This window comes from Haliea alexandrii (assembly GCF_003719295.1).
Classification (GTDB): domain Bacteria; phylum Pseudomonadota; class Gammaproteobacteria; order Pseudomonadales; family Halieaceae; genus Haliea; species Haliea alexandrii.
In genome coordinates this window covers 743164-905050 of sequence record NZ_RFLW01000002.1, presented here as the reverse complement: position 1 = coordinate 905050, position 161887 = coordinate 743164, and the positions used below count along the sequence as shown (strand labels likewise).

Genomic DNA, 161887 nt, shown 5'->3' with positions numbered 1-161887 from the left:
CCGCGCGCGCCCTTTATGGCGGCGTTAAATGTATGAGTAACTTGAGACTTAAACTTCTAATTGTCGCGATCATTCTTTTTGCCATTTCCTCTAGCTCGTACTGGTGGCGTGATGTGAGTCCTGCTGAATGGGACGAAATACTGATAATTTGGATTTTGTTGCCGGGATGGGGCCTTGGCAATATATATAGATTCTATGCACATAAAAGTATGGGGGTTGGATTGTGGAGCGCTGGCCCAGAAGAAATAACATCGCAAAAGCTATTGGCTTGCGTGTGCTATTTTATGATTATTATTCCATTGTTCTCACCATCTGGTGCAAGCATATAATGTGCATTTCAGTAAAAACATTTAACAAAACGGTCAATGGCGCCTGCGGCTGGACAACTTTAAGCGCTGCTTCGCAGCAAAGTTGCCCATTACCTTGGCGTTATGCGTCATGAGCGAACCCGCTAGCCGTAGAGGTTTATTCTTAGCGCCGCTGGCGGTTCCTACTTTGTGGATAGTTTGGACAGTTGTATCAACAGATTGGTCAACGCACGAATACTTCATATTTGCGCTGTTTGTTTTGGTTATTGGGTACCTTTCTGCGCTAATTGTTGGTGGTATCGCATTGGCATTTCTCAGAGTCTTAGGGCTTTATAATCAGAGCTTTATCGTTGGTGTCGGTGCGGTATGTGGCGCGTTGGTTCTGCAGGGGCTGCCATTCGTGTCAGGTGGGTTCTCTGCGTTAAGTATCAAAACTATTTGCTTAGGCGCGTTGCTAGGTGCTTTTACAGCTGGGGTGTACTGTTGGTTGACCCGCATAACAAGTTAAGGCAATCGGACGCCCAACCTGCCGCTTCGCGTCAGGCCGGTCGCCGTTGCTTAAAGCGTTATAGTGACTTTTAGGAGTATGAAGAATCCTCTCATCAGAGTAACAATTTGGATTTACATTGTTCTTTATGCTTCGATGCTAGTTCTAGGTATGGTTGGAAATATCTTGGTTCCAAAGTATGGCTGGGACTTTACACTGGGCCTTGGCTTAAGTTTGCTGCCGGTGGTAGTAGTGATTTTCTATCTGATAGGTCGCGCCATGCCAATATACGTTGCATGGGCCGCCGGTTTATTCGAGCTCTACATGCTGGTTCCAATGATCACGGCTCCGGGGCATCTTTATATCCAGTATGGGATGTTGGCCTGGTACGGGTTGATGGCGTCGCTAGTGCTCTATTTATGCGGCCCATGGGCCTATCGAAATAGCTCAGCGCATGCGTCACCATAACAAGCCAAGGCAGCAAGGGCGCTTCGCGCCGGGACCAGCTTTCGCTGGCCCCTGCTTGAAGCGTTATGTGCCTTAAGGAGTATTGAGTAATGTTGAAGATCATAATTTTATTAGCTTCAGTGGTGCCAGCGCTCATAGGTTGTGGCGACGGTATTGAATGCGAAGAAAGCGCTGGCTTTTACAAACAGTATGAAGATGGAGGTCGCCCATCTTACGAACAAAGTAAGAAGCATATTACCTGCTACGACTCAGACGGCAATCCGGTCTGATTCAGGAGAACTACAGATGAAAATAACTCGCCGTGGTGCTCGAGCTGACAATGGCCCTTCTAGCATTGAACTAAAAAGTCTGAAAATTTCAATCTCAAATGGTGAAATTGTCCTTCGAGACCATGACGTAAGTGATTTTGTCACGAAAGCACATTACAACTACACCATGAATCTGAGCCTGAAGGAATTTGGTTCCATAATAGATGCTCTCGCTTCCGTTCAAGGCGATGACAAAAATATAGTTGGTAGCTATTTGGGCTCAGCCAAGCTTAAGGAGCTGCTGCAGCTTGTCAAAATTGCCATCGAGCCTTGATGCAATGCACATAACAAAAACCGGCAATACGCCCCTGGCGGGGTCGGACGCCAAAACCGCTGCGCGGTTTCGCCGCCATTGCGGTAGGCGTTATGTTTCTACAAGGGATAAACTACTATGAGCGATAGCTATATAGATGCGACTGATGAATCAGCTGTCCAGCTGTTTTCTAGGAACATCACAGGTCCGGTAACAATGCTTAACCTGCTCAAGTTTCGGGAGGTGGCGGATTACTCTGCCTTTCCGGAGTTGGCACCAAGGCAACCAATATCTGGCCGCGAGGCTTTCCAGAGGTATATAGATCATACGCTGCCGTTTTTACATGACTCTGGTGGTGAAATTGAGTTCCTGGGTGAAGGTGGGAAATATTTTGTTGGCCCGCAAGACGAGCGGTGGGACTTGGTGATGCTAATTCGGCAAGATTCCTTAAACAGTTTCATAGCATTCGCCACGAATGAATCATATATCGCTGGTATTGGACATCGTAGTGCATCCCTGGAGGATTCCCGATTGCTACCTTTGGAGGAGTACAAAGATCGAAACATAACAAGTCAAGGCAGAGTGGACGGCCTACCGGCCGCCCCTGCTTGAAGCGTTATGGCGCTCGCCAATGATCGCATTCGAGCCATATGTATTAGTCGTCCGCAGCGGAGAGTATTGATTGCGATCGTCTCAGCGAATTTTATGTTACTTCGGGCTGCTTGCTCCAATATGGATGATGGTCAGCGTAAATTACTCCGGAATGATCTATCCCGGGTACAGCCATATTGACCAAGCAATGAGTGAGCTTCATGCGCTGGGAAGTCCGATTGAAAAAATCGCCCCATTTATCAATCATTATCCGTTATCGATTTTGTTTGGTGGTTTTGGCTTTTTTGTGATGTCATATTTCACCAGTCGTACGGCTAAAATTTCGGGCTTACTTATTCTCCTTCATGGGGTCGCTACGTTTTCGGCGGGTTACTTCCCTTGTGATGTGGGCTGCGACCCAGAATCAACATCATTCAGTCAAGTTCTACACGGTGTATCAGGGCTTATAATATTACTAACCCTTCTAATTGCTCCAGCAATATGGGTGCTGATTTCAAAGCGTGAGCTGCAAGTAGTCTGGTTTAGTTGGCTTTCAGCGATCGCAGTTTTGGGGCAGTTATTAATCATGATTCCCATGGTAGATGCTATGACGACTGGGAGGAACATCGGATTATATCAACGCTTAGCGTATAGTCTTCCCCTTGCTTGGTTATTTCTGTTCGGGCTAATACTCCTTTGCGATGATAGAACCACAAGATTTCCGCGCCAATCTGAACAGAAGGGCTAGGAGCAGTGCACCCTAACAAGGCCATGAAATCGGCCACTGAAAAGCGTGGCCTGGGACGCGCAAACAGCGCGCGCCCTTTATGTCAGCGTTATGATTTCCGGAAAAATCATCCGTGACCGGTGACGCTAAAACAGAAAATAGCCCCGCGTTGGTAATTAGCATCTTTCTTGCCCTGACAATGCTTTTCTATTTTGCTGGGGCTTGGCTGATTTTCAGACTGAGTAGTGCAACGCCATTGATGTTATCCGTTGGTTTGGCTGCGGTCGTTACCTGCTTGCTTACACGGAAAGAACTGCGAACCTTGGGATGGCGTTGGGGTGGCGGGAAGATTCAGTGGCTCAATTACATTCTGCCCCTGTTCTATGCGGCACTCGCATACGGGCTCATCTGGGCACTTGGGCTTGGTGACTGGTACAACGTTGATTTCGTCCAAGGGCAAAAGGAAAGTTACAACTTAGTACCGTGGTCAAACAACGCTGTCATCGTGTTGCATTTTCTGCTCACTGCTACGGTTAGTTTCGTTTTGCTATTGCCGTCGGTGTTGGGGGAAGAGCTGGGATGGCGAGGGTTGCTTGTGCCTGAATTGTTCAAACTAATGCCGTTCACTGGTGTTGCGCTCCTGTCGGGTTTGCTGTGGGCTGTATGGCACTGGCCGTTAATGTTTAGGGGACTCTACGGGATGGGAGAAGCCACGCCATTTCTCTACCAGTTAGCCTTTTTCACGCTGTGCATAATGTCCATGTCGGTCGTTGTGACGTACTTCAGACTGAAAACCGATAGCGTTTGGCCGGCGGTCATTTTTCATATGAGCCACAACGCCTTTCTACAGAAGTTTTTTGGTCCAATGACTGAGGGCAATGCTAACTCAGCATGGTTTCTGGACGAATTTGGTCTTGTAGTGCCAAGCGTCATGATGGTTATTGCTGTCTACTATGGGAGAAGGGGCAGTCGTGAGTTTGCTGCAATCAAAACATAACAAATCGCTGCAGGTGACGTTTGCCACGCCGCGCACTTTTGCTTCCGCAAAAGCACATGTCGCCGCAAACGCACCTGAGCCCAGGCGTGAATCTGCTCAGCTGCAGATGCAGTCATTCGAGTGGCTTAGCAGTTAATTTATAGTGTCAACACCGTTACATGGAACCCGAATAAATGAAAGAAGACTTGAGATTTGGACGTGTTTTCTTGCTTGCCTCTATCGCACTATTCATTAGTGCATGTGATCAACTGTTCACAGATCCACCCTTTGACGCAGACGACGAGCTTACCAGCGCCGAGCTGGAGTACTTTCTGGCGGGGATGAAAGAAGCGACGAACATCAGTGAAAAGGTGGAGAACTGCATCAAGACACAGGCTGAACGTCGCGCAAAGATTGCTGGCGATCCCGAGACGCTCAATCCTCAATCGCTGTCGCTGCCAGAGGAAAATTGGGTGCCTTTGGATAAGTCGGAAAAAAGGCTTATTTTGGCTCAGCGTGTCGTGACCGAGGCCAGCGTCTTCTGCACTACAGGGCGAGAAATGTGAGCGTTCAGCAGTGAAAGGAAGTTTATGACCGCAAAATCCTCCGGACCGGCAAAAGCACTCATCGAAATAGCTTTCTGCCATCCAGGGGTAATGCGAGATGATCTTGAGCTAAGGTGTTAACAAGCGGCAGTTGTCGAACGCGCCTTCGCTAAGGCTTTTGATTCACTTGTTTGCGAAAGATTTTGCTCACGATAACCGAGGAGACACAGTAGATGCCGGTACCACAACCAACCATAGAAGAGCTGCGAAATTGGGCGCACAACTACGCCAGATTGTGGAATGAAGGTGATCGAGAGGGCTGGATAGCCAACTATCGCACCGTGTTTCAGGGTGATGCTGTGAGGATGTTTGACCCAGTCGGCACTCCTGAGAAGTTTGGATTCAAGCACTGCTGCACGGACTCATACGACCTGTTCCAAGACCACGTGAAATTTGAGATCCCTGAAGAGACGCTGTTCGTATTGGGAAGCACGGTGGCGTGGAAGATGCACAACATCATTACCTCTTCAGGAAAAACGAGAACGGCAAAGAGTCTTGAAACATATCACTTCGAACCGGACGGTTCTCTGCAAATTCGAACCTGGTACGATGTGTCGGGTGCGCGATCTGGAGAGATCGGCGCGAGTATGCGCAAGTACCTGCCTGACTCCTATAGTTAACGGCTAACCTTGGTTTCGTCGTATGATCCTTGCAATAACGTGTCATGCACATCGTTGCGGATGCTTGAGGCAAGGGTCCGCATTGAAATTTGGCGCCACCACCACAATTGCGAAAACAGACACACAGGGGATACGGTTATGAATTTTACCGCTAGGCGAACCGTTCAAATCACATCCGGCTTACTGTTGGCGCTGGTGGCTACACAGGTACTTTACACTCTTCTCCACGTGTTAGAGGTTAGCGTTCCACGACAACTCTTATGGGGGATGGAGTGTTTCCTGTTCACCCTTCTCGCATCCTTTGCCGGAGCCGCGATGGTGCAGGCAAAGAATTATCACGTGGGCTGGTCTGCCATTGCCTTCAGCGCAGTGCTCAACGTAGTGCAAGTGAGCATTGGTCTCACTCTGTTCGGACCCTTTCGTGAGGCTGCGGGTCAGCTGGAGGAACTAGGTCCGTTGGCAGGTGGAATTATTGCCTTGTCCTTCGTGATTTATTACGCAGCAAAGCTTTTGCTGGGCTTTGCTGCACTCATTTTTGGAGTTGCAAAGATGACGGGGGGTGCTAAAACCTTGGGAGGGCTGACTGCACTGGTGGGTATTGTCTCCATGGTCGCCAATGCGATCCTGATTGTGTTTGGTCGCGACGCGTTTTTACCCTCCGCTGCTGCTGGAGGCTCGGGCGTGCTCGCCACCTTGCTTCTGGCGTTCTGTTTGATGCGTACTCAGCGCGAAGACTAGGCGGTTTCCGGGCTGATATGAAAGCGGTAATTCCACCCAGAAAACATCATGCTCCGAGCGGTATCTCGGATCGAATTGCCCTCGGTTTCACCAAGGTTCTGCGCTTCTTCGCGGACATGTTTTTTGCGAAGCGGTACGGGCATCGCGCTGTGGTATTGGAAACCATTGCGGGGGTTCCAGGCATGGTGGCGGGAACACTCAGGCATTTGCGCGCCCTTCGCAGGATGGAGAGCGATAACGGCTGGATACAGACGCTTCTGAATGAGGCGGAAAATGAAAGAATGCACCTGATGACATTCGTTGAGATAGCGCAGCCGTCAAGGTTCGAACGAATCCTCATCCTGATGGCCCAAGGAGTCTTCTACAATTTCTACTTTTTCGTCTATCTTTGCTCGCCGCGAACCGCACACCGTATCGTAGGATACTTCGAGGAAGAGGCAGTATTCAGCTATACGGAGTACCTCGCTGATATCGACGAGGGTTTGTGCGAAAACGTTGCAGCGCCGGAAATCGCGATTGAGTACTGGAAACTGCCGCCTGATGCTCGCTTGCGGGACGTGGTTGTGGCTGTACGAGATGATGAAGCGCGCCATCGGGACGTTAATCATCATTTCTCTGATGAGCTCTCTTAACGCGAGCTGCTCCGAATACAGCGAGCGAGGGGGTGGTTGAGCTCACTCGGCAACCACAATGGCGTGCCATGCCTTTACATTTCAGCCAGTACCTCGGATGATCTCCGCGAACTCATATCTCGCTCATTATTCCCGGACTCTTCAGGTTTATGGATACTTCTGTGCCATTCAAGTCATCGACCGCAAGGCGTGTCACGTCGCGCAGTGCTGCCACCCGTGCCAAGTTGGTTTCCGTGGCCGAACGGCTATTTGCCGAGAACGGAGTGGAGGGCGTGACCCTCCAACAGATAGGTAAAGCTGCCGGACAAAGCAATGCGGCGGTATGTCAGTACCATTTTGGCGATAAGGAGGGGCTCTTACAGTCCATTCTTGACAAGCATATACCGCGCATTGTTCGCCGCCGACACGCGCTGCTCGATGAACTGGAGCAATCGGGAAGGCAAAGCCTGAAAGCAGTGGTACGAGCTTTCATTTACCCTGTCGCGGAAAAATTGTCGGATCTGGACGGCGGAGAGGAATTCATTCGCATCAATGCCCAACTCGTTGCTACCCACACCATGTTCGCGCAGCATCTGGGGTCTACAAACCTGCACCTCCCCAACCAGGACAGGCTTACCAGTGCGCTGCACGATGCTATGGCGGCACACGATGTGCCCGAGCCGGTTATAAAACAACGCTCAATGCTTGCAGCAGTGTTGCTTTTTCATGGCCTGTCGGAACATATAAAAATCAAACGCTGCACGAAATCCTCTGGCATGGATATGGAAACAGACGTATTCATTCACACACTGGAAGACGGCTTACTCGCCCTGTTGTCAGCGCCGATGTCACCCCTGGCAGCGGCTGACCAGAAACACAGAATATAGCGAGTCAATTCAGCCTGCCCAGGTGTTTGCAGCGGCAACACCCTCGTCAGAAACTCTAGTTTTGAACTGTCCACTTGACGGGGAAGCTTACGAAAGGGTCTTGCGCTCAAAAGCCGCGCGTTTGCGGTTTAAATATTCAGTCTTCGAGTTGGATTGCGGTCCCTAATTAATGAGATGACATTAAAAAATATGGTGCTGCTGTCGGTTCCAATGCTAGTTTTAAAGCCATTGAGGCACAGGTTTGCTGCTGCTTGCAGTGACGTGGTTAGCAGATGTCCTATGCCAGTCATTAATAATAAGAAGGAACGCAATGATGGTCAGGTCAACCGCTTATATCCCACCGATGTTTGTAGTCGCCGCGCTGGCTGCTACCACGAGCCAGTTGGTAAACGCACAGGACAGTCGTCGAACGGCCGTTCTGGAAGAGATTATCGTTACTGCGCAAAAGCGTGAGGAGAGCCTGCAGGAGGCCCCCATCTCCATAGCGACTATGAACCAGAGCCAGCTTGAAGCCAGAGGGATTACCAGCCTCGCCGACCTGGGAACGGGCAGCATTCCGTCGTTGCGCATCCAGCCTTTCGTGAATACCCCGAGCACGCTGACTATCAGCGTACGGGGCGCAGGATTCAGTGACCCGGGCCAGATTACCTTTGAGCCCTCCGTAGCCATATACCTGGACGATGCCTACGTGAGCCGCGGTCAGGGGCTGGCGATGGAAGTGGCTGACCTGGAACGTATTGAGGTGCTGCGTGGCCCGCAAGGCGCGCTGTTCGGCCGGAATGCGACCGGTGGAGCAGTCCGCCTGGTGACGAAAAAGCCCTCGGGCGAGTTCGGCTTGCAACAAACGTTCAATGTGGGGAACTTTGATGCATTGAAATCGGCCACCCATATCGACCTTCCAGAAGTCGGAGGCATACGTACCAAGATTGACTACCTGCATTCGCAGAAGGATGGCTGGGTCGACAATACGGCGCCCGGCGAGAACGATTACGGCGACATCGAGCAAGACGCATTTCGCGTCGCTCTGGACTGGAGCCCCGCGGATAACTTCAATGTTTACTACGCCTATGACTGGTCTGACATCGAGGCCACCCAAATCTATTTTCAGGTGATGCTGGATACGCTGGGTGTTATCGGCGTCGAGCCGCCCGCCACCGACACAACCCGCTTTCCCGTCCGGCCACTGGATCCAAGCAAAACGCGTCAAACCGGGCACAACCTTACCCTGACCTGGGATCTGGCTGAATCCCTCACCCTCAAGTCCATCACCTCGTACCGTGATATGGAAGAGGACACCCGCAACAACTACGCCGGCGCACTCTTGTTCAACGGCTTGATCGCGGCCGCTGCTGTCGAGCAGGACCAGTTCAGCCAGGAATTACAGCTGTCGGGTGCGAGTGATCGGCTGAAATGGATGACAGGCATTTACTATTTTGAGGAGAACGCCAACGACGACTTGTTGAACCTGGCATCGCGCGACAGCTTTGGCGCACTTACCGGTGTTTTTCTGGGACCCATTTATCCACCGATCCCCCAGCCCTCGGATGCGAGGAGGCTAGTCAGTACCCAAACCGAGAGCTGGGCGGCATTCGGCCAGGCTTCCTGGACACCCGCAGTACTTGAGGATCGCCTCGAAATCACGCTGGGCGCACGGTACACCGAAGACAAGAAAAGCGGCGATCGGGACTACGCGCTACCCGCGTTGGTCGAGGCCGGTCTCCGCTATCAGAACTACAACCTGAAAACGGATAGCCTGGATCCAACACTGACCTTCAGCTTCCAGTGGAACGATGAGGTCAATACCTACCTGCGCTGGGCGACCGGCTATAAGGCGGGTGGTGTCAGCCAGCGCTCTTTCACGTTTATACCTTTTGACGAAGAAAACGTGGAAACCTGGGAGTTCGGTCTGAAGAGCGAACTTTTCGCCAGCCGCCTGCGTTTCAACCTCGCCGTGTTCAACACCGAGTACGACGACTTCCAGATTGGTTTCTCCGACCCGCTGAACCCGACCTTCGCCGAGACCATCAACGCGGCGAAGACGACCAAAATCAGTGGGGCCGAGATGGACATGACGCTAGTGCCGCTGGCCGGGCTCACGATCGACCTGAGCTATACCTATCTGGATCCGGAGCAACCCGATCAACCGAACCCGCTGAACAACAATATCCCAGAACGTTTCGAACTTGCCCAGTCGCCACGTCATGCCGGAGCATTGGCGGTAGCCTACGAGTTTGAGCCCTTTTCATTCGGAACACTCGGGCTCCAGCTGGATCTTACGTCCACCTCAAAATATGCCTACGCGCCGAAGAACTTCGACTTTCAGGACAGCTATACGATTCTCAATGGGCGGGTGACATTGTCCGAAATCATGTTGGGGGGTGGTGATCACCACAGCCTGCAGCTTGCCCTGTGGGGCAAGAACCTGGCGGACGAGGAATACCGGGTCTATGCATTCCCGGTGGGCAACCCGGTCCTTACCATTCCGGCGGCCTACGGTGAGCCGCGCAGCTACGGGATCGAACTGCAATATCGCTACTAGGCACTCTGAATGGCGCGGGCGCCCGCTGCAGCAGGGGCGCAAGCGTTTTCTCCTTGAATGGAAACCTCAGCCTATGCGTATCGACTTTTGCTTGACCACACTTCTCGGGCTACCCCCTCAATCCAACGCGCCGGCAGTTGGTGAGGGGTTTTACGCGGCGTTGCAACAGGCCGGCTTTGGGGGTGTACAAACGGATGCGGCCAGCGCAGCGCGAGATGCCGGCATGGTGGCCACGGCCCAGGTGCTGAGCTGCGACCCCGGGGCACTGGATTCGATTGCCGAGCGCCATGCGGCGGAGGGTTTCGATGCAACGATTCTCGTCGCAGGCAACGGGCTTGAAGGGGACGAAGCGGTCAAGCGCTACTGCGATGCTCTGCTGCACGCATCCGCGCGCCACCGGCACCGTCTATTGCTGGAGACGCACCGCGGTAGTATCACGCAGGATATACGGCGCACCCTGAATACCATTCAACACTTTCCCGAGTTGCGTTTCTGTGCGGACTTCACGCACTGGTACATGGGGCACGAGCTGTCTCTCGCGGGCTTTGACGAAAAGCTGGCGTTCATGCAGCCCTTGCTCGAACGCACTGATATCGTTGAGGGGCGTATCGGTAGCACCAATTGCGCACAGATAACGCTGGAGTCAGCGCGCGATGATCGTCATTTCGTAGAGGATCATCGCCGCTTCTGGACCGCCTGTTTTCGTGCCTGCCTGGAGAGAGGCCAGCAGGTGGTTTTTGCGCCACAGTTGCTGCCTGCCGTACTTTCGCATAACGGCATCGACTACCCCATTGCCTACGCGCAGTTGCAGCGAGGCTCCAACGGGCACTGGAAAGAACAGGGCGACCGGTGGGAGCAGACGCTTCTTCATTGTGACATGGCGCGCGAGTGCTACGCGCAAGCCAGGGAGAGCTTGTCTCTCCAGCGCTCAGCATAATCCACAGCAGCACGCTACCAGGAGGTTTCCCAAATGAAAGCAGTGCGAGTACATGGCCCCTCGGATTTACGTATCGACGACATAGAGCCGCCGGTACCCGGCCCGCGTGATGTGGTGGTACGCACTGCCGTGGCGGGCATCTGTGGCAGCGACATCACATTCACCCGCATAGGCGGTGTGGCGGCGCCCCAGAAGGAGCCCTTCGGGCTGGGGCACGAGCTGGCAGGTACTGTTGCCTCGGTGGGAGTGGATGTTGTGGGTATTGCCCCGGGCGACCGTGTGACGGTCAACCCGATGGGTGATGGGAATGCCATCGGTAACGGCGTCCCCGAGGGTGCCTTCGCCCCACTGCTCCTTGTGCAGAATGCCACGCTTGGTGGCTCCATCTACCGGCTACCCGACTCGGTTAGCTTCGAGCATGCGGCCCTGATAGAGCCGCTATCCGTTGCGTTACACGCCGTGCGCCGCTCTGACGTACAGCAGGATGACAGTGTGGTGGTGTTCGGGGCAGGGCCAATAGGCTTGGGCATTGTAGCGCTGCTCCATCAGCGGGGTGTGCGTGAGATTACCGTGGCGGATATGTCGAACTCACGGCTGCAGCGCGCTTGCCGGCTGGGCGCCACACAAACCGTCAACCCGGCAGAGGGTGACACGTTCGATTTACTGGCTGCCGCACTGGGTAGCGGTAGTGTGTTTGGTTGGCCGACGATCAATGCCAGGCTCTGGTTCGAGGTGACCGGCTCAGCTGAGGTGTTACAGTCCATTGTCGCCATGGCTCCCTCACGAGCGCGCATGCTTGTGGTCGCGGTACATCACACGCCGGTGCCAGTCGATTTCCAGATGGCCCTGGCCAAAGAGCTGGATTTCAGCATGTCGCTCGCCTACCCAGAGGAGTTCCCCGAGGTGCTGGCGCTGTTGGCAAGTGGAAAGCTGGACGTGTCCGCCATGATCAGCCACCGGCTACCCAGCAAGGATTTTTTCGCGGCCTTTGCGCTTGCGCAGGATAAAGATGCCTCCGCGAAAGTGCTGGTCGATTTCAACGACTGATGTGTCATGAATCAACAGGCAAATGCCCAGGCAGGGCCTGTTCATCGGCCTCGGAAGCAAACACCGTGGGCATTTTGTTTGGAGATAGATCTATGAATAACGAGATACTTTTGCGCTTGCCAACTGAGGCCGAAATTGCCGCGTTCTGGCAGGACGGTGTGGTGTGTCTGCGCCAAGTCCTGAATCCGGTATTCGTGCTGGCCATGGAGCCCGCTGTAGAACGTCTGGTCAACGAGCCTACGGGCGGCACCATGTACAACATGTCCGCGATGGGGGCGGAAATTGCGGCGGGTGGTGAAGCGATACTGGACGGGGGCCGCAAGGGGCGCGGGCGGTTCATCTCGGGAACCGATCACTGGCGCGTAGACAGCGATTGCAGGGAATTCGCACTCTCACCTGAAATCGGCGCCATCGTGGCTCATTTGCTGCGCTCAAAGAAGGTGAATATGTGGGAGGACAGCGTGTTGGTGAAGGAGCCGGACACCGCGGAACGCACGGCCTGGCATCAGGACATCTCGTATTTTCACGTCGCCGGCGACCAAGTGTGTACAACATGGATACCACTGGATTTCGCAGACGCGGAAACCGGCGTGATGAGCTTTGTGCGCGGATCACACCGCTGGGATGCGCAGTATCGCCCGAACTGGTTCGTGTCCAATAGCCCGATGGAAGGCACCGTCGGCGCCGTGGTGCCGGATATAGACAGCATGGCGAGCAAAAATGAGGTGGAGCTCCTGCAGTTCGATCTCGGGCCGGGTGATCTGACGGTGCATCATGCGCGCACTCTGCACGCTGCGGGGGGCAATATGAGTCAGACGCGCCGCCGCCGTGCAATCAGTCTGCGTTACTGTGGCGATGACGCGGTGTATTACTTTCGTCCGGGAGCACCACGCAAACCGCACCATGAGTTTGTGGCAGCGGGCGATTCATTGGATGGCCCGGATTGCCCTGTGGTGTGGCGTGAGTAACGCACTGCTGCCGCCACTTCTGCCCCGACAGACGAATACAAGCCCAGGCCGAATAAAAAGCTGAGGACCCGATGACAACCAATACCCCCGTTTCCAATATTCACTATGACTACAGCGGCGCTACCGTACTGGTTACCGGTGGCACCAGCGGCATCGGCGCCGCGATTGCGAAGGCGTATCACACAGCTGGAGCTGACGTGACGATCACCGGGACCCGTAGCGGTGCTCGGGAATACGACGCGGATTTGTCAGCCTACCAGTACCTGCAGCTCGATCTGGAAGAGTCACAGAGCATCGATGGGGTTGCCAATGCACTGCCGCGACTGGATATTCTGGTCAACAACGGGGGATTGGCATTTCCCAGCCAGGGCCTTGACGAATCCGACCCGGAAATTTTCCAGCGCGCCGTGCAGGTGCACCTGGTCAGCGCGCACCGTTTGGCTCAGCGCTGCAAAGACAAACTGGCCAAAAGTTCGCTACCCGGTGGGGCGTCTGTCATCGGCATCGCTTCCATGGCCTCTTTCTTTGGCATTGAGATAGTGCCGGGTTATGGTTCAGCCAAGACCGGGCTGGTCGGTCTGACGCGCGCCCTGGCGGTGGCGTGGGGCAAGTGCAACATCCGCGTCAACGCGGTAGCGGCGGGCCTCACCGCCAGCCGCATGACCAGCGCCACCATTGCCAATCCGGAATGGTCGCAGCCCACGCTGGTGCGCACCCCGGTAGGGCGGCTGGGCGTGGCGGAGGATATCGCGGTGCCGGTGCTGTTTCTGAGCAGTGCGGGTGCGTCCTGGATTACCGGGCAAACACTCGCGGTGGACGGTGGTTACACCGTATCTGGCTGACGGCCCCCCAAGGTCCCCAACAGCAGGAAGCACGCTGATGACTGAAAACACGATCCGTATTGACGATCTGGGCGCGCCACAGCTGACACCAATACAGCGCCAGGCAATTGCCGCCGCTCCCCCGGTGCACATGCAGGAGGAGTCTGTATTGGCCGCCGCGCGGCAGGCGACTGGCTTGAGCGACTTTGGTGCCGGTGATTTTCGCGAGCGCCTGTGTATCTGGCTGCTGAGCTTTGACGAAGATCGGGGCCTGGGGCCGCTGGGGCGGGCGGGCTTGTTCAATGATGCGGTTCGCTACGCCAGCAATCGCCTGTTGCTGGAAGACCTGCTCAAGTGCAACCCGGATATTGCCGAGGTCGTGATCGACCGCCCCATCATCATTGCCGGCCTGCCGCGTTCGGGTACCACCAATCTTGTCAATATTCTCGCCGCCGACCAGCGCCTGCGCTCCATGCCACTGTGGGAAGCCATGCAGCCAATTCCCGCACCCGGGCAGGCGGCTGCGGGCGCAGGGGAGGACCCCCGGTTTACCACGACCAAAGCGGTGTGGAGCGCGTTTGAATCCCTCCTGCCGCTGATGCCCGCCATGCATGAAATGGCGCCAGACCATGTGCACGAAGACATCGAACTGCAGGCACTGGATTTTTCGACCTACCTGCCCGAATGGTTGTCGCGCCCCTATCGCTGGCGTGAGTACTATTATGCCCATGACCAAACGCCGCACTACGCCTACGGCAAGAAAGTGCTGCAGGCGTTGACCTGGCAGCGCGGCCCCAGCCGCTGGGTGATGAAATCGCCACCGCACATGGAAAACCTGGTACCCCTGCAGACCACTTACCCCGATGCCACCTATGTGATTACGCATCGCGACCCACTGGCCGTGCTGCAATCGGCGATGACCATGATCGCCTACGGCGACCGCCTGCGGCGCACGCACATCGACTTGAAGGAACTCGCCGACTACTGGATAGCGCGAATAGAGCGTCTACTGCTTGCCTGCGTGCGCGACCGGGAGCGCCTGCCGGAAGCACAAACCATCGACGTACTGTTTCACGAGTACATGGCAGATCAGAGCAGCACGGTTGAAAAAATATACGCCATGGCCGGATTGGAACTGGACAGTGGCGCGGCGCGCAGCATGCAGCGTTACTTACGGGCCAACCCGAGGGGCAAGCACGGCAAGGTCCGCTACGATCTGGCGGGAGATTTCGGTATCGACGTAGCGGCCTTGCGGGAACGCTTCGCGTTCTACTACTCGCGGTTTCCGGTGGAGAAGGAGGCTCTATGACGCCCTCCAACGGAAAGAGTACAGCGGCCGAGCGGCTCAAGAGCGGCGCAGCCTGGGATGATTTTTGTGAAACGGTGCGCTCGGCCGGGCACATTGTTGACGAGTTCGAAGGCAACATCACCGAGCTGGACCGCAGCGAATGGTACCGTTTTTTAACGCGTCTGCTGCGCAACGGCTTCGAGCGCTACATGGAAAACTGTGAACCCGATCGGCCGCGCCTGCGCGATGCGCCGTGGCGCCAGAGCATCAATTTTCAATCTCCAGACCAGGATCACCTGTTGGCCGAGTTTGTCGATGGCTCGTACGCCTACCGCATACAAGGGAACCGCGGCACGCTACCTTATTTTGTGATTGCCGCCTGGAGCGCCAAACAGCCCGACGACCTGGCCGCACGAGACTGGGCCAAACGCGGGGTCAGCGGCCTGCAGGAGTTCGACCCCGCCACCTTGACGACCACCGGATTTCTGCCCAGCGAAGCAATCGAGTTCGACGCCGACGGCAATTTCGAGATCATCGTCAGCCAGACGCAACCGACGGGCACGAACAACTGGTTACCCATTACCAGCGACTGCGTGGGAATTCTGGTGCGCACCCTGTATCACGACCGGGCAAATACGGTCGCGCCAAGCATGCGTATCGTGCGTCTGGATGACGTGCCGCCCCGGCCCATAGCCGCCGAAGAGGTTAGCGCCGGCTTGGCCAAGGCGGGCCAACTGGTGTTAGCCTATGTGGAACTGGTGCGCAGCTGGTGGCAGGAAAACCTCAGCAAGCGGTCCAATAGCCTCCGCTTCAGCCGCGCTCTTTATCTGAGCAATGGCGGCGTACCGGACCGGCATCACGGCTTTGGTGCATGGGAAAAGAATGCCGACGAAGCTCTGGTATTGCACTTTACCCCGGGCCCCTGTGAATACTGGATATTCCAACTGTGTAATGTCTGGCAGGAAAACCTCGATTGCTACGAGGAGGGGCAGGGTTATACCACCAAATCCCGGGCCCGCTACGAACGCGACGGCTCCGTGTTTGTGGTAATCGCCGATGCCGACCCCCAGGTCGGCGGCGTATGGCTGGATGCTTACGGTCACGACCACGGAGGCATGAGTCTGCGCCTTATCAAGGCCGAAGGTGGGCCACCACGGGTAGCGCTGTATCGGCTGCCCTTGAATACGCTGCGTAGCGTCGGCTTGAGCGGCTTGCCCACTGAGCAAGCAATCATGAGCGGCGAGATGACTGACTAGAAACAGGTAGCTCCATGACTGATCATCTGGGTTCTTGCTTGTGTGGCACTGTGAAGTTTGCGGTGCAAGGCGACTTCGACAGCTTTTACCTGTGTCACTGTGCGTACTGTAGAAAGGACACGGGATCTGGCCACGCGGCAAACCTGTTTTCGCAATCCGCGAAGTTGACCTGGCTGGCGGGTGCAGAGTCAGTCACCTCCTTTACGCTTGCGGGCACTCGCCATCACAGAAGCTTTTGCAGCGTGTGTGGGTCCGCAATGCCATGCCCTCAGCCTGCAGGTTTACTCGTCGTGCCCGCGGGATGTCTGGACACAGAGATCACCCTGTCGCCAACAGCGCGAATCTTTACCGCCGGGAAAGCTCCCTGGGATGGAGAACTCGGCGGCGTGCCCGAGTTCGATGGGCTACCGGGCTGAGCCACAATCAGGCAAGCCGTGTTTTGCTGTGTCCTACGGCGCTTTGTGGTTTGGGGTGTCGCGCGGCTTGAAGTAGTTGCGGTATCTGGGTCATCCTGCGAACCCGTCAAACGAGGGATCCGGCCATGAGGGCAAGCTGTTTGTGTGGTGGTGTCAAGTTCGAGATAGAGGGGGATTTCGTGTACGCAGGCTACTGCCATTGCAGTGAATGCCAGAAATTCTCCGGTTCGGCCAACTCGGTATTCGGCGGGTTGAAGAAGGAGCAACTGACCGTCGTGCAGGGTAGGGAGTTGATGAGCTACTACACCAAATACCCCGGTTCTCACGTCGCCTTTTGCAGCCGTTGTGGCTCCTGTCTGTTGAACGAGAAAGTCGATTGGGAGACCACGAACATCCGTTTGGGGCTGCTTGACGACGCCACGGCAAAGGAGCCCGATTTTCATGTGTATGTGGGGTCCAAGGCGCCGTGGCACCATTGGCAGGATGATTTGCCAAAGTATGACGAGCTTCCGCCTTCAGTAGGATGAGGCGCGGGATATGCAGCGCATAGTCGTCTTTGGTAACTCTGGCTCGGGCAAATCAACCTTCGCGCGGCAGCAATCAGCGATCCTGGACTGCCCCGTACTGGACCTCGACACGGTCGCGTGGGAACCTGAAGTAGAAACGCCCACAAGGCGCCTGCTGGAAGCGAGCGCCGCGAATATCCAGAATTTCATCAGCGCATCACAATCCTGGATTGTTGAAGGTTGCTACGCCGATCTGCTGGCATTGGCGACACCCCATGCTACGGAGGTGGTGTTTCTTAACCCCGGCACGGAAACCTGTATCGAGAATGCGCGGCAACGACCCTGGGAGCCGCACAAATACAGTTCGCCCGAGGCGCAGGATGGCAATCTGGACATGCTTATCGCCTGGATCAGGGAATACGAGCATCGCGTAGACGAATTTTCCTACCCGGCGCACCGGCGGTTATTCGACGGATTCCGTGGGCGCAAGCGGGAGCTGCAATCCAACGAACGGCCCGGCGCTTTCTCACATTCGTCACAGTGTGAGTGACAGGCACTGCGAGAAGCCGGCGCACCGCAGGGCGAGTCAGGCCGGAGTTGTATCTCCACCTGTCGCGTACTATAAGTGCTGGGTGTTTCAACCGGAGTAACGGAGGCGCTCATGAAAGACTTTCCGCAGCATTTTCAGGAGCTGAACGAATGGATGGCGAAATTGGGACAAGTGTCACCCAAGGTCATGGAGGGCTTTGGCGCGCTTCATGAGGCAAGCGTTGCCAGCGGAGCCCTGGAGCGCAAGACGAAAGAGTTGATCGCGTTGGGCATAGCAATCACCGTGCGCTGTGACGGCTGCATTTCGTATCATGTACACGATGCGCTGCAGGCCGGCGCAAGCGCGGATGAAATTGCTGAGACGGTCTCGGTGGCGATCCTCATGGGTGGCGGACCCTCGCTTGTCTATGGAATCGAGGCCATGCAGGCGTTGAGCCAATATCAAGAGCAGGGTTTCTAAACGGGTGATACAACAGCTGTTTTCCATTCGCTCGCAGGCGCACGGCAGAACGTGTCGCGAGAAACCATAGGTGCATAATGTGGTGCCGTACACAGGCCCTCTGGCTGTGGTCGAGGCGTCGCATGCTCACGTTGAGCCGACCCTGCGGGCAATACGGGCCTGCACCGCGATGATGTACCGTCTGGATATAGCCCAATGGGATGACGAGTACCCCAGCGGAGGCGTCATCGCCACTGCGGTTGAAAACCGGTCGCTGTTCTTGTTCGTGCGTGACGGAACCGTCGTTGTGGGCGCGGGGCTGGATACTGTGCAGCCGCTGGAGTACCAGCTGTGCGATTGGCGGTACGGCGCTTCTGCGTTGGTGGTGCACCATTTGTTTGTGCATCCCGAGTATTGGCGCATGGGCTATGCATCGCGCTACATGGAATTTGCAGAGCAACACGCCGCCACGATGCATGTCAATGCGATTCGCCTGGATGCCTATGCCGGAAACCCGGCTGCGCTTTCGCTATATCGTTCGCGCGGCTACCGCGAGGCGGGTGAAGTCATGTTTCCGCGCAGGAGCTGCCCCTTCATCTGCTTCGAAAAGAATCTTGACTAGAGGTCTTCAGGGACAGGCATGCAGATCAAGGAGGACGACCTTACCGGTTCTGACATTTTGGAACTGTTGTATGAGCACCTGTGCAATATGCACGAACTGTCCCCTCCAGAGAGTGTGCATGCGTTAGACCTTGAGCAGTTGAAGCGACAGGACATCACGTTCTGGACGGCGTGGGACAACGGGGTTTTGATGGGCTTCGGCGCGCTGAAGGAACTCGATCCCTGGCACGGGGAGATCAAGTCGATGAGAACCCCCTCGAACAGACGTCGACATGGGGTGGGACGCTTGCTCTTGCAGCACATCATTGCGGTTGCGCAACAGAGAGGCTATCGGCTACTCAGCCTTGAAACCGGCAGCCAGCCGGGTTTTGAGCCGGCTAGAACGTTGTACGAGAGTCATGGTTTCACGTATACCGGTCCTTTCGCAGAATACGCAGAGGATCCACACAGCCGGTTCATGCAGCTTCGGCTTTCACGCGGCGGCCCGGCGGTAGATAAAGATGCAGACAGGCTTCAACAGCGCCTAGAATAGCGTCAGCAGACGCGAGGAAACCTCCATGACCGGCGCACCCACCCAACACAAATTCACCCGCGAGCAGTTGGAAGCACACTGGATGCCCTACACGGGCAACCGTCAGTTCAAGCGTGACCCGCGCATGATTGTGGCGGCCGAAGGTGTGCACTTCATCGACGACAACGGCCGCCGCGTACTTGATGGCCTCTCGGGGCTCTGGTGCAGTGGGGCAGGGCACAATCGCCCGGAAATCGCCGAAGCGGTGCAGCGCCAGTTGCTGACGCTGGACTATGCCCCCGCGTTTCAGTACGGGCACCCCGCAGCCTTTGAGCTCGCCAACCGGATTAAGGCGCTCACGCCGGACGGGCTGGATTACGTGTTCTTCACCAACTCGGGCTCGGAAGCCGCGGACACCGCGTTGAAGATGGCCCGCGCCTACTGGCGCTTGAAGGGCCAGCCTGCCAAAACGCGCCTGATCGGCCGGGCCAAGGGCTACCACGGCGTCAACTTCGGCGGCATTTCCGTGGGCGGCATCGGGCCCAACCGCAAGCTCTTCGGTGCCGCCGTGGAAGCGGACCACCTGGCGCACACGCTATCGCCGGCCACCCGCTTCAGCCGCGGCATGCCGGCGCAGGGCGCGGAATTGGCCGATGAGTTGCTGGAACTGATTGCCCTGCACGATGCGAGCAACATTGCCGCCGTGATCGTGGAGCCCATGGCCGGCTCTGCCGGGGTGATTCCGCCACCCGTGGGCTACCTGCAGCGGCTGCGAGAGCTGTGCAGCGCGCATGACATCCTGCTGATTTTTGATGAGGTGATTACCGGCTTCGGCCGCTGTGGTGCCATGACCGGTGCCGATGCCTTCGGTGTGGTGCCCGACATCATGAACGTGGCCAAGCAACTCACCAATGGTGCCATACCCATGGGGGCCGTTATTGCGCAGGGTGAAATCTACGACACCTTCATGGCCCAGGGCGGGCCGGACTATATGCTGGAGTTCCCCCACGGCTACACCTACTCGGGGCACCCGGTCGCCTGTGCCGCCGGGCTCGCTGCCCTGAACATTCTCGAGCGGGAGCAGCTGCCCCAGCGGGTGGCGCGCATGGCGCCGCATTTTGAGGCGGCATTGCACCAGCTGCAGGGGGCGCCCCATGTGGTCGATATCCGCAACTACGGTTTTGCCGGCGCGCTGCAGCTTGCGCATTACCCCGGAGAGCCTGCGCGGCGGCCCTTTGAGGTTGCCATGCGCATGTGGGAGAAGGGCTTTTACGTGCGCTACGGTGCCGACACGCTGCAACTGGGTTTGCCCTTTGTGATCGAAGAGGCGCAAATCGACAGCCTGTTGGAAGCGCTGGGCGATACTCTGCGCGAGCTGGCGTAGCCCGCACGGAGTGTTGCCTGCTGTGCCCGACCTGAACCTGTGGCAACTCACCCTCACCGCCGCGGCGGTGAGCCTGCCTACCTTTGGCTGGGTGATGCTGGGCCTGGTGCTGCGCTTGCTGGGTTGGCTGCAACCCCACCATGTACAGGCCATCTCCAGGTTCGCCTTTAACGTTGCACTGCCGCTGCTCCTGTTTATCAGCGCGGCAGGGGTGGATTTCGCAGCGATGGGTGGCGCCACCTACCTGCTTGCGGGGGTGCTGGCCACGCTGCTCACGCTCGGCCTGAGTTGGGTGTATGCCCGCTGGCGAGGCTTTGCGCGTCCAACCCTGGGCGTGTTCGTGCAGGCGGGTTTCCGTTCCAACCTGGCGATTCTCGGCTTTGCTCTGTGCCATGCGGCCTACGGTGAGCAGGGCTTGAGTCTGGCGGCATTGCCGGTGGCGGTAATGACGGCGCTCTACAATGTATTGGCGGTGTGGGTGTTGCAGGTGACGCACGGCGGTAGCCGTTCCCTGCTCGGCCTGCTCTACGGACTGGTGCGTAACCCGTTGCTGCTGGGGATTGGCGCGGGCATGTTGTATGCCGCATCCGGTATACCGCTGCCGGGCTTTACGCCGATTGTCAGCCAGGTGTTGTCGCAGGGCTTTCTGCCGCTGGTGCTGGTGAGCATCGGTGCCGCCATGCGCCTGGCATTGCTGCGCAGCGCGGGCTCAGTGACCTGGGAAGCGGCGGGCTGGCGGTTGCTGGTGGGCCCGGCGATTGGCGTCGTGTTGGCCGTACTGCTCAATGTGCCGCCGATACAATTGGGTGTGCTCTTCCTGTTGCTGAGCTCGCCAGTAGCCGCGGCGAGTTTTGTGATGGTGGTTGCGGCGCGGGGCAACGGCACGCTGGCGTCGAACATGATTGTGCTAACCACCCTGTTGTCGATGGTTTCCGTCACTGCCGGTTTTGCCCTGTTGGTGGTGTTAGGGCTTGCGGCCGCGCCGGTCTGACCCATGCCGGCGACGGGGGTATAATTCGTATTTTTTGTGGGGAGATAGACTGTGACAACAGCATCCAGGCCGCTGGAAGGACTGCGTGTAATAGAACTGGGGCAGCTGCTGGCGGGGCCCTTTGCCTGCACAGTCCTCGCCTATTTTGGCGCCGAGGTGATCAAGGTGGAGCCACCGGGTGGTGACCCCATTCGCGGGTGGCGCGTGGTCCAGGATGGCACCTCACTCTGGTATCGCAGCCTCGGTCGTAACAAGAAAAGCGTCACGCTGGACTTGAAGAGCGAACGTGGCCGGGAGCTGGTACTGCAACTGCTCGATAGCGCCGATGTGCTGGTGGAAAACTTTCGCCCCGGTGCGATGGAGGAGTGGGGCCTGGGCCCCGAGGTCGTCAAGGCCCGCAACCCACGCCTGGTATATACGCGGATTTCCGGCTACGGGCAGACCGGCCCCTACGCCAGCAAGCCCGGGTATGCCTCGGTCACCGAGGGCTTCGGCGGCTTTCGCTATATCAATGGCGAGCCCGGCAAGGCGCCGGTGCGGCCCAATATCAGCTTGGGCGATACAGTGGCGGGACTGCACGCCGCGCTGGGGATCACGCTGGCGTTGTTGCAGCGGGCAAAGCCGGGTGGCGAGGGGCAGGTAATTGATGTTGCCCTGTACGAATCGATTTTCAACCTGCTGGAGGGGATGGTGCCCGAGTACGATGGTGCCGGTGTGGTGCGCGAACCCTCGGGTACCACGGTCACGGGCATTGTGCCGACCAATACCTACCATTGTGACGATGGCAAGTATGTCGTTATCGGTGGCAACGGCGACTCCATTTTCAAGCGTTTGATGACGGTGGCCGGGCGCTCCGACATGGCGGCTGACCCCGAGCTTGCCGACAACAGCGGCCGCGTGCGCCACGAGGCGGAAATCGACAAGGCGCTGGGGTTGTGGTGTGGCCAGCACTCGTCGACGCATGTGATCAATGTGCTGGAGGAGGCCCGCGTGCCGGTGGGCCCGATCTACTCGGTCGCGGATATGCTTGCCGATCCGCAGTATCAGGCGCGCGGGCTGTTCGAGCAGGTAGAGATTGACGGCAAGCCCTTGAAGATTCCGGCGATCATGCCGCGGCTGGATTCCACGCCCGGGCGCACCGAATGGCCCGGGGGGGATCTCGGCAGCCACAACCGCGATGTGTTGCAGGGGTTGTTGGGCCTGGGAGACGAGGAGTTGGCGCAGCTCGCCGCAGAGGGCGTGATTAGCTCCGGCTGAGCACGCGAGCTTAGCTCGCCTTGCGCAGCGCCCTGTGCGGCGGGTTACTGAACACCAGGCTGCCATCGTCGAGTGGTGCCACGGGCAGTGTCTTGCGGTCGCGATGGTAGTCCTGCGAATTCTGCCAGGGGTCGTGGTCACCTTGCCTGGGCAACAGGTGCAGCACCCGCTGGATGTAGCCCGCATTGAAGTCATCGATCCAGGGGCGCGCCGGCATGCCCTGGTCGATGGCCCTGAGCACGGGTGTAACCTGGCTGGCGCTGCGGCGCGCCATGTCGTTCAGCAGACGGCAGACGAAGCGGGCGGTGAGGTCGGCGCGCAGCGTCCAGGAAGCATTGATGTAGCCGAAGGTATTGGCCATGTTGGGCACACCGGAAAATAGCATGCCGCGCCAGCTCCAGGTGGCGCCAAAGTCCACCGCCTCGCCATCGACCTCGAATGCAATGCCGCCCATCACCACCAGTTCCAGGCCGGTGGCGGTAACGATGATGTCTGCCTGCAATTCCTCGCCGGACTTCAGGCTGATGCCGGTTTCCGTGAAGCTGTCGATGTGATCTGTCACCACGTCTGCCTTGCCGCTGCGCAGGGCCGCGTAGAGGTCGCCATCCGGCACCAGGCACAGGCGCTGATCCCAGGGGTTGTAGGCCGGGGTGAAATGCTTTTCGATATCGAATTCCGGCCCCAGCGCTTTGCGCAGCATACCCAGCAGGTGCGCCTTCACCTGTTCCGGCCGGGTGCGGCTCTTGTTGTACACCCATTGTTGCAGGCGTGTATTTTTCCACCGGGTGATGGCGTAGGCCCAGCGATCGGGCAGGCAGCGGCGCAGGAGGTTGGCCAGCCTGTCGCGGTTGGGGCGTGACACCACATAGGTCGGGGAGCGCTGCAGCATGGTGACATGGCCGGCGTCCTGTGCCAGCGCCGGTACCAGCGTCATGGCGGTGGCGCCGGAGCCGATGATCACCACGCGCTTGTTGCGGTAGTCGAGGTCTTGCGGCCAGTGCTGGGGGTGCACCTGTTGGCCGCGGAAGCGGCTCTGCCCGGGGAGCTCGGGCGCGTGGCCCTGGGCGTAGTCAAAGTAGCCGGAGCACAACAGCAGGAACTCACAGCTGAAGTGCTCTTCGCGCACCGCGCCGTTGTTGTCGGTCACGGCCACGTCCAGCGTCCAGCGCGTCGTTTCACTGCTGAAACGGGCGCGCAACACGGTGTGCTGGAACTGTATGCGCTCACGTACGCCGTACTCGTCCGCCGCGCTGTTGATGTATTCGAGGATTGATGCCCCATCGGCAATCGCGCGCTCATGAACCCAGGGTTTGAAGTCGTAGCCCAGCGTATGCATGTCGCTGTCGGAGCGGATGCCGGGGTAGCGAAACAGGTCCCAGGTGCCGCCTATGCGCGGCCGGCTCTCCAGCAGAATAACGCGCTTGCCGGGGCAGAGGGTTTGCAGGTGCACGGCAGCGCCAATGCCGGATAACCCGGCACCGACGATGATGACGTCCGCGTCCCGGATGCCGGCTTCTGCACTGGCTGACACTCAGGCGCGGCCGAGGACGGAGCGGGCGACCAGCTCGCGCATGATCTCCGAGGAGCCACCGTAAATGCGCTGGATGCGCGCATCAGTGTAGAAGCGCGAGATGGGGTACTCCACGGTGTAGCCGTAACCGCCGAACAGCTGCAGACATTCGTCGATGGTGTCGCACTGCATTTCACAGGACGCCAGTTTCAGCATTGCGGCCTTGTCGGCGGTGAGTTCACCGCGGCTGTATTCGTCTGCGCACTGTTCATACAGGGCGCGGTTGAGGGCGATCTGGGTGCGCACATCCGCCAGTTTGAAGCGGGTATTCTGGAAACTGCCGATGGCCTGGCCAAAGGCCTTGCGCTCCAGCACATAGTCCACGGTCAGCGCCAGTGCCCCTTCGGCGGCGGCGACGGCCTGCGCGGCGATCCCCAGGCGCTCTCGTGGCAGCTCCTCCATCATGATGGCGAAACCCTTGTTTTCCTGCCCCAGCAGCGCGCTGGCCGGCAGGCGCATATCCTGGAAGAAGAGCAGGGCGGTGTCCGATGCGTGCTGGCCGATTTTTTCTATTTTCTTGCCGCGCTCAAAGCCGGGCAGGGCGGTGTCCACCAGGAACAGCGAGGTCCCCTTGGCGCCTTTGCCGGGGTCGGTGATCGCCGCGACAATCACCAGGTCGGCGTGCATACCGTTGGTGATGAAGATCTTGGAGCCGTTGAGAATCCACTCGTCGCCGTCACGCACTGCATTGGTGCGGATGCCCTGTACATCGGAGCCGGCGCCCGGCTCGGTCATCGCCAGCGCGCCCACGGCATCGCCGCTGACCATTTTCGGCAGCCACTGTTGCTTCTGTTCTTCCGTGCCGTGTCGTGCCAGATAGGGCGCCACGATATTCGAGTGAATACCGAAACCAGAGGCAAAGCCGCCAAAGCCCATACGCGAAAGCTCTTCAATCAGCATCAGGGTCACGTGGGGGGTGGTGCCCGCGCCCCCGTAGGCCTCATCCATGTCGGCACAGAGCAGGCCGGCAGCGCCCAGGGTGCGCCAGAGTTCGCGCGGGACCATGTGCTCCGCTTCCCATTGCTCATAATGGGGTGAAATTTCCTGTTCAAAGGCGCGACGCGCCATGTCGCGAAACAGGGTCAGTTCATCACTTTGCATTGTTGGTACTCCAATTCGGGGTTGGCGCAATGATAACCCCATGGGGTAGTGGCCGACCACTCATCGGGTGCTACACTACGGCGCAACCATAATCAGCAAGGGAGAGTACCATGCGCGAATATCTGCAGTTTTACATCAACGGTGAGTGGGTCGACCCGGTAACGCCGAAGGTCCACGACGTGATCAACCCGGCCGATGAGTCCGTCTGTGCGCACATATCCCTGGGCAGTGAAGCGGACGTGGATCGCGCCGTTGCTGCAGCCCGCAAGGCGTTTGACACCTGGGGCTACAGCACCCGGGAGGAACGCATCGCCGTGCTCGAGTCCTGCGTGGCAACCTATGAGAAGTACTACAACGACATGGCCGATGCGATCCGCGAAGAGATGGGTGCACCCAAATCGCTGGCGGTCTCCGCACAGGCCCATGCCGGGCTCGGCCACCTGCAGGAAGCTCTGCGCGTGCTGCGTGAATTCGAGTTCGAGGAAGACCTTGGCGAGCACCGTCTGTTCAAGGAGCCGATTGGTGTCTGCGGTCTGATTACGCCCTGGAACTGGCCGGTCAATCAGATTGGTTGCAAAGTGGCGCCGGCACTGGCCGTGGGCTGCACCATGATCCTCAAGCCTTCAGAGGTGGCGCCGCTTTCCGGCTACTTGTTCGCAAAGATCATGCACGAGGCGGGTGTGCCTGCGGGCGTGTTCAACCTGGTGAATGGCGATGGCCCCACGGTCGGTGCAGCGCTCTCACGTCACCCGGGTGTCGACATGATGTCCTTCACCGGTTCCACCCGTGCCGGCTCGCAGGTGGCGCAGAATGCCGCGCCCACGGTGAAACGTGTAACCCAGGAGCTGGGTGGCAAGTCGCCGAACATCCTGCTGGACGACGTGGATATGAAAACCGCGGTCACGCGCGGGGTGCTGCACATGTACACCAACACCGGACAATCCTGCAACGCCCCTTCGCGTATGCTGGTGCCGCGCGCACGCCTGGCCGAAGCCGAGGCCATTGCGGCTGAAGTCAGCGCCAGCGTGGTTGTGGGCGACCCCGCCAATGAGGCCACCACCATGGGCCCCGTGGTTTCCGAGCTGCAGTTCAACAAGATCCAGGGCCTGATCGAGAAGGGCATCGCCGAAGGCGCCAAGCTGGTCTGCGGCGGCCCCGGGCGACCCGAGGGTATCGACAAGGGCTATTTCGTGCGCCCCACGGTGTTTTCAGAAGCCAACAACGACATGACCATCGCGCGCGAGGAGATCTTTGGTCCCGTGCTGGTGATGATCCCCTACGACTCCGAAGACGAAGCCATCGCCATCGCCAATGACACACCCTACGGTCTGGCGGGCTATGTGCAGAGCGACGATATCGGTCACGCCCGGCGCGTTGCGTCGCGCATCCGTGCCGGTAACGTGCACATCAACGGTGCCAGCGGTGGCTATAACGTGCCCTTCGGCGGTTACAAGCAGTCCGGCAATGGCCGCGAGTGGGGCGCTCACGGCTTCACTGATTTCCTCGAAATCAAGGCGGTTGAGGGCTTCGGCAGCTGAGATGGCCGCGTTCGTTCTCGCCATTGATCAGGGGACGACCGGCACCACCGTTGCGTTGATGGATGCGGCGGGGCAACTGCGGGCCAGCGTCAATATCGAGTTCCCCCAGCACTATCCGCAACCGGGTTGGGTGGAACACGATGCGGCGGACATCTGGTCCTCGGTGCAGCGCGGTATTCGCAGTGTGCTGCGCAAAAAGGTGTGCAAGCCGGCGGATATCGTCGGCATCGGCATTACCAACCAGCGCGAAACCTCGCTGTTGTGGGACCGTGACAACGGCGAGGCGCTTAACCGCGCCATCGTCTGGCAGTGCCGGCGCACCACCGATTTCTGTGAAACGCTGAAGGCCGGCGGGCACGAGGCACAGGTAAAACGCAAGTCGGGCCTGGTGCTCGACCCGTACTTCTCGGCCAGCAAGTTCCGCTGGCTGCTGCGCAATACCTCCGGTATCGCCCGCAAGCTGCGCGCAGGGCGCGTAGCGGCAGGCAACATCGACAGTTATTTGATCTGGCAGCTCAGCGGCGGTGCGGTGCACGCCACCGATGTCTCCAATGCCTCGCGCACGTCGCTGATGAACCTGCAGCGTCTGAGCTGGGACAAGGAGCTGATGGGGCTGTTTGAAGTGCCCGAAGGCATCCTGCCGGACATCCAGCCCTCCAGTGGCGTGCTGGCCCATACCCGGGGGGTTCCCGGACTGCCAGACGGTATTCCCATAGCGGGCGTGGCGGGTGATCAACAGGCGGCGCTGTTCGGTCAGGCCTGTTTCAGTGCCGGCGATGCCAAGTGCACCTTTGGCACCGGCTCTTTCATTCTGATGAATACCGGCTCTGAACTGCTGCAGTCGCGCTCCGGCCTGCTGACGACGGCCGCCTGGCAGCTGGGCAACGCTGATCCGGTGTATGCCTTGGAAGGCGGTGCGTTTGTGTGCGGCGCCGCGGTGCAGTGGCTGCGTGACGGCCTTGGTCTCATTCGGCGCTCTGCCGAGGTGGAAGCGCTGGCGGCATCCGTTGCAGACAGCGGCGGTGTGGAGTTCGTGCCCGCACTGACCGGGTTGGGTGCACCCCATTGGGCGCCGGATGCACGCGGTCTCCTCACGGGCCTCACCCGCGGTAGCGGTCGCGGCCACATCGCGCGCGCCACCCTGGATGCCATGGCCCTGCAGAACGCCGACATCCTGCTGGCCATGGAACGTGACCTGGGCAAACGCATGCGGCCCCTGCGGGTGGATGGTGGTGCGGCCGCCAACAACCTGCTGATGCAGATTCAGGCGGACGTGTTGGGGCGCAAGCTGATTCGGCCGCGGATGATCGAAACCACCGTGGCGGGCGCCTGCTATCTGGCAGGGCTGGGGGTCGGCCTGTGGGCAGGGCCTGCGGACCTGCGCAAGATCTGGTCGGTGCAGCAGGAATTCACGGTGGGCCTGTCTGCCTCAGCCCGCCGACGGCGGCATGCCTCGTGGCAGGCGGCGCTCGCCCGCGCGCTGCTCTAGGGGCAGGCCGTGGCTGATATTCTCACCTTCCGCAAACCGTCATTGAAGGAAAAGCACAAGGGCAACACATTGTGCCGTCACGGTCACCACAAATGGTCGGTGGACAAAGCGAAGCAGTTTGATGTCAAACAGGGCCGGCTGGTGACGGTGTATTGCTGTACCCGCTGCGGTGAGCGTAAAGTGAAGGCACTGTAGCAACTTCAGGTAAGCGCCATGACCCAGATGATCTACCCCACCACCAACCTCAAAGCCACCGAGCAACTGGTGATTGAGCGTGGCGAAGGCGTATACGTCTACGACAACCGCGGTCAGCAGTATCTGGAGGGTATGAGCGGCCTCTGGTGCACTTCACTGGGCTACGGCAACGAAGAAGTGGTCGAGGCGGCAGCGCAGCAGATGCGCACCTTGTCCTACTCACACCTGTTCGGTGGCAAGACACACCCGGCGGCCATGCAGCTCGCAGACACGCTGGCGTCCATGGTGCCGGTGAACAACGCGCGCGTATTCCTCGGCAATTCGGGCTCGGATGCCAACGATACCCTGGTCAAACTGCTGCGCTATCACTTCAATGCCATCGGCCGGCCGGAAAAATTCAAGATCATTGCCCGCGAACGGGCCTATCACGGGGTAACGGTCGCAGCGGCTTCCCTTACCGGTCTGGTGCCGAATCACACGCATTTCAGCCTGCCATTTGATGCGCTGGGTGTGCTGCGCACAGGTGCGCCACATTTCTACCGCGATGGATTGCCCGGCGAAACCGAGGAACAGTTCGCCACACGCCGTGCGCAGGAGCTGGAAACCCTGATTCAGGCCGAAGGGCCGGAAACCATCGCAGCCTTTATCGCGGAGCCGGTGAATGGCGCGGGTGGCGTGATTGTGCCTCCACCCGGTTATTTCGAGAAAGTGCAGGCGGTGCTGCGCAAGTACGACATCCTGTTCTGGGACGACGAGGTGATATGCGGGTTCGGCCGCACGGGCGCCGACTTTGGCGCCACTACCTACGGTATTCAGCCGCAGCTGATGTCCTTGGCGAAGGCGCTGTCATCAGCCTATTTACCGGTCAGCGCCGCCATTGTCACGGGTGACATCTATGAGTCCCTGGTGGAGCCCAGTGCGGCTGTCGGTATATTCGGCCACGGCTACACCTACGGCGGCCACCCGGTTGCCTGTGCCGTTGCCTCCAAAGTGCTGGAAATATACGAGCGCGACCAGCTGTTCGCCCGTGCCGCGGAGACAGGTTCCTATTTCCAGCAGCAGCTGCAGGGCTTCGTCGACCACCCGCTGGTGGGTGAGGTGCGCGGCGTGGGCATGATTGCCGCGCTGGAGCTGGTAGCCAACAAGTCTACACGGCAAGCTTTCCACGGCAATGCCGTAGGCGGCCACTGCGCCCTGCGTGCCCAGGAGCACGGGCTGATTGTGCGTGCCATGGGGGGCAACAGTATCGCCCTGTGCCCGCCACTGGTCATTACTCGGCAGCAGGTGGATGAACTGGTGGCCAAGCTGGCCAAGGCGCTGGACGATACGCTGCGGTACGCCAGTGATGAGAAGCTCCTTGCGCAGGATTGAGCCCGGGGCCGAACGGGCCCCGTCAATCAGGTCGCGCGGCGGGTGAACACTCGATAACCCAAGGCTATTGGCTGCATGACTCCAAGTGTCTGTGCGTCTTTATTTCTGTCTCTATAATCTGGCTTGAAACCGAGAGACGAAAAGGATGTGCAGCATGAGAACAATAAGAACCCAACGTAGAGCGGGGCCGTTGCTCGCGTTTTTGATCTGTATGCTTCCGACACTGGTAGTTGCCAAGCCGCCGAACATACTGGTGATCTGGGGCGACGATATCGGCATCACCAATTTGAGCGCCTACAGTGACGGTTTGATGGGCTATACAACGCCGAATATTGATCGCATTGCGCGCGACGGAATTCGTTTTACCGATTACTACGGCGAACAGAGCTGTACCGCTGGGCGTTCGGCTTTTATTACCGGCCAGAGCCCTATCCGAACAGGCCTCACGAAAGTCGGCATGCCTGGTGCCGATATCGGATTGCAGCCAGAGGATGTCACGCTTGCTGCACTGCTCAAGGATCGTGGCTATGCAACCGGCCAGTTTGGCAAGAATCACCTGGGTGACAAAGATGCGTTTCTGCCGACAAACCACGGCTTCGATGAGTTTATGGGGAACCTGTATCACCTGAACGCGGAGGAAGAACCCGAGCACCCCGATTACCCGACGGACCCCGAATTCCGCGAGCGGTTTACACCGCGTGGAGTCATTCACAGCCATGCGGATGGTCGCATAGAAGATAGCGGCCCGCTGACGCGCAAGCGCATGGAAACCGTGGATGAAGAATTTCTCGCGGCTGCAACGGATTTCATCGGGCGTTCCACACGGCAGGAGAAGCCGTTTTTTGTCTGGTTCAATACAACGCGTATGCACTTTTACACCCACATTACCGATGCCGAGCGGGGCCTCTCCGGGCAAGGCTTCTACAATGATGCGATGGTGGCACACGATGCCCTGATTGGTCGCTTGCTTGATCAGTTGGATGAACTCGGCGTCAGCGACGATACCATCGTCGTGTACTCCACGGATAATGGACCCCACTACAATACGTGGCCAGACGGGGCGATTACGCCTTTCCGCGGCGAGAAGAATACCAACTGGGAAGGCGGTTACCGCGTGCCCGCCATGGTGCGTTGGCCGGGCCGTATTCCCTCCGGAAAAGTGTCCAACGAGATCATGTCCCACATGGACTGGCTACCCACTTTGGCGGCCGCAGCGGGGGCCCCCGATGTGGTTGAAGGATTGCAGGGCGGCATGCGAGTGAATGGTCAGGACTACCGTGTGCACCTTGATGGCTTCAACTTTTTGCCCTATCTGACGGGTGAGGCGTCAGCGGGTCCGCGGGAGAGCTTTATCTACTGGAGTGACGATGGACAGCTGACCGGCATGCGTATTGGCGACTGGAAAGTGGTGTTCGCCGAGCAGCGAGCCGCCCGCTTCGACGTCTGGCGCGATCCGTTTGTACCCCTGCGCATTCCCAAGCTGTTCAACCTGCGTCGTGACCCTTTTGAGCGGGCCGACACCGATTCCAACGCTTACAACGAGTGGTGGGGACGCATTGCCGGGCCCTTCATTTCACTTTCGAGAATGCATTTGTCACGCTTTCTCGCCACGTTGGAAGCATTCCCCCCGCGTCAGCGTCCCGCCTCTTTTACTGTCGATCAGGTGCTTGAGGCTGCCTTCGACGATCGGCCATAACCGCTGTAGGCGAGGTATCTGCCATGGCCCCGGGCTGCCATCGGCACGGGGTATGCGGACTCTGGCAGGTGGCGGTTGCGGGTTATGTGTCCGATAACAATTAGTCATTTCCGCGCGGCAGGGTGGCCCGGTATGGTCTCCGCCAAACCATACAATAACGGAGATGCGCATGTTTGCCCGAATCGACAAAACCCTGAAAATACTACCGCTGGCGGTTACCTGTGCCTGTGTGGCCAACGCCGCATCGGCACAAATGCTGGAAGAGGTCGTGGTGACCGCACAGAAGCGCAGCCAGAGCCTGCAGGATGTGCCGATATCCATAAACGCGGTCTCCGGTGAGAAACTCAAGGAAGCGGGAATTACCCGCATAGCGGATTTGCAGGTATACGTACCAAACCTCACCATGAGCGAGGCGGCGATAGGCTCCAATATCTATATCCGCGGGGTAGGCTCGCAGGTTAACCAGGGCTTCGAGCAGTCGGTGGGAACCTACGTCGATGGAATTTATTTCGGACGCCCGCGGCAGTTACGCGCGCCATTCTTCGACCTGGAACGGGTTGAAGTGCTACGGGGCCCGCAGAGTATCCTGTTCGGTAAGAATTCGATTGCGGGTGCGTTGAACCTGGTCACCGCAAAACCGACCGATGAATTTGAAGGCAGCGTCTCGGCGCTGCTTGAGCCTGACCATGGTGAGCTTGAGACCAGCCTGGTACTTTCCGGACCCATTACCGACACCCTCGCCGGACGCTTGGCGGTTCGGTACCGGGAAATCGATGGTTTCATCGACAATGTGGCCAAAGACCTTGATGAAATGGAAACGGAGGAAACGGTGGTGCGCGGTGCGCTGCGCTGGGATGCCTCCGAGAACCTGCAGGTTGACTTGAAACTCGAGACGGGTGAGTTCAATTCTGTGGGGCGCAATTCCATCATCATCGGCAGCCCTGCGCCGGGTGGCGCGACGCCGGTTATCAATGACTTCACACGCAAGGCCGCGTTGGACCCGGAATTCAGCGATAACAATTACGACAACGCGACCCTGACCCTGAACTATCAGCTGGGTGAGTTTGAACTGGTTTCGATTACCGGGTGGTCTGCTTACGATTACACGGAAGAGGTCGACACCGATTTTGGTGTGGGCAGCACGGTGCAGTCCCCGGCGGCTGAGGACTTCGAGCAGCTGAGCCAGGAAGTGCGCCTGGTATCGCCACTGGGGCAGACATTCGAGCACATACTCGGCGTGTTCTACCAGACATCTGAGACAGACTATGCCGAACCTGCCCGGATCACCCTGCCGACCGTAGCGGTGGAGTTGGATCGGAATTTTTTCTCGGACAGTGACCTCTGGGCGGTGTTTGGCCAGTCCACCTGGAATGTCTCCAATAACTTCCGCGCAACGCTGGGGTTGCGCTATACCGTTGAAGACAAGGACGGCGGTCGCAAGCTGATAGAGCGCAATCTGGATGGCAGCGTATTCAACCCGCTGGGCCTGCCGGAATTTGCCGAACTGGGCATGCCGCTGCCGCCGCTCGGGGTCACTCCACATGACCTGAGCGGTGATCGTAGCGAAGAAGTGGTGACCCCCATGTTGAATGTGCAATGGGACGTTGCGACCGATACCATGCTCTACGCAAGTTTGTCGACGGGCTACAAGGCGGGTGGATTTGACGCGCGCAGCAATCGGGCCACGTTGCCCGATGGACGTCCCGCGCTTGAATTCGAGGAAGAGGAGGCACTGTCCATGGAGTTGGGTGCCAAGCTCGGACTGCTGGATGGCGCAGCCGAATTGAACATTGCCCTGTTTCGCACGGAGTACGACGACCTTCAGGTCAGCGTGTTCGACGGTGTTCTGGGCTTTGACGTGCAGAATGCGGCCTCTGCGACTACTCAGGGCCTGGAGATGGATGGCCGTTGGCAGCTTACCGAGAAGCTGCGGCTGACCGGTGCGTTTGCCTATACGGACTTCGAATTCGAAGATTACGAAGATGGCGCTTGCTATAAGGGGCAGCAAGCGAACCAGGTAGTCGATGGGGTACCGTTCTGTGACTGGTCCGGCAACACCAACCAGTTCACGCCCGAATTCAGTGGCACCCTGGGTGTGGACTTTGTACAGCCTGTGTTCGGTAATCTGGAGTTGAGGTCAACGCTGGATGTCATATACTCGGACGAGTACTATGCCGCGCCTGATCTCGATCCCAACGCGCTGCAGGACAGCTACGTCAAGCTGAATGCACGTTTGGCATTGGGCCGCGCGGATGGTACGTGGGAAGTCGCGCTTGTCGGCAAAAACCTGACGGATGAAGAAATCATCACGTTCGCCAATGATGTGCCGCTCACCGGGCCAGTGACAAGCTACTTTGCCTTCGTGGAGCGTCCACGAACGGTAGCCGTGCAGGCAACCTATAATTTCTGATAATAAGCGAGGGCGGTATGGCAGTATCCGGTAGCAAGTTGGCCTGTTTCAGGGCCGCTGTAGTGGGGGTTCTGTGCGTTGCAGCGGTTGGGTGTGGTCAACAGGCTACCGAGCCTGCGGAGGCGTCAGTGGCCCCGGCGATGGCTGCAGTTGATGGCCAGCGCATAGAAAAGGCCGATCAACAACCGGGGAATTGGCTGAGCCATGGGCGCACCTACAGTGAACAGCGTTTCAGCCCGCTCGAGGAACTGGACGAATCCAACGTTGACGGCCTTGGCCTCGCCTGGTTTTTCGATCTGCCCGACGATCGTGGTATCGAAGCCACGCCCATCGTGGTTGATGGCGTCATGTACGTCACCGGTGCCTGGAGCAAGGTGTTTGCGCTGGACGCCGCCAGCGGCGACCTGCTCTGGCAATACGATCCGCAAGTGCCACGGGAATGGGCAGGGAACCTGTGCTGCGACGTGGTTAACCGCGGTGTAGCGGTCTGGAAAGGGGTTGTGCTGTCCGGCACCCTGGACGGCCGCCTGCTGGGCATCGATGCGCGCAACGGGGAACTGCTCTGGGAGACGCGCACCACGCCGCTGGATCGCCCCTACTCGATAACCGGCGCACCGCGTGTCGTGAAGGACCGGGTGATCATCGGCAACGGTGGGGCAGAGCTGGGTGTGCGCGGCTTTGTATCAGCCTATGATTACCGTACTGGCGAGCTGCAATGGCGTTTTTATACGGTGCCGGGAGACCCCTCCCTGCCATTGGAGCACCCGGCACTCGAGATGACGCTGGACACCTGGAAGGGCGGTGAGTGGTGGAAAATCGGTGGCGGTGGCACCGTGTGGGACTCCATGGCTTATGACCCGGAGGCCGATCTGCTGTACGTCGGGACCGGCAATGGCTCGCCCTGGAATCGCAGTATTCGCAGCCCCGGCGGCGGCGATAATCTCTTTCTGTCCTCGATGGTCGCGCTGCGCCCTGAAACCGGGGAATACGTCTGGCACTACCAGACCACACCCGGTGAAAGCTGGGATTACACCGCTACGCAGCACATGATCCTTGCTGAAATCGATTGGCAGGGTGAACCGCGCAAAGTGATTATGCAGGCCCCGAAAAACGGTTTCTTCTATGTGTTGGACCGATTGACAGGCGAGTTGCTGTCGGCGGAGCCCTACACGCAGGTGACCTGGGCGGAGCGCGTTGACCTGGAAACCGGACGGCCGGTGGAAAATCCGGCGGCGCGTTACGAGCAGGGTGAGGCGGCATTAATCTGGCCGCATCCTCTCGGCGGACACAACTGGCACCCGATGAGCTATAGCCCCGACACAGGTCTGGTCTATATCCCGGCGCAGGAAATTGGCATGAACTACGCGCCTGACGAGCAGTTCAGCTACAGCCCTGGGGGCTGGAATACAGGCGTGGCTCTCGAACTCGCTGGCATGCCAGACGATGAGGCGGTGCGCGCCGAGTTCGGCAAGCTGACCAAGGGCCATGTCAGTGCCTGGGACCCCGTTGCAGGGCGTGAAGTCTGGCGTATTCAGCATGACAACGTCTGGAACGGGGGTTTGCTCTCTACGGCGGGCAATTTGCTGTTTCAGGGCAATGCTGATGGCGAACTGGTCGCCTATCGCGCAAGCAATGGGGAGCGCTTGTGGCGCTTTCCCGCGCAAACCGGCATCGTCGCCGCGCCTATCAGCTACCAGGCGGGTGGTGAACAGCTGATTGCGGTGGCTGCGGGCTGGGGTGGTGCATTCGCGCTGACCGGTGGCGAGCTGGCCAGCCGCAGTGCGGGCTCCGTCACCAATAGCCGGATACTGGTGTTCCGCCAAGGCGGCACCGCGGCCCTGCCTGCGGTTGTCGGCAGCAGTGAGAACAGTGAGGTTACAGCGGCATCATCAACATCCGCTGCGGCGCACGGGGCACTTGCAGTGGACGCCGCGTCAGAACCCGACGCTATCGAGCGTGGGCGAGTGCTGTTCATGCGCAACTGCCATATGTGCCACGGTGACCGCGCAGTATCCGGCAGCAATATCCCCGACCTGCGGCACATGTCCGATGAAACCGTGGCGCAGTTTGCTGCCATTGTGCTCGGCGGCCTGCGACACCAGGGCGGTATGCCCGGCTTTGCAGAGCGCCTGGACCCGACGAACGCCGAGGATCTGCTCGCCTACCTGCTCAGCGTGAGGGTGGACGCAGCAGGCGAGGGCTGATTCAGGTTCGCGCTGTGGTTGCCGCTTCCCCGTGAAGCAGTTGGTCAATCAGCGCCCTGCCCGCCGGCGGCAGGGTGGCTTTGCGCAGATAGACGATGCCCGGGCGCACCATGATGTCGGTGAAGCCCGGGAATTCGATTTCCACAAGCTTGGCGCCCACGACGCTGTCACGCAGTATCCGCTCCGGGGCACAGGTGATGAAGTCGGAATGCAGCACGACTTTGCTCAGCAGGCTGAAATCCTCGCAGTAGATCCGGCAGGCCCGGGCGATAAATAGATCCGGGTCTGCCCCGCCCGGTGCGTTGTTGCGCAGCCACTCTACCCAGCGCCGCGGTAGCGAGGGCAGGGCGAGAGGATAGCTGGTGAGGTCTTCTGCGCGCACAGAGCCGGCGTGGAGTAAGGGGTGCCCCGGACGGCAGGCTGCAATTGAGCGGATAGGTGTCAGGGGCACGATCTCCAGATCATCTTGTCCCTCAAATTCGCCGATGTCCGCAACCATCAGGTGCAGTGTCCCGGCGTGGAGTTGCTGCACCAGCCCCGCCCAGCTGTCGATCGCGACCCGAATGCTGAGCCCGGGGTGCTCTGACACCAGACGTGCCACGGCGTCACCGATTGGCCCGCGTGCGACTATCGGCCCGCTGCCGACGCGGAGTTCGCCGCGCAGGTTGTCCGACAGGGCATCCAGGCTGTGGTGAATGTCATCCAGTTCGCGCATGATACGTTGCGCGTGCTCCATCAGCACTTCGCAGTGCGGGGTTGGGTCCACGCTTTGCGACTTCCGGTCAAAGAGCGAGACTTCCAGCTGCTGCTCCAGGTTCTTGATGCTTTTGGTGAGCGCGGGCTGGGTGATGAACAGGGCGTCTGCCGCTTTGCGAAAACTACGGTGTTTTGCCAGCATCATGACGTGGCGGAGTTGCCGGGTATCAATGGGGTGCATCGCGCAGCAGCCTATCGATCCAGACCACCCATCAGCATGTACTTGATCTCCACATAGTCATCCATGCCGTACTTGGAGCCCTCGCGCCCGGAGCCGGACTCCTTGACGCCGCCGAAGGGGGCCATTTCGTTGGAGATCAACCCTTCGTTGATGCCCACGATGCCGTATTCCAGTGCCTCAGCAACCCGCCACACACGGCCGATATCGCGCGTGTAGAAATAAGACGCGAGGCCAAACTCCGTGTCGTTGGCCATCGCTATTGCCTCTGCCTCGGTGTGGAAACGCACGACAGGTGCAACCGGGCCAAAGATCTCATTGCGAAACACCGGCATGTCGCGGGTGACGTCTGTGAGGATGGTGGGCTGGTAAAAACAGCCTCCCAGCGCGTGCTTGCCGCCACCGAGGGCGACTTGCGCGCCGGCTTCGACCGAGGCCTGCACCAGTGCATCGACGTCGTCGACGGCCGCGGCATTGACCAGCGGGCCGATTTTGACGTTCTCGGCGAAGCCATCGCCTACGGCTAATTCAGCGGTCGCGGCCACCAGCTTGCGCACGAACTCGTCGTAGACACTGTGTTGTACCAACATGCGATTGGAGCAGACGCAGGTCTGACCTGAATTGCGGTATTTGGAGGCAATGGCCCCCTCGACCGCGGCATCAATGTCGGCGTCGTCGAAAACAATGAACGGCGCGTTGCCGCCAAGCTCCATGGAGGTTTTTTTCATGGTTTCTGCGCACTGGGCCTCCAGCATCTTGCCCACGGGGGTGGAGCCGGTGAAGGTGAGCTTGCGCACGATGGGGTTACTGGTCAACTCGCCGCCAATGGCGGAGGAGCTGCCCGCAACAATGTTCAGCACACCGGCCGGCACGCCTGCGCGCTCCGCCAGTACCGCCATGGCGAACGCCGAGAGCGGCGTTTCGCTGGCGGGCTTGATGACGATGCTGCAGCCTGCTGCCAAGGCCGGCGCAGCCTTGCGGGCAATCATGGCGTTGGGGAAATTCCATGGCGTGATGGCGGCGACAACACCTACGGGTTGCTTGATGCAGACGATGCGACGGTCCGCGCTCGGGCCCGGTATCACATCGCCCTCGATGCGCTTGGCTTCCTCGCCAAACCATTCGATAAACGAGGCGCCGTAGGCGACTTCGCCACGCGATTCCGCGAGTATTTTGCCCTGTTCCGCGGTCATGATGGTGGCCAGGTCCTCTTGGTTCTCCAGCATCAGGTCGAACCATTTACGCAGCACGCCCGCGCGGTGTTTGGCAGGCTGTGCTTTCCACCCCTCCATGGCGAGGCTGGCGGCTTCTATGGCGCGCCGGGTTTCCGTCGCGCCCATCTTCGCCACCCGCACCAGTAATTCGCCGTTGGCGGGATTGCTGACGGGGAAGGTGGCGCCGTCGTCGGCATCCACCCAGACGCCGCCAATGTAGGCCTGAGTTTGCAGTAAAGTGGGGTCCGATAGTGAAAGGCTCATAGTGTATTCCTTGTGCATACAGGGTGTGCAATGTGTTGCGTGCCATTCTGTACGGTAGTGTAGCGCAGAATGTACAGCGGCCTTTGGCGGGCACGACGGTGCAAACACTATAGCGATTATGGGACTGGTTTGCTGCGGCGTTGGGGCGCTCAGCGCGAACGCCGCCGGCGGCCGCTGAGCTTGTGTTTGCGCACCAGTCCGCGCAACTGGTCGTAACTGAGGCCCAGTGATTCCGCCGTGCGCCGTTGATGATGGCCGTGATCCGCGAGCGCCTGGTGCAGCAAGCGTCGCTCGATAGCCTGCATCCGGGCACCGAAATCCGTGATGCCGGGCGTTGCGATGTCGCTGTTTGTCCTACTCGCGGGAGCAGGAGCGCCCGGTGCAGCGGCTGCGGGCAGTGGCGCAAACGGTGACAGAAACGGGTCGAGCACGATCTCTGCAACGGGTCTCGCTTCGTTGCCCCAGCGATGCAGTGAGCGTTCCACGGTGTTTTTCAGCTCCCGCACATTCCCCGGCCAGTCATGTGCCTGCAGGCTGGCCAGCGCCGCCGCGGTAAAGCCTGGAAACAGTGTCCAGCCCAGCTCCTTGCACATGAGCAAGGCAAAATGCCGGGCGAGTTCAGGAATGTCTTCCGTGCGCTGACACAGTGCTGGCAAGTGCACCACGTCAAAACTCAAGCGATCCAGCAGGTCGGCCCGGAAACGCCCTTCGGCCACCAGCGCTCGCAGGTCCGCATGGCTGGCTGCCACCACTCTTACATCCACCTGCAGGGTCTGCTGACCCCCGAGGCGTTCAAATTCGCCGTACTCCACCAGCCGCAGCAGTTTTTCCTGCACGGGCAGGGGCATGGTGCCCAGTTCGTCCAGAAACAGTGTGCCCCCGTCTGCCCGCTCAAAACGGCCCTGGCGCAACCGTGTTGCACCGGTAAAAGCGCCGGCTTCGTGACCAAACAGCTCGGAGTCGAGCAGGGTGTCGGACAGGGCGGCGCAATTCACCTTGACGAAGGGCGCCGCCCAGCGCGGTGAGAGGAAGTGCAGCCGTTCAGCGGCCAGCTCTTTGCCGGTGCCGCGGTCGCCGCGTACCAGCACTGGCCGGTTGATGCCCGCCAGTTGCGAAATGTGATCAAGCGCATGGGCCAGCGCACTTGAACTGCCAATTATCCCTTCGCCGGATGCCATAGGTATAAAAGACCTTCAAATAAGGTTAATTAAACCTATAAAAGGTTAATTGCGTGCATAAATCAATGGCTGGTAGTCGGTTTTTTCCGCGATACAGAACAATTACCATTTAAAACAGTTAGTTAGGTGATGTGGCATGCTTCCTGTATTGATAACTCTGAAAACGCCAGTCACGGCATACGGCAAACGGGCACGGCCCGGGGAGAAGACACATGGGCATTTTTTCGCGGATGAGCGACATCATTAACTCCAACCTCAACGCCCTGCTGGATCAGGCGGAGGACCCGCAGAAGATGATTCGCCTGATTATTCAGGAAATGGAGGACACATTGGTGGAGGTGCGCAGTTCCTCGGCTCGGGTGCTGGCGGACCGCAAGGCGGCGGCGCGGCGTTTGCAGCAGGTGCAGGCAGAAGCGGAGGCCTGGGAGCGCAAGGCCAAGCTGGCGGTGAACAAGGGCCGCGAAGATCTCGCGCGTGCCGCGCTGCAGGAAAAGCATGCCATTGAAGACGAAGTCGCGGTGGTGGAAGCTGAGTTGCGTGCCACCGATGAGCACATCGCCCAGCTCAGCACCGAGATCGGCCAGTTGCAGCAGAAGCTCTCCGACGCCAGAGCGCGTCAGCAGGCGCTCCTCATGCGCAGCCAGACCGTCGAGTCACGTATCAAGGTCAAGCGCCAGATGCACCGCGAAGCCCTGGACACCGCGTTCCAGCGTTTCGAGCATTTCGAGCGGCGTATCGATAACCTCGAGAGCCAGCTGGAACTGCTCGATGTGGGCCGGGACGTTGCCCCCGACCTCGCGGCTGAAATCGCAGCGCTGGAAGAGGACGAACGCATCAGCGATGAATTGCAGCGCCTGAAAGCGGAAATGTCCGGCGCCACAGAGCCCAGGGCGTGATGCCTGCTATGATCGCCCTTGTCGGCTTCGCCGGGTTCCCCACACAGTTCGAGGATACCGCCCATGCAGTTCTGGCAGTTCATGTTTGTGCCAACCATTCTATTTTTGGTCATCGTGGCCCCCATCTGGATCACCATGCACTATCGCAGTGTTAACCGCTCTTCACAGAGCCTGAATGCGGCGGACCGGCAGGACCTGGAAGATCTGCTGGCCACGGTCGACCGGCTCACCGAGCGTATTGGCGCCCTGGAAACGATTCTGGATGCAGACCACAGCACCTGGCGCGAGCAGTCTGGCCGCCAGCCGCGTAAGGAGGAGAACAACAATGAGTGACAACTATCAGCGCAATCGCAATCGTCACGGGCCCGACTGGCGCTCGGCAGAGCGGGGATTCCGACAGCGGCGCGAAGCTGGCTGGGGGATGAACCTGTATCGCAGTAATCGCAGCCGGCGTATCGCCGGCGTCTGTGCTGGCCTGGCGGAGTATTTTGATGTGGCGCACTGGGTGGTGCGTTTACTGTGGGTCGCGGCGGTATTGTTTACCGGCACCCTGGCGCTCTGGGCCTACCTGGGAGCATGGTTGCTGCTCGCCCCCCGGCCGCAGCAGCGAGGCCGGGCGGCAGGTGGCGCCGGCGGCCCCGGTGACGACCCTGAACCGGCGGTGGATATGGAGTACGACGAGCGGCATCACGACTACCGCCCGCGCAAGGTCTTCCGCTACAGCGAACCAGGCCCCGTGCGCTTGCGCCGTGCCCGCGAACGCCTCGACGCCGCCCTGCGCCGTGTGGAGGCGATGGAAAGCTATGTGACCTCCCGGCAGTACGAGCTCGACCGGGAAATATCGCGCCTCTAGGTCGTCCTTGCCGGGGCTTCCCCCGCCCCGGAGGGATACGCTATCCTGCCTCCGGTAATTCTTTTTACGCAAGTAGTCCCGCTCACGGGCGCTGGCGAGAGGTGGATGGCATGACGGCGATGGAAACCTTTGACGGCGGCGCTCCGCTGGTGCTTGAGCCGGTGGTGCCGCCACCTCACGCCCTGCTGGCGCTGACCGAGGCACACCGCGCCGCAATGGAAGCAGTGACCCTGGGGCTCAGCCGCCGGTTGCTGGATAAAGCGCCGCGCGGCGATGGTCATCCGGTGATGGTCCTGCCCGGGTTTCTCGGGGCCGATGGGTACAACGCGGGTTTTCGCCGCTACCTCACCAAGCTGGGTTACGCCGTACACGGCTGGGGGCTCGGCCGCAATCTGGGTCCGCGTGAAGGGGTGCTGGAAAGCCTCGAGGAGCGCATAACCTTTCTCGCCGAGCGGTATGACGGCCCCATTTCCCTCATTGGCCACAGTCTCGGCGGCATTTTTGCACGTGAACTGGCGCGCGCCTTTCCCGAGCGGGTGCGGCAGGTGATTTCCCTGGGTAGCCCGTTCGGAGAGGGGCGCATGATTGCCTCCTATCCTGCGCGCCTGTTCAGTGCCCTCAATCCGCCGGAGGACCTGCCGATTGACCAGGGTATCCTGCATGTCGCTCCCCCTGTGCCCACCACGGCAATATACAGTCGCGGAGACGGGGTGGTGAACTGGCAGACGACGTTGCAGCGTGCCGGGCATGCACTGACGCAGAACATCGAGGTGCGCGGCAGCCACTGTGGTATGACCTTTAATCCGGCTATCTGGTACCTGGTGGCCGACCGCCTGTCACAGCCAGTGGACGGCTGGAAGCCGTTCGAACGTCGCAGCTGGACCAGCCTGCTGTATCCTGCCGCCGCGCATTGAAGCGGCAATTACGACGCGGCGAGTGCCGCGGCGTGGAAGGCGATATGTTCACCGATAAATGAAGCGATGAAGTAGTAGCTGTGGTCGTAGTCCGGCTGGCGACGTATCGTAGCCTTGAAGCCGCGGTCAGCGCAGGCCGCCTCCAGCAGTGAGGTTTTCAGCTGCTGTTCGAGGAAGTTGTCTGCCTCACCCTGGTCGACCAGCATCGGCAGTTGTGCCGCGCCGGCGCGAATCAGCGCGCAGCTGTCGTACTGTGCCCAGCTGTCGCGGTCCGGCCCGAGGTAGTGACTGAAGGCTTTTTCTCCCCAGGGGCACTGTGTGGGCGCCACAATAGGGGCAAACGCTGACACCGAGGCAAAGCGCCCAGGGTTACGCAGCGCCAGCACCAGCGCGCCGTGGCCGCCCATGGAATGGCCGGCAACCGCGCAGCGTTCGGCCTGCACGGGGAAATTCGCCGCCACCAGCGCCGGCAGTTCCCGGTCGACATAGTCGTACATCCGGTAGTGCTGTTGCCATGGCGCCTGTGTGGCATTGACGTAGAAGCCGGCGCCGAGGCCGAAATCCCAGGCACCCTCCGGGTCATCCGGCACGTCGTCGCCGCGCGGGCTGGTATCGGGGCAGACGATGGCCAGCCCATGCTCAGCCGCGTAGCGCTGGGCACCGGCTTTGTGGATGAAGTTCTCATCCGTGCAGGTGAGACCGGATAACCAGTAGAGCACCGGCACCGGACCGTGCTCGGCCTGAGGCGGCAGGTAAATGGCACCCTGCATGCTGCAGGCAAGGGTTGTCGACTGATGCTCAAAGCGCAACTGGCGACCCTCAAAAGTGCGGTGTTCGGCAATAATCTCCACTGTTGTCTCTCCGTACCTCAGTACACCACGACCGAGCGGATGCTCTCACCGCCGTGCATCAGGTCGAAGCCGCGGTTGATGTCGTCCAGCGGCATGGTGTGGGTGATCAGGTCGTCGATGTTGATTTTGCCGTCCATGTACCAGTCAACGATTTGCGGCACATCCGTACGGCCGCGCGCGCCACCAAAGGCAACGCCGTGCCAGGAGCGGCCGGTCACCAGCTGGAAGGGCCGCGTGGCGATCTCCTTGCCCGCGCCGGCAACACCGATAATGTAGGACTCGCCCCATCCCTTGTGACAGCACTCCAGCGCCTGACGCATGACGTCGACGTTGCCGATGCACTCGAAGCTGTAGTCGGCGCCGCCGCCGGTGAGCTCGACAATGGCCTCCACCACATTGGCGACCTGTTTCGGGTTGATGAAGTCGGTCATACCAAACTTGCGCCCCAGCGCTTCCCGCTCGGGGTTGAGGTCCACGCCAATGATGCGATTGGCACCCACCATGCGTGCCCCCTGCAGAACGTTCAGGCCGATCCCACCCAGACCGAACACCACCACATTGCTGCCGGGCTCGACTTTGGCGCGATAGACCACGGCGCCAACGCCGGTGGTGACACCGCAGCCGATGTAGCAGATCTTGTCGAAGGGGGCATCCTCGCGCACCTTGGCAACAGCGATTTCGGGCATGACGCTGAAGTTGGAAAAGGTGGAGCAACCCATGTAGTGCAGCAGGGGCTGGCCGTCGAGCGAAAAACGGCTGTTGCCATCGGGCATTACTCCGCGGCCCTGGGTTTCCCGAATCGCCTGGCAGAGGTTGGTTTTCGGATGCAGGCAGAAATTGCATTCCCGGCACTCGGGGGTGTAAAGCGGGATAACGTGGTCCCCTGGCTTTACCGATTTCACACCGGCACCCACCTCGCGCACGATACCGGCGCCCTCGTGGCCAAGAATGGCAGGGAATGCGCCTTCGGGGTCATCACCGGACAGCGTGAAAGCATCGGTGTGGCAGATACCGGTGGCCATCATTTCCACCAGTACTTCGCCCGCTTGCGGGCCCTCCAGGTCGACGTCAATCACTTCCAGTGGCTTGCCAGCGGCAAAGGCAACGGCGGCGCGGGTTTTCATTGGCAACTCCCTGTGTATATGCAGGCCGCCATGGTAAGTCGCAGTGCAGAGCAGGACAAGCGCGCGGTTTTACATTAGGCTGGCGCCACCACGGCGAAGCCGCTTTGAGGCGATGGTTGGGAGGCGAAATACAGCATGCAGGAAAGGTTGGAATCGTTCGGCGGCCGCGGCGACGCACTGGTTTTTGCGCACGCCAACGGTTATCCCCCGGGCAGTTACCGGCGCCTGCTGGCACCGCTCGCCGAACACTATGCCGTGAGTGGCTACCGTCACCGGCCGCTGTGGTCGCGTGAACCGGCTCCCGCGCGCGCCAACTGGCGGCTGTTTGCCGATGACCTCATTCACACGCTGGAGCGCGGTTTCACGGAGCCGGTGTGGATGATGGGGCACTCCCTGGGTGCCGTGGTGGCCATGTTGGCGGCGCGCAAGCGCCCGCAGTTGTTCCGTGGCCTGGTGCTGCTGGACCCCGTATTCATGCCCACACGCCTCGCTTTGGGGCTGAACCTGACGCCTCCGCGCCGCCTGCGGAAAATTCCCATGGTGCGCCGCGCGCTGGGCCGTCCCGGCCGTTTCCCCAGTGTGGAGGAGGCCTACGCGTTCCACCGCGGAAAACGCGCCTACAGTGGCTTGTCCGACGAGGTGCTGTGGGACTACATGCGCGCCGGGGTACGCAAAGCGCCAGAGGGTGATTGGGAGCTTGCTTACTCCCCGGCCTGGGAGGCCGCCGTTTATTCCTCGCTGCCGCTGGTGTGGCCGCGGCTGTTGGGCTTGCGCCTGCCCACACTGGGCTTGCGCGGCGAACACTCGGACATTCTGTCGGCGGCCGGGCTGCAGCGCTGGGCATGCCTGCAACCGCAGGCAGAGCTGCACAGCGTGCCCGGGGGGCACCTGTTTCCGCTGGAGCATCCTGAGCCCACCGCGCAGCGGGTGCTGGATTTTCTCGCGCGGTATCCCACCTGATGCTGCACCGTATCTGGCTCGGGTTTTTCCTGCTCGCTTTCCTGGCGGCGCTGGTGCAATGGCTGGTGGCTGGCGATGCGGCTGTGTTCCAGCGCATGGTTTCCAGCCTGTTCGACATGGCGGGGCTGGCGGTGGAACTGGCTATCGGCCTGATCGGCCTGATGGCGTTCTGGCTGGGCGTGGTCGCCGTGGGTGAGGCATCCGGCCTGGTCGATCGTCTGGCGCGTTTGCTCTCGCCGCTGTTCACGCGGCTGATGCCGGAGGTGCCGCGCGGTCACCCGGCCATTTCTTCCATGACACTCAACCTCTCGGCGAATATTCTGGGGCTGGACAACGCCGCCACGCCGCTGGGTATCAAGGCCATGAAAGACCTGCAAACCCTGAACCCGCAGCCGGATGTGGCGACCAACGCGCAGATTCTTTTCCTGGTCCTGAATACGTCGTCGGTAACCCTGTTTCCGGTGACCATTCTGCTCTACCGCGCGCAGATGGGCGCGACAGATCCGGCGGCTGTCTTCATTCCCATTCTGATCGCGACCAGCTGTTCGACCCTGGCCGGGTTGCTGGTCACCGCGTGGGTGCAGCGTATTCGCCTGCGTGACACCATCGTACTGGGCTTTCTCGGCGGTGCCTTTGCCGTGCTGCTGGCACTGGTGGGCTGGTTTTCCACGCTCGGTGCGGAGGAATTGCAACGTCAGTCCAGTCTCATCAGCAACCTGCTGATTGTGAGCCTGATCATGCTGTTTCTGCTCGTGGCGCACAGGCGCGCGGTGAATGTGTACGACACGTTTATCGAGGGCGCCAAGCAGGGCTTCGAGACGGCGATCGGCATCATCCCCTACCTGCTGGCCATGCTGGTGGCGATTGGCGTGTTCCGCGCCAGCGGTGCCCTCGACCAGGTGCTGACGCTGCTGCGGAGTGGGGTGGACGCACTGGGCATGGATACGCTGTGGGTAGATGCGATGCCGACGGCCTTGATGAAGCCACTGTCCGGCTCCGGGGCGCGCGCCATGATGATCGATACCATGAACACCTTCGGCGTCGATTCCTTCCAGGGGCGCCTGGCCGCCACGCTGCAGGGCTCCACTGAAACCACGTTTTATACCCTGGCTGTCTACTTTGGTGCGGTGGGCATCCGTCGCGCGCGTCACGCCCTGGGCTGTGGGCTTGCCGCGGACGCTGCGGGCATTGTGGCTGCAATCGTTGTGGCCTACTGGTTCTACGCCTGAACAGCTGTCATAAAAGTTTCATCAACAGTGCCTACAAAGCGGCTTTACTGCGCTTGCGGGCGCGCTAGACTGGCACCTTTTATTGAGGCTGCCTGCGGGCAGGTGACGACATGGCGGACCCCCACAATTCCCTGCAGAGACGGCTGGCGGATCTCGACGAGAACCTGTTCATTCCGCGGGAAATCAGCTGGCTGTCCTTTAATGCGCGGGTGTTGCAGGAAGCGGCTGATGAAACGGTGCCGGTCATCGAGCGGCTGCGTTACCTGGGTATTTTTTCCAACAACATGGATGAATTTTTCCGCGTGCGTGTGGCGGAGGTGCGCCGGCTGATAACCGTTTCCGATGCCGCCTCCAAACAGCGCGCCAAGGACCTGCTCGCCGCCATCGTCAAGCGGGTAGTGGAACTGCAGAAGCACTTCGAGAAGACCTACAACACAGTGCTGCGCGATTTGCGGGCACGCCAGATCTACATGGTCAACGAACGCCAGCTGGACGCGGGGCAGGCAGCGTTCGTGCAGGCTTATTTCACCCGCACGGTGTTGCCGGAACTGGAGCCCATTTTGTTGCGTGATGGGCAGGCGATTCCGGCACTGAACGATGAGTCCATCTATCTGGCGCTGGATATCCGCTCGGGTGAGGACTACAACTACGCGGTGGTGGAAGTCCCCACGGACCGGCTGGACCGGTTCGTGCAGATACCCAAGCGCAAGGGCCGTGCGGGCAAGGTGTTTATCGCGCTCGACAATGTCATCCGCTTCTGCCTGCCGCAGATGTTTCGTGGCGTGTTCCATATCGACGAAACGGCGGCCTACTGCTTTAAATTTTCGCGCGATGCCGAGCTGGAAATCGACCCGGGTATCACCGAGAGCCTGATCGACAAAATGGAGACCAGCCTCAAACAACGGCGCAAGGCGGAGGCGGTGCGCTTTGTCTACGACGCCGCTATGCCACAGCGGTTGCTGGACTACCTCTGCTCGCGCTTCGGATTTGGTAAATACGACAGCCTGATTCCAGGCGGGCGTTATCACAATTCCAAGGACTTCATGTCCTTTCCCAACGTCGGACCGAAGTACCTCGAATTCCGCCCCCTGCCGCCCATTCGCCTGCCGCGCCTGGATGAGCCGGGCAGCCTGTTCGACAATATTCGCGAACGGGACGTGTTCCTTTACTACCCTTACCACCCATTCGATTACATTATCGATTTGCTCAAGACGGCCGCACTGGATCCCACCGTGTCGACCATCAAGATCTGTTTGTACCGGGTTGCCAAGGTCTCCCGCGTAATTGATGCACTGGTCAATGCCGTGCAGAACGGCAAGCGCGTACTCGCCGTGGTGGAACTGGCGGCACGCTTTGACGAAGCTGCGAACATCAGCTGGGCACAGCGTTTGACTGAGAACGGTATCGATGTGATTTTTGGTATCCCCGGCCTCAAGGTGCACAGCAAGCTGCTACTCATTGAGCGCCGTGAAGAGGGTCAGGTGCGCTATTACAGTCATATCGGCACGGGCAATTTCAACGAGAAGACGGCCCGCCTGTACACCGACTTCACCCTGCTGACCTACGACCAGAATATCGGCCGCGATATCTACGATGTGTTTGACTTCCTGCAGTTCACCTACAAGCGCCCGCGCTACCGAACCCTGCTGGTGTCGCCCCACAGTACGCGGCCTGGCCTCATGCATCTTATAGAGCAGGAAATTGCCAACGCGCGTGCCGGTTACCGCGCAGAGATGACCCTCAAGTGCAATAACCTGGTCGACAACCAGTTGGTGATGAAACTGTATGAGGCGTCCGATGCGGGCGTAGAGATCAAGCTGATTATTCGCGGCATGTGCTCACTGCTGCCGGGTGTGCGCGGGATTTCCGAGAATATCGAAGCGATCAGCATTGTCGACCGTTTCCTGGAGCATCCTCGTGCCTACGTGTTCTACAACCGCGGCAATCCTCGCTACCTGCTGGGCTCCGCCGACCTCATGACGCGCAATCTCGACTACCGGGTTGAGGTGCTGTGCCCCATCCGTGATCCGGCGGCACAGCGGGTATTGCAGGATATTCTCGATCAGCAGTGGTACGACAACGTCAAGGCGCGCATCATCGACCAGCATCAGGTGAACGATTATGTGCCGCGGCGCGCAAAAGCCGCCATGATTCGCTCACAGGAGTCGATACATCGCTACCTCTCGGGTGGCAAGTTGCCGCGCTATCCTAAAACCCCGGCGGCGGTAACCAAGCCGCAGCGACGGCGCAAGCGACACTAGGGCTGTCCTGGAGTAGAGAAATCTTCCATGTGTTAAGTTTTCTCTAAGTTTCGTACCCCACACTGCCTTTCATCGAAAGCATTGTGAGGTAGGCCCGTGACAGCTTCTCTGCATAACGCCCTGGGCGGCGGCACACTGACGGTACTGCAGGCCACCGCGCCGGTGACAGAACCGTTCGCGCTGCATGCCTGTGAGGGGCTTGATCGCCGGCGTGAGCGTATCGAGCGTTATATCTCCAGTGTGTTCCAGGCAGCCTGGGATGCACGTGTGCTGTCGTTTCTGCCCCTGCTTTGCAGCCTGGAGCGGGAAGGGACCCTGCTTGCCGCACTCGGTCTGCGCAGCGGCAACCACGGCGCCCTGTTTTGCGAGCAGTACCTGGATGTGCCAGTCACCGCTGCTGTGGATACGCTGCACGGCGGTGCCAGTTGTCGCGGCGATATTCTGGAGCTGGGTAATCTGGCCGCCTCCGCGCCGGGGCAGGGCGCTTTACTGTATTTATTGGTCACTGCTGCAATTCATGAGGCCGGTATCCGCTATCTGGTTTTCGCCGCCAATCGAGCGGTGCGGCTGTCTATCCGCCGCAGCGGTTTTACGCCGCAGGCCGTGGCTCCGGCCCGACCGGAACGTCTGGGTGGCGCGGCGCAAGACTGGGGTCGCTATTACGAGGGTGACCCGCAGGTCATGATCGGCGATATGCTGCTCACCCACCAGCAGGCGTGCGCGCGTCCGGCGATGGCCGCTGAGCTTGAGCGCCATGCGGCCATGATATCGTCCCTTGCCTCCACTATCCGGAACCACGCCGGGTGAACGTGCTCACCGCAGCACTGGCCCACCGCGCGGCGCAGCAGCCCCAGTCCACCGTGCTGCATGACGGGTGTGAGACGGTGAGCGCGGCGGCTCTCTGGCATGACGTGGAGCAATTGGCAGGCGCGTTACGTGCGCAGGGTGTCCGGCGGCTCGCCCTGCTGGCAGACAATGCGCCCAACTGGGTTCGCATTGATCTCGCTGCACAAGTGGCGGGTGTTTGCCTGGTGCCGGTGCCCACATTTTTCAGTGCCAGCCAGCGTGCGCATGTGCTGGAGGCGTCCGGCGCTGAGGCGATTGTGGTCAGTGCCGGGCTACGTGACCCACTGTCGGGGGTAGCTATAGCAGGCCGTCACGAAGAACTGTTCCCCGGCTTGAGTTTGGTGCCCCTTGCCGCGAGCGCCGGTGGCGCGATTCCGTCAGATACGTCGAAAATTACCTTTACTTCCGGTTCCACTGGTAACCCCAAGGGCGTTTGCCTCTCGACGCAACAGTGCTTGCGCGTGGCGCAGTCGCTGCAGGCTGCCGTCGGGCTGTCAGCGCCCCGTCACTTGTCGATCCTGCCGCTGAGCACGCTGTTGGAGAATATTGCCGGCGTCTATATGCCCTTGCTCGCAGGTGGCAGCATCATCCTGCCTGCGCCCAGTGAGTTGGGGCTGCTGGGCAGCTCGGGTGCCGATGCAGAGCGACTGTTGTCAGCCATATCGCGATGGAACCCGCACACGCTCATTGTGATTCCACAATTGCTTACGCTGTTTGACCAGGGCTTGCGCGCCGGTTGGCAGCCTCCTCCTGCACTGGCGTTTGTCGCCGTGGGCGGTGCGCGGGTCGCACCCGAACTGCTGCAGCGCGTGCGCGAGGGGGGGCTGCCGGTGTACGAGGGCTATGGATTGTCTGAATGTGCCTCAGTGGTCAGCCTCAACACACCGGCTGCGGATCGCGCGGGCAGCAGTGGTCGCGTCCTGCCGCATGTCAAGGTCAGCGTGCGAGACGGTGAACTCATGGTCGACGGTAATCGCTTTCTGGGTTATCTGGGCGACCCTGCGAGCTGGGCGTCAGGGCCGGTGGCAACGGGTGACCTCGGCCAGCTGGATGCCGAGGGCTTCCTGACGGTATCCGGTCGGCGCAAACATCTGCTGATCAGCAGCTATGGACGCAATATTTCCCCGGAATGGGTGGAAAGCGAGCTGCTTGCCGACGGTTGTCTGTTGCAGGCTGTGGTACTGGGTGACGCTCGTCCATTTTGCGTGGCGCTCGTTTACCCTGCGCGCCAGGACATCAGTAACGCCCAGATCAACGCAAGTATCGAGGCGGCGAATGCAGCCCTACCGGACTACGCCCGCGTGCAGGATTGGATCCGCCTGGCGGCCCCGTTGTCTGCGGATAACGGATTGCTGACGGAAAATGGGCGTCCCCGCCGGACACGCATTGCGGAGCACTTTGCGGCGCGTCTTGCCCAGTGTTATTTACCCGAAAAGGAGTGCTTGGCACCATGAACACATCAGGCAATGGTTTTTTCCAAACCCTGCAGCACAGCACCAGCGACGAGCGGGAGGCGCTTGTTGCCACCCCGCTCGTGCAGGATGCACTGGGGGGGCAATTGACCACTGAGCGCTATGTCGCATTTCTGGTACAGGCCTACCATCACGTACGCCACACGGTGCCCCTGCTGATGGCTGCCGGCTCGCGCATGCCGTCGGAAAAGGAGTGGTTGCGCACGGCGCTTGCCGAGTACGTCGAAGAAGAGATCGGCCACCAGGAATGGATTCTGAATGACATCGAGGCCTGTGGCTACGACCGCGACCGCGCCCGCCTGAGCACGCCCAACCGTGCCACAGAGTTGATGGTGGCCTACGCCTACCATGTGATTGATAGAGTCAATCCGGTGGGGTTCTTCGGCATGGTCCACGTGCTTGAGGGTACATCCATTCGTGTCGCCGACAGCGCTGCAGATGCCATCGCGGCGTCGACCGGCCTGCCGCGCAAGGCGTTCAGCTATCTGCGCTCCCATGGTGCGCTGGATATTGAGCACGTGCAGTTCTTTGAAAACCTGATGAATCGTATTGAGCCGCCTGAAGATCAGCGCCAGATCATGCACTGCGCCAGAATTTTCTATCATCTATACGCGGATGTGTTCCGCAGCGTCAGCGCCGATCAGGCACAGCGTCTGGCGGCGTAGGGGGCGCTATGGGTGTTGCAGGCAAACGCATTGTACTGACGGGCGCGGCGGGTGGTATCGGCCAGGCATCGGCATGGGCGCTGGCACAAGCGGGCGCGGCGCTGGTTCTGGTGTCACGCAATGGCGAGGTGCTGGACACCTTGAGCAAGACGCTTCCCGGTGAAGGACATCGCATCGTGGTGGCGGACCTTGCCAGCGATGAGGGCCGCGCAGCCGTGATCGCGGCAGGGCAGGAAGCGGACGGGCTGATCAATAATGCCGGGGTGAATCACTTCGGTTTGTTTGCCGAGCAGACTGAAGCCCAGTGGCGTCAGACGCTGGAACTCAACCTGATGGTACCGATGCTTCTGGTGCAGGGATTATTGCCCATTCTGCAGGCGCGCGGTGGCTGGGTCGTCAATGTCGGTTCGGCATTTGGCAGCATCGGTTTTCCAGGGTACGCCGCCTATAGCGCCAGCAAGTTCGGCTTGCGCGGGCTCACCGAGGCATTGCGTCGGGAGCTGTCCGGCTCTGGGGTCACCCTGCATTACCTGGCACCCAGGGCCACGGCAACGGAGATGAATGCCGGGCCCACGGCCGCGATGAACGCGGAGCTGGGTACTGCGGTGGATGAACCGGAGCGCGTAGCCAGGGAATTGTTGGCGCTCTTGCACTCGGGCCGTGGCCTGCGCTTCATCGGTTGGCCTGAGCGCTTTTTCATTAAACTCAATGGTCTGTTCCCTTCTCTGGTAGAGAAATCACTGGTGAAACAGTTGCCGGTGATCAGGCGTCATACGCTGGCTGGCAAGGGAAGCGGCGAGTAGACTAAGCCCATGCGTATCCTTCTGGTTGAAGACGACAGATCACTCGCGGCAGGCCTGCAGGCGGCGTTAAGCCGTGAAGGCTTTGCCGTAAATCATGTCGCTTGCGGGGCTCATGCCCTGGCTGCAGTACGGGCCGAGCCGCCCGACATGGTAGTGCTTGATCTCGGCCTCCCCGACATGGACGGCTTGCAGGTACTGAGTGCGCTGCGTGAAACGAATCGAAGCCTGCCGGTGTTGTTGTTGACCGCGCGCGACGGTGCCGAGGATAAAGTGCGCGGACTGGATCGCGGCGCCGATGACTACATGGCCAAGCCGTTTGACGTAAAGGAGCTTGCCGCCCGCTTGCGGGTGATTGAGCGACGTCTGTCCAGCGCTGCTGCTAACAGCTGCCTCACGGTTGGCGCTGTTGCGCTCGATACGGCTGCACATACGGTATTGATCGGCGCACAACCGGTCGACCTGCCGCGTCGCGAGTATATGCTGCTGAAAGCGCTGATGGAAAGTGTGGGTAAAGTGCTGACTCGTGAAGCGCTGGAGGGGCGGCTGTACAGTTGGGGCGAAGAAGTCAGCAGCAACGCATTGGAGGTGCATATCCACCACTTGCGCAAGAAGCTCCCGGACGACTTTATCAAGACCGTACGGGGTATTGGTTACACCGTGCCACGGCAATGAAGTCCATTCGTCGCTCGCTGGTTACCATGCTGGTTGCCGCATTCACGCTGGTGTCCTTTGTTGCGGCGCTGAACGGCTATCGCGCGAGTATGGACAAGGCGGAAGCGCTGCTGGATGCGCAGCTGCAATATTCAGCGGAAATTCTCGTTGGCCTGGGTGGCAGTGAAAGCAGGGGGCAGACGTTGGGCGGCGGCGTGGAGGGGTTCGTTTTCCAGATATGGGACGCTGAACACCCCGTATTGCGCTCGGCTGCGGCACCGGAGTTGCCTATTACCGCGTTCGAGGAGGGCTATCGCTATGCCAATTTCGGCGGCTTTCGCTGGCGCACCCTGACCGTTTCGATGGGCGGGCAGCGCTGGGGAATGGTGGCCGAGCGCGCGGATGTTCGCCACACCCTGGCGGAGAGCGTTGTGCTCGAGTCGGTCATCCCCCTGCTGCTCTGGCTACCGGTAGCGGCGCTGCTGATCTGGGTGCTGGTGGGTTGGGGCCTTGCGCCTCTGCGCGAACTCAGTGCGCAGATCAATCGCAAGGCGAGTGATGACCTGGCGCCCCTGGACTACGCGGATCCGCCGGCCGAGCTGCATCAGGTGATCAGCTCTACCAATGGGCTTCTGCTGCGCCTGGCAGCTGCACTGCAGCGGGAAAAACATTTCGCTTCCCATGCGGCGCATGAGTTGCGCACGCCCATCAGCGCGCTGAAGATTCATCTACACAATCTGGAAAGCGAGGTTCCCGCGGGAAGCAGTGCCCTGCAGCACGCCAACGAGGGCATCGAACGCATGCATCACCTGGTCGAACAGCTGCTGGACCTTGCGCGCACACAGCCGGAATTGATCACGGCAAACTTTCACACCATTGACCTGCACACATTGGCACAGCGGGTAACGGCAGAATTGTGGCCGGCATTCGAGGCGCGTCAGCAGTCGCTCTCCCTGCAGGGCGAGCCTGCGACGATGCAGGGTGATGAAACAATGCTCGCCATTCTTCTCCGCAACCTGCTCGATAACGCACGTAAATATACCCCGGCGGGTGGTGAAATTACGGTATTTGCTGGCGACCGTGATGGCACGCCAACACTTGAAGTGGCCGATAGCGGCCCCGGGATCCCATCCGGCGAGCGGCAGCGTGTGTTTGAGCGTTTTTACCGGGTGGGTGCACGGGCAGGTGAAGACGTATCAGGCGCCGGGCTTGGGCTGGCCATCACCCAGCATATTGTGCAGTTGCACGGTGCGCAGGTGCAGCTTGCGGACAGCCCGCTGGATAGCGGTTTGGCGGTTGTCGTGCGCTTTCCCAACACTGCGGTGTCCGTGTGAGTGCCTTCTGCCGATACCTCTCTGTGACCTTGTGTCTGCTGATGCTCAATGCGGCGCAGGCAGCAACACCGGTCATTGAGTTGGAGATACGCGATCATCTTTTCATTCCAGAGGAAATCAGCATTCCTGCCAATACCAAGGTGAAGCTCGTGGTGTACAACCGCGACGCAACCCCTGAGGAGTTCGAGAGTTACGAGCTCAATCGCGAAAAAGTCATTCTCGGCGGCAACAAGGCCAATATTTTCATCGGACCCCTCACTCCGGGTGTCTACCCGTTTTTTGGCGAGTTCAACCCGCGCACAGCGCAGGGCAGGGTGGTGGTTGAATGAGGCGTCATCGTGTTTCTTAATTCGGTGGTGATCGTTTTGCGCGAGGTGCTCGAGGCAGCGGTACTGGTCAGTGCACTGTTGGCGCTGGCGCGCAGGATACATTTGGGACAGCGCTGGCTCTGGTTGGCGCTGCCGCTGGCAGCCGTTGGTGTGGCGCTGTACGCCTCGTTTCTGGCAGTGATTACCGATGCTCTGGACGGTGCTGGCCAGGAAGTGCTCAACGCCAGTCTGCAAGCCGGCGTGTACCTGCTGTTGCTGCCTATTCTTGTGCTCGCTTGCAGCGCTGAGGGGCGACGGCAATGGCTGACCGTGTTGATGACCCTGGCAATCACCTGCGCCATTGTGCGCGAATGCGCCGAGATTCATATCTATGTGCGCGCCTTTGCTGCACTCGGCGAACACGCCGCTGCCGTGTGGGCGGGTAGTGCACTGGGCATGGGGATCGGTATCAGCGCTGGCGTACTGGTCTATGGCGCCTTGCGTGCCATGCCCCAGCGCTGGGCGCTACCGGGCTGTTGCGCCACGTTGGCACTGATCGGCGCAGGAATGATCATGCAGGCCACGATGCTGCTGGAACAAGTCGATTGGCTGCCGGACCAGTCCCCGCTGTGGGACAGCTCTGCACTGCTCAGTGAACAGTCGTTTGTGGGCGAATTGCTGTATGCGGTACTGGGGTACGAAGCGACCCCCGGTCCGCTGCAGGTGAGCCTTTACCTGGGCTGTCTGCTGCTGGCGGGTATTGCGCTTTGGTGGGGCCGTATGGGGAGGGTGAAGCATGCAGTTCAGGATTAAGCGCTGGGGAATATCTCTGGTGATGGGCATGTCATTGTCTGCCGGTGTGCTGGCGGATGGCAGCGTTGTGGACAAGGTTTATCACCCCTATGTAGAGCAGCTTGAGTGGGAGCTGGAGTGGCGTACCGTGCAGGCGTACAACGCGCCTTCCAGCGTCGAATCGCGTCAGGCGACACATCGCGTGGGTCTGGGACGGGCGGTGTCGGAGTTTCTGTTTGCCGAGGCTTACCTCATAGGGCGCGAAGGCAGTGATAGTGCCTTCAGCGTTGACGCCTGGGAGTTGGAGGCGCTGTGGCAACTCTCGGAGCAGGGTGAATTCCTGCTCGATTACGGCGTGCTGTTCGAACTGGAAAAATACCGGCACGAAGAAATCTGGGAGTACGCGACCACACTGTTGCTTGAGCGCGAGCTGGGTCGCTTCAGCGCAACCGCCAATCTCGGTGTGATCTACGAATGGGGTGACGATATCGAAGACGAGTTCGAAACCGCCGCCGCTTTGCAGGCACGCTACCGACATTCCCCCTTAATCGAGCCAGCGCTTGAGTTGTACCTGGGCGAGGATACCCGGGCACTCGGCCCGATGCTGCAGGGCGTGGCCCGTTTGGGCAGCCGTCAGGCGCTGCGTTGGGAAGCGGGTGTGGTGTGGGGGCTGGATGCCACCACGGCAGACTACACCCTCCGCGGGGTACTGGAATACGAGTTCTGAGCCAGCAGCGGCAACTGCTGCAGCAGGGCCTGGGAAACAAAGTAGAGCATGAAGTTGGCGTAGGCGATACCCGGGTAGTAACCATTGCCGTAGAGCCAGAACTGGCCGATCAGGCCATCGGCTGCTGTGGCCAATGCCGCACCAAGCGCCACCCAGCGGCCGCTGCGGCCAAACGCCAGCCAGATCCAGAGCGCACAGGGCAACATGAGTGCAATCAGGACCGAATAGGCGCCAGTCACCCAGGCGATATAGGCCGCAGTGCCGGGCAGCAGCACCTGACTGAACGCGAAGCCGCCACCGGCAGCGGCCACGGCCAATGACAGCGCCCGCCACACGGGGCTAACGCGGCCTGCAGTGGCGAGCCACACGGCGGCGATCAGCAAGGCATAGCCGGGGAAAAAGAACCAGACGGAATCCGCCAGGTAGCTGTGCTGCACAACGGTGTCATAGCTGTAGAAACGCGCGGGTACATTGCGGTTTACGGCATCGCCGAGCAAGCAGACCCCCACCCCGAGAACCGCCAGGTCGGCGACCGAACGCGAGCGCGCTTGCGCGCTGCTGGTGCGGTATACCCACCTGCGAATGCGCCAGCCGTTCCACAGTAAGCCACCGAGCAGTGCCATTTCCAGCGCGGCCAGCACAGCTTTCCACAGCCCTCCGCTGACACCGGCCGCCCAGAAACCGCACTGCAGCAGGATGATGGCGGTGCAGAGCGCCCAGGGCAGCCGGTGGTAGCTCGTGGGCGACGTGCTGCCCAGGGGCGGCTGGGGTTGGCGCTGCGCCATTGCTTGGGTCAGCCCTCGCCGGTAACGGCGGCAATATAGTCGCCGTAGCCTTGCGCGGCCATGTCCTCAAGCGGAATAAAGCGCATGGCCGCCGAGTTCATACAGTAACGCAGGCCACTCGGTGCGGGGCCATCGTCAAATACATGACCGAGGTGTGAGTCGGCATGGCGGCTGCGTATCTCGGTGCGCGCGATGAAAAAACGGCTGTCATCTCTCTCAACAACGCTGTCGCGCGTGATGGGTTGGGTAAAGCTCGGCCAACCGGTTCCCGAAACGTACTTGTCCCGAGAGGAGAACAGCGGTTCGCCGGAAACGATGTCGACATAGATCCCGGCACGTTTCTCATCCCAGTAGGGGTTGTTGAAGGCGCGCTCGGTACCGTCCTCGCGCGCCACGCGAAACTGTTCTGCGCTCAGCTGCTGTCGCAAGGCGGCGTCCGACGGGCGCGTGAACGTTGCGGGATCGAAGCCGGCCTGTTTGCCTTCACTGTTTGTGGTGGGCTGGAAACGCGAGAAATCCAGCGTCTGGTCGTTGCCCCACACCCGGTCAATGAATTGATAGCGGCCGGAGTTGAAGGTGTAGAACTTGTAGCGCAGCGGATTCTTGCTGGCGTAGTCCTGATGATAGGCTTCGGCATCGTAGAACGTTGTGAATGGCGTGATTTCAATCACAACCGGTTCGTCGTAGCGTCCGGATGCCTGCAACGCATCGCGCGATGCCTGCGCTGTGCGTTGCTGTTCCGGTGAATGGTAGAAAATGGCCGGGCGGTACTGGCGACCACGGTCGACGAATTGTCCGGCGCTGTCGGTCGGGTCCATGAAACGCCAGAAGCCTTCTACCAGGCCTTCGTAGGTGATTACCGCGGGATCGTAGTACACCTGCACCGCCTCCGTGTGACCGGTCTGGCCCGCGGAGACCTGTTCGTAGCTGGGGTTGGTTTCCTTGCCGCCGCTGTAGCCGGAAACGGCTTCCACCACGCCGGGTATCTTCTCGAATCCTTCCTCGACACACCAGAAACAGCCGCCGGCAAAGGTCGCGACGGCCAGATTCTCGTTATCGGGCGCGTAGGCCGAACGAGCATGGCCCGCGGTGGCGGTGATGAGTGAAACCAGCAGCATGGCTGCCAGCCTGGCGGTATTGCGCATGAGAGCTCTCCTGTGATGGGTCGCGGTTGTTACGCGCGACAGCGCGCAGGCGATGACAGGGCGATTGTCAGCAGTAGACCGCGGGAACCACAGGCGAGTTCCATCGGGCGCGCAGCGGGCGGCTCACTTGAGCAGGGAGCCGAGCAGCCCGCGAAACAGTTTACGACCCAGGCTGCTGCCGGCGGCAGAGCCGAGGCTGCGTGCCATGCTCTTGATAAAGGCTTCACTGGTGCTCTGGCGTCCACTCGAACTGCGGGTCGTGGATTTGTCGTGCTTCTTCGCTGCATCTGCTGCTTGTTGCGCGCTGGCGGCTTCGATTCTTTCGCGCAACACCTCATGAGCGGAACGCGGGTCCACCGCGTTGCCGTAGATGCGCTGGTTGGGGTCGTGTGCCAGTACGGCGGCGCGCTCCTGCGCAGTCGCGGGCCCCATGCGGGAGCAGGGGGGGCGGATCAGCACACGCTGTACCGGGGCGGGAATACCCTTGTCCTGCAGCATGGACACCAGCGCTTCGCCCACGCCCAACTCGGTAATGGCAGTGACCGTGTCCAGCGCCGGATTGGTGCGGAATGACTGCGCCGCCACACGCACCGCCTTCTGTTCCCGCGGCGTGTAGGCTCGCAAGGCGTGTTGAATGCGATTGCCCAGCTGCCCCAGCACCGCATCCGGGATATCGCTGGGGCTCTGGCTGATGAAGTAGACACCGACGCCTTTGGAGCGGATAAGGCGCACAACCTGCTCGATTTTTTCCAGCAGTGCGCGCGGCACGTCGCGAAACAACAGGTGTGCTTCATCGAAAAAGAACACCAGCACCGGTTGCTCCGGGTCGCCCAGTTCAGGAAGCGTTTCGAACAGCTCCGAAAGAAGCCAGAGCAGGAAGGTAGAGTAAACGCGCGGGCTCTGGATCAGCGTGTTGGCGGCGAGCAGGTTGATAACGCCACGCCCGTCGCGGGTGGTTTGCATGAAATCGCTGAGCGCCAGTGAGGGCTCGCCGAAGAACGCGCGGCCACCCTCGCGCTCCAGCACCAGCAGCCGGCGCAGAATGGCGTTCACCGAGGCCTTGGCCACCCCAAATCCCGCGCCGAGATCCGAGCCGTGCTCGGCGAGGTATTCCAGCGTGGTGCGCAGGTCCGCGAGGTCCACCAGCAGCAGCCCTTCGCTGTCGGCGAATTCGAACACCACGTTCATCACGCCTTCCTGGGTTTCGTTCAGGTCGAGCAGGCGGGTGAGCAGTGCGGGCCCCATTTCAGTCACAGTCGTACGTACCGGCGTACCCAGTTCGCCGAAGACATCCCAGAACGCCACGGGGAAGCCGCGCTGCTGGTAGCCGGTGATGCCGATGCGCTGGTTGCGCTCATCCACCTTGGGGTGGGGTGTACCGGTCTGGCTGATGCCTGACAGGTCACCTTTCACATCCGCCATGAACACCGGCACGCCGCGGTCGGAGAAACTCTCCGCCAGGCATTGCAGGGTCACCGTTTTGCCGGTTCCGGTGGCGCCGGCGATGAGGCCATGGCGGTTGGCGTAGCGTGGCAACAGCCCGCATTGTGTCTCGGCGTTACCGCCGATCAGGATCTGTTCACTCATTGTTACCCGGTCATCCTTTTACGGTGGCGGTGCCCGCCAGTTTGGGTTTGCTGACACGCGACCGTTTGGTGCGTGCAGCCGGCTTCCTCGTGGTCGCCTTGCCAGCTTTGGCTTTGGCTGTGGGCTTTTTTTTGGGCTTGGTGGCGGCTGACGATTTCGCTTTGGTGTGGGGCTTGCGCCGGGGTGCAGTACGCAGACCGGCGAGCTCTTCCAGCTCCACCAGCGCCTCTTCCAGGTAGTCGATGATGCGCTGTACTTGCGGTATGGAGCGGCGGCAGGCCACGATGCCGAAGTCCAGCTGTTTGCGGTAGCTGACCAGAGTGATGTTCATGGCGAAGCCGTCGAAGACGATGGAAGCTGGATAAACGCCCTCCAGACTGGCGCCATTCCAGTAAAGCTGCTCGCGCGGCCCCGGCACATTGGATATGACGGTGCTGAAAGCGGGGAAATGGCCGGCGAGTCCAAGTACGGATGAGAGCAGCGCGGGTACCTGGGTGATCTGCATGAACAGCGTCGCCTCACGTTGCGACATGCTGCGCAGCAGGTCTTTGCCGGCCGCCATGGAGGCCTGGATCTTGCGCAGGCGCTGCTCCGGATCGGCAATGTCGGTGGCCAGGTCGGCCGTAATGAAACCGACGGCGTTGGATGAATCGAGGTCGCTGGCATCGCGCAGCGATACGGGCGCCATGGCCTTCAGAGAGTTCGGTGGGCGCTCATGCTGGCTTGCGAGGTAGCGACGCAGGGCACCGGCGCACATGGCCAGCACCACGTCGTTTACAGTGGCATCGGTTGCCTTGCAGACACCGCGTACGCGTTCGAAGTCGAAGGATTGCGCCACAAACCGCCTGGAACCCGTGACGTTGGTATTGATAGACGTACGTGGCACCTGATGCCAAGGCACTGCAAGGCTGCCGCTGCGGCCGAAAAAGGCGCCCCCGAACTGACGGAAGGCACTCATCAGACTGGTGGTCGTGTCATACTGTTGGCGCAACGCGTCCAACACGTTTTTCAACTCCCGCCCCCGGGGCTCGATACGGCCGGTCGCCGGCGGCAGTCGCTGGGATTTGTAGCGCTCATAGGCTTCGTGCGAGAGCGCGGAGTGGCGTGCCCGGGTGCGCGTACTCTTTGAGTACATGGCATTCATCATGTGCATCGCCGAGGCGCCATCGGTGGCGGCGTGGTGCACCTTGCTATAGAGCGCGAACTGATTGTTCTGCAGCCCTTCGATCAGGTGGGTTTCCCACAGGGGGCGGGTACGGTCCAGTAGCGTGCTGTGCAAGCGCGAAACGAGCATGAAGAGCTCGCGGTAGCGACCGGGCTGGGGCAGGGCGGAATGCCGTACATGGTAGTCGATGTCGAAATGGTCGTCGGTTTCCCAGTAGAGCCGTAGCGGCCCTGCGCGGCCGGTCGTGACGTACTCGCCGAACGGGCGTCGATACTCTTCCTCTGTGCGCAGGGCGGTGAGAATTTCCTGCAGGAATTTACGCTGGTCGACGCCCTTGGGGTAATTGAACAGGTGCAGACCGCCAACGTGCATCGGGGTCTGGCGTTTCTCCATCATCAGGAAGCCGGCATCGGCGAGGTTCACTGGGCGCATAGGACTTACCTGTTGTTATAGTATTTTCTTGCCTGAACAATAGCGTTAAAGCCCTTGCCCGTGAAGGGGGAATTGCAGGCTCACAGCCAGCGCACCCGCCGGAACAGGGTGAGCATACCCACCGCCAGTACGGCCATTAGCCCCAGGATCACAAAGTAGCCGTAGCGGAATTGCAATTCGGGCATGTACTGGAAGTTCATGCCGTACAGGCCAGCGATAAATCCCAGCGGGACGAAAATGGCGGTGATGATGGTGAGGATTTTCATGGTCTGGTTGAGCTGGTGCGAACTGATGGAAATATGGCTTTCCACCAGATCACCACAAATCTCGTAATACATGGAGCACAGGGTTTGCAGACGTTCACAGCGGTCGAACAGGTCGCGGCGCACGTGATGGCTCTTGTCCTTGCCTGACCCCAGGTGTGAGGTGCCGCTGTGGAGAATGTGCTCGGCCAGTGCTTCGTGGTAATTGAAAATGCGCAACAGCTTGCGCAGCCGGGAGCGGTAGACCACCAGCTCCTTCATTACGGTATCGGTCTGGTCGGTGAGCAGGGCGTCTTCCAGCCCGGCGAGAGTATCCTCAAAATCCATGAGTTTTTCCAGATAGCGCCCTCCTACGTAGTGCAGGATGCGCAACGCCAGTACATTGGGCGTCTTCAGTAGCAACTCCTGTTCTTCGTGGTCCCAGAAGTGGTTTACACTGATGGCCGTGCCTGGGTGAGTGGTGATCAGCAGCCGCTTGCTCACCCACATCCCCACCGGCATGGGTTGCAGCTCAAGGTCGTCGTCCAGGCTGGTCATGCCGCGAAAGAGGATAAACGTATCGTGGTCGAATTCTTCGACTTTCGGCGGATGACGGGTGCGCACACAGTCGGCCACTGCCAGCCGGTCACAGTTGAGTGCGGCGAGCAGCTCCTGCCTGTCCGCGGTGAGTTCGCCTTCCAGGTCCAGCCAGAGGGTACTGCTCTCCTGTTCGCGCCACAGCGCGATCAACGCTTCGTCGCCGGTCTGGTACTGCCCTTGCGAAGAGAGTAATTTTGCCCTGATCATGTATCCGCAACCCTTCAAGGAAACTCTGCATGGAACAGCTTAACCGAATCCTTCAGGTGCCTCTAATCGTTTTTGGCGATGTCAGTATCACCATGGCGCAGGTGCTGACGGTACTGGCGTTGCTGGTCGGCGGGATTTTCTTTGTGCTGTGGAGTGGCCGCTTCCTGCGTTCACGCATGCTCAAGCGCAACATCGACCCCAATGTTGTGCAGCTCACCTTTCGCGCCTATCTCATCCTCGGCATGGCGATTGTGGGCATGTCCACGCTGGACCTGTTGAGTGTGCCGCTGGCGGCCTTTGCTTTTGTCTCGGGTGCCGTGGCAATTGGCTTTGGTTTCGGTGCACAGAACATCATCAACAACTTCATCAGCGGCTGGATATTGATGTGGGAGCGCCCCATCAAGATCGGCGACTTTCTTGAGCTGGGTGAGGTGCGCGGCACCGTGGAGTCCATCGGCACGCGCTCGACCCGCATACGCCGCGTTGACGGCGTGCACTTGCTCATACCCAATAGCCAGCTGCTGGAAAATACGGTGACCAACTGGACACTGGTGGATGATCTGGTGCGCACCGCCGTGCGCGTGGGTGTTGCCTACGAGAGCAATGTACGGCTTACCGAAACCTTGATGTATCGCGTGGCGCAAGAGCACCCCGATGTCTTGAAAACACCGGAGCCTCTGGTGATCTTTGACAACTTCGGCGACAGTTCGCTGGAGTTTGAGTTGAATTTCTGGGTGCACTCCACCGCGGAGCGTGGGCTGCGCATGATCCGCAGCGATCTGCGGTTCCAGATTGAGGCCCTGTTCCGTGAGGAGGGCCTGGTCATCGCCTTTCCCCAGCGTGATGTCCACCTGAACGGTGAGCTGCGGCTGCTGAATCCCTAGAGCGTGCGCACGGGCACAGTTCGGCGTAGTGGTCCACGTTGCACTATACTGGTGTTCATGAGCAGGCTTACTCAGCGTTATTCCTCCAATCTCCTGTGCTTTCTGGCACTGGTCTGCGCGCTGCTGGCGCCGGCTGCGTCAGCGCAGGTCTGGGTCATTCATATTGAGGGTGCCATCGGCCCAGCGACTGCGGATCACACGATTCGCTCCCTGGAGCGGGCGGTTGCCGCTGACGCGGAAGCCGCCGTACTGCGCATTGATACCCCCGGGGGGCTCGACAGCGCCATGCGCGACATGATCAAGGCGGTGCTGGCCGCGCCGCTGCCGGTGCTCGGCTATGTGGGCCCCAGCGGCGCTCGTGCGGCAAGCGCTGGCACCTATCTTTTGTATGCCACACACATTGCAGCGATGGCACCGGGCACCAACCTGGGTGCGGCAACGCCTGTTCAGCTGGGCGGGGGTGGCTTGCCCACATTGCCGGGCGAGGGCGAGGCGCAGGATGGCGAAGCCACCCCACCCGATGGCGCAGGTAGCACGGCCATGGAACGCAAAGTGGTGAATGATGCGGTTGCCTACATTCGCAGCCTGGCGCAGCTGCGCGGCCGCAACGGCGACTGGGCGGAGCGCGCTGTACGCGATGGGGTGAGCCTGTCGGCGGAGGATGCGTTGGCCGCGGGCGTTATCGAGCAGCTGGCCGATTCGCTCCCGCTGTTATTGCAGAACATCGATGGCACCATCGTGCAGGTCGACGGCGAGGCGCGGGTGCTGAACACGGCGGGAGCGGAAATTGTGCAGCAGGCGCCGGACTGGCGCAGTGAGTTTCTCGCCGTGATCACCAATCCCAATATGGCCTATATCCTGCTGCTGGTGGGTATTTATGGCCTGGTAATCGAGTTCTACAACCCCGGGATTGGACTGCCCGGTATCGTCGGAGCCATGAGCCTGCTGGTTGCGCTGTATGCCATGCAGATGCTGCCCATCAGCTATGCCGGTATGGGGCTGCTCCTGCTTGGTGTGGCGCTGATGGTGGCGGAAGCGTTTGCGCCCAGTTTTGGCGTACTGGGCCTGGGAGGCGCAGCGGCCTTCGTTACCGGCTCCATCATGCTGATGGATACCACGCTCCCTGCCTATCAACTGGCGATGCCCATAGTGCTGGCGGTAACCGTCTTCAGTGTGGGCTTGTTGGTCTTTGCCCTGGGAATGGTTCTGCGCGCGCGCAAGCGGGCGGTGGTGACCGGTGTGCAGCGGCTGGTAGGGTACAGCACTCGCGTGGCACGCATGCACGACGGCGAGCCCTGGGTATGGCTGGATGGGGAGCTCTGGCATGCGCGCAGTGATGAGCCCCTGCAAGCGGATGTGCCAGTGGTTGTGCTGGCAATTGAGGGACTGACGGCGGTGGTTCGCCGACAGTCGACAGAAATCAACTCAGAAGGACAAGCCTGATGTTCGAGATCGAGATGTTCAGTGCCGTTTTCATCGTGCTGGCGATAGTGCTGTTGCTGTCGATGTTCCGGGTGCTGCGCGAGTATGAGCGTGGCGTGATTTTCATGTTGGGCCGCTTCTACAAAGTCAAGGGGCCCGGTTTGATCGTGATCATTCCGGTACTGCAGCAGATGGTGCGGGTGGATTTGCGTACGCTGGTAATGGACGTGCCCACCCAGGACGTAATTTCCCGCGATAACGTGTCTGTGCAGGTCAACGCCGTGATCTACTTCCGTGTGGTGGACCCGGAGCGAGCCATCATTCAGGTGGAAAATTACCTGGAGGCGACCAGCCAGCTTTCCCAGACCACCCTGCGTTCGGTGTTGGGCCAGCATGACCTGGACGACATGCTCGCCGAGCGGGACCGCCTGAACGACGACATCCAGTCGATTCTTGACAAACAGACCGAGGCCTGGGGCGTCAAAGTGGCCAATGTGGAGATCAAGCATGTCGATCTCAACGAGTCCATGGTGCGTGCCATTGCGAAGCAGGCGGAGGCGGAGCGCGAACGGCGCGCCAAGGTGATTCACGCCATGGGTGAGGCAGAGGCAGCCGAAAAACTGGCCGAGGCCGCCAAGATGCTGGCCACGGAAGAATCAGCCATCCAACTGCGTTACCTGCAGACCCTGGTCGAAATTGCCGGCGACAAGAGTTCGACCATTGTCTTCCCACTGCCGGTGGATATCATGAAGAAATTCACCTCATAAGTCGTCGGAGCGGAGTCTATGCAGTGCATTGAAATCAGCGAGCCCGGGGCACCGGCTGTATTGAAATCGGCGCAACGGAAGGCGCCGGTCGCCGGGGCCGGTGAATTGCTGATCAACGTTTTGGCGGCCGGGGTAAACCGGCCCGATGTGATGCAGCGCCTGGGGCTGTATCCGGCGCCCCCTGGCGCCTCGGACCTGCCGGGGCTGGAGGTTGCCGGTGAGGTGGCAGCTGTCGGTGCGGGCGTGACCGGGTGGCAGGTGGGCGACCGTGTGTGTGCGTTGACCAATGGCGGCGGCTACGCGGAGCAGGCCGTGGCGCCGGCGGGGCAGTGTTTACCTGTGCCCGCTGGCATGGACGTTGTTGCCGCCGCCGGCCTGCCGGAAACCTTCTTCACGGTGTGGACCAATGTGTTCATGCGCGGGGGATTGCAGGCCGGCGAGAGCCTGCTGGTGCACGGTGGCAGTTCGGGTATTGGCACCAGTGCCATTCAGATGGCGCGTGCCCTGGGCGCGACGGTGTACGCCACCGCAGGCAGCGCCGAAAAATGCGCCGCCTGCGTAGAACTCGGAGCGGACCTTGCGGTGAACTATCGCAACGACGATTTCGAAACCGTGCTGCAGGAGCGCACCGGTGGTGCCGGCGTGGATGTCATTCTGGATATGGTGGGTGGCGATTACATCAACCGCAATATCCGTCTGGCCGCTACCGACGGCCGCATCGTGAATATCGCGTTCCAGGGCGGATTTGAGGCCCCGGTCAACTTCGTGCCGGTATTGCTGAAGCGGTTGACGCTCACTGCCTCGACCTTGCGCCCACAGTCCGCTGAGGCAAAAGCAGCCATCGCTTCTCAGCTGCTTGAGCATATCTGGCCGCGGCTGGAGAGCGGTGATATCAGCCCCGTGATTGCGGCAACATTCCCGCTGCAGGATGCGGCGGCTGCGCACGAGCTCATGGAGAGCGGTGCCCACATCGGGAAGATCATCCTCACCCTGCGCTGAACAGCCAGGGCGCCAGTTGCGCCCGGTTCTCCACCACGATCTGCTGCGCCATGGGGTCCGCCAGTGTCGGTTCGGGGTCGATGTGCAGGAGTTTCAGGGCGTAGGGAACCAGCCGCCCACGCACCGTAATGTCCAGAGCGCCATCCTGCATGCCGTAGTCGGTTGCCACAACCTGTTGCTGGGCAGGGTGCAGACGCGGGTCGGGCACAACACGCAAGGTCACGTGGGTGTTCCAGTCGTCATCCTGTTCCACGCCTTGGCGGGAATCATCCAGTATTTCAGGAATGTCCCGAAAGCGGCTGAGCACAAAGTCGCGATAGGCCTGGTTCTTCTCGCACCAGGCGCGCACATGCCAGCGCAAGCCGGTAAACACGAGCGTATGCGGTACAATGATGCGCCCCTCCCGGTCGGGGTTGTGCAGGGAAACGTAGTCCACCTCCAGACGCTTGCGCTGGCGCGCAGCCTGCATAATGGGGCGCAGCACCTCGGGGCGCACATCGCGTACCGGCACCCGCAGCACCTCGATGTTCGCCACGTTCAGCGCCAGCGACTCAAACACATTGGACAATTCATTGTTGCGCGCCATCAGGTGCAGGTATTCGTCGGCAACACCTTCGGTTACCCGCGGCCGGAACTCCGCTGCCGGCATATAGCCTTTGAGGGATGTATCGTAGACGAGGTTGCCGGGGCCGATATCGCGGATGTAGCGATTGATATCCTTGCTCGCCTGCTGGCGGCCGATGCCGAACGTCTCGCAGAGGTGGCGGGTGGTCAGCCGACCTTCCCACAGCGCAATGGTTTCGATGTAGCGGTAGCGCACCAACAGGTCCCAACGGATAGGCCAGGGGTGGGAGTGTGTTGCAGTCATGCCGGTTCCCGTTCAGGGTGAATTGCCTGTATCGTACACGTCAGTGCAGCCAGCGAACACCGAGGACATGGCCATCGCGTCTCCCGACATCAGTGATCTCTACCACCTTGCCGGTCAGCTCCAGCACGACCGGGACCTTCCGCTAGACCAGCTGCGCCAGCGCGACCGGGAGATTGGCCAGGGCTGCGGCGGTAAAGGTGACTGGCAACGGCTGCGCTACTGGCTGCACGCTGTCGATCCCGAGGCGCATCACCAGCCCGTCTGGGCCGGCGGTGCCAATCCGGCGATACTGTTGAATGTGCTCGCGCTGATCGCCGGTTTCGGTGCCATGGCGGGTTTGTTGCTCGGCAGCACCCAGGCGCTGGTCAATGTGTTGTTCTGGTTGCTGCTGTTTGTTGGGCTGCAATGGCTGTTGATGGCCGGTTCCCTGCTTGCGCTGCTTCAGTTACTGCGCGGCCGCGTGCCGCCGGCGTTACCGGTACAGCCCATGCGCTGGGTGTTGCGCCGGCGCTGGCCCGATAGCCGGGCGCTGCGTGAAGCACAGCCGCTTTTGCGCCTGCTTTTTTTACGCCACGGTCAGACCGTGGGCGCCCTGTTCGCCACGGGCGCGGCGGTGGCATTTATTGTCTTGCCTGCTGTGGATAACTACGGTTTCGTGTGGGGCTCTACCTATCCCCTCAGTGATCATTTCATGCAGTGGTTGGTCGATTCCCTGGCGCGCCCCTGGCGGGAACTGTTGCCGGGGGCAACCATCGATACGGAACTGTTGCGCGCTAGCCGCTATCACGCGGCGCTCCAGATGCTGGATACGCAGCACCTGGAGCGTATGCGCGGCTGGTGGGGTTTTCTGTTGCTGTGCCTGCTGGTTTACAGCCTGCTGCCACGCTTGTGTCTCTATGTAGTGTCGCGCTGGCTGTATCGACGCCAGCTGATTGCCAGCCTGCTGGGTTATCCGGGCGTCGAGCGCGTACTGGCGCGCATGCAGGCGCCTCTGGTCGCCACTGGCGGCTTGGCGGATGCCGCGTCACCAGCCGTTGTCAGCACCGGGGGCGACGGCTTGCGTGACGACATTCCGCGCGCCACCTGGCCAAGGGCACTGCTGCTGGAGGTGGCGGGGGCCTTCGGTGAGCGTGCCCCTGCAAGCTACGAAGAATTGGCGGATGGACAACCGGCGCAGAACGCGAGCCTGGCCAGTGGCGACCTTGCCGCTGATCAGCGCACCCTTGCGGCGCTGCCGCTGCAGGATATCGACCGGCTCTATCTGGCCGTGAAAGGTTGGGAGCCGCCCGTCGCGGAATTGTCAGATCTGTTGGAGCCTCTGTCCGCCGTTTCCCGGTGTAGCATTCTGCTGGTGCCGTTGCCTGGCCGTCCGCTGCCGCATCGCAAGGTGGAGGACTGGCGCCTGTTTGCTCGCGGCTTGCCTTTTGAGGGCGTAGATGTGCAGTTGCTGAACCCGGTGGTGGCCGCGTGAAGGCGCCGGTTTTTGCGGTGGTTGGGCGCCCCAATAAAGGCAAGTCCAGCATTGTCGCCACACTGGCGCGAGACGACTCAGTGGGCATCGAAGCCCGCGCGGGCTCGACCCGGGAAGCGCGTGAGTTCCCCATGCGCGTGGATGGCGAAACGCTTTACACGCTGGTGGATACGCCCGGCATCCAGCGTGCGCGCGCCGTACTCGAATGGCTGCGCGCACACGCCGAGGACGCTGCCAGCCGGCCACGGGCGGTGCGCGATTTTGTCTCCGAACATCGCGGCGATGCCCGTTTTCACGATGAGTGCGCGTTGCTGCAGCCCATTGTTGATGGCGCCGGTATCATTTATGTCGTCGATGGCTCGGTGCCCTTCGGAGCGGACTACGAAGCGGAAATGGACATTCTGCGCTGGACCGGACGCCCCAGTCTGGCGCTGATCAACCCCATCGATAATGAAGACTATGTGGCCCAGTGGCAGGCCGGGCTGGGGCAGTATTTCCAGACCGTGCGGCTGTTCAATGCGCAGCGCGCCGAAGCGGAAAAGCAGCTGGAGCTGCTGGTGCTGTTCGGGCATCTGGACGAGCAGTGGCGACAGGCACTGGACCGCGCCGTGGCAGTCTTGCGCAGCGAGCGGGGCCGCGAGCACCGTGAGGCGGCGTCCCTGATTACCGAGTGGATTGCCGATGCGCTGACATTTCAGTTGTCGCAGCGGGTGCCGGAGGGATTTCCGGTAAAGCCGGTCGAGGATCTGCTGTTCACCCGTTACCAACACGAGCTGCAGGCGCGCGAGCGCCGCTGTCGGCGCCAGGTGGAGGAGGTGTATCACTATCATCGCCTGCAGCGCAGTGAGCTGGATATCGACCTGGAGGCTTCTGAGCTGTTCAACGTGGAGCAGTGGTACCTCTGGGGGCTGGACCGCCGCGCGCTGACGCTGGTGGCCGCGTCGGCGGGTGCGCTGCTCGGCGGCGGCACCGGCCTGGCGCTGGATGGCATGACGGCGGGGCTTACCGGGGGCCTGGGAACGCTAATCAGCGGCACCCTGGGCGCCACTTCCGGTGGCGTAGCGGCCTTGCGGTACGCCGATGAAATCGCGCAGCTGCGGGTCAAGGGCATTCCCAGTGGCGGTAAACTGGTCAGCTACGGGCCATCGCGCAACCCCAACTTTCCGTTTGTTCTGCTGGGCAGGGCGTTACTGCATCAACAGCGTCTCTGCAGCCGTACCCACGCTGACCGCAGTGCCTTGCAACTGGATACGGCGCTATTGGCGGATGTCAGCGATGCGGAGCGCCGGCAGTTGGCGCGCTGGTTCGCTTCCCTGCGCCAGCCGCGCAGTGCCGCCGCAGCACGCCAGGCGCTGGCAGAGTGGATGTTGGCACGCACTGGCGCGCCATCCGGCTCTGCCTGAGCGCAGCGCGTCTCAGCGAATCGCCGATTCCGGCTTGCCCTGCCAGTAGAAGGGCTGCAGGGTGCTGTCGCCGGTAAAGACCTCTGACAGCGAGTCCGCCGCGTACACGCGTCCATTCAGCACCACGTGGCTGATGTGGTCGGTATGGCGGATATCTTCCAGCGGGTTGCCATCGATAATCACCAGGTCAGCCAGTTTGCCGGGCTCCAGAGAGCCGAGGTCGGCATCCATACCCAGGTAGCGTGCCGGGTTGATGGTGGCCGCAGCCAGCGCTTCCATGGGCGTGAAGCCGCCGCGCACAAAACTCCACATCTCCCAGTGCGTGGCCAGCCCCTCGCGCTGGCCATGACCCCCGGTGTTGACCAGTACGCCGGCGTCCAGCAGTGCTTTGGCTGCCGCCGCTGCATCATCGTCGCGGTAGTCGGCTTCCGGTGCCATTGGCCGGCGCACTGACCGCGGTTGCAACACCGCCGGCGGCACGAAATTGGCGAGCAGCGGGTGCTTCCACACCTCGGTGTCCTGGTAGTAGTAGTCCTCCGAGGTCAGGCCACCGAACGTCACCACGAGGGTGGGTGTATAGCCGGCCTCGCTCTGGCGCCAGTATTGCAGCACGTCGTCATAGAGACGCAAGGTGGGGACGTTGTGTTCGACACCCGTAATGCCGTCTCCAATCAGGTTCATGTCCATATGGTAGAGCGCGCCGCCTTCAGCCACGGGCATCACACCCTCGCGGCGTGACGCTTCGATCACCATCTGGCGCTGGTCGCGGCGCGGCTGGTTGTAGTTCTTGACGGTGACCGCGCCCTGGGCCTTGAGCCGGCGCACGTGTGCCAGGGCATCGTCGAGTGTTTCCACCGGGGCATAGTAGGTGGATTTTGCGCCGTAGATGATCTCTGCCGTGGAAAAAATACGCGGCCCGAGGATGCGTCCGGCGCGGGCGTATTCGGCGGCAGCAAATACCAGCGAGGCCTGGCTGGACGGGTTGTGCACAGTGGTAACGCCCAGTGCCAGGTGAGCCAGCAGATCCCAGTTCTGCTGCGGAATGATGTCGGCGCGGCCGTAGGGGCCGTGCGCGTGTATGTCGACAAAGCCGGGCACGACGGTTTTGCCGTCGAGATCAACCTGGCGGAAGCCATCGGGGATAGTCAGGCTGCTGTCCCCCACAGCGCGGATGCGGTTGCCTTCCAGCAGTACCGTGCCGCTGTCGATCACGTCGCGCTGTGCATTCAGCGTGACGACCCGCGCGTTGGTCAGTGCCAGGCGCGTGTCGGGGCGCGCCGCAGCGACGCGCATGCTCAGTTTGGTGCCGCTCTGCGGAGGGCTGAAGCCGGGGCGCATGGCGTCGGCGATGGGCACGGTCTTCAATTCAGCCCCGGTGCTCCAGCTCACGGCGCTGCCATCGGCATTCCATGCCAGGTATTCACCGCCCACGCGGCTCAGGCGCACTGTAGGGAAGGCCGGTTTGGCCGCGTCCAGGATGAGAGTTTCACCCGCGCTGGGCGCGGTTGCCGCGAGGTGCACCTGATGCCCGTTGATGAAGGCAATATGCTCTCCGTCGGGCGCGAGCTGGATGCGCGTGGCCAGCTCCGCGCTGGCCACCGGCTGCACGTCGTGGCCGCTGCGGGACATGGAAATCAGCACCGTGCTGGCGGTGCTGCTGCCACGACCGCTGGCGCTTTCGGCGCGTTCCTGGGCATACAGGCGGCCGTTGGGGCCGAAGTGCGGGTGTTCACCGCGCGCACTGACAAACTGCATGTCCCCGGACTTGCGCTCGACCAGATAAATGCCCGGCTGCACCGACCACTCGGGGTTGAGCAGAGCGCTGCCGGCGAGTTTGCGCACGGCGAGGGTTGCACCGCTGCGGTCAATGGCAAGCTCGGTATACTGGCCTTTCGGGTGGTCCAGTGCACGCGCCTTGCCACCGCGCGCGGCTACGCGATGAATGCGGCTGAGCTCGCTGTCACTCCAGCGCAGGAAAAGGATTTCGCGGCTATCGGGGCTCCACACGGGTGCGTAGTCGAAGCCGTCTGTGTCACCGTTCGTCAGGCGTTGTGGGGCATTGTCGCCACGTTTCACATACAGGCGCCCCAGAGACTCGAACACAACGGCTTTGCCGTCCGGCGAAGGCGTGGCAAAGCGGACCATGCGGGTATCGAATTCTTCCGGTGCGACCTTTACCGGAAAGCGTACAGCAGGATAGACGTCGCGGCTGCCGCTGACCTCGAAGGGGATTTCGGCCAGCGACTCATCGGCAGTATTCAGGCGCCAGAGCTTGCCCTGCGCCCAGAACACGATGTCGCGGCTGTCTGGCGTCCATTCCATGGTGGGATAGAGGCCGTGCACCGCCCAGGTTTCCTGCATGTCCAGGTCCAGGCCATCAAACAGCATGCGTTCCGTGCCGCTTGCGAGGTCTTGCACGAAGAGTCGCGACTGCGCGCGCACGCGCTTGACGTAGGCCAGACGCTTGCCATCCGGCGACGGTGTGGCGCGGACCGCACCGCCAGGCCCGCCGGCAACTGTGCTGACATCGCCCGTGGCCAGGTCTAGCCGACGGATCTGGAACAGCTCGGTGTTGCTGTCCTGGTGGTAGATAAAGGTGTCGCCGGGGGTGGTGTTCAGGGAAAAATACAGGCTCTTGCCGTCGGGGCTGAAGGCCGGCTCACCTTGCTCTTTCTGGAAGGTCGGGCTGGGGCGGGGAACCAGCATCTGCCCACTGGTCTGCTCACTGCCGCCCAGGTGATACAGCCAGATTTCCCCGGTGCCGAGGGAGCGGGAGGTCGTGAAGTGCTTGCGCGCCGCCAGGTAGTTGCCGTCCGGGCTCCAGCTCGGGCTGTTGAGCAGGCGGAACTCTTCGAAGGTCACCTGGCGCAATTCGCCGCTGGCCCGTTCCAGCACCCACAGGTTGTCACCGCCGTCGCGGTCGGAGGTAAATGCGATGTGGCGACCATCGGGGCTGTACTGGGGCTGCATGTCCCAGGCGAAGCCGCTGGTCAGTGGTTTTGCGGGGCCGCCTTGCAGGGGGATTTCGTAGAGGTCGCCAAGCAGGTCGAACGCAATGTGTTTGCCGTCCGGCGAGACGTCAATACTCATCCACGTACCCTCGCTCACATCAATCGTGGCGCGGGTGGCGGGGACGGAGAAATCGGGGTCGTTTACACGCCAGCTGCCCTCGTCCCCGGCCTGGGCCGTGGCGGCTGCCAGTGCATTGGCGAGTAGCAGAAAACAGAGTGTTCGGGTTAGGCTGGGCATGGCAGTATCCGGGTTTGTCAGCGTCAACAGGGCGGCGGATACTGTGCTGCGGTGATCCAGCCGCTAACAGGCGCGTACCTTACTACGGAGTTTGTCCACAGGGAAATGCGCCCAACCTTGACACTGGAGTACACATGAACATCATTCGATCAATCACGCTGCTGCTGGCCCTCGCCTGTGTGGCGCCTGCCATGGCCGAGGCGTTGGCGGTGGGCGATCCCGCCCCTGATTTCAGCTTGCTGGGCAGTGATGGCAAGCGCCATGCATTGGCCGATTTCAAGGGCAAGCAGGCTGTGGTGCTGGCCTGGTATCCGCGCGCCTTCACCTCGGGCTGCACCGTGGAGTGCAAGTCACTGGCCGAAAATGGCCATCTCATCCGGGAATACGACGTAACGTATTTCATGGCCAGCGTGGATGAGGTGGAAGAGAATCGGCGCTTCGCCGAGGAGACGGAGGCGGATTTCCCGCTGCTGAGTGACCCCGACAAACAGGTTGCGGAGGCCTATGGCGTGTTGGCCATGATGGGGTTCGCCAAACGCCATACGTTCTACATTGGCGCTGACGGCACCATTCTCAAGATCGACCGTTCCATTAGCCCCGCCACCGCGGCGCAGGATATGGCGGCAAACCTCGCCGCCCTGGGCATCCCCAAACGCTAGGGCGCTGTCGGCACTGGGCAGATTGGCGTTCGTCGCGCCGAACTGCCGCTGGTCTTTTTACCCATCCCTGCACTGGCACTTCAACCGCCCGAGCCTATAATGTCGCCCTTTTTCTGCAAGCAAAGCTGACTACGGTGCGATGTCTGAGGTAACAGGTGGCGTGCCATAGTCAGCGGCGGGCATCTCGCATGCACCGCTGGAGAGGGTAATGCTCAGCACGGGTCAAACACGCGAATTGCTCCGCATGGCGCTACCGATGGTGGTGTCGCAGAGTGCGTTCGCGCTGATGGTATTCACCGACCGCTTTTTTCTATCCCGCATTGACGCCCTGCATATCGCTTCGGCGCTGGGCGGCGGTGTCACTTTTTTCGTCAGCGTGTCGCTATTTATCGGCATCATGTCCTACGCCACGGCACTGGTGGCGCAGTACTACGGTTCCGGGCAACTGGAAAAATGCCCGCGCGTACTCACTCAGGGCGCGATCATGGCGTTGGCGTGTCAGCCTTTGCTGCTGGTGATCGCCTGGGGCATGGGTGGGCTGTTTTCCGCCATGGGCCATCCACCCGAACAGGTTGTTCTGGAGCGCCAGTACTACTTCGTGATGATGAGCGGCGCGTTTTTTGCGTTGTTGAAGGCCTGTGTCGCGGGGTACTTCTGTGGCATTGGCAAAACCCGCGTTGTCATGATTACCGATGTGCTGGGTGTGCTTATTAATATCCCGCTGACCTGGGCATTGATCTTCGGCAAACTGGGGCTTCCGGAGCTGGGCATCCGTGGGGCGGCGCTGGGCACGGTGATTGCCACGGCCTGCAGCCTGTTCATCTACGCGGCGTTCTACTTCAACCGCATTCACCGTGAGCGATTTCACGTGGCTGACTCGTTCCGCTTCGACCGGGGCATTTTACGTCGCTACGTGCGGCTGGGCCTGCCCTCCGGCTTCGAGACCTTTGTCGGTGCGGCAACGTTCAATTTCTTTCTGCTGCTGTTCCAGTCCTACGGCATCGCCGAGGGCGCGGCCATGGCGATTGTTTTCAACTGGGACATGCTCAACTACGTGCCGTTGATCGGCCTGAATATTGCGGTTACCAGCATGATTGGCCGCTACGTCGGTGCGCGGGATATGACGCGAGCGGGCCAGCTTATCGCTGCGGGTTTTACCATTGCGCTGGGTTTCTCGGTGGTACTGGCGCTGTTCTTTGTGCTGTTCCGCTACGAATTGATGATGGTGTTCGCCACGCCCGGAGAGGACTTCAGCGAAATTGCCAGCCTGGGCGCGAGCATGATGCTGGGTATGGCCACTTATGTCGTGGCCGATGCGGTGATACTGGTCTGCAGCGGTGTATTGCGTGGCGCTGGAGACACCCGCTGGCTGATGAACACGTCAATGAGCCTGCACGTGCTGATGCTGGTCGCCCAGTACGTGATGATCAAGCATCTGGAGGTAGGGCCACTGGTAAGCTGGTGGGGCTTTGTGGCCATGTTGCTGGCGCTCGCGGTTGTCTACTTGCTGCGCCTGCGCGGTTCAACCTGGCGCAAGCCCTCGCGGCTGGCGCGGGTGATGGCGGACTAGCGCAGCCTGCCTGTCACAGCGTCAGGATACGTCGCAGCAGGCTGTTCTCGCCGCGTTGCTGCTCTCGCAGCAGAAGGAGTTCGCGCAGCTGCTGTTCGATCTCACCGGCAATCTGGTCGCGAATTTTGCGCTGTTGCACCTTGCCCGGTTTGCGCCGGGCGTAGGCCGCGAGGCTGACAGGTTGGCCGAAGCCCAGATAGCAGCGCTGGGGTTTTGGCAGCAGGCTGCCGAGTGCACCCATCGCAATCGGGGGCAGGGCGTCGCCTCGGGTATCGTCAGTGAGCAGGCCCACGCGCTGCAGGAACCTGCCCGGGAGTGAGTCGGGGAGGGCTTCGCTCTCGATCAGGTGATCGTAGAACTCGTCCGGGCCAACGATGCCGAAGGGCATGATGGTGTAACCGTGTTCCGCGGCCATGCGAATGAAGCCGAAGCGCTCCTTCCACTGCAGCTGGTAGCGCAGCCGGTTGGGCTTCACGGCCTCGTGCGCGCCGCCTGGAAACACCAGCAGGTCCTGTCCGTGGACCATCAGCGCGCGGCAGACGTCGGGGTGGCCCATGGCCGCACCGCGTGCCAGCAAGGCATTTTCCAGCGATGGATGCGTGAACAGGAACTTGTCGCCCAGCGGGCGCAGGAAACGTCCGTACTGTTGCTGGAGCATCGAAACAACAATCATGCCGTCCAGTGCGAACAGGCTGTGGTTGCCCACGAACAGGCACGGTTTATCGGGAATATGCTCTACGCCGCTGACCACCGGCCGGAAAAGGCGTTTGATGAGCTGGTAGGCAATTTGCAGATCACGGCTCTGTGGTACCTCAGTCAGTGCCAGCGCGCGCTCGATATGTCGTTGCAGGCGTTCGCCCGCCAGGGGCTGATTGTCCTTGTCCAGAGCCGTCATGTCTTTTCCCGATAGCGTGAACGCAGGAGTGTATCACTCACTGCCCAGCAGGCGCCCAAGGCCGCGTTGATGCAGCGCACCCTCCAGCAGCGCGCGAATGTCAGCACTGTTATCCAGTGTGAGCGCCTGCCGGGCGAGGTCGGCGGCGTCCCGGGCTGACATGGAGCGCAGTAACCACTTTATTCGCGGCAGCTTCGACGCGCTCATGCTCAGGGTGCGAATGCCGATGCCGAGCAGGAATACAACCGCTGCGGGGTCTGCTGCCATCTCGCCGCAGAGGCTGAGCGGCAGCCCACCGGCACGGGCATGGGCGGTGATGCGTGCGATCTCCTGCAATACCGCCGGGTGAATATGGTCGTAGGCCCCCGCCACGCGGGGGTTATTGCGGTCCAGCGCCAACAGGTACTGGCTGAGGTCATTGGAGCCGATGGAGATGAAATCCAGGCGGCCTGCCCAGGCCGGTAGCAGCGATATGGCGGCTGGCACCTCGACCATAATGCCCACCCGGGGCCGCCGCACGTCAACGCCCTCACCCTGCAACTGTTGCAGGGCATCGTCGAGCACGCCCTGAAAAGCGGCGATTTCCCCGCTGTTGCTGATCATGGGCAGGAGAATATGCAGGTCTGCACCGCCCTCAGCAGCGCGCAGCATGGCGCGCACCTGGGTCATGAGCAGCGAACTGTTGTCCAGGCAGAAACGGATGCCTCGCCAGCCGAGGGCGGGGTTTTCCTCGTGTATCGGAAAGTAGGGCAGGGGTTTGTCGCCGCCGATATCGAGGACGCGCATATATACCGGGCGCCCGCGGTAGGCCTCGAGTACCTGGCGGTAGATATTCAGCTGTTCTTCTTCCGAGGGGAAGGTCTCGCTGATCATGAACGGCATTTCAGTGCGGTACAGTCCGATGCCCTCGGCACCGTTGGCGAGTCCCGGCGAAATATCCGCCAGCAGGCCGGTGTTGGCCATGAGCCGCACCCGCTCACCATCCGTCGTGGTGGCTGGCTCGTCCCGCAGGCTCGCGAGCTCCCCCTTCAGTGCCTGTTCGGCGCGCTGCAGCCGCTCGAATTCCAGCCGGATGGAGGGGCTGGGGTAGAGTATGACCTGCCCTGTATTGCCATCCACAATGAGGGGGCTGCCGTCATCAATGCTCTTCAACTTGCCGGTTCCCATGACGGCGGGTACCCCCAGCGCGTTGGCCAGCACCGCCGTGTGTGACAGGCTCGACCCCTCGTAGCAGACGATGGCCGCGAGGCGCAGCGGATCACAGGCGGCAATATCTGACACGCTCACTTTGGCGCCAACCAGCACCAGGGGGCCGTGATCGTCGGCGGGCGCATTGCCACTGGCACCGGCCCAGGACTGGTAGAGTTTGTTGCCGAGGTGATGGAGGTCTTCATTGCGCGCGCGTAAATAGGGGTCCTCCATGGCCAGGAACACCTCGGCGTAGTGATGCACGACTTGCCGCAGCGCACCGGGTAACCATTGCCCACCTGCGATGGCCTGTTCCACACCCAGGCGCAGCCCCGGGTCGTTGAGCAGCATCTGGTAGGCCTTGAATACCGCGCTGACCCCTTCCGAGAGCTGCTCACCCAGTTGCCTGCGTTCGTTCTCGACGTCATCGCTCACTTTAGCCAGCAATTGGTGCCACTCGCTGATCGCGGCGGCGGGGTCTTCGCAGGGGCGGTCGGGAACAGCGTAGAGGTCGATGTTCTCGCACAGCCACGCGTTGCCGATGCCGGTGCCGGGTGCACCCTTCACACCCCGCACCCGCCGCACCGCGTTGGCCGGCGCATGCACCGCCAGGGGTTCGGGTGGCAGCACCAGGGCCAACTGGGTCGAGAGCGTTACCAGAAACGCCTGTTCATCCGCGGACATCAGGCGGCCTTCGCGAGACTGCACCACCAGCACACCGATAACGGCACCGGCTCGTACCACGGGAACCCCGCAGAAGCTGATGAATTCGTCTTCGCGGGTTTCCGCCAGGTAGCAGAAATCAGGATGCAACGCGGCCTCGGCCACATTGATGGGGTGTCGCGTTTGCGCCACGCGACCCACCAGGCCGCGGCCCGCGGGCAAGCGGCTGTAGCCCACGGCCTGCTGGTCCAGGCCGTGGCTGGCTACCAGCACCATGGCGCCATCAGTTGCCGCAATGTACAGGCTACAGACATCGACCGCGATTGCGCGGTGGATCGCTTCGACGATCAGCTTTACCTGGTCTTCGGTCTGGTCCGCCTGGGCGGCGGCTTGCACAATGCGGGTCAGTTCCTGCAGCGTATTCATCGATTGGTGTTCCGGTGCCCTGGTGGCGGGGAGTGAAGCACTTGCCACTAGTATCCGCTATAGTGCCTGCTTGTTGCCAGCCTACAAAGAGAGGAAACCCGCATGGCAGATACTGGATTGCAGTTGCGTACGCGCGTGAACGATGACAACACCCTGACGCTTTGGCTGGAGGACGTCGCTCTGCCACAGCCCGGCCCTGACGAGGTTCTGGTGCGCGTGGAGGCGGCGCCGATCAACCCGTCTGACCTCGCCCTGCTGTTCGGGCCGGCCGACATGAGCACCGCACGCAATAGCGGCAGTGCTGAGCGTCCGGTCATCACCGCAGATATTCCGGCCTCGGCCATGCGCCTCGTGCAGGCGCGCCTGGGGCAGGCGCTGCCGGCGGGCAACGAGGGCGCCGGTACCGTGGTCGCCGCGGGCAGCTCCGATGCCGCTCAGGCCCTGCTGGGCAAAACCGTCGGCGCATTTGGCGGTGAGATGTTTGCCCAGTATCGCTGTGTCAGCGCGCATGCCTGCCTGGTGCTGAATGAAGGGACATCAGCCGCTGAGGGTGCGTCCTGCTTCGTCAACCCGATGACGGCACTGGGCATGGTGGAAACGTTGCACATGGAGGGTCACAAGGCGCTGGTGCACACGGCGGCCGCGTCGAACCTGGGGCAGATGCTGAACCGGCTGTGCCAGGCTGACGCCATTCCGCTGGTGAATATTGTGCGCAAAACCGAACAGAGTGAGCTGTTGACGTCGCAGGGAGCAGAATACGTCGTGAATTCCGGGTCCGAGTCGTTCCAGCAGGATTTGCTGGCAGCGCTGGATGCCACGGATGCGACGATTGCCTTTGATGCCATCGGTGGCGGCAAGTTGGGCGGCACCATTCTCAACAGCATGGAGGCGGTCGCGGCGCGCAAGATGACCGAGTATAACCGCTACGGGTCCAACACGTTCAAGCAGCTGTATATTTATGGCGCCCTCGACCTGGGCCCAACGGTGCTGACGCGGAATTTCGGGTTTGCGTGGAACATTGGCGGCTGGTTGTTGCCCCTGTTTTTGCAGAAAGCCGGTCACCAGAAGGTGGGCGAGATGCGTGCGCGGGTGGCGGCGGAAATCAAGACGACCTTTGCCAGCCACTATACGCGTCGGGTCACGCTCGCCGAGGCGCTCAGTCTCGACGCGATAGAAGCCTACAATCGCCGCGCAACGGGTGAGAAATACCTCGTACTGCCGCAGGACTGACGCGGCGCTGCTCGTGATCGCGCTACCCCCCGCACCGGCCGGCCCGGTGAGGGTAGCGCGTGGTGTGAGCATGTTGCTCCGTTCAGGGGAAACGCACGTCCGTGACGGTCACTTTAAAGAACGGAAAGTAGTCCGGCGTGCCATAGTGGTTGCCTGCGATCACGCGCGTGGGTAGCCGGTAGCCATCGAATTGTTGAAATCCGGAAAGCTCACCACCGAAGGGCTGTAGTCGATAAGCCTGATCGCAGTTGGCATTGCTCCAGCGCTGGAAGATGACGCACTCGGGCGCACCCTCTGCATCCACGTGAATCTCCACGGACTGTTGCAGCGGGCCTGCCAGCAGGGTCACACGAGCGCTGTCGACACCGAGTGCCTCCCAGGTTACGCCCGCACCGGGCAGCAGGTTGGCGGGTGCCCAGAAGGCACTCTCGGCGACCAGACGCCCAAACGCCGAGCGCAGGTGATCCGGCCCGCCGCTGCGCGCTACGGGCAGCAGTCTTAACAACCAGAAACGGGTCCAGGACCTGCCGTAGAGAATACCCTCTGTGCCGCTGATAGCGCCGCACCGCAGCGACCAGACAAACCCGCCGGGTGGACAGAGAATCTCGCGGGCGCTCATGGGGCGGTAGGCGGGCGCCTCAGCTGTGCCCAGGCTCAGCTCCCCGGTCATGTCGATTTCGACTGCGTGCACCAGCTTGGTACCGGGCTGGATGGTGAAGTTGAAGTAGCGCCGAGCCGGTTCGGGAAGATCGGCGACCATCGCGGGGTTGAACGTTTCACTGGCGCCGGACAGCGTGCCGGCGAGTTCCTGCCAGGCGTTGTTTTCCGCTTTCTGTTCACACACCCGCCAGCAAACAAGCATCGCAACAAGCAGCGCTGCAGCGGTCACAATACAGCTCAACCAGATCATCAATACCCCGAACGTCACAGGCGCAGCAAACGCTGGCAAGACCACTCAAGAGATTAGCACGAGTGCCGGAGGACGTCCGCAGCGATGGCGCCTATGGTGATGCGGAGGGTGGCAGGCCTGCCATGAGCACCCACGACACACGGCGTCTGGTGCAGGTATGATTCCCCTTTTGGACAGGAGGCCTGTATGAAATCTCTACTCTTTGCCTTGCTCGTGCTGGGTGCCACCTGCGCGGTTGCTGCTCCGGCCGATAGATTCAACGCAATAGTGGATGCCCACTGGTCCTGGACACTGGAGCAATCACCGCAGTTGCGCACCTACCTCGGGGACACCGGTGCCAATGACCGCTGGGGCGATATGAGCCTGGCTGCGCACGCACAGCGCGACGCACAGCGCGCTGATTTTCTCATGCAGCTTGAAGCGGTGGATGTAGACGCCCTGAACGAGCAGCAGCAGCTTAGCCATGCCATGCTCCTGCGGCGCCTGCGCAGCGAGCGCAGTGAATACGCCCTTGGTCTCTACCTGATGCCGATCAATATGCGTTCAGGACCGCAACACCTGCACACCTTGCAGGAGCGCGTGACCTTCAATAGCGAGCGCGATTACCGCGACTGGCTGCAACGCCTGCAGCAGCTGCCGCAGCTGTTGGCTGAGTACCGCGCGCTATTGCAGGAGGGTATTCGCCAGGAGCGCACCCAGGCGCGCGTCGTCATGAAACGTGTTCCCGCCCAAATCGACCGCTTGCTGGCGGGTGAACCTGAGGATAGCCCATTCTACAAACCGTTTAACAGCACCACCGCGGGCCTTGACGAAGCCCAGATGGCTGAGTTGCGGCACGAGGCCAGTGTGGTGATTGAGCGGGAATTGAATCCGGCACTGGCTGAATTCCGCGAATTTCTCCTCGCCACCTATCTGCCTGCCTGCCGCGAACAGCCGGGCATCGGCAGCCTGCCCGAAGGCAAGGTGCTGTACCGCTTCCTCGCCGGCTATTTCACCACCACCGACATGACGCCGGAGGCTATCCACGAAGTCGGCAAGGCCGAAGTGGCCCGCCTGCTGGAGGAGATGGAAGCCGTAAAACGCAGTGTCGGTTTTGCGGGAGACCTGCAGGCCTTCAATGCGTTCCTGCGTTCGGATCCGCAGTTCTACTACAACAGTCCGGAGGCACTTTTCGAGGGTTACCTGGCCATTGCCAAGCGCCTCGATCCGCAGCTGGTCAAACTGTTTGGCAAGTTGCCGCGCATGCCCTACGGTGTGCGTCCGATCCCCGATACTATCGCCCCCGACACAACAACCGCCTACTACAGCCGGCCAGCAGCCAACGGTGCCCAGCCGGGCTATTACTACGTGAACCTGTATCGCCCGGAGGTGCGGCCGAAGTACGAAATGGAAGTCCTGTCGGTGCATGAGGCGGTGCCAGGCCACCATCTGCAGATCGCATTGGCCCAGGAGCTCGAGGGCTTGCCCCTGTTCCGCACTACGGGAGGGGAGACGGCGTTTATCGAGGGTTGGGGCCTCTACTCTGAGCGGCTCGGTTATCAGATGGGACTCTATACCGACCCCTACTCACGCTACGGACAGCTGACTTACGATATGTGGCGTGCGGTGCGGTTGGTGGTCGATACCGGCATTCATTACTTTGGCTGGAGCCGTCAGGAAGCCATCGATTACTTCACGGCGCATGCGGGCAAGAGCGAAGCCGATATCGTCAACGAAATTGACCGCTACATTGGTTGGCCGGGGCAGGCACTCGCCTACAAGATTGGCCAGCTGAAGATTCTGGCGCTGCGTGAACGCGCCGAAGAGGCGTTGGGTGACGCGTTTGATATTCGCGCTTTTCACGACCATTTGCTGGGCGCGGGTGCGATTCCGCTGGATGCCCTGGAGCGCCGTATGGACGCATGGATTGCCAATCAGCGCAGCTGAATCATCCAGCCGAGGTCAGCTGTGGCCGCTGTGGCTGGCCGAGCCGGCTGCGGTAGGCCCCCTCCACCTGTGTGCACAAACCGCGTACGTTGCGCTCGGCATCGTGCGCAACCGGGGGCAGAACAGAAACCCGCACGGTAGCCGGTCGCAGGAGCAATCCCCCCTTGGGCAGGGCGTCGTGAACATTGTGCAGAACGATGGGCACAATGGGCACGCGGGCCTTTTTCGCCAAAAAGAAGGCGCCGTGGCGAAACGGCTGCAGGGCGCCGCTGGCACTGCGGGTGCCTTCCGGCGCAATCACCAGCGAGCGACCGTCGGCAAGCACAGCCTGCGCCGCCTGCAATACCGCGGACTGATCCGCTGCGTCGCGATCAACAAAAATAGTACCGGCGTTGGCCAGCAGGGCGCCCAGCAGCGGCTTGCCGGCCATTTCCTGCTTGCAGAACGGTACGACATCGCGCCGCAGTAGCCGTGCCAGGATCATCGCGTCGAGGAGACTCTGGTGGTTGAAGACGTAGATCACCGGCCCGCGCTGGCGCAGAAATTCCGGGCCATCGATATCCAGCTCCAGACCGGCAAAGCCGCAACCCAGGTCACCCAATAGCTGGGTAATGCGATTGGCATTGCTCCGTGATGACCCGCCGAAGCGGGCGGCGAGTGTGCCCAGCAGCGATGTGGCTGCCACGGCCTGGCCGGTCAGCGCCGTGCGCAGTACCGACTCGAGGTCCGGCAGACTGCGCTGCAGCGCCGGCGTGTTCTTTTCATTGCGCATCACCAGGGTGTTCATAGGGCTGCTACTCCTCTGCGGGAACCGTAGTCGTCGTCAGTCGGGTGCCAACGGGGGTACGGTGTGTCCTGCGCTAGTTGCTGCAATAAACCTGCCACCTGCGGTGCAGGGTGCCTTCGAACAGTGACAAAGACATGACGGAGGCTTGAAGCTGGCGTGACAGTGCAATGCAGGCGCGTGTACAGCCACGCAAGAACCAGGCTGTGTGCACCAGGGCGGTGCAAGTGGTCGCCGCGGCGCACCAGCATTGGCCAGCCCGGCGTGCTCAGCTACCATGACGCGATGCCAGCCCCGAACCTGCCAGCACTGCCCGTTACCGACATACTGCCACCATTGCGTGAGGCACTGGCGGCGTGTCGTGATGTCGTGCTGGAGGCACCCCCCGGGGCGGGCAAAACCACCCTGGTGCCACTGGCCCTGCTCTCTGAGACGTGGCTGGCAGAGCAAACGATCCTACTGGTGCAACCACGACGCGTTGCCACGCGCGCTGCGGCGGCCCGCATGGCACAGCTCCTCGGCGAGACGACGGGTCAGCGGGTGGGCTATCGCATGCGGCTCGAAAGCCGGGTCGGCGCAGCCACACGCGTGGAGGTCATCACTGAAGGTGTGCTCGCGCGCCGTCTGCAGGCAGACCCGGGCCTGTCTGGTGTGGGGCTTGTTGTTTTCGATGAGTTCCACGAGCGCAATCTCGATGCCGAACTGGGCCTGGCCCTGACACTGCAGAGTCGAGCACTTTTTCGCGATGACGTGCCGCTGCGCATCATGGTCATGTCGGCGACCCTGCAGGGGGTTCCGGTGGCGGGCCTGTTGCAGTCGCCGTGCGTGCTGGTGTCCCCGGGGCGGCAATTTCCGGTGCACATCGAATATGGCGCGGGCCTGTCGAGCACGGAGCCTGTTGAGGGGCCGGTAGTGCGGGCCGTACAGCGCGTACTCGCAGAATGCGCCGGGAGTGTACTGGTTTTCCTGCCCGGGCAGGCGGAGATTCGCCGTGTGCAAAGGCGGCTTGCCGGCCGTGTGACAGCAGACGTGCGCATACTGCCGCTATACGGGGGCCTTTCCCTGGCACAGCAGCAGGCGGCGATTGACCCCTGTGATGCCGGGCAGCGCAAGGTGGTGTTGGCGACCAATATCGCCGAAACCAGCCTGACCATCGAAGGGGTTACCACGGTGATCGACAGCGGGCTGGAGCGACAGGCGCTGTTTGCCGCTGCCACGGGTACCACCCGCCTTGCCACACGGCGAATTTCCCAGGCGTCTGCGGCTCAGCGGGCTGGCCGCGCCGGCCGCCTGGCCCCCGGCTATTGTCTGCGGCTGTACAGTGCGGATCAGTATGCCGCGCTGTCGGAACAGCGGGTTCCCGAGGTACTGCAATCCGACCTCGCGCCGCTGGCCCTGCAATTGCTGGCCTGGGGGGTGAGCTCGCCCGCGGAACTGGCTTGGCTGGACACCCCGCCGGCGGCACACTGGCAGCAGGCCCTGGAGGTATTGCAGCGTTGCGCGGCGGCGTTTGCGCGTGACTCAGGGCAGTGGCAGTTGACCCGGCACGGTGTGCAGTTGGCCGGCTTGCCCCTGCACCCGCGGCTGGGCCACATGTTGCTGTGCGGGGCCGACATGGGTTCGGCTGAAACCGCAGCGTTACTCGCGGCGCTGCTCGCCGAGCGCAACCCGTTCTCTTCCGAGGGGGTGGACCTGAGCCCTGCGCTGGCGTGCCTGCGGGGAGAGTTGCCCCGGCAAGCGCCGCTGCGCGCCTGGTTTCAGCGCACCTGGCAGCAGGCACGGCGTTATACCAGCCTGGCGCACAAGCAAAGATCAGCGCCGGGTGCGCATGAAGTTGAGATGGGGTCGCTATCCCTTTCGACGGATGAGCAATTGGCCGTGCTGATCGCGCTGGCCTGGCCGGAATGGGTGGCCTGCGCCCGGTCGGGCGCTGCGCCGGGCGCTTTTCAGCTGGCCAATGGCCGCAGCGCCAGTCTGCCGCCGGAGGACGCGCTGGCCGCTACACGCTGGTTGGCGGTAGCGGATCTGGGCGGTGTGCAGGGGCAGTCCAGCGACCGTGTTTATGCCGCTGCCGCGCTGGACAGTGCGCGCTTTGAAGACGTGCTGGCGCCGCTGGAACGGGTTGTGGAACGGGTGGAATGGGATGATCGCCAAGAGCGGTTTGTTGCTGAACGCCGGCAGCAGGTAGGCCAGTTGCTGCTGCGGCGCGAAACCCTCGCAGTGGTGCCAGCCGGGGCCCGAGACGAGGCACTGCGTGCACTGCTGCACAGGCGCGGTTTGCAGGTGCTGCCGTGGACACCGTGGCTGGAGCAATGGCGAGCGCGGGTGAGGCTGTTGCGGCACCTGCAACCAGCGCGCCCGGATGCGCCATGGCCCGCGTTGGACGATGCAACCCTGTTGGCTACGATCGACGATTGGTTGTTGCCCCATCTGGGTGGCGTCACACGTCTGGCCGACTTCGGCCGCGTTGATCTGCGCAGCATACTCGCCGGTCTGCTGCCCTGGCCCCTGCCGCGGGAACTGGAGCGCCTGGCACCGGAGCGTATCGAAGTGCCCTCCGGCAACAACATCAGTATTGATTACACCGGTGACACCCCCGTGCTGGCGGTGAAGCTACAGGAGATGTTCGGCTGCGAGGACACCCCGCGTATCGCCGGCGGCTTGCAACCCCTGCAACTGCAGCTGTTGTCGCCTGCGCGCCGGCCTCTGCAGGTGACACAGGACCTGGCCACCTTCTGGCGCAATGTGTACCCCGAGGTGAAAAGGGAAATGAAGGGGCGTTATCCCAAGCACCCCTGGCCAGACAACCCGCTGACCGCCGTTGCCACGCACCTGACCCGCAAGCGCGCAGAGAGCGGTTGAGATCGGGAGCAGCCCTGCCGTGCTTCAGCGAACGGCGTTGTCTGCCAGGTCGGCGGTCAGCGCCTCGCGTATGCCGGGCTCGAGGGTGAACCCCTCTATGGGGTATGCGGGGTGGTCGATGCCCGCCTGAATCGGCTCGCCGCGTTTGGCGGCGGTGATCATATCGGGGGACAGCTCGAAGCGCATGAAGTGCACCGACGAGGTTTTTACCGCGTTGCTGCGCTCGATATCCTCATCGGCTATGGCATAGATACGTTCGCCATCGCCCACCTGCAGCCAGACCCTGTCTTCTATGTCGATCATTTCTGCCAGCCGCCGGGCGCGCTCGACAGGATCGGCGTACTCGAGCATGAAGGTGGCCTTCCAGTTGTGTCCAGTTGGAATCAGTGGGTTGTAGGCCTCCAGCTCCTCATTGATGCCGCTGGCTTCGAACACTTTTTCAATGCGCAACATTTCCTGGATCTGGTACTTGATGGTCAGCGCATCCTCGAAGTAGAGGCGGGCATGCTCGCCGAGCGAGAGTTGTCGTGTTTTCTTGTGCTCGAGTACCTGGCTGCGAAACCGGGGGCGTTCCTCAGCGTACTCTTCCAGTGACCAGAGGTCTGCGCGTGTTAACGGGCGCATAAATGTCTCCTTCCAATTACAGGCCGTAGGCCTTACGCAACAAGGTCATGGGATGTTCTGCCCGGTCTACCTTCTCTGACAGGTTGGCGATGTGCGTAGCCGCCATCGGGCAGTCGCTCATGAAGTGGTCCGCTGCCTGCTGATCGATCTTGCGTACCACAGGTCGGGCAATCTTGACTGACTTGTCGCGGGTTTCCTGTTTGATCGCATAGGTGCCATCGTGGCCGGAGCAGCGTTCCTGAGCGGTGACGGCCGTCCCCGGCACGAGTTGCAATACGTCGCGGGTTTTCAGACCGATGTTCTGCACCCGCTGGTGGCAGGCTACCTGATAGGCGATATTGCCCATCGCGTTGGGGAATTCCGTCTGCAGGGCGCCACCCTTGTGGCGCAGCCAGAGATATTCGAACGGGTCGTAGAAGGCCTGTTTCACTTTCTGTACGTCGGGATCTTCGGGAAACAGCAGGGGCAGTTCCTGCTTGTACATGAGCACGCAGGAGGGAATGGGGGCAATAAGATCGTAGCCCTCGTCTACCAGTTTCGCGAGCACAGGGATGTTGGCTTTCTGCAGCTTTTCCACCGCATCCAGGTCGCCCAGTTCCAGCTTGGGCATGCCACAGCATTTCTCTTTGGGCACGATATCGATGTGGATGCCGTTGTGCTGGAATACCCTGATGAAATCCTCGCCGATGTGCGGGCTGTTGTAGTTGCCATAGCAGGTGGCATAAAGCGCGACCTTGCCGGTGGTTTCACCCACTGCCTCGGGGGCCAGGTTGCGCACCAGGGGCTTGACCCGCTTGCGCAGGGTGTTGCTGCTGAAGGCGGGCAGCGGCGCTGCGTGGTGAATGCCAAAGCCCGACTCCAGCGCCCGGCGGAACGTGCTGTTGTTGTTCAGCGCATTCACCGTGATATCCACCAGCGGAATGGTCGCGAGGCCGAAGGTACGATCGGTACTGGTGAGGACCCGGTCGCGCAGTCGCGCGCCTTCCTTGCGAAAATGGTTGGCTTTGGCGCGCAGCATCAGGTGAGGAAAGTCCACCGCCCACTCGTGCGGGGGCACGTAGGGGCACTTGGTCATGTAACAGAGGTCGCAGAGGTAACATTGCTCGACCACCTTGTGGTAGTCGGATTTTGCGACGCCGTCTACCTCCAGGGTTTCGGATTCATCGACAAGGTCGAACAGGGTGGGGAAACTGTCGCACAGGCTCACGCAGCGCCGGCAGCCATGGCAGATGTCGTAGACGCGCTCCAGTTCCGCGTCGAGTTTGGCCTGATCCCAGAAGTCATCCGAGCGCCATGCAACCGGGTGTCGTATGGGGGCTTCCAGGCTTCCTTCTCTCACGGCGCATTCCTCGTCTGCGGTTGATCACGAAAAACGGGTTCGCGGGGGCGCCACGAACCCGTTCTCAGGTACAGCCAGAGTGGCGTCGGCAGGTGCCGGCAGCCGGTTCAGGCGTCCAGCGTATCCAGTGCTTTCTGGAAGCGGTTGGCGTGGCTGCGCTCTGCCTTGGCCAGCGTCTCCATCCAGTCGGCTATTTCATCAAAGCCTTCGTCGCGCGCTGTCTTTGCCATGCCCGGGTACATGTCGGTGTACTCATGGGTTTCACCGGCAATGGCCGCCTTGAGGTTGTCAGCGGTGGCACCGATGGGCAGGCCTGTGGCGGGATCACCGGTTTCCTCCAGATACTCGAGGTGGCCGTGTGCGTGGCCCGTTTCGCCTTCCGCCGTTGAGCGAAATACCGCCGCCACATCGTTGTAGCCTTCGACATCAGCTTTGGCCGCAAAATACAGGTAGCGACGGTTGGCCTGGGATTCACCTGCAAACGCATCTTTGAGATTTTGTTCGGTTTGACTGCCTTTCAAGGACATGGCGTTTCTCCTGTTGGCGATAGAGTGCCGACACTGACGTGCGGTGTTAATAAACTAGGCTATCGCTTGCTATTCGTCCAGCTTGAAAAGTGGTTAAATCTGCGTGAGAAAAGCGATTGAATGAGCATGAGCAGACAACCGACATTGAAGCAGTTGCGCTACCTCTGCGCGGTGGCTGAGTACGCCCATTTCGGCCAGGCGGCGAAGGCCTGCCATGTCAGCCAGTCCACGTTGAGTGCCGGTGTTCTGGAGCTCGAGGACACGCTCGGCGTGTCACTGGTGGAGCGCAACAACCGGCAAGTGTTGCTGACCACACTGGGCGAGGATGTGGTGCGCCGCAGCCAGGATCTGCTGCGGGAGGTGGAAGACCTTGTGACCCTGTGCGATGCGGCAGCCGAGCCTTTCTCGGGCAAAATGCGCCTGGGTGTTATTCCGACCGTGGCGCCGTTCATCCTGCCGCGGCTGCTGAACCGTCTGCGTGAACAGTACCCCGCATTTCAGCTGTTTATCCGCGAGGATCTCAGCCAGCATCTGGTCACGGCGCTGCATCACGGGGAGCTGGATGTACTGCTTCTGGCGCTGCCGTTTCCGGCGGAGGGTGTGGAAACCATGCCTCTGTTCAGCGATGATTTCCTGCTGGCCAGCCCGCCCGGCCATGAACTGGCGGGGCAGCCTGTGGTGCGCACGGCGCAGTTGAAAGGCGAGGGGCTGTTGCTGCTCGAGGATGGTCACTGCTTGCGTGAGCACGCACTGGAGGCCTGTAAACTGCGCGATTCCGATGTGTCGGTGCCCTACCAGGCCACCAGCCTCAATACGATTGTGCAAATGGTAGCAAACGGCATCGGCATTACCCTGTTGCCGCGCATGGCCCTGGATGCCCATATACTCTCAGGTACCAACGTGTGTATCAGCGAGTTCAGCGAGCCCAATGTCGCGCGCAGCATCGGCTTGATGTGGCGGCGGAAAACACCGCGCCGGGCCGAGTTCCGCTTATTGGGTGACTTTGTCAGCCGCTGTCACGCGGGCCCTTGAAGCGCCGCCACGGCAACGTGTGTGCGTGCGGCAAGGTCGCCGCGATCTAGTCGCGTGTGTCCAGCGCACGGGCACGCACGCTGCGCCCCTTCAGCTTGCCTTGCTGAAGTTTGTACAGGGCATCGCCGGCGGCAGCGCGCGCTACCGCAACAAACGCACAGTTGTCTTGCAGGGTAATCTTGCCCACGGCACTGCCGTCAACACCGTTTTCTCCCGTCAAAGCGCCCAGAATGTCCCCCGGGCGCAACTTCTGCTTCTTGCCCGCACCGATCTCCAGGGTCACCATGGGCGGTTTGTAGCCCGGCTGTTCCAGCACGCTCGCCGGCGGTAGCGCCGCCGGGGTGACAGGCTGCCCCAGCAGTGCCTCGAGCTTCGCCAGTTTGTGCTGCTCCTTGTCGCTGAACAGAGTGCAGGCCAAACCGCGCCTGCCGGCACGGCCGGTGCGACCGATGCGGTGAATGTACACGTCGAGGTCACGCGGGATGTGGTAGTTGATCACCGCGTCCAGTGCGTCGATGTCCAGGCCGCGCGCGGCGACGTCGGTTGCGACGAGCACGGACAGGCTCTTGTTGGCGAACTGGACCAGGGTGCGATCCCGGTCGCGCTGTTCCAGATCGCCGTGCAGGGCAAGCACACTGAAGCCACTGCGGCGCAGGTCGCCGGCGACGGCGGCACACTCCTGTCGGGTGTTGCAGAACACCACGGCGGAATCGGGTCGCTGCTGCAGCAAGAGTTGGCGCAGTGCGGTCATGCGCTCGTCGTCTGCGACCCGGTGAAAAGCCTGGGCGATGGTGCCACTGTCATGGGTTGACTCGACCTGCACCTGCAGTGGTTCCTGCATCACGCGCTGTGCGATGTCGGCAATCCCCGCTGGAAACGTGGCGCTGAACAGGAGGGTCTGCCGCGGTGCGGGAACGTACTCTAGAATGGCATCCAGCGACGGCTGAAACCCCATGTCGAGCATGCGGTCGGCTTCGTCAAGTACCAGGGTGCGCAGCGCCGCAAGTTTCAAGGTACCTTTGCGCAAGTGCTCTTCAATACGTCCCGGCGTGCCGACAATGATGTGCGCTCCGTGTGCCAGCGAGCCAATCTGCGGGCCAAAGGCCACGCCGCCACAGAGGGTGAGGATCTTGATGTTGTGGATGCCGCGTGCCAGGCGCCGCAATTCGTTGGCGACCTGGTCGGCAAGTTCTCGTGTGGGGCAGAGCACCAGCGCCTGCACCGCAAACTGCTTGACCTCCAGTTGTTGCAGCAGCCCCAGTCCGAAAGCTGCGGTCTTGCCGGAGCCGGTTTTACCCTGGGCGATGACATCCCGCCCGGCAAGAATCGGCGGCAGGCTTTTTGCCTGTATCGGCGTCATCCGGTGGTAGTCCAGCGAGTCAAGATTGGCCAGCAGGTCGGGGTGCAGCGGCAGTGCGCTAAAGGATTCAGTGCTCACGGGAGGGTCCTGTTTCGGTGTAATGCCGGCCTGGCGGCGGTATACAGGGTGCTGTGCTGCAGCCCCGGGGCTGACTCAGCGCCGCTTGCGTCGCGCCGGGTTGCGGGGCAGTCCATTGTGCTGGGTGGCGAAAGCGCGCGTGCCGGCGGGGACGGTGGCGTGGCGCTTGGCCGGTTGCCGGGGCGGTACCAGGTGCAGCTTGCCATTGCCGATCAGGTCAGCCCGGCCCATCTTCTTCAGCGCAGTGCGCAGTTCGGGCCAGTTTTCCGGGTCGTGATAACGCAGGAAGGCCTTGTGCAGTTGGCGCTGCGACAGTTTGCGCACGGTGGGCATGGAGTCGCTCTGCCGGCTGACGCGTTTCAACGGGTTCTTGCCACTGTGGTACATCGCGGTGGCGGTGGCCATGGGCGAGGGGTAGAACGTTTGCACCTGGTCGGCGCGGAATTTGTTGCGCTTCAGCCACAGGGCAAGGTTCATCATGTCCTCGTCCCGGGTTCCCGGGTGTGCGGCGATGAAATACGGGATGAGGTACTGTTGCTTGCCGGCTTCCCGGGAGTACTGCTCGAACATGGCCTTGAAGCGATCGTAGGTGCCCATGCCGGGCTTCATCATCTTCGACAGCGGCCCGTCTTCCGTGTGTTCCGGGGCAATCTTCAGGTAGCCGCCCACGTGGTGCTTGACCAGCTCCTCCACGTACTCGGGCGTTTCCACCGCGAGGTCGTAGCGCAGCCCCGAGGCAATCAGCACTTTTTTCACGCCACTCACGGCACGGGCACGGCGGTAAAGGCTGATCAGCGGTGTCTGGTCGGTGTTCAGGTTCTTGCAGATGCCGGGGTACACGCAGCTCGGCTTGCGGCAGGCCGCCTCGATGGTCTTGCTCTTGCAGGCCACGCGCCACATGTTTGCGGTGGGGCCGCCGAGGTCGGAAATAACCCCGGTGAACGCTTTGGAGGTATCGCGAATACGCTCGACTTCGCGGATGATCGAGTCCTCGGAGCGGTTCTGGATGATGCGTCCTTCATGTTCCGTAATGGAGCAAAAGGTGCAGCCGCCGAAACAGCCACGCATGATGTTCACCGAGTGGCGGATCATCTCGTAAGCCGGGATGCGCGCATCACCATAACTGGAATGGGGCAGCCGTGTGTAGGGTTGCTCGAATACGAGGTCGAGCTCATCGGTTTCCAGCGGGATGGGCGGCGGATTCAGCCACACATCCCGGTCGCCGTGGGCCTGCACCAAGGGGCGGGCGTTGTAGGGGTTGGTTTCCTTGTGCAGGATGCGCGAGGCGTGGGCATACAGCGCCGGGTCGTCGCGCACCTGTTCGTAGGCGGGCAGGCGAATGACCGCCTGCTCGTCCGCCTCGGGCCGGTCCAGCAGACGCACCGGTACCACTTCCAGTGCCTCGCTCTGGCCGGCTTCGGAGGCGTCTGCACAGGCGGGGCTGCTGGTGTCGATATACGGGTTCACCGGCGGGTCGATGGGGCCGACCAGGTCGATACTGGTGGAGTCTATGACCCGGTAGGCCTCAGGCAGGCGCTTGCAGACATAGGCTGTGCCGCGCACATCGCGAATCTGTTTTACTGGCTCGCCGGCGGCGAGGCGGTGCGCAACATCGACCAGGGCACGCTCCGCGTTGCCGTAGAGCAGCAGATCGGCCTGGGCGTCGAGGAGAATGGAGCGGCGCACCTTGTCGCTCCAGTAATCGTAGTGCGCAATGCGTCGCAGGCTGGCCTCAATGCTGCCGATGATCAGGGGCACATCCCGGTAGGCCTCACGCACTCGCTGGCTATACACGATCACCGCTCGGTCAGGGCGTTTGCCCCCCACGTTGCCCGGTGTATAGGCGTCGTCGTTGCGCCGTTTGCGGTCGGCCGTGTAACGGTTGATCATGGAATCCATGTTGCCCGCAGACACGCCGAAAAACAGGTTGGGTCGCCCCAGTGCTGTGAACGCCTCCGCGCTGGTCCAGTCCGGCTGGGCGATGATGCCCACCCGGAAACCCTGCGCCTCCAGTGTGCGCCCCACAACCGCCATGCCGAAACTGGGGTGATCCACGTAGGCATCGCCGGTGACAATGATGATGTCGCAGCTGTCCCAGCCCAGCGCATCCATCTCCGCGCGGGACATCGGCAGCTCCGGGGCTGCCCCATAGCATTCCGCCCAGTACTTGCGGTAGGAAAACAGGGGTTGTGTGCTGTGGCTGTTGGACATGACTGTGGCTGGTGAACGGTAGCAGAATGACGAGGTAGTATACGCGATTGCAGCGCCTCCTGCCGCGTGACCCGGCGTGCCTGGCGGTATTATTGCGCATCCGGGCCATGTCGGGATCGACTCTGGTAGAATTCCGCGCTCATTTCCGGAGTCAGATAGTTCCCCATGACCACTGATGTTACGCCAACAGTCTCTTCCGACCACGCGCCCTTGGTCGCCTTTGCCAACTGTGAACTCGTACGCATAAGCGACACGGCGGTGCTGGTGATCAATCGGGACAACAATCGCCAGTTGATGATGTCACCGCAGGTGGTGCAGGGCCTCACCACCTGCACCACGTTTCGCACCATTGAAGAGCATGCCAGCGTGCTCGCGGCAACACGCCCGGAACTGCAGGGGCGTCCTGAGCTGGCTGTGCAGGCTCTGGAGGGGCTATTGGCCAACGGCATGCTGTTGCGGGCCGGGGATGCTGCCGCACGTCTGTCGGGGGGCGCTGGCAGGGCACCCGCAGCCACGCGCGTCTTTGTGATTACCTGTGATCGCCCTGCTGCGGTGGAGCGGCTGCTGGAGTCGCTGTTGCGCAACGGCAAGTTATCGCGCCACGAGTCGCTCTACCTCGTCGACGACTCGCGCCAGGCCGAGTGCCGCGCTGCCAACCGGGAGCTGGTGGCCGCTTTCAATACACGCAGCCCCACCGACATGTACTACGTCGGGGAGGAGGCGCAGCGCGCCCTTCTCGACGGGCTCATTGCCGCGCAGCCCGCCGCCGAGAACGGCCTGCGTTTTCTCCTCGATCCGGCCCAGTGGTCCGGCCACAAGACCTATGGCCGTGCGCGCACGCTGTGCCTTTTGCTGTCCGTGGGCTACCGCGCCATCATCATGGATGATGATGTGCTCTGCCAGGCGGTGTTGCCGCCGGTGACCGAGCCCGGCCTTGCCATTGGCGGTATGGCCTCGCGCCAGGCCGCTTTTTTTGCGGACCGGGACGAACTCGCCCGAGCGGCGGTGCCGGCGGACTTCGACCCTCTCAGCGGCCACGCCAGTTTGCTGGGGCGCACCGTCGGCGCCGTGGTGGAAGCGGCGGGGCAGGGCAGCTTGGCGGAGGAGCAGCTGCGGGGCGTTAACGCCTCGCTGGCGAGCGTGCTGGAGGCAGACGCGCCGATTCTGGTGACCCAGAGTGGCTCCTGGGGTGACCCGGGTACGTCATCCGCGCACTGGGTGCTCTCCCTGCAGGACGCCTCCCTGACCCGGCTGCTGGGGCAGGAGGCATCACTGGTGGACATCATCGAGAACCGCTGCAACTGGCTGGGAAGCCCCCGTCTGTCGCTGATCAAAGTGGCGTCGATGTCGCAGATGACGGGGTTGGATAATACGGCGCTGCTACCGCCGTATTTTCCGGCTTTTCGCGGTGAGGATCGGCTGTTCGGGGCCATGGTGGAAGCGATCCATCCCCGCGCCTGCTCGCTGGAGTACCCCTGGTGCGTGCCACACATGCCGTTGGAAGAGCGCCACTTCAGTATCCGTGAACCGATCGCAGCCACTGGCGGTATTCCATTGTTCGCGCGCTACCTCACCGACCACATCGACTACAAGGACGCCTCCGGCCCATTGTTGCGCCTGCGCCATGTGGCGGAGGATGCACGACGGATTGCAGCGCGTTCGGACCGCGACCTGTTACTGGACTTTCGCACCGAGGTGGCGCACAGCCACGCCAGTCAACTGGGGATGATCGGCAACCAGCAGCAGAAAGCGGTGCAGGTGGGCTCAGAGGCCTGGCAGGCCTATCTGCAGCGCGCCCTGGGGGAAATACAGGCGCTGCTGGCGGAACAGCAGTCCCCGGTTATGATGCGGGGTGTGCCAGCGGGCAGTAGCGAGGCAGAGCTGCTGCAGGTCTTCCGCCAGTATGCCTGTGGCTTCGCGGATGCCCTGGAGCACTGGGCCGCCGTGCGCGACGCCAGTGCCGCCGTGCTTGAGCGTCTGCAACAGGCTGGCGAGTTTATGCCCTGAGGATTACCTGGCCGCGCACACCTCGGCTACCGTAGCCACCATGGCCGAGGTGAGTGTGGCCAGGTCGTCGTCCTGCATGATGTAGGGCGGCATGCAGTAAACCAGCCGGCCGAAGGGTCGCACCCAGACGCCCCGCTGTACGAACAGCGGCTGCACCTCCCGCATGTCCACGGGCTCTGCAAGCTCGATAACACCGATCGCACCCAGGGTGCGCACATCGGTGACGCCGGGCAGGTCCCGCGCCGGCGCGAGCCCGCTCTCGAGGCCGCGCTGAATGCGCTGCACACAGCGTTGCCAGGGCTGTGACAGCAGCAATTCCACGCTGGCCACGGCGGTCGCACAGGCCAGCGGATTGCCCATGAAGGTCGGTCCGTGCATGAAGGCTCCGGCTTCGCCGCCACTGATACCGTCGCTGATGCGGCGGGTACACAGGGTGGCCGCGAGCGTCATGTAGCCGCCCGTCAGCGCTTTCCCCAGGCAGAGTATGTCCGGCTCCACACCGGCGTGCTCGAGGGCAAAAAGCTTGCCGGTGCGGCCGAAGCCGGTAGCGATTTCGTCGTATACCAGTAGCACGTCGAAGGCGTCACAGAGCGCCCGCAGGCGCACCAGATAGTCCGCCGAGTAGAAGCGCATGCCGCCGGCACCCTGCACGACCGGCTCGACAATCACCGCTGCCAGTTGCCGATGGTGGGTCGCCAGTAGTTCCTCCATGGCCGCCATCGCGCTGTCGTCGCAGGTTTCTCCGAAGGGGGTGGTCGGTGCCGGGGCGAAATGGTGTTGCGGCAACACATCGCCGAACAGGTGGTGCATGCCGGTGACCGGGTCGCATACGGACATCGCGCCAAACGTGTCGCCGTGATAGCCGTTGCGCAGGGCGACGAATTTCTGCTTTTCCGGGTGGCCGGTCGAGTACCAGTACTGGATGGCCATTTTCAGCGCGACTTCCACGGCCACGGAGCCGGAGTCACTGAAGAACACCCGTTCCAGCGCAGGGGGCGTGATGTCCGCCAGCAGCTGTGCGAGGCGCACGGCCGGGGCGTGGGTCAGGCCGCCAAACATGACATGCGACATGGACTCGAGCTGGGCCTGTGCGGCCCGGTTCAGCACCGGGTGGTTGTAACCGTGGATAGCGCACCACCAGGACGCCATACCGTCGATCAGCTCGCGACCGTCGGTGAGGGTGAGGCGCACCCCGCGCGCGCTGCGCACAGGATAAACCTCAGGCGGATCAATGGCGGATGCGTAGGGGTGCCAGATATGGGCGGCGTCGGCAGTTTGCAGCTGCATCCAGTCGGGTGCTGTTGCGGTCACAGAATCTCCAGCAGGCTTGCGATAATATTGTCGAGCATCAAGGGTTGTGCTGCGGCGGTAGGGTGAATGCCATCATCCTGCATCAGCGCGGCATCTGTGGCGATACCGTCGAGAATGAAGGGCCCCAGGCGTGCGTCGGTTTGTTGCGCCACGGCGGCGAAACTCTCCCGAAAGGCAGCGGTGTAGCGCTTGCCGTAGTTCGGGGGGATCTCCATGGGCAGCAGCAACACTGTGGCGCCACTGTCTTCGGCCAGTTCCGCCATGCGCAGCAGGTTGCTGCGAATCCGGGCGGGTGGGTGGCCGCGCAGGCCATCGTTGCCACCCAGCTCCAGCACCACCACCCGCGGGCGGTGTTGCGCCAGCAGGTCTGGCAGTCGGCGCAGGCCACCACCCGTGGTTTCGCCGCTGATGCTGGCGTTGACCACCGTGTAGTCAGGGTGGCTGCTGCGCAGTTGTGCGGCAAGCAGGCTCACCCAACCCTGTTCCAGAGACATGCCGTAGGCCGCGCTGATACTATCACCCAACACAAGCAGGGCTTTCTCGGCCAGGGCCGACTGCGGCATTGCCAGCAGCAGACACAATCCGGCGGCGCGTGAAGTGCGTATCAGTGCGAAAAGGAATCGCGACATGATCAAGGCTGAAAATCTCCAGAAACGGGTGCCCATGGCGGGCAGCGAGCTGGAGATACTGAAAGGGATCACTCTGGAAATCAAGTCGGGGGAGTCGGTGGCCATCATCGGTGCCTCCGGATCCGGCAAATCCACATTGCTGGGCTTGCTGGCCGGGCTGGACGAGGCGAGTGCCGGCAGGGTGGTCATCGACGGCACCGACATCAGCGCGTTGGACGAGGATGAGCGCGCGCTGTTTCGCGGGCAGCATGTCGGCTTCGTGTTCCAGTCATTCCAGTTGTTGCCGGCCCTGACCGCGCTGGAGAACGTCATGCTGCCGCTGGAGTTACAGGGGCAGGGCAAGGCATTGACGCTGGCGCAGACCTTTCTCGAGCGGGTGGGCCTGGGTGAGCGTATCCAGCACTATCCGCGGCAGATGTCCGGCGGTGAGCAGCAGCGGGTGGCGATTGCCCGCGCCTTCGCCAACACGCCATCGATCCTGTTCGCGGACGAGCCCACAGGTAACCTGGATACCGCAACCGGAAGTCACATCATCGACCTGCTGTTCGAACTCAACCGCGAGCAAAATACCACCCTGGTCCTGGTGACCCATGACCTGAGCCTTGCGGAGCGCTGCCAGCACCGGTTTCGTCTGGAAGCCGGCGCCCTGATTGACGGAGACTGAGCCATGTCGATGACTGCAACGCGCATGCTGGCGCGTGACTGGCGTGGCGGCGAACTGGGTGTTTTGGTGGCAGCGCTGGTACTGGCGGTTGCCGTGGTTTCCGGCATCAGCGCCTTCACCACGCGCCTGCAAACGGCACTGGCGCAGGAGAGCCACCGTTTCCTCGCCGCAGACCGGGTGGTGCGCAGTGGGCGCGAGGCGCCGGCGGACTGGTTGCAGGAGGCGTCGCGTCGGGGCCTCGGTACCGCACAGGTACTCACGTTTCCCTCCATGGTCTACGCGGGTGACGAGGGCATGGTGCTGGCCTCCGTCAAGGCGGTGAGCGATGCTTACCCGCTGCGCGGAGCGCTGCGCTACAGCGAGCAGCCCTTCGGTGATTTGATCACCGGTGGCCGTGGGCCCGAACCCGGCACCGTGTGGCTGGACTCGCGGCTGTTTCCGCTGCTCGATGTTGCGATAGGCGACACCGTGGCGGTGGGTGAGGCGGCGTTTCGGGTGGTGGCGGCGGCGCGCACCGAGCCTGACCAGGGCGGCTCTTTCCTCGGCCTGGGGCCGCGCGTATTGATGCATTACGCCGATATCGCCGCGACCGCCGTGGTACAGCCCGGCAGCCGGGTAGAATACCGCCAGCTGTATGCCGGGGAGCCCGCTGCCGTCGAGAGCTTTGAGCGCTGGCTGCAAGCGCAACTCGGGGAAGGGCAGCGGCTGCTGGATGTGAATGAGGGGCAGCCGGGCCTCGGCGAGGCGCTGCAGCGAGCCGAGAGCTTTCTGTTGTTGGCGGGCAGCCTTGGCGTGGTGCTCGCCGGCGTGGCCATCGCGCTGGCCGCTCGTCGCTTCAGTGAGCGTCACAACGATTATGTCGCCATCATGAAAAGCCTGGGTGCGACGTCCGGCAGCATCACACGTCTCTACGGTCGCAGCCTGTTCCTGCTCGGTTTGTTGGCCACTCTGTTGGGTTGCTCGCTGGGCTGGGCGTTGCAGTCAGCCTTCTTCAACCTTTTCGGCGACCAGTTGCCGGTGGCGCCCGGGCCCGCGGGCATTCGTCCTTACGGTATTGGCGCCGCCACCGCGCTGGTCTGCCTGCTGTGTTTCGCCTGGCCGCCGCTGCGCCGCTTGAGTCAGGCCAGTCCATTGCGTGTGCTGCGTCGCGACATGCCACAGGAACAGCGGCGCACCCTCACCGATTACGCGGTGGGCCTGGCCGCCGTATCCGGCCTCATGTGGTGGTACAGCGGTGACTGGAAAATCACCCTCGCGGTGTTGAGCGGGTTGGCCGCCACTGTGTTCCTCGGGCTCGGCCTGGCGCTTACACTGCTGCGCGGCGGCCGCCTTGTGGGTATGAGTGCCGGCAGTATCTGGCGTCTGGCGCTGGCGGGCCTGCAGCGGCGTGGCACCGCCAATGCGCTGCAGGTGGTGATATTTGCCATGGCTATCATGTTGCTACTGGTGTTGCTGCTGGTGCGCACATCGCTGATAGATGCCTGGCAAACCCAGCTGCCGGAAAATACCCCTAATCATTTCGCCTTGAATATTGCCCCTGAAGACGTGCAGGGCGTGGAGCAACTGCTGCGCAGCGGCGATATTCCCGGGGCGCCGCTGTACCCGATGATACGCGGGCGCATCCTGTCGGTGAACGGTGTGGCCCTGCCGCAGACGGACGACCCCGAAGAGGGGCGCCGTCAGCGCGAAGCCAATTTCACCTGGGCAGACACGTTACCCGGAGATAACCGCCTGCTGGAAGGCCGCTGGTGGGCACCGCGCAGCGATGCCGCCGAGGTGTCGCTCGAAGTCGAGTTTGCCGAGCGCTTCGGCGTGGGGTTGGGTGATAGAATCGGCTTTCAGGTGGGGTCAGAGCCCTTCGAGGCCACGGTCACCAGCATTCGTGAGTTGGACTGGCAATCCTTCAATCCCAACTTCTGGCTGGTATTTCCGCCGCGCCTGCTGGCCCCGTACCCTGCGACCTTCATGACCAGTTTCTATCTGCAGCCGGCGCAGAAACCGTTTCTGAACGGGTTTATTCGACAGTTCCCCACGGTCACGGTGGTTGAGATGGATGTGGTGGTTGCGCAGGTACGCGGCATCGTCAGCCAGGTGTCCTCGGCGGTGGAGCTGGTGCTCGCGGTCATCATGGCCGCGGGCGCTCTGGTTCTGGTGGCGGGTGTGCAGGCCAGCGTGGATGCCCGCATGCACGAAAGCTCGATTCTGCGTGCCCTGGGCGCCCGCCGGCGCCTGGTGCTGGGTGGCCTGTGGATCGAGTTTGCCGCGCTGGGGGTGTTCGCCGGCGTGCTCGCCACCGTGGGGGCAGAGTTGTCTGTGTATATCTTGCAGGCCCAGGTCATGGGCATGGCTTATGCCCCTTCGCCCTGGGTGTGGCCCGTGGGTATCGGGGGCGGCGCGCTGCTAATTGCTGGCCTGGGTGTGTTCAGTTGTCGGAAAGTGGTTTCCAGCCCGCCATTGGCCGTGCTGCGCGAGCTCTAGGCGCTGCGCTCAAGGATCAGTGCGTGCTGATGCCGTCGATAAAGGTTTGCACGCTCAGCTGAATTTGTCGCTGCAGGTCAATGTGGCGCCGGAACAGCTGGGGGGCGTCAACCAGCAGGGTGGCGAGGCCGTGAATGCCAGCCCAGGCCGCGTTGGTCAGGTAGGCGAGGTCGAGTTCACGGAAGGTGCCGCGCTCGATACCGTGCTGGAGGATGGACTGCACCTGCTGGAAGGTGTCGCGGCTTGCCTCGCGCAGTTCCGGGTAGGTCTCAGCGGGTTGTACGGCGGGCCCGAACATCAGCTTGAACATTTGCGGGTAGCGTCCGGCGTAGGCCACGTAGCTGTTCGCCAGTGCGTGCAGTTGTTCCTCAGGGCAATCGCCGGTTTCCTCCGCCGCTTGACGCAAGTCGTTTAGCAGGCGTCGGTAGCCGACCGCCGCCAGCGCGGCGAGCAGGTCGCCTTTGTCGTTGAAGTGCCGGTAGGGTGCTGTCTGCGAGACGCCGACACCGCGGGCGAGCGCCCGCAGGCTCAACGCGTCGGCACCGGCAGTCTCGAGCTGCTCCAGTGCCGAATCCAGCAGTTCCGCCCGCAAGTTGCCGTGATGGTAGTTGCGTTGCCGGGCGGCTTGCGGTTCAGAAGCCGTCATTCAGGGCAGCAAATGCGCAACGGCATCGCGTTCCTCGGCCAGTTCCTGCTCGGTGGCCTGCATTTTGCCGCGGCTGAAGTCGCCAACGTCGACGCCCTGGACGATTTCCCAGTCGCCGTTGTTGCAGCGGCAGGGGAAGGAGTAGATGAGGCCCTCGGCAATGCCATAGGACCCGTCGGAATAAACGCCCATGGAGACCCAGTCGTCACCTTCCGTACCCAACGCCCAGCTGCGCATGTGGTCGATGGCGGCGTTGGCAGCAGAGGCGGCCGAGGACGCACCACGGGCCTTGATGATTGCCGCGCCACGCTGTTGCACCGTGGGAATGAAGTCGCCTTCGTACCATGCCTGATCGATCAGGGTGATGGCTTTGCTGCCATCGACTTCAGCATTGAACAGATCGGGGTACTGGGTGGCGGAGTGGTTGCCCCATATGGTCATCTTTTTCACGTCGTTGACGGTTTTGCCAGTCTTCTGCGCAATCTGCGTCATCGCGCGGTTGTGATCCAGGCGGGTCATGGCGGTGAAGTTGCGCGGGTTGATGTCCGGCGCATTGCGCTGGGTGATGAGGGCGTTGGTATTCGCCGGGTTACCCACCACCAGTACCTTGATGTTGCGGCTGGCGTGCGCGTCGATGGCCTTGCCCTGCACCGAGAAGATGGCGGCGTTGGCTTCCAGCAGATCCTTGCGCTCCATGCCGGGGCCGCGGGGGCGTGCACCCACGAGCAGGGCGTAGTCGGTGTCCTTGAAGGCGACAGCGGGGTCGTCGGTGCAGATGATGTTGGTCAGCAGCGGGAACGCGCAGTCGTCCAGCTCCATGCGCACGCCGTTGAGGGCTTCCATGGCCGGCGTGATGTCCAGCAACTGCAGGATCACGGGCTGATCGTCGCCCAGCATGGCGCCGGAGGCGATACGGAACAGCAGCGCGTAGCCAATTTGGCCGGCGGCGCCGGTAACGGTCACTCGAACAGGTGCTTTCATGGGCAGGGAGTCCTCAAGGGTCGGGTTGATGGCAAACAAGGGGGCGATATTGTCGAGTGAAACGGGTGAAAAAACAAGCCGCTGCCTGTAAAATGCGCCGCTTCCGGGTGATCAGTGGCAGGCGGCTAGTGCGCGAGCTTTCCAGAAAAGAAAGAACCGAATTCAACAAGTTGCAAAAGCGCTTGCGGCGTAATGTGGGCAATGCCATCGCCGATTACAGCATGATTGAAGCCGGTGACCGGGTTATGGTGTGTCTGTCCGGGGGCAAGGATTCCTACGCCATGCTGGACGTGCTGATGGCCCTGCGCAGCAGCGCACCGGTGGACTTTGAACTGATAGCGGTCAACCTCGACCAGAAGCAACCCGGCTTTCCGGAGCACGTGCTGCCGGCCTACCTGGAAGCGCTGGATGTTCCCTATTACATCCTGGAGAAAGATACCTACAGCGTGGTGCGCTCGGTGATCCCCGAGGGCAAGACAACCTGCGGCCTTTGTTCGCGCCTGCGGCGGGGCAGCCTGTACGGTTTCGCCGCCGATATCGGCGCCACCAAAATCGCCCTCGGGCATCACCGTGACGACATCGTCGAAACCCTGTTCCTGAACCTGTTTTTCGGTGGCAGCCTGAAAGCGATGCCGCCGAAGCTGCTCAGCGATGACAAGCGCAACGTGGTCATTCGGCCGATGGCGTACTGCAAGGAAAAAGACCTGGTAGCCTATGCGGACTACAAGGCGTTCCCGATCATTCCCTGCAATCTCTGCGGTTCCCAGGAGAACCTGCAGCGGGTGCAGATCAAGCAGATGCTTGCGGACTGGGAGCGCCAGTACCCGGGTCGCACAGAAACCATTTTCCGCGGAATTTGCAACGTGGCCCCCTCGCAGTTGGCGGATACCGCCCTGTTTGATTTCAGCAACCTGCGCGCCGAGGTCGATCGCGACCTTCACCTGCCCGCCATCCGCGTCGTCAACCTCTAGGTGACAGACGGCGGCGCGGCAGATGGTGTATTGCTCAGTGCGTCTGGGTTGAGCCTGGAGCGCGGTGGCAGGGAGCTGTTCAGCGGCATAAGCCTGCAGCTGCGACGCGGTCAGCTGGTACAGATCGAGGGCGCCAACGGCGCCGGCAAAACCAGTCTGCTGCGCATTCTTGCCGGGCTTTCCCGCTACGGTTTCGCCGGGCATGTCGAGCACAGGGCCGCCCAGCTGTTCCTCGGCCATCAAAGTGCCGTGAAGGGGTTGCTTACGCCGCGGGAAAACCTGGCCTGGCACGTGGCGGGGGAGGCGGATTTCAGCGCGGCGGAGATCGACGCCGCGCTGGCGGCCGTCAACCTCTATGGCTACGAGGATGTGCCCAGCCACGCCCTTTCCGCCGGCCAGCATCGCCGCGTCAATCTGGCTCGGCTGTACCTGTCCCGGGCGCCGTTGTGGCTGCTGGACGAGCCCTTCACGGCTATTGACCGGGCGGGCGTCGGGGCACTGGAAGTGCGTCTGCTGCAGCACCTCGAGCAGGGCGGTGGTGTGCTCCTGACCTCACACCAGCCGGTTACCCTGGCCTACCCGTTGCTGCGGCTGGACCTCGCCACGGGTACCCTGCAATGACCCCTGCAGCCACTGTCACGTTCTGCCTGCGCCTGCTGCGCAGACAACTGGTGTTGGGGCTGCGCCGGCCGGTAGAGCTCGGTAATCCGCTGCTATTCTTTGCCATGGTGGTGGCGCTGTTCCCCCTCGGCCTGGGTCCCGCACCCGATACCCTGGCGGCGTTTGCTCCGGGTATCCTGTGGATTGTGGCCCTGCTCTCAAATCTGCTCACCTCCGATGCGGTGTTCCGCAGTGACCTCGAGGACGGTAGCCTGGAACAGTTGCTGCTGGCACCTCAGCCACTGTATTTCTCGGCGCTGGCCTATGTGCTGGCGCACTGGTTGCTCACGGGCCTGCTGCTGGGGCTGGCTTCGCCCCTGTTTGCGCTGATGCTGGGCCTTGCGCCGGGCGCTATTCCCGCGCTCGCGGCGAGCCTTCTGCTGGGCACCGCCGTGCTCAGCCTCATCGGGGGCATTGGCGCCGCGCTGACCGTGGGATTGAAGCGTGGCGGCATGCTCATTTCCCTGCTGATTCTGCCATTTTACATGCCGGTGCTAATCTTCGGCAGTGGCGCCGTGCAAGCGGCGTTGAATGGCAATCCGGCAGGGCCTTTTCTGGCGATTCTCGGGGCTCTGCTGTGTATGTCGATCGCGCTCGCCCCCATGGCGATCGCCGCGGGTTTGCGTATCAGTGTCGATACCTGAGCGATTTCGTGCAATTTGGATTGTTCGGGGCCGCGGTCGCTGTATAATCCCGCGCCATGTGGACGCTCTTCCATAAATTCGGTTCTCCTCCCTGGCTGTATCGCCTCTCCGGGTCCATTCTGCGCTGGCTTCTGCCGATTACCCTGCTGGCATTGGTCGGCGGCGCAGTCTGGGGCGTGTTGTTCACCGCGCCGGATTTCCGTCAGGGCAACAGCTACCGCATCATTTACATTCATGTGCCTGCTGCTGTGGTGGCGCTGGCTGGCTATTACGTGATGGCGATAGCCGGCGCGGTGAGCCTGATCTGGCGTATGAAAATGGCCGACATTGCCATGCGCGCCTGTGCGCCGATCGGTGCGGCCCTGACCTTCGTTGCGCTGGTGACGGGCAGCATCTGGGGCAAGCCCACCTGGGGTACCTGGTGGGTGTGGGATGCACGCATCACGTCGATGCTGATTCTCCTGTTTCTCTACCTCGGGGTTGTGGCGCTGTACGAAGCCTATGAGAACAAAGCCCTTGCCGCCAAGGCCTGCGCGATACTCAGCCTGGTGGGCACGGTGAACATTCCGATCATCTACAAGTCGGTGGACTGGTGGTACAGCCTGCATCAACCGGCCTCCATCAAGTTCACTGGCGGGAGCACGATTGACCCCAGCATGCTTTACCCGCTGCTGTTTATGATCACGGCGTTCTATTGCCTGTTCACCTGTGCCCTGTTGCTCAACATGCGGGTGGAAATCCTGCAGCGCGAGCAACGTACCGCGTGGGTCAGGGCGCTGGCCAACAAGGGGGCGGCAGGCTGATGTACTTCAACTCATTGGCAGCAGCGTTACAGATGGATGGCCACGGCGCGTTTGTCTGGTCTGCCTACTTCATTACAATTGGTGTGGTGGCCATGATGGTTTACGCACCCCGGCGGCGGGAGCAACGGTTCCTGCGCCAGCTCGAGGGGCAAATTCGGCGCAGCGAGGGCGGTAACCCGCCCGGCGCCAGCAAGGAGGTGTGATGCACCCGGTTCGCAAGCAGCGTTTGTGGTTGGTGTTGTTTCTTGTTGTTTTCTCCAGTTCCGCGATCGGCCTCATGGCCTACGCCCTGCGCGGCAACATCAATCTCTTCTACCCCCCTGTTGAAGTGGCCGCCGGGCTCGCGCCGGTCGGGCAGAGCATTCGTGTGGGCGGGATGGTGGTTGAGGGCAGTGTGCAGCGCAGCGACAGCAGCCTGGAAGTGCGCTTTGATGTCACCGACTACGAGGCCGTTGTGTCAGTTGTCTACACCGGCATTTTGCCGGACCTGTTCGATGAAGGGCAGGGCGCCGTAGCGGCGGGCAAACTCGACGAAAACGGGGTGTTGCAGGCGTCGGAGGTGCTGGCCAAGCACGATGAGAACTACATGCCGCCGGAGGTTGCCGAGGCACTGGAGGCCTCGAAAGCGCGTATGGCGGAGCAGAACGGTGAACAGGGGTACGGCCAATGATCCCCGAGCTGGGTCATTTCGCGCTCATTCTGGCGCTCTGCCTGTCCGTGCTGTTGTCCACGATTCCACTGTGGGGTAGCTGGCGACGCAACGTCACGGCCATGGCGCTGGCCCCCAACCTCGCGATTGGCGTGCTGGTGTTTTCTGCACTCAGTTTTGCCTGTCTCACGTGGGCCTTCCTGCAGGACGATTTTTCGGTCGAGGTGGTGGCCAACAACAGCAACAGCCTGTTGCCCTGGTACTACAAGTTCTCCGCGGTGTGGGGTAATCACGAGGGCTCGCTGTTGCTGTGGGTGCTGATTCTCGCCCTCTGGACCTGTGCTGTGGCCGTGTTCAGCCCGCAGTTGCCGTTGGTGATGTTGTCGCGTGTGTTGGCCGTCATGGGTTTCGTCGGCGTTGGCTTTCTCGCCTTCTCGTTGTTCACGTCCAATCCGTTCGCGCGCCTGCTGCCGGGTATACCCGCAGATGGTCAGGACCTGAATCCGCTGCTGCAGGACTTCGGCCTGATCATCCATCCGCCGCTGTTGTACATGGGGTATGTCGGTTTTTCGGTGGCTTTTGCTTTTGCTATCGCCGCCTTGCTCGGCGGTCGCCTGGATGCCGCCTGGGCGCGCTGGTCGCGGCCCTGGACCAATGTCGCCTGGGCCTTTCTGACCCTGGGCATCATGCTGGGCAGCTGGTGGGCTTACTACGAACTCGGCTGGGGTGGCTGGTGGTTCTGGGACCCGGTCGAGAATGCATCCTTCATGCCCTGGCTGGCGGGCACCGCGTTGGTGCACTCATTGGCGGCGACGGAAAAGCGCGGCCTGTTTAAGAGCTGGACTGTATTACTGGCCATTTTTGCCTTCTCCCTGAGCCTTCTGGGGACCTTCCTGGTGCGCTCCGGGGTGCTGACCTCGGTACACGCCTTTGCCACAGACCCCGCCCGCGGCATGTTCATTCTGGTGTTCCTGGGTATAGTCACGGGGGGCTCCCTGGTGCTGTATGCGCTGCGCGCACCCGCCGTGGCCAGCCGGGTGAGTTTTACCTGGATTTCCCGCGAATCGCTGCTGCTGGTGAACAATGTGGTGTTTCTGGTCGCCACGCTGACGGTGCTGTTTGGCACGCTGTTCCCGCTGCTGATGGACGCACTGGGGCAAGGCAAGTACTCGGTCGGCCCTCCCTATTTCAACGCGGTCTTCATTCCGCTCATGGCATTACTGGTGCCCTTCATGGGCATTGGTCCGCTGTCGCGCTGGAAGCGTGACAGTGCCCGCCGCTGGCAGGCGGAACTGCTGGTGCCGGGATTGGTCACGCTCGCCTGCGCGCTGACGCTGCCCCTCTTGCACGCCGGCGACTACAACCTCTGGGTGGCGCTTGCAGTGCTGTTCGCCGGCTGGCTGGTGGTTGGTCTGCTGCGCGATGTGGCCAACCGGGTTCGCAACAGTACCTCGCTGGGCGCTGGCCTGCGTCGCCTGACGCCCAGCTACTGGGGCATGCTGACAGCCCATGTGGGCTTCGCCGCCACCATTATCGGTGTGGTACTCACCAGTCAGTACAACATCGAGCATGACCTGAAAATGAGCCCGGGTGACAGCGATACCCTCGCGGGCTACGAGTTCAGGTTTATTGATGTTGGCACGGTACAAGGCCCGAATTATGTGGCAGATGAAGCGCGCTTTGTGGTGTACCGTAACGGGCACGAGGTGGTACGCCTGGCCCCGCAGAAACGCCGCTATCTGGCCAGCGGCAGTGTGATGACGGAAGCTTCCATCGACGCCGGGCTGTTTCGTGACCTGTTCGTGGCCATGGGTGAGCCGGTTGGCACCGCGGGTGCCTGGGCTATCCGCTTGCATTACAAACCCTTTGTGCGCTGGATGTGGGCCGGTGCGCTGTTGATGTCGATTGGCGGGTTTATGACGGTGGCGGACAAGCGTTATCGTCGGCAGCGCTCTGTCGCACGCGAGAGTCTGCGTGAAGGGGGTGTGCGTGGCGCCAAGGCTTAAGCTTTTTCTGCCGCTGGCGATCTTCGTGGTGCTGGCGGGGTTTCTGTTCCGCGGTTTGTCGCTGGACCCGATGGAGCTGCCCTCAGCGCTCATCGACAAGCCTCTGCCGGCATTTTCCCTGACTGCGCTCGCCGATGGGCGCGCGCTTACGCGCGACGATGTCATCGGCCAGCCTGCGCTGTTCAATGTGTGGGCGACCTGGTGTATTTCCTGCCGCGCGGAACACCCGTACCTGCAGCAGCTGGCCGACAGTGGCATACCGATCTACGGCATCAACTATAAGGATGAAGACGAAGCTGCGCGGCGCTGGCTGCAAGAGCTCGGAGATCCCTACCGCGCCAATATCGTTGACCGCGAGGGTTCCCTGGGGGTAGACCTGGGGGTCTATGGCGCACCGGAAACCTACCTTGTGGATGGCGACGGCGTGATTCGCTATCGGCATGTGGGCGTGGTCGATGACCGTGTGTGGCGCGATACCCTCGAGCCGCTGTGGCGCGAGGTCCTGGCCTTGGCACAGGAGCCATGATCATGCGCGCCTGCGTGTTTGGAGTGATGCTGTTGCTGAGTGCGTACGCCGCAGCGGTGATAGAAACCTACGAGTTCAGCACGCCGGCTCTGGAGGCACGCTATCAGCTGCTCAGTGAAGAGTTGCGCTGTCCCAAGTGCCAGAACCAGAATATTGCCGATTCCAACGCGCCGATTTCGCAGGATCTGCGGCGCCTGCTGCACCAGCAACTGGAGGCCGGCGCCAGCAATGAAGAAATTCTCGAATTCATGGTCGCGCGCTATGGCGAGTTCGTGCGCTACCGCCCCGCATTCAACGCCGTTACCGCTGTGCTCTGGCTGGCGCCTGTATTGCTTCTGCTTGCCGGGGTAGGCGGATTGCTGCTGCTTCTGCGCGGTCGCCGCCAGAGCGGAGGTTCTCTTACGGCGGAGGAAGAAGCGCGCCTGGCGGCAATCCTCAAATCACCGGAGAAAGACGCTTGACGACATTCCTGCTCGCCTGTGCCGGCCTCGTTGTGCTCAGTGGCCTGTTTCTGCTGTTCCCTGGCTGGGCGACCAGGCGCCCGGTTGATGATGGCGCGCAGGCCAATCTCGACTGGTACCGCTTGCGGCGCGCGGAGTTGGCGGATGCCGGGGAAGCCGATCTGGAAACCGATACCCAGCTGCGTTTGCTGGAAGACCAGCAGGGCCAGTTGGCAGCCCCTGCAACCGAGGAGCCTCCGCGTCGAGCGTTTCCGCTGTGGGTGCTCGTGCCGGTTGTCGCAGTAATGGCCGCAGTCCTCTACTACGAGCTGGGCTCGGTGACCGATGTCAGGATTGCACAGCAGCTCGGCGATCTGGGTGAGACACCGACCGAGGCGCAGCTCAGCGAGCTGATGGTGGCGATCGAGGAGCGGGCCGTGCAGCGCCCGGGCAATCTCCATTACCTGGCGCTGTTGGGTCGTTACCAGATGGGGCAGGGCGATTATGCGCTGGCTGCGGAAACCTACGATCGTTTGGTGCAGGCCGCCCCGGAGGACCCGCAGGCCCTGGCCTATTCGGCCCAGGCCGGGTTCCTGGCGGACGGGCGTACGCTGAGCCCGAGCGCGCAGGCGCGTGCGGAGCAGGCGCTGGCTATTGATCCGCAGCAGCGCACGGCTCTGGGCCTGCTGGGCATGTCGGCGTTTGAGCGCGGGCAATTCCGCGCCGCTATTCAGTACTGGGAACGCCTGATTGTCATGGAGGCACCCGGTAGTGAGGGACAGCAACTTATTGCCGGCGTCATCAATGAGGCGCGTCAGCGACTGGGTGAGGCGGTATCCCCCACCGATGAGGTGGCGGTCCCGAGCACTGGCGTGACGGTCACCGTAGCCCTGCCTGAGGGCGCGTCGCTGGCTGATTCCGACACCGTCTTCGTGCTCGTGCGCGCGGCAGGCAGCGAAAGCCGCATGCCGATTGCGGCGCAGCGCCTGGCGGCCAGTCAGCTGCCGGCCACGCTACGCCTGGACGACAGCAGCTCCATGGCGGGCCAGAAGCTGTCCACCGCAGGCGAGATCCTGGTGCTGGTGCAGGTCTCCCCGGCGGGTACGCCCGGCGAGGAGAATGCCACCTGGCTCGGTCGCCTGGGGCCGTTGCAGCCCTCCCTCTCCGAAGAGCCGCAGCTCATCACCCTGCAGCCCCGCCAGGGGTGACGCCACATTAAGTGCCTCAGGCATAGTGTTGCCGGGGGAAGTTGGGTACACTACATCTAGTGTTATCGGGGTGGCAGTCAAGCCGGGTTTTTGGGCATAAATGCTATATAAAACATTAAGATACAACACAAACATAAAGTGATATGCGACTAAAATCCATCAAGCTCGCCGGCTTCAAGTCGTTTGTCGATCCCACTACCGTCAACTTCCCCAGCAACATGTGCGCCGTGGTTGGGCCCAACGGCTGTGGCAAGTCGAACGTCATCGACGCCGTGCGCTGGGTGATGGGCGAGAGCTCTGCCAAGAACCTGCGCGGCGAATCTATGACCGACGTCATCTTCAATGGCTCAATCAATCGCCAACCGGTGGGTCAGGCCTCTATCGAGCTGGTGTTCGACAACAGCGATGGCGGTGTGGGTGGTGAGTACGCCAGCTACGCCGAGATTTCCATCAAACGCTTGGTGACCCGCGAGGCGCAATCGGAGTATTTCCTCAACGGCAGCCGCTGTCGGCGGCGCGACATCACGGATATCTTTCTGGGCACGGGCCTGGGGCCGCGCAGCTACGCCATCATCGAGCAGGGCATGATATCCCGCCTGATCGAGTCCCGCCCGGAAGACTTGCGGGTGTTTATCGAGGAAGCGGCGGGTATTTCCAAGTACAAGGAACGGCGCCGGGAAACCGAAACCCGCATGCGCCGCACCATGGAGAATCTCGAGCGCCTCACCGATCTGCGCGACGAGCTGCAGCGTCAACTCCAGCACTTGCAGCGTCAGGCGCAGGCGGCGGAAAAGTACAGTGAACTCAAGGCCGAAGAGCGCACACTGAAAGCGCAGCTGCACGCACTGCAGTGGCAGCAGCTGGATAGCCAGGCCGGCCGCTGCGGCCAGGCGATTGCTGAGCTCGAGGTGCGGCTGGAGGCCGTAAATGCGGAACACCAGCAGGTGGACACCGGCATTGAGCAGCACCGGCAGGATTACACCGATCGCACCGACAGCTTCAATACCGTGCAGGCCACCTATTACGCGCTGGGCGCTGAAGTGGCCCGTCTGGAACAGGCTATCAAGTTCCAGAAGGAGCGCGCGCAGCAGCTGCATGCCGACCTGCGCCAGGCGCTGGATAGCCTGGAGCAGGCAGAGGCGCATTTGCAGCAGGACCAGGACAAGCTTGCAACCTGGGAGCTGGAATTGGAAGAGCTGGCGCCGGAACTGGAGTTGCTGCAGGCGGCTGAAGAGGAGTCCGCCAGCGCGCTGCAGGAAGCCGAAGACGCCATGTTGCACTGGCAGCAGCAGTGGGATGAGTTCAACCACCAGGCGGCGGCGCCACGGCAGCAGGCCGAAGTACAGCAGTCGCGTATCCAGCACCTGGAGCAGGCGCAACAGCGTCTGCAGCGACGTGTCCAGCAGCTCGAAGAGGAGCGCGCAGGGCTGGTTGTCGGCGAAGACGATGCCAACCTCGAGGCCGCTGCCGAGGACATCGCAGTGCTGGAAGAGCAGATGACGGTAGCCGAACTGCGCAGCGATGAGCGCGTGGAGGAACTTGCGGCGGCGCGCGAGGAAGAGACCCGACTGTCAGGGCAACTCAACGAAAGCCGCTCCCGCTTGCAGCAGTTGCGCGGTCGGCAGGCGTCTCTGGAGGCGCTGCAGCAGGCGGCTACAGAGGACCGCGACCAGGGCGTCAGCCAGTGGCTTGCCGCTCAGGGCTTGCAGTCGCGTCCGCGGTTGCTGGACAACCTGCAGGTGGATGAAGGTTGGCAGCAGGCGGTGGAAACCGCGCTGGGGGATTACCTGCAGGCTGTTTGTGTTGAGCAGCTGGGTGACCTCGCCGATTGCCTGCAGGCGCTGGAGCAGGGCCAGGTCAGCCTGGTGGAAAGTGGGGCTGCACAGGGCAACCCGGGGCCGCAGTTCCTCGCCTCACATGTGCATGGCAGCGCCGCTGCTGCAAGCCTTCTGGCGGGTGTGCGTGTGGCAGCAGACCTGCCCGCTGCATTGCAGCTGCGCGCCAGCTTGGGTGCGGGTGAGTCTGTGATTACCGCGGACGGGATCTGGCTGGGCCGCGACTGGTTGCGAGTGACGCGCCCGGGCAAGCAGGAAGGCGGCGTGATTCAGCGCCAGCAGGAGCTCGAGCGGCTGTTGCTGGAAGTCGAAGCCACGGCGCAGCAGGTCGCCGAATTCGAAGGCGCGCTGGATGGCCTGCGCGAGCAACAGCAGGGCTTGGAAGCCCAGCGCCAGGATAGCCAGCGCGAGCAGCAGCAGCTGTCGCGGCAACACGCGGAGCTGCGCGCTGCCCTGTCGGCACAGCAGGCCAGGCTGGAACAGATCAGCGCACGCCGGGAGCGCCTGGCCGCGGATATCAGCGACACCCGCGGGCAGTTCGGTCAGGAGCAGGAAGCCGTATCGGAGGCGCGCCTGCTGCTGGCAGAGGCGATCGAGCGTATGGAAACAGACTCGCGCCAGCGCGAGGAGTTGCTCGCGCGGCGGGATGCGGCGCGCAATCAGCTCGACAGCGTGCGCCAGAGGGCCCGTCACGACAAGGATGCCGCCCACCAGTCAGCGATGCGTCACCAGTCGCTGCAGACGCAATTGCGGGGCGTGGCGGAAACCATGGAGCGGGCGCGCTCTCAGGTCACGCAGTTGCAGGAGCGGCGCGAGGCGCTGCAGGGCAGCCTCATGGCGAGCGATGATCCGGTCGTGGCGTTGCAGGACGAGCTGGAAGCGCAGCTGGCGTTGCGTCTGGCGTCCGAGACCGAGCTGACCCAGGCGCGCCAGGCGGTTGCCGAGGTGGAACACGCCCTGCGCCAGGCCGAGCAGCAGCGTGCCGCCATTGAGCAGCGCGCGCAGAGCGTGCGCGCCGAGCTGGAGCAGCAGCGGCTGCAGCAGCAGGGTTTGCAGGTGCAGCGGGAGAACGTGCTGCGCCAGCTGCGGGAGCTGGAGCAGGACGTCGATACGGTGCTGGCGAACATGCCAGAGGGCGCCGAGGAGACGGAGTGGCAGCTTGCCCTTGAACGTGTGGGAGCCAGGGTGGCGCGGCTGGGGCCGATCAACCTCGCGGCCATCGATGAATATGCCCTGCAGTCCGAGCGCAAGCATTACCTCGATGCGCAGAACGAGGACCTGGAAACGGCGCTGGAGACACTCGCTTCCGCCATTCGCAAAATCGACAAGGAAACGCGCAGCCGCTTCCGCGACACGTTCGACAAAGTGAATGCCGGCCTGCAGGACCTGTTTCCCCGCGTATTCGGTGGCGGCAATGCCTACCTGGAAATGACCGGGGACGACCTGCTCGATACCGGCATTACCATCATGGCGCGCCCACCGGGGAAAAAGAACAGCACCATTCACCTGCTTTCAGGCGGGGAAAAGGCGCTGACCGCCATTGCCCTTGTGTTTTCGATTTTCCAACTGAATCCCGCGCCGTTCTGTATGCTTGACGAAGTGGACGCGCCGCTGGACGATGCCAACGTCGGGCGTTACGCACGCATGGTCAAGGAAATGTCCGAGAAAGTGCAGTTCATTTATATTACCCACAACAAGATCTCCATGGAGTTGGCGGATCAGTTAATGGGTGTCACCATGCACGAGCCGGGCGTATCACGCCTGGTTACCGTGGATGTCGAAGAGGCAGCGGAACTGGCGGCGAGTTAGGACAAGCGGAGGAAGCGGGCGCAGCTGTGATGGACTTGACGATACGCGATTGGATGGTGATTGCCGGTGTGCTGCTGATTCTGGCGGTGCTGCTGGATGCCTGGCGGCGGGTGCGCAATGAGCGACGTGCGGCAGTGCGCATCAAGTTGGTCGGCGAAGAGGGGGAGAGTACCGGCGAGCCTGATATTGCCGTGTTCCGCGAGCTGCCCAACGGCGGCGCCCGCGTGGTGCACCGCTCAGACCTGCTGGATGCACAGGCGCAGCACAAGGCCAGCGATGCCCGGGCTGTATCATCCCGGGCTTCCGATGTTACCGATGAGCAGCCGGCGAACGCAGCCCCTGGTCGCCCGTCGGCTGACGGAACACCCGGGGAGCCGCGCTCGACCCGGGGCCGCGCTGCGCGCAAACGCACGGCAAAAGCAGAGCCTCCGGACGATGGCCTGGTAAGTGGCTTGAGTAGCCGCGATGAACCCGAGAACCTCGACTGGCTGGATGCTCTGGACGCCGAAGAGCGGGAGCTGTCCGCCAGCGAAGAGCCGGGGCGGCTGCCGCGTGACGTGCAGCCGGAAGTCTTCATGTTGAACGTCGTGGCGCGTGAACCCGAAGGCTTCCGTGGCGACGAAATACTGCACATCCTGCTGGCCTGCGACTTGCGCTTTGGCGATATGAGTTTCTTTCATCGTCACGAGCAGGAGGCGGGGCGCGGGCCGATACAGTTCAGCGTTGCCAACATGATGCAGCCGGGTGTTTTCGACATCGACAATATGTCCGATTTCAGCACGCCGGGTCTGGTCTTTTTCGTCACACTGCCGGGCCCTGCGGACATGATGCAGGCCTTTGATTACATGCTGGAGACAGCACAGACCGTGGCCCACAACCTGAAGGGTGACGTGCTGGATGAAACCCGCAGTGCGTTGACCCGGCAGACGCTGGAGCATTCTCGGCAGCAGATCCGGGATCTCGAACGCCGTATGCTCGCCCACGCGCGCTAGGGCTCGGGTACATGGCAGACGCGGTTGCAGCGGGCGAAGAAGCGGCCCGCCTGCGTGAGCAGCTGGACAACTGGAACTACCAGTACCATGTGCTGGACGACCCCAGCGTGCCAGATGCGCAATACGATCGCTGCATGCAGCGTCTGCGGGAACTCGAGACGCAATTCCCCGACCTCTGCGTGCCCGACTCGCCTACACAGCGGGTGGGTGCCACCCCTCTCGCCCAGTTCAGGCAGGTGCAGCATGAGGTCCCCATGTTGTCGCTGGAAAACGCATTCGACGCCGGGGAGCTTGCGGATTTCAATCGGCGCCTGCTGGATCGTCTGGGGCGCGAGGCGGACGATGCTCTGGAGTTCGCCTGTGAGCCGAAACTCGATGGCATCGCCGTCAGCCTGCTCTATCGTGCGGGGCGCTTACAGCGTGGCGCCACCCGGGGTGACGGCACCACCGGTGAGGATATTACGCACAACGTGCGTACTGTAGCCTCGGTGCCGCTGCGCTTGCGCGGCAGTGGTTTTCCCGAATTGCTCGAGGTGCGTGGCGAAATCTACCTGCCGCGCGCCGGGTTCGAGCAGTTGAACAGGGAAGCGCGCGAACGCGGCGAGAAGACCTTCGTCAATCCGCGCAACGCAGCGGCGGGCAGCCTGCGTCAACTCGATGCCCGAATCACCGCCCGGCGCCCGTTACAGATGTGTTGCTACAGTGTTGGCCTGTATCAGGGCGGCGCGCTGCCCGGCCGTCACTCCGAGGTGCTGGCGCGCCTGCATGACTGGGGCCTGCGCATCAATGCCGAATCGACAGTGGTAACCGGGATTGCAGCCTGTGAAGCCTATTACGAGGGGCTTGCGGCGCGACGCGCAGAACTGCCCTACGACATCGATGGCATCGTCTATAAAGTCAATGATCTCGGCCTGCAACAGCGGCTCGGCTTCGTGTCGCGCGCACCGCGCTGGGCCATCGCGCGCAAATTCCCGGCGCAGGAAGAAATGACCCGGCTGCTCGCCGTGGAGTTTCAGGTGGGGCGCACCGGCGCCATCACGCCAGTCGCGCGTCTGGAACCGGTTTTCGTCGGTGGTGTGACCGTCAGCAATGCCACACTGCACAACGCCGATGAAGTGGAGCGGCTGGACGTGCGCATCGGCGATAGCGTCATCGTGCGTCGCGCTGGTGATGTGATCCCCCAGGTGGTAGCTGTTGTGAGCGAGCAGCGCCCGGCCAACGCGCGCCCCGTGGTCTTTCCCGAGCGCTGTCCGGTGTGTGGCTCGGTGGTTGAGCGTGCCGCCGACGAGGCGGTGTTGCGCTGCATGGGCGGCCTTGTTTGTCCGGCCCAGCAGAAAGCCGCAATCCGCCATTTCGTGTCCCGTCGCGCGCTTGATGTGGAAGGCCTGGGCGACAAGCTGGTCGAGCAGTTGGTCGACCAGGGGCTGGTGCATACCGTGGCGGACCTTTACACGCTGCCGCGAGAGGCCTGGCTGCGGCTTGAGCGTATGGGGGAGAAATCCGTGGACAATCTCCTCGCGGCGCTGGAAGAAAGCAAACTGACCACACTGCAGCGGTTTATCTATGCGCTGGGTATTCGCGAAGTGGGGGAATCCACGGCGGGCAATCTCGCGCGCCATTTTGGCCGCTGGGAAGCGCTCGCCGCGGCGAGTGAGGATGCCTTGCTGGCGGTGCCTGATGTGGGCCCCGTGGTCGCCGATCACCTGCGACAGTTTCTCGACTCCGCGAACAGCCTCGCCGTGGTGCAGGCGCTGCGCGATGCCGGCGTGCACTGGCCCGACCTCGAGGTGCGGCCGGCGAGAGCCTTGCCATTGGCGGGCGAAACCTGGGTGGTGACCGGCAAGCTGGAGTCTCTGGGGCGCAGCGATGCGAAGGCGTCTCTGGAAGCACTTGGTGCGCGGGTTGCGGGCAGTGTTTCGGCAAAAACGACAACCGTGGTCGCAGGACCCGGTGCCGGTTCCAAGCTGGGCAAGGCCACAGAGCTCAATATTCCAGTGATCGATGAGGCGGCCCTGTTGGTCCTGTTACGTTCCCACGGTGTGATGCTATGAAACGCCTTCTGCCGTATCTGCTGCTGCTCTTGCTGCCCGCCTGTGCCACAACGCCGCCCGGCAACGTGGAAAACGCCTGCAGTATTTTCCGCGAAAAAGATGGCTGGTATGACGATGCACTGGCGGCACAGAAGGCATGGGGCAGCCCGGTGCCGGTGATGCTGGCGATCATGCACCAGGAGTCGCGCTTCGTTGCGCAGGCAAAACCACCGCGCACACGTATTCTGGGTATCATTCCCGGTTTTCGCCCATCCAACTCCTACGGTTACAGCCAGGCCATCAAATCAACCTGGAAAGCTTATGAGCGCAGCACCGGTCACTATGGCGCGGACCGCGATGATTTCGGTGACTCCATGGACTTTATCGGCTGGTACAACAATGAGTCGCTGCATCGCAGTGGCATCGCGAAGAACGATGCCTACCGTCTGTACCTGGCGTACCACGAAGGACATGGAGGCTATAACCGCGGCAGCTATCGCGACAAGGCCTGGCTATTGCGTGTCGCCACCAAGGTGCGCGATCGCGCTGCGCAGTATACGGTGCAGCTGAACGGTTGCGCTGACTCCCTGCCACGTGGACGCGGTCTCTTTGGCTGGTTCTGAGCCGGGACGCTGGTGGTTCAATAATGCTGTCAGCGCAGCGTTAAACGCTGCATAACACAGCCTCCGGGGCGCAAATGGGGGCGCTTGGTGATGCAAAGGAATGCGCTTTATGACACACTTCAAGCGTGTGCCGTCATGGTCGCGAGCCCGCTACATAACGTTCAAAACAGGTCTTCGCTGTGAACCCTACTGATATCAAGAATCCCGAATACTTCCACAAAGTTGTCGATTGCCAGTATGCCTGTCCCGCGCATACGCCGGTTCCGGAGTACATCCGTCTGATCGCCGCGGGCCGCTACGACGACGCCTACATGGTGAACTGGGAGTCCAACGTGTTCCCCGGCATTCTGGGGCGCACCTGCGACCGGCCCTGTGAGCCGGCCTGTCGCCGCGGTCGCATCGCCAAAGGTGAGGAGCCGGTAGCGATTTGTCGCCTGAAGCGTGTTGCGGCAGATAACAAAGCCGATATCAGCGCGCGCCTGCCGCAGATCCCGGCCCAGAAGAACGGCAAACGCATTGCCCTGATTGGTGCCGGCCCGGCATCCCTGACGGTGGCGCGGGACCTCATGCCACTGGGCTACGACATCGACATCTACGACAACCAGTTTGCCGGCGGCGGCATGATGCGCAGCCAGATTCCCTCTTTCCGTCTGCCGGCCTCGGTCTTGGACGAGGAGGTGGGGTACATTCTCGACATGGGCGTAGTGACGCAGTTCAACACGGAAGTCACCAGCCTGAAGAGTGTGCTCGACAAGGACTATGACGCGGTTTTTGTTGGCACGGGAGCTCCCCGCGGCAAAGGGCTGAACCTGCCGGGGCTGGAGGAGGCCGGGAAACAGGTCCATATCGGTATCGACTGGCTGGCCAGCGTCGCCTTTGAGCACACCACTGCAATCGGCAGGCGGGTACTGGTGCTGGGTGGCGGCAATACGGCAATGGATTGCTGCCGTACCTCACGCCGGCTCGGTGGCGAGGATGTGCGCGTCGTGGTGCGCAGCCCCTTTGCTGACATGAAGGCATCACCCTGGGAGAAGGAGGATGCCATGCACGAGGGCATCCCCATCTACGACAACCACGTACCCAAGGAATTTGTAGTCGAGGATGGCAAGCTGAAGGGCATGCACTTCGAGAAGGTCGAAGCGCACTACGATGAAAACGGCAAGCGGAGCCTGGTGCCCACGGGCGAGGACCTCGTGTTCATGGAGGCCGATGACGTACTCATGGCCATCGGACAGGACAATGCCTTCCCCTGGGTAGAGCGCGATCTCGGTATCGAATTCGACAACTGGGATATGCCCGTCGTCGACAAGGCAACCTTCCAGTCCACCAACCCCCGGGTATTCTTCGGCGGTGACGCGGCGTTTGGTCCGGAAAATGTCATCACCGCCGTGGCGCACGGCCATCAGGCGGCCATCAGTATCGACCTGTTCTGCAAGGCGGAGCCGGTGAGTAACCGCCCAGCGCCCATGACCAACCTGCTCAGCCAGAAAATGGGCATTCACGAGTGGAGCTATGACAACCAGATCGAGAATGACAAGCGCTTTGTCGTACCCATGGCGCCGCTGGAGGAAACGCTGCGCAACCGCAAGCTGGAGGTGGAGCTGGGCTTCGATGTCGGTACCGGTTTCAAGGAAGCGGAACGCTGCCTCAATTGCGATGTGCAAACCGTTTTCGATACGCCGCGCTGCATTGAATGCGACGCCTGTGTCGATATCTGCCCGACCGATTGCATTTCCTTTGTCGAAAATGCCGAAGAAACCGAGTTGCGCACACGTCTGAGCGCAACGGCCGGCAACCTTGCCCAGGACCTTTACGTCTCCACAGAGCTGCCAACACGCCGGGTCATGGTCAAGGATGAAAACGTCTGCCTGCACTGCGGCCTGTGCGCCGAGCGTTGCCCCACTTCTGCCTGGGACATGCAGAAATTCCTCTACAGCGTCACCAAAGCGGGGCAATAAACCATGCAAGCGCTGCAATCAGTCAATGAGTTCGTCATCAAGTTTGCCAACGTAAACGGCACCGGTAGCGCCAGTGCCAACAACCTGTTTGCCAAGGCTATTTTCCGGATGGGGCTGCCGGTGTGCCCCAAGAACATTTTTCCCTCCAACATCCAGGGCCTGCCGACCTGGTACGAAGTGCGCGTCAGTGAGCGCGGTTACCTCGGCCGCCGCGGTGGCGTGGATATCATGCTGTCGGTGAACCCGCAGAGCATGCCGCAGGACATCAGGGAAGTGGAGCCGGGTGGTTATTTCATCTACGACAACACCAAGCCCCTCGACCTGCGCCTGATGCGCAATGATGTCAATATCATCGGCATCCCCCTCACGCGTATGTGCAACGAGGAATACGAGGATCCGCGGCAGCGCCAGCTGTTTCGTAACGTGATTTACGTGGGAGCGCTGGCGGCGCTGCTGGATATGGATTTCGCCGTCCTCACCGGTCTGGTGGAAGACCAGTTCAAGGGCAAGGACAAGCTCATTCTACCCAATATCCACGCGCTGGAGCTCGGCTACCAGTACGCCCAGGAACACTTCGACTGCCCGCTTGGCATTCGTGTGCGCGCCTCCGACAAGGTGGGCGACAATATCCTCCTCGACGGCAACACAGCCCTTGGGCTGGGCGCCATTTATGGCGGCGCCACGGTGGCGGCCTGGTATCCGATCACACCGTCCACATCCGTGGTTGATGCCTTTGATCGCTACGCCAAACGGCTGCGCATTGATCCGGGCACGGGGCGCAAGAACTACGCGATCCTGCAGGCGGAAGATGAGCTGGCCGCCATTGGCATGGTGGTGGGTGCAAGCTGGAATGGCGCGCGGGCATTCACCGCCACCAGTGGCCCGGGCCTCTCCCTGATGAGCGAGTTCCTCGGCCTGGCCTACTTTGCTGAAATTCCCACGGTGCTGTTTGACGTGCAGAGAGCAGGGCCGTCCACCGGTATGCCGACCCGCACCCAGCAGTCCGACGTATTGTCCGCCGCTTATGCTTCTCACGGCGACACCAAGCAGGTGTTGCTGTTCCCGTCCACGCCCAGGGAGTGCTTCGATTTCGGCGCACTGTCCTTTGATCTGGCGGAGCGTTTGCAAACCCCCATCATTCTCATGACCGACCTCGACCTGGGCATGAACGACAACATGTCGCCGCCACTGACCTGGGACGATGCACGTCGCTACGACCGCGGCAAGGTTCTGGATGCAGAGCAACTGGAAGAAATGGAACGTTACGGACGCTATCTGGACGTCGATGGCGACGGCATCTGTTATCGCACCATTCCCGGTACCCACCCGGACAAAGGCGCGTTTTTCACTCGTGGTACCTCGCGCGATGAATATGCGGTGTATACCGAGAAGGGTGAGGAATACGAGAAGAACATGCATCGCCTCATGGCAAAGTGGGAAACCATCAAGGAATGGGTGCCGCGGCCGGTGGAAACACAAAGCGAGCAGGGCACCGATACCGCCATCCTGTTTTATGGTACCAGCGAGGAATCCTCGATGGAGGCCCGCGATTACCTGGCCGAAGACGGCGTACCGCTGAATGCCATGCGTGTGCGAGCCTTCCCCTTCAACCATGAAGTTGCGGCTTTTATCGCGCGTCACGAACGTGTTTTTGTCATTGAGCAGAATCGCGATGCGCAATTGCGTACGCTGCTCATGGCCGAGTTCGAATTGGGTCCGGACAAACTGAAGTCCGTACTCTGTTTTGACGGCAATCCCATCAGTGCCCGGAATATTCGCAAGCAGATATTACAGCAGATGCCCGGCTACAACGTTACCCCCTTGCGTCGCGAGCGCGTGGTCGCCGGCGCGGAGATGAGCTCATGAGCTATCAGCTTCCCAAATTCCGTCACCCGGATCTGCCGGTCAACACGCTCGGCTACACTCGCGCTGACTATGAAGGCGCCATCTCCACCTTGTGTGCGGGATGTGGCCACGATTCCATATCCGGTGCCATCGTGCGCGCCTGCCACGAGTTGGCGCTGGAGCCACACAGGATTGCCAAGTTGTCCGGCATCGGCTGTTCGTCCAAGGCACCCACCTATTTCCTGGGCAAGTCTCACGGTTTCAACTCTGTGCACGGGCGCATGCCTTCGGTGGTGAGCGGTGCCAATATGGCCAATCGGGATCTGCTCTATCTGGGTGTCTCCGGCGACGGCGACACGGCCTCCATCGGCATGGGACAGTTTGCCCACGCGGTGCGGCGCAACCTGAACATGGTCTACATCGTCATGAACAACGGTTGCTACGGGTTGACCAAGGGGCAGGACTCAGCTACCGCCGATGCTGGGTCGGCGAGCAAGAAGGGCGACCCGAACCCCTTTTCCGCCATCGACCTGCCGGGCCTGGCCCTGCAGCTTGGGGCCACCTTTGTGGCGCGCAGCTTTTCCGGCGACAAGGGCCAGCTGGTGCCGCTGATCAAGGCCGCTATTTCACATCGCGGTTTTGCGCTGATTGATGTCATCTCGCCTTGCGTAACCTTCAACAACAACCCGGGCTCTACCAAGAGCTATGATTTCGTGCGTGAACATGCTGAAGCTACCGGTACGGTGGATTTCGTGCCAATGCGCGAGGAAATCACCGCCAGCTATCCGGCAGGCCGTACCCAGGACGTCACGCTGCACGATGGCTCCGTGTTGCACCTGGAGAAGCTCGCCCCCGACCTTGACCCGTTCGATCGTGTGTCCGCCATGGTGGCGCTGCAGAAACACAGCGCCGAGGGCCAGATACTCACCGGCCTCATTTACATGGACAAGGACTCTCGGGACCTGCACGACGTCATGGAAACCTCGCGCCGTCCGCTGAATAGCCTGACCGAGGAAGATCTCTGCCCCGGAGACAAGGTGCTGGCGAACATCAACGCAAGCCTGCGTTAGGCAGGAATTGCCCCCGAAGCCCCTTTGGGACGGCGGAAAAGCCGTGACAGAGGGGCTTTTGTCATTTTATTGTCACAATTTCCTCATCTAATACGCACTATCCAGTGCGAATGAGGGGACAATGTGACCAATGAATGAACGTCAGGTATTAATTGTTGATGATGAGTTTGCCATTCGCGACATGTTGCGCATGGCGTTGGAAATTGCGGGATTCCGCTGTCTGGAAGCGGAGAATATCCAGGATGCCTTCACCTTGATCGTCGACGAGCGACCCGATATGGTGCTGCTGGACTGGATGCTGCCCGGCGGCAGCGGCCTGGAGCTGCTGCGGCGCCTGAAACGCACCGATACCACCCGCGACGTGCCGGTGATCATGCTGACTGCGAAGACTGCTGAAGACAACGTCATCCAGGGCCTCGATGTGGGCGCTGATGACTATATTACCAAGCCGTTCGCGCCGCGTGAGCTGATCGCCCGCATCAAGGCGCTGATGCGTCGCTCCGCGGGTGGGGATGAGCAGGATCGCATCCAGGTGGCGGAACTGGTACTCGACGGCGAAAGCCGACGTATCTTCCTGCTGGATGAGCCGGTCGATATGGGGCCCACGGAGTTCAATCTACTGCAGTTTTTCATGTCACACCCCGAGCGCGCCTATACCCGCAGTCAATTGCTCGATCAGGTCTGGGGCGCCAACGTTTACGTTGAGGAACGCACGGTGGACGTGCATATCCGCCGCTTGCGCAAGGCGCTGCAAACCCCCCAGGCCGATTACAGTGACCTTGTGCAAACGGTTCGTGGTACCGGCTATCGCTTCTCTGCCCGCGGCGTTCCCGCGCGGTGAGTCCACAGGCTGCCTGGCTGGCAGAGTTGCGCCGGCTGGTTGTACTGGTTGCTGCGGCACTGGCCGTGGGCTGGCCGCTGGGCCTGTCCTGGGAGTTACTTTCCGTAGTTCTGCTTGTGCTTGCCACGCGCTGGCTGTGGCAGATGCGTCGCTTGCTGCACTGGCTTGCGGACCCCGCGATTGAACCCCCGGAGGCGCTGGGGTTCTGGGGGGAGATGTACGACCGTCTGTACCAGCTACAGCGCAAAGCGAGGGAGCGCGAGAGTGATCTGCGTTCACGCCTGGATTACCTGCAGGATTCACTGTCATCGATGCATGATGGCGCCATCATGATCACAGCCGCCGGTTCGATCGAGTGGAGCAATCATGCCGCCCAGCGCCTGTTGGGACTGCGCTATCCGACAGACCGCGGCCAGGCGCTGCTGAACCTGGTGCGCTTGCCCGCCTTTCACCGCTACTATATTGCGGGCGCCTTCGATGACCCGCTGCAACTGCGCATGCAGGGAGAGCGCGAGCAGACGCTGCAGTTTGCCATCACGCTTTTCGGCAACGGTGACCGCCTCGTTTTCGTGCGCGATGTGACCAAGGAGGCGCATTTGGAGCAGATGCGGCGCGATTTCGTGGGCAACGTTTCGCATGAGCTGCGCACGCCGCTGACGGTCATCAAGGGCTACCTCGAGATGATCCTGGCGAATGCGCAGCAACTTGAGGCACGCTTTCGGCGCCCGCTGGAACAGATGTCACAGCAGACCGAGCGCATGGAGAATTTGCTCAAGGACCTGCTCTGGCTGTCGCGCCTGGAGAGCGTGCGCACGCAGGCTCGGCGCGAGCAGGTCGATATCGCGGGCCTGCTACAGGATCTTGCGGATGAGCTGAGAACCTTGTACCCCGAGCGCACGCTGTCGCTGCAGCTGGACACCCGGGAAAAGATTCCCGGTGACTACCGCGAGTTGCACAGCGCGGTCTCCAATCTCATTCTCAACGCCTTCAAGTACAGTAAACATGACAGTTCGGTGACAGTTTCGTGGCGGCAGCGTGACGATGAGCTGTTGCTGGCGGTGGAGGACCAGGGCATTGGCATTGATGCTCTGCACATTCCGCGGCTCACAGAGCGTTTTTACCGCGTTGACGACAGCCGCTCGTCGGCTACCGGGGGTACAGGGCTGGGCCTGGCGATCGTCAAACACATCGCTGCCGGGCACCGTGCGGAGCTGCGCATTGCCAGTATACTGGGCAAAGGCAGCACCTTTACCCTGGCTTTTCGGCGCTGACGTGCGCCCGACATGCGATTGTCATAATAGTGTCACATCTTGGCGGTACTGTGTGCCTCGTCCAATTCCGCTATACACAGGAGTGCTTTATGTCGATCAAACAGTGGCTGAGAAAGTCGGTAGCAGTGGCGGGAGCCAGCGCTTTCGTTGTGGGCATGGCGCCGGTTGCATTGGCCGAGCTGGATCCCGGTCTCAAGGACTACGAAATTGCCAGTGGCGTGTCCGGTAACCTCTCCAGCATCGGCTCCGATACGCTCGCCAACCTGATGACACTGTGGGCTGAGGATTTCAAACGCGCCTACCCCAACGTCAACATCCAGATTCAGGCCGCAGGCTCGTCCACGGCGCCGCCGGCGCTGACTGAGGGCACCGCCAATATCGGCCCGATGAGCCGTGACATGCGCGACAAGGAGATCGAGGCCTTCGAAACCCGGTATGGCTACAAGCCGACTGCAGTCCCGGTCGCTATCGATGCCCTCACGGTATACGTGCACAAGGACAACCCGATCGAGGGCATGTCGATTGCCGAGGTGGACGCCGTATTTTCCTCTACGCGTAAATGCGGCGCAGCGCAGGATATTGGCCAATGGGGGCAACTGGGCCTTGGCGGTGCCTGGGAGGGCCGTGATATGCAGTTGTTCGGTCGCAACTCCGTTTCTGGTACCTACGGCTATTTCAAGACCGTAGGACTGTGCAAAGGCGACTTCAAGAATAGCGTCAATGAGCAACCCGGATCGGCCTCGGTGGTGCAGTCGGTATCCACGTCTATCAATGGCATCGGCTATTCGGGTATCGGTTACCGCACCTCCAGCGTGCGTACGGTGCCGATCAGCAAGACTCAGGGCGGGCCCTACTTCGAAGCAGATGTAGAAAACTCAATCTCCGGCCGCTACCCATTGGCGCGGTTTCTCTACGTTTATGTGAACAAGGACCCGAACAAGCCGCTGTCGCCGCTGGAGCGCGAGTTCTTCAAGCTGGTGTTCTCGCGCCAGGGTCAGGATGTTGTGTTGAAAGACGGTTACATTCCGCTGCCCGCGGCAGTCGTGGACCGTTACAGTCAGCAATTGGGCCTGTAAGGCATGAAAATCGCCGGGCGGGCTGCTTGCAGCCTGCCTGGTGCCGACAATCGCCGATCGAGTGATTCTGTCTTGACTAAATTGAGCGAACACGTGTCTCCCTTTACACCCCGCTGGAGACATTTTAAGGATCGCGCCGCCACCGTGTCCGTCACGGCGGGCGGCGCTAGCGTACTGATCGCTATCCTGCTGATTTTCTTCTATCTGCTCTACGAAGTGCTGCCCCTGTTCGGCAATGCCTCGATAGAGAAGCGTACCGAGGTGGCCTCACCCTTTGCATCCGCGCCGTTGTATCTGGCCGTGGAAGAGCAGACGGAAATGGGCTTTGCGGTGTTTGCCGACGCGCGCGGCAGTTTTTTCCAGTTGGACAGCGGGCGCGTTGTTCTCGAAGCGGACCTGGCCGCTGACCTGGGGCCGGTATCTGCGGTGGCAGAAGAGAGCGCTGGCAAGCGTTTGCTGGCGGTCGCCCACACCTCTGGCGCGGTGTCGCTGCACACGCATGAATACCGCCTCAGTTACCCGGGTGGCGAGCGCCTGATTACGCCGCGGGTTGAGCGTCTCTATCCCGAGCTTGCCATTCACATCGGCGAGGGCCCCACGCAGAAGTTGGCGGTGGGCGACAATGACGACGCTCTGGTGATCGTAGCCCAGGATGCCACGGGCGTCTTGCACGCTCAGCGCTACAACCGTGCCGAGAATTTCCTGACCGGCGAGGTGAGTTTCGATCTGGAAATACTGCCCTTGCCAACGCTCGCGGGCGAGACGACGGATTTTCATATCGACGAAAATCTGCACTGGCTCTACCACATCGACAGCAAGGGTGGCTTCGCCGTTATCAACCTGCGGCAACGTGACGGGACCGGCAAGCTCGAGGTGGCGAGCCGTGGTGAACTGTTTTCCGGCGGCGGCCAACTGAGCGGCAGCGCCATGCTGCTGGGGGGCATTTCCCTGCTTGCCGCCTCCGACCGCGCCGAGCTGGTGCAGTATTTCATGGTCCGCGACGGAGAGGGTGGGCACCGCCTGCAGCGCATCCGCGAATTTGAGACGGACGGTGTCAGCATCGCCACGCTGTTGCCTGAACATCGCCGCAAGGGGTTTGTGGCGCTGGGCCGGCAGGGCGAAGTGCAGATCTATCACACCACATCGCATCGGCGCCTGTTGAGTGAAAGCGCATTGCCCCTGGGCGCGGGCGCAGCCGCTATTTCCCCGCGTGCTGACGCGCTGCTGCTGGTGGACGCCGATGGTAGCTTGCGCAGCTGGCACATCGATAACGAACATCCGGATGTCTCCTGGTCGGCGCTGTGGAGCGAGGTGTGGTACGAAAGCTACGATGAGCCGGCTCACGTGTGGCAGTCCTCCGCCTCGGATAATGACTTCGAGCCCAAGTACAGTTTTGCGCCGCTCGCCTTCGGCACGCTGAAAGCCGCGTTCTACACCATGATGATTGCCGCGCCGTTGGCGATTTGCGGTGCCATTTACACGGCCTATTTCATGGCGCCGGCCCTGCGGCGCAAGGTCAAGCCGGTGATCGAGCTCATGGAAGCGTTGCCCACCGTGATTCTCGGTTTCCTCGCCGGCCTCTGGCTGGCGCCCCTGATAGAAGACAAGCTGACCGCCGTGGTCACCCTGATGCTGGCGCTGCCTGTTGGCGTGATTCTGTTCGCCTTTCTCTGGTCACGCCTGCCACTGGCGATTCGCGCCCGGTTACCCGACGGCTGGCATGCCGCAGTGCTGGTTCCGGTGGTTTTGTTCATCGGTTACGCCAGTTTCGCCAGTAACGACATGCTGGAGCTGTGGTTCTTTGCCGGTGACATGCGCGGCTGGATCACCACGGAACTGGGCATCTCCTTTGATCAGCGCAACGCGCTGGTGGTCGGTATCGCCATGGGTATGGCCGTTATCCCCACGATTTTCTCGATTGCGGAGGATGCCATTTTCTCGGTGCCCAAGCATTTGAGCTATGGCAGCCTGGCGCTGGGGGCGACCCCCTGGCAGACCTTGGTGGGTGTGGTTATTCCCACGGCCAGCCCGGGTATTTTCTCCGGCCTCATGATCGGCCTGGGCCGCGCGGTGGGTGAGACGATGATCGTGCTGATGGCGACGGGCAACACGCCGATCATGGATGCCAATATTTTTGAAGGCATGCGTACGCTGTCGGCGAATATTGCGGTAGAGGTACCGGAAGCCGAAGTGGATAGCACGCACTATCGTGTGCTGTTTCTGGCTGCCTTTGTGCTCTTCATGTTCACCTTCATGGTTAACACCGTGGCCGAGCTGGTTCGGCAGCGGTTGCGCATCAAGTACGGGTCACTTTGATGAACAGGATGATCAACGAGCAGGAACTTCACAGCGACCGCGCTCCCGGTGTTGGCAAATGGTTGCGCGGCGGCGATCCGCTGATATGGCTCAACGGCGCCGCGGTGAGTGTGAGTGTCATTGCGGTGGTGGGTCTGCTGCTGCTGCTGGCTGTGCGCGGACTGAGCCATTTCTGGCCGGCGGATGTGCTGGCGGTGTCCGTCAGCTACCAGGGGCAGACCCGTGAACTGTTGGGTGAGGTCGTCGAACAGGTTGAAGTCCCGGGTGCCCAGTTGCGCGAGGCCGGTTTTGAACTGCAGGGCCCGGGGCCGTTCTTTCAGCGTACACTGATGAAGCAGGGCAACCGTGATTTTCTCGGCACGGACTTCACCTGGCTTATCGATGAGCAGTTCGGCCCCCGACGTTATCCTCTCGACGTGATGGTCGTGGAACGCCTTGAGTGGGGCAACTTCTACGGCTACCTGCGCGCCGTTAGCCGGTTCGGCGAAGACCCGGTGACCGTTGTTGAGCACGGCGAGGCGGCGACCCTGGAGGCATTGCAGGCCTTGATTGTCGACACCGTTGCGGTGCGCGAGGAAATCCACGATATCGAGCAGGGCGAGATTGGTGCCATCAACTACGAGTTGGAGCGCCTGCGTCTGCGCGAGCGCGGGCTCGAGCTGGAGGGGCGACTGGATGCGGCGGCCCAGGCCGACCTGGCGAGCAAGCGGGCAGAGCAGGAAGCCAGTTTCCGCGCCTTGCAGGAGCAACTCTACACACTGTACGACAGCATAAAAGACCACAGCTATAGCGCCGAGCTGGCTGATGGTCGCGTGGTGACCTTGCCTATCGCCAAGGTGGTGCGTGCCTACCAGCCCAATGCCATGAACGTGTTCGCCAAGATAGCAATGTATGTCGAGCACCTCTGGGAATTTCTCTCCGAGCCGCCGCGCGAAGCCAACACCGAGGGTGGCGTGTTCCCGGCCATGTTTGGCACGGTGTTGATGGTGATTCTGATGTCCATCATCGTCACGCCTTTCGGTGTTGTGGCGGCGGTGTATCTGCGTGAGTACGCCAGTCAGGGTTTTGTCACGCGTACAATACGCGTGGCAGTGAACAACCTGGCCGGGGTGCCCTCCATTGTTTACGGTGTTTTTGGCCTGGGCTTTTTTGTCTACTTTGTGGGTGGCGAGCTGGACCAGCTGTTTTTTCCGGCTTCGCTGCCGCGTCCAACCTTTGGCACGCCAGGACTCATGTGGGCGTCGTTGACGCTGGCGTTGCTCACCCTGCCGGTGGTTATCGTGGCGACTGAGGAGGGGCTGGCGCGTATTCCCTCCACCGTGCGCGAGGGGTCTCTCGCGCTGGGTGCGACCCGCGCGGAAACACTGTGGCGGGTGGTATTGCCCATGGCCAGCCCGGCCATGATGACCGGCCTTATTCTCGCCGTTGCCCGCGCGGCAGGGGAGGTCGCGCCTTTGATGCTGGTCGGCGTGGTGAAGCTCGCACCCACGCTGCCGCTGGACGGCAACTACCCTTATCTCCATCTCGACCAGAAGTTCATGCACCTGGGCTTTCATATTTATGACGTCGGCTTCCAGAGTCCGAACGTGGAGGCAGCGCGCCCGCTGGTGTATGCAACAGCATTGTTGTTGGTGTTGATCATCGCCCTGCTCAATCTGGCCGCCGTCAGTTTGCGCAACAGGCTGCGCGAACGCTACAAGTCACTCGAACACTAAACAGGAACCTGTTATGCAAACCCACGCTTTGGATATCCAGGCACTGAAACGTGATCAGGCACCGTCTGCGGGCCCGGCAGGGCCGGCGGAAACCAGCCTGCGCATGGAAAACCTCAATCTGTTCTATAACCAGAACTCGCAGGCGCTGTTTGATATCAACCTGGAGATACCTCGTCAGCGGGTAACGGCGTTTATCGGCCCCAGTGGCTGTGGCAAGTCCAGCCTGCTGCGTTGTATCAATCGCATGAATGACCTGGTGGATGGTTGCCGGGTGCAGGGCCGCCTGCTGCTGGACAATGAGGATGTCTACGATCGCCGCGTTGACGTGGCCGCGTTACGCCGTCGTGTTGGCATGGTATTCCAGAAACCCAATCCGTTCCCGAAGAGCATTTACGAAAACGTGGCGTACGGTTTGCGTATTCAGGGCATCAACAAGAAGCGTGTGCTGGATGAGGTGGTTGAAAAATCCCTGCGCGCAGCGGCCCTCTGGGATGAAGTCAAGGACCGTCTGCACGAGAGCGCGCTGGGCATGTCCGGCGGTCAGCAGCAGCGCCTGGTGATTGCCCGCACCATTGCCGTGGAGCCGGAAGTGCTCTTGCTGGACGAGCCGGCATCGGCACTGGACCCCATCTCCACGCTCAAGATCGAAGAACTGATCTATGAGCTGAAGTCGCGCTACACCATCGTGATCGTTACCCACAATATGCAACAGGCTGCTCGCGTGTCGGATATGACTGCGTTTATGTACATGGGCAAATTGATTGAGTACGACGATACCGATACTCTGTTCACCAACCCGGAACAGAAGCAGACCGAGGATTACATCACCGGCCGCTACGGCTGAGGACAACGCCATGCTCCATCAGGACAGCTACAAGCAACACATCTCCGCCCAGTTCAACGCCGAATTGGAGTCAGTCAAAAACCACCTGCTGGAAATGGGCGGGCTGGTAGAGCAGCAGATTGGCAAGGCGGTTGAATCCCTGTTGAATCGCGACAGCGGCCTTGCGGAAGAGGTCATCGCCGGTGACGAACAGGTCAACGAACTGGAAATCAACATCGATGAAGAGTGCTCACGCATTCTCGCCAGGCGCCAGCCGGCCGCCAGCGACCTGCGTCTGGTGTTGGCGATTTCCAAGGTCACCACCGACCTTGAGCGCATCGGTGATGAGGCGAGCAAAATTGCGCGCCAGGCAGTGAAAGCAACGGAAGAGGGCTCTGCAAACACCAGCAGCTTCGTCGAGATTCGCCACATCGGCAATCACGTGAGCGATATGTTGCGACGAGCACTGGATGCGTTCGCCCGCCTGGATGTCGATATGGCGGTGCAGACGGTCATCGCGGACAGGGAAGTCGACTCCGAGTACGCGAGTGCCATGCGCAGCCTCGTGACCTTCATGATGGAGGATCCGCGGACCATTGGTCCGGTGTTGGGCCAGATGTGGTCTCTGCGCAGCCTCGAGCGAGTGGGTGACCACGCGAGCAACATCGCAGAGCATGTCATCTATCTGGTCCGCGGCCTCGACGTACGACATGTAGAGCCGGATGACCTTGTGGCGCAGGTTGAAGAGCACCAGTAGTCCGCTTCCTCAGCGCGCAAGACGTCGCCGCTGTCATGAAAATGTCATAAATATCGCATAATATTGACATTTAAGTGTCATGCGCGGCGGCGCAGGCACAGGCAGACGAGGAACAATCATGAACAGACTCTCCTTGGGGTTGGCAGTCGCCGCCGCATCTCTTGCTTCTGTGGTTTCCCCCGAAACGGCTATCGCGGCGGTCAGCGAGGCCGACTTCGCCCGGCTGCAGGCGCAGATGGCGGGCCTGATGGCCCGCGTGGCGGCGCTGGAAGAAGAGAACGCGGAGCTGCGCGAGAATACCGCGAATGCCGTGTCCGAGATCCGCCTCACCCGTGAGCAGGTGGCTGCGGTGCCGCAGCGCGCAGCGCCCCCGGGTGCCGAGGATACCCTGCAGTTTTCCGGTGACTTCCGCTACCGCTACGAAGAAATTGATATCGGCCAGCGCGTTGTGCGCTCGCGTCATCGTGTGCGAGCGCGGGCGGGGTTTGTTGCGCAGTTACCACAGGATGTGCAGGTTGGGCTGAGAGTGGCGGCGGGGAATGATTCGCCGGTGTCCGGCAACGCCACCCTGGGTGGTGGCGGCCAGAGCAAGGACCTGTATCTGGATCAGGCCTGGGCGACATGGCGACCTTTTACGGGCGCTTACGCGACGGTGGGTAAAATGAAAAACCCCATGTATCGTCCCGAGGGCTCGGGCCTGCTCTGGGACTCGGATTACACGCCAGAGGGTATTGCCCTGGGCTGGGCAAATGACGTGGTGTTCGTGAATGCGGTTGCACATGCGCTCGACAGTGACAGCGCGCGCACCAACAGCGCGTTCTACTACGGCGTGCAGTCCGGCTTCACGCTGGCACTCGGCGACACCCTCGGCCTGACGGCGGGCGGTGGCTATATCGATATGCCGGTCAAGGGCAAGAACACCTACTACGGTAGCTTCGACGTGTTCTTTGGCAACAGTTTCAGCTGTGACTCGATCCTGCTCACCTTCTGTACCTATGACAACAACTACGAAGAGCTCGAACTCTTTGCAACGCTGGATATCGATGGCCTGGGTATGCCTGCCGCCGTATACGGCCATTACGCGCAGAACCTGGATGCAGACGACGAGGATACCGCCTGGTCGGCGGGCGCGCGTCTGGGCAAGGCCAGCGCTGCGGGCAGCTGGCAAGTCGCCTACGAGTTCGCGTCGATCGAGGCGGACTCCCTGCTGGCGCTGCTCAGTGACTCGAACATCGGTGGCGGTGGCACGGATGTGCGCGGTCATAAGCTCGGTGCCGTGTTTGCAGTGGACAAGCAGTGGCACGTCGGCCTGACGGTGTTCGTCGACAACGAAACCCTGAGCAGTCGTTTCGATGACCCGATTGATTACGACCGGGTGATCTTCGACACGTCCTTCAAGTACTGATCCCCGCAGACAGCGCCTGGCGCGACACGGGGGCGATGCGCTTGTGGTGCCACGCCAGTGCAACCGCGTTGCGTTGCCCGGCGTGGCTTGAGTACAATACGGGTCTCGGCATTTCGGCCGATGCGTCTGCGTCCCCTTCGTCTAGTGGTCCAGGACACCGCCCTTTCACGGCGGGAACAGGGGTTCGAACCCCCTAGGGGACGCCATTTATCGGAACTGCTCATGAGTCGTTACTGGAGTGACGTGGTTCGGCGTCTCACGCCTTACGTGCCCGGCGAGCAGCCGCGGCACCCCCGTCTGATCAAGCTCAATACCAACGAGAGCCCTTACCCGCCGTCGCCACGCGTGCTGGAAGCCATTCACGAAGTGGATGGCGATGCCTTGCGGCGTTATCCTGATCCGGAGTCTGTGGCGCTGCGCGCGGCATTTGCCAGCGCAACAGGTTTACAGCCGGAACAGGTATTCCTGGGCAATGGGTCTGACGAGGTGCTGGCGCACGTGTTCATGGGTTTGCTGCAACACGATGCGCCCTTGTTGTTTCCCGATATCAGCTACAGTTTCTATCCCGTGTGGTGTGATCTTTACGGCATCGCTGGCGAGGGTGTGCCGCTGCGTGATGATTTCAGTATTGCAGTTGAAGATTACGCGCGGCCCAACGGTGGCATTATCCTGCCCAATCCCAACGCCCCCACGGGTGTGCTGCTGGGGCTTGGCGACATACGTCGACTGCTGAAGGCCAATTCCCACAGCGTTGTGGTCGTCGATGAAGCCTATATTGACTTCGGCGGCGAGTCGGCGGTGGCCCTGGTGAATGAGCATGACAACCTGCTCGTGGTGCAAACCCTGTCCAAGTCGCGGGCACTCGCCGGCTTGCGTGTGGGTGTGGCGTTTGGTCACGCGGACTTGATTGACGGCCTGCAACGGGTCAAGAATTCCTTCAATTCCTACCCGGTCGATGCCGTGGCGCAGCGCGCTGTGCTGGCGTCGCTAGCGGATGAAGACTGGTTCCGAACCTCCTGCGACAAGGTGATTGCCAGCCGCGCCCGCCTTACCGCCGGGCTGGAACAGCTCGGCTTTCAAGTGTTGCCCTCGAGTGCAAATTTCGTATTTGCTGCGCCAGCACCGCAACATGATGCGCAGGCGTTGTTTCTGGCCCTGCGGGAGCGTGGGATCATCGTGCGGCATTTCAACAAGCCGCGGATCTCGAACTTCCTGCGTATCAGTGTTGGTACCGATGCGCAGTGCGAGGCTCTGCTTGAGGCGCTGTCGGAGTTGCTCGCCGACGATTGCGCCTAGACGGGTTGCAGCTGCCGCGACGCCCGCCGCTTCGCAAGCCCAGGTTGAGCGTGGGTGAACGGCTCAGCGGCGCTGCAGGATGACGCTGCCGATGCTGTATCCCGCACCAAAGGAGCACAGCACGCCGAGGTCGCCGGGGGAGAAGTCCGCGCGATGCTTGTGGAAGGCAATGACGGACCCGGCTGAACTGGTATTGGCATATTCGTCCAGAATGGTGGGGGCCTCTTCCGCCGTTGCGTCGCGCCCCAGCACCTTGCGCGAAATCAACTGGTTCATGCTCAGGTTGGCCTGGTGCAGCCACAAACGCTTGAGTTGTTCGGGCGCGATGTCCAGACGTTGCAACTGCTCGCTGATCTGCCGCGCTACGGCCGGGCATACCTCTTTGAACACCTTTCGTCCTTCCTGCACGAACAATTTGTCGGGCTTGCCAACGCCCTCTTCAGCGGCGCGGTTGAGGAAGCCAAAATTGTTGCGGATGTTGTTGGAAAACAGCGTTTGCAGCCGGCTGTCCAAAATACGGTAGGTCTCGCTGGCGGAGGCGCAGTCAGCCCGCTCCAGAATAATCGCAGTGCACACGTCGCCGAAAATGAAATGCGAGTCGCGGTCGCGAAAGTTGAGGTGACCACTGCATATTTCCGGGTTCAGAATCAGCACGCAACGCGCGCTGCCGGCGTTGATGCTGTCGCGCGCCTGCTGGATCCCGAAGGTGGCCGATGAGCAGGCCACGTTCATGTCAAAGCCGAAGCCCTCGATACCCAGCGCGTCCTGCACCTCCACGGCAATGGCGGGGTAGGCGCGCTGGAGGTTGGAGCAGGCAACGATAACGGCATCAATGTCGGCTGCCTGCTTGCCGGACTGGGCCATCGCCTCACGCGCGGCGGCGACGGCGATGTCGCACTGCACGGAGGGGCTGCTGTCGGGCCGCTCGGGAATTCTCGGCACCATACGCTGGGGGTCCAGAATGCCCGCCTTGTCGATCACGTAGCGCGACTTGATGCCGGAGGCCTTTTCCACAAATTCCGCGGAGGAGGGCTGCATGGGCGCAATCTCACCCGCAGCAATGGCAGTGGCATTTTCTGCGTTGAACTGTGCGACCCAGGTGTTGAATGATTCGACCAGCTCCGCGTTGCTGATGGACTGCGTGGGCGTGAACAGCCCGGTGCCGCTGATGACAACCTCGCTCATGACGTACGGATTTCCTGTTGCGTGACGTTAATGGATGAGTGTAACCAAAAAAGGCCGCAGGAGGGCGGCCTTTTTCGCGGTAACAACGGGCTCTAGCCGCGTTTGTCCAGCGCGACGAAGTCCCGCTGCGGGTGCCCTGTGTAGAGCTGGCGCGGGCGACCGATACGGTAGCTGCCGCTGATCATCTCGTGCCAGTGTGCAATCCAGCCCACGGTACGGCCGACGGCAAAGATCACCGTGAACATGCTGGTCGGGATGCCGATGGCCTTGAGAATGATACCGGAATAGAAGTCCACGTTGGGGTAGAGCTTGCGCTCGATGAAATAGGGGTCTTCCAGCGCGATCTGTTCCAGGCGCTTGGCAATGGCCAGCAGTGGATCGTTGTCGATGCCAAGCTCCGCCAGTACATCGTCCGCCGCTTCCTTCATTACCTTGGCACGCGGATCGAAGTTCTTGTAGACACGGTGGCCGAAGCCCATGAGGCGGAAGGGGTCGTCCTTGTCCTTGGCGCGCGAAACAAATTCGTCGATGCGCGATACATCGCCGATTTCCTCCAGCATTTCCAGTACCGCTTCGTTGGCGCCACCGTGGGAGGGACCCCAGAGCGCAGCGATACCCGCGGCGATACAGGCAAACGGGTTGGCGCCGGAGGAACCTGCCAGGCGCACGGTCGAGGTGGAGGCATTCTGTTCGTGATCGGCGTGCAGGAGGAAGATGCGGTCCATGGCGCGCGCCAGAACCGGGCTCACATTGCTGGGCTCGCAGGGGTTGCCGAACATCATATGCAGGAAGTTTTCCGCGTAGCCCATGTTGTTGTCGGGATACATGAAGGGCTGGCCGATGGAGAATTTGTAGCTCATGGCGGCGAGCGTGGGCATTTTCGCAATCAGGCGAAATGCGGCAACCTGACGGTGGTGCTCGTCGGAGATGTCCAGCGAGTCGTGATAAAAGGCGGACAAAGCGCCGACAACGCCGCACATGACGGCCATCGGGTGCGCGTCGCGGCGGAAGCCGTTGAAAAAGGTGCGGATCTGCTCATGCACCATGGTGTGGCGCTTGACCGTGCTGACAAACGTATCTTTCTGCTCAGCGGTCGGGAGCTCCCCGTACAGCAGCAGGTAGCACGTCTCGAGGTAGTCGCTGTGTTCAGCCAGCTGATCGATGGGGTAGCCGCGGTGCAGGAGTACGCCCTGGCCGCCATCGATATAGGTGATTTGCGATTCACAGGCCGCGGTGGAGACAAACCCCGGATCGTAGGTGAACATGTCCCTGGAAGTGAGTGCGCCCACGTCGATCACGTCTGGACCGAGGGTGCCGGAGTACACGGGGAGTTCAATGGTTTCGTCCAGCCCGTCTACTTTCAGGGTTGCTTTTTTGTCGCTCATGAAAGGTCCTGCGATGTGGTTCTGTGGGGTGCCCAACTATAAAGTCTCGACAGCTTTTGTCAATTGATCTGGGTCTATTTGCCAGTATCCTGAGCGTTTTGGTCGCTAAAGTCCCGGATCACGAAGCCCGAAGATCGGCGACGTTCGCGGCGCGCTCACCGGCTCTCCCCGCTGCGGGTACAGGTTTGTAATTAGAAACGCATCCCTCTATAATTCTGCGCGCTTTCTCCGCACGAATTTTGCGAAAAGCAGCAGCGCCAGGCCGCCCCGGCTGGCCCCATTTAATCGCCCTTTGTGGCGTCCGTAACGGTGGAAACTGAACTGTGAAAGACAAACGTCCCGTGAACTTGGACATCGGCAGCATGCGGCTCCCCATAACCGCATGGGCATCGATCACCCATCGCGCCTCCGGTGTTTTTCTCTTTTTCGCCATGGTCTTCCTGGTGTGGGCCCTCGACATGAGCCTGCGCAGCCCTGAGGACTTTGCCGTGCTGCAGGATACGCTGACCGGTCCGCTGGCCAAGCTGATTCTGTGGGCCATAGTGGCAGGGCTGATCTACCACGCTCTGGCGGGCATCAAGCACATCATCATGGATTTCGGCATCGGCGAGAGCTTTGAGGGGGGCGCCCTTGGCGCTCGCCTGGTGATTGGTCTGTCGGTTGTATTGACGCTGCTGGCGGGGGTTTTGATATGGTAACTGCAGTCACGAGTTTCGGTCGTTCAGGCACAGCCGACTGGCTGGTGCAGCGTGTCAGTGGTGTCATTTTGCTGGCCTACTTCCTGTTCATCGGTTGGGTGGTTGTCAGCGGTGTGGATTACGCCAGCTGGAAGAGCCTGTTTGGACAAACCTGGGTGCGCGTTTTCAGCCTGATGGCGCTGTTGTCGCTGGCGGCGCATGCCTGGATCGGCTTGTGGGCAGTCGTGACCGACTACCTGACTGAGCGCATGATGGGGACAACGGGCAATGTGTTGCGTATATCGTCACAGTTGGCGATAGCACTGGTGCTTTTTGTGTATGTGGTTTGGGGCGTGCAGATCCTCTGGGGATATTGAGTTATGACAGCATTGCGAACGATTTCTTTTGATGGCGTGATTGTTGGCGGCGGCGGAGCCGGCATGCGGGCCGCGCTGCAACTGGCGCAGTCCGGCTACAAGACCGCGGTAATTTCCAAGGTGTTCCCCACGCGCTCCCACACGGTGTCTGCGCAGGGTGGCATCACCTGCGCTATTGCCAGCGCCGATCCGAACGACGACTGGCGTTGGCACATGTATGACACGGTCAAGGGTTCCGATTACATCGGCGACCAGGACGCGATCGAGTATATGTGTAGCGTGGGCCCGGAGGCCGTGTTCGAGCTCGAGCACATGGGGCTGCCCTTTTCCCGTACGGAAGAGGGCCGCATCTACCAGCGTCCTTTCGGCGGCCAGTCCAAGGGGCCGGACGACCCCACCCAGGCGGCGCGCACCTGCGCGGCAGCGGACCGCACCGGTCACGCACTGCTGCATACCCTCTATCAGGGTAACGTGAAAAACAACACCGTTTTCTTCAATGAGTGGTACGCCACCGATCTGGTGAAGAACCAGGACGGCGCCGTGGTAGGGGTTATCGCCATCTGCATGGAAACCGGTGAAACGGTATACGTGAAGTCCAAGGCTACTGTCTTCGCCACTGGTGGCGCAGGGCGCATCTACGCTTCCACCACCAACGCCCACATCAATACCGGTGACGGCATCGGCATGGCGCTGCGCGCCGGCTTCCCGGTGCAGGACATCGAAATGTGGCAGTTCCACCCGACCGGCATTTACGGTGCCGGTACGCTGGTCACCGAAGGTTGCCGCGGTGAGGGTGGCTACCTGATCAACAAGGATGGCGAGCGTTTCATGGAGCGTTACGCGCCGAACGCCAAGGACCTCGCCGGCCGGGACGTGGTTGCGCGCTCCATGATCCTCGAGATTATCGAAGGCCGCGGCTGCGGTCCTGAGGCGGATCACGTGTTCCTGAAGCTCGACCACCTCGGTGAGGAAGTGCTTGAGTCGCGTCTGCCCGGTATCTGTGAGTTGTCGCGTACGTTTGCACACGTGGATCCGGTGAAGGCGCCGATTCCTGTCGTGCCGACCTGCCACTACATGATGGGGGGTATCCCCACCAACGTGCACGGCCAGGCCCTGACCGTGGATGCGCAGGGTAACGACCAGATCATCCCGGGCCTCTACGCCTGTGGCGAGGTTGCCTGTGTGTCTGTGCACGGTGCCAACCGCCTGGGTGGCAACTCGTTGCTTGACCTCGTGGTATTCGGTCGCGCCTCTGGCCTGTTTATTGAGAATGCGCTGCGCGAAGGTATCGAGATGCGCGATGCCTCCCAGGGCGATATCGAGCAGGGCATGGCCCGCTTGCGCCGCCTTGACGAGGCCACCGGCAGCGAGAAGTTCCCCGACCTGCGCAAGGAGCTGCAGAACGTCATGCAGAACCACTTCGGCGTATTCCGCAAGGGCGAGTTCATGCAGGATGGCATTCGCAAGCTGGCTGACCTGCGCGGCCGCATTGAAGGTGCAGCCTTGACCGACCGCAGCAGCACCTTCAACACGGCGCGTATTGAGGCACTGGAACTGCAGAACCTGCTGGAAGTGGCCGAGGCAACCGCGATTACCGCAGAGGAGCGCAAGGAGAGCCGCGGCGCGCACGCCCGCGACGACTTCCAGGAGCGCGACGATGAAAACTGGCTCTGCCATTCCATGTATTACCCGGAAGACAAGCGAGTGGGCAAGCGCGATGTAAACTTCAAGCCACGCACCGTGCCCACATTTGAGCCGAAAGCCCGTACGTATTAAGACTGTGTAGCTACCCAGAGGTCACTAACATGCTGCAAGTAAGCATTTATCGTTACAACCCGGAAACTGACCAGCAGCCCTACATGCAGGATTTCCAGTTCGACACCGAAGGCAAGGACCTGATGGTGCTGGACGTGTTGGAACAGCTCAAGGCGCAGGACAGCTCGGTTACCTATCGTCGCTCATGCCGCGAGGGTGTGTGCGGTTCTGACGGGCTCAACATCAACGGCAAGAACGGTCTGGCCTGCATTACGCCGCTGTCCGCCACGGTGAAGAACAACAAGCTGGTAGTGCGCCCACTGCCCGGCCTGCCAGTGATTCGTGATCTGGTGGTCGACATGAGCATGTTCTACGCGCAGTACGAAAAGATCCAGCCGTACCTGCAGAACAACACGCCGGCGCCGGCCATTGAACGCCTGCAGTCCCCGGAGGACCGCGCCAAGCTGGACGGTCTCTATGAGTGCATCCTGTGCGCTTGCTGCTCCACCAGCTGCCCCTCGTTCTGGTGGAACCCGGACCGCTTTATCGGCCCGGCCGGCCTGCTTCAGGCCTATCGCTTCCTGGCTGACAGCCGCGATACGGCAACCGATGAGCGCCTGTCGCGTCTGGACGACCCGTTCAGCGTTTTCCGTTGTCATGGCATCCAGAACTGTGTCAATGTGTGCCCCAAGGGTTTGAACCCGACGCGGGCTATTGGTCACATTCGTACTATGCTGTTGACTCGGGCAACCTGATTACGAACGCGGTGCTATCAGCCGGAACACCACCGGCCTAATCCAATCCCGGAAGGGTATGATGCAAGAGAGTCCGATGGAGCTCCTGAAAAGGAGCTCCCATATTGCCGGCGGCAACGCCACCTATGTAGAGGATTTGTACGAATCCTACCTCCGGGATCCCAACGGCGTTCCGGAACAATGGCGGGATTACTTCGACAAATTGCCTCGCGTCAGCTCCTCTGTGGCGCAAATGCAGGACGTGCCGCACTCCACCATCCGCGACCGGTTTGCGCAGATCAGCAAGATGCGGGTGCGCACGGAAGCGACCGTGGCCCACGATTCGCAGGCCACCGAGTACGAGCGCAAGCAGGTCAAGGTGGTACAGCTCGTGTCCGCTTATCGCCAGCGTGGTCATCAGAAGGCAAGTCTGGACCCGCTCAGCCTGCACGTGCGGGATCCGGTACCGGACCTCGATCTGTCGTTCCACCAGCTGTCTGCGGCGGATCTGGACACGGTGTTCCAGACCGGCAGCATGTACATCGGCAAGGCCGATGCCACCCTGGGCGAGATCGTCGACTCGCTGGAGGCGACCTATTGCAACACGATCGGTGCCGAGTTCATGCACATCGTGGATACCGAGCAGCGTCACTGGATCATGAAGCGCATGGAGTCCGTGCGTTCCGCACCGGCTTTTTCCGATGATATACGCAAGCAGATCCTGCGCCGGCTGATCAAGGCAGAGGGGCTGGAGAAGTCCCTCGGCTCAAAATACCCGGGGACCAAACGTTTTGGCCTCGAGGGCGGTGAGTCGCTCATCCCCATGCTCTCGGAGATGGTTCAGCGCATTGGATCCTATGGTGCCAAGGAAATCGTCATCGGCATGGCCCACCGCGGCCGCCTCAACGTGCTGATCAACATTTTCGGCAAGAAGCCCTCGGACCTGTTTGCCGAGTTCGAGGGACGCGTCGTCTACGACAAGTCTGGTGACGTAAAGTATCACCAGGGCTTTTCCTCGAACCTGATGACCTCCGGTGGCGAGGTGCATTTGGCGCTGGCATTCAACCCCTCACACCTGGAGATCGTATCCCCGGTGGTAGAGGGTTCCGTGCGCGCGCGCCAGGACCGCCGCGAGGACTCGGCCGGGGATACCGTTGTGCCGGTGGTTCTCCACGGCGATGCGGCATTTGCCGGGCAGGGCGTGGTGATGGAGACATTCCAGATGTCCCAGACGCGTGCCTACAAAACGGGGGGCACACTGCACATCGTCCTCAACAATCAGGTGGGCTTTACCACCAGTGATCGCGAGGATGCGCGCTCCACGGAATACTGCACCGACGTTGCCAAAATGGTGCAGGCGCCGATTTTCCACGTCAATGCGGACGACCCTGAGGCGGTACACTTCGTTACCCAGCTGGCGGTGGATTTCCGCAATACGTTCAAGCGCGACGTGGTGGTCGATCTCGTGTGCTATCGCCGGCGCGGTCACAATGAGGCCGATGAACCCTCGGTGACCCAGCCGCGCATGTACGAGCGCATCCGCAAGCAGCCGACAACACGCGACCTGTACGCGGCAAAGCTGGTTGAAAACGGTGTCCTCAGTGCCGAGGAAGACGAGTACCTCGTCAATGAATACCGCGAGTCGCTGGATCGGGGTGAGCCACTGGTCAGCGGCCTGGTGTCCGAGCCCAACGTCAGCCTGTTTGTTGACTGGAATCCCTATCTGGGCCATGAGTGGACGCTGCACTGCGACACCCGCATGGACATGCATGCATTGCAGCAGCTGGCGCAACTGACCAACACGCCGCCGCCCAGCTTTCCCCTGCAGCGCCAGGTGAGCAAGATTCTTGAGGACCGCCGCAAGATGGCGGCGGGCGCCATGTCACTGAACTGGGGCGCCGCAGAAACCCTGGCCTACGCCAGCCTGCTTCAGGCCGGTTACCCGGTGCGCCTCACAGGTCAGGATGTAGGCCGTGGCACTTTCTCGCACCGTCACGCAGTGCTGCACAACCAAAAGGATGCTTCTCGTTACGTGCCCCTGCAGCATATCAGCGATGAACAGGCCCCTTTCGATATCTACGACTCCCTGCTGTCGGAGGAGGCGGTGCTCGCCTTCGAGTACGGCTACGCCACCACGTCGCCCACCGGGCTGGTGATATGGGAAGCGCAGTTCGGCGACTTCGCCAATGGCGCGCAGGTTGTGATCGACCAGTTCATTACCAGTGGTGAGCACAAGTGGTCGCGTCTTTGCGGCCTCACCATGCTCCTGCCGCACGGTTACGAGGGGCAGGGCCCGGAGCACTCCTCAGCGCGTCTAGAGCGTTTTCTGCAGCTCTGTGCAGAGCACAATATCCAGGTGTGTGTGCCCACCACCCCGGCGCAGGTGTTCCACATGCTGCGGCGTCAGGCCATCCGGCCGCTGCGTAAACCGCTGGTGGTGATGTCGCCAAAGAGCTTGTTGCGGCACAAGGAAGCGGTTTCCTCATTGGAGGATCTCGCGAACGGGCACTTCCACAACGTGTTGGATGACTCCGACGACCTCGACAAGGCCGCGGTCACCCGCCTTATTCTCTGCAGCGGCAAGGTTTACTACGACCTGCTTGCCGCTCGCCGCGAGCGCGGCCTTGAGAATGTGGCACTTGTTCGGCTCGAGCAGCTTTATCCGTTCCCCGAGGCAGAGCTGCTGCAGGTGCTCGGAAACTACCCCAACGTCACCGACGCCGCCTGGTGCCAGGAGGAACCCCAAAATCAGGGGGCCTGGTATTCCAGCCAGCATCACATGCGGCGTGTGATGTATGCCCACAACCCCGATGTGTATCTGCGCTACGCGGGTCGGGAACCCTCTGCGGCACCGGCGGCGGGCTATATGGCCCTGCATCTGGCGCAGCAGGAAGCGTTTATCAACGATGCCCTGGCACCGACCTGGCTCGAAAAGAACCAGAACTAGCACTTTCCAAAGGAACCGAAATGGCTATCGAAATCAAGGCCCCAGCATTCCCCGAGTCCGTTGCCGACGGGGAAATTGCCACCTGGCACAAGCAGGAAGGGGAGGCGGTCTCTCGCGACGAACTGATCGTGGAGATAGAGACCGACAAGGTGGTGATGGAAGTGGTGGCTCCGGAGGACGGGGTGATCAGCAAGATCCACGCGGCCGAAGGTGAGACCATCCAGAGCGAGCAGCTGCTTGCGACGCTGGAAGCGGGCGCATCGGCGAGCGCTTCACCCAAGGCGGAAAAGGCAGACAAGGCGTCTGACAAAGCCGCCGACAGCGCCGATGAACAGGACAGCGACGAGGCAGATGCCCTGATGGGTCCGGCCGCGCGGCAGCTGGTTGCCGAGCACAAACTCGATCCCGCCAGCATTGCCGGCACGGGCAAGGGCGGTCGTATCACCAAGGAAGACGTGTTGGCGCACCTGAAAGACAAGCCGGCACCTGCCTCTGCAGCGCCCGCCAGCCCGGCCAAGGCCAGCGCCAGCAAAGACAGCATGCCGCAGGTGCCCGCCGGCCCGACCGGTGAACGCGTAGAGAAGCGCGTGCCGATGACGCGCATGCGTGCCCGCATTGCCGAGCGCCTGCTGGAAGCCACGCACGGCACCGCGATGTTGACCACGTTCAACGAGGTCAACATGGCCCCCGTCATGGCCCTGCGCGAGAAATACAAAGAGCAGTTCGAGAAAGTGCACAACGGCACGCGCCTGGGCTTTATGGGTTTCTTCGTCAAAGCCTGCTGCGAGGCGCTGAAGCGATTCCCCGAGGTCAATGCATCCATCGATGGTACCGACGTGGTATACCATGGCTATCAGGACATCGGTGTCGCGGTCTCCGCGCCCGGCGGACTGGTGGTGCCGGTATTGCGCGATGCTGACTTCATGAGCCTGGCAGATGTGGAGGCGGCCATTCGCGACCTCAGCCTGCGCGCCCGCGACAGCAAGCTGACGATTGATGACATGACCGGTGGCACGTTCACCGTCACCAACGGCGGCGTGTTCGGGTCGCTGATGTCGACACCGATTCTGAACCCCCCCCAGACGGGGATTCTGGGCATGCACAAGATCCAGGAGCGGCCCATGGCCGTCGATGGTGAAGTGGTGATACTGCCCATGATGTACCTCGCGCTGTCCTACGATCACCGCCTGATTGACGGCAAGACGGCGGTACAGTTCCTGGTGGCAGTCAAGGACCTGATCGAAGATCCGGCCCGCATCCTGCTGCAGCTGTAAGCACTCGACGGGAATAGGAAAGACAATGGCTGACAAATACGACGTAGTGGTAATCGGCGCAGGCCCCGGCGGCTATGTGGCAGCAATCAAGGCGGCCCAGCTCGGCTTGACCACGGCCTGTGTTGAACAATGGGTGGATACGGAAGGCAAGACCCGCCTGGGCGGGACCTGCCTGAACGTGGGGTGCATTCCCTCCAAGGCGTTGCTCGATAGTAGCCAGAAGTTTGTCGAAGCGAGGGATCATTTCAGCCTGCACGGTATCGCTATCGACGAGCCGCGCATGGACATTGCGGCGATGATGGCGCGCAAGACCAAAATCGTTGACCAGCTCACCGGGGGCATTACCGGCCTGTTCAAGCACAACGGTGTCACCAGCATCCAGGGCCGCGGCAAGGTGCTCGCTGGCTGCAAGGTGGAAGTGACGGACAAGGATGGCAAGGTCAGCGTTGTTGAGGCGGAAAACATCATTATCGCGGCAGGGTCCAGCCCCATCGCCATACCGCCGGCACCGGTGGACAACGAGTACATTGTCGACTCCACCGGCGCACTGGAATTCAGTGAAGTGCCGCAGCGGCTTGGCGTCATTGGCGCGGGCGTCATTGGCCTGGAGTTGGGCAGCGTCTGGGCCCGTCTGGGCTCCGATGTGGTGATGCTGGAGGCACTGGACGATCTGCTGCCGATGATGGACGCACAGATTGCCAAGGAAGCCGGCAAGATCTTTCGGAAACAGGGGCTGGATATCCGCCTCAGCACCCGGGTGACGGGTGCGGAAGTGAAGGACGGCAAAGTGGAGGTTACCTTTACCAATGCCGATGGCGAACACCGCGAGGTGTTCGACAAGCTGATTGTGTCTGTCGGTCGCCGCCCGCGTACGGAAGACCTGTTGGCGACGGATTGTGGCGTCAACCTCGACGAGCGCGGTTTTATCTATGTCAACGACCACTGTGCCACTGAGGCGCCGCACGTGTTCGCGGTCGGTGACGTGGTGCGCGGTCCGATGCTTGCGCACAAGGGGTCGGAAGAGGGCGTTATGGTGGCGGAGCGTATCGCCGGCAAGAAGGCGCAACTGAATTACGATTGCATCCCGTCTGTTATCTACACGCATCCTGAGGTGGCTGCCGTGGGGCGCACCGAGCAGGAACTGAAATCAGACGGCGTGGACTATAAAGTGGGCGTTTTCCCGTTTGCTGCCAGCGGACGTGCACTCGCGGCAAATGACACCGATGGCATGGTCAAGATCATCGCCGATGCCGAGACTGATCGGGTGCTGGGCTGCCACATTGTTGGCCCGTCCGCCGCCGATCTGGTTCAGCAGGTGGTGATTGCCATGGAATTCGGCTCCAGTTCGGAAGACCTGGCGCTGACCGTTTTTGGACACCCGACCTTGTCGGAAGCAGTACACGAGGCCGCCCTGGCGGTGCATGGTCATGCCATTCACATCGCCAATCGCAAGCCTCGGAAATGAACTTTGCCCGGTCGCGCGCGCATAAAACCTATTCTGGCGCAGACGAGGCACTGGGGGGTATGGGCCGTTAGGGCGCATTCCAGGACACTAAGCAACACACAGGACAAAGCATGAACCTTCACGAGTATCAGGGCAAACAGCTGTTTGCCGAGTACGGCTTGCCCGTATCCAAGGGGTATGCTGTCGATTCGCCGGAAGAGGCGGTCAAGGCAGCGGAGACCATCGGCGGTGACATGTGGGTCGTCAAGGCTCAGGTGCACGCGGGCGGCCGCGGCAAGGCGGGCGGCGTCAAGCTGGTGAAAACTACTGACGAAGTGCGCGATTTCGCGGCCAAGTGGCTGGGCCAGAATCTGGTCACGTACCAGACGGACGAAGGCGGCCAACCGGTTAGCAAAATCCTCGTCGAAACCTGCACCGATATTGCCGAGGAACTCTATCTCGGCGCGGTGGTTGATCGTGCGACCCGTCGCATCGTTTTCATGGCCTCTACTGAAGGTGGCGTGGAAATCGAGAAAGTTGCGGAAGAAACGCCGGAAAAAATCCTGCGTGCCATTATCGACCCGCTGGTCGGTGCCCAGCCTTACCAGGGCCGCGAACTGGCGTTCCAGCTGGGCCTCGAGGGCGACCAGATCAAGCAGTTCGTCAAGATATTCATGGGCCTTGCACAGCTGTTCAAGGACAAGGACCTGGCACTGATCGAGGTCAACCCGCTGGTGATCACGGACCAGGGCAACCTGCACTGTCTGGACGCCAAGCTGGGCGTGGACGGCAACGCGATGTACCGCCAACCGGCGCTGCGCGAGATGCACGATCCTTCGCAAGAAGATGCCCGTGAGGCGCACGCCGCCAAGTGGGAACTGAACTACGTCGCTCTGGACGGCAACATCGGCTGCATGGTCAACGGTGCTGGCCTGGCCATGGGCACCATGGATATCGTCAAGCTGCACGGTGGTGCACCGGCGAACTTCCTCGATGTGGGCGGCGGCGCGACCAAGGAGCGCGTCTCCGAAGCGTTCAAGATCATTCTCTCCGACGACAAGGTCAAGGCCGTCTTGATCAACATCTTCGGCGGTATCGTGCGTTGCGACCTGATTGCAGAGGGTGTGATCGGGGCCGTGCAGGAAATCGGCGTGCAGGTGCCGGTTGTTGTGCGCCTGGAAGGCAACAACGCCGAGCTCGGTCGCCAGGTTCTCGCCGACAGCGGCCTGAACATCATCGCCGCTACGAGCCTCACCGATGCTGCCCAGCAGGCAGTCAAAGCAGCTGAAGGAGCCGCCTGAAATGAGTATTCTGATTGACAAGAACACCAAGGTGATCTGCCAGGGCTTCACCGGCTCCCAGGGCACCTTTCACTCCGAGCAGGCGATTGCCTACGGCACTCAGATGGTCGGTGGCGTAACGCCTGGCAAAGGTGGGCAGACCCACCTCGGTCTGCCCGTGTTCAACACCGTGGCGGAAGCCGTAGCGGCCACCGGCGCCGATGCCTCAGTGATCTACGTGCCGGCGCCCTTTTGCAAGGATTCCATCCTGGAAGCGGCCAATGGTGGCGTGAAGCTCATCGTTTGCATTACCGAAGGTATTCCTACCCTCGACATGCTCGATTGCAAAGTGAAGTGCGATGAGCTGGGCGTGCGCCTGATCGGCCCCAACTGCCCAGGTGTCATCACCCCCGGCGAGTGCAAGATCGGCATCATGCCGGGTCATATTCACCTGCCTGGAAAAGTGGGCATTGTGTCGCGTTCAGGCACGCTCACTTATGAAGCCGTCAAGCAGACCACGGACTCAGGCTTTGGCCAGTCCACCTGCGTTGGCATCGGTGGCGACCCTATTCCCGGTTCCAACTTCATCGATATCCTGGCGATGTTCGAGAAGGACCCGGCGACCGAAGCCATTGTGATGATCGGTGAAATTGGCGGCACCGCCGAAGAAGAGGCAGCGGCCTTTATCAAGGCGAACGTGACCAAGCCGGTTGTGTCCTACATCGCCGGCGTTACCGCGCCGAAAGGCAAGCGTATGGGCCACGCGGGCGCGATTATCTCTGGCGGTAAAGGTACAGCAGACGAGAAGTTTGCTGCGCTTGAAGATGCCGGCGTGAAGACCGTGCGTAGCCTGGCCGATATCGGCAAGGCCCTCGCCGAGGTCACGGGCTGGAAATAAGCCGTTGCAGCAGGGGGCGGTAGCTTGGTAGCGGCCTTCCCCGGCAAGAAAAGCCCGCTTAGTGCGGGCTTTTTTTTGCTTGTATGCTGCGTGATCAGTCGCCGGGCACCTGAGATTGCCACTGCAGCGGCGCCACCGCACGAATGCGCTCCGCGTCCTCGGGAAGCAGGAAGCCGCCTTCCAGTGCGCGGTCCAGTGATTCCGTGACAGCCGCTTCATAGCCCGCCTGATCCACATAGAGAGCGGCCATTTGTGCGGCATCAAACAGCACGGTGGTGCCGAACAGGAAGCACAGCCGGTCCCCTTCTTGACCTTCCCCCGAGAGCACGGCGACCGGTGCATCCACCCAGGGTGTGCGCACCCCGCCAAGTACGTTGCCGCGCTCATCCTTGACGAAGGCGCTGTTGCTGTCGTCCACGCGCAGTAATTCTTCCGTGGGTGGCGGGGTGCCGTCGCGCACCCAAGTGTCCAGTGCGCGCAATGCCGCACCGAAAACCCAGGCCATGGGGCCGGCGTTCACGGGCCGCGCGCAGTTCAGGAAGCCGGGAATGCCATTGGCCTCTTCAACCAGCAGGAAACGCGGATCGGCGCCCGTGTCTTCGCGGCCAATGATGAAAGAGTAGTAGTCACCGTGCGCGGTACCGGCGACCTCCCACAGCCGGAAATTGTCGCTGTCGGGCTGGCGGTCATTGATGGCGCCCAACAGCAGGACATCCGTCTCGGTCTGGAAGTTGAATACCGGCACGTTCAGGTCTTCCCGCACGCGTACACTCTCTGGCGTCGGGATCTCGGCTTCAGGCTCCTGGGAAAGGGGAGAGCTGCCGTCCCCGCGGCTGTGCACCATGTAGCCGTCGAAGGTGTTGTACAGCGGGTGGATGGCATTGATGTAGGTCATCAGTCGCCCGGCGGACTGGGACTCCCCCAACGCGATCATCTGCTGCACATCGAGGCCATCCAGCAAATCCACTTCTGCCGGTTCGCGCAGAGCCTGTGCCGCCTGGGAAAACATGTCGTAGGAGAAGCTGTCGCCCGGGTGTTCCAGTGTGCCGTAGCGCGCGGGATTGACGGCCTTGAGATTCAGCGGTGCCACCGGCGTGCCGGAGCCTTCTATGCCGACACGCTGTGCCGACACACCGACCCACACATGCCCCTGGCGCAGCATTTCCACGTGTCCTGAGCCATAGGAAGGACCGGTGTCAAACCCCGCCGTGACGTTCAGCCATTCCACCAGTACGGTGCCGCTAAAATCCGCCGCATCACTGGGGCGATAGACCACCACCCGGGTGCGGTAGTCGGCAGTGCCCGCGGGTTCGGCCTCCCAGGCGCCGTCACTGCTCAATTCGTTCAGGTTGCCAAACGCTGTCGCCGTGCCCGAGAGGAAATACTCGCGCTGCTGGTAGCCGACTTCAGCCAAATCAAATGTGGTGGAGAGCAGGAACAGGTCGCCTTCATCCGGCGGGTCGGCCACCCCGGGTTGAGCAATAGGCAGGTAGTCCGGCTCTACCGGCGGTGGTGGCTCCGGCGGCGCAGGCACGCCATCGCTGCCATCGCTGCAACCGACGAGAAGTGAGAAAGACAGCCCGAGGGCAAGCGGCCAGCGGTGGGTGATCGGGTTCATACCGTCGCTCCTGATTGTTATGAGGCTAATATGCATTAGCCTGACTTGAAATGCCAGCGCCTAGCCCCCACCTCTGCAGTTGCCCAAGGCAATACACCCACTTACCTGCCACTGCTCGCGAGGGACCCATGACTGCGGATGTGAAGAAAGAAACTCTTGGTTTTCAAACCGAAGCGCGCCAACTGCTGCACCTGATGATTCATTCCCTGTATAGCAACAAGGAGATTTTCCTGCGTGAATTGATCTCCAACGCCTCGGATGCCATCGACAAGCTGCGCTTTGCAGCCCTTGCGGATGACGCGTTGCTGGAGGGACAGGGCGAGTTTGCAGTGCGTGTGGATGTCGATAAGGACGCCAACACCATTACCATCAGCGATAACGGTATCGGCATGAGTCGGGACGAGGTGATTGAGAACCTCGGCACTATCGCCAAATCGGGTACGGCGGCCTTCCTCGAAAACCTGAGCGGTGACCAGAAAAAGGACTCGCAGCTCATCGGTCAGTTCGGCGTGGGCTTTTACTCCGCGTTTATTGTCGCCGACCGGGTGGAAGTGCATACCCGCAAGGCGGGCGCCGAGAATGACAGCGGCGTGCTGTGGGAGTCCCACGGTGAGGCCGAGTTCACCATCGAGGCGCGCAGCAAGGACAGCCGAGGCACCACCATCACCCTGTTCCTGAAACCCGCCTGCAGCGAGTTTGCAGATGACTGGCGCGTGCGCAGCGTCATCAAGAAATACTCCGACCATATTTCGGTGCCGGTGATGATGCTGGAGAGCGCGGCTGGCAATGAGGCCGACGAGGAATCTGCGGAGGAGGCTGCCGAGCCGGAATACAAGCCGGTCAACGAAGCCACCGCGCTGTGGACACGGGCGCGTACGGAAATCAGCGATGAGGATTATGCGGCGTTCTATCGCCATGTCTCCCACGACTTTGACGAACCTCTGACCTGGAGCCACAACAAGGTCGAGGGCAAGCAGGAATACACCAGCCTGCTGTATATCCCGCGTCGTGCGCCCTTCGACTTGTGGAACCGCGACATGAACCGCGGGCTCAAGTTGTATGTGCAGCGCACCTTCATTATGGATGACGCCGAGCAGTTCCTGCCGCTGTACCTGCGCTTTGTGAAAGGGGTGGTCGACTCCAACGACCTGCCGCTGAATGTGTCCCGCGAGATTCTGCAGCAGGACAGTGCGGTTGACGCGATGCGTAGCGCCCTGACCAAGCGCGTGCTCGACATGCTGGCCAAGTTGGCGAAAAAAGAGGGCGATGACTACGCCAATTTCTGGAAAGAGTTTGGCCAGGTACTCAAGGAAGGCCCCGCGGAAGATTTCAACAACCGGGAAAAGATTGCCGGCTTGCTGCGCTTCAGTACCACGCACACCGATCAGCCCGAGCAGAATCAATCGCTCGCCGATTACGTTGGGCGCATGCAGGAAGGGCAGGAGAAAATCTACTACGTGGTGGCGGAAAACTTCAACACCGCACGCAAGAGCCCGCACCTCGAAGTGTTCCGCAAGAAGGGTATTGAAGTGCTGCTGCTCAGCGATCGCGTTGACGATTGGCTGATGAATCAGCTGCAGGAATTTGACGGCAAGAAACTGCAGGATGTGGCGCGCGGCGCGCTGGACCTGGAGGACGATTCCGAGGAAGCGAAAGCCGAACAGGAGAAATTGAAAGAGACCAGCGAGGCTCTGGTCGAACGGCTGGGCAGCGTGCTGGGCGATGCGGTAGCGGAAGTGCGTGCCTCGACACGACTCACGGAATCACCGGCTTGCCTGGTGGTGGGCGACTTCGACATGGGCGCACAGATGAAGCGTATTATGGAAGCCGCCGGTCAGCCGGTGCCAGACAGCAAGCCCATTCTGGAGATCAACCCCTCGCACCCGCTGCTACAAATGCTGGACGCGGAGCAGGACGAGGCCCGCTTCGGTGATCTTGCACACGTGGTGCTGGATCAGGCGACGCTGGCGGAGGGCGGTCAGCTGGAAGACCCCGCGAGCTTCGTTAGCCGCCTCAACAGCCTGTTGCTGCAACTGAGCAAGGGCTGATCTCCCGTCGCGGGCCCGGCGCTTGCCAGGCCCGCGCTACGCTGCCAAGCTGGTGCGCATAAGAATAGGGAGTACGTCATGCCTCGTTCACACCGGGTTGCTGTTCTCGGCGGGGGCAGTTTCGGAACCGTGATTGCCAACCTGGTTGCTGTCAACGGCCACCGGGTCGCCCTCTGGGGGCGCAACGCGGAGCGCGTTGCCCAGATCAATGCCCGCCACGAGAACACCGATTATCTGCCCGGTTACCGGCTGGACGGCCGCTTGCGCGCCACCACCTCGCTGGCGGACGCGGTGACAGACACCGACACGGTGTTCGTCGCTGTACCGAGTGCCTCCTTTCGCCAGATCGTGCGGGACGTTGCGCCACTTGTTGCGTCCCATACCTGCCTGGTCAGCCTGACCAAGGGCATTGAGCCCGGTGGTTTCAGCCTGATGAGCGAAATTCTGCGTGCTGAGGCGCCGGGCAATCCGCGTGCGGTACTCAGCGGCCCCAACCTGGCCAGTGAAATCGCGGCCGGGCACGTGACCGGTTCGGTTGTCGCCAGCGACAGTGATGCATTGAACACGGCATTACATGACCTGCTGCACAGCGAGCGCTTTCTCGTCTACGCCTCGCAGGACATGTTTGGCGTAGAACTGGGTGGTGCATTAAAGAACGTGTACGCCATTCTCGCCGGCTTGGGAGCCGCCCTGTCGTTTGGTGAAAATACGGTGGGCATGCTGCTGACGCGAGCGCTGGCCGAAATGTCGCAGTTCGCGGTGCAGCTGGGGGCCAACCCGCTGACCTTTCTGGGTCTTGCCGGAGTGGGCGATCTTTTTGTCACCTGCTCATCGCCGCTGTCGCGCAACTACCGGATTGGCTATGCGGTGGGCAAGGGGCAGTCGCTGGAGGCCGTGCTGGCGGACATGGACCAGGTTGCGGAGGGCATCAATACCCTTGCACTGTTAAAGGCCGAAGCAGACCGGCGCGCTGTGCACATGCCCTTGGTCAATGGTTTGTTCGGTATTCTGTATGAGCAGCGCCCGGTATCGGAGATCTTCAGTGATATGATGTCCAGTGAGCAGGCGCGTGATGTCGAGTTCGCGGTGGGCGATTTGCGCGCGGCGCACAGGGCAAGGAGAGAGGATTGAAGTCTTTCGTGCAATATTGCAGAGCGGCGTTCTGGCTACTGGCCGGTGTTGTGGCTGTCGGCGCAACTGCGACACGGGCCGCTGATTACAGCCCTCAGGCCTTGCTGGATGAATTGGAATCATTTCCTCACGCCCTGTCCATTGCACGTACCACCGATGTGGTGAGAGACCACGAGATAGGCCTTGGCCCCATCCAGAAATCCATGGGAGCCTGGGTGTTTCGCGACAGCGTGCGTATGAACGGTGAGTTGCAGCGCGCCACCTGGCAGATTGTCGATGGTTTCACCTCGCGCGAGGTGCTCAAGCGGCTGGAGCGCAATCTGGCCGGGCAGGCCACTGCCACGCGATTGTTTGCTTGTGACGGCCGTGCCTGCGGTTCGGGCTCACAGTGGGCTAACCGGGTATTTGGCCAGCGTCTGCTGTACGGCCGCGCCGACGACCAGAGTTATCGCGCGTATGCGGTGGAGGGTGCCGAGGGCGCTTACCGTGTGCTGCTCTACAGCGGTGCGCGTACCGCGGACCGCCAGTATTTGCATGTCGACATTCTGACCCTGGCGCCGGAAACCGGCGAGGGGCTGCTCTAGCCCCCGAGTTGCAGCAGCGAGAGGAACTCGTCGCGTGTTTTTTGCTCGGTGCGGAAGCTGCCGAGCATTGCCGAGGTCTTCATCACCGAGTTTTGCTTTTCTACACCGCGCATCATCATGCACATGTGCTGTGCTTCGATAATCACACCCACACCTTCCGCTTCCGTCACGTCCATGATGGTCTGCGCAATTTGTGTGGTCAGGGATTCCTGAATCTGCAGGCGTCGCGCGAACACATCCACGATGCGCGCTACCTTGGAGAGGCCAAGCACCTTGCCGGTGGGTATGTAGGCCACGTGGCATTTGCCGATAAAGGGCAGTACGTGGTGTTCACAGAGCGAGTACAGCTCAACGTTCTGCACCAGAACCATTTCACTGGAGTCGGAGGGGAACAGGGCGTTATTGACTACGTCTTCAACAGACTGATGGTAGCCGCGCGTGAGAAACTCGAATGCCTTCGCCGCCCGCTTCGGTGTATCGGCAAGGCCGGGGCGTGACAGGTCTTCGCCTATCGCCTCGATGATTCTGGCCCACTCTTGTTCCATGCGTTGTGTCCCCTTGATGACCCGCCCAGCGGCCGGCCGGCGATATTAGCAACCGTCCCCAGCGAAGGCAAACCTGCAAGCGCTCGATCTGGTCCCTCGGGGGCGCCTGTGACCGGGTTCGGGCGCGCGAGACTATTGCGGCTGCAGCGGATGATTTACACTCGCGGCATGCAAAATATACCGACACAGGCTGTGGCCGCTGCGGCGACCGTGGGTGAAGCGCTTGAGGCGGTAGCCGCCGCACTGGAAGCTTCCCCGGCGTACTATGGCCACGGCACCGACAACGCCTGGGATGAGGCCGTGCAACTGGTGCTGTGGTGCGCGCAGTTGCCGGCAGACAGTGACGACCGGGTGTTGTCGCTACCGCTTTCCAGCGCTCAGGCGAGAGCAGCAGCTGACCTCCTGCACCGCCGAGTGACAGAACGGGTGCCGCTGCCTTACCTGACCGGCGAAGCCTGGTTTGCCGGGCTGCGGTGGCACTGCGACCCCCGCGCTATTATCCCGCGCTCCCCGATTGCGGAATTGCTGCGCGCCGGTTATCAGCCTTGGTACCGGGGCCCCGCTCCTGTCCGTATTCTGGATCTCTGCTGCGGTGGCGGCTGCATCGGGCTTGCCAGCGCATGGTATTTGCAGGACGCGCAGGTTGACCTGCTGGATCTGGACGCCGACGCCCTGGCATTGGTCGCGGTCAATGCGCGTGCCCTGGGGCTGGAACAGCGGGTGCGCATTCTGCAGTCCGATCTGTTTCATGCCGTGGCGGGTGAGCGCTATGACATCATTGTGACCAACCCGCCGTACGTGGATGCCAGCGACCTGTCGGAAATGCCCGCCGAGTATGCCCACGAGCCTGCACTGGCATTGGGCTCGGGTGAAGACGGGCTGGATGTAACACGGCGGATTCTGATGCAGGCAAAAGCTCACCTGCAGCCCCACGGTCTGCTTGTGCTCGAAGTCGGCAACAGTTGGGAGGCCCTGGAAGCCGCATTTCCCCAGCTGCCTTTCACCTGGATCGAATTCGAGCACGGTGGCCACGGTGTGTGCGTGTTGAGCGCAGCGGAACTGCCTGAAAGTCGGCCAAGCGCGGCCTGATAGCGTATACTGGCGCGTTTTTGGGGGAGATTGGTTAACCATGTCTGGCAATACTCTTGGCAAGCTGTTCACGGTGACCAGCTTCGGTGAAAGTCACGGTCCGGCGCTGGGCTGCATTGTGGATGGCTGCCCCCCGGGGCTGAGCCTGACCACGGCAGACATGCAGCGCGACCTGGACCGGCGCAAACCGGGCACCTCTCGCTTTACCACCCAGCGGCGGGAGGCGGATGAAGTGCAGATTCTGTCCGGGGTGTTTGAAGGGCGCACTACCGGGACCTCCATTGGCCTGCTGATCGCCAATACTGATCAGCGCTCCAAGGACTACTCCGACATCGCCAACACCTTCCGTCCGGCACACGCGGACTATACCTACCAGCAGAAGTACGGTTTTCGCGACTACCGCGGCGGCGGGCGCTCATCGGCCCGTGAAACCGCCATGCGCGTGGCCGCCGGTGCGATCGCCCGTAAATTTCTGCACGAACGCTATGGCATTGTTATCCGCGGCTACCTGGCCCAGCTGGGCCCCATTCGCGCTGAAACCGTGCAGTGGGACAGCGTGGAGAGCAATCCGTTTTTCTGCCCCGACCCGTCAAAAGTCAGTGAAATGGAAACTTACATGGCGGCGCTGAACAAACGCGGGGACTCCATTGGTGCACGCATCAACGTGGTGGCCAGCGGCGTGATGCCGGGGTTGGGAGAGCCGGTGTTCGATCGCCTCGACGCCGATATCGCCCACGCCATGATGGGTATTAACGCGGTGAAAGGCGTGGAAATCGGAGCCGGCTTCGCGGTTGTGGAGCAGCAGGGCAGTGAGCACCGCGACCTGCTGACGCCGGAGGGCTTCGTCGGGAACAATGCTGGCGGCGTGCTGGGCGGCATCTCCAGCGGACAGGATATTACCGTGAGCCTGGCGCTGAAACCCACCTCCAGCATCCGCCAGCCCGGTGCGACCATCGACACCGCAGGTACCGCGATGGAGATGGTGACCCACGGTCGTCACGACCCCTGTGTCGGCATTCGCGCCACCCCTATCGCCGAGGCGATGCTGGCGATTGTGCTGATGGACCACGTGTTGCGTCACCGAGGCCAGAACATGGATGTGAGCTGTGCCACGCCCGTTTTACCCGCGTCGGCACCTGTACCGGCGCCGTCGCGTTAGGCGCTGCCATGGCCCGCTCCAGACGCCGTTATCTGCGCACGCTTATTCTCGGCCTGCTGGCCATGGCGGCTCTGGTATGGGGTGCGGTGGACAGCTTTGACATTCCCCCCGAGCGCATCTGGGCCATGTTCCTGATGACGCTGTCGGTGGTTGGCTTGCTGGTGCTCGCCGCGGCCCTCGCGGCCGCGCTGTGGATTGGCTTGCGTCGCCTGTCAACGCGCGACTGAATTGGCCCCCAGGTCTATCTCCAGAGTCATTTGTTCTGCAATGCCATCGAGCGCGTCGGTGAGGGCCTCCTGCGATGCGCCCTGGGGTATCTCCGCGAGTATGTCCGCGCGGAACAGGGGCTCACCGCTCATCGGCGCGCTGCTGACCTCACTTTCCATGTCGATGACATTGACGTGTTCTGCCGCCAGCGCCCGGGAAATCTCCCGCACAATGCCGGGCCGATCCGGCCCGAGCACTGCCAGGGTGATACGCTGACCCGCCGTGGGTGCCGCGGCGACACTGGCGGGTGTAACGCGCACGCTGATGCCGCTGCTGGCCAGGCCTTTGAGCGCTTGCTCCAGGGTATCCCCGGCGTCCTCGGCCAGGGTAACCAGCACCAGGCCTGCAAATTTGCCGCCCAGCTGTGAGAGCCGGCTTTCTTGCCAGTTGCCGCCGCAACGCTCAATCGCGCTGGACAATTGTTCGACGAGGCCGGGGCGATCGTCGCCAATGAAGGTTACGATAAAAGAAGATTGCACGATCAGACTCCACATTCACTGCCACAGTCCGTATATTAACCTGCAACCCCATGTGGCAGAAGGAAACGACCATGAAATATGTACTGGCACTGTTATTGGCCCTGGCCCTGGCTCCGGCGCATGCGGCTCTCGATTGGGAGAGCGCCCTCAACGGCGAACAGCGTTCCGCAGAGAACAAGGCGCGGGACAGCTCCCGCCACCCGCGCGAAACGCTGGAGTTTTTTGGTCTCAAGGAAGGCATGACCGTGGTCGAGCTGTCGCCCGGTGGTGGCTGGTATACCGAGGTATTGGCGCCGCTGGTGGCTAAAGACGGGCAGCTTTACGCCGCACACTTCGGCATGAATCTGTCATCCAATGCCTATTTTCGCAACGCGTTGGGCGGGTTTCTGCAAAAGCTCGCCAGCAATAATGATCTGTACGGTCCAGTCACGGTGACACAGCTGGCGCCGCCTGAGGAGACCATGGTAGCCCCCGCGGGCTCGGCAGACCTTGTGGTTGCTTTCCGCAACATTCACAGCTGGATGCGCATGGATAGCCTCGATGCAACGCTCGCGGCCGCGTTCACAGCACTCAAGCCCGGCGGGGTGCTGGGCGTTGTGCAGCATCGCGCCCCTTCCGGTGATGACCTCTCCGCAATGGCGAAGAGCGGCTATGTCACCGAAGCGCATGTCATCGCCGCCGCAGAGAAAGCCGGCTTCAAGCTGGATGCGCGCAGCGAGATCAATGCCAACCCGCGGGATACTGCTGATCACGCCGCTGGCGTCTGGGCACTGCCGCCAGCGCTACGCGGCGCCGAAGAAGACCGCGCCAGGTACGAGGCAATCGGCGAGAGCGACCGCATGACCCTGCGCTTCATCAAACCGGCGTGAACTTTGGCTGACCTGCTCGAGATACCGCCTTCCCGCCTGTCGCCAGAGGTTCTGGGTGCGCTGCTGGAGGAGTTTGCCAGTCGCGATGGTACCGATTACGGCGACCGGGAGCTGAGCCTGGGTAGCAAAGTGCAGCAGTTGCGCGACCAGCTGAATGCTGGCGAACTCGTCTTGCTGTATGACGGCGACAGTGAAACCTGGGATCTGCTGCCGCGTGACAGCGCCCGGGTTTTGTTATCCGGCGGGGTGCTGTCGTGACCGCTGCAGCGGACCACACCCTGGATGTGAGCGGGCTGTACTGCCCCGAGCCGGTCATGCTGTTGCACAACTGTATTCGCGACATGCAGGTGGGCGAAACGGTTCGCGTGGTCGCGACTGACCCCACCACGCAGCGCGACATTCCGAAGTTTTGCTCCTTTCTCGGCCATGAACTGCTCTCCGAGACGGAGGAGGCCGGCAACTTTCTGTTCCTGTTGCGCAAAGGCGGCTGATGTCGCCCACCATCCAACGGTCCCGCGCCCACACGCCCGTGTTCTGTGTCAGTCGAGTGGAGCGTGTGTTCGCGCAGTGTTTCCTGCAGGCTGAAAACACCCTGCTGTGCGGCGGTGCGGACGAGCCGCTGTATGCACCGTCGACCCAACCGGGTGAGCCGCACCGGCTCTGGTTTCGCGAGGACTACTTTGCCAGCGCGCTGCATGAAACCGCGCACTGGTGCATTGCGGGCGCTGCGCGCAGGCAACAGCTGGATTTCGGGTATTGGTATGCGCCGGAGGGCCGTGATCCTGCGGCACAAGCCGCCTTCGAGTCTGTAGAGGTACGTCCGCAGGCCCTGGAATGGTGTTTTTCCATTGCCTGTGGCTATCCCTTTCGGATCAGTACCGACAACCTTGCAGCAGGGGGGGGGGAGACTGGCGATCACAGCGCCTTCGAGTCGGCCGTGCGTCGTGAGGCCCTGCGCCTCGCCGGAGCCACCTTGCCGCGCCGCGCCGCAGTATTTTTCCGCGCGCTGCAGGCCGAGTTCGACAAGTGTGGTGCCCTGACGCCCGCGCTGGTGAGGGCAACGGCAGCGCCCTCAGCTGATCGTTGATGCGCATTCTCGCCGACCAGAACATTCCCGGGTTGCACGACTGTTTCGGCCACATGGGCGAATTGCGGGCGGTGGAGGGGCGCCAGATTACCCCCGCGGACCTGTGCGCCGTGGATGTGCTGCTGGTGCGCTCGGTGACGCGCGTCGATGCGGCGTTATTGCGCAATAGCCCGGTGCGATTCGTCGGCAGTGCCACGGCGGGGCTGGACCATGTGGATATCGACTGGCTGCGAGCGGCCGGTATTGCGTTTGCGGCAGCCCCCGGTGCCAACGCCAATGCAGTGGTGGAATACGTGCTGGCAGCCATTGCGGCGCAACCCGGGACGCTGGAGCGGCTCCTCGCCCGAGGCCGTATTGGTATTATCGGCTATGGCCACGTCGGCCGGTTACTGCGGGCGCGCCTGGCCGCGCTGGGAATTGCCAGCCTGCAGTATGACCCCTGGCTGCCAGCGGGCGCGGTGCCCGAGCCGGCGCCTTTGGCCCGCGTGCTGGCGTGCGATGTGATTTCGCTGCACACCTCACTTACCCGCGCCGCGCCCTGGCCGAGCTACCATCTGCTGGGCCACACACAGCTCGCACAGCTGGATGCCGGCTCCCTGCTTATTAACGCCAGCCGGGGGGAGGTGATCGACAGCGCCGCACTGCAGGCGCGGCTGGAGGCGCCGGCTGCCCCGCGCTGCGTGCTGGATGTCTGGGAATTCGAGCCGGAGGTGTCGCCGGCACTGCTGGAGCGGGTGGCTATCGGTACACCGCATATCGCCGGCTACAGTCTGGATGCGAAGCTGACGGCGACGCGGCAACTGGCGCAGGCGCTGCAGCAGGAATGGGGTGCGGAAGAGCAGGCATCGCCCCTGACCACCGTGCCTGAAACCCTGAAGTTACCGCCGCATTTACGGGGTGTGGACGTGTTGCGCTGGCTGTGCGCGGCGCGCTATGACATCCACGCAGACGACAGTCGCCTGCGCGAGGTGGTGTTTGGTGCACCTGTGGAGCGGGCGCGTCAGGCTTTCGATCATCTGCGCAAAACCTATCCCGTGCGGCGTGAACTGGCGGGTAGTGACGTCGTGGCAGCCAACCCTGACCAGGTCGAGTGGGTCAAGGCTTTGGGCGCAGTCGTGGTGTGAGCGGACAAGGTTGTGCTCTACCAAACAGAAGGCAGCGTCAGCGGGTTGAGGAGATTATTGGCGTTGCGGAATGGAGCGGGAAACCGGGTTCGAACCGGCGACCTCAACCTTGGCAAGGTTGCGCTCTACCAACTGAGCTATTCCCGCAGCTCTTGAGTGTGAGAGAGTGGCGTCCCCTAGGGGGTTCGAACCCCTGTTACCGCCGTGAAAGGGCAGTGTCCTAGGCCACTAGACGAAGGGGACGCAAAGGCTCTCAATCAAGAGGCGCGCATTGTAGGTAGAGAGCCAGAAGACGTCAATACCTGAAGGTGCACTTTTTGCCATCTCGCGGCGGCAGCGGGCGGGTCAGGTGAGTTGCAGGCGTGCGGCGGCGTTACCCTGATAGTCAAACAGCTCGCCGCGAGCGGCCGCCTCGAGGCGTGCTTCATCCAGCGCCTGGAAGGTCGCGATTTCCTCATCGGTCAGCACGTGCAGGCAATCGCCGCCCAGAAACCACAGCAGTGTGCGCGGAAATGTGGGGGCAAACTCGGGTTGGTGGGTGAACAGCCGCAGCACCAGCGGAGGGCCCTGGGTATACAGCGCCTCATCGGGCAGGCGATAGCAGGCATCGGCGAGCTCACGCAGCGGGTTCTCCGAATCCAGGCCTGCTGTGCGTTGATTGAGGGTGGTGGCGAACTCTCGCCAGAGTCCACGGCAGTGCTGTAAATATTGCGTATCGTCCATCGTCTCGTTCAGTGCGGCGATTGCAGGTACAATGCAGCGCTTGAATTCTCCCGTGATTTACCGAGGCGGCATGATACCAGCACTGACCATTGAAAATCTCACCAAGCAATACGCCGGTGGCTTCCAGGCCCTGAAGGGCATCAGCCTTGAAGTGCAGCACGGCGATTTCTTTGCGCTGCTCGGCCCCAACGGGGCCGGAAAATCGACCACCATCGGCGTGATCTGCTCGCTGGTGGCAAAAACGGCGGGCAAGGTGGCGGTATACGGTACTGATATCGACGAGGACTTTGCCGGCGCCAAGAAGAACATCGGCATTGTGCCGCAGGAATTCAACTTCAACATGTTCGAGCAGCCGTTCGACATTGTGGTCAATCAGGCAGGCTACTACGGGATGCCGAAGGCGCTGGCCAGCGAGCGCGCCGAGCAATACCTGCGTGAGTTGGGCCTGTGGGAC

At 61.3% G+C, this 161887-nt stretch carries 146 protein-coding genes and 3 tRNA genes (1 of these 149 cut by a window edge); 114 read left to right on the top strand and 35 right to left on the bottom strand.

Translation table 11 applies throughout. The features are described from left to right. The 28 genes from EGJ68_RS18350 to EGJ68_RS12270 all read left to right on the top strand — a co-directional run. On the top strand, window positions 1-329 hold a 329-nt coding region (locus EGJ68_RS18350; protein WP_233248787.1), incomplete at its 5' end, for a hypothetical protein. Window positions 330-438: 109 nt separating this feature from the next. Next, on the top strand, window positions 439-816 hold the full coding sequence (locus tag EGJ68_RS18150) for a hypothetical protein (RefSeq protein ID WP_158283638.1): 378 nt from the start codon (window positions 439-441) through the stop codon (window positions 814-816). Between the two features lie 536 nt (window positions 817-1352). Beyond that, entirely contained in the window at window positions 1353-1532 is a 180-nt protein-coding gene (locus EGJ68_RS18145) for a hypothetical protein (RefSeq protein ID WP_158283637.1), read from the top strand. A gap of 16 nt (window positions 1533-1548) precedes the next feature. Then, window positions 1549-1845: a hypothetical protein gene (locus EGJ68_RS12395; RefSeq protein ID WP_123034807.1), complete on the top strand. Its 297-nt coding sequence runs from the start codon at window positions 1549-1551 to the stop codon at window positions 1843-1845. A 117-nt stretch (window positions 1846-1962) separates the two neighbouring features. After that, window positions 1963-2436 (top strand): DUF1330 domain-containing protein, encoded by a 474-nt coding sequence (locus EGJ68_RS12390; RefSeq protein ID WP_123034806.1) that lies wholly within the window; start codon window positions 1963-1965, stop codon window positions 2434-2436. A 70-nt stretch (window positions 2437-2506) separates the two neighbouring features. Beyond that, window positions 2507-3163: a DUF998 domain-containing protein gene (locus EGJ68_RS12385; RefSeq protein WP_269845667.1), complete on the top strand. Its 657-nt coding sequence runs from the start codon at window positions 2507-2509 to the stop codon at window positions 3161-3163. Between the two features lie 112 nt (window positions 3164-3275). Then, window positions 3276-4139, top strand: coding sequence for a CPBP family intramembrane glutamic endopeptidase (locus tag EGJ68_RS12380; RefSeq protein ID WP_199228021.1), 864 nt, complete (start codon window positions 3276-3278; stop codon window positions 4137-4139). 173 nt (window positions 4140-4312) lie between these two features. Then, window positions 4313-4684 carry a hypothetical protein gene (locus EGJ68_RS12375; RefSeq protein WP_123034804.1) on the top strand — a complete coding sequence of 124 codons (372 nt, stop codon included), beginning with the start codon at window positions 4313-4315 and terminating at the stop codon, window positions 4682-4684. 212 nt (window positions 4685-4896) lie between these two features. After that, window positions 4897-5343 carry a hypothetical protein gene (locus EGJ68_RS12365; RefSeq protein ID WP_123034803.1) on the top strand — a complete coding sequence of 149 codons (447 nt, stop codon included), beginning with the start codon at window positions 4897-4899 and terminating at the stop codon, window positions 5341-5343. Between the two features lie 138 nt (window positions 5344-5481). Then, window positions 5482-6081, top strand: a complete 600-nt coding sequence (locus EGJ68_RS12360) for a thiamine biosynthesis protein ThiC (protein ID WP_123034893.1) — start codon at window positions 5482-5484, stop codon at window positions 6079-6081. A gap of 17 nt (window positions 6082-6098) precedes the next feature. Further along, window positions 6099-6713, top strand: a complete 615-nt coding sequence (locus EGJ68_RS12355) for an alternative oxidase (RefSeq protein ID WP_123034802.1) — start codon at window positions 6099-6101, stop codon at window positions 6711-6713. Between the two features lie 149 nt (window positions 6714-6862). After that, window positions 6863-7579, top strand: coding sequence for a TetR/AcrR family transcriptional regulator (locus EGJ68_RS12350; RefSeq protein WP_123034801.1), 717 nt, complete (start codon window positions 6863-6865; stop codon window positions 7577-7579). 310 nt (window positions 7580-7889) lie between these two features. Further along, on the top strand, window positions 7890-10118 hold the full coding sequence (locus EGJ68_RS12345) for a TonB-dependent receptor (RefSeq protein WP_123034800.1): 2229 nt from the start codon (window positions 7890-7892) through the stop codon (window positions 10116-10118). Between the two features lie 73 nt (window positions 10119-10191). Next, a complete protein-coding gene (locus tag EGJ68_RS12340) occupies window positions 10192-11055 on the top strand; it encodes a hypothetical protein (RefSeq protein ID WP_123034799.1) in 864 nt (287 codons plus the stop codon). 33 nt (window positions 11056-11088) lie between these two features. Continuing rightward, entirely contained in the window at window positions 11089-12102 is a 1014-nt protein-coding gene (locus EGJ68_RS12335) for a zinc-dependent alcohol dehydrogenase (protein WP_123034798.1), read from the top strand. 92 nt (window positions 12103-12194) lie between these two features. After that, window positions 12195-13070 (top strand): phytanoyl-CoA dioxygenase family protein, encoded by an 876-nt coding sequence (locus EGJ68_RS12330; protein WP_158283636.1) that lies wholly within the window; start codon window positions 12195-12197, stop codon window positions 13068-13070. A gap of 71 nt (window positions 13071-13141) precedes the next feature. Next, entirely contained in the window at window positions 13142-13912 is a 771-nt protein-coding gene (locus EGJ68_RS12325) for an SDR family NAD(P)-dependent oxidoreductase (protein ID WP_123034796.1), read from the top strand. 37 nt (window positions 13913-13949) lie between these two features. Next, on the top strand, window positions 13950-15200 hold the full coding sequence (locus tag EGJ68_RS12320) for a sulfotransferase family protein (protein ID WP_123034795.1): 1251 nt from the start codon (window positions 13950-13952) through the stop codon (window positions 15198-15200). After that, window positions 15197-16435 (top strand): DUF1214 domain-containing protein, encoded by a 1239-nt coding sequence (locus EGJ68_RS12315; RefSeq protein WP_123034794.1) that lies wholly within the window; start codon window positions 15197-15199, stop codon window positions 16433-16435. The genes EGJ68_RS12320 and EGJ68_RS12315 overlap by 4 nt, the downstream gene beginning before the upstream one ends. Before the next feature lie 14 nt (window positions 16436-16449). Continuing rightward, window positions 16450-16851 (top strand): GFA family protein, encoded by a 402-nt coding sequence (locus tag EGJ68_RS12310; protein ID WP_123034793.1) that lies wholly within the window; start codon window positions 16450-16452, stop codon window positions 16849-16851. Between the two features lie 125 nt (window positions 16852-16976). Then, window positions 16977-17378 (top strand): GFA family protein, encoded by a 402-nt coding sequence (locus EGJ68_RS12305; RefSeq protein WP_123034792.1) that lies wholly within the window; start codon window positions 16977-16979, stop codon window positions 17376-17378. Between the two features lie 10 nt (window positions 17379-17388). Continuing rightward, window positions 17389-17907 carry a P-loop NTPase family protein gene (locus tag EGJ68_RS12300; RefSeq protein ID WP_123034791.1) on the top strand — a complete coding sequence of 173 codons (519 nt, stop codon included), beginning with the start codon at window positions 17389-17391 and terminating at the stop codon, window positions 17905-17907. A 111-nt stretch (window positions 17908-18018) separates the two neighbouring features. Next, entirely contained in the window at window positions 18019-18366 is a 348-nt protein-coding gene (locus EGJ68_RS12295) for a carboxymuconolactone decarboxylase family protein (protein WP_199228020.1), read from the top strand. A gap of 82 nt (window positions 18367-18448) precedes the next feature. Beyond that, entirely contained in the window at window positions 18449-18967 is a 519-nt protein-coding gene (locus EGJ68_RS12290) for a GNAT family N-acetyltransferase (RefSeq protein WP_158283635.1), read from the top strand. Window positions 18968-18985: 18 nt separating this feature from the next. Next, window positions 18986-19498 (top strand): GNAT family N-acetyltransferase, encoded by a 513-nt coding sequence (locus EGJ68_RS12285; protein WP_123034789.1) that lies wholly within the window; start codon window positions 18986-18988, stop codon window positions 19496-19498. Between the two features lie 25 nt (window positions 19499-19523). Further along, complete coding sequence (locus EGJ68_RS12280; RefSeq protein WP_123034788.1) at window positions 19524-20861, top strand: aspartate aminotransferase family protein; 1338 nt, start codon at window positions 19524-19526, stop codon at window positions 20859-20861. A gap of 22 nt (window positions 20862-20883) precedes the next feature. Further along, the gene (locus EGJ68_RS12275) at window positions 20884-21852 is read left to right on the top strand and encodes an AEC family transporter (RefSeq protein ID WP_233248786.1); all 969 of its coding nucleotides are present in this window, start codon (window positions 20884-20886) and stop codon (window positions 21850-21852) included. Window positions 21853-21903: 51 nt separating this feature from the next. Continuing rightward, entirely contained in the window at window positions 21904-23109 is a 1206-nt protein-coding gene (locus EGJ68_RS12270) for a CaiB/BaiF CoA transferase family protein (protein ID WP_123034787.1), read from the top strand. A 10-nt stretch (window positions 23110-23119) separates the two neighbouring features. On the opposite strand, the gene EGJ68_RS12265 is transcribed toward EGJ68_RS12270, so the two are convergent. Together EGJ68_RS12265 and EGJ68_RS12260 are read right to left on the bottom strand one after the other, a co-directional pair. Next, window positions 23120-24640, bottom strand: a complete 1521-nt coding sequence (locus EGJ68_RS12265; protein WP_199228019.1) for a flavin-containing monooxygenase — start codon at window positions 24638-24640, stop codon at window positions 23120-23122. Beyond that, on the bottom strand, window positions 24641-25780 hold the full coding sequence (locus tag EGJ68_RS12260; RefSeq protein ID WP_123034786.1) for an acyl-CoA dehydrogenase family protein: 1140 nt from the start codon (window positions 25778-25780) through the stop codon (window positions 24641-24643). A 110-nt stretch (window positions 25781-25890) separates the two neighbouring features. On the opposite strand from EGJ68_RS12260, the gene EGJ68_RS12255 reads away from it, so the two are divergent. The 7 genes from EGJ68_RS12255 to EGJ68_RS12225 all read left to right on the top strand — a co-directional run bounded on the left by EGJ68_RS12255 (window position 25891) and on the right by EGJ68_RS12225 (window position 36683). Beyond that, on the top strand, window positions 25891-27318 hold the full coding sequence (locus tag EGJ68_RS12255) for an aldehyde dehydrogenase family protein (RefSeq protein WP_123034785.1): 1428 nt from the start codon (window positions 25891-25893) through the stop codon (window positions 27316-27318). Window position 27319: 1 nt separating this feature from the next. Beyond that, complete coding sequence (glpK, locus tag EGJ68_RS12250; protein ID WP_123034784.1) at window positions 27320-28807, top strand: glycerol kinase GlpK; 1488 nt, start codon at window positions 27320-27322, stop codon at window positions 28805-28807. Window positions 28808-28816: 9 nt separating this feature from the next. Beyond that, on the top strand, window positions 28817-29002 hold the full coding sequence (locus EGJ68_RS12245) for a hypothetical protein (protein WP_123034783.1): 186 nt from the start codon (window positions 28817-28819) through the stop codon (window positions 29000-29002). Window positions 29003-29020: 18 nt separating this feature from the next. After that, window positions 29021-30373, top strand: a complete 1353-nt coding sequence (locus EGJ68_RS12240) for an aminotransferase (RefSeq protein WP_123034782.1) — start codon at window positions 29021-29023, stop codon at window positions 30371-30373. A 154-nt stretch (window positions 30374-30527) separates the two neighbouring features. Next, the gene (locus EGJ68_RS12235) at window positions 30528-32069 is read left to right on the top strand and encodes an arylsulfatase (protein WP_123034781.1); all 1542 of its coding nucleotides are present in this window, start codon (window positions 30528-30530) and stop codon (window positions 32067-32069) included. 169 nt (window positions 32070-32238) lie between these two features. After that, on the top strand, window positions 32239-34479 hold the full coding sequence (locus tag EGJ68_RS12230) for a TonB-dependent receptor (RefSeq protein WP_233248785.1): 2241 nt from the start codon (window positions 32239-32241) through the stop codon (window positions 34477-34479). A 128-nt stretch (window positions 34480-34607) separates the two neighbouring features. After that, entirely contained in the window at window positions 34608-36683 is a 2076-nt protein-coding gene (locus EGJ68_RS12225) for a PQQ-dependent dehydrogenase, methanol/ethanol family (RefSeq protein WP_233248784.1), read from the top strand. Between the two features lies 1 nt (window position 36684). Here EGJ68_RS12225 and EGJ68_RS12220 read toward each other — a convergent pair whose 3' ends face one another. From EGJ68_RS12220 to pspF, 3 genes are all read right to left on the bottom strand, one after another. Further along, on the bottom strand, window positions 36685-37620 hold the full coding sequence (locus tag EGJ68_RS12220; protein WP_123034779.1) for a LysR family transcriptional regulator: 936 nt from the start codon (window positions 37618-37620) through the stop codon (window positions 36685-36687). A gap of 11 nt (window positions 37621-37631) precedes the next feature. Then, entirely contained in the window at window positions 37632-39095 is a 1464-nt protein-coding gene (locus EGJ68_RS12215) for an NAD-dependent succinate-semialdehyde dehydrogenase (protein ID WP_123034778.1), read from the bottom strand. A 149-nt stretch (window positions 39096-39244) separates the two neighbouring features. Next, entirely contained in the window at window positions 39245-40273 is a 1029-nt protein-coding gene (gene pspF, locus EGJ68_RS12210; RefSeq protein ID WP_123034777.1) for a phage shock protein operon transcriptional activator, read from the bottom strand. 212 nt (window positions 40274-40485) lie between these two features. Here pspF and pspA point away from each other — a divergent pair, with 212 nt between their 5' ends. From pspA to EGJ68_RS12190, 4 genes are all read left to right on the top strand, one after another. After that, the gene (gene pspA, locus EGJ68_RS12205) at window positions 40486-41169 is read left to right on the top strand and encodes a phage shock protein PspA (protein ID WP_123034776.1); all 684 of its coding nucleotides are present in this window, start codon (window positions 40486-40488) and stop codon (window positions 41167-41169) included. Between the two features lie 63 nt (window positions 41170-41232). Continuing rightward, window positions 41233-41502 carry an envelope stress response membrane protein PspB gene (pspB, locus tag EGJ68_RS12200; protein WP_123034775.1) on the top strand — a complete coding sequence of 90 codons (270 nt, stop codon included), beginning with the start codon at window positions 41233-41235 and terminating at the stop codon, window positions 41500-41502. Next, window positions 41495-42022: a PspC domain-containing protein gene (locus EGJ68_RS12195; RefSeq protein WP_123034774.1), complete on the top strand. Its 528-nt coding sequence runs from the start codon at window positions 41495-41497 to the stop codon at window positions 42020-42022. Before pspB ends, EGJ68_RS12195 begins: the two co-directional genes overlap by 8 nt. A 110-nt stretch (window positions 42023-42132) precedes the next feature. Then, complete coding sequence (locus EGJ68_RS12190) at window positions 42133-42936, top strand: lipase family alpha/beta hydrolase (protein WP_123034773.1); 804 nt, start codon at window positions 42133-42135, stop codon at window positions 42934-42936. Between the two features lie 8 nt (window positions 42937-42944). Here the strand turns inward: EGJ68_RS12190 and fghA are convergent, their stop codons facing one another. Next, window positions 42945-43787, bottom strand: coding sequence for an S-formylglutathione hydrolase (fghA, locus tag EGJ68_RS12185; protein WP_123034772.1), 843 nt, complete (start codon window positions 43785-43787; stop codon window positions 42945-42947). Window positions 43788-43804: 17 nt separating this feature from the next. Beyond that, window positions 43805-44911 (bottom strand): S-(hydroxymethyl)glutathione dehydrogenase/class III alcohol dehydrogenase, encoded by a 1107-nt coding sequence (locus tag EGJ68_RS12180; RefSeq protein ID WP_123034771.1) that lies wholly within the window; start codon window positions 44909-44911, stop codon window positions 43805-43807. A 135-nt stretch (window positions 44912-45046) separates the two neighbouring features. Between EGJ68_RS12180 and EGJ68_RS12175 the strand changes: the two genes are divergently transcribed. The 12 genes from EGJ68_RS12175 (at window position 45047) to EGJ68_RS12120 (ending at window position 56959) form a co-directional block, all read left to right on the top strand. Continuing rightward, window positions 45047-45871 (top strand): alpha/beta fold hydrolase, encoded by an 825-nt coding sequence (locus EGJ68_RS12175; protein ID WP_123034770.1) that lies wholly within the window; start codon window positions 45047-45049, stop codon window positions 45869-45871. Then, window positions 45871-47100, top strand: a complete 1230-nt coding sequence (locus tag EGJ68_RS12170; protein ID WP_123034769.1) for a nucleoside recognition domain-containing protein — start codon at window positions 45871-45873, stop codon at window positions 47098-47100. The genes EGJ68_RS12175 and EGJ68_RS12170 overlap by 1 nt, the downstream gene beginning before the upstream one ends. Before the next feature lie 110 nt (window positions 47101-47210). Next, the gene (gene ppk1 / locus EGJ68_RS12165; RefSeq protein ID WP_123034768.1) at window positions 47211-49361 is read left to right on the top strand and encodes a polyphosphate kinase 1; all 2151 of its coding nucleotides are present in this window, start codon (window positions 47211-47213) and stop codon (window positions 49359-49361) included. A 96-nt stretch (window positions 49362-49457) separates the two neighbouring features. Then, on the top strand, window positions 49458-50168 hold the full coding sequence (locus EGJ68_RS12160; protein WP_123034767.1) for a thermostable hemolysin: 711 nt from the start codon (window positions 49458-49460) through the stop codon (window positions 50166-50168). After that, window positions 50165-51661 (top strand): AMP-binding protein, encoded by a 1497-nt coding sequence (locus EGJ68_RS12155; RefSeq protein WP_158283634.1) that lies wholly within the window; start codon window positions 50165-50167, stop codon window positions 51659-51661. The genes EGJ68_RS12160 and EGJ68_RS12155 overlap by 4 nt, the downstream gene beginning before the upstream one ends. Beyond that, entirely contained in the window at window positions 51658-52344 is a 687-nt protein-coding gene (locus EGJ68_RS12150) for a TenA family transcriptional regulator (RefSeq protein ID WP_123034765.1), read from the top strand. Before EGJ68_RS12155 ends, EGJ68_RS12150 begins: the two co-directional genes overlap by 4 nt. A gap of 8 nt (window positions 52345-52352) precedes the next feature. Beyond that, on the top strand, window positions 52353-53147 hold the full coding sequence (locus EGJ68_RS12145) for an SDR family oxidoreductase (protein WP_123034764.1): 795 nt from the start codon (window positions 52353-52355) through the stop codon (window positions 53145-53147). Window positions 53148-53156: 9 nt separating this feature from the next. Beyond that, complete coding sequence (locus EGJ68_RS12140; RefSeq protein WP_123034763.1) at window positions 53157-53819, top strand: response regulator; 663 nt, start codon at window positions 53157-53159, stop codon at window positions 53817-53819. Beyond that, window positions 53816-55132 (top strand): sensor histidine kinase, encoded by a 1317-nt coding sequence (locus EGJ68_RS12135; protein ID WP_123034762.1) that lies wholly within the window; start codon window positions 53816-53818, stop codon window positions 55130-55132. The genes EGJ68_RS12140 and EGJ68_RS12135 overlap by 4 nt, the downstream gene beginning before the upstream one ends. Before the next feature lie 23 nt (window positions 55133-55155). Next, window positions 55156-55461: a cupredoxin domain-containing protein gene (locus tag EGJ68_RS12130; protein ID WP_123034761.1), complete on the top strand. Its 306-nt coding sequence runs from the start codon at window positions 55156-55158 to the stop codon at window positions 55459-55461. 9 nt (window positions 55462-55470) lie between these two features. Beyond that, window positions 55471-56253 (top strand): FTR1 family protein, encoded by a 783-nt coding sequence (locus tag EGJ68_RS12125; protein WP_123034760.1) that lies wholly within the window; start codon window positions 55471-55473, stop codon window positions 56251-56253. Beyond that, the gene (locus EGJ68_RS12120) at window positions 56237-56959 is read left to right on the top strand and encodes a hypothetical protein (RefSeq protein ID WP_199228017.1); all 723 of its coding nucleotides are present in this window, start codon (window positions 56237-56239) and stop codon (window positions 56957-56959) included. The genes EGJ68_RS12125 and EGJ68_RS12120 overlap by 17 nt, the downstream gene beginning before the upstream one ends. On the opposite strand, the gene EGJ68_RS12115 is transcribed toward EGJ68_RS12120, so the two are convergent. The 5 genes from EGJ68_RS12115 to EGJ68_RS12095 form a co-directional block, all read right to left on the bottom strand. Next, the gene (locus EGJ68_RS12115; protein ID WP_123034758.1) at window positions 56923-57744 is read right to left on the bottom strand and encodes a hypothetical protein; all 822 of its coding nucleotides are present in this window, start codon (window positions 57742-57744) and stop codon (window positions 56923-56925) included. The two genes, EGJ68_RS12120 and EGJ68_RS12115, sit on opposite strands and share 37 nt — an antisense overlap. A gap of 8 nt (window positions 57745-57752) precedes the next feature. Continuing rightward, a complete protein-coding gene (gene msrA / locus EGJ68_RS18550; RefSeq protein ID WP_123034757.1) occupies window positions 57753-58889 on the bottom strand; it encodes a peptide-methionine (S)-S-oxide reductase MsrA in 1137 nt (378 codons plus the stop codon). A gap of 123 nt (window positions 58890-59012) precedes the next feature. Next, window positions 59013-60476 carry a helicase HerA-like domain-containing protein gene (locus tag EGJ68_RS12105; RefSeq protein WP_123034756.1) on the bottom strand — a complete coding sequence of 488 codons (1464 nt, stop codon included), beginning with the start codon at window positions 60474-60476 and terminating at the stop codon, window positions 59013-59015. A gap of 10 nt (window positions 60477-60486) precedes the next feature. After that, on the bottom strand, window positions 60487-62073 hold the full coding sequence (locus tag EGJ68_RS12100) for a WS/DGAT/MGAT family O-acyltransferase (protein ID WP_123034755.1): 1587 nt from the start codon (window positions 62071-62073) through the stop codon (window positions 60487-60489). A gap of 80 nt (window positions 62074-62153) precedes the next feature. Next, window positions 62154-63122 carry a magnesium transporter CorA family protein gene (locus tag EGJ68_RS12095; RefSeq protein ID WP_123034754.1) on the bottom strand — a complete coding sequence of 323 codons (969 nt, stop codon included), beginning with the start codon at window positions 63120-63122 and terminating at the stop codon, window positions 62154-62156. 29 nt (window positions 63123-63151) lie between these two features. Between EGJ68_RS12095 and EGJ68_RS12090 the strand changes: the two genes are divergently transcribed. The 4 genes from EGJ68_RS12090 to EGJ68_RS12075 are packed head-to-tail and all read left to right on the top strand — an operon-like array spanning window position 63152 to window position 67194. Continuing rightward, the gene (locus EGJ68_RS12090) at window positions 63152-64006 is read left to right on the top strand and encodes a mechanosensitive ion channel family protein (RefSeq protein WP_123034753.1); all 855 of its coding nucleotides are present in this window, start codon (window positions 63152-63154) and stop codon (window positions 64004-64006) included. A 57-nt stretch (window positions 64007-64063) separates the two neighbouring features. Next, window positions 64064-65449, top strand: coding sequence for an NfeD family protein (locus EGJ68_RS12085; protein WP_123034752.1), 1386 nt, complete (start codon window positions 64064-64066; stop codon window positions 65447-65449). Next, window positions 65449-66195, top strand: coding sequence for a slipin family protein (locus tag EGJ68_RS12080; RefSeq protein ID WP_027948374.1), 747 nt, complete (start codon window positions 65449-65451; stop codon window positions 66193-66195). Before EGJ68_RS12085 ends, EGJ68_RS12080 begins: the two co-directional genes overlap by 1 nt. A gap of 18 nt (window positions 66196-66213) precedes the next feature. Next, a complete protein-coding gene (locus EGJ68_RS12075) occupies window positions 66214-67194 on the top strand; it encodes an NAD(P)H-quinone oxidoreductase (RefSeq protein ID WP_123034751.1) in 981 nt (326 codons plus the stop codon). On the opposite strand, the gene EGJ68_RS12070 is transcribed toward EGJ68_RS12075, so the two are convergent. Beyond that, window positions 67181-68062, bottom strand: coding sequence for a helix-turn-helix transcriptional regulator (locus EGJ68_RS12070; RefSeq protein ID WP_123034750.1), 882 nt, complete (start codon window positions 68060-68062; stop codon window positions 67181-67183). The two genes, EGJ68_RS12075 and EGJ68_RS12070, sit on opposite strands and share 14 nt — an antisense overlap. Between EGJ68_RS12070 and EGJ68_RS12065 the strand changes: the two genes are divergently transcribed. Together EGJ68_RS12065 and EGJ68_RS12060 are read left to right on the top strand one after the other, a co-directional pair. After that, entirely contained in the window at window positions 68061-69533 is a 1473-nt protein-coding gene (locus EGJ68_RS12065) for a DUF2868 domain-containing protein (RefSeq protein WP_123034749.1), read from the top strand. The genes EGJ68_RS12070 and EGJ68_RS12065 overlap by 2 nt on opposite strands. Then, a complete protein-coding gene (locus tag EGJ68_RS12060) occupies window positions 69530-70936 on the top strand; it encodes a DUF3482 domain-containing protein (RefSeq protein WP_123034748.1) in 1407 nt (468 codons plus the stop codon). The genes EGJ68_RS12065 and EGJ68_RS12060 overlap by 4 nt, the downstream gene beginning before the upstream one ends. Before the next feature lie 12 nt (window positions 70937-70948). On the opposite strand, the gene EGJ68_RS12055 is transcribed toward EGJ68_RS12060, so the two are convergent. Beyond that, window positions 70949-74185: an amidohydrolase family protein gene (locus EGJ68_RS12055; RefSeq protein ID WP_123034747.1), complete on the bottom strand. Its 3237-nt coding sequence runs from the start codon at window positions 74183-74185 to the stop codon at window positions 70949-70951. A gap of 134 nt (window positions 74186-74319) precedes the next feature. Here EGJ68_RS12055 and EGJ68_RS12050 point away from each other — a divergent pair, with 134 nt between their 5' ends. Together EGJ68_RS12050 and EGJ68_RS12045 are read left to right on the top strand one after the other, a co-directional pair. Next, entirely contained in the window at window positions 74320-74844 is a 525-nt protein-coding gene (locus EGJ68_RS12050) for a peroxiredoxin (protein ID WP_123034746.1), read from the top strand. Window positions 74845-75052: 208 nt separating this feature from the next. Then, complete coding sequence (locus EGJ68_RS12045) at window positions 75053-76414, top strand: MATE family efflux transporter (RefSeq protein WP_233248783.1); 1362 nt, start codon at window positions 75053-75055, stop codon at window positions 76412-76414. Between the two features lie 13 nt (window positions 76415-76427). On the opposite strand, the gene EGJ68_RS12040 is transcribed toward EGJ68_RS12045, so the two are convergent. Then, window positions 76428-77309 carry a lysophospholipid acyltransferase family protein gene (locus EGJ68_RS12040; RefSeq protein ID WP_123034745.1) on the bottom strand — a complete coding sequence of 294 codons (882 nt, stop codon included), beginning with the start codon at window positions 77307-77309 and terminating at the stop codon, window positions 76428-76430. Between the two features lie 33 nt (window positions 77310-77342). Further along, complete coding sequence (ptsP, locus tag EGJ68_RS12035; protein ID WP_123034744.1) at window positions 77343-79586, bottom strand: phosphoenolpyruvate--protein phosphotransferase; 2244 nt, start codon at window positions 79584-79586, stop codon at window positions 77343-77345. Window positions 79587-79688: 102 nt separating this feature from the next. On the opposite strand from ptsP, the gene EGJ68_RS12030 reads away from it, so the two are divergent. Continuing rightward, window positions 79689-80816 (top strand): zinc-binding dehydrogenase, encoded by a 1128-nt coding sequence (locus EGJ68_RS12030; protein WP_123034743.1) that lies wholly within the window; start codon window positions 79689-79691, stop codon window positions 80814-80816. Between the two features lie 82 nt (window positions 80817-80898). Here EGJ68_RS12030 and EGJ68_RS12025 read toward each other — a convergent pair whose 3' ends face one another. Further along, window positions 80899-81705 (bottom strand): DUF6544 family protein, encoded by an 807-nt coding sequence (locus tag EGJ68_RS12025; RefSeq protein WP_199228016.1) that lies wholly within the window; start codon window positions 81703-81705, stop codon window positions 80899-80901. Window positions 81706-81912: 207 nt separating this feature from the next. Between EGJ68_RS12025 and EGJ68_RS12020 the strand changes: the two genes are divergently transcribed. After that, window positions 81913-83652, top strand: a complete 1740-nt coding sequence (locus EGJ68_RS12020) for a DUF885 domain-containing protein (RefSeq protein ID WP_123034741.1) — start codon at window positions 81913-81915, stop codon at window positions 83650-83652. Window position 83653: 1 nt separating this feature from the next. Here the strand turns inward: EGJ68_RS12020 and EGJ68_RS12015 are convergent, their stop codons facing one another. Beyond that, the gene (locus EGJ68_RS12015) at window positions 83654-84439 is read right to left on the bottom strand and encodes a lysophospholipid acyltransferase family protein (protein ID WP_123034740.1); all 786 of its coding nucleotides are present in this window, start codon (window positions 84437-84439) and stop codon (window positions 83654-83656) included. 282 nt (window positions 84440-84721) lie between these two features. On the opposite strand from EGJ68_RS12015, the gene hrpB reads away from it, so the two are divergent. After that, window positions 84722-87298, top strand: a complete 2577-nt coding sequence (gene hrpB, locus EGJ68_RS12010) for an ATP-dependent helicase HrpB (protein WP_199228015.1) — start codon at window positions 84722-84724, stop codon at window positions 87296-87298. A gap of 24 nt (window positions 87299-87322) precedes the next feature. Here the strand turns inward: hrpB and EGJ68_RS12005 are convergent, their stop codons facing one another. The 3 genes from EGJ68_RS12005 to EGJ68_RS11995 form a co-directional block, all read right to left on the bottom strand. Then, a complete protein-coding gene (locus EGJ68_RS12005; protein ID WP_123034739.1) occupies window positions 87323-87922 on the bottom strand; it encodes a DUF3501 family protein in 600 nt (199 codons plus the stop codon). A 16-nt stretch (window positions 87923-87938) separates the two neighbouring features. After that, window positions 87939-89261, bottom strand: coding sequence for a heterodisulfide reductase-related iron-sulfur binding cluster (locus EGJ68_RS12000; protein WP_123034738.1), 1323 nt, complete (start codon window positions 89259-89261; stop codon window positions 87939-87941). 107 nt (window positions 89262-89368) lie between these two features. Then, window positions 89369-89788 (bottom strand): rubrerythrin family protein, encoded by a 420-nt coding sequence (locus EGJ68_RS11995; protein ID WP_027948358.1) that lies wholly within the window; start codon window positions 89786-89788, stop codon window positions 89369-89371. Window positions 89789-89914: 126 nt separating this feature from the next. Between EGJ68_RS11995 and EGJ68_RS11990 the strand changes: the two genes are divergently transcribed. After that, window positions 89915-90820 carry a hydrogen peroxide-inducible genes activator gene (locus EGJ68_RS11990; protein WP_123034885.1) on the top strand — a complete coding sequence of 302 codons (906 nt, stop codon included), beginning with the start codon at window positions 89915-89917 and terminating at the stop codon, window positions 90818-90820. A 46-nt stretch (window positions 90821-90866) separates the two neighbouring features. On the opposite strand, the gene dbpA is transcribed toward EGJ68_RS11990, so the two are convergent. Next, window positions 90867-92258, bottom strand: coding sequence for an ATP-dependent RNA helicase DbpA (dbpA, locus tag EGJ68_RS11985; RefSeq protein ID WP_123034737.1), 1392 nt, complete (start codon window positions 92256-92258; stop codon window positions 90867-90869). Window positions 92259-92333: 75 nt separating this feature from the next. Then, window positions 92334-94469, bottom strand: coding sequence for a YgiQ family radical SAM protein (locus tag EGJ68_RS11980; RefSeq protein ID WP_123034736.1), 2136 nt, complete (start codon window positions 94467-94469; stop codon window positions 92334-92336). A 165-nt stretch (window positions 94470-94634) separates the two neighbouring features. Here EGJ68_RS11980 and EGJ68_RS11975 point away from each other — a divergent pair, with 165 nt between their 5' ends. Further along, complete coding sequence (locus EGJ68_RS11975; RefSeq protein ID WP_123034735.1) at window positions 94635-96476, top strand: hypothetical protein; 1842 nt, start codon at window positions 94635-94637, stop codon at window positions 96474-96476. Window positions 96477-96479: 3 nt separating this feature from the next. Here the strand turns inward: EGJ68_RS11975 and bioA are convergent, their stop codons facing one another. Together bioA and EGJ68_RS11965 are read right to left on the bottom strand one after the other, a co-directional pair. Beyond that, window positions 96480-97763 carry an adenosylmethionine--8-amino-7-oxononanoate transaminase gene (gene bioA / locus EGJ68_RS11970; protein ID WP_123034884.1) on the bottom strand — a complete coding sequence of 428 codons (1284 nt, stop codon included), beginning with the start codon at window positions 97761-97763 and terminating at the stop codon, window positions 96480-96482. Between the two features lie 20 nt (window positions 97764-97783). Further along, on the bottom strand, window positions 97784-98416 hold the full coding sequence (locus EGJ68_RS11965; protein WP_123034734.1) for an arylesterase: 633 nt from the start codon (window positions 98414-98416) through the stop codon (window positions 97784-97786). On the opposite strand from EGJ68_RS11965, the gene EGJ68_RS11960 reads away from it, so the two are divergent. Continuing rightward, window positions 98415-99080: an ABC transporter ATP-binding protein gene (locus EGJ68_RS11960; protein WP_123034733.1), complete on the top strand. Its 666-nt coding sequence runs from the start codon at window positions 98415-98417 to the stop codon at window positions 99078-99080. The two genes, EGJ68_RS11965 and EGJ68_RS11960, sit on opposite strands and share 2 nt — an antisense overlap. Before the next feature lie 3 nt (window positions 99081-99083). Further along, window positions 99084-101558 (top strand): ABC transporter permease, encoded by a 2475-nt coding sequence (locus EGJ68_RS11955; RefSeq protein WP_332888883.1) that lies wholly within the window; start codon window positions 99084-99086, stop codon window positions 101556-101558. A 16-nt stretch (window positions 101559-101574) separates the two neighbouring features. Here the strand turns inward: EGJ68_RS11955 and EGJ68_RS11950 are convergent, their stop codons facing one another. Beyond that, complete coding sequence (locus EGJ68_RS11950; protein WP_123034732.1) at window positions 101575-102204, bottom strand: TetR/AcrR family transcriptional regulator; 630 nt, start codon at window positions 102202-102204, stop codon at window positions 101575-101577. Next, window positions 102205-103185 (bottom strand): malate dehydrogenase, encoded by a 981-nt coding sequence (locus EGJ68_RS11945; protein WP_123034882.1) that lies wholly within the window; start codon window positions 103183-103185, stop codon window positions 102205-102207. A gap of 128 nt (window positions 103186-103313) precedes the next feature. Here EGJ68_RS11945 and ttcA point away from each other — a divergent pair, with 128 nt between their 5' ends. The 27 genes from ttcA to hisC all read left to right on the top strand — a co-directional run bounded on the left by ttcA (window position 103314) and on the right by hisC (window position 134754). Next, window positions 103314-104156: a tRNA 2-thiocytidine(32) synthetase TtcA gene (ttcA, locus tag EGJ68_RS11940; protein WP_123034881.1), complete on the top strand. Its 843-nt coding sequence runs from the start codon at window positions 103314-103316 to the stop codon at window positions 104154-104156. After that, window positions 104157-104777 carry a cytochrome c biogenesis heme-transporting ATPase CcmA gene (gene ccmA / locus EGJ68_RS11935; RefSeq protein WP_233248782.1) on the top strand — a complete coding sequence of 207 codons (621 nt, stop codon included), beginning with the start codon at window positions 104157-104159 and terminating at the stop codon, window positions 104775-104777. After that, window positions 104774-105460: a heme exporter protein CcmB gene (ccmB, locus tag EGJ68_RS11930; protein ID WP_123034731.1), complete on the top strand. Its 687-nt coding sequence runs from the start codon at window positions 104774-104776 to the stop codon at window positions 105458-105460. The genes ccmA and ccmB overlap by 4 nt, the downstream gene beginning before the upstream one ends. A gap of 56 nt (window positions 105461-105516) precedes the next feature. Next, window positions 105517-106263, top strand: coding sequence for a heme ABC transporter permease (locus tag EGJ68_RS11925; protein ID WP_123034730.1), 747 nt, complete (start codon window positions 105517-105519; stop codon window positions 106261-106263). Continuing rightward, window positions 106263-106466, top strand: a complete 204-nt coding sequence (gene ccmD / locus EGJ68_RS11920; protein WP_123034729.1) for a heme exporter protein CcmD — start codon at window positions 106263-106265, stop codon at window positions 106464-106466. The genes EGJ68_RS11925 and ccmD overlap by 1 nt, the downstream gene beginning before the upstream one ends. After that, window positions 106466-106933: a cytochrome c maturation protein CcmE gene (gene ccmE / locus EGJ68_RS11915; protein WP_123034728.1), complete on the top strand. Its 468-nt coding sequence runs from the start codon at window positions 106466-106468 to the stop codon at window positions 106931-106933. The genes ccmD and ccmE overlap by 1 nt, the downstream gene beginning before the upstream one ends. After that, entirely contained in the window at window positions 106930-108918 is a 1989-nt protein-coding gene (locus tag EGJ68_RS11910) for a heme lyase CcmF/NrfE family subunit (RefSeq protein ID WP_123034727.1), read from the top strand. Before ccmE ends, EGJ68_RS11910 begins: the two co-directional genes overlap by 4 nt. After that, entirely contained in the window at window positions 108902-109444 is a 543-nt protein-coding gene (locus tag EGJ68_RS11905; protein WP_123034726.1) for a DsbE family thiol:disulfide interchange protein, read from the top strand. The genes EGJ68_RS11910 and EGJ68_RS11905 overlap by 17 nt, the downstream gene beginning before the upstream one ends. Before the next feature lie 2 nt (window positions 109445-109446). After that, on the top strand, window positions 109447-109905 hold the full coding sequence (locus EGJ68_RS11900) for a cytochrome c-type biogenesis protein (RefSeq protein ID WP_123034725.1): 459 nt from the start codon (window positions 109447-109449) through the stop codon (window positions 109903-109905). Beyond that, entirely contained in the window at window positions 109902-111092 is a 1191-nt protein-coding gene (ccmI, locus tag EGJ68_RS11895) for a c-type cytochrome biogenesis protein CcmI (RefSeq protein WP_123034724.1), read from the top strand. Before EGJ68_RS11900 ends, ccmI begins: the two co-directional genes overlap by 4 nt. A gap of 143 nt (window positions 111093-111235) precedes the next feature. Further along, the gene (smc, locus tag EGJ68_RS11890; RefSeq protein ID WP_123034723.1) at window positions 111236-114736 is read left to right on the top strand and encodes a chromosome segregation protein SMC; all 3501 of its coding nucleotides are present in this window, start codon (window positions 111236-111238) and stop codon (window positions 114734-114736) included. Between the two features lie 29 nt (window positions 114737-114765). Continuing rightward, window positions 114766-115728 (top strand): cell division protein ZipA, encoded by a 963-nt coding sequence (gene zipA, locus EGJ68_RS11885; RefSeq protein WP_123034722.1) that lies wholly within the window; start codon window positions 114766-114768, stop codon window positions 115726-115728. Window positions 115729-115739: 11 nt separating this feature from the next. After that, window positions 115740-117779 (top strand): NAD-dependent DNA ligase LigA, encoded by a 2040-nt coding sequence (ligA, locus tag EGJ68_RS11880; protein ID WP_123034721.1) that lies wholly within the window; start codon window positions 115740-115742, stop codon window positions 117777-117779. Next, window positions 117776-118381 carry a transglycosylase SLT domain-containing protein gene (locus tag EGJ68_RS11875; protein ID WP_123034720.1) on the top strand — a complete coding sequence of 202 codons (606 nt, stop codon included), beginning with the start codon at window positions 117776-117778 and terminating at the stop codon, window positions 118379-118381. The genes ligA and EGJ68_RS11875 overlap by 4 nt, the downstream gene beginning before the upstream one ends. Before the next feature lie 179 nt (window positions 118382-118560). Then, the gene (locus EGJ68_RS11870; RefSeq protein ID WP_123034719.1) at window positions 118561-120339 is read left to right on the top strand and encodes an FAD-dependent oxidoreductase; all 1779 of its coding nucleotides are present in this window, start codon (window positions 118561-118563) and stop codon (window positions 120337-120339) included. A gap of 3 nt (window positions 120340-120342) precedes the next feature. Further along, entirely contained in the window at window positions 120343-122205 is a 1863-nt protein-coding gene (locus EGJ68_RS11865; protein ID WP_123034718.1) for a 2-oxoacid:acceptor oxidoreductase subunit alpha, read from the top strand. Beyond that, window positions 122202-123254 carry a 2-oxoacid:ferredoxin oxidoreductase subunit beta gene (locus tag EGJ68_RS11860; protein WP_123034717.1) on the top strand — a complete coding sequence of 351 codons (1053 nt, stop codon included), beginning with the start codon at window positions 122202-122204 and terminating at the stop codon, window positions 123252-123254. Before EGJ68_RS11865 ends, EGJ68_RS11860 begins: the two co-directional genes overlap by 4 nt. Before the next feature lie 130 nt (window positions 123255-123384). Beyond that, complete coding sequence (gene phoB / locus EGJ68_RS11855; protein ID WP_027948333.1) at window positions 123385-124095, top strand: phosphate regulon transcriptional regulator PhoB; 711 nt, start codon at window positions 123385-123387, stop codon at window positions 124093-124095. After that, a complete protein-coding gene (gene phoR, locus EGJ68_RS11850) occupies window positions 124092-125366 on the top strand; it encodes a phosphate regulon sensor histidine kinase PhoR (RefSeq protein WP_123034716.1) in 1275 nt (424 codons plus the stop codon). The genes phoB and phoR overlap by 4 nt, the downstream gene beginning before the upstream one ends. Window positions 125367-125455: 89 nt before the next feature. Beyond that, entirely contained in the window at window positions 125456-126442 is a 987-nt protein-coding gene (locus tag EGJ68_RS11845; RefSeq protein WP_123034715.1) for a PstS family phosphate ABC transporter substrate-binding protein, read from the top strand. Window positions 126443-126586: 144 nt separating this feature from the next. Further along, window positions 126587-128758, top strand: a complete 2172-nt coding sequence (locus tag EGJ68_RS11840) for an ABC transporter permease subunit (protein WP_233248781.1) — start codon at window positions 126587-126589, stop codon at window positions 128756-128758. Beyond that, complete coding sequence (pstA, locus tag EGJ68_RS11835) at window positions 128758-130473, top strand: phosphate ABC transporter permease PstA (protein ID WP_233248780.1); 1716 nt, start codon at window positions 128758-128760, stop codon at window positions 130471-130473. Before EGJ68_RS11840 ends, pstA begins: the two co-directional genes overlap by 1 nt. Window positions 130474-130486: 13 nt before the next feature. After that, window positions 130487-131317, top strand: coding sequence for a phosphate ABC transporter ATP-binding protein PstB (gene pstB, locus EGJ68_RS11830; protein WP_123034713.1), 831 nt, complete (start codon window positions 130487-130489; stop codon window positions 131315-131317). A 10-nt stretch (window positions 131318-131327) separates the two neighbouring features. Next, complete coding sequence (gene phoU, locus EGJ68_RS11825) at window positions 131328-132053, top strand: phosphate signaling complex protein PhoU (RefSeq protein ID WP_123034712.1); 726 nt, start codon at window positions 131328-131330, stop codon at window positions 132051-132053. 118 nt (window positions 132054-132171) lie between these two features. After that, the gene (locus tag EGJ68_RS11820; protein WP_158283633.1) at window positions 132172-133458 is read left to right on the top strand and encodes a putative porin; all 1287 of its coding nucleotides are present in this window, start codon (window positions 132172-132174) and stop codon (window positions 133456-133458) included. Between the two features lie 130 nt (window positions 133459-133588). Further along, a tRNA-Glu gene (locus tag EGJ68_RS11815) sits at window positions 133589-133664 on the top strand. Between the two features lie 16 nt (window positions 133665-133680). Beyond that, on the top strand, window positions 133681-134754 hold the full coding sequence (hisC, locus tag EGJ68_RS11810; protein WP_123034710.1) for a histidinol-phosphate transaminase: 1074 nt from the start codon (window positions 133681-133683) through the stop codon (window positions 134752-134754). A gap of 63 nt (window positions 134755-134817) precedes the next feature. Here hisC and EGJ68_RS11805 read toward each other — a convergent pair whose 3' ends face one another. Both EGJ68_RS11805 and gltA read right to left on the bottom strand, forming a co-directional pair. Beyond that, on the bottom strand, window positions 134818-135939 hold the full coding sequence (locus tag EGJ68_RS11805) for a beta-ketoacyl-ACP synthase III (protein ID WP_123034709.1): 1122 nt from the start codon (window positions 135937-135939) through the stop codon (window positions 134818-134820). Between the two features lie 92 nt (window positions 135940-136031). After that, window positions 136032-137324: a citrate synthase gene (gltA, locus tag EGJ68_RS11800; protein ID WP_123034708.1), complete on the bottom strand. Its 1293-nt coding sequence runs from the start codon at window positions 137322-137324 to the stop codon at window positions 136032-136034. Window positions 137325-137647: 323 nt separating this feature from the next. Between gltA and sdhC the strand changes: the two genes are divergently transcribed. The 9 genes from sdhC (at window position 137648) to sucD (ending at window position 148710) form a co-directional block, all read left to right on the top strand. After that, a complete protein-coding gene (gene sdhC / locus EGJ68_RS11795) occupies window positions 137648-138022 on the top strand; it encodes a succinate dehydrogenase, cytochrome b556 subunit (protein WP_123034707.1) in 375 nt (124 codons plus the stop codon). Next, complete coding sequence (sdhD, locus tag EGJ68_RS11790; RefSeq protein WP_123034706.1) at window positions 138016-138378, top strand: succinate dehydrogenase, hydrophobic membrane anchor protein; 363 nt, start codon at window positions 138016-138018, stop codon at window positions 138376-138378. The genes sdhC and sdhD overlap by 7 nt, the downstream gene beginning before the upstream one ends. A gap of 3 nt (window positions 138379-138381) precedes the next feature. Next, window positions 138382-140154: a succinate dehydrogenase flavoprotein subunit gene (sdhA, locus tag EGJ68_RS11785; RefSeq protein WP_123034705.1), complete on the top strand. Its 1773-nt coding sequence runs from the start codon at window positions 138382-138384 to the stop codon at window positions 140152-140154. 29 nt (window positions 140155-140183) lie between these two features. Then, window positions 140184-140888, top strand: a complete 705-nt coding sequence (locus EGJ68_RS11780) for a succinate dehydrogenase iron-sulfur subunit (RefSeq protein WP_027948319.1) — start codon at window positions 140184-140186, stop codon at window positions 140886-140888. Between the two features lie 76 nt (window positions 140889-140964). After that, window positions 140965-143814: a 2-oxoglutarate dehydrogenase E1 component gene (locus EGJ68_RS11775; protein ID WP_123034704.1), complete on the top strand. Its 2850-nt coding sequence runs from the start codon at window positions 140965-140967 to the stop codon at window positions 143812-143814. A gap of 20 nt (window positions 143815-143834) precedes the next feature. Then, window positions 143835-145088 (top strand): 2-oxoglutarate dehydrogenase complex dihydrolipoyllysine-residue succinyltransferase, encoded by a 1254-nt coding sequence (gene odhB, locus EGJ68_RS11770; RefSeq protein ID WP_123034703.1) that lies wholly within the window; start codon window positions 143835-143837, stop codon window positions 145086-145088. Window positions 145089-145113: 25 nt separating this feature from the next. Continuing rightward, entirely contained in the window at window positions 145114-146553 is a 1440-nt protein-coding gene (gene lpdA / locus EGJ68_RS11765; protein WP_123034702.1) for a dihydrolipoyl dehydrogenase, read from the top strand. A gap of 110 nt (window positions 146554-146663) precedes the next feature. Next, window positions 146664-147833, top strand: coding sequence for an ADP-forming succinate--CoA ligase subunit beta (sucC, locus tag EGJ68_RS11760; protein ID WP_123034701.1), 1170 nt, complete (start codon window positions 146664-146666; stop codon window positions 147831-147833). A gap of 1 nt (window position 147834) precedes the next feature. Beyond that, window positions 147835-148710, top strand: coding sequence for a succinate--CoA ligase subunit alpha (gene sucD, locus EGJ68_RS11755; protein ID WP_027948314.1), 876 nt, complete (start codon window positions 147835-147837; stop codon window positions 148708-148710). A 94-nt stretch (window positions 148711-148804) separates the two neighbouring features. On the opposite strand, the gene EGJ68_RS11750 is transcribed toward sucD, so the two are convergent. After that, a complete protein-coding gene (locus EGJ68_RS11750; protein WP_123034700.1) occupies window positions 148805-150328 on the bottom strand; it encodes an alpha/beta hydrolase domain-containing protein in 1524 nt (507 codons plus the stop codon). 128 nt (window positions 150329-150456) lie between these two features. Between EGJ68_RS11750 and htpG the strand changes: the two genes are divergently transcribed. From htpG to EGJ68_RS11735, 3 genes are all read left to right on the top strand, one after another. Then, entirely contained in the window at window positions 150457-152376 is a 1920-nt protein-coding gene (htpG, locus tag EGJ68_RS11745) for a molecular chaperone HtpG (RefSeq protein WP_123034699.1), read from the top strand. Window positions 152377-152454: 78 nt separating this feature from the next. Beyond that, the gene (locus EGJ68_RS11740) at window positions 152455-153507 is read left to right on the top strand and encodes an NAD(P)H-dependent glycerol-3-phosphate dehydrogenase (protein WP_123034698.1); all 1053 of its coding nucleotides are present in this window, start codon (window positions 152455-152457) and stop codon (window positions 153505-153507) included. Beyond that, the gene (locus EGJ68_RS11735) at window positions 153504-154091 is read left to right on the top strand and encodes a DUF4892 domain-containing protein (RefSeq protein ID WP_123034697.1); all 588 of its coding nucleotides are present in this window, start codon (window positions 153504-153506) and stop codon (window positions 154089-154091) included. Before EGJ68_RS11740 ends, EGJ68_RS11735 begins: the two co-directional genes overlap by 4 nt. On the opposite strand, the gene folE is transcribed toward EGJ68_RS11735, so the two are convergent. Continuing rightward, window positions 154088-154636: a GTP cyclohydrolase I FolE gene (folE, locus tag EGJ68_RS11730; RefSeq protein WP_123034696.1), complete on the bottom strand. Its 549-nt coding sequence runs from the start codon at window positions 154634-154636 to the stop codon at window positions 154088-154090. The genes EGJ68_RS11735 and folE overlap by 4 nt on opposite strands. Before the next feature lie 168 nt (window positions 154637-154804). Here folE and prmB point away from each other — a divergent pair, with 168 nt between their 5' ends. The 3 genes from prmB to EGJ68_RS11715 are packed head-to-tail and all read left to right on the top strand — an operon-like array spanning window position 154805 to window position 157111. Further along, window positions 154805-155725 (top strand): 50S ribosomal protein L3 N(5)-glutamine methyltransferase, encoded by a 921-nt coding sequence (gene prmB, locus EGJ68_RS11725; protein WP_123034878.1) that lies wholly within the window; start codon window positions 154805-154807, stop codon window positions 155723-155725. Window positions 155726-155765: 40 nt separating this feature from the next. Beyond that, complete coding sequence (gene aroC, locus EGJ68_RS11720) at window positions 155766-156884, top strand: chorismate synthase (RefSeq protein WP_123034695.1); 1119 nt, start codon at window positions 155766-155768, stop codon at window positions 156882-156884. Between the two features lie 8 nt (window positions 156885-156892). Further along, the gene (locus EGJ68_RS11715) at window positions 156893-157111 is read left to right on the top strand and encodes a hypothetical protein (protein WP_123034694.1); all 219 of its coding nucleotides are present in this window, start codon (window positions 156893-156895) and stop codon (window positions 157109-157111) included. Here the strand turns inward: EGJ68_RS11715 and EGJ68_RS11710 are convergent. Next, on the bottom strand, window positions 157097-157630 hold the full coding sequence (locus tag EGJ68_RS11710) for a glycine cleavage system protein R (protein ID WP_158283632.1): 534 nt from the start codon (window positions 157628-157630) through the stop codon (window positions 157097-157099). The genes EGJ68_RS11715 and EGJ68_RS11710 overlap by 15 nt on opposite strands. A 71-nt stretch (window positions 157631-157701) precedes the next feature. Here EGJ68_RS11710 and EGJ68_RS11705 point away from each other — a divergent pair, with 71 nt between their 5' ends. From EGJ68_RS11705 to EGJ68_RS11685, 5 genes are read left to right on the top strand one after another with little or no spacing between them, the layout of a single operon-like run. Then, window positions 157702-158499 (top strand): class I SAM-dependent methyltransferase, encoded by a 798-nt coding sequence (locus tag EGJ68_RS11705; RefSeq protein WP_123034692.1) that lies wholly within the window; start codon window positions 157702-157704, stop codon window positions 158497-158499. A 3-nt stretch (window positions 158500-158502) separates the two neighbouring features. Further along, a complete protein-coding gene (locus EGJ68_RS11700) occupies window positions 158503-158757 on the top strand; it encodes a YheU family protein (RefSeq protein WP_123034691.1) in 255 nt (84 codons plus the stop codon). After that, window positions 158754-158990 (top strand): sulfurtransferase TusA, encoded by a 237-nt coding sequence (tusA, locus tag EGJ68_RS11695; RefSeq protein WP_123034690.1) that lies wholly within the window; start codon window positions 158754-158756, stop codon window positions 158988-158990. Before EGJ68_RS11700 ends, tusA begins: the two co-directional genes overlap by 4 nt. Then, the gene (locus EGJ68_RS11690; RefSeq protein WP_123034689.1) at window positions 158990-159586 is read left to right on the top strand and encodes an elongation factor P hydroxylase; all 597 of its coding nucleotides are present in this window, start codon (window positions 158990-158992) and stop codon (window positions 159584-159586) included. The genes tusA and EGJ68_RS11690 overlap by 1 nt, the downstream gene beginning before the upstream one ends. Beyond that, complete coding sequence (locus tag EGJ68_RS11685; RefSeq protein ID WP_123034688.1) at window positions 159586-160710, top strand: 4-phosphoerythronate dehydrogenase; 1125 nt, start codon at window positions 159586-159588, stop codon at window positions 160708-160710. Before EGJ68_RS11690 ends, EGJ68_RS11685 begins: the two co-directional genes overlap by 1 nt. A 71-nt stretch (window positions 160711-160781) precedes the next feature. Here the strand turns inward: EGJ68_RS11685 and EGJ68_RS11680 are convergent. The 3 genes from EGJ68_RS11680 to EGJ68_RS11670 form a co-directional block, all read right to left on the bottom strand. Then, window positions 160782-160857, bottom strand: a tRNA-Gly gene (locus EGJ68_RS11680). A 20-nt stretch (window positions 160858-160877) separates the two neighbouring features. Next, window positions 160878-160953: transfer RNA gene (locus tag EGJ68_RS11675), tRNA-Glu, on the bottom strand. Between the two features lie 102 nt (window positions 160954-161055). Further along, window positions 161056-161433 carry a PA2817 family protein gene (locus EGJ68_RS11670; RefSeq protein WP_123034687.1) on the bottom strand — a complete coding sequence of 126 codons (378 nt, stop codon included), beginning with the start codon at window positions 161431-161433 and terminating at the stop codon, window positions 161056-161058. 70 nt (window positions 161434-161503) lie between these two features. On the opposite strand from EGJ68_RS11670, the gene EGJ68_RS11665 reads away from it, so the two are divergent. Beyond that, window positions 161504-161887, top strand: partial view of an ABC transporter ATP-binding protein gene (locus tag EGJ68_RS11665; RefSeq protein WP_123034877.1) — the start only. It continues 534 nt past the right edge of the window; the window shows 384 of its 918 coding nt (coding positions 1-384); its start codon is at window positions 161504-161506; its stop codon lies off the right edge, out of view.

Excerpts from the sequence above, each read along its gene's own strand:
- EGJ68_RS11805 (WP_123034709.1), bottom strand. The coding sequence starts at position 135,939 with ATGAGCGAGGTTGTCATCAGCGGCACCGGGCTGTTCACGCCCACGCAG.
- sucD (WP_027948314.1), top strand. The coding sequence starts at position 147,835 with ATGAGTATTCTGATTGACAAGAACACCAAGGTGATCTGCCAGGGCTTC.
- EGJ68_RS11860 (WP_123034717.1), top strand. The coding sequence starts at position 122,202 with ATGAGCTATCAGCTTCCCAAATTCCGTCACCCGGATCTGCCGGTCAAC.
- EGJ68_RS12050 (WP_123034746.1), top strand. The coding sequence starts at position 74,320 with ATGAACATCATTCGATCAATCACGCTGCTGCTGGCCCTCGCCTGTGTG.
- EGJ68_RS12220 (WP_123034779.1), bottom strand. The coding sequence starts at position 37,620 with ATGCACCCCATTGATACCCGGCAACTCCGCCACGTCATGATGCTGGCA.
- pstB (WP_123034713.1), top strand. The coding sequence starts at position 130,487 with ATGCAAACCCACGCTTTGGATATCCAGGCACTGAAACGTGATCAGGCA.
- EGJ68_RS12335 (WP_123034798.1), top strand. The coding sequence starts at position 11,089 with ATGAAAGCAGTGCGAGTACATGGCCCCTCGGATTTACGTATCGACGAC.
- EGJ68_RS12195 (WP_123034774.1), top strand. The coding sequence starts at position 41,495 with ATGAGTGACAACTATCAGCGCAATCGCAATCGTCACGGGCCCGACTGG.
- EGJ68_RS12100 (WP_123034755.1), bottom strand. The coding sequence starts at position 62,073 with ATGCGCCCAGTGAACCTCGCCGATGCCGGCTTCCTGATGATGGAGAAA.
- glpK (WP_123034784.1), top strand. The coding sequence starts at position 27,320 with ATGGCCGCGTTCGTTCTCGCCATTGATCAGGGGACGACCGGCACCACC.
- prmB (WP_123034878.1), top strand. The coding sequence starts at position 154,805 with ATGCAAAATATACCGACACAGGCTGTGGCCGCTGCGGCGACCGTGGGT.
- bioA (WP_123034884.1), bottom strand. The coding sequence starts at position 97,763 with ATGCAGCTGCAAACTGCCGACGCCGCCCATATCTGGCACCCCTACGCA.
- EGJ68_RS11900 (WP_123034725.1), top strand. The coding sequence starts at position 109,447 with ATGCGCGCCTGCGTGTTTGGAGTGATGCTGTTGCTGAGTGCGTACGCC.
- sucC (WP_123034701.1), top strand. The coding sequence starts at position 146,664 with ATGAACCTTCACGAGTATCAGGGCAAACAGCTGTTTGCCGAGTACGGC.
- EGJ68_RS12180 (WP_123034771.1), bottom strand. The coding sequence starts at position 44,911 with ATGAAAACCCGCGCCGCCGTTGCCTTTGCCGCTGGCAAGCCACTGGAA.
- zipA (WP_123034722.1), top strand. The coding sequence starts at position 114,766 with ATGGACTTGACGATACGCGATTGGATGGTGATTGCCGGTGTGCTGCTG.
- EGJ68_RS12140 (WP_123034763.1), top strand. The coding sequence starts at position 53,157 with ATGCGTATCCTTCTGGTTGAAGACGACAGATCACTCGCGGCAGGCCTG.
- ccmD (WP_123034729.1), top strand. The coding sequence starts at position 106,263 with ATGTACTTCAACTCATTGGCAGCAGCGTTACAGATGGATGGCCACGGC.
- EGJ68_RS12045 (WP_233248783.1), top strand. The coding sequence starts at position 75,053 with ATGCTCAGCACGGGTCAAACACGCGAATTGCTCCGCATGGCGCTACCG.
- EGJ68_RS12295 (WP_199228020.1), top strand. The coding sequence starts at position 18,019 with ATGAAAGACTTTCCGCAGCATTTTCAGGAGCTGAACGAATGGATGGCG.
- EGJ68_RS12310 (WP_123034793.1), top strand. The coding sequence starts at position 16,450 with ATGACTGATCATCTGGGTTCTTGCTTGTGTGGCACTGTGAAGTTTGCG.
- EGJ68_RS12065 (WP_123034749.1), top strand. The coding sequence starts at position 68,061 with ATGCCGGTTCCCGTTCAGGGTGAATTGCCTGTATCGTACACGTCAGTG.
- EGJ68_RS11865 (WP_123034718.1), top strand. The coding sequence starts at position 120,343 with ATGCAAGCGCTGCAATCAGTCAATGAGTTCGTCATCAAGTTTGCCAAC.
- EGJ68_RS11990 (WP_123034885.1), top strand. The coding sequence starts at position 89,915 with ATGAGCAGACAACCGACATTGAAGCAGTTGCGCTACCTCTGCGCGGTG.
- EGJ68_RS12355 (WP_123034802.1), top strand. The coding sequence starts at position 6,099 with ATGAAAGCGGTAATTCCACCCAGAAAACATCATGCTCCGAGCGGTATC.
- EGJ68_RS12255 (WP_123034785.1), top strand. The coding sequence starts at position 25,891 with ATGCGCGAATATCTGCAGTTTTACATCAACGGTGAGTGGGTCGACCCG.
- EGJ68_RS12055 (WP_123034747.1), bottom strand. The coding sequence starts at position 74,185 with ATGCCCAGCCTAACCCGAACACTCTGTTTTCTGCTACTCGCCAATGCA.
- EGJ68_RS12030 (WP_123034743.1), top strand. The coding sequence starts at position 79,689 with ATGGCAGATACTGGATTGCAGTTGCGTACGCGCGTGAACGATGACAAC.
- odhB (WP_123034703.1), top strand. The coding sequence starts at position 143,835 with ATGGCTATCGAAATCAAGGCCCCAGCATTCCCCGAGTCCGTTGCCGAC.
- EGJ68_RS11950 (WP_123034732.1), bottom strand. The coding sequence starts at position 102,204 with ATGACGGCTTCTGAACCGCAAGCCGCCCGGCAACGCAACTACCATCAC.
- ccmE (WP_123034728.1), top strand. The coding sequence starts at position 106,466 with ATGCACCCGGTTCGCAAGCAGCGTTTGTGGTTGGTGTTGTTTCTTGTT.
- EGJ68_RS12240 (WP_123034782.1), top strand. The coding sequence starts at position 29,021 with ATGACCCAGATGATCTACCCCACCACCAACCTCAAAGCCACCGAGCAA.
- EGJ68_RS12085 (WP_123034752.1), top strand. The coding sequence starts at position 64,064 with ATGAGCAGGCTTACTCAGCGTTATTCCTCCAATCTCCTGTGCTTTCTG.
- EGJ68_RS12325 (WP_123034796.1), top strand. The coding sequence starts at position 13,142 with ATGACAACCAATACCCCCGTTTCCAATATTCACTATGACTACAGCGGC.
- EGJ68_RS12145 (WP_123034764.1), top strand. The coding sequence starts at position 52,353 with ATGGGTGTTGCAGGCAAACGCATTGTACTGACGGGCGCGGCGGGTGGT.
- EGJ68_RS12190 (WP_123034773.1), top strand. The coding sequence starts at position 42,133 with ATGACGGCGATGGAAACCTTTGACGGCGGCGCTCCGCTGGTGCTTGAG.
- EGJ68_RS11690 (WP_123034689.1), top strand. The coding sequence starts at position 158,990 with ATGTCGCCCACCATCCAACGGTCCCGCGCCCACACGCCCGTGTTCTGT.
- EGJ68_RS11780 (WP_027948319.1), top strand. The coding sequence starts at position 140,184 with ATGCTGCAAGTAAGCATTTATCGTTACAACCCGGAAACTGACCAGCAG.
- EGJ68_RS12075 (WP_123034751.1), top strand. The coding sequence starts at position 66,214 with ATGCAGTGCATTGAAATCAGCGAGCCCGGGGCACCGGCTGTATTGAAA.
- EGJ68_RS12175 (WP_123034770.1), top strand. The coding sequence starts at position 45,047 with ATGCAGGAAAGGTTGGAATCGTTCGGCGGCCGCGGCGACGCACTGGTT.
- pspA (WP_123034776.1), top strand. The coding sequence starts at position 40,486 with ATGGGCATTTTTTCGCGGATGAGCGACATCATTAACTCCAACCTCAAC.
- EGJ68_RS11960 (WP_123034733.1), top strand. The coding sequence starts at position 98,415 with ATGATCAAGGCTGAAAATCTCCAGAAACGGGTGCCCATGGCGGGCAGC.
- EGJ68_RS12345 (WP_123034800.1), top strand. The coding sequence starts at position 7,890 with ATGATGGTCAGGTCAACCGCTTATATCCCACCGATGTTTGTAGTCGCC.
- htpG (WP_123034699.1), top strand. The coding sequence starts at position 150,457 with ATGACTGCGGATGTGAAGAAAGAAACTCTTGGTTTTCAAACCGAAGCG.
- EGJ68_RS12090 (WP_123034753.1), top strand. The coding sequence starts at position 63,152 with ATGGAACAGCTTAACCGAATCCTTCAGGTGCCTCTAATCGTTTTTGGC.
- EGJ68_RS11925 (WP_123034730.1), top strand. The coding sequence starts at position 105,517 with ATGTGGACGCTCTTCCATAAATTCGGTTCTCCTCCCTGGCTGTATCGC.
- EGJ68_RS12305 (WP_123034792.1), top strand. The coding sequence starts at position 16,977 with ATGAGGGCAAGCTGTTTGTGTGGTGGTGTCAAGTTCGAGATAGAGGGG.
- sdhA (WP_123034705.1), top strand. The coding sequence starts at position 138,382 with ATGACAGCATTGCGAACGATTTCTTTTGATGGCGTGATTGTTGGCGGC.
- pspB (WP_123034775.1), top strand. The coding sequence starts at position 41,233 with ATGCAGTTCTGGCAGTTCATGTTTGTGCCAACCATTCTATTTTTGGTC.
- sdhD (WP_123034706.1), top strand. The coding sequence starts at position 138,016 with ATGGTAACTGCAGTCACGAGTTTCGGTCGTTCAGGCACAGCCGACTGG.
- EGJ68_RS12215 (WP_123034778.1), bottom strand. The coding sequence starts at position 39,095 with ATGAGCCTTTCACTATCGGACCCCACTTTACTGCAAACTCAGGCCTAC.
- EGJ68_RS12095 (WP_123034754.1), bottom strand. The coding sequence starts at position 63,122 with ATGATCAGGGCAAAATTACTCTCTTCGCAAGGGCAGTACCAGACCGGC.
- EGJ68_RS12105 (WP_123034756.1), bottom strand. The coding sequence starts at position 60,476 with ATGAGTGAACAGATCCTGATCGGCGGTAACGCCGAGACACAATGCGGG.
- EGJ68_RS11995 (WP_027948358.1), bottom strand. The coding sequence starts at position 89,788 with ATGTCCTTGAAAGGCAGTCAAACCGAACAAAATCTCAAAGATGCGTTT.
- EGJ68_RS11750 (WP_123034700.1), bottom strand. The coding sequence starts at position 150,328 with ATGAACCCGATCACCCACCGCTGGCCGCTTGCCCTCGGGCTGTCTTTC.
- pstA (WP_233248780.1), top strand. The coding sequence starts at position 128,758 with ATGAACAGGATGATCAACGAGCAGGAACTTCACAGCGACCGCGCTCCC.
- EGJ68_RS12340 (WP_123034799.1), top strand. The coding sequence starts at position 10,192 with ATGCGTATCGACTTTTGCTTGACCACACTTCTCGGGCTACCCCCTCAA.
- EGJ68_RS12170 (WP_123034769.1), top strand. The coding sequence starts at position 45,871 with ATGCTGCACCGTATCTGGCTCGGGTTTTTCCTGCTCGCTTTCCTGGCG.
- aroC (WP_123034695.1), top strand. The coding sequence starts at position 155,766 with ATGTCTGGCAATACTCTTGGCAAGCTGTTCACGGTGACCAGCTTCGGT.
- EGJ68_RS11705 (WP_123034692.1), top strand. The coding sequence starts at position 157,702 with ATGAAATATGTACTGGCACTGTTATTGGCCCTGGCCCTGGCTCCGGCG.
- msrA (WP_123034757.1), bottom strand. The coding sequence starts at position 58,889 with ATGCGCAATACCGCCAGGCTGGCAGCCATGCTGCTGGTTTCACTCATC.
- EGJ68_RS12280 (WP_123034788.1), top strand. The coding sequence starts at position 19,524 with ATGACCGGCGCACCCACCCAACACAAATTCACCCGCGAGCAGTTGGAA.
- EGJ68_RS12235 (WP_123034781.1), top strand. The coding sequence starts at position 30,528 with ATGAGAACAATAAGAACCCAACGTAGAGCGGGGCCGTTGCTCGCGTTT.
- EGJ68_RS11740 (WP_123034698.1), top strand. The coding sequence starts at position 152,455 with ATGCCTCGTTCACACCGGGTTGCTGTTCTCGGCGGGGGCAGTTTCGGA.
- EGJ68_RS11980 (WP_123034736.1), bottom strand. The coding sequence starts at position 94,469 with ATGTCCAACAGCCACAGCACACAACCCCTGTTTTCCTACCGCAAGTAC.
- EGJ68_RS11875 (WP_123034720.1), top strand. The coding sequence starts at position 117,776 with ATGAAACGCCTTCTGCCGTATCTGCTGCTGCTCTTGCTGCCCGCCTGT.
- EGJ68_RS11670 (WP_123034687.1), bottom strand. The coding sequence starts at position 161,433 with ATGGACGATACGCAATATTTACAGCACTGCCGTGGACTCTGGCGAGAG.
- EGJ68_RS12040 (WP_123034745.1), bottom strand. The coding sequence starts at position 77,309 with ATGACGGCTCTGGACAAGGACAATCAGCCCCTGGCGGGCGAACGCCTG.
- EGJ68_RS11965 (WP_123034734.1), bottom strand. The coding sequence starts at position 98,416 with ATGTCGCGATTCCTTTTCGCACTGATACGCACTTCACGCGCCGCCGGA.
- EGJ68_RS11975 (WP_123034735.1), top strand. The coding sequence starts at position 94,635 with ATGACCACTGATGTTACGCCAACAGTCTCTTCCGACCACGCGCCCTTG.
- lpdA (WP_123034702.1), top strand. The coding sequence starts at position 145,114 with ATGGCTGACAAATACGACGTAGTGGTAATCGGCGCAGGCCCCGGCGGC.
- EGJ68_RS11945 (WP_123034882.1), bottom strand. The coding sequence starts at position 103,185 with ATGAAAGCACCTGTTCGAGTGACCGTTACCGGCGCCGCCGGCCAAATT.
- EGJ68_RS12285 (WP_123034789.1), top strand. The coding sequence starts at position 18,986 with ATGCAGATCAAGGAGGACGACCTTACCGGTTCTGACATTTTGGAACTG.
- EGJ68_RS12390 (WP_123034806.1), top strand. The coding sequence starts at position 1,963 with ATGAGCGATAGCTATATAGATGCGACTGATGAATCAGCTGTCCAGCTG.
- EGJ68_RS12330 (WP_158283636.1), top strand. The coding sequence starts at position 12,195 with ATGAATAACGAGATACTTTTGCGCTTGCCAACTGAGGCCGAAATTGCC.
- EGJ68_RS11775 (WP_123034704.1), top strand. The coding sequence starts at position 140,965 with ATGGAGCTCCTGAAAAGGAGCTCCCATATTGCCGGCGGCAACGCCACC.
- EGJ68_RS11715 (WP_123034694.1), top strand. The coding sequence starts at position 156,893 with ATGGCCCGCTCCAGACGCCGTTATCTGCGCACGCTTATTCTCGGCCTG.
- EGJ68_RS12135 (WP_123034762.1), top strand. The coding sequence starts at position 53,816 with ATGAAGTCCATTCGTCGCTCGCTGGTTACCATGCTGGTTGCCGCATTC.
- EGJ68_RS12300 (WP_123034791.1), top strand. The coding sequence starts at position 17,389 with ATGCAGCGCATAGTCGTCTTTGGTAACTCTGGCTCGGGCAAATCAACC.
- pspF (WP_123034777.1), bottom strand. The coding sequence starts at position 40,273 with ATGGCATCCGGCGAAGGGATAATTGGCAGTTCAAGTGCGCTGGCCCAT.
- EGJ68_RS12315 (WP_123034794.1), top strand. The coding sequence starts at position 15,197 with ATGACGCCCTCCAACGGAAAGAGTACAGCGGCCGAGCGGCTCAAGAGC.
- hisC (WP_123034710.1), top strand. The coding sequence starts at position 133,681 with ATGAGTCGTTACTGGAGTGACGTGGTTCGGCGTCTCACGCCTTACGTG.
- EGJ68_RS12365 (WP_123034803.1), top strand. The coding sequence starts at position 4,897 with ATGCCGGTACCACAACCAACCATAGAAGAGCTGCGAAATTGGGCGCAC.
- EGJ68_RS12120 (WP_199228017.1), top strand. The coding sequence starts at position 56,237 with ATGCAGTTCAGGATTAAGCGCTGGGGAATATCTCTGGTGATGGGCATG.
- hrpB (WP_199228015.1), top strand. The coding sequence starts at position 84,722 with ATGCCAGCCCCGAACCTGCCAGCACTGCCCGTTACCGACATACTGCCA.
- phoU (WP_123034712.1), top strand. The coding sequence starts at position 131,328 with ATGCTCCATCAGGACAGCTACAAGCAACACATCTCCGCCCAGTTCAAC.
- EGJ68_RS12005 (WP_123034739.1), bottom strand. The coding sequence starts at position 87,922 with ATGCGCCCGTTAACACGCGCAGACCTCTGGTCACTGGAAGAGTACGCT.
- EGJ68_RS12350 (WP_123034801.1), top strand. The coding sequence starts at position 6,863 with ATGGATACTTCTGTGCCATTCAAGTCATCGACCGCAAGGCGTGTCACG.
- EGJ68_RS11845 (WP_123034715.1), top strand. The coding sequence starts at position 125,456 with ATGTCGATCAAACAGTGGCTGAGAAAGTCGGTAGCAGTGGCGGGAGCC.
- EGJ68_RS12070 (WP_123034750.1), bottom strand. The coding sequence starts at position 68,062 with ATGACTGCAACACACTCCCACCCCTGGCCTATCCGTTGGGACCTGTTG.
- EGJ68_RS12375 (WP_123034804.1), top strand. The coding sequence starts at position 4,313 with ATGAAAGAAGACTTGAGATTTGGACGTGTTTTCTTGCTTGCCTCTATC.
- EGJ68_RS12360 (WP_123034893.1), top strand. The coding sequence starts at position 5,482 with ATGAATTTTACCGCTAGGCGAACCGTTCAAATCACATCCGGCTTACTG.
- EGJ68_RS12080 (WP_027948374.1), top strand. The coding sequence starts at position 65,449 with ATGTTCGAGATCGAGATGTTCAGTGCCGTTTTCATCGTGCTGGCGATA.
- EGJ68_RS11685 (WP_123034688.1), top strand. The coding sequence starts at position 159,586 with ATGCGCATTCTCGCCGACCAGAACATTCCCGGGTTGCACGACTGTTTC.
- EGJ68_RS12320 (WP_123034795.1), top strand. The coding sequence starts at position 13,950 with ATGACTGAAAACACGATCCGTATTGACGATCTGGGCGCGCCACAGCTG.
- smc (WP_123034723.1), top strand. The coding sequence starts at position 111,236 with ATGCGACTAAAATCCATCAAGCTCGCCGGCTTCAAGTCGTTTGTCGAT.
- EGJ68_RS12260 (WP_123034786.1), bottom strand. The coding sequence starts at position 25,780 with ATGCAAAGTGATGAACTGACCCTGTTTCGCGACATGGCGCGTCGCGCC.
- EGJ68_RS12395 (WP_123034807.1), top strand. The coding sequence starts at position 1,549 with ATGAAAATAACTCGCCGTGGTGCTCGAGCTGACAATGGCCCTTCTAGC.
- EGJ68_RS12150 (WP_123034765.1), top strand. The coding sequence starts at position 51,658 with ATGAACACATCAGGCAATGGTTTTTTCCAAACCCTGCAGCACAGCACC.
- phoB (WP_027948333.1), top strand. The coding sequence starts at position 123,385 with ATGAATGAACGTCAGGTATTAATTGTTGATGATGAGTTTGCCATTCGC.
- EGJ68_RS18150 (WP_158283638.1), top strand. The coding sequence starts at position 439 with ATGAGCGAACCCGCTAGCCGTAGAGGTTTATTCTTAGCGCCGCTGGCG.
- EGJ68_RS12230 (WP_233248785.1), top strand. The coding sequence starts at position 32,239 with ATGTTTGCCCGAATCGACAAAACCCTGAAAATACTACCGCTGGCGGTT.
- EGJ68_RS12115 (WP_123034758.1), bottom strand. The coding sequence starts at position 57,744 with ATGGCGCAGCGCCAACCCCAGCCGCCCCTGGGCAGCACGTCGCCCACG.
- EGJ68_RS12020 (WP_123034741.1), top strand. The coding sequence starts at position 81,913 with ATGAAATCTCTACTCTTTGCCTTGCTCGTGCTGGGTGCCACCTGCGCG.
- EGJ68_RS11955 (WP_332888883.1), top strand. The coding sequence starts at position 99,084 with ATGTCGATGACTGCAACGCGCATGCTGGCGCGTGACTGGCGTGGCGGC.
- ccmB (WP_123034731.1), top strand. The coding sequence starts at position 104,774 with ATGACCCCTGCAGCCACTGTCACGTTCTGCCTGCGCCTGCTGCGCAGA.
- ptsP (WP_123034744.1), bottom strand. The coding sequence starts at position 79,586 with ATGAATACGCTGCAGGAACTGACCCGCATTGTGCAAGCCGCCGCCCAG.
- ppk1 (WP_123034768.1), top strand. The coding sequence starts at position 47,211 with ATGGCGGACCCCCACAATTCCCTGCAGAGACGGCTGGCGGATCTCGAC.
- gltA (WP_123034708.1), bottom strand. The coding sequence starts at position 137,324 with ATGAGCGACAAAAAAGCAACCCTGAAAGTAGACGGGCTGGACGAAACC.
- EGJ68_RS11820 (WP_158283633.1), top strand. The coding sequence starts at position 132,172 with ATGAACAGACTCTCCTTGGGGTTGGCAGTCGCCGCCGCATCTCTTGCT.
- ligA (WP_123034721.1), top strand. The coding sequence starts at position 115,740 with ATGGCAGACGCGGTTGCAGCGGGCGAAGAAGCGGCCCGCCTGCGTGAG.
- EGJ68_RS18145 (WP_158283637.1), top strand. The coding sequence starts at position 1,353 with ATGTTGAAGATCATAATTTTATTAGCTTCAGTGGTGCCAGCGCTCATA.
- EGJ68_RS12015 (WP_123034740.1), bottom strand. The coding sequence starts at position 84,439 with ATGAACACCCTGGTGATGCGCAATGAAAAGAACACGCCGGCGCTGCAG.
- folE (WP_123034696.1), bottom strand. The coding sequence starts at position 154,636 with ATGGAACAAGAGTGGGCCAGAATCATCGAGGCGATAGGCGAAGACCTG.
- EGJ68_RS11910 (WP_123034727.1), top strand. The coding sequence starts at position 106,930 with ATGATCCCCGAGCTGGGTCATTTCGCGCTCATTCTGGCGCTCTGCCTG.